The 223,385-nt window shown below is 63.2% G+C and carries 211 protein-coding genes, 11 tRNA genes, 3 pseudogenes and 1 riboswitch (1 of these 226 only partly in view); of the genes and pseudogenes, 139 read left to right on the forward strand and 86 right to left on the reverse strand.

What is annotated here, in order from left to right:
- Nucleotides 1–245: 245 nt before the first annotated feature.
- On the forward strand, nucleotides 246–1,130 hold the full coding sequence (locus tag G7026_RS03945) for a manganese catalase family protein (protein ID WP_181069470.1): 885 nt from the start codon (nucleotides 246–248) through the stop codon (nucleotides 1,128–1,130).
- A 120-nt stretch (nucleotides 1,131–1,250) separates the two neighbouring features.
- Here the strand turns inward: G7026_RS03945 and G7026_RS03950 are convergent, their stop codons facing one another.
- Nucleotides 1,251–1,502 (reverse strand): hypothetical protein, encoded by a 252-nt coding sequence (locus G7026_RS03950; RefSeq protein ID WP_181069471.1) that lies wholly within the window; start codon nucleotides 1,500–1,502, stop codon nucleotides 1,251–1,253.
- Between the two features lie 289 nt (nucleotides 1,503–1,791).
- Between G7026_RS03950 and G7026_RS03955 the strand changes: the two genes are divergently transcribed.
- The 5 genes from G7026_RS03955 (at nucleotide 1,792) to G7026_RS03975 (ending at nucleotide 6,808) form a co-directional block, all read left to right on the forward strand.
- A complete protein-coding gene (locus tag G7026_RS03955; RefSeq protein WP_181069472.1) occupies nucleotides 1,792–2,664 on the forward strand; it encodes an alpha/beta hydrolase in 873 nt (290 codons plus the stop codon).
- Nucleotides 2,665–2,952: 288 nt separating this feature from the next.
- Nucleotides 2,953–3,999 (forward strand): hypothetical protein, encoded by a 1,047-nt coding sequence (locus tag G7026_RS03960; RefSeq protein WP_181069473.1) that lies wholly within the window; start codon nucleotides 2,953–2,955, stop codon nucleotides 3,997–3,999.
- A 153-nt stretch (nucleotides 4,000–4,152) separates the two neighbouring features.
- Complete coding sequence (locus G7026_RS03965; protein ID WP_181069474.1) at nucleotides 4,153–5,262, forward strand: metallophosphoesterase; 1,110 nt, start codon at nucleotides 4,153–4,155, stop codon at nucleotides 5,260–5,262.
- A gap of 149 nt (nucleotides 5,263–5,411) precedes the next feature.
- On the forward strand, nucleotides 5,412–6,335 hold the full coding sequence (locus G7026_RS03970) for an NADP-dependent oxidoreductase (RefSeq protein WP_181069475.1): 924 nt from the start codon (nucleotides 5,412–5,414) through the stop codon (nucleotides 6,333–6,335).
- A gap of 155 nt (nucleotides 6,336–6,490) precedes the next feature.
- On the forward strand, nucleotides 6,491–6,808 hold the full coding sequence (locus G7026_RS03975) for a thioredoxin family protein (RefSeq protein WP_181069476.1): 318 nt from the start codon (nucleotides 6,491–6,493) through the stop codon (nucleotides 6,806–6,808).
- Here the strand turns inward: G7026_RS03975 and G7026_RS03980 are convergent.
- On the reverse strand, nucleotides 6,780–8,243 hold the full coding sequence (locus tag G7026_RS03980; protein WP_181069477.1) for an aminotransferase-like domain-containing protein: 1,464 nt from the start codon (nucleotides 8,241–8,243) through the stop codon (nucleotides 6,780–6,782). The two genes, G7026_RS03975 and G7026_RS03980, sit on opposite strands and share 29 nt — an antisense overlap.
- A gap of 95 nt (nucleotides 8,244–8,338) precedes the next feature.
- Here G7026_RS03980 and G7026_RS03985 point away from each other — a divergent pair, with 95 nt between their 5' ends.
- Nucleotides 8,339–8,623 carry a DUF1127 domain-containing protein gene (locus G7026_RS03985; RefSeq protein WP_375138186.1) on the forward strand — a complete coding sequence of 95 codons (285 nt, stop codon included), beginning with the start codon at nucleotides 8,339–8,341 and terminating at the stop codon, nucleotides 8,621–8,623.
- Here G7026_RS03985 and G7026_RS03990 read toward each other — a convergent pair.
- The gene (locus G7026_RS03990; RefSeq protein WP_181069478.1) at nucleotides 8,550–9,971 is read right to left on the reverse strand and encodes an MFS transporter; all 1,422 of its coding nucleotides are present in this window, start codon (nucleotides 9,969–9,971) and stop codon (nucleotides 8,550–8,552) included. The two genes, G7026_RS03985 and G7026_RS03990, sit on opposite strands and share 74 nt — an antisense overlap.
- A gap of 76 nt (nucleotides 9,972–10,047) precedes the next feature.
- Between G7026_RS03990 and G7026_RS03995 the strand changes: the two genes are divergently transcribed.
- Nucleotides 10,048–10,755, forward strand: a complete 708-nt coding sequence (locus tag G7026_RS03995; RefSeq protein WP_181069479.1) for an ArsR/SmtB family transcription factor — start codon at nucleotides 10,048–10,050, stop codon at nucleotides 10,753–10,755.
- A gap of 14 nt (nucleotides 10,756–10,769) precedes the next feature.
- Here the strand turns inward: G7026_RS03995 and G7026_RS04000 are convergent, their stop codons facing one another.
- On the reverse strand, nucleotides 10,770–11,201 hold the full coding sequence (locus G7026_RS04000) for an AAA family ATPase (protein ID WP_181069480.1): 432 nt from the start codon (nucleotides 11,199–11,201) through the stop codon (nucleotides 10,770–10,772).
- 133 nt (nucleotides 11,202–11,334) lie between these two features.
- Between G7026_RS04000 and G7026_RS04005 the strand changes: the two genes are divergently transcribed.
- A complete protein-coding gene (locus tag G7026_RS04005; protein ID WP_181069481.1) occupies nucleotides 11,335–12,636 on the forward strand; it encodes an MFS transporter in 1,302 nt (433 codons plus the stop codon).
- A gap of 5 nt (nucleotides 12,637–12,641) precedes the next feature.
- Here the strand turns inward: G7026_RS04005 and G7026_RS04010 are convergent, their stop codons facing one another.
- Nucleotides 12,642–13,097 carry a hypothetical protein gene (locus G7026_RS04010; protein WP_258190166.1) on the reverse strand — a complete coding sequence of 152 codons (456 nt, stop codon included), beginning with the start codon at nucleotides 13,095–13,097 and terminating at the stop codon, nucleotides 12,642–12,644.
- 63 nt (nucleotides 13,098–13,160) lie between these two features.
- On the reverse strand, nucleotides 13,161–15,101 hold the full coding sequence (locus G7026_RS04015; protein WP_181069482.1) for a HAMP domain-containing methyl-accepting chemotaxis protein: 1,941 nt from the start codon (nucleotides 15,099–15,101) through the stop codon (nucleotides 13,161–13,163).
- A 364-nt stretch (nucleotides 15,102–15,465) separates the two neighbouring features.
- On the opposite strand from G7026_RS04015, the gene cynS reads away from it, so the two are divergent.
- The 3 genes from cynS to G7026_RS04030 all read left to right on the forward strand — a co-directional run bounded on the left by cynS (nucleotide 15,466) and on the right by G7026_RS04030 (nucleotide 20,325).
- On the forward strand, nucleotides 15,466–15,915 hold the full coding sequence (cynS, locus tag G7026_RS04020; RefSeq protein WP_181069483.1) for a cyanase: 450 nt from the start codon (nucleotides 15,466–15,468) through the stop codon (nucleotides 15,913–15,915).
- Between the two features lie 113 nt (nucleotides 15,916–16,028).
- Nucleotides 16,029–16,946: a dihydrodipicolinate synthase family protein gene (locus G7026_RS04025; RefSeq protein ID WP_181069484.1), complete on the forward strand. Its 918-nt coding sequence runs from the start codon at nucleotides 16,029–16,031 to the stop codon at nucleotides 16,944–16,946.
- 958 nt (nucleotides 16,947–17,904) lie between these two features.
- Entirely contained in the window at nucleotides 17,905–20,325 is a 2,421-nt protein-coding gene (locus G7026_RS04030) for a glucose/quinate/shikimate family membrane-bound PQQ-dependent dehydrogenase (RefSeq protein ID WP_181069485.1), read from the forward strand.
- 146 nt (nucleotides 20,326–20,471) lie between these two features.
- On the opposite strand, the gene G7026_RS04035 is transcribed toward G7026_RS04030, so the two are convergent.
- From G7026_RS04035 to G7026_RS04070, 8 genes are all read right to left on the reverse strand, one after another.
- Nucleotides 20,472–22,259 carry an ABC transporter ATP-binding protein gene (locus G7026_RS04035; RefSeq protein WP_181069486.1) on the reverse strand — a complete coding sequence of 596 codons (1,788 nt, stop codon included), beginning with the start codon at nucleotides 22,257–22,259 and terminating at the stop codon, nucleotides 20,472–20,474.
- A complete protein-coding gene (locus tag G7026_RS04040; protein WP_181069487.1) occupies nucleotides 22,259–23,206 on the reverse strand; it encodes an acetamidase/formamidase family protein in 948 nt (315 codons plus the stop codon). Before G7026_RS04040 ends, G7026_RS04035 begins: the two co-directional genes overlap by 1 nt.
- A 98-nt stretch (nucleotides 23,207–23,304) precedes the next feature.
- Nucleotides 23,305–24,939, reverse strand: coding sequence for an ABC transporter substrate-binding protein (locus tag G7026_RS04045; RefSeq protein WP_181069488.1), 1,635 nt, complete (start codon nucleotides 24,937–24,939; stop codon nucleotides 23,305–23,307).
- A gap of 22 nt (nucleotides 24,940–24,961) precedes the next feature.
- Nucleotides 24,962–25,888: an ABC transporter permease gene (locus G7026_RS04050; protein ID WP_181069489.1), complete on the reverse strand. Its 927-nt coding sequence runs from the start codon at nucleotides 25,886–25,888 to the stop codon at nucleotides 24,962–24,964.
- Nucleotides 25,888–26,736, reverse strand: a complete 849-nt coding sequence (locus G7026_RS04055) for an ABC transporter permease (RefSeq protein WP_181069490.1) — start codon at nucleotides 26,734–26,736, stop codon at nucleotides 25,888–25,890. The genes G7026_RS04050 and G7026_RS04055 overlap by 1 nt, the downstream gene beginning before the upstream one ends.
- Nucleotides 26,733–27,341, reverse strand: coding sequence for an ANTAR domain-containing response regulator (locus G7026_RS04060; protein WP_181069491.1), 609 nt, complete (start codon nucleotides 27,339–27,341; stop codon nucleotides 26,733–26,735). Before G7026_RS04060 ends, G7026_RS04055 begins: the two co-directional genes overlap by 4 nt.
- Nucleotides 27,338–28,474 (reverse strand): transporter substrate-binding protein, encoded by a 1,137-nt coding sequence (locus tag G7026_RS04065; RefSeq protein ID WP_181069492.1) that lies wholly within the window; start codon nucleotides 28,472–28,474, stop codon nucleotides 27,338–27,340. Before G7026_RS04065 ends, G7026_RS04060 begins: the two co-directional genes overlap by 4 nt.
- Before the next feature lie 336 nt (nucleotides 28,475–28,810).
- Nucleotides 28,811–29,398: an NAD(P)H-dependent oxidoreductase gene (locus tag G7026_RS04070; RefSeq protein ID WP_181069493.1), complete on the reverse strand. Its 588-nt coding sequence runs from the start codon at nucleotides 29,396–29,398 to the stop codon at nucleotides 28,811–28,813.
- 157 nt (nucleotides 29,399–29,555) lie between these two features.
- Here G7026_RS04070 and G7026_RS04075 point away from each other — a divergent pair, with 157 nt between their 5' ends.
- The 4 genes from G7026_RS04075 to G7026_RS04090 all read left to right on the forward strand — a co-directional run bounded on the left by G7026_RS04075 (nucleotide 29,556) and on the right by G7026_RS04090 (nucleotide 32,560).
- Complete coding sequence (locus G7026_RS04075; protein ID WP_181069494.1) at nucleotides 29,556–30,113, forward strand: sugar O-acetyltransferase; 558 nt, start codon at nucleotides 29,556–29,558, stop codon at nucleotides 30,111–30,113.
- 102 nt (nucleotides 30,114–30,215) lie between these two features.
- Entirely contained in the window at nucleotides 30,216–30,659 is a 444-nt protein-coding gene (locus G7026_RS04080) for a VOC family protein (protein ID WP_181069495.1), read from the forward strand.
- A complete protein-coding gene (locus G7026_RS04085) occupies nucleotides 30,659–31,486 on the forward strand; it encodes an aldo/keto reductase (RefSeq protein ID WP_181069496.1) in 828 nt (275 codons plus the stop codon). The genes G7026_RS04080 and G7026_RS04085 overlap by 1 nt, the downstream gene beginning before the upstream one ends.
- Before the next feature lie 99 nt (nucleotides 31,487–31,585).
- A complete protein-coding gene (locus G7026_RS04090) occupies nucleotides 31,586–32,560 on the forward strand; it encodes an SDR family oxidoreductase (RefSeq protein ID WP_181069497.1) in 975 nt (324 codons plus the stop codon).
- A 39-nt stretch (nucleotides 32,561–32,599) separates the two neighbouring features.
- On the opposite strand, the gene metR is transcribed toward G7026_RS04090, so the two are convergent.
- From metR to glpD, 3 genes are all read right to left on the reverse strand, one after another.
- Complete coding sequence (gene metR / locus G7026_RS04095) at nucleotides 32,600–33,529, reverse strand: transcriptional regulator MetR (protein ID WP_181069498.1); 930 nt, start codon at nucleotides 33,527–33,529, stop codon at nucleotides 32,600–32,602.
- 116 nt (nucleotides 33,530–33,645) lie between these two features.
- Nucleotides 33,646–34,233 carry an exopolysaccharide biosynthesis protein gene (locus G7026_RS04100; RefSeq protein WP_181069499.1) on the reverse strand — a complete coding sequence of 196 codons (588 nt, stop codon included), beginning with the start codon at nucleotides 34,231–34,233 and terminating at the stop codon, nucleotides 33,646–33,648.
- Between the two features lie 162 nt (nucleotides 34,234–34,395).
- Nucleotides 34,396–35,940, reverse strand: a complete 1,545-nt coding sequence (gene glpD / locus G7026_RS04105; RefSeq protein ID WP_258190167.1) for a glycerol-3-phosphate dehydrogenase — start codon at nucleotides 35,938–35,940, stop codon at nucleotides 34,396–34,398.
- 323 nt (nucleotides 35,941–36,263) lie between these two features.
- On the opposite strand from glpD, the gene ybaK reads away from it, so the two are divergent.
- The gene (gene ybaK / locus G7026_RS04110; RefSeq protein WP_181069501.1) at nucleotides 36,264–36,734 is read left to right on the forward strand and encodes a Cys-tRNA(Pro) deacylase; all 471 of its coding nucleotides are present in this window, start codon (nucleotides 36,264–36,266) and stop codon (nucleotides 36,732–36,734) included.
- 16 nt (nucleotides 36,735–36,750) lie between these two features.
- On the opposite strand, the gene mltF is transcribed toward ybaK, so the two are convergent.
- A complete protein-coding gene (gene mltF / locus G7026_RS04115) occupies nucleotides 36,751–38,211 on the reverse strand; it encodes a membrane-bound lytic murein transglycosylase MltF (RefSeq protein WP_181069502.1) in 1,461 nt (486 codons plus the stop codon).
- A 466-nt stretch (nucleotides 38,212–38,677) separates the two neighbouring features.
- Between mltF and G7026_RS04120 the strand changes: the two genes are divergently transcribed.
- Together G7026_RS04120 and G7026_RS04125 are read left to right on the forward strand one after the other, a co-directional pair.
- The gene (locus G7026_RS04120) at nucleotides 38,678–38,974 is read left to right on the forward strand and encodes a GIY-YIG nuclease family protein (RefSeq protein ID WP_181069503.1); all 297 of its coding nucleotides are present in this window, start codon (nucleotides 38,678–38,680) and stop codon (nucleotides 38,972–38,974) included.
- Between the two features lie 66 nt (nucleotides 38,975–39,040).
- Nucleotides 39,041–39,976: a glutathione S-transferase family protein gene (locus G7026_RS04125; RefSeq protein ID WP_181069504.1), complete on the forward strand. Its 936-nt coding sequence runs from the start codon at nucleotides 39,041–39,043 to the stop codon at nucleotides 39,974–39,976.
- Between the two features lie 38 nt (nucleotides 39,977–40,014).
- Here the strand turns inward: G7026_RS04125 and G7026_RS04130 are convergent, their stop codons facing one another.
- Both G7026_RS04130 and yejK read right to left on the reverse strand, forming a co-directional pair.
- Entirely contained in the window at nucleotides 40,015–40,818 is an 804-nt protein-coding gene (locus G7026_RS04130; protein ID WP_181069505.1) for an undecaprenyl-diphosphate phosphatase, read from the reverse strand.
- 204 nt (nucleotides 40,819–41,022) lie between these two features.
- On the reverse strand, nucleotides 41,023–42,030 hold the full coding sequence (gene yejK, locus G7026_RS04135) for a nucleoid-associated protein YejK (protein ID WP_181069506.1): 1,008 nt from the start codon (nucleotides 42,028–42,030) through the stop codon (nucleotides 41,023–41,025).
- 461 nt (nucleotides 42,031–42,491) lie between these two features.
- Between yejK and G7026_RS04140 the strand changes: the two genes are divergently transcribed.
- Entirely contained in the window at nucleotides 42,492–42,683 is a 192-nt protein-coding gene (locus G7026_RS04140) for a hypothetical protein (protein ID WP_181069507.1), read from the forward strand.
- A 15-nt stretch (nucleotides 42,684–42,698) separates the two neighbouring features.
- Here the strand turns inward: G7026_RS04140 and rlmF are convergent, their stop codons facing one another.
- From rlmF to G7026_RS04175, 7 genes are all read right to left on the reverse strand, one after another.
- Complete coding sequence (rlmF, locus tag G7026_RS04145; RefSeq protein WP_181069508.1) at nucleotides 42,699–43,682, reverse strand: 23S rRNA (adenine(1618)-N(6))-methyltransferase RlmF; 984 nt, start codon at nucleotides 43,680–43,682, stop codon at nucleotides 42,699–42,701.
- Between the two features lie 71 nt (nucleotides 43,683–43,753).
- Entirely contained in the window at nucleotides 43,754–44,050 is a 297-nt protein-coding gene (locus G7026_RS04150; RefSeq protein WP_181069509.1) for a winged helix-turn-helix domain-containing protein, read from the reverse strand.
- A gap of 11 nt (nucleotides 44,051–44,061) precedes the next feature.
- Nucleotides 44,062–45,441 carry a sodium:proton antiporter NhaD gene (gene nhaD / locus G7026_RS04155; RefSeq protein ID WP_181069510.1) on the reverse strand — a complete coding sequence of 460 codons (1,380 nt, stop codon included), beginning with the start codon at nucleotides 45,439–45,441 and terminating at the stop codon, nucleotides 44,062–44,064.
- 132 nt (nucleotides 45,442–45,573) lie between these two features.
- Entirely contained in the window at nucleotides 45,574–48,405 is a 2,832-nt protein-coding gene (locus G7026_RS04160) for a valine--tRNA ligase (protein WP_181069511.1), read from the reverse strand.
- A 110-nt stretch (nucleotides 48,406–48,515) separates the two neighbouring features.
- Entirely contained in the window at nucleotides 48,516–48,902 is a 387-nt protein-coding gene (locus G7026_RS04165) for a DNA polymerase III subunit chi (protein WP_181069512.1), read from the reverse strand.
- Between the two features lie 26 nt (nucleotides 48,903–48,928).
- Nucleotides 48,929–49,348 carry a DNA polymerase III subunit chi gene (locus tag G7026_RS04170; RefSeq protein ID WP_181069513.1) on the reverse strand — a complete coding sequence of 140 codons (420 nt, stop codon included), beginning with the start codon at nucleotides 49,346–49,348 and terminating at the stop codon, nucleotides 48,929–48,931.
- 47 nt (nucleotides 49,349–49,395) lie between these two features.
- On the reverse strand, nucleotides 49,396–50,883 hold the full coding sequence (locus tag G7026_RS04175; protein WP_181069514.1) for a leucyl aminopeptidase: 1,488 nt from the start codon (nucleotides 50,881–50,883) through the stop codon (nucleotides 49,396–49,398).
- Between the two features lie 139 nt (nucleotides 50,884–51,022).
- On the opposite strand from G7026_RS04175, the gene lptF reads away from it, so the two are divergent.
- Together lptF and lptG are read left to right on the forward strand one after the other, a co-directional pair.
- Nucleotides 51,023–52,141 (forward strand): LPS export ABC transporter permease LptF, encoded by a 1,119-nt coding sequence (gene lptF / locus G7026_RS04180; protein ID WP_181069515.1) that lies wholly within the window; start codon nucleotides 51,023–51,025, stop codon nucleotides 52,139–52,141.
- Complete coding sequence (gene lptG, locus G7026_RS04185) at nucleotides 52,134–53,195, forward strand: LPS export ABC transporter permease LptG (RefSeq protein WP_181069516.1); 1,062 nt, start codon at nucleotides 52,134–52,136, stop codon at nucleotides 53,193–53,195. The genes lptF and lptG overlap by 8 nt, the downstream gene beginning before the upstream one ends.
- A gap of 5 nt (nucleotides 53,196–53,200) precedes the next feature.
- On the opposite strand, the gene G7026_RS04190 is transcribed toward lptG, so the two are convergent.
- The 3 genes from G7026_RS04190 to G7026_RS04200 all read right to left on the reverse strand — a co-directional run bounded on the left by G7026_RS04190 (nucleotide 53,201) and on the right by G7026_RS04200 (nucleotide 54,726).
- Nucleotides 53,201–53,701: an RDD family protein gene (locus G7026_RS04190; protein ID WP_181069517.1), complete on the reverse strand. Its 501-nt coding sequence runs from the start codon at nucleotides 53,699–53,701 to the stop codon at nucleotides 53,201–53,203.
- Nucleotides 53,702–53,799: 98 nt separating this feature from the next.
- Nucleotides 53,800–54,012, reverse strand: coding sequence for a cold-shock protein (locus G7026_RS04195; protein WP_003246255.1), 213 nt, complete (start codon nucleotides 54,010–54,012; stop codon nucleotides 53,800–53,802).
- Between the two features lie 627 nt (nucleotides 54,013–54,639).
- Nucleotides 54,640–54,726, reverse strand: a tRNA-Leu gene (locus G7026_RS04200).
- A gap of 113 nt (nucleotides 54,727–54,839) precedes the next feature.
- Here G7026_RS04200 and queA point away from each other — a divergent pair.
- The 6 genes from queA to G7026_RS04230 all read left to right on the forward strand — a co-directional run bounded on the left by queA (nucleotide 54,840) and on the right by G7026_RS04230 (nucleotide 60,852).
- Complete coding sequence (gene queA / locus G7026_RS04205; RefSeq protein ID WP_181069518.1) at nucleotides 54,840–55,889, forward strand: tRNA preQ1(34) S-adenosylmethionine ribosyltransferase-isomerase QueA; 1,050 nt, start codon at nucleotides 54,840–54,842, stop codon at nucleotides 55,887–55,889.
- A gap of 14 nt (nucleotides 55,890–55,903) precedes the next feature.
- Nucleotides 55,904–57,019, forward strand: a complete 1,116-nt coding sequence (tgt, locus tag G7026_RS04210) for a tRNA guanosine(34) transglycosylase Tgt (protein WP_181069825.1) — start codon at nucleotides 55,904–55,906, stop codon at nucleotides 57,017–57,019.
- Between the two features lie 36 nt (nucleotides 57,020–57,055).
- Complete coding sequence (gene yajC / locus G7026_RS04215; RefSeq protein ID WP_138409199.1) at nucleotides 57,056–57,382, forward strand: preprotein translocase subunit YajC; 327 nt, start codon at nucleotides 57,056–57,058, stop codon at nucleotides 57,380–57,382.
- A gap of 67 nt (nucleotides 57,383–57,449) precedes the next feature.
- Nucleotides 57,450–59,318 carry a protein translocase subunit SecD gene (gene secD / locus G7026_RS04220; protein WP_181069519.1) on the forward strand — a complete coding sequence of 623 codons (1,869 nt, stop codon included), beginning with the start codon at nucleotides 57,450–57,452 and terminating at the stop codon, nucleotides 59,316–59,318.
- A gap of 12 nt (nucleotides 59,319–59,330) precedes the next feature.
- The gene (gene secF, locus G7026_RS04225) at nucleotides 59,331–60,239 is read left to right on the forward strand and encodes a protein translocase subunit SecF (protein ID WP_181069520.1); all 909 of its coding nucleotides are present in this window, start codon (nucleotides 59,331–59,333) and stop codon (nucleotides 60,237–60,239) included.
- Between the two features lie 79 nt (nucleotides 60,240–60,318).
- Nucleotides 60,319–60,852 (forward strand): glycine zipper 2TM domain-containing protein, encoded by a 534-nt coding sequence (locus G7026_RS04230; protein ID WP_181069521.1) that lies wholly within the window; start codon nucleotides 60,319–60,321, stop codon nucleotides 60,850–60,852.
- 348 nt (nucleotides 60,853–61,200) lie between these two features.
- Here G7026_RS04230 and G7026_RS04235 read toward each other — a convergent pair.
- Together G7026_RS04235 and G7026_RS04240 are read right to left on the reverse strand one after the other, a co-directional pair.
- Nucleotides 61,201–61,276 (reverse strand) — tRNA-Asn (locus tag G7026_RS04235).
- 36 nt (nucleotides 61,277–61,312) lie between these two features.
- Entirely contained in the window at nucleotides 61,313–62,527 is a 1,215-nt protein-coding gene (locus tag G7026_RS04240) for an amino acid aminotransferase (protein WP_181069522.1), read from the reverse strand.
- A 246-nt stretch (nucleotides 62,528–62,773) separates the two neighbouring features.
- On the opposite strand from G7026_RS04240, the gene uvrB reads away from it, so the two are divergent.
- From uvrB to G7026_RS04275, 7 genes are all read left to right on the forward strand, one after another.
- The gene (gene uvrB / locus G7026_RS04245) at nucleotides 62,774–64,789 is read left to right on the forward strand and encodes an excinuclease ABC subunit UvrB (RefSeq protein WP_181069523.1); all 2,016 of its coding nucleotides are present in this window, start codon (nucleotides 62,774–62,776) and stop codon (nucleotides 64,787–64,789) included.
- A 98-nt stretch (nucleotides 64,790–64,887) separates the two neighbouring features.
- Nucleotides 64,888–66,369, forward strand: a complete 1,482-nt coding sequence (gltX, locus tag G7026_RS04250; protein WP_181069524.1) for a glutamate--tRNA ligase — start codon at nucleotides 64,888–64,890, stop codon at nucleotides 66,367–66,369.
- Nucleotides 66,370–66,519: 150 nt separating this feature from the next.
- Nucleotides 66,520–66,595, forward strand: a tRNA-Ala gene (locus G7026_RS04255).
- 63 nt (nucleotides 66,596–66,658) lie between these two features.
- Nucleotides 66,659–66,734, forward strand: a tRNA-Glu gene (locus G7026_RS04260).
- A gap of 42 nt (nucleotides 66,735–66,776) precedes the next feature.
- Nucleotides 66,777–66,852, forward strand: a tRNA-Ala gene (locus G7026_RS04265).
- Nucleotides 66,853–66,897: 45 nt separating this feature from the next.
- Nucleotides 66,898–66,973 (forward strand) — tRNA-Glu (locus G7026_RS04270).
- A 254-nt stretch (nucleotides 66,974–67,227) separates the two neighbouring features.
- Complete coding sequence (locus tag G7026_RS04275) at nucleotides 67,228–67,677, forward strand: acyl-CoA thioesterase (RefSeq protein WP_181069525.1); 450 nt, start codon at nucleotides 67,228–67,230, stop codon at nucleotides 67,675–67,677.
- Nucleotides 67,678–67,691: 14 nt separating this feature from the next.
- Here G7026_RS04275 and G7026_RS04280 read toward each other — a convergent pair whose 3' ends face one another.
- The 6 genes and pseudogenes from G7026_RS04280 to G7026_RS04300 all read right to left on the reverse strand — a co-directional run.
- Entirely contained in the window at nucleotides 67,692–67,949 is a 258-nt protein-coding gene (locus G7026_RS04280) for a hypothetical protein (RefSeq protein WP_181069526.1), read from the reverse strand.
- A gap of 122 nt (nucleotides 67,950–68,071) precedes the next feature.
- Nucleotides 68,072–68,428, reverse strand: a complete 357-nt coding sequence (locus G7026_RS22585) for an SOS response-associated peptidase (protein ID WP_258190168.1) — start codon at nucleotides 68,426–68,428, stop codon at nucleotides 68,072–68,074.
- Nucleotides 68,328–68,615, reverse strand: a complete 288-nt coding sequence (locus tag G7026_RS22590) for a hypothetical protein (RefSeq protein ID WP_258190179.1) — start codon at nucleotides 68,613–68,615, stop codon at nucleotides 68,328–68,330. The genes G7026_RS22585 and G7026_RS22590 overlap by 101 nt, the downstream gene beginning before the upstream one ends.
- Before the next feature lie 138 nt (nucleotides 68,616–68,753).
- Nucleotides 68,754–70,538, reverse strand: coding sequence for an ATP-binding protein (locus G7026_RS04290; protein ID WP_308811756.1), 1,785 nt, complete (start codon nucleotides 70,536–70,538; stop codon nucleotides 68,754–68,756).
- A complete protein-coding gene (locus G7026_RS04295) occupies nucleotides 70,520–71,686 on the reverse strand; it encodes an FIST signal transduction protein (protein ID WP_181069527.1) in 1,167 nt (388 codons plus the stop codon). Before G7026_RS04295 ends, G7026_RS04290 begins: the two co-directional genes overlap by 19 nt.
- 199 nt (nucleotides 71,687–71,885) lie before the next feature.
- Nucleotides 71,886–72,054: pseudogene (locus G7026_RS04300) on the reverse strand (transposase); the annotation flags it as partial.
- Nucleotide 72,055: 1 nt separating this feature from the next.
- Between G7026_RS04300 and G7026_RS04305 the strand changes: the two are divergent.
- Nucleotides 72,056–72,172 (forward strand): annotated as a pseudogene (locus G7026_RS04305) (transposase); the annotation flags it as partial.
- Between the two features lie 337 nt (nucleotides 72,173–72,509).
- Nucleotides 72,510–73,592, forward strand: coding sequence for a DNA polymerase IV (gene dinB, locus G7026_RS04310; protein WP_181069528.1), 1,083 nt, complete (start codon nucleotides 72,510–72,512; stop codon nucleotides 73,590–73,592).
- A 354-nt stretch (nucleotides 73,593–73,946) separates the two neighbouring features.
- Here the strand turns inward: dinB and G7026_RS04315 are convergent, their stop codons facing one another.
- The 3 genes from G7026_RS04315 to G7026_RS04325 form a co-directional block, all read right to left on the reverse strand.
- A complete protein-coding gene (locus G7026_RS04315; protein WP_375138183.1) occupies nucleotides 73,947–74,351 on the reverse strand; it encodes an META domain-containing protein in 405 nt (134 codons plus the stop codon).
- The gene (locus tag G7026_RS04320; protein ID WP_181069529.1) at nucleotides 74,348–74,788 is read right to left on the reverse strand and encodes a hypothetical protein; all 441 of its coding nucleotides are present in this window, start codon (nucleotides 74,786–74,788) and stop codon (nucleotides 74,348–74,350) included. Before G7026_RS04320 ends, G7026_RS04315 begins: the two co-directional genes overlap by 4 nt.
- A 114-nt stretch (nucleotides 74,789–74,902) precedes the next feature.
- A complete protein-coding gene (locus tag G7026_RS04325; protein WP_181069530.1) occupies nucleotides 74,903–75,697 on the reverse strand; it encodes a dienelactone hydrolase family protein in 795 nt (264 codons plus the stop codon).
- Between the two features lie 458 nt (nucleotides 75,698–76,155).
- Between G7026_RS04325 and G7026_RS04330 the strand changes: the two genes are divergently transcribed.
- Nucleotides 76,156–77,343, forward strand: a complete 1,188-nt coding sequence (locus tag G7026_RS04330; RefSeq protein WP_181069531.1) for an MFS transporter — start codon at nucleotides 76,156–76,158, stop codon at nucleotides 77,341–77,343.
- 15 nt (nucleotides 77,344–77,358) lie between these two features.
- Here the strand turns inward: G7026_RS04330 and G7026_RS04335 are convergent, their stop codons facing one another.
- From G7026_RS04335 to G7026_RS04350, 4 genes are all read right to left on the reverse strand, one after another.
- Nucleotides 77,359–77,853 carry a SprT family zinc-dependent metalloprotease gene (locus G7026_RS04335; RefSeq protein ID WP_181069532.1) on the reverse strand — a complete coding sequence of 165 codons (495 nt, stop codon included), beginning with the start codon at nucleotides 77,851–77,853 and terminating at the stop codon, nucleotides 77,359–77,361.
- A gap of 47 nt (nucleotides 77,854–77,900) precedes the next feature.
- Nucleotides 77,901–78,566, reverse strand: coding sequence for a Yip1 family protein (locus G7026_RS04340; RefSeq protein ID WP_181069533.1), 666 nt, complete (start codon nucleotides 78,564–78,566; stop codon nucleotides 77,901–77,903).
- Between the two features lie 154 nt (nucleotides 78,567–78,720).
- Nucleotides 78,721–79,320 carry a Yip1 family protein gene (locus tag G7026_RS04345; protein WP_181069534.1) on the reverse strand — a complete coding sequence of 200 codons (600 nt, stop codon included), beginning with the start codon at nucleotides 79,318–79,320 and terminating at the stop codon, nucleotides 78,721–78,723.
- A gap of 129 nt (nucleotides 79,321–79,449) precedes the next feature.
- On the reverse strand, nucleotides 79,450–80,046 hold the full coding sequence (locus tag G7026_RS04350; protein ID WP_181069535.1) for a DNA-J related domain-containing protein: 597 nt from the start codon (nucleotides 80,044–80,046) through the stop codon (nucleotides 79,450–79,452).
- 120 nt (nucleotides 80,047–80,166) lie between these two features.
- On the opposite strand from G7026_RS04350, the gene ttcA reads away from it, so the two are divergent.
- The 11 genes from ttcA (at nucleotide 80,167) to G7026_RS04405 (ending at nucleotide 90,334) form a co-directional block, all read left to right on the forward strand.
- The gene (gene ttcA / locus G7026_RS04355) at nucleotides 80,167–80,991 is read left to right on the forward strand and encodes a tRNA 2-thiocytidine(32) synthetase TtcA (RefSeq protein ID WP_138407085.1); all 825 of its coding nucleotides are present in this window, start codon (nucleotides 80,167–80,169) and stop codon (nucleotides 80,989–80,991) included.
- Between the two features lie 9 nt (nucleotides 80,992–81,000).
- Complete coding sequence (locus tag G7026_RS04360) at nucleotides 81,001–81,672, forward strand: DNA-3-methyladenine glycosylase I (protein WP_181069536.1); 672 nt, start codon at nucleotides 81,001–81,003, stop codon at nucleotides 81,670–81,672.
- Between the two features lie 36 nt (nucleotides 81,673–81,708).
- Nucleotides 81,709–82,482, forward strand: a complete 774-nt coding sequence (locus tag G7026_RS04365; RefSeq protein WP_181069537.1) for an NAD-dependent deacylase — start codon at nucleotides 81,709–81,711, stop codon at nucleotides 82,480–82,482.
- Nucleotides 82,483–82,542: 60 nt separating this feature from the next.
- On the forward strand, nucleotides 82,543–83,178 hold the full coding sequence (locus tag G7026_RS04370) for a C40 family peptidase (protein WP_181069538.1): 636 nt from the start codon (nucleotides 82,543–82,545) through the stop codon (nucleotides 83,176–83,178).
- A gap of 108 nt (nucleotides 83,179–83,286) precedes the next feature.
- The gene (locus G7026_RS04375; protein WP_181069539.1) at nucleotides 83,287–83,817 is read left to right on the forward strand and encodes a C40 family peptidase; all 531 of its coding nucleotides are present in this window, start codon (nucleotides 83,287–83,289) and stop codon (nucleotides 83,815–83,817) included.
- A 39-nt stretch (nucleotides 83,818–83,856) separates the two neighbouring features.
- On the forward strand, nucleotides 83,857–84,519 hold the full coding sequence (locus G7026_RS04380) for an O-methyltransferase (RefSeq protein ID WP_181069540.1): 663 nt from the start codon (nucleotides 83,857–83,859) through the stop codon (nucleotides 84,517–84,519).
- Between the two features lie 3 nt (nucleotides 84,520–84,522).
- Nucleotides 84,523–84,843 carry a hypothetical protein gene (locus G7026_RS04385; protein ID WP_181069541.1) on the forward strand — a complete coding sequence of 107 codons (321 nt, stop codon included), beginning with the start codon at nucleotides 84,523–84,525 and terminating at the stop codon, nucleotides 84,841–84,843.
- A 151-nt stretch (nucleotides 84,844–84,994) separates the two neighbouring features.
- Entirely contained in the window at nucleotides 84,995–86,245 is a 1,251-nt protein-coding gene (gene nhaD / locus G7026_RS04390; protein ID WP_181069542.1) for a sodium:proton antiporter NhaD, read from the forward strand.
- Between the two features lie 133 nt (nucleotides 86,246–86,378).
- The gene (locus G7026_RS04395) at nucleotides 86,379–87,614 is read left to right on the forward strand and encodes a c-type cytochrome (protein ID WP_181069543.1); all 1,236 of its coding nucleotides are present in this window, start codon (nucleotides 86,379–86,381) and stop codon (nucleotides 87,612–87,614) included.
- A gap of 12 nt (nucleotides 87,615–87,626) precedes the next feature.
- Complete coding sequence (locus tag G7026_RS04400) at nucleotides 87,627–88,103, forward strand: (2Fe-2S)-binding protein (protein ID WP_181069544.1); 477 nt, start codon at nucleotides 87,627–87,629, stop codon at nucleotides 88,101–88,103.
- A complete protein-coding gene (locus tag G7026_RS04405; RefSeq protein WP_181069545.1) occupies nucleotides 88,100–90,334 on the forward strand; it encodes a xanthine dehydrogenase family protein molybdopterin-binding subunit in 2,235 nt (744 codons plus the stop codon). Before G7026_RS04400 ends, G7026_RS04405 begins: the two co-directional genes overlap by 4 nt.
- A 1-nt stretch (nucleotide 90,335) precedes the next feature.
- Here G7026_RS04405 and G7026_RS04410 read toward each other — a convergent pair whose 3' ends face one another.
- A complete protein-coding gene (locus G7026_RS04410; protein WP_181069546.1) occupies nucleotides 90,336–91,139 on the reverse strand; it encodes a metallophosphoesterase family protein in 804 nt (267 codons plus the stop codon).
- A 151-nt stretch (nucleotides 91,140–91,290) separates the two neighbouring features.
- A riboswitch (cobalamin riboswitch) is annotated at nucleotides 91,291–91,526 on the forward strand.
- Between the two features lie 257 nt (nucleotides 91,527–91,783).
- On the opposite strand from G7026_RS04410, the gene cobO reads away from it, so the two are divergent.
- From cobO to G7026_RS04475, 13 genes are all read left to right on the forward strand, one after another.
- On the forward strand, nucleotides 91,784–92,395 hold the full coding sequence (gene cobO, locus G7026_RS04415) for a cob(I)yrinic acid a,c-diamide adenosyltransferase (protein ID WP_181069547.1): 612 nt from the start codon (nucleotides 91,784–91,786) through the stop codon (nucleotides 92,393–92,395).
- A gap of 31 nt (nucleotides 92,396–92,426) precedes the next feature.
- Nucleotides 92,427–93,719 (forward strand): cobyrinate a,c-diamide synthase, encoded by a 1,293-nt coding sequence (locus tag G7026_RS04420; protein WP_181069548.1) that lies wholly within the window; start codon nucleotides 92,427–92,429, stop codon nucleotides 93,717–93,719.
- Complete coding sequence (gene bluB, locus G7026_RS04425) at nucleotides 93,716–94,363, forward strand: 5,6-dimethylbenzimidazole synthase (RefSeq protein ID WP_181069549.1); 648 nt, start codon at nucleotides 93,716–93,718, stop codon at nucleotides 94,361–94,363. Before G7026_RS04420 ends, bluB begins: the two co-directional genes overlap by 4 nt.
- Nucleotides 94,364–94,403: 40 nt before the next feature.
- Complete coding sequence (gene cbiB / locus G7026_RS04430; protein ID WP_181069550.1) at nucleotides 94,404–95,330, forward strand: adenosylcobinamide-phosphate synthase CbiB; 927 nt, start codon at nucleotides 94,404–94,406, stop codon at nucleotides 95,328–95,330.
- A complete protein-coding gene (cobD, locus tag G7026_RS04435; protein WP_181069551.1) occupies nucleotides 95,323–96,312 on the forward strand; it encodes a threonine-phosphate decarboxylase CobD in 990 nt (329 codons plus the stop codon). Before cbiB ends, cobD begins: the two co-directional genes overlap by 8 nt.
- A complete protein-coding gene (locus G7026_RS04440) occupies nucleotides 96,309–97,808 on the forward strand; it encodes a cobyric acid synthase (RefSeq protein ID WP_181069552.1) in 1,500 nt (499 codons plus the stop codon). The genes cobD and G7026_RS04440 overlap by 4 nt, the downstream gene beginning before the upstream one ends.
- Complete coding sequence (gene cobU / locus G7026_RS04445) at nucleotides 97,805–98,326, forward strand: bifunctional adenosylcobinamide kinase/adenosylcobinamide-phosphate guanylyltransferase (protein ID WP_181069553.1); 522 nt, start codon at nucleotides 97,805–97,807, stop codon at nucleotides 98,324–98,326. The genes G7026_RS04440 and cobU overlap by 4 nt, the downstream gene beginning before the upstream one ends.
- On the forward strand, nucleotides 98,323–99,378 hold the full coding sequence (cobT, locus tag G7026_RS04450; RefSeq protein WP_181069554.1) for a nicotinate-nucleotide--dimethylbenzimidazole phosphoribosyltransferase: 1,056 nt from the start codon (nucleotides 98,323–98,325) through the stop codon (nucleotides 99,376–99,378). The genes cobU and cobT overlap by 4 nt, the downstream gene beginning before the upstream one ends.
- Nucleotides 99,375–99,983, forward strand: coding sequence for a histidine phosphatase family protein (locus G7026_RS04455; RefSeq protein WP_181069555.1), 609 nt, complete (start codon nucleotides 99,375–99,377; stop codon nucleotides 99,981–99,983). Before cobT ends, G7026_RS04455 begins: the two co-directional genes overlap by 4 nt.
- Nucleotides 99,968–100,690: an adenosylcobinamide-GDP ribazoletransferase gene (locus G7026_RS04460; RefSeq protein WP_181069556.1), complete on the forward strand. Its 723-nt coding sequence runs from the start codon at nucleotides 99,968–99,970 to the stop codon at nucleotides 100,688–100,690. The genes G7026_RS04455 and G7026_RS04460 overlap by 16 nt, the downstream gene beginning before the upstream one ends.
- 138 nt (nucleotides 100,691–100,828) lie before the next feature.
- Nucleotides 100,829–101,383, forward strand: coding sequence for a cysteine hydrolase family protein (locus G7026_RS04465; RefSeq protein WP_181069557.1), 555 nt, complete (start codon nucleotides 100,829–100,831; stop codon nucleotides 101,381–101,383).
- A 37-nt stretch (nucleotides 101,384–101,420) separates the two neighbouring features.
- Nucleotides 101,421–102,140 carry a CTP synthase C-terminal region-related (seleno)protein gene (locus G7026_RS04470; protein ID WP_181069558.1) on the forward strand — a complete coding sequence of 240 codons (720 nt, stop codon included), beginning with the start codon at nucleotides 101,421–101,423 and terminating at the stop codon, nucleotides 102,138–102,140.
- A gap of 31 nt (nucleotides 102,141–102,171) precedes the next feature.
- On the forward strand, nucleotides 102,172–102,717 hold the full coding sequence (locus G7026_RS04475; RefSeq protein ID WP_181069559.1) for a glutathione peroxidase: 546 nt from the start codon (nucleotides 102,172–102,174) through the stop codon (nucleotides 102,715–102,717).
- Nucleotides 102,718–102,752: 35 nt separating this feature from the next.
- Here the strand turns inward: G7026_RS04475 and G7026_RS04480 are convergent, their stop codons facing one another.
- Together G7026_RS04480 and G7026_RS04485 are read right to left on the reverse strand one after the other, a co-directional pair.
- Nucleotides 102,753–104,024 carry an OmpP1/FadL family transporter gene (locus tag G7026_RS04480; RefSeq protein WP_181069560.1) on the reverse strand — a complete coding sequence of 424 codons (1,272 nt, stop codon included), beginning with the start codon at nucleotides 104,022–104,024 and terminating at the stop codon, nucleotides 102,753–102,755.
- 216 nt (nucleotides 104,025–104,240) lie between these two features.
- Nucleotides 104,241–105,086 (reverse strand): sulfurtransferase, encoded by an 846-nt coding sequence (locus tag G7026_RS04485; protein WP_181069561.1) that lies wholly within the window; start codon nucleotides 105,084–105,086, stop codon nucleotides 104,241–104,243.
- 241 nt (nucleotides 105,087–105,327) lie between these two features.
- On the opposite strand from G7026_RS04485, the gene rnd reads away from it, so the two are divergent.
- From rnd to G7026_RS04540, 11 genes are all read left to right on the forward strand, one after another.
- A complete protein-coding gene (gene rnd, locus G7026_RS04490) occupies nucleotides 105,328–106,452 on the forward strand; it encodes a ribonuclease D (protein ID WP_181069562.1) in 1,125 nt (374 codons plus the stop codon).
- On the forward strand, nucleotides 106,449–106,742 hold the full coding sequence (locus G7026_RS04495) for a YcgL domain-containing protein (RefSeq protein ID WP_181069563.1): 294 nt from the start codon (nucleotides 106,449–106,451) through the stop codon (nucleotides 106,740–106,742). The genes rnd and G7026_RS04495 overlap by 4 nt, the downstream gene beginning before the upstream one ends.
- Before the next feature lie 82 nt (nucleotides 106,743–106,824).
- A complete protein-coding gene (locus G7026_RS04500; protein ID WP_181069564.1) occupies nucleotides 106,825–107,274 on the forward strand; it encodes a YcgN family cysteine cluster protein in 450 nt (149 codons plus the stop codon).
- A 56-nt stretch (nucleotides 107,275–107,330) separates the two neighbouring features.
- Nucleotides 107,331–108,557 (forward strand): hypothetical protein, encoded by a 1,227-nt coding sequence (locus G7026_RS04505; protein WP_181069565.1) that lies wholly within the window; start codon nucleotides 107,331–107,333, stop codon nucleotides 108,555–108,557.
- A 100-nt stretch (nucleotides 108,558–108,657) separates the two neighbouring features.
- Complete coding sequence (gene ltaE / locus G7026_RS04510) at nucleotides 108,658–109,662, forward strand: low-specificity L-threonine aldolase (protein WP_181069566.1); 1,005 nt, start codon at nucleotides 108,658–108,660, stop codon at nucleotides 109,660–109,662.
- Nucleotides 109,663–109,844: 182 nt separating this feature from the next.
- The gene (gene alaS, locus G7026_RS04515) at nucleotides 109,845–112,472 is read left to right on the forward strand and encodes an alanine--tRNA ligase (RefSeq protein WP_181069567.1); all 2,628 of its coding nucleotides are present in this window, start codon (nucleotides 109,845–109,847) and stop codon (nucleotides 112,470–112,472) included.
- 117 nt (nucleotides 112,473–112,589) lie between these two features.
- Nucleotides 112,590–113,825, forward strand: a complete 1,236-nt coding sequence (locus G7026_RS04520; protein ID WP_181069568.1) for an aspartate kinase — start codon at nucleotides 112,590–112,592, stop codon at nucleotides 113,823–113,825.
- 181 nt (nucleotides 113,826–114,006) lie between these two features.
- Nucleotides 114,007–114,192, forward strand: a complete 186-nt coding sequence (gene csrA, locus G7026_RS04525) for a carbon storage regulator CsrA (RefSeq protein WP_003283978.1) — start codon at nucleotides 114,007–114,009, stop codon at nucleotides 114,190–114,192.
- Nucleotides 114,193–114,254: 62 nt separating this feature from the next.
- Nucleotides 114,255–114,345, forward strand: a tRNA-Ser gene (locus tag G7026_RS04530).
- A gap of 54 nt (nucleotides 114,346–114,399) precedes the next feature.
- Nucleotides 114,400–114,476: transfer RNA gene (locus tag G7026_RS04535), tRNA-Arg, on the forward strand.
- Between the two features lie 72 nt (nucleotides 114,477–114,548).
- Nucleotides 114,549–114,625 (forward strand) — tRNA-Arg (locus tag G7026_RS04540).
- Between the two features lie 139 nt (nucleotides 114,626–114,764).
- Here the strand turns inward: G7026_RS04540 and G7026_RS04545 are convergent.
- A complete protein-coding gene (locus G7026_RS04545; RefSeq protein WP_181069569.1) occupies nucleotides 114,765–115,157 on the reverse strand; it encodes a DUF4124 domain-containing protein in 393 nt (130 codons plus the stop codon).
- A gap of 345 nt (nucleotides 115,158–115,502) precedes the next feature.
- On the opposite strand from G7026_RS04545, the gene mgtE reads away from it, so the two are divergent.
- The 4 genes from mgtE to G7026_RS04565 all read left to right on the forward strand — a co-directional run bounded on the left by mgtE (nucleotide 115,503) and on the right by G7026_RS04565 (nucleotide 120,286).
- Complete coding sequence (gene mgtE, locus G7026_RS04550) at nucleotides 115,503–116,945, forward strand: magnesium transporter (RefSeq protein WP_181069570.1); 1,443 nt, start codon at nucleotides 115,503–115,505, stop codon at nucleotides 116,943–116,945.
- Between the two features lie 144 nt (nucleotides 116,946–117,089).
- Complete coding sequence (locus G7026_RS04555) at nucleotides 117,090–117,335, forward strand: OadG family protein (RefSeq protein WP_181069571.1); 246 nt, start codon at nucleotides 117,090–117,092, stop codon at nucleotides 117,333–117,335.
- Nucleotides 117,336–117,356: 21 nt separating this feature from the next.
- Nucleotides 117,357–119,138 carry a sodium-extruding oxaloacetate decarboxylase subunit alpha gene (gene oadA, locus G7026_RS04560; protein ID WP_181069572.1) on the forward strand — a complete coding sequence of 594 codons (1,782 nt, stop codon included), beginning with the start codon at nucleotides 117,357–117,359 and terminating at the stop codon, nucleotides 119,136–119,138.
- Nucleotides 119,139–119,149: 11 nt separating this feature from the next.
- The gene (locus G7026_RS04565; RefSeq protein WP_181069573.1) at nucleotides 119,150–120,286 is read left to right on the forward strand and encodes a sodium ion-translocating decarboxylase subunit beta; all 1,137 of its coding nucleotides are present in this window, start codon (nucleotides 119,150–119,152) and stop codon (nucleotides 120,284–120,286) included.
- A gap of 75 nt (nucleotides 120,287–120,361) precedes the next feature.
- Here the strand turns inward: G7026_RS04565 and G7026_RS04570 are convergent, their stop codons facing one another.
- Entirely contained in the window at nucleotides 120,362–120,688 is a 327-nt protein-coding gene (locus tag G7026_RS04570; RefSeq protein WP_181069574.1) for an Arc family DNA-binding protein, read from the reverse strand.
- A 259-nt stretch (nucleotides 120,689–120,947) separates the two neighbouring features.
- On the reverse strand, nucleotides 120,948–121,130 hold the full coding sequence (locus G7026_RS04575; protein ID WP_181069575.1) for a PA3371 family protein: 183 nt from the start codon (nucleotides 121,128–121,130) through the stop codon (nucleotides 120,948–120,950).
- A gap of 506 nt (nucleotides 121,131–121,636) precedes the next feature.
- Here G7026_RS04575 and G7026_RS04580 point away from each other — a divergent pair.
- Nucleotides 121,637–121,713 (forward strand) — tRNA-Arg (locus tag G7026_RS04580).
- Nucleotides 121,714–121,753: 40 nt separating this feature from the next.
- Here G7026_RS04580 and G7026_RS04585 read toward each other — a convergent pair.
- From G7026_RS04585 to flgA, 4 genes are all read right to left on the reverse strand, one after another.
- Entirely contained in the window at nucleotides 121,754–122,485 is a 732-nt protein-coding gene (locus tag G7026_RS04585; RefSeq protein WP_181069576.1) for a flagellar brake protein, read from the reverse strand.
- Between the two features lie 67 nt (nucleotides 122,486–122,552).
- Nucleotides 122,553–123,020 carry a flagella synthesis protein FlgN gene (locus tag G7026_RS04590; RefSeq protein WP_181069577.1) on the reverse strand — a complete coding sequence of 156 codons (468 nt, stop codon included), beginning with the start codon at nucleotides 123,018–123,020 and terminating at the stop codon, nucleotides 122,553–122,555.
- A 40-nt stretch (nucleotides 123,021–123,060) separates the two neighbouring features.
- Nucleotides 123,061–123,384 (reverse strand): flagellar biosynthesis anti-sigma factor FlgM, encoded by a 324-nt coding sequence (gene flgM, locus G7026_RS04595; protein ID WP_181069578.1) that lies wholly within the window; start codon nucleotides 123,382–123,384, stop codon nucleotides 123,061–123,063.
- A gap of 237 nt (nucleotides 123,385–123,621) precedes the next feature.
- The gene (gene flgA / locus G7026_RS04600) at nucleotides 123,622–124,377 is read right to left on the reverse strand and encodes a flagellar basal body P-ring formation chaperone FlgA (protein ID WP_181069579.1); all 756 of its coding nucleotides are present in this window, start codon (nucleotides 124,375–124,377) and stop codon (nucleotides 123,622–123,624) included.
- A gap of 77 nt (nucleotides 124,378–124,454) precedes the next feature.
- On the opposite strand from flgA, the gene G7026_RS04605 reads away from it, so the two are divergent.
- The 18 genes from G7026_RS04605 to G7026_RS04690 all read left to right on the forward strand — a co-directional run bounded on the left by G7026_RS04605 (nucleotide 124,455) and on the right by G7026_RS04690 (nucleotide 140,470).
- A complete protein-coding gene (locus G7026_RS04605; protein ID WP_181069580.1) occupies nucleotides 124,455–125,387 on the forward strand; it encodes a chemotaxis protein CheV in 933 nt (310 codons plus the stop codon).
- Between the two features lie 38 nt (nucleotides 125,388–125,425).
- Nucleotides 125,426–126,250 carry a protein-glutamate O-methyltransferase CheR gene (gene cheR, locus G7026_RS04610; protein ID WP_308811757.1) on the forward strand — a complete coding sequence of 275 codons (825 nt, stop codon included), beginning with the start codon at nucleotides 125,426–125,428 and terminating at the stop codon, nucleotides 126,248–126,250.
- Between the two features lie 212 nt (nucleotides 126,251–126,462).
- The gene (gene flgB / locus G7026_RS04615) at nucleotides 126,463–126,870 is read left to right on the forward strand and encodes a flagellar basal body rod protein FlgB (RefSeq protein WP_181069581.1); all 408 of its coding nucleotides are present in this window, start codon (nucleotides 126,463–126,465) and stop codon (nucleotides 126,868–126,870) included.
- A 10-nt stretch (nucleotides 126,871–126,880) separates the two neighbouring features.
- Complete coding sequence (gene flgC / locus G7026_RS04620) at nucleotides 126,881–127,324, forward strand: flagellar basal body rod protein FlgC (RefSeq protein ID WP_181069582.1); 444 nt, start codon at nucleotides 126,881–126,883, stop codon at nucleotides 127,322–127,324.
- A 15-nt stretch (nucleotides 127,325–127,339) separates the two neighbouring features.
- Nucleotides 127,340–128,020, forward strand: a complete 681-nt coding sequence (flgD, locus tag G7026_RS04625; RefSeq protein ID WP_181069583.1) for a flagellar hook assembly protein FlgD — start codon at nucleotides 127,340–127,342, stop codon at nucleotides 128,018–128,020.
- Nucleotides 128,021–128,052: 32 nt separating this feature from the next.
- Nucleotides 128,053–129,549 (forward strand): flagellar hook protein FlgE, encoded by a 1,497-nt coding sequence (locus tag G7026_RS04630; protein ID WP_181069584.1) that lies wholly within the window; start codon nucleotides 128,053–128,055, stop codon nucleotides 129,547–129,549.
- A gap of 204 nt (nucleotides 129,550–129,753) precedes the next feature.
- Nucleotides 129,754–130,494, forward strand: coding sequence for a flagellar basal-body rod protein FlgF (flgF, locus tag G7026_RS04635; RefSeq protein WP_181069585.1), 741 nt, complete (start codon nucleotides 129,754–129,756; stop codon nucleotides 130,492–130,494).
- Between the two features lie 45 nt (nucleotides 130,495–130,539).
- Nucleotides 130,540–131,325 (forward strand): flagellar basal-body rod protein FlgG, encoded by a 786-nt coding sequence (gene flgG, locus G7026_RS04640; RefSeq protein WP_181069586.1) that lies wholly within the window; start codon nucleotides 130,540–130,542, stop codon nucleotides 131,323–131,325.
- 29 nt (nucleotides 131,326–131,354) lie between these two features.
- Nucleotides 131,355–132,050, forward strand: coding sequence for a flagellar basal body L-ring protein FlgH (gene flgH / locus G7026_RS04645; protein WP_181069587.1), 696 nt, complete (start codon nucleotides 131,355–131,357; stop codon nucleotides 132,048–132,050).
- 13 nt (nucleotides 132,051–132,063) lie between these two features.
- Nucleotides 132,064–133,170: a flagellar basal body P-ring protein FlgI gene (locus G7026_RS04650; RefSeq protein WP_181069588.1), complete on the forward strand. Its 1,107-nt coding sequence runs from the start codon at nucleotides 132,064–132,066 to the stop codon at nucleotides 133,168–133,170.
- Between the two features lie 10 nt (nucleotides 133,171–133,180).
- Entirely contained in the window at nucleotides 133,181–134,368 is a 1,188-nt protein-coding gene (flgJ, locus tag G7026_RS04655) for a flagellar assembly peptidoglycan hydrolase FlgJ (RefSeq protein WP_181069589.1), read from the forward strand.
- A 3-nt stretch (nucleotides 134,369–134,371) separates the two neighbouring features.
- A complete protein-coding gene (gene flgK, locus G7026_RS04660; RefSeq protein WP_181069590.1) occupies nucleotides 134,372–136,369 on the forward strand; it encodes a flagellar hook-associated protein FlgK in 1,998 nt (665 codons plus the stop codon).
- Between the two features lie 12 nt (nucleotides 136,370–136,381).
- The gene (flgL, locus tag G7026_RS04665; protein WP_181069591.1) at nucleotides 136,382–137,623 is read left to right on the forward strand and encodes a flagellar hook-associated protein FlgL; all 1,242 of its coding nucleotides are present in this window, start codon (nucleotides 136,382–136,384) and stop codon (nucleotides 137,621–137,623) included.
- A gap of 122 nt (nucleotides 137,624–137,745) precedes the next feature.
- Nucleotides 137,746–138,057 carry a ComEA family DNA-binding protein gene (locus G7026_RS04670; protein WP_181069592.1) on the forward strand — a complete coding sequence of 104 codons (312 nt, stop codon included), beginning with the start codon at nucleotides 137,746–137,748 and terminating at the stop codon, nucleotides 138,055–138,057.
- A gap of 720 nt (nucleotides 138,058–138,777) precedes the next feature.
- Complete coding sequence (locus G7026_RS04675) at nucleotides 138,778–139,212, forward strand: YkvA family protein (protein ID WP_181069593.1); 435 nt, start codon at nucleotides 138,778–138,780, stop codon at nucleotides 139,210–139,212.
- Nucleotides 139,213–139,308: 96 nt separating this feature from the next.
- Nucleotides 139,309–139,632: a helix-turn-helix domain-containing protein gene (locus tag G7026_RS04680; RefSeq protein WP_181069594.1), complete on the forward strand. Its 324-nt coding sequence runs from the start codon at nucleotides 139,309–139,311 to the stop codon at nucleotides 139,630–139,632.
- Nucleotides 139,629–140,003, forward strand: a complete 375-nt coding sequence (locus G7026_RS04685; RefSeq protein ID WP_181069595.1) for a hypothetical protein — start codon at nucleotides 139,629–139,631, stop codon at nucleotides 140,001–140,003. Before G7026_RS04680 ends, G7026_RS04685 begins: the two co-directional genes overlap by 4 nt.
- Complete coding sequence (locus tag G7026_RS04690; RefSeq protein ID WP_181069596.1) at nucleotides 140,003–140,470, forward strand: sel1 repeat family protein; 468 nt, start codon at nucleotides 140,003–140,005, stop codon at nucleotides 140,468–140,470. The genes G7026_RS04685 and G7026_RS04690 overlap by 1 nt, the downstream gene beginning before the upstream one ends.
- Here G7026_RS04690 and G7026_RS04695 read toward each other — a convergent pair.
- Both G7026_RS04695 and G7026_RS04700 read right to left on the reverse strand, forming a co-directional pair.
- Nucleotides 140,437–142,221 (reverse strand): bifunctional diguanylate cyclase/phosphodiesterase, encoded by a 1,785-nt coding sequence (locus G7026_RS04695; protein WP_181069597.1) that lies wholly within the window; start codon nucleotides 142,219–142,221, stop codon nucleotides 140,437–140,439. The two genes, G7026_RS04690 and G7026_RS04695, sit on opposite strands and share 34 nt — an antisense overlap.
- A 90-nt stretch (nucleotides 142,222–142,311) precedes the next feature.
- On the reverse strand, nucleotides 142,312–144,408 hold the full coding sequence (locus tag G7026_RS04700; RefSeq protein WP_181069598.1) for a carboxy terminal-processing peptidase: 2,097 nt from the start codon (nucleotides 144,406–144,408) through the stop codon (nucleotides 142,312–142,314).
- 314 nt (nucleotides 144,409–144,722) lie between these two features.
- Between G7026_RS04700 and G7026_RS04705 the strand changes: the two genes are divergently transcribed.
- Nucleotides 144,723–145,685 carry an NAD(P)H-quinone oxidoreductase gene (locus tag G7026_RS04705; protein ID WP_181069599.1) on the forward strand — a complete coding sequence of 321 codons (963 nt, stop codon included), beginning with the start codon at nucleotides 144,723–144,725 and terminating at the stop codon, nucleotides 145,683–145,685.
- Nucleotides 145,686–145,723: 38 nt separating this feature from the next.
- Here the strand turns inward: G7026_RS04705 and G7026_RS04710 are convergent, their stop codons facing one another.
- From G7026_RS04710 to minC, 5 genes are all read right to left on the reverse strand, one after another.
- The gene (locus tag G7026_RS04710; protein WP_181069600.1) at nucleotides 145,724–147,013 is read right to left on the reverse strand and encodes a M18 family aminopeptidase; all 1,290 of its coding nucleotides are present in this window, start codon (nucleotides 147,011–147,013) and stop codon (nucleotides 145,724–145,726) included.
- 113 nt (nucleotides 147,014–147,126) lie between these two features.
- Nucleotides 147,127–147,762: an RluA family pseudouridine synthase gene (locus tag G7026_RS04715; RefSeq protein WP_181069601.1), complete on the reverse strand. Its 636-nt coding sequence runs from the start codon at nucleotides 147,760–147,762 to the stop codon at nucleotides 147,127–147,129.
- Between the two features lie 220 nt (nucleotides 147,763–147,982).
- Nucleotides 147,983–148,240 carry a cell division topological specificity factor MinE gene (gene minE, locus G7026_RS04720; protein WP_181069602.1) on the reverse strand — a complete coding sequence of 86 codons (258 nt, stop codon included), beginning with the start codon at nucleotides 148,238–148,240 and terminating at the stop codon, nucleotides 147,983–147,985.
- On the reverse strand, nucleotides 148,237–149,052 hold the full coding sequence (gene minD / locus G7026_RS04725) for a septum site-determining protein MinD (RefSeq protein ID WP_138407152.1): 816 nt from the start codon (nucleotides 149,050–149,052) through the stop codon (nucleotides 148,237–148,239). The genes minE and minD overlap by 4 nt, the downstream gene beginning before the upstream one ends.
- 93 nt (nucleotides 149,053–149,145) lie before the next feature.
- Nucleotides 149,146–149,871 (reverse strand): septum site-determining protein MinC, encoded by a 726-nt coding sequence (gene minC / locus G7026_RS04730; protein WP_181069603.1) that lies wholly within the window; start codon nucleotides 149,869–149,871, stop codon nucleotides 149,146–149,148.
- A 181-nt stretch (nucleotides 149,872–150,052) separates the two neighbouring features.
- Between minC and G7026_RS04735 the strand changes: the two genes are divergently transcribed.
- Nucleotides 150,053–150,976, forward strand: coding sequence for a lipid A biosynthesis lauroyl acyltransferase (locus G7026_RS04735; protein WP_181069604.1), 924 nt, complete (start codon nucleotides 150,053–150,055; stop codon nucleotides 150,974–150,976).
- An 84-nt stretch (nucleotides 150,977–151,060) separates the two neighbouring features.
- On the opposite strand, the gene G7026_RS04740 is transcribed toward G7026_RS04735, so the two are convergent.
- The 3 genes from G7026_RS04740 to G7026_RS04750 all read right to left on the reverse strand — a co-directional run bounded on the left by G7026_RS04740 (nucleotide 151,061) and on the right by G7026_RS04750 (nucleotide 153,492).
- The gene (locus G7026_RS04740; protein WP_181069828.1) at nucleotides 151,061–151,816 is read right to left on the reverse strand and encodes an MlaA family lipoprotein; all 756 of its coding nucleotides are present in this window, start codon (nucleotides 151,814–151,816) and stop codon (nucleotides 151,061–151,063) included.
- 7 nt (nucleotides 151,817–151,823) lie between these two features.
- Entirely contained in the window at nucleotides 151,824–153,122 is a 1,299-nt protein-coding gene (locus tag G7026_RS04745; protein WP_181069605.1) for a serine/threonine protein kinase, read from the reverse strand.
- 148 nt (nucleotides 153,123–153,270) lie between these two features.
- Nucleotides 153,271–153,492: a DUF2061 domain-containing protein gene (locus G7026_RS04750; RefSeq protein WP_181069606.1), complete on the reverse strand. Its 222-nt coding sequence runs from the start codon at nucleotides 153,490–153,492 to the stop codon at nucleotides 153,271–153,273.
- A gap of 177 nt (nucleotides 153,493–153,669) precedes the next feature.
- Here G7026_RS04750 and G7026_RS04755 point away from each other — a divergent pair, with 177 nt between their 5' ends.
- From G7026_RS04755 to G7026_RS04770, 4 genes are all read left to right on the forward strand, one after another.
- Nucleotides 153,670–154,065, forward strand: a complete 396-nt coding sequence (locus G7026_RS04755; RefSeq protein ID WP_181069607.1) for a DUF2784 domain-containing protein — start codon at nucleotides 153,670–153,672, stop codon at nucleotides 154,063–154,065.
- A 66-nt stretch (nucleotides 154,066–154,131) separates the two neighbouring features.
- Nucleotides 154,132–154,941: an SDR family oxidoreductase gene (locus tag G7026_RS04760; protein WP_181069608.1), complete on the forward strand. Its 810-nt coding sequence runs from the start codon at nucleotides 154,132–154,134 to the stop codon at nucleotides 154,939–154,941.
- A 102-nt stretch (nucleotides 154,942–155,043) separates the two neighbouring features.
- The gene (locus G7026_RS04765; RefSeq protein ID WP_181069829.1) at nucleotides 155,044–156,183 is read left to right on the forward strand and encodes an MFS transporter; all 1,140 of its coding nucleotides are present in this window, start codon (nucleotides 155,044–155,046) and stop codon (nucleotides 156,181–156,183) included.
- Between the two features lie 124 nt (nucleotides 156,184–156,307).
- Complete coding sequence (locus G7026_RS04770) at nucleotides 156,308–156,736, forward strand: hypothetical protein (RefSeq protein ID WP_181069609.1); 429 nt, start codon at nucleotides 156,308–156,310, stop codon at nucleotides 156,734–156,736.
- Here the strand turns inward: G7026_RS04770 and G7026_RS04775 are convergent, their stop codons facing one another.
- The 5 genes from G7026_RS04775 to G7026_RS04795 all read right to left on the reverse strand — a co-directional run bounded on the left by G7026_RS04775 (nucleotide 156,737) and on the right by G7026_RS04795 (nucleotide 164,686).
- The gene (locus G7026_RS04775; RefSeq protein WP_181069610.1) at nucleotides 156,737–156,967 is read right to left on the reverse strand and encodes a YheU family protein; all 231 of its coding nucleotides are present in this window, start codon (nucleotides 156,965–156,967) and stop codon (nucleotides 156,737–156,739) included.
- Between the two features lie 31 nt (nucleotides 156,968–156,998).
- A complete protein-coding gene (locus G7026_RS04780; protein WP_181069611.1) occupies nucleotides 156,999–159,752 on the reverse strand; it encodes a hybrid sensor histidine kinase/response regulator in 2,754 nt (917 codons plus the stop codon).
- Between the two features lie 97 nt (nucleotides 159,753–159,849).
- Nucleotides 159,850–161,046, reverse strand: a complete 1,197-nt coding sequence (locus tag G7026_RS04785) for an osmoprotectant NAGGN system M42 family peptidase (protein WP_181069612.1) — start codon at nucleotides 161,044–161,046, stop codon at nucleotides 159,850–159,852.
- A 113-nt stretch (nucleotides 161,047–161,159) separates the two neighbouring features.
- Nucleotides 161,160–162,902, reverse strand: a complete 1,743-nt coding sequence (gene ngg, locus G7026_RS04790) for an N-acetylglutaminylglutamine synthetase (RefSeq protein WP_181069613.1) — start codon at nucleotides 162,900–162,902, stop codon at nucleotides 161,160–161,162.
- 11 nt (nucleotides 162,903–162,913) lie between these two features.
- On the reverse strand, nucleotides 162,914–164,686 hold the full coding sequence (locus G7026_RS04795; RefSeq protein ID WP_181069614.1) for an N-acetylglutaminylglutamine amidotransferase: 1,773 nt from the start codon (nucleotides 164,684–164,686) through the stop codon (nucleotides 162,914–162,916).
- A gap of 139 nt (nucleotides 164,687–164,825) precedes the next feature.
- Here G7026_RS04795 and G7026_RS04800 point away from each other — a divergent pair, with 139 nt between their 5' ends.
- Nucleotides 164,826–165,296: a MarR family winged helix-turn-helix transcriptional regulator gene (locus tag G7026_RS04800; protein WP_181069615.1), complete on the forward strand. Its 471-nt coding sequence runs from the start codon at nucleotides 164,826–164,828 to the stop codon at nucleotides 165,294–165,296.
- Here the strand turns inward: G7026_RS04800 and G7026_RS04805 are convergent.
- Complete coding sequence (locus G7026_RS04805; RefSeq protein ID WP_181069616.1) at nucleotides 165,293–166,144, reverse strand: LysR family transcriptional regulator; 852 nt, start codon at nucleotides 166,142–166,144, stop codon at nucleotides 165,293–165,295. The two genes, G7026_RS04800 and G7026_RS04805, sit on opposite strands and share 4 nt — an antisense overlap.
- A 95-nt stretch (nucleotides 166,145–166,239) precedes the next feature.
- Between G7026_RS04805 and G7026_RS04810 the strand changes: the two are divergent.
- Nucleotides 166,240–166,425 (forward strand): annotated as a pseudogene (locus G7026_RS04810) (DUF1127 domain-containing protein); the annotation flags it as partial.
- Nucleotides 166,426–166,496: 71 nt separating this feature from the next.
- Here G7026_RS04810 and G7026_RS04815 read toward each other — a convergent pair.
- Both G7026_RS04815 and mnmC read right to left on the reverse strand, forming a co-directional pair.
- On the reverse strand, nucleotides 166,497–167,249 hold the full coding sequence (locus tag G7026_RS04815; protein WP_181069618.1) for a sulfite exporter TauE/SafE family protein: 753 nt from the start codon (nucleotides 167,247–167,249) through the stop codon (nucleotides 166,497–166,499).
- 213 nt (nucleotides 167,250–167,462) lie between these two features.
- Nucleotides 167,463–169,436: a bifunctional tRNA (5-methylaminomethyl-2-thiouridine)(34)-methyltransferase MnmD/FAD-dependent 5-carboxymethylaminomethyl-2-thiouridine(34) oxidoreductase MnmC gene (mnmC, locus tag G7026_RS04820; RefSeq protein ID WP_181069619.1), complete on the reverse strand. Its 1,974-nt coding sequence runs from the start codon at nucleotides 169,434–169,436 to the stop codon at nucleotides 167,463–167,465.
- Nucleotides 169,437–169,515: 79 nt separating this feature from the next.
- On the opposite strand from mnmC, the gene pap reads away from it, so the two are divergent.
- From pap to G7026_RS04835, 3 genes are all read left to right on the forward strand, one after another.
- A complete protein-coding gene (gene pap, locus G7026_RS04825; RefSeq protein ID WP_181069620.1) occupies nucleotides 169,516–170,997 on the forward strand; it encodes a polyphosphate:AMP phosphotransferase in 1,482 nt (493 codons plus the stop codon).
- Nucleotides 170,998–171,105: 108 nt separating this feature from the next.
- Nucleotides 171,106–172,290, forward strand: coding sequence for a thiolase family protein (locus G7026_RS04830; protein WP_181069621.1), 1,185 nt, complete (start codon nucleotides 171,106–171,108; stop codon nucleotides 172,288–172,290).
- A 174-nt stretch (nucleotides 172,291–172,464) separates the two neighbouring features.
- A complete protein-coding gene (locus G7026_RS04835; RefSeq protein ID WP_181069622.1) occupies nucleotides 172,465–173,424 on the forward strand; it encodes a DMT family transporter in 960 nt (319 codons plus the stop codon).
- 25 nt (nucleotides 173,425–173,449) lie between these two features.
- On the opposite strand, the gene G7026_RS04840 is transcribed toward G7026_RS04835, so the two are convergent.
- Complete coding sequence (locus tag G7026_RS04840; RefSeq protein ID WP_181069623.1) at nucleotides 173,450–174,844, reverse strand: class II fumarate hydratase; 1,395 nt, start codon at nucleotides 174,842–174,844, stop codon at nucleotides 173,450–173,452.
- 177 nt (nucleotides 174,845–175,021) lie between these two features.
- Here G7026_RS04840 and G7026_RS04845 point away from each other — a divergent pair, with 177 nt between their 5' ends.
- From G7026_RS04845 to G7026_RS04875, 7 genes are all read left to right on the forward strand, one after another.
- Nucleotides 175,022–175,522, forward strand: a complete 501-nt coding sequence (locus G7026_RS04845) for a DUF2059 domain-containing protein (protein WP_181069624.1) — start codon at nucleotides 175,022–175,024, stop codon at nucleotides 175,520–175,522.
- 13 nt (nucleotides 175,523–175,535) lie between these two features.
- A complete protein-coding gene (locus tag G7026_RS04850) occupies nucleotides 175,536–175,847 on the forward strand; it encodes a BolA family protein (protein WP_181069625.1) in 312 nt (103 codons plus the stop codon).
- A gap of 173 nt (nucleotides 175,848–176,020) precedes the next feature.
- On the forward strand, nucleotides 176,021–176,965 hold the full coding sequence (gene trhO, locus G7026_RS04855; RefSeq protein ID WP_181069626.1) for an oxygen-dependent tRNA uridine(34) hydroxylase TrhO: 945 nt from the start codon (nucleotides 176,021–176,023) through the stop codon (nucleotides 176,963–176,965).
- A gap of 46 nt (nucleotides 176,966–177,011) precedes the next feature.
- Nucleotides 177,012–177,644, forward strand: coding sequence for a DsbA family protein (locus G7026_RS04860; RefSeq protein ID WP_181069627.1), 633 nt, complete (start codon nucleotides 177,012–177,014; stop codon nucleotides 177,642–177,644).
- Nucleotides 177,637–179,418 carry an ABC transporter ATP-binding protein gene (locus G7026_RS04865; protein WP_181069628.1) on the forward strand — a complete coding sequence of 594 codons (1,782 nt, stop codon included), beginning with the start codon at nucleotides 177,637–177,639 and terminating at the stop codon, nucleotides 179,416–179,418. Before G7026_RS04860 ends, G7026_RS04865 begins: the two co-directional genes overlap by 8 nt.
- 229 nt (nucleotides 179,419–179,647) lie before the next feature.
- On the forward strand, nucleotides 179,648–181,603 hold the full coding sequence (locus G7026_RS04870) for a HAMP domain-containing methyl-accepting chemotaxis protein (protein ID WP_181069629.1): 1,956 nt from the start codon (nucleotides 179,648–179,650) through the stop codon (nucleotides 181,601–181,603).
- Between the two features lie 196 nt (nucleotides 181,604–181,799).
- Complete coding sequence (locus G7026_RS04875; protein ID WP_181069630.1) at nucleotides 181,800–183,122, forward strand: APC family permease; 1,323 nt, start codon at nucleotides 181,800–181,802, stop codon at nucleotides 183,120–183,122.
- Here G7026_RS04875 and G7026_RS04880 read toward each other — a convergent pair.
- Nucleotides 183,109–184,149, reverse strand: coding sequence for a metal-dependent hydrolase (locus G7026_RS04880; RefSeq protein WP_181069631.1), 1,041 nt, complete (start codon nucleotides 184,147–184,149; stop codon nucleotides 183,109–183,111). The genes G7026_RS04875 and G7026_RS04880 overlap by 14 nt on opposite strands.
- A gap of 137 nt (nucleotides 184,150–184,286) precedes the next feature.
- Here G7026_RS04880 and arfB point away from each other — a divergent pair, with 137 nt between their 5' ends.
- Nucleotides 184,287–184,700, forward strand: a complete 414-nt coding sequence (arfB, locus tag G7026_RS04885) for an alternative ribosome rescue aminoacyl-tRNA hydrolase ArfB (protein WP_181069830.1) — start codon at nucleotides 184,287–184,289, stop codon at nucleotides 184,698–184,700.
- A gap of 15 nt (nucleotides 184,701–184,715) precedes the next feature.
- Here arfB and G7026_RS04890 read toward each other — a convergent pair whose 3' ends face one another.
- The 3 genes from G7026_RS04890 to G7026_RS04900 form a co-directional block, all read right to left on the reverse strand.
- The gene (locus G7026_RS04890; RefSeq protein ID WP_181069632.1) at nucleotides 184,716–186,017 is read right to left on the reverse strand and encodes an MFS transporter; all 1,302 of its coding nucleotides are present in this window, start codon (nucleotides 186,015–186,017) and stop codon (nucleotides 184,716–184,718) included.
- Nucleotides 186,018–186,161: 144 nt separating this feature from the next.
- Complete coding sequence (locus G7026_RS04895; protein ID WP_181069633.1) at nucleotides 186,162–187,493, reverse strand: DUF2254 domain-containing protein; 1,332 nt, start codon at nucleotides 187,491–187,493, stop codon at nucleotides 186,162–186,164.
- 99 nt (nucleotides 187,494–187,592) lie between these two features.
- The gene (locus G7026_RS04900; RefSeq protein ID WP_181069634.1) at nucleotides 187,593–188,483 is read right to left on the reverse strand and encodes a LysR family transcriptional regulator; all 891 of its coding nucleotides are present in this window, start codon (nucleotides 188,481–188,483) and stop codon (nucleotides 187,593–187,595) included.
- A 131-nt stretch (nucleotides 188,484–188,614) separates the two neighbouring features.
- On the opposite strand from G7026_RS04900, the gene G7026_RS04905 reads away from it, so the two are divergent.
- The 8 genes from G7026_RS04905 to G7026_RS04940 all read left to right on the forward strand — a co-directional run bounded on the left by G7026_RS04905 (nucleotide 188,615) and on the right by G7026_RS04940 (nucleotide 197,017).
- Entirely contained in the window at nucleotides 188,615–189,442 is an 828-nt protein-coding gene (locus G7026_RS04905; protein WP_181069635.1) for an FAS1-like dehydratase domain-containing protein, read from the forward strand.
- Between the two features lie 297 nt (nucleotides 189,443–189,739).
- Nucleotides 189,740–190,903 (forward strand): acyl-CoA dehydrogenase family protein, encoded by a 1,164-nt coding sequence (locus G7026_RS04910; protein WP_181069636.1) that lies wholly within the window; start codon nucleotides 189,740–189,742, stop codon nucleotides 190,901–190,903.
- A gap of 92 nt (nucleotides 190,904–190,995) precedes the next feature.
- Nucleotides 190,996–191,379, forward strand: coding sequence for a VOC family protein (locus tag G7026_RS04915; protein ID WP_181069637.1), 384 nt, complete (start codon nucleotides 190,996–190,998; stop codon nucleotides 191,377–191,379).
- A gap of 18 nt (nucleotides 191,380–191,397) precedes the next feature.
- On the forward strand, nucleotides 191,398–192,750 hold the full coding sequence (locus G7026_RS04920) for an MmgE/PrpD family protein (RefSeq protein WP_181069638.1): 1,353 nt from the start codon (nucleotides 191,398–191,400) through the stop codon (nucleotides 192,748–192,750).
- A 349-nt stretch (nucleotides 192,751–193,099) separates the two neighbouring features.
- Nucleotides 193,100–194,305, forward strand: coding sequence for a CaiB/BaiF CoA transferase family protein (locus tag G7026_RS04925; RefSeq protein WP_181069639.1), 1,206 nt, complete (start codon nucleotides 193,100–193,102; stop codon nucleotides 194,303–194,305).
- 60 nt (nucleotides 194,306–194,365) lie between these two features.
- Entirely contained in the window at nucleotides 194,366–195,193 is an 828-nt protein-coding gene (locus G7026_RS04930) for an HpcH/HpaI aldolase/citrate lyase family protein (RefSeq protein ID WP_181069640.1), read from the forward strand.
- 59 nt (nucleotides 195,194–195,252) lie between these two features.
- Nucleotides 195,253–196,242: a C4-dicarboxylate TRAP substrate-binding protein DctP gene (gene dctP, locus G7026_RS04935; RefSeq protein ID WP_181069641.1), complete on the forward strand. Its 990-nt coding sequence runs from the start codon at nucleotides 195,253–195,255 to the stop codon at nucleotides 196,240–196,242.
- 106 nt (nucleotides 196,243–196,348) lie between these two features.
- Nucleotides 196,349–197,017: a nitroreductase gene (locus G7026_RS04940; protein ID WP_181069642.1), complete on the forward strand. Its 669-nt coding sequence runs from the start codon at nucleotides 196,349–196,351 to the stop codon at nucleotides 197,015–197,017.
- A gap of 102 nt (nucleotides 197,018–197,119) precedes the next feature.
- On the opposite strand, the gene G7026_RS04945 is transcribed toward G7026_RS04940, so the two are convergent.
- Entirely contained in the window at nucleotides 197,120–198,049 is a 930-nt protein-coding gene (locus tag G7026_RS04945) for a hydroxymethylglutaryl-CoA lyase (RefSeq protein ID WP_181069643.1), read from the reverse strand.
- Between the two features lie 213 nt (nucleotides 198,050–198,262).
- The gene (locus tag G7026_RS04950; protein WP_181069644.1) at nucleotides 198,263–199,465 is read right to left on the reverse strand and encodes a CaiB/BaiF CoA transferase family protein; all 1,203 of its coding nucleotides are present in this window, start codon (nucleotides 199,463–199,465) and stop codon (nucleotides 198,263–198,265) included.
- 56 nt (nucleotides 199,466–199,521) lie between these two features.
- Here G7026_RS04950 and G7026_RS04955 point away from each other — a divergent pair, with 56 nt between their 5' ends.
- From G7026_RS04955 to G7026_RS04965, 3 genes are all read left to right on the forward strand, one after another.
- Nucleotides 199,522–199,671, forward strand: a complete 150-nt coding sequence (locus G7026_RS04955; protein ID WP_181069645.1) for a hypothetical protein — start codon at nucleotides 199,522–199,524, stop codon at nucleotides 199,669–199,671.
- Nucleotides 199,650–200,546, forward strand: a complete 897-nt coding sequence (locus tag G7026_RS04960) for a LysR family transcriptional regulator (protein ID WP_181069646.1) — start codon at nucleotides 199,650–199,652, stop codon at nucleotides 200,544–200,546. Before G7026_RS04955 ends, G7026_RS04960 begins: the two co-directional genes overlap by 22 nt.
- 123 nt (nucleotides 200,547–200,669) lie before the next feature.
- On the forward strand, nucleotides 200,670–201,671 hold the full coding sequence (locus G7026_RS04965) for a TRAP transporter substrate-binding protein (RefSeq protein WP_181069647.1): 1,002 nt from the start codon (nucleotides 200,670–200,672) through the stop codon (nucleotides 201,669–201,671).
- 145 nt (nucleotides 201,672–201,816) lie between these two features.
- Here G7026_RS04965 and G7026_RS04970 read toward each other — a convergent pair whose 3' ends face one another.
- Nucleotides 201,817–203,142 (reverse strand): DUF2254 domain-containing protein, encoded by a 1,326-nt coding sequence (locus tag G7026_RS04970; RefSeq protein ID WP_181069648.1) that lies wholly within the window; start codon nucleotides 203,140–203,142, stop codon nucleotides 201,817–201,819.
- Between the two features lie 235 nt (nucleotides 203,143–203,377).
- On the opposite strand from G7026_RS04970, the gene acs reads away from it, so the two are divergent.
- The 5 genes from acs to G7026_RS04995 all read left to right on the forward strand — a co-directional run bounded on the left by acs (nucleotide 203,378) and on the right by G7026_RS04995 (nucleotide 209,698).
- Complete coding sequence (gene acs / locus G7026_RS04975; protein WP_181069649.1) at nucleotides 203,378–205,333, forward strand: acetate--CoA ligase; 1,956 nt, start codon at nucleotides 203,378–203,380, stop codon at nucleotides 205,331–205,333.
- 394 nt (nucleotides 205,334–205,727) lie between these two features.
- Nucleotides 205,728–207,137: a circularly permuted type 2 ATP-grasp protein gene (locus G7026_RS04980; protein WP_181069650.1), complete on the forward strand. Its 1,410-nt coding sequence runs from the start codon at nucleotides 205,728–205,730 to the stop codon at nucleotides 207,135–207,137.
- Nucleotides 207,138–207,139: 2 nt separating this feature from the next.
- Complete coding sequence (locus tag G7026_RS04985) at nucleotides 207,140–208,090, forward strand: alpha-E domain-containing protein (protein WP_181069651.1); 951 nt, start codon at nucleotides 207,140–207,142, stop codon at nucleotides 208,088–208,090.
- On the forward strand, nucleotides 208,087–208,881 hold the full coding sequence (locus G7026_RS04990) for a transglutaminase family protein (protein WP_181069652.1): 795 nt from the start codon (nucleotides 208,087–208,089) through the stop codon (nucleotides 208,879–208,881). The genes G7026_RS04985 and G7026_RS04990 overlap by 4 nt, the downstream gene beginning before the upstream one ends.
- A gap of 82 nt (nucleotides 208,882–208,963) precedes the next feature.
- Nucleotides 208,964–209,698, forward strand: coding sequence for a proteasome-type protease (locus G7026_RS04995; RefSeq protein ID WP_181069653.1), 735 nt, complete (start codon nucleotides 208,964–208,966; stop codon nucleotides 209,696–209,698).
- Nucleotides 209,699–209,720: 22 nt separating this feature from the next.
- Here the strand turns inward: G7026_RS04995 and G7026_RS05000 are convergent, their stop codons facing one another.
- Both G7026_RS05000 and G7026_RS05005 read right to left on the reverse strand, forming a co-directional pair.
- A complete protein-coding gene (locus tag G7026_RS05000) occupies nucleotides 209,721–210,842 on the reverse strand; it encodes a mechanosensitive ion channel family protein (RefSeq protein WP_181069654.1) in 1,122 nt (373 codons plus the stop codon).
- A gap of 258 nt (nucleotides 210,843–211,100) precedes the next feature.
- Nucleotides 211,101–211,325 (reverse strand): hypothetical protein, encoded by a 225-nt coding sequence (locus G7026_RS05005; RefSeq protein ID WP_181069840.1) that lies wholly within the window; start codon nucleotides 211,323–211,325, stop codon nucleotides 211,101–211,103.
- Between the two features lie 214 nt (nucleotides 211,326–211,539).
- On the opposite strand from G7026_RS05005, the gene G7026_RS05010 reads away from it, so the two are divergent.
- Complete coding sequence (locus tag G7026_RS05010; RefSeq protein ID WP_181069655.1) at nucleotides 211,540–212,046, forward strand: hypothetical protein; 507 nt, start codon at nucleotides 211,540–211,542, stop codon at nucleotides 212,044–212,046.
- Between the two features lie 52 nt (nucleotides 212,047–212,098).
- On the opposite strand, the gene G7026_RS05015 is transcribed toward G7026_RS05010, so the two are convergent.
- Nucleotides 212,099–212,188: transfer RNA gene (locus tag G7026_RS05015), tRNA-Ser, on the reverse strand.
- Nucleotides 212,189–212,402: 214 nt separating this feature from the next.
- Between G7026_RS05015 and G7026_RS05020 the strand changes: the two genes are divergently transcribed.
- From G7026_RS05020 to G7026_RS05040, 5 genes are all read left to right on the forward strand, one after another.
- The gene (locus G7026_RS05020) at nucleotides 212,403–213,707 is read left to right on the forward strand and encodes an HD-GYP domain-containing protein (RefSeq protein WP_181069656.1); all 1,305 of its coding nucleotides are present in this window, start codon (nucleotides 212,403–212,405) and stop codon (nucleotides 213,705–213,707) included.
- A 91-nt stretch (nucleotides 213,708–213,798) separates the two neighbouring features.
- Complete coding sequence (locus G7026_RS05025; RefSeq protein ID WP_181069657.1) at nucleotides 213,799–214,488, forward strand: crotonase/enoyl-CoA hydratase family protein; 690 nt, start codon at nucleotides 213,799–213,801, stop codon at nucleotides 214,486–214,488.
- Between the two features lie 132 nt (nucleotides 214,489–214,620).
- Nucleotides 214,621–215,841: an aspartate aminotransferase family protein gene (locus G7026_RS05030; RefSeq protein ID WP_181069658.1), complete on the forward strand. Its 1,221-nt coding sequence runs from the start codon at nucleotides 214,621–214,623 to the stop codon at nucleotides 215,839–215,841.
- Between the two features lie 48 nt (nucleotides 215,842–215,889).
- On the forward strand, nucleotides 215,890–216,171 hold the full coding sequence (locus G7026_RS05035) for a topoisomerase II (RefSeq protein WP_181069659.1): 282 nt from the start codon (nucleotides 215,890–215,892) through the stop codon (nucleotides 216,169–216,171).
- 11 nt (nucleotides 216,172–216,182) lie between these two features.
- Nucleotides 216,183–217,175: a succinylglutamate desuccinylase gene (locus tag G7026_RS05040; protein ID WP_181069660.1), complete on the forward strand. Its 993-nt coding sequence runs from the start codon at nucleotides 216,183–216,185 to the stop codon at nucleotides 217,173–217,175.
- Between the two features lie 33 nt (nucleotides 217,176–217,208).
- Here G7026_RS05040 and G7026_RS05045 read toward each other — a convergent pair whose 3' ends face one another.
- A complete protein-coding gene (locus tag G7026_RS05045; protein WP_181069661.1) occupies nucleotides 217,209–217,577 on the reverse strand; it encodes a YgaP family membrane protein in 369 nt (122 codons plus the stop codon).
- Between the two features lie 120 nt (nucleotides 217,578–217,697).
- Nucleotides 217,698–219,728 (reverse strand): S9 family peptidase, encoded by a 2,031-nt coding sequence (locus tag G7026_RS05050; protein ID WP_181069662.1) that lies wholly within the window; start codon nucleotides 219,726–219,728, stop codon nucleotides 217,698–217,700.
- Between the two features lie 445 nt (nucleotides 219,729–220,173).
- Here G7026_RS05050 and fadB point away from each other — a divergent pair, with 445 nt between their 5' ends.
- Together fadB and fadA are read left to right on the forward strand one after the other, a co-directional pair.
- A complete protein-coding gene (gene fadB, locus G7026_RS05055; RefSeq protein WP_181069663.1) occupies nucleotides 220,174–222,321 on the forward strand; it encodes a fatty acid oxidation complex subunit alpha FadB in 2,148 nt (715 codons plus the stop codon).
- Nucleotides 222,322–222,339: 18 nt separating this feature from the next.
- On the forward strand, nucleotides 222,340–223,385 hold the 5' portion of the coding sequence (gene fadA / locus G7026_RS05060; protein WP_181069664.1) for an acetyl-CoA C-acyltransferase FadA. The gene runs 130 nt beyond the window's last position; the window shows 1,046 of its 1,176 coding nt (coding positions 1–1,046); it begins with the start codon at nucleotides 222,340–222,342; its stop codon lies off the right edge, out of view.

Here is a 223,385-nt window from a genome sequence, read left to right on the forward strand (position 1 = left end):
GCGGCTGTGGTGCCACCCGTCGGCAGATGCCGGGCAAACCCGCGCCAATGCTGGACTCGATACGCAACGATAGAGAAAAGCTTTCGCCCAGATAGACGCAAGCTCTGAACTAATCGACCGGGCCGCTTCTCCATTTTATAAGTTTGGTCGCAACTTCGTCGATCAGGCCTGAAACCGTTGCGGTTTCTAACCTATGGAAAATAACGCTGAAAGGACGCTGTTTAATTTTCCCACAGGAGAACAGCATGTTTGTCCATAACAAGCGACTGCAATATACCGTGCGAGTGGCTCAGCCTAATCCTGGCCTGGCGAACCTCATGCTTGAACAATTCGGGGGTCCGCAAGGCGAACTTGCCGCGGCGATGCGCTACTTTACCCAGGGCGTGACCGAGGAAGACCCAGGCCGCAAAGACTTGCTGATCGATATCGCCACCGAGGAACTCAGCCACCTCGAAGTGATTGGCTCGATCATCGCGATGCTCAACAAAGGCGCCCGTGGTGAGCTTGCCGAAGGCATCGATAAGGAAGCCGAGATGTATCGCTCGCTGACCGGTGCCGGTAACGACTCCCATGTGACCCAGGTGCTCTACGGCGGCGGTACTCCGCTGATCAACTCCGCGGGCATACCCTGGACCGCGGCCTACGTCGACACCATCGGTGAGCCGACCGCAGATCTGCGTTCGAATATCGCGGCCGAGGCGCGAGCCAAGATCGTTTACGAGCGGCTGATCAACGTTACCGACGACCCCGGCATCCAGGATGCGCTGAAGTTTCTGATGACCCGCGAAATCGCCCACCAGAAATCCTTCGAGAAGGCGCTGCACTCGCTGCAACCCAACTTCCCGCAGGGCAAGCTGGCGCCGGTGCCGGAGTTCGAAAGCGTGTACTTCAACATGTCCCAGGGCCAGGGCGACACGCGCGGTCCTTGGAACGAGGGGCCGGAGTGGGAGTACATCGAAAGCCCGGAACCGGCGGTCGATGGCGGAGATGGCATGGCGACGGTGAACCTCTCCGAAAAAGAGATGAAGGCGACCACGATGATGGTCAAGCGTACGGCCTCCAACCCGTCGCTGGACCCGATCACCGGGGCCGATCTCGGCTCGGGAATGGCCGTCCAGAAGAAGAAGTGATACCGCGATGCTCGCCCGTGGTCTCGGCTACGGGCAGGCAACAAAACAGAAAACCCATGGGGCTTGTGGCTCCATGGGTTTTTTGTTTTGACGCCTGGGATTCAGGCCAACGCAGCCTCATCAGCTGTTGCGCTCGATCAGGCGATCGCTGCCGCCTTCGGCCAGCAGACGCCCCAGCGGAGTGCGATCGAAACCGTCATCGGCGAGCTGCAGGCCCAACGGCGTACGTTCGAAGCCGCCTTCGGCCACGGTGGTAGTGGTCTGGTCATGGGAGGGCTGTGCCTCGAACAGAAGTTTCTGCGGCTCGGCCGGGATGGCGAACACGGTGCCGCTCAGGCTGGCCAGGATCAGGCTGGCAATTAGCTTTTTCATGGTGGCTTCCTCGTGGGAAATGGGTACAGAGCAAAGGCTACCCAGACAGGACCAATCTCCAAAGACGGACGTGGCGATAGTGACCATTACCTCCATTGATGCTTTTCGAATACTTGTCGCTCGGGATCGATAGCTCGATCGACGCTCGGTTTGAGCGCCCGGTGCGATACGGTATCGATCTCCTGCGTGCGCTGGACATGCCTGGTTACCCCTTGACCTGGTCAGCAACTTGCTTCGCAAGGGCCTAAGCCGGCCCAATGTTTCAGCTCTTTTTCATGGGGTAAGACAAATGGCAAAAAGGCGTTTCCCCCGCTGGCCGGGGTTGCTGCTGCTGGTGGCGCTCGTGGTGGGGCTGCCGGTGGGTTGTTCAATGCTCGAGCAGAAGGAGCGCGAATTGGTCTTCCGCGTCGAGCAGGGTAACGCGAGCTGGTATGGCGGCTTGCCCGAGGGTGTAGAAGAAATGGTGCTGCGGGGTCCGAACTTCGGCGAAACGCAGAGCATTTCTGCCTGGTGGTGGCCTGCCGCGAGCGAGGATGCGCCTGCGGTGCTTTATCTGCACGGGGCGCGCTGGAACCTCACCGGGCACCTGTTTCGCCTCGAACAGCTGCGCGCGCTGGGCTTCTCGGTCTTCGCCATCGACTATCGAGGCTTTGGCCAGAGCCTCGGCGATCCGCCCTCGGAAGCCACGGTCTATGAGGATGCGCGCATCGCCTGGGAACGGATGAAGACGCTGCAACCCGATGCCAGCAAGCGCCTGATCTACGGGCATTCCCTCGGTGGTGCGGTAGCGGTCGATCTTGCCGCCGAGCTGGGGAGCGAGTCGCGTAGCGCCAATGGCGAGGTCCAGGCGCGTGGCCTGATCATCGAGTCGACCTTCACCACGCTCGCCGACATCGCCACCGTCCTGGCCGACACCTCCCTCCCGGTGCGCTGGCTGCTGTCGCAGCGCTTCGATTCGGTCGACAAGATCGATCAGATCGGCATGCCGCTGCTGGTGGTGCATGGCACCCAGGATCAGTACGTGCCGGCGCGTTTCAGCCAGGAGCTGTACGAGGCGGCACTCGAACCCAAGCGATTGCTGCTGGTGGAAGGCGCCACCCACAACAACAGCATGCGTGTCGGCCGCCAGGCCTACCGGGAAGCGATCCAGGCGCTTTTCTGATACCGGAACGGCGCCGTGCCATGGGTCCCGATTTCGGGGGTTCGACACGGCGTTGCGTCTGATCCGACGAATGGCTTGGGCCGTTTTCGCCTGCGCAAGCGCGGCCCAGGCGGGGTTAATCCAGTCGGCCATTGAGTCCGGCTCTTTTTACACCGTTAAGCCGATTCACCTCCCTGGCCGCGCTGGCGAACAATCCGAGCGCTGTGCAGTACAAGGAGGCCGGTGGGGAGACCTCGGATGTCGCCCGACCCGCCTGTGCCGACGCACTCGTTCAGGAGCTTATTGCGCATGTTCACACCCAAACCCTTGGCCACCGCCATTCTGTTCGCCCTCAGTCTCAACGCCACCGCTGCCAACCAGGTAGATCAGAGCCAGACCGGAAACGACAACGAGGTATTCGCCGAGCAGTCCAACGGCGACGGTAACCAGATCGTCCAGTTCCAGGACGGTGACCTGCAGAGCTCGACCGTCATCCAGTCCGGTGATTCGAACCTTGCCGAAACCATCCAGGCCGGCCTGGAGCATATTGCCGTCATCGATCAGGACGGGACGAGCAACAATGCCAGCATCTATCAGGAAGGCCAGCGACAAGACGCGGCCATCAATCAGGTCGGCGAAGGCAACTATTCGGTGATCTGGCAGGAGATAGCGGACAACCAGGTCGTCTCGTCGCAGCAAGGTAGCGGCAACCTGCACGTGATCGAGCAGAACGCGAGGCAGAACCGGGCCGATGTGTCGTCGATAGGCAACGACAACTCCACCACCCTCACTCAATTGGGTAGCGGAGCCACCGTCAGTCAGCAGGTTGGAGACGGCAACGTGCTGTCCATTGTGCAAGACGTCAATGGATTCGGCGGCACCATCGAAGTCGCCCAAGTAGGCAACGACAACAACGCGGACGTGGACCAGTATTCCAATCGATACAACGCCGGGCTGGTTCGCCTGGAGCAGGCAGGGGATGCGAATACCGCTCAGGTTGCCCAGGCAGGTGGGAACAACCTTATCGACCTCGTACAGGAAGGTAACGGCAACGACCTGGTGGTCGATCAGAGTGGGCGCAGCAGCGAAATCACCGGCGTCTCGATTGGCGACGCCAATGCGGTGGAGGTCGTGCAAGGTGGCGATTTCAATACCACAACCTTCTCCCAGCAAGGCTCGGAAAACCTCATCAGTGTTACTCAGGACGGCTACTACCTGGACGCCGCGGTCAGCCAGGTCGGCAATGCCAACCAGGCGACGATCACCCAGGGCGGCCCCGATCTGACGAGCTGGGGCCTCAGCGCCACCGTGATGCAGAACGGTACCGGCAACGTCGCGACCGTGATCCAGCGCTGACAGGAAAGGCGCCGCCGCTCGGCGGCGCCTTTTTTCTCTCGCGCTCTCTCCACAGCAGTTTCTTTTGAGAAAATCGCGCATCATCGCGGCTCATCCCTTGAGCAACCGGAACGCCGTCGGCGTCTGATCCGTAGCTCCTGCTGAGAGACCTCGATGCGTTCACGATTGATGATTTTGCTGGTACTGGCCGGCCTGCACCTGTTCGTCGGTGTCACGCTGATTCCCGATCTGGCCTTGGGCCCAGTGGGGACTGGCGCTGCCTGGCTCTATCTGATGATTTCCTGCCTGCTGCTGCCCATGGGCATGCGGCGTCAGGGTACGGCGTGGCTCGCCTGGACGGCGTTGTTGGTGATGGGTGTGTTCTCGAGCCTGGCGGTGCTCGCGCTGCTGCGTGGTTTCGCGCTTGCCGTGCTGTCGCTGACCGGCCTGGACTGGCCCGGCTTCGCCCATGACTCGGCGCTGGTCGTGGTCGGGCTGGTGATCGCGCTGACGCTGTTCGGTTTGCTCAACGCACGTCGGGTGGCGCGTGTGGTCGAGCGGGAGATCGTCCTGGACGACCTGCCCGAGCCGCTGCACGGCTTCACCATCGTTCAGCTCAGCGACATCCATGTCGGGCCGACCATCAAGCGTGGCTACCTGGACGGCATCGTCGAGCGGGCCAATGCGCTGTCGCCGGACCTGATCGCCATTACCGGCGATCTGGTGGACGGCAGCGTCGCCGACCTGCGCGACGACATCGCGCCGCTTGCCGACCTCAAGGCTCGACACGGTACGCTGGTGGTGACCGGCAACCATGAGTATTACTCCGGCGCCAAGTCCTGGGTCGCCGAGTTCGACCGGCTCGGCCTGCAGGTGCTGCTCAACGAGCACGTGCGGCTCGCCCACGACGGAGGCGAACTGGTAGTGGCGGGCGTCACCGATTATTCGGCCGGCCATTTCTACCCCGACCACCGCAGCGACCCCCAGGCCGCACTGGCCGGAGCGCCGGCCGATGCCCCGAAGATCCTGCTGGCGCATCAGCCGCGTTCGGCCACTGCCGCCCGCGAGGCGGGGTATGACCTGCAACTGTCGGGGCATACCCATGGCGGTCAGTTCTGGCCCTGGATGCACTTCGTACGGTTGCAGCAGCCCTGGGTGGCTGGCCTGCAGCGGGCAGGGCAGCTGCAGGTGTACATCAGCCGTGGTACCGGCTATTGGGGACCGCCGATACGTTTCGGCGCACCCTCGGAGATCACTCGGATCCGCCTGGTGGCGGCGAGCTGAGGCGATTCTTGCGCCTCGCACCCGCTCTGCACAGGCTCCGGCAGTCGGCGGGGATGAACTCGCAACGGCGGCATCGGGACCAATCGAAAGGCGTCACGTATCTGCACTCGGCGCGCTGCCGCGCCGCCAACCAATGCCAGGAGACAACCATGAAAGCCATGATCTATGAGCGCTACGGCGACCCTGACGTGCTGAAACTTGGCGAGCGGCCCGCGCCGAAGGTAGCGCCTGGTGAGGTGCTGATCCGCGTGCGCCGTGCGGCAGTGAATCCGGTGGACTGGAAACTCATGGCCGGCGCCCTCGATGGGGCGATTCAGACCTTCTTTCCGGTGACGCCGGGCTGGGACGTTGCCGGGGTTGTCGAGGCCGTCGGCTTCGACGTACCGGAATTTTCGCCCGGTGATGAAGTGATGGCCTACGCCCGCAAGGATTTTGTCCACGACGGCACCTACGCCGAGCTGGCGACCGTTCCGGCGCGCGCGGTCACTCGCAAGCCGGCCAGTCTCGACTGGGACCAGGCGGCTGCCATTCCCCTGGCGGGCCTCACCGCCTACCAATTGCTGACCCGTCTGCACACCGGCGAAAAGGACGTGGGGCTGGTGCATGCCGCTGCGGGTGGAGTGGGCATCCAGGCCGTGCAGATCGCGCGTTACCTCGGCGCACGGGTGATCGGTACCGCGTCGGAAAAGAACCACGAGTTTCTGCGTTCGCTCGGTGTCGAGCCGGTGGCCTATGGCGATGGCCTGGTCGAGCGCGTCCGCGCGCTGGCACCCGAAGGTGTGGACGTGGTGGTGGACTTCGTCGGTGGCGTGCTGGAGCAGACCCGGGCGGTGCTGCGCGAAGGTGGCCGTCACGGCTCGATCGTCGACGACTCGGTGTCATCCGCCGGCGGGCTGTGGGCCTGGGTGCGCCCAAGCGGCGCGGACCTGCGCGTGCTGGCCGACATGGCCGTCGAAGGCCGCCTGATCGTGCCCATCGCCGAAACCTTCCCGCTGGAAAAAGCCGCAGACGCCATGCGCCTGAGCCAGACCGGCCATGTCCGCGGCAAGATCGTCATTCACGTGAGTGACTGAAGATACCTGGCTCATGGGGCCGGTCTTTGTGGGACCGGTCTTGACCGCGAAAAAGCCCGCCCAGTCTATCGCCTAGCACGCAGAGCTATCGGTTCGTGCAATGAACGCAGTGCTTGCGCTGTCAACCCTCCATCAGCCACTGCAGGAGCGCCCTCATGAATGGCCCTTATTCGCCCCAGGCCCCGTCGCGTGAAGAAGTCGATGCGCTCGAAGGGGAGACCGTCATCGAGTTCGGCACCGACTGGTGCGGCCACTGCCGCGCCGCGCAACCTTTGATCGAACAGACCCTCGCCACGCGATCCGGTATTCGCCATATCAAGGTCGAGGACGGCAAGGGTCGGGTGCTTGGCCGCACCTTCCGCGTCAAGCTCTGGCCGACGCTGATCTTCATGCGTCAGGGGCAGGAAGTCGCCCGTGTGGTGCGGCCGACCGACGTCGGTGAGATCAGCCAGGCGCTGGCCCAGCTGAACTGATCACCCGCGCCGGCGGCTCCGATTCACTTAGCAACTGCGCCGCGGTTTCGCCGATACGGCGCACCGCGGCCTCCAGCTCGGGGCAGGGGCGGGCGGCGTAGTTCAAGCGCAGGCAGTTCCGGTACTTGCCGGCTGCGGAGAAGATACAACCCGGCGCGATCTGAATGCCTTGTTCGAGCAGGCGCCGGTTCAGTTCGAGGCTGTCGAACTGCTCCGTCATCTCGACCCACAGCATAAAGCCGCCCAGCGGCTGGCTGATGCGCGTCCCGGCGGGAAAATAACGGCTGACCCAGGCGCTCATCTGATCGCGGTTGCGTTGGTACTGGCTGCGCATCCGGCGAAGGTGCGGTGGGTAGTGCCCCTCTGAAATGAATTGGGCGATGGCCATCTGCGGTTGAGTGCCCGTCGCACCCGAGCCGATGTACTTCATGTGCAGGATGCGCTGCAGATAGCGCCCCGGTGCGATCCAGCCAACCCGCAGCCCTGGCGCGAGCGATTTGGAGAAGGAGCTGCAGAGCAGCACCCGCCCCTCGATATCGAACGACTTGAGCGTGCGTGGGCGCGGGTAGCGGTAGGCCAGGTCGCCGTAGACGTCATCCTCGATGACCGCCACATCGAATTGCTGAGCCAGGCGCAACAGGGCGCGCTTGTTGGCCTCCGGCATGATGTAGCCGAACGGGTTGTTGCAGGTCGGGGTGATTTGGATCGCCTTGATCGGCCATTGCTCGAGCGCCAGCTCCAGCGCCTCCAGGCTGATGCCGGTGAGCGGGTCGGTCGGGATTTCCAGCGCCTTCATGCCGACGCCCTTGAGCGTTTGCATGGCGCCATGAAAGCTCGGCGAATCCACAGCAACGATGTCGCCCGGCTGGCATATCGCCCGCACGGCGGTGGAGAGCGCCTCGATGCAGCCGTTGGTAATCACCAGGTCATCGGCTGTGATTTGGCAACCGGAATCGAGCGCAAGGCGTGCGACCTGCTCGCGCAATGCCCGCAATCCCTGGATGTCGCCGTAGTACAGGCCGGGCGTGTCGCTGCGCCTGCTCAGGCGCGCAAGGCTTGCAAGCAGCGGCTTGAGCGTCGGCGAGACGACATCGGGCATGCCGCGGCCGAACTGCATCAGCTCCGGTGCCGGGCGGCTGCGCATCAGCTCGAGAATGTCTTCCCACTGAGAGATTTCCACCGGCCGTTGCGCCAGGCGAGCAACCCGGGGCAGTTCGGGCAGGCGTCGCTCGTCCGGCACGAAGTAGCCGGACTTCGGGCGCGGCGTCGCCAGGCCGGCGTCTTCGAGCACGCGGTAAGCCTGTTGCACGGTCGTCAGGCTGACGCCGTGCTCGAGGCTCAGCGAACGCACGGAAGGCAAGCGTTCGCCCGGGCGGTAAAGGCCTTGTTCGATGCGCTGGCCAAGGGATTCGGCAAGTTCGAGATAGAGCGTCATGCCCGGCACCATACCCGAGCCCTTGCGGGTCGTCACAATACAGATAGCCCCGTTTTCAGGGATTCAGATGCGGAACAGGCCATTCTGTGCTGCAAATGATTGGCTGGTTCTGGATCTTCAATACAGATGGCGCGATGCCGATCATGGTGATATCCCTTCGTATGGACGTCGACATGAAAGCCAGCCTAATTCCAACCAGACTTACCGTCCCCAGTACCGAGCCCGTCTCGCTCAGTCGTCTCTGGGCCCGCTTCCGGCTACGTCAGCAAACGCGCCGCGCCCTGTTGCGGATGACCGACGATCAACTCAAGGATGTCGGCCTGACGCGTCAGCAGGCTGAGCGGGAGGCGACGCTGCCGTTCTGGCAGCTGCTGCGCTGAACTCGGTGATGTCGACGCGTCGGCCCAGAGCCAAGCTGATGATGGACAAACTTTGAATCAGCGCGGCCATCGCCAGCACGGCCGCGCCGCCCCAGCCTGCCGGTGATGCTTCGCGTAACAGCCCGAACAGCGCCGGGCCGAAGGCGTAGCAGGCCTGCGACAGGGCAACGATCAGCGAGACGGCGCGCTGCGCATCGGCGAACTCCAACTGCGCGATCAACGGGGGCAGGGAGGTCGCGTTGCCGATACCCGATCCGAACAGGACCACCCCGAGCCACAACAGCGCGGGCTGGCCATCGGCTGCGAGCAGAACCAGCGAGCCGAAAACCTGCAGGGCATAGGCGCAGCAGGCAACCTTGCGCCGGTCGGTGCCTGGCCTCAGATAACGCCCTACCAGGATGCGTCCGCCTATGGCGGCGAGTGTCGCAACGCCCATCGCAATCCCCGCCCATTGACCGCCAAGGCGTGGTATCAGCAGGCTGAACAGATGGGTGATCAGCCCGATCTGCGCGAACAGACCCAGCGACATTCCCAGCGCCAGGGTGATGAATTGCCGATTGCGCCAGAGGGCACGTCCCGGCAGGTGTACGGGCGAACGCCCCTGCACGGCTGCGGCCATTGGGGTGTGCTCGAGCTCACGAGGCTGGACCTGAGCGCGAGCGGGGTGGTGCAGACGATCGCGGTCAAAACCGCTCCCGCCAGCGCACCGCTGATCATCGTGGGAGTGGTCTTGACAGGGTAAAGTCTCGCCATCTGGACGTTGCCCGAGCGATTCGGGGCTATGGATGAATATGTGCCAGGCCAGGATGCCGATCACGGCGACCACCGACAGACCGACCGTTAACGTAGCGCCGCCGAAACCCAGGGTCGCGATCGACGCTACCCACAACGGTGAGAACAGCACGCCGCCCAGGCTCGCCCCGTTGTAGGCCATTCCCAGTGCAGCGGGGCGGGTGGTGACGAACCACGGCGCGATGAGCGCATTGACTGCTGCCGCGCCGAGCGTTACCCAGCCCATGCCGCTGAACAGCGCCGCCAACAGCAGCTGCCAGGGCGTTGCGGCGACAGCCCAGCCGCCAATCCCGAGGGCGAGCATCAGCGAACCGCCAAAGGTCACACGGGCGATGCCGAAACGGGCGTAGATCCGCGGCAAGTTGGCCACCACTAGCGTGCCGGCGAGAAAGTGCAGCGTGACCGCTCCAGAGACCAACGACAGCGGCCAGCCGGTGCGCTGCATCACGGCGTGGAGAAAGATCGGCGGCCCGTAAAAGCCTACACCCCAGCCGAACACGGCCATCGTGAAGACTGCCCACATCACCTTGCGGCCAAAGAAATCCGATCGTTGCATGCAGCTGCCTCCTGCGAAGGGTATGGCAACGCAGTATGCTGTCGGCTGTAGCCGACACTTCGGGATGGGCCGAACCATGAATGCGGACCAGGCAGACCTTCATTTGGCCGATATCGCCGGTGCGATCGCGGATCGCGCGCGGGCCCGCATGCTCTGCAGCCTGCTCGACGGCCATGCGCGTACCGCAACGGAGCTGGCTGCGCTGGCCGATATCGGCAGCTCCACCGCCAGTGGACATTTCCGGCGTCTGTGCGATCAAGGACTGGTGGCAATGTCGTCCCAGGGCAAGCACCGCTACTTCCGCCTGGCCAACGCCGAAGTGGCGGCTGCGCTGGAGGCCTTGCTGACCGCTGCCGGCGTGGCGCGTACGCCGTTCCGACCGAGCACGCCGTCGCCGCTGCGTCATGCGCGTACCTGCTACGACCACTGCGCGGGCGAGGTGGCGGTCAAGCTTCACGACGCCCTGCTGGCGCAAGCCTGGATCGCGCCGGAGCAGGACGGTTACGGGCTCACCGATCGAGGCCGCGAAGCGCTAGTGGCGATGGGCGTCGATGTGGACGAGGCGCGAGGCCGTCGTAGGCGCTTCGCCTATCCCTGCCTGGACTGGAGCGAGCGGCGTCCGCACCTGGGCGGCAGCCTCGCCGCCGCGTTGCTCGACCTGATGAGTAGCCGCGGGTGGGTGGTGAAGGACCTCGACTCGCGCGCCTTGCGAGTTACCGCCAAGGGCAGCCGTCAGTGCCGCAAGCATTTCGGCTTCGATATCGTTGCCCAGGCCGGTCTTTAAGACTGCCGCGCAGGCTAATAGGGCGCCACGCGAAACTGCCCGTCGGGCTCGAGCACCACGCGGTGCAGTTCATCGAAGCCTTCTTCCAGGCTCGGTCGTTGCAGGCGCTTGAGGGTGCCGAACAAGCCGGCGGGCGGTACCTGTCGGGCGCGGGCCTTGTTGCGCTGTTCGCAGCCGTGGTGGTCGGGCTCGAAGAAATAGCCGATCACCCGGAACCCGGCGGCCCGCGCCGGCGCGATATAGACGGCACGTTCGGCGAGGGTCGGGTTGGTGTTGTCCACCACCACGCGTTGCTGTGTCGCGAGGCAGGCCTGCAACAAGGACCGCTCGCGATGACGTGTGCGCAGCATGTCGAGATTGAGGCGCAGGTGGGTGTCGAAGAACCGCCGGGTGTAGAACGTGGATTTGCCCGCGGCCTGGATGCCGATGAAGAGAATCAATTCCATGCGAGGACGCCAACCGATACGCTGCGTGAGCGGTAAACCTGAGACCTTCGGGTCAAGGCATTGTATTCAGCTCGCCGCCACCCCGATGCCAACTTCACCCTGACGCAGACCGCCACTACCCGGAGACCGCTCGATGACCGTTGCGCCAGTCCAGCCCAGCGACGATGAACTGCGCCGCCTGTATCGCACCATCACCTGGCGGCTGATCCCGTTCCTCTGCTTCTGCTACCTCGCCGCCTATCTCGACCGGATCAATGTCGGCTTCGCCAAGTTGCAGATGGCCGAGCAGCTGCAATTCAGCGAGGCGGCGTTCGGGCTCGGGGCAGGGCTGTTCTTCGTCGGCTACATCCTCTTCGAGGTGCCGAGCAATCTGGTGCTCAGGCGCGTCGGGGCGCGGATCTGGATCGCCCGGATCATGATCAGTTGGGGCGTGCTGTCGGCCTGCACGCTGTTCGTGCAGACGCCGGGGCAGTTCTACCTCATCCGTTTTCTGCTTGGTGCGGCCGAGGCGGGCTTTCTGCCTGGGGTGCTCTATTACCTGACGCTCTGGTTTCCGAGCTGGCGCCGCGGGCGGATCATTGCTCTGTTCATGATCGGCTTGCCGCTGTCGAGCCTGGTCGGCGGACCGCTGTCGGGCTGGATCATGGGGCGTTTCGATCAGGTCAGCGGGCTGCACGGCTGGCAGTGGCTGTTTCTGCTCGAAGGCCTGCCTAGCGTGCTGCTCGGCGTGCTGGCGTTTCGGCTGTTGCCGAACGGCCCGGAGCAGGCCCGTTGGCTGAAACCCTCCCAGGCGCAGCTCATCGCCGCGCAGCTCGCCCTCGACGAGCAGCAGAGCCCCGGCAGCGGGCAGAGCTTTCGCGAGGGTTTTTTCAACCTGAAGGTCTGGATGCTCGGCGGGATCGATTTCTCGATCCTGCTCAGCGCCTATGCCATGGGGTTCTGGATGCCGACGTTCCTGCGCAACGCCGGCGTGGCCGATCCGCTGACCATCGGCTGGCTCACCGCGATTCCGAGTCTGGCCGCGCTGCTCGGCATGCTGGCCCTAGGCGCGAGTTCGGACCGCTTCCGCGAGCGGCGTTGGCACATCATCGTGCCGTTCTGGATCGGTGCGCTGGCCATGGCGGGCAGCACTTGGTTCAACCATAGCGCGACGGGCACGGTGATTCTCTTCGCCATCGCCCAGGCGACGATCATCGGCGCGGTACCGGTGTTCTTCAGCCTGCCAGCGACCTTTCTCAGCGGGACCGCCGCGGCCACCGGCTTTGCGCTGGCCTGCTCGCTGGCCAACATCGCGGGGCTGGTGAGCAACTCGCTGGTCGGGCTGGCGCTCGACCTCACCGGTTCGAGCACCGGCGCGATGTGGTTCTTCGCTGGGTGCCTGGTGCTCAGCTCGCTGCTGGTGGTGGCGCTGCCGGCGAAGGTGGTCAACCGCTAAGCCTGCTACGGCTCGGGCCTGAGCATCACATAGGCTTCGCCGCCGTTACGGTCGTGGGTGAAGAGGAAGGTCTGGCCGCCGACGCTGACCTTGATCGGCACCTGACGGCCGGCCGGGCCCCCGGTGGTGTCGGCGATCGTCTCCAGGAACTGCCGCGTGAGGTGCTCCTCCGGCTGACTGGGGGTGGTCACCGCGCATTCGCTGTTTTCCTTGACCTGTACGCCAATGGATTTGTCGGCCGTCACGCCCAATTTGACGAAGCCCATGTCGGTGAGTCCGTCGATACCATGCTGGCGAGCCGCTGCCGAAGCTCCGGCGAAGCTTGGCGCGGTTTCCAGGCAGATGCTGCGAAAGGCGGCGATGGCCGGGTTTAGCGGCGGTTGCGAGGCATCGTTGCCGGGCGGGGTGGTGCTGCAGGCTGACAGCGCGAACAGCAGGGGCGCAAGGCGCAATGGGGTCATCGAGAACTCCTCGTTTCGGACGAAGTGCCTGCAGCCGGAGTTGGTCCAACCGCAGGCATCTGCTTAGAGCCTGAAACGCGCGACCTGTTGCTGCAGTTCGTTACCCAGGCGTGCCAACTCGATGCTCGACGCCGCGGTTTCCTCGCTGGAGGTCGCCGATTGCTCGGCCACTTCGCGCACGTTGACCACGCTGCGGTTGATCTCGTCGGCGACGCTGCTCTGCTGCTCGGCAGCCGCGGCGATCTGCAGATTCATGTTCTGGATCTGCGAGACGGTCTGGGTGATGGTGCTCAGGGCGAGGCCCGCTTCGCGGGTCAGGTCGACGGTCGAGGCGGTCAGCGCTCGGCTATCGTGCATCGTCGCCATGGCCTGCTGTGCTCCCTGTTGCAGCCCGGCAATCAGCGCTTCGATTTCGGAGGTCGACTGCTGCGTGCGCTTGGCCAGGCCGCGCACTTCGTCAGCCACCACCGCGAAGCCGCGCCCGGCTTCACCAGCCCGGGCGGCTTCGATGGCGGCGTTGAGCGCCAGCAGGTTGGTCTGCTCGGCGACCGATTTGATCACGTCCAGCACGCTGCCGATCCGCTCGCTTTCCGCGTTGAGGCGTTCCATGGCTTCGGCCGAACGCTGGACGCCCTGGGCCAGCTGCTCGATACCGTTGATCGCGGTGCTGACCACCTTGTCTCCCTGCTTGGCCTGCTGATCGGCCAGGCGCGCGGCCTGGGACGCCTCTTCGGCGTTGCGCGCAACTTCTTGCACCGTCGCGACCATTTCATGCATGGCGGTGGCCACCTGGTCGGTCTCGATTTTCTGGCTGCTGACGCCGGCACTGGTCTGCTCGGTGATGGTCGACAGGGCCTCGGCCGAGTGAGTGATTCGGGATACTCCACTGCCGATACGACCCACCAGGTGCCGGAGGCTGCCAGCCATTTCCGCCATCGCGTTCTGCAGCTGCCCGAGCTCGTCCAGGCGCTCGGTGGTCGCCTGGGCGCTGAGGTCACCCTGGGCGATGCGCCCAGCCAGGCCGAGCGTCTGGCGCAGCGGGCGGATGACCTGGCTGCCGATCGTCAATGCAGCCAGCAAGCCGAGCAGCAGGGCGGCGGTGGCCACCAGAATGACCTGCCGGATCGCTTTTCGGGTGGCCTCGGCCAGGGCGTCCTGGCGATCGTCCAGCAGGGCCTGGGCGTTTGTGCGCAGCGAGTCGGCCAGTTTCACCAGACCCGCGTCCACGTCTCGCCCGGTGGCCAGGCTCTCGCCAAAGGCACCGACCGATGCCTGGTAGGTGCGCAGGGCTTCGAGGGTGCTGGCCAGGTCGGCGGCGACCGGCGCCGGGAGCCGGCTGCGGCTGGCCTCGGCCGCCTTGAACAGCTGTTCCAGCGCGTCGCTGGCCAGCTGCTGCGATTGCGGCGTCTGCTGGAAGATGAAGCCGCGCACCAGATAGCGGATGTTGAGCACCTGCTTGTTCAGCGCCTCGGTTTCCCGTACCTGATCGATCAGGCCGGACGCATAGGGATCGTTCCTGATACTGCTATACAGGCGCTCCTGCAAGGCATTGAATCCAGCCAGGGTCTGCTCGGCGCTCTTGACCAGCACGCCGCGGATCTGTTCGCGGCCGGTGCGGATTTCGACCATCCGCTGCAGGGCGCTGCGATAGGCCGGGATAGTGTTCTGCAGCTCGCTGGCGATGGCCAGGCTGCTCGGCGAATCGAGCGAACCCGCGAAGGATTCGAGCAGTGACTGCATCTCCACGGTCAGCTCGACGACCTTGTCGGCATGCGCCTTTTCACCGGCGATGCCGAACAGGATGCGCTCGCTGCGGGCCTGCAATACCAGTTGTTGCAGCGTGTCGACCTTCAACAGTTCGCGATTGCTTTGCGCAACCTCGCTCAAGCTGCGCACGCTGAGCGCGGCCACCAGGCACGTCAGCAGGAGCACCAGGCCGAAACCCACGATGAGCTTGTTGGCAACCGACAGATCAGCCAGCCGCTTTTCACTCCATTGATACATCTTGTTCCCCAGTTCGATTAGGCCTGTCCGGTGAGACGCACCGGATTTGCGGAAACAGGGCTTCGGCAGGATCGTCGACAGCTTTAGTGGCATTCTGACGCCATTGAGGCGTCGTCGAGAAAATTGCAGGCGCGCTTGATCCAGGTCAATTCTTCCGCTCAATGCCGAGGAGAAACGGGTCGGCATGGCTTGTGCATTTTGGATAGCCGTGGTGGCGCCTCCCGCAACGTTTGGCGATATCCATGGCGGGTTGCCCCGGCCTGGTGCGTTTCGGCCGAGTTTGCGCCCAACCGACCCGCTCGCCGTCACAGCTCGAGGCCCCATTCGCCGCTCGCGGCGTCACCCCCCACAGAGGTTGCTATCGATGATTTCCAGCCGTGAACAGGTTACCCAGATGATCCTCGCCGCCAAGGTCGCCAGAGGCCTGAAGTGGTCCCAGGTGGCCGAAGCCGTCGGCCTGTCCAAGGAGTGGACGACAGCGGCCTGCCTGGGTCAGATGACCCTGGACAAAGCCCAGGCCGAAGTCGTCGGCGGGTTGTTCGGCCTGCCCGACGAGGCTGTCGCCTGGCTGCAGATCGTTCCCTACAAGGGCTCGCTGCCCACCGCCATACCGACCGATCCGTTGATCTATCGTTGGTACGAACTGGTCAACGTCTACGGCACGACGATCAAGGAACTGATCCATGAGGAGTTCGGCGATGGCATCATGAGTGCGATCGACTTTTCCATGGACATCCAGCGCCAGCCCGACCCCAAGGGGGATCGCGTCAACGTCGTGCTCTCGGGCAAGTTCCTGCCCTACAAGACCTACTGAGCGCCGCTGTCCGTGTGAGAAGGAGCGCCAGCCGGCGAGTCGCCAGGCCGACGTGATCGCGCGGTACGCCTGAAGGGCGAACCCGTCCATCCCCATCCTGCACTGGAGAGCCCATGACCTCATCCACCCGCTATCGCGGCGTACTGTCGCCGGTGATCACGCCGTTCGGCCCAAACCTTTCCCCTGGCGCCGAGCGGATGGTTCGCCATTGCCGCTGGTTGCTGGCCCAGGATGTCGGGCTTGCCATATTCGGGACCAATTCCGAAGCCAACTCGCTCTCGGTGAAAGAGAAGCGCGGTTTGCTCGATGCATTGGCCGAAGCCGGGATTCCCGGTGAGCGCTTGATGCCCGGCACCGGCTGCTGCGCGCTGAGCGACAGCGTCGAGCTGACCCGGCACGCGCTGGAGTGTGGCGCGGCTGGAGTGCTGATGCTGCCGCCCTTCTTCTACAAGGGCGTCTCCGATGATGGCCTGTTCGCGAGCTACGCCGAAGTGATCGAACGGGTCGCTGACGAGCGCCTGCGGATCTACCTCTACCACATCCCCCCGGTTTCCCAGGTGCCGATCAGCCTGGCGCTGATCGAGCGGCTGCTTGAGGCTTATCCGGGCGTGATTGCCGGTATCAAGGACAGCTCCGGCGACTGGTCCAACACCCAGGCGATGCTCGAACGCTTCCAGCCCAGGGGGTTCGACGTATTCGCAGGCAACGAGACTTTCCTGCTGGCTACCCTGCGCGGCGGCGGTGCGGGCTGTATCACCGCCACGGGCAACGTCAATCCTGGCGCTATCGTGCAGCTCTATCGCAGCTGGCAGGGCGTCGATGCCGACGCGCAGCAACAGGCACTCGACGCGACGCGCGCGGTCTTCCAGCGCTTCCCTATGATCCCGGCGCTCAAGGCAGCGGTGGCCCATTACGCCGACGACCCAGGCTACGCCCGCGTACGGCCACCGCTGGTAGCCCTGAGCGCAGCGCAGCGTGCTGACTTGCTGTCAGCCCTGACCGAGCAAGGGTTCGCGATGCCGGGGTTGTAAATCAGCGCCGAAACGGACCCCGTGGGAGCGGCTAACACATCGCCATGAGCCTGGTTTGCAGATTGACTGCCTCCCTCGGTCGGTATGCGCAATCAGGTCGGCTTGGGCTGACGCAAGGCTATAGCCCACTCATGCATAGATGGAACTCTCACCGCCCCTTTCTATCGAACCAAACGAAGCACATAACGGAGGCATCCGGATGAAATCACCTGCCAGGTGCTGCGTAATGTTGGTTTTTTTGTTATCCGCGGCTGGCTGTGATCAGCCAGCCGAAACCCCTGCGCCAGACACCAGTGCTCCCGACCAGACATCGCAGGAATCGACCGCACCACAGCCTCCTGTCAACACTGATAACGAGAATGCCAAGCGCACCTTTACATCCGATGCGCCGGATGCTGCAAACCCCACACCTGAAGCTCAAAGGAAGTGACTTCATTATCTACCGCTAACGGCACGATGGGTCTGGGCACCATGGTTGTAACGCTTCCACTTGATAGCTATTTAAACCACCGCCTATCAGGCCATCGCAGCAGCGTATAGTCCTTGACCAGACTGCCCACAATCACTGCTTGGAAGTTATGGCGAGGAAACGGTGTTGTTTCATACGCCATATAAATTCTTCCCTGACGATTACGCTTACTTAGCCAGTAAATGCACGATAGTTCCGCCTTTTTTTTGCCGTGCTAGATGAGGGCCTGAAGTATATTTCGGGCCAACATTGCGAATGGGATAATAGGCTTATAACACATCGGTATATTTCAATTGACCCGTCAAGCAGTCTAAGAGACAGCGTATTCGCCTATGTTCGGTCAACGCTCATTGGGTTAGTCAGGCGTCGGCCGAGATGCAATGTTCGCTGCTAACCTATACTTAGGCGTATGGGCCAAATGGCTGCATGGGACTTTTGTTACTGGCTTGCGCGGATAAATAGTTAGCCACGTACTTTAGGATTACGTTGATGACCGAACCTGCAAACTCCAAGCGCGCTGCTCGCTGGCCTATTTGGATCGCCGCATTTGGCGTATTGGTTTTTGGCTTGCCATTCTTGGCAGGCGGTGCCTATCTCGCCACCTTGGGGGGTTCCCTGTACTTCGTGCTGGCCGGTATTGGCCTGACCCTCTCGGCGGTGCTGCTGTTCAAAGGTCGCCTGATGGGCGCCTGGCTGTTTGCGGCCGTGATGCTGGTCACGGTCATCTGGGCCTTGGTCGATGCGGGGCTGGAGTTCTGGCCGTTGGTATCGCGAATTTACGCTTTGGCGGTGTTGAGCCTGGTCGTTGCGCTCGTCTACCCAACGCTGCGCCGGATTAACGGTTTTAATGCCGGACGCGGTGGCTATGCGCTGAGCGCGCTCCTGGCTATTGGCATAGTTGCGGGCGGCTGGGGCATGTTCATTCCCCATGCGCCCGTGGCGCCAACCGGCGATGGTCCGGGATTGACCGCCGTCGACCCTGACAATGCGCAGCAAGACTGGAAGCACTACGGCAATGACAACGGCGGTGGCCGCTTCGCCGCCGTCGACCAGATTAATCGCGACAATGTCGGCCAGCTCGAGCCGGCTTGGACGTACCGTACCGGTGACATTGCCGATAGCGACGGCAATGGCGCGGAAGATCAGCTCACGCCGTTGCAGGTCGGTGACAAGGTCTTCATCTGTACCCCGCACAATAACTTGATCGCGCTGGATGCCGATACCGGCAAGCAGTTGTGGAAAAACGAAATCAATGCCCAGACCAAGGTCTGGCAGCGTTGCCGCGGCCTCGCCTACTTCGATGCCTCCGAGCAGATCACTCCACCTACGGATGGCAGTACACCTCCCGTCCCGGTTTCCCTACCAGAGGGCACAAATTGTCAGCGGCGCCTGCTTACCAATACCGTCGATGCGCGGCTCATCGCGGTCGATGCGGATACGGGCGAGTTTTGCCGGGACTTTGGTGAGGATGGACAGGTCGATCTGAAAGAAGGCCTTGGGGACGTCCCTGACTCTTACTACCAACTGTCTTCTCCGCCACTGATGGCCGGGACGACTGTAGTCGTAGGCGGTCGCGTGGCTGACAATGTCCAGGCGGACATGCCGGGCGGCGTTATCAGAGGATTCGACGTCATCAACGGGCAAATGCGATGGGCCTTTGACCCAGGCAACCCTAAGGGCAGGAGCGCACCTACTGGCGAGAATACCTATGTGCGCAGCACGCCCAACAGCTGGGCGCCGATGACCTACGATCCCGCTATGAATACCGTGTTCCTGCCGATGGGCAGCTCGTCGACCGATATCTACGGCGTAGAGCGCACCGAGCTCGATCACAGGTACGGCGCCTCCGTACTGGCGCTCAACGCCAGCACTGGCGAAGAGAAGTGGGTCTACCAGACCGTCCACAATGACCTGTGGGACTTCGACCTGCCCATGCAGCCTAGCTTGATCCAATTCACCAAAGCCGATGGTACCCAGGTCCCGGCCGTCGTGATTGGCACCAAGGCCGGCCAGATCTATGTCCTGGATCGCGAGACTGGGCAGCCGCTGACCGAGGTGAAGGAAGTCCCGGTCAACCCTGCCAATATCCCCAATGAACCATATTCGCCCACCCAGCCACTGTCGGTCGGCATGCCGCAGATCGGTGCGTCACACCTGACCGAGTCGGATATGTGGGGCGCTACGCCGTTCGACCAGATGCTCTGCCGGATCGCCTTCAAGAAGATGCGCTATGAAGGCCTCTATACGGCGCCGGGCACCGATATTTCCCTGAGTTTTCCTGGGTCGTTGGGCGGGATGAACTGGGGCGGCCTGTCGACCGATCCGGTCCACGGCTTCATCTTCGTCAACGACATGCGCCTAGGTCTGTGGGTTCAGATGGTACCGCAGCAGCGCGATGCAGAGGCCTCCTCCGGTGGTGAAGCGCTGAATACCGGTATGGGTGCCGTACCGTTAAAGGGTACGCCGTACGCGGTCAACAAGAACCGCTTCCTCTCCCTCGCAGGCATCCCGTGCCAGGCGCCACCGTTCGGTACCCTGACCGCGATCGACATGAAGACCCAGAAGATTGCCTGGCAGGTACCGGTCGGCACTGTCGAAGACACCGGCCCGCTGGGGATCAAGATGCACCTGCCGATTCCCATTGGCATGCCAACCCTTGGCGGCACCCTGTCCACGCAGGGCGGGCTGGTATTCATAGCGGGCACCCAAGATTATTACCTACGCGCGTTTAGCTCGGGGGATGGTAAAGAGCTTTGGAAAGCACGCCTGCCGGTAGGCAGCCAAGGGGGGCCGATGACTTACGTCTCGCCTAAGACCGGCAAGCAGTACATCGTCATTACCGCTGGTGGCGCGCGGCAGTCGCCAGACCGTGGCGACTACGTGATCGCATACGCCCTGCCAGACGAGTGATAGACAGGGCCTCGTAGAGCGTCATTCGCAAATCCTGACGCTCGTCCGGGTCGACCCGTTACCTGATGCACATGAGTAGGGCCCTGCCACCTGCGGCGTAGGATATGGCACTCAAGGATAAATACCCTTCAGCCCAGCGCGACACCTCACACGGCAACCAGATGATCTTCCCCGACATGGCGAAACTGCTGGACGGGAGGCTCGAAGCCGTGGGGTTTGATCGGGTCTGGGGCATCGAAGGCCTGTAGCAGGCTCTTGAAGTCCCGGCGACGGTCGACGTCCGGCATCGGCACCGCCTCGAGCAGTCGGCGGGTGTAGGGGTGTTGCGGGTTGTGCAGGACCTGGTCGCGGCGGCCGATCTCGACGATGCGGCCGCAAAACATCACCGCCACTCGATGGCACAGGCGCTCGACCACTGCCATGTCGTGGGAAATGAACAGGTAGCTCAGGCCATGCTCGGCGCGCAGCCGTTCGAGCAGTTCGAGTACCTGCGCCTGCACCGAGACGTCGAGCGCCGAGACCGACTCGTCGGCGACGATGACCTTGGGGTTCAGCGCCAACGCGCGGGCGATGCAGATGCGTTGGCGCTGGCCGCCCGAGAACTGGTGCGGGTAGCGGCTCATGGCATCGGCCGGCAGATCGACCTGGCCGAGCAGCTCGGCGACCCGCTCGCGGCGCGCGGGGAGTGGCAGCCGGTCGTGTATCAGCAGTGGCTCGCCAACCAGCTCCAGGATCATTTTGCGTGGATTCAGCGCGGCGTAAGGGTCCTGGAAGATCATCTGGATGTCACGCCGTACCGCCTGTAGCGGCGTGCCGGTTAAGCCGTGCAGCTCGCGGCCTTCGAGCTGCACGCTGCCCTGGTAGTCGAGCATGTTCATCAGCGCCTTGCCGATGGTGGACTTACCGCAGCCGCTTTCGCCGACCAGTCCCAGGGTCTCGCCCTGGCGCAGATCGAAGCTGACGTCCTCCACCGCATGCACGTTCCTGCCGGGCTCCAGCCAGCCGCCACGCAGCGGGAAGCGCACCCGCAGGTCGCGCACCTGCAGCATCACCGGGTTGTCTTGCAGCGGCTGCGGTGGCGGCGCGGTGCCCAGCACAGGCACCGCATCGAGCAGCCGGCGGGTATAGGCCGCCTGGGGCGCGGTGAACAGCTCGCGCACCGGCGCGTGCTCCTCCATCCGACCCTGGTTCATCACCACCACCTGGTCGGCCATTTCGGCGACCACGCCCATGTCATGGGTAATCAGCAGCAGGCTGGTGTGGAAGCTCTGTTGCAGCTCGCGCATCAATTCCAGTATCTGCGCCTGGATGGTCACATCGAGCGCCGTGGTGGGCTCGTCGGCGATCAGCACCTGGGGCCGGCAGAGCATCGCCATGGCGATCATCACCCGCTGGCGCATGCCGCCGGACAGCTCGTGGGGGTACTGGACGAGGCGTTTTTCGACATCCGGCATGCGCACCGCATCGAGCATTTCGCGGGCGCGACGGCGGGCCTCGTCGCGGGTCAGCGGTTCGTGGCGGCGCAGGGTTTCGATCAGTTGCTGGCTGACGGTCATCAGCGGGTTGAGCGAGGTCATCGGCTCCTGAAAGATCATCCCGATCTGCTTGCCGCGCAGATGACGTCGCTCGTGCTCTGAGAGTCCGAGCAGGTCACGCTCGCCGAACAGGATGCGGCCTTCGGGCACCTGAGCGGCGCGTGGCAGCAGACCCATGATCGCCAGTGAGGTCAGCGACTTGCCGCTGCCCGACTCGCCGGCGATGCACAGGGTCTTGCCGGGTTGCAGGGCGAAGCTCAGGTCGTCGACCACACGGCGTGGGCCGAAGTCGATGGACAGGTGGTCGACGCAGAGAATGGGGCGATCGTTGGGTATCGAGGCGTTCACGGCAAACCTTTGACTTGCGCAGTGCGGTAAGGGCAGGGCGTTGCTCGCCATCAGGCGAACACCACCTTCGGCACGTAGAAGGACACCACCCAGTTGGGCATGTCGACGATCTCGCTGATGCGCAAATCGCCGCACACCGAGCAAAGCATGTAGGCCTGCTCGGCCGGCATGCCGTGCTCGCGGCAGAGCCAGTCGATGGCGTTCGACAGGGCGTCACGCGAGGCCTGCATCAGGTCCGGGGCGATGCCGGTGAAGGCTTCGTAGCCGGCGCTGTCCAGATGTCGCGTGACCGGGCCGGGGGTGCTGAAGCGCGGGGCCCTGAGGGGTGTGTCCTTGACCAGATCCAGCGTGACCACCACGTCCATCTGGCTTTCGATGGCGGTGCCGCAGACTTCACCGTCGCCCTGCGCCGCATGGGTGTCGCCGATGGAGAAGAGCGCGCCCTCGACTTCTACGGGCAGATAAAGCGTGGTGCCAGCGGCCAGGTCGCGGATATCCAGATTGCCGCCGACCCGACGCGGCGGGACCACCGAATGCAGGCCGGCCTCTGCCGGTGCCAGGCCGATGGTGCCGGCGAAAGGTTTGAGCGGCACCTTGGCGAATTCACCGAAGGCCGCTGGCGCCAGGCTCTGGGTGTCGTAATGCCAGAGCGCGAGCGCTGGGTCTTTGAACTGGTCGGCCAGCAGGCCGAAGCCCGGGATGTTGGCCGTCCAGCCGAAACCGGAGGGTTTGAAGCTGTCGATGGTCACCTTGACCACGTCGCCGGGCATTGCGCCTTCGATGAAGATCGGGCCGGTGACCGGGTTGATCTTGTCGAACGGCATGTTCGCCACATCGGCGGTGACCGAGTTCGGCGTGAAGTAGCCGTTGGACGAGTCGCGGCAGTGGAATTCGAGGGTGGTACCGGGGGCGACCCGTTCCACCGGGACGAAGCTGTTGTCCCAGCCGAAGTGGCTGTGGACGCTGTGAATGGTCTTGATCAGGCAGTTCTGGCACATGGATGGAGCCTCCGGCAGTCGATTCGAAGGCCCGGCGAACCGGGCAGGGTGGGCGCAACCGGAAGGGTCCGGCTGCGGCCACGGTGGCTAGCGGATCGTCACTGGCCCTTGATGTAGATGTAGTCATAGTTGACCGGCACATGCACCGGATCGACATAGAGCGCGTCGTCCCCGCCCATGCGTGCGGAGCGCACCGAGAAGCGCTGCTCGTTGAAGATCGGCACCCAGGGCGCGTCGGCCATGGTGTCGGTGAAGACCTTCTTCCACAGCGCGATGCGTTCGGCTTCCTGCTCCGGCTTGGCCATGCTGTCGGCCTTGGCTGCCAGCGCGTCGAGCTCCTTGTTGCAGTAAAGCGACCAGTTCCAGCCGCCTTCCACCGCGCCGGCGCAGCCGAGGATCGGGCCCCAGAAGTTGGACGGGTCCGGGAAGTCGGCGATCCAGGCCATGCCGCCCGACCAGACCATTGGTGCCTGGTCCTTCTCGCTGCCAGCGGCGATCACGTTGGCCTGGGCCAGCGATTTGATCTGCGCGCGGATGCCGACCTTGGCCAGGTCCTGCTGGATCGACTGGGCGATGCGCGGCTGCGGATCGGTGTTCATCACGTACAGCTCGGTGTCGAAACCATCCTTGAAGCCCGCTTCGGCGAGCAGCTTCTTCGCGCCCTCGACGTCGTAGGCGTAGCCTTTGTAATCCTCGTCGTATCCGGGCATGGCAGGCGGCAGCGGCTGGTTCGCCGGGGTAGCGCGGCCGTTGATGATGCGCACGATGCGATCCTTGCTGATCGCCATGTTCACTGCCTGGCGCACCTTGAGGTTGTCGAAGGGGGCGAGGGTGGTCTTGAGGGTCAGGTAGCCGGTGTGCAGTTGGTCGCCGACCACCAGCATGTCCTTGAATTTCGGGTCCTTGCGAAACTGCAGGAAGCGCGCCGGTGGCACGCCGTCGCCCGCGATATCGACCTCGCCTTTTTCCAGGCGCAGCAGGGCGACGCTCGGGTCCTGGCCGACTTCGAAGGTGATGCCGTCCAGGTACGGCAGGCCCTTGTTGAAGTAGTCCGGGTTCTTCTTGAACACCAGGCGCTGGCCGAGCTTCCAGTCCTGGAGGCTGAAGGCGCCGGTGCCGACCGGATGCTTGCCGAAATCCTCGCCCCATTGCTCGACCGCTTCCTTGGGCACGACGGAGGCGAAGTTGATCGCCATGACATGGAGGAAGGTGGCGTTGGCTTCGCTCAGGGTGATCTTCACCTGATAGTCGTCGACGACCTCGATGCCGCTGAGGCTGTCGGCCTTGCCTTCGGCCATCGCCTCGTAGCCGGCGATCGAACTAAAGAAGCCGGCGCCCGGGCTCTGGGTCTTCGGGTTGACGGTACGCTCGAGCGAGTATTTGACGTCGCTGGCCTTCATCTCACGGCCGTTGTGGAACTTCACGCCCTTCTTCAGGGTGAAGGTGTAGACGGTGCCGTCGTCGGAGATGCTGTAGTCCTCGGCCAGGTCCTTGACCAGCTCGGTGGTGCCCGGCTTGTAGTCCATCAGGCCGTCGAACAGGCTCTTGATCATCGACCAGTTCTGCCAGTCGTAGCCGATCGCCGGATCCAGCGTGGCGACGTCGTTCTGGTAGGTCACCACGGCATTACCGCCGGATTTGGCATTGGGGTCCCGGTCCGGCGACTCGTCGGCCAACAGGCCGCCGGCGAACAGTGTGGCCGCGATGGCCAGCGATAGTGCTTTGCGCTTCATGCTTCCTGCCCCTTGCTTTTGGTTAGTGTTTTTTCACATCGATGCGCGGATCGACCAGTGGGATCACCAGGTCGGCCAGCAGATTGCCGAGCACGATGGCCACGGCCGATACGGTGGTGACGCCGACGATCACCGGGATGTCCACCTGCTGGATCGCCTGCCAGGCAAGTTGGCCGATGCCCGGCCAGCCGAACACCGACTCGACCACCACCAGCCCGCCCATGAAGATGCCGATGTCGATGCCGATCATCGGGATCACCGGGACGATCGCGTTAGGCAGCACGTGGCGCAGGATCACCCGGCCACGGCTCAGGCCCTTGGCGCGGGCGGTGCGGATGAAGTCCTGGTGCAGCACCTCGATCATCGAGGAGCGCACCATGCGCGAGTACCAGCCGCTGCCGAGGATGCCCAGCGTCAGCGCCGGCAGCAGCAAATGCTCCGGCCCGCCGTAACCGCCCAGAGGGAACCAGCCCAGCTGCATGGCGAAGAAGTAGAGGAACAGCATCGCGGCGATGAACTGGGGTGCCGAGACGCCGATGAAGGAGAACGCCATGAGGATCTTGTCGGCCACGCCGCCGCGGCGCAGCGCCGCAATGACGCCCAGGCCGATGCCGATCAGCAGCTCGAAGCCGATACCGGCCGCCATCAGTTCCAGCGAAGGTCGCAGGCGCGAGCCGATCAGTTCGGCGACTTCGCTGCGCTGGATGTAGGAGCGGCCGAGGTCGCCCTGCACCAGCTTGACGAGGTAACGCCCGTACTGTTCGTAGAAGGGCAGATCCAGGCCGAGCTGCGTACGGATGCCGGCAACCACTTCAGGCGTCGCGCTGCGCCCGGCGATCTGCCGGGCCGGATCGGCCGGGAGCATGAACAGCAACAGGTAGGTGATGAAGGTGACGCCGAACAGGATCAGCAGTGCGTAGCCGAGGCGGCGCAGGATGAAGACAGACATCAGCGTCTCCCCACCAGTGTCGGGTCGAGCTCATCGCGCAGGGCGTCGCCAACCAGGTTGAAGGCCAGCGACAGCAGGATGATCGCCGCGCCGGGAATGAACACCAGCCAGGGCGCCTCGCTGAAGTAGGTCTGGCTCTCGAAGATGATGTTGCCCCAGCTTGGCGTGGGCGGCTGCACCCCGACGCCGAGGTAGGAAAGCGTTGCTTCCAGCAGCACTGTCGTGGAAATGCCGAGCGTCGCCCAGACCAGAATGGTTGGCAGCAGATGCGGCAGCAGGTGGGAGAACAGAATGCGCAGCGAACTGGCGCCCAGGGTGCGCTCGACCGCAACGAAGTCCCGTGCCCCGAGGGCGACGGTTTCCGAATAGATCACCCGGGCGATCTGCACCCAGTTCACCATGGCGATCACCAGCGCGACGATCCACACGCTCGGCTGGAAGATCGCCGCCAGGGCGATCGCCAGCAGCAGCGCCGGGAAGGCCATCATCAGGTCGGTGAAACGCATCAAGACGCTACCCAGCCAGCCGCGCAGGAAGCCGGCGGTCAGGCCGACAAGGGTGCCGATCAGCACTGCCAGGCCGTTGGCTACCAGGCCGATGAATAGAGAGGTGCGAGCGCCATGGATCAGGCGCGAGAGCAGGTCGCGGCCGAGCAGGTCGGTGCCCAGCCAATAGGTATCGTCCGGCGGTAGCGGGGCGCCTTCCATCGACAGGCCTTCGATGAACTGCTCGGACGGATCGTAAGGGCTGACCCAGGGGGCCAATATCGCCAGCACCACGATGATCAGGATCAGCAGCAGCGAAACGGCCACCGAGGGTCGCCGGCACAGGGCGAGCAGAGTGTTCATCGGCCGCCTCGCGGGATACCGGTGGACGGCACTGGCGCGCGGTCGTTCGCCAGTTCGACGCAGAGCGATTCGAGGCTTCGGTTCAGACGCATCGACAACCCGCGCAACCGCTCGTAGGCCGCTGCCTCGTCGATGCCATGCTCGGCCATCAGGCGGGCCAGCGCCTGCGCCAGCAACGGAGCGGACGACAGACGCCGCTGCAGGACCAGGCGCTCGTCGCGCTCGGCGGCCAGGCGCTGCTGCAGACCGATGGCCATCATCAGCGTGGTGTAGACCGAGCCCTGGGTGATCGGCTTGTTCAGCAGCGCGGTGGCGCCCAGTTCGATGGCGCGCTGGATCTGCGACAGGGTTTCGTGGGCGGTCAGCGCGATCAGCGGGACCCCGGCCGCTTCCAGCTGGCGCAGAGTTTGCGGACTGGCGAAATGTTCGAGCTCGACCACCGCGGCGAAGCAGTGCTCCAGCGCCACGGGCGCATCGGCGGTCGATGCCAGCGCGGTGATGCCCAGGCGCTGCAGGCTCTTGTGCAGGGCGCTGAGGGTGCGCTCTTCGCAATCGATGAGCAGCAGTCGGCCGCTTTCGAAATCCGGGCGTTTGAGCAGGCTCATTTAACGATCCTCAGCTGGAACGGCGTGGTCGCGCGCATGGGGCGCAGGTCGTTCAGGTCGGTGGCGGTCAGATAGGGGTCCGGTGCCACCACGCCCGCCTCGCTGTGCAGCAGGCAGAAGCGCCCGTTCTGCAGCTCGGCGATGTGGCTGGGCAGGCTGGTGTGGTTGTTGTGTGGCGAAATGCGCAACGCGCCGAGCGCGGTTGGCAGGGCGGCCTGATGCAGGTAGTCGGTAATCGCTTCGGGGCGATCGTCGCCGGTGTGTTGCAGGGCCCGGGCGAACAGATGCACGGCGGTGTAGGCACCGGTGTAATAGTGCGAGCAGCGTTGGAGCCCGTGTCGTTGCTGCTGGCGTTGGCTGAACAGCGGATCGACCGCCTCGAAGAAGGGCCCGCAGGAGAGCAGTCGCAGGTTGTCCAGCGTGCCCAGTTCGTCCAGTTCCGCCTCGGTGAGGTTGCAGCTGAGCACCGGCAGGCTGAGCCCCCCCAGCCCGCAGGCCTGATCGAGCTGGGCCAGGAAGGCGTAGGACGACTCGCCCACCAGGTTGTTGAGGATGAAGGCCGGCGGGTCGGCCATCATGGCCTTGATCGACTCGGCGAAGGCGGTCGAACCGAGGTGGAAATACTTTTCCGCCAGCACCTCGCCGTCGGCCGCCAGCAGCGCCTCGCGGGCGATGCGGTTGCTCTCCCAGCCCCATACATAGTTCGAGCCGATCAGCTGGGCGCGTCGTCCGAAGGTACGTAGCGCGTAACGCAGCAGCGGGATTAGTGTCTGGTTCGGGCAGCCGCCGAGGTAGAGCACATTTTCGCTGCTTTCGAAGCCTTCGTAGGGGCAGGCGTACCAGAGCAGTCCTGAGCGCTGTTCCAGGTCTGGGATGATTTCCTTGCGGCTTGCCGAAGTGATGGTGCCGAACAGGTGGCGGATGCCCGCGCCCATCAGCGCGGCGGCGCCTTCGCCGTAGCGGCCGAGCTGGCCTTGCGGGTTGATGTGGGTAGCGTGCAGCTGGAAGCCGTGGCGCGCGTCCTCGTTGATTTCGGCCAGTGCGTCGCGGGCGCCGGCCAGCGCATGGCTGCCCATTCGGCGATAGGTACCGTCGGTGGAGAGCAGCAGACCGATGGAAAAGGTACGGGGCATTTGTTCGCGTCCAAAAAAAAGCCTGATCGACCAGCAGGCTGGTGATCAGGCTTCTTTACCTGGCGCCATCGAGGCGCGGATGTCGGCAAGGCTTAAAGGACTAGGAGTCCCGGCTTGCGTGTTTGGCTTGCTCCATGAAAAAAGAATGCCAACTCGCTGCGGCTTCAACGAACGGGGCGTATGGGAGGCGCTGCGAGGCGCGGTGCGTTCTGTTTTACGGTTGGGCCGGGATGACGCTCAGCCAGCCGTAGACGCACGGACAGGGACGGCGCCCGGCGCCTTGTGTTCCATTATGGAGCGCAAGACGCAGAGACTGCATCGCGACGGTGCGTCAACTCAGCTGCTAGGGCCGAAGACTTCGTGCAGGTGCGCCTTGTAGGCGGCGATGTCGCCTTCGATGTCCGGTGCTTTGATCACGTCGGTGGCGAGGAACGTCGGCAGAGCCTGCAGGCCGAGGAATTCCTGGGATTTGTGGAACGGGAAGTAGACGCCGTCGACGCCTCGCCCCTCGAAGAAGTTGCCTGGCTCGTCGAAGGCGGCCTGGGGTGCGTTCCAGGTCAGCGAGAGCATGTAGCGGCGACCCTGCAGCAGCCCGCCGCTGCCGTAGTGGCGGCTCGGATCGTTGCGGCTGCGGCCATCGCTGGCGTAGAGCGTGCCGTGACCGGCGGTGAAGACTTCGTCGAGGTACTTCTTGACGATCCAGGGCGCACCCATCCACCAGCCGGGCATCTGATAAATGATCACGTCGGCCCAGAGGAACTTGGCGACTTCGGCTTCGATGTCGTAACCGGCATCGACCTGGGTCTCCTGTACCTCATGGCCCAGTTCGGCGAGCTCGCCACGGGCGATGTCATGCAGGGTGTGGTTGTAACGCCCCGCCGAATGGGCGAATTCCTTGGCGCCGTTGATCAGCAGAATTTTCATGAAACCTCCAAAAAGACCTGCGCTCCAGAACAAGCGCTATAAAAAGTAGAAGGATTATCTCCAGTCAGACTGTTGCGATTAAGACGCACGAAGGAAATTGACCGTTGCCTTCGCGGCAAGGATGCCTCTGCAACAGCATTTACCAATCGGAGGGGCCATGACCCTGAGCGAAAAACAGAAGATGCTGGCCGGAGAGCTCTACAGCCCCGGCGATGCCGAAATACAGGCCGACCAGACCGCGGCCAAGGCCTGGATGGTTCGTTACAACGCCGCCCTCGCGGCGGAGCCTGCCGAGCGCCGCACGCTGCTGGAGCAGCGCCTTGGCTCGGTCGGGCGCGGTGCGGTGATCCGGCCGCCTTTTCACTGCGACTATGGTTACAACATCCACCTCGAAGAGGGCGTGTTCCTCAACTTCAATTGCGTCATCCTCGATGTGGTCGAGGTGCATATCGGCGCCGATACCCAGATAGGCCCGGCGGTGCAGATCTATACCGCCGACCATCCCCGCGATGCCGAGCAGCGGCGCGCCGGGCTGGAATTCGGCAGGCCCGTGCGCATCGGCCGCAATGTCTGGATCGGCGGCGGGGCGATCATCCTCCCCGGTGTCGAGATCGGTGACGATGCGTTGGTTGGCGCGGGCAGCGTGGTGACCCGCGACGTGCCGGCTGGCGCCACCGTGATGGGCAATCCCGCGCGGCTGCGCTCGGGCGGTTGATCGCTCGTGTCCTCTACGGTTGATTGGTGTGAGCGTTTGGCCGCTACGCCGGTCACACAGGCATAGGCGTCTGGCACGGCGCCCGCAACCCAAGGAGCGCGCATGTCCCATTTCACCAAGCACACCACGGCGACCCTCATTCCCTGCCTGCGCTACCGCGATGTCAGCGCGGCGCTCGACTGGCTGGACCGCGCCTTTGGCTTCGACCAGCAGCATGTGGTCGAGGACGAGCAGGTCGGGATCATTCATGCGCAGGTGTCGTTCGGCAACGGCATGCTGATGATCGGGCCGGTGGCTGACAGCGAATATGGCCGTCTGCTGCGACAGCCCGACGAGGTCGGCGCCAGCACCCAGAGCATCTACGTCATCGTCAACAGTGCCGATGCGCTCTACGCGCAAGCCAAGGCGGCCGGCGCCGAGATCGTCATGGAACTCAAGGACCAGGACTACGGTGGCCGCGGCTTCAGCTGTCGGGATTTGGAAGGCCACCTGTGGAGTTTCGGCACCTACGACCCCTGGCAGGAAGACGTCGAGGAGGGGGCCTGATGCGTACGCTGGAATTGGCCGACGGCACCTGCGTACCGGTGATCGGGCAGGGCACTTGGCACATGGGCGAACGCGGAAGCGAGCGTGACCGCGAAGTCGCCGCCCTGCGCCTGGGCATCGAGCTGGGCATGACCCTGATCGATACCGCCGAGATGTACGGGGAGGGCGGCGCCGAACGTGTGGTCGGCGAGGCGATTGCTGGCCGCCGCGAGCGGGTGTTCCTGGTCAGCAAGGTGTACCCGCACAACGCCAGTCGAGAGGGCGTGGTCGAGGCCTGCGAACGCAGCCTGCAGCGGCTGGGCTGCGATTACCTCGACCTCTATCTGCTGCACTGGCGCGGCCGTTACCCACTGGCCGAGACGGTGGAGGGCTTCGAGCGGCTGAAGGCGGCCGGCAAGATACGGCGTTGGGGCGTTTCCAATCTCGACCTGGAAGACATGTTCGACCTGCCTAACGTCGACGCCTGCACAACGGACCAGGTGCTCTACAACCCGGCCGAGCGGGGTATCGAGTTCGACCTTCTGCCCTGGTGCCAGCAGCGGGGGATCCCCGTGATGGCCTATTGTCCGGTCGGCCAGGGCGGTGCGCTGCTGCGCCATCCAGCGTTGCTCGAAGTGGCGCGGCGCCAAGGTGTCGGACCGGCGGCGGTGGCCCTGGCCTGGGCGCTGCGCCAGCCCGGTGTGATCGTCATTCCCAAGGCGGTGAAACCCGAGCATCTGCGCGCCAATGCCGCCGCGGCCGTGCTGCAGCTGAGCGACGAGGAGCTGGCGATCATCGACGACGCCTTCGCACCGCCAACCCGCAAGCAGTCGCTGAACATGGTCTAACCGGCCCGGCGGTCATCTGCATTGCTCCGGACAGTCGGACGGAATGTTTGCCTCGCCGGAGCTGTCAGCTGAACAGACTGTAATGGAACCGGAGGAACGATGAGCCTGCGAAATCTTCATGGCGCGGTGGTGGTGATCACTGGCGCTTCCAGCGGAATCGGACGCGCGGCAGCCCAGTGCTTCGCCCGCCACGGTGCGCGGCTGGTACTGGCCGCGCGCGACGAGCAAGCCCTGAACGATGCCGTAGGCGAATGCGAGCGCCTCGGCGCCGAGGCGATTGCCGTGCCCACCGACGTCACCTCCAGCGATTCGATGGAGGCGCTCGGCACCGCCGCGGCGGCGTTCGGCCAGGGCCGCATCGATGTCTGGGTCAACAATGCCGGTGTCGGGGCGGTCGGCGCGTTCGACGAGACGCCGCTCGATGCCCACGAGCAGGTGGTGCAGACCGACCTGCTTGGCTACCTGCGCGGCGCCCACGTGGTGCTGCCCTATTTCAAGCAGCAAAATTCCGGGGTGCTGATCAATACCTTGTCGGTTGGCAGTTGGGTGGCGCAGCCCTTCGCGGTGGCCTATTCGGCGGCCAAGTACGGCTTGCGAGGCTTTTCCGAAGCCTTACGCGGGGAGCTGGCGAAATGGCCCGATATCCATGTTTGCGACGTGTATCCGGCCGTGGTCGATACCCCCGGTTTCCGCGACGGCGGCAACTATGCCGGGCGCTCGCTGCAGCCACCGCCACCGCTGTACGACCCACGCCGCGTTGCGACTGCCATGGTCGATCTGGCGATGCGCCCACGTCGCACCACCACGGTCGGCGCGACAGCCACTCTGTTGCGCATGGCGCATTTCCTCACGCCTGGCTTCGACCGCATCAACGGTCTGCTGACCGGCATGGCGCTGGGCCGCGCCGACCGTCTGCCGACCTCTTCGGGCAATCTGTTCCATCCGCCGTCGGGGCAGCGTCGGATCCACGGCGGCTGGCGTGGGGGCGAGCAGGGCGATCGCAAGATGCTGCTGGCTGGCGGCATTGCGGTAGGCCTGTTCGGGCTGTTCCTCTGCTGCCGACGCAAGGACTGAACGTCCCCGCGCAGGCTCGCGCAACCGCGGGCCTGTCCGCTAGCGGCTGGCTTTTGGCGCGGCGCTGACGCCTTCGAGGGTGGCGAACGAGGTGTCCTTGGCGGTGAGGAGGAAGTCGCGCATGAACGGGGAGTCGAGCATGTCGGCGCGAATGCCCGCGTGCAGCGTGGCGAACAGGCCCTTCTCGCCGAGCCGCTTGGCGGTCACGTAGCCACGCGCGCTGTATTCGTGCAGCGCCCAGTTGGGCAGGCAGCAGACCCCGCGCCCCGACGCCACCAGCTGCATCATCATCACCGTCAGCTCCGAGGTGCGCACCTGGGCGGGCTCAACGTCAGCCGGTTCGAGGAAACGGGTGAAGATATCCAGTCGGTCACGCTCGACCGGGTAGGTGATAAGGATCTCGCCGGCCAGATCCTCGGGTTTGATGTGCGGTCGGGTGGCCAGCGGATGCTGGTTGGCTACCGCCAACAGCGCTTCGTAGGTGAACAACGGGACGTAGGTGATGCCGGGCAGCTCGACCGGATCGGAAGTCACCACCAGATCCAGATCGCCGCGGGCCAGCGCCGGCAGCGGCGCAAACGAAAAGCCCGAGGCCAGGTCCAGCTCGACCTCCGGCCAGGCATCGCGGAACTGATCGATGGTCGGCATCAGCCATTGGAAGCAGCTGTGGCACTCGATGGCCATGTGCAGGCGTCCCGCCGTTCCGCCGGCCAGCCTGGCCAGGTCCCGCTCGGCGGCGCGCAGTTGCGGCAACACCGAATCGGCCAGCTGCAGCAACCGCAGGCCGGCGCTGGTGAAGCGCACCGGGCGGGTCTTGCGCACGAACAGTTGCACGCCGAGCCGCTCTTCCAGCTCCTTGAACTGATGCGATAACGCCGATTGCGTGAGATGTAGCCGTTCGGCCGCTTCGACAAGGCTGTCGGTTTCACGCAGCGCATGAAGTGTCTTGAGGTGGCGTATTTCCAGCATGGAAGTCTCCGGGTCGTCCGTGAGTCGCTAGATGAAACGTTTCAATAGCGTTGTTCGCTATCCATGAACATAGTTCATCACGAAAGTGTGTCCCAGCCTCCCATGACTGTCGAGTCTCAAAACAGCACCTGAATGAAGAGAAAGAGCAAGACGCCATAGAGACCGAGGGCCGCAAGGATCATCGCGCCATCGCGCGCCATCATCCCCAGGCCGAGCAGGGTCAGTATCACGCCGGCCAGCGAATTGGCGAAGGGAATCAGCTCCAGCGGCGGCATGGTGATCGCGACCAGCACGCAGAGAACGGCGGTGAGGCGTACCGCGATGCCCGTGGTGAGTATCTCCAGGCGCGGCCGCAGAATCCGGTCCACGTGCTTGGCCAGGCGATGCAGGAAGCCCATCGCCTTGTCGTACTTGCGCCGCGAGGCGCTGCGTTGCAGCAGCCAGCGGGGTATCCAGAAGTGGTGGCGTCCGATCAACAGCTGCGTCGCGACCAGCACGATCATCACCGCGAAGAAGGTGGGCAGCCCGGGAATGCCTGAGAGCGGCGAGAGCACCAGTAGTCCCGGCACCAGCAGCAATACGCCAAAGCTGCGCTGCCCCGTAGCCTCGAGCATGCTGCCGATCGAGACCCGATCTTCGCCGTCGGCGGCGCCGTCCAGCTTCTGCAATACGGATTCGAGGTTTTCAGGCTGCGGATCGGTCATCGTGAGCGCTCTTCCTTCGGGGCTCAGGGTTAGAAACCCGCCGGGGCCAACAATTCAAACATGAGCGATGCGATGCAGTCTGGCGAGCAATGATGAGACGAGTTAATCGATGCACCTGGCTGCACGCTCTTCACTCTGAGCGGCGCGCGCGGTCGAGCGCGGTCAGGCCAGGCGCGACAGTTCGAAAGGAGGCAGGGTGTCCAGGGGGCGTTCGTCGAGATAGCGTGCCAGGGCGAGCTGCTCCTGGGGTTGCATGAAAAGGCCGAGCTTGCTGCGTCGCCAGAGGATGTCTTCGGCGCTCTGGGCCCATTCCTCTGCGACCAGATAGTCGACCTCGCGGGCATGGAGGTCCGCGCCGAAGCACTGGCCCAGGTCGCCAAGCGAGGCGGCGTCCTGCAGCACCACCCAGCTGCGGCTGCCATAGCTGCGCGCCCAGCGCCGCGCCAGCGGCTCGGGAAGCCAGGGGTGCGCGGCGCGCAGCTCGGCGACCAGCCCGTCGATGGAGGACACCGCTTCGCCACCGGGGAGCGGTGCGCGGGCAGTCCAGGGCGATCGCATGTGGGGGAACCAGGGTCGCAGTTGCGCCAGCGCGGCCTCGGCGAGCTTGCGGTAGGTGGTCAGCTTACCGCCGAACACCGACAGCAACGGTGCCTCGCCCGGGTGCGCGGCCAGCGACAGGGTGTAGTCGCGGGTGATCACCGACGGCTCGTCCGACTCGTCGTCGCACAGCGGTCGCACGCCCGAGTAACTGTGAATGATGTCGCTGCGCTGCAGTTGACGCTTGAAATGGGCGTTGCAGATGTCCAGCAGATAGTCCATCTCGTCCGCGCCGATGCGCACCCGCGCCGGATCGCCCAGGTATTCGCGGTCGGTGGTGCCGATCAGCGTGAAGCGTTCCAGGTAGGGGATGGCGAAGACGATCCTGCGGTCTTCGTTTTGCAGAATGTAGGCGTTATCGCCCTCGTATAGGCGCGGCACGATCAGGTGGCTCCCCTGGATCAGGCGAACCCCGTATGGCGAGGTCTGCTTGAGGTCTTCGCGGATGAACTGGGCGACCCAGGGCCCCGCCGCATTGACCAGTCCGCGCGCCCGTACCGAGTAGAGGCTGCCGTCGGCTCGCTCGAGGTGCAGGTGCCAGAGGCCCTTGCTGCGCCGGGCACTGACGCAGCGGGTGCGGGTATGCAGGTGCGCTCCTTTTTCTCGGGCGGCAATGGCGTTGATCACTACCAACCGGGCGTCATCGACCCAGCAATCGGAATATTCGAAACCGTGGTGAATCTCGGCCTTCAACGGGCTGTCGGCGCCGAAGCGTAGGCCGCGCGAAGCCGGCAGCTTCTCGCGCTTGCCGAGGTGATCGTAGAGAAACAGGCCGGCGCGAATCATCCAGGCCGCCCGCAGGTGCGGGCGGTGCGGCAGGACGAAACGCATGGGGAATACGATATGGGGTGCCTTGGCGAGCAAAACCTCCCGCTCGGCCAGCGCCTCGCGTACCAGCCGGAACTCGTAGAGCTCCAGGTAGCGCAAGCCCCCATGGATCAGCTTGCTGCTGGCCGAGGAGGTGTGCTGAGCCAGATCCTCCGCCTCGCAGAGAAACACCGACAGACCACGACCGGCCGCGTCTGCGGCGATGCCCACGCCATTGATGCCACCGCCCACGACGGCCAGGTCGTAGACTTCCGCCAGTGGCGCATGAGGGGTCCGGGTCATGGAAACACCTGTCGTCGATGATGAAACGCTGTTTTCGCTTTCGAACCAGACTAGGCCGGTCGCACGGGTACGAGCGGCAGCATCCTCGTGGGTCATTCGGATTGGGCCCGGCTCCGCCAGTAAAGTTCGCCGCGCCAAGAGCGCCCTTGGTCAACCGCGGCCGACACTGTGGGGTAGAGTTCCAGTGACTATTCTCGCGATCAGCACAAGCGAAAAAGCGGCGATCCGCAGTCGTACGGGCAGGATCGCCGCCAGGAGCGGGGCTGGATGACGCGGTGTCGCTGGGCTACTGTAGAGGCCTTACCCGCCTTTCATTATCGAACATGACGCCTGCCATCGATCTGCTGAAGAAGGCCCGTGCCGAACACCGGGTCCACAGCTATACCCATGACCCCAAATCCCCGTCCTATGGCCTCGAAGCCGCCGAAAAGCTCGGGTTGGACCCAGCCCGGGTGTTCAAGACCCTGCTGGTGGCGAGCGAGAAGAACGAACTGCTGGTCGCGGTGGTGCCCGTGGTGGGCAATCTTGACCTCAAGGCCCTGGCGCAGGCGGCTGGTGTGAAGAAAGTCGACATGGCCGACCCGCAGGCAGCGCAGCGCGCGACTGGCTATCTGGTCGGAGGGATAAGCCCGCTGGGGCAGAAGAAGCGTTTGCGCACCTTTATCGATGACTCGGCCAGGGCGCACGCATCGATCTACGTGAGTGCTGGTCGGCGCGGTCTTGAGGTGGAGTTGCAGGCCGAGGTGCTGGCCGAACGGACCGGAGCGACGTTCGCCGCGATCGGGCGTTACTGAGGGCGCTGCCCTCGTGTCAGAGGGGCGGCAGCGTTTCTTGCGGCTCGCCGGCGTAGATGCCCGGCACGTGCATTTCGCCGTTGACCAGCTGGCCGCCTTCCATTTGCGGCTGCGTCACCCAGGTGAGGATGTCGTAATAGCGGCGGATGTTGGCCACGAAATGCACCGGTTCGCCGCCGCGCGCGTACCCGTAGCGGGTCTTGCTGTACCACTGCTTCTGGGCGAGACGCGGCAGCATCTGTTTCACGTCCAGCCATTTGTTGGGGTCCAGGCCTTCGGCCTCGGCGAGCTTGCGCGCGTCCTCGAGGTGACCGCCGCCAACGTTGTAGGCCGCCAGCGCGAACCAGGTCCGGTCAGGCTCCTGGATGCTGTCGGGTAGGCCGTTGTGGATCTTCACGAAATACTTGCCGCCGCCCTCGATGCTCTGCACCGGGTCGAGCCGGTTGGAGACGCCCATGGCGTTGGCGGTGCGCAGGGTGAGCATCATCAGTCCGCGAACGCCGGTCTTGGAGGTGGCTTCGGGCTGCCAGTGGGATTCCTGGTAGCCGATCGCGGCCAGCAGGCGCCAGTCGACGCCATGCTTGCGGCCGGTCTCGCGGAAGGTCTTCTCGTAGCGCGGCAAGCGCTGTTGTAGGTGCTGGGCGAAGGCGTAGGCACCGACATAGCCGAGCACGTCGACGTGGCCGTAATAGCGTTCGCGCAGGGTCTGCAGGGTGCCGTTCTTTCGTGCTTTATCGAGAAATTCGTTCGCTGCGGCTAGCAGGCTGTCGTCTTCGCCTTGGCCCAACATCCACACCAGGTTGGTGGATTCGCCCAGATCGAAGGCGGAGCGCACGTTGCTGAAGTAGACCTGGTTCATCGCCAGCTCGTTGGATTCGACCAACGTCAGGTCGATCTGACCTTCGTCCACCATGCGCAGCAGGTCCACCACTTCGAAGGCGTCGGACTCTTCGAACTGCAGGCCCGGCAGCTCGGCTTGCATGGCTCGCAGCCGCTCGGCATGAACGCTGCCTTTGAGTACGAGAATGCGCCGGCCGACCAGTTCTTCGGGGCGTCGGGGTCGTTGCTGGTCCTTGCGGTAGATCACCTGGGTGGTGACTTCAAGATAGGGGTGGGTGAAGCGCACCTGGTCCCTGCGCACATCGCTCGCGACCAGGCCGGCGGCGGCCAGAGCGGGGCCGTTCGGGCGGTTGAGGCGGTAGAAGATGTCGTCGAGGTTATCGGCCGTTTCGATCTGCAGATCGACGCCCAGGTGGGCCGCGAAGCGCTTGGCTAGTTCATATTCGAAACCAGCGTCGCCGTTGCGATCCTGGAAGTAGGTCGAGGGGCTGTTCCTGGTGATCACGCGCAGGACGCCTTCCTCCTGAATGCGCTCGAGCTCGCTGGGCTCTACGGCGCAGCTGCCAAGCATCAGGAAGATTCCGGTCGCCAACAGCCAGGCGGTGCAGCGCTTGCGGAACGCGGTTTGGGCAAACATCGGCGCAGTATACGCAAAGGTGATCGGGCTCCATATCTGGACACGCAGGCCGCGCTCTGCTAGCCGTCACCTCAGTTTCGGTGTCCTGCTCGTCCCCTCGATCGGGGGGCGGCGGGCACCTGCTTCAGATGTGTATCCGGTGCATCCCTTTGACTTGGAGGGCTGCAGCCCGAACGGTAGGTTAAAGGGCGCTGCATATAGCCGATTTTTGGAGCGTTGCAAGTGGAAATTTATAAAAGACTCGATAGAGAGAAACAATTCCTGTCGAGCAATAAAAATGTGACGCCTGCACGCGTTTTTCCCTGGATGTCGCGAGGCTTTTCACACCTCGCGAAGACGCCGGCTTAATCCTGGGGAAGCGTACGCGTAGTTCCGGTATCCGTAGGCCTTGGTTAATCCTAGCTGCTTCATGCAAGCTTGCAGGCCTTTTCTCCATTGCCGTTTCGGCTGACATTAGCTCTTCGCCATGACCGACAGCCCCATCAAACCCTGGTTCGTCTATCTGGTGCGTGCCGCCAATGGCGCGCTCTACTGCGGCATCAGCGACGATGCGCAGCGCCGCTTCGCCGAACACCAGCGCGGGCGCGGTGCGCGCTTCTTCCATTCCAGTCCGGCCGTCGCACTGGTGTACGTGGAGCCCTGCACGAGCAAGGGCGATGCGCTACGGCGTGAGCGCTCGATCAAACAGCTGCGCAAGTCAGCGAAGGAAGCGCTGGTGTCCGCCGCGGACCCCGCCTTGCTGAATGATCCGGTAATCGCCTGAAGCGATAGGCCAGGGCCTGCGGGGCGGGTAAGCTGCCCGTCCAAGAAGAAATCTGCGGAGCCCGTCATGCACGATCTGATCCTGCACCACTATCCGACATCCCCGTTCGCCGAAAAGGCCCGGCTCATGCTCGGCTTCAAGCAACTGTCCTGGCGTTCGGTCAGCATTCCGCCGGTGATGCCCAAGCCGGACCTGACGGCCCTGACCGGCGGCTATCGGCGGACTCCGGTCTTGCAGGTCGGCGCCGATATCTACTGCGACACGGCGATGATCGCGCGGCGCCTGGAAGCGGAAAAGGCGACCCCGGCCCTGTTTCCGGAAGGGCAAGAGTTCGTCGTCGCACAGCTGGCCCAGTGGGCCGACTCGACCCTCTTTCTCACGGCGGTCAGCCTGGTATTCCAGCCCGACTCGATGGCGGCCCGCTTCGCCAAGGCCCCGGCCGAATTCGTACAGGTCTTCAGCAAGGACCGCGCGGCGCTGTTCAGTGGTGGCAACGTCAGTCGGGTGCCGCTCGAGCAGGCCAAGCACCAGTGGCCGACCCTGATGGGCCGGCTGGAGCAGCAACTGTCACGCAGCTCCGGCGAATACCTGCTCGGTGCGCCGTCGCTCGCCGATATCGCCGTGGCGCATTGCCTGTGGTTCCTCAAGGGCAACACGGTGACCTCGCCGCTGGTCGACGACTACCCGCACATCGCCGCCTGGCTTGGACGAGTGCTGAGTGTCGGGCATGGCTCGTTCACCGAGCTCTCGTCGGGCGAGGCGGTCGAGGTGGCGCGCAATGCGGCGCCTGGCGACCTGCCAGCCAGCGAATTCCGCGACCCTAACGGATTCGCCCCAGGGCAGGCGGTGTCCATTGCCGCGGTGGACTACGGAGTCGATCCGGTCGAGGGTGAACTGGTCTATACCGACGCCGAAACCCTGGTGCTGCGCCGCGAAGACGAGCGGGCGGGGACGCTGCACGTGCACTTCCCGCGTAACGGCTACCGGATCGAAGCCCGCTGAGCCGAGGGACGGGCTGCAAGTGGGCGGCCCGTCTAGCCTCAGAGCATGAAGGCGATGATCAACAGCACCACGCCGAGGACCAGCCGGTAAATCACGAACGGCAGCATACCGAGCCTGTCCAGCGCGGCGAGGAACAGCTTAATGCAGAGAAATGCCGACACGAACGACAGGCCGGCGCCCCAGGCGACATCTGCCCATTGTGCATCGGTGCCCGATTGCGCCAGTTCCACCGCCTTGAGCCCGCCCGCAGCGAGAATCAGCGGGATCGACAGCAGGAAGGAGAAACGCGCCGCCGCTTGACGGGTGAAGCCCAGCAGCAGCGCCGCCGTCATGGTGATGCCCGAGCGGGAAGTGCCCGGAATCAGCGCCAGGGCCTGGGCGATGCCGATCAACAGGGCACGTTTCCAGGTCAGTTGATCGAGTTCGACGACCCGCTTGCCGTGTACGTCCGCCCACCAGAGCACCAGGCCGAACACGATGGTGCTTGCCGCGATCACCAGCATCGAGCGGGTGTAGGTCTCGATGTAGCTTTCCATCAGGACGCCAATCAGGCCGGCCGGGATGGTGCCGATGATGATTGCCCAGCCGAGCCGGCTCTCGGGGCTCGCCTGTTGCCTGAAGACGTGCCGGCACCAGCCGCGTGACGTGGTAGCCACCTCATGGCGGAAGGCGATGAGCACGGCCAACAGCGTGCCGACGTGTACCGCGACGTCGAAGGCCTGGCCCTGATCGGGCCAGCCGAGGACCTGGGAAGGCAGAATCAGATGAGCCGAAGACGAAACCGGGATGAACTCGGTGATGCCCTGGAGCAGGGACAGAACCACAAGGTGAAGCCAATCCATTGAATATCCTTACCGTTTCGGGGCGAGCAACCGCTCTGGCCAGGCCATGTGACTGGAAAACGGTTCCATTTATCCCTTCGCAGTGACAGCTTTTTCGTTCTGTTCAGCCAAGCGACAGCGAACCGAAGCTTCGGCCAGGGGGAAAATGGTCCTTCGGAAACGGCACCGAGCGGGCGAAGCGCGAGGACACGTTCGCCTCGAACGCTAGTCCTTGCGACGTTTGAGCTGGTCGACGAGCTGGGTCGGCAGCTGGCGGATGATCAGCATGTCGCGCGCTTCGTCGTATTCGATCTTCGAGCCCAGCAGGTGGGCCTCGAAACTGATCGACAGGCCTTCGGCGCGTCCGGTGAAGCGGCGAAACTGGTTGAGCGTGCGCTTGTCCGGCGGAATCTCGGGAGACAGCCCGTAATCCTTGTTGCGGATGTGCTCGTAGAACGCCTTTGGCCGTTCCTCGTCGATGACCCCGGACAATTCTTCCAGGGTCATGGGTTCGCCGAGCTTGGCCTGGGTGCTGGCGTAATCCACCAGTGCGGTGGTCTTCTGTCGCGCCTGTTCTTCGGGCAGGTCCTCGCTTTCGACGTAGTCGCTGAAGGCCTTGAGCAGGGTGCGCGTTTCGCCTGGCGCGTCGACGCCTTCCTGGCAACCGATGAAGTCGCGGAAATACTCCGAGACCTTCTTGCCGTTCTTGCCCTTGATGAACGAGATGTACTGCTTGGATTGGCGATTGTTCTGCCATTCGGAGAGGTTGATCCGTGCCGCCAGGTGGAGCTGGCTCAGGTCAAGGTGCTTGGCCGGCGCCACCTCCAGGGATTCGGTGACCGTCACGCCTTCGCTGTGGTGCAGCAGGGCGATCGCCAGGTAGTCCGTCATGCCCTGCTGGTAGTGAGCGAACAGCACATGACCGCCGGTGGAGAGGTTCGATTCCTCCATCAGCTTCTGCAGGTGCTCGACCGCCTGGCGGCTGAACGCGGTGAAATCCTGGGCGCTTTCGAGGTATTGGCCGAGCCAGCCACTGAACGGATAGGCCCCCGACTCGCTGTGAAAATAACCCCAGGCCTTGCCCTGCTTGGCGTTATAGCTTTCGTTGAGGTCCGCCAGCAGGTTTTCCATCGCCTGGGAGTCGCCCAGCTCGCTGTCGCGTGCGTGCAGCACGGCGGGCGTGCCGTCGGGTTTTTTCTCGATAAGGTGGACGATGCAGTGGCGAATCGGCATGGGATCTACTCGTATAGCAAGGCCGCTCGGGGCGGATCATCAAACCGCGAAGTGTACCTCAGCGACCCGGGCACCGGGTGCTGGCACTGGCTTCGGGCAGTCGGGAAAAACAATCGGATGGACGGTGGTGCGGCGGGTCGCCCAAGGCCTTCAATCCTGCTGGAGGCTCGGTATCATGCGGCCTTCGGGCCTGCCAGGCAGACGTTTTGCGATGTTGAAAGGCCATGCTCTGCGGCTTTGCGGAAAGCCGGCTTGATAACCGTATTGGCATGGCTGGCACGATTCGTGGAATCAAATCGCGCCGCTTCGCTCAAAGCTTGAGTATCGGGTGTGCCTGTGGGCGGATTGCAGCATTCAGTGATGAGATTCTTGTCATTGCCGCAGCCTCAGGCGTTGTCGCGGAACTGTCACCAATAACGAGTAAAACGCTGCCGCATGCAGTTTTTTGGAGTAGTTGAACCATGTCCACCCTCACCGAACTTGCTCAGCAAATCGCTAAACTCTACCCGCTCAAGGACAAGGCGGCCGGTAAGCGATACCGCGTGGTGGGCGAGTTGGCCGGTATGACCGAGCTCGAAGAGATCAATGGTGAGCCGCGCTATATCCAGACGCTGTCCCTGAAGGACAAGCAACTCTGGGACGTAGCGGTCTGACATCCACCCAGAGGTCTAGCCTCTGCGCTGACGCCAGGCGCTGCGGCTGTCCTGATCGAGATAGGTCCAGGCGACGAAGCGACTCTGCTTCTGTCCCTGGGCCATCGGCTGGACCTCTACGCGCTCGGTTCCCAGCCGCTTCAAGCGCGCTAACAAGGGCGGCAGGTTGCCGCCTTTCGACACCAGCGTACTGAACCAGCACACCTGATCGGCGAACGTGCGGCTCTCTTGCGCCAGCCGCGCGATGAATGCCGCCTCGCCACCTTCACACCAGAGTTCTGCCGCCTGCCCGCCGAAATTCAGCACCGGCAGTTTGCGCTTGGGGTCGAGTTTGCCCAGGTTGCGCCACTTGCGCTGGCTGCCCTGGGTCGCCTCTTGCGCCGAAGCGTGAAAGGGGGGATTGCAGAGACTGATGTCGAAGCGATCGGCGTCTTGCACGATGCCCTCGAAGATCTTTCGCGGATCCGCTTGCCGACGTAGGCCGATCGATTTTTCCAGCCCGTTGGCCTTGATCACGGTTTCGGCGGCGGCGAGGGCGACCGAATCGATGTCCGACCCGGTGAAGCGCCAGCCATATTCATGCAGGCCGATCAGCGGATAGATGCAATTGGCCCCCGTACCCACATCCAGCACCCGGACCGCGGTGCCGCGAGGAATCGCGCCATCGTTGTCTTCAGCCAGCAGATCGGCCACGCCGTGCAGGTAGTCGGCGCGCCCAGGCACGGGCGGGCAGAGGTAACCGGGCGGAATGTCCCAGTGCTCGATGCCGTAAAACTGCTTAAGCAACGCGCGATTGAACACCCGCACCGCAGCGGGATCGGCGAAGTCGATGCTTTCCTTGCCGTACGGATTGATCACGACGAACTCGGCCAGCGCTGGGCAACCCGCAATCAGTGCGGCGAAATCGTAGCGCCCGCTGTGACGGTTGCGCGGGTGCAGCGCCGGACGCGTCGGGGCGGAGGCGTTGAATGAAGGATGGGGCTTTTTGTTGGAAGACATGGGCGGGGCGGGGCAGGTGATCCGGCGCCCATTGTCCCATATCTTCGCCGCGCTGCGTCGAGGCAGTCGGGTCAACGATACCCGAGCACGCCCCGGATGCGCGGCAGGTTGCGCTCGACCCAGGTGCGATCGATGGCGCCCCAGTCGCGTATGCGATAGTGACCGGCATTGTGGCGCTCACCGTCGTCCTGCTCGAAGACGCACTCGATATCCAGTTCGCCCAGCGCCGCCAGGGTGTCCTGGGCGGTACGTCGCGGCATGCCGGTGTTCTCCATCAGCGCCGGCACGCTGGTGGCGGTGCCGCTGTCGATCAGCCAGGCGACGTAAAGACGGCGGTAGAAGCTGGTTCGGGTCTTGCTCGCGCTCATCGTCTCCTCACTCATGACAGGGCCAGCATGCCGAGGTAGGTCGCCGCTCCGGCCGAATAGCCAAGGAAGGCCAGCAGGCTGACGCGCTTGATGTACCAGATGAAACTGATCTTCTCCATGCCCATCGCGGCAACCCCTGCGGCCGAGCCGATGATCAGCGTGCTGCCACCGGTGCCGGCGCAGTAGGCGAGCATTTCCCAGAAGGTGCCGTCGACGATGAATTGAGACAGCCAGCCGGTCTGCTCCGCTGCGGCGCCTTCGAGCATTGTCGGGCTCACCAACGGGTACATCTTCATCGCGCCAGCCACCAGCGGCACGTTGTCGACGACCGCCGAGAGCAGCCCGATCGCGTAGTTGATCGCATAAATGTTGCCGAACGCCCATTCCAGGCCGCTCGCCACCTGGGTCAGGTGGCCCGCGGTGGCCAGCGCCGAGACGGCCAGCAGGATGCCGAGGAAGAACAGCACGCTCGGCGTGTCGACCTTGCGCAGCACGCCGACGACCGACAACGGATGCTTGTCCTCATCATTCTTGCCGCGGTGGATGATTTCGGTCGCCAGCCACAGCACGCCGAGGCCGAACAGGATGCCCATGTATGGCGGCAGGTGGGTCACCGTCTTGAATACCGGCACGAACATCAGTGCGCCGATGCCCAGCGCCAGCACGAGGTTGCGCTCGAAGGCAGTGGTCGGGCTACGCTCTTCGGCCAGGTGGGCCCGCGGTCGGGGGCGAGGTGCATCGCCATTGAGACGAAAGCTCAGTACCGTCAGGGGTACCAGCAGGCAAACCAGGCTTGGCAGGAACAGCGCGGTGATCACGCCGGTCGCGCTGATCTGGCTGCCGATCCAGAGCATGGTGGTGGTGACGTCGCCGATTGGCGACCAGGCACCGCCGGCATTCGCGGCGATCACCACGACGCCGACGTACAGCCAGCGTTCGGGCCGGCCACGTACCAGCTTGCGCAGCAGCGACACCATCACGATGGTGGTGGTCAGGTTGTCCAGTGCCGCGGAAAGGAAGAACGTCAGGAAGCCGATGATCCACAGCAGATGAACGCGCTTGCGTGTCTGGATGCGGTCAGTGATGGCCTTGAATCCCTCGTGGGAATCGACCAGCTCGACGATGGTCATCGCGCCGAGCAGGAAGAACAGGATCTCGGAAATCTCGCCGAGGTGATGACGCAGTGCCTCGATCACCAGGTCCGAGCCGCTATGCGCGGCGTGGCCGTCCTGGGGAATAAGCGGCAGGATGTGGTCCGCGCCGAGGACCAGAATCGTCCAGGTCAGTACGGCGGTGAGGATCGCCGACGCCGCTTTGTCGATCTTGAGAGGATGCTCCAGTGCGATGCACAGGTAGCCGATGACGAACACCACAGCCATTAACAGGTACATCAAAGCGCTCCATTCTTTTTTGTGACCCGTCGGCCTGCTCCGCAGAGCCGTGGTGCCTACATCGATGCCGCAGATTGCACGGTAAGGGTGCAGCGCACGCCCGGGCGCGGAAGGCCCGGGCGATGGTGGGCGTTACAGCGTCGCCATGCGCTCGCGCTGCTCGCGCAGTTTGCCCAGCGCCAGTTCCGCCTCGGCGAGCTTGGCGCGTTCCTTCTCGATGACATCCGCGGGTGCTTTCGCGACGAAGCCCTGATTGCCGAGCTTGCCCCCGACGCGCTTGACCTCGCCGTCCAACCGGCCGATCTCCTTGTCCAGGCGCGCCAGTTCGGCGTCCTTGTCGATCAGACCGGCCATCGGCACCAGCACTTCCATCTCGCCGACCAGCGCAGTGGCGGCCATGGGCGCTTCTTCGCCGTTCGCCAGTATGCGCACCGATTCGAGCTTGGCGAGTTTCCTGAGCAGAGGCTCGTTCTCGAGCAGACGGCGCTGGTCTTCAGCACTGGCATTGGCAAGCAGCACGTCGATGCGCTTGGCCATGGAAATGTTCATTTCGCCGCGGATCTGCCGCAGACCGAGCATGAAGGTCTTGACCCAGCCAATGTCGGCCTCGGCTGCCGCATCGGTGCGGCTCTCGTCGGCCACCGGCCAGGGTTGCAGCATCAAGGTCTCGCCGCTCTTGCCGGCCTGGGTCTTGATCCGCTGCCAGATTTCTTCGGTGATGAAGGGCATGAAGGGATGGGCCAGGCGCAAGGCCACTTCCAGTACGCGAATCAGCGTGCGGCGGGTGCCGCGCTGGCGCTCGACCGACGCGTTCTCGTCCCACAGCACCGGCTTGACCAGCTCCAGGTACCAGGCGCAGTACTCGTCCCAGACGAATTCGTAGAGGGCCTGGGCCGCCAGGTCGAAACGGAAGGCATTGAGGTGCCGGGTCACGTCGGCCTCGGTGCGTTGCAGCGCGGAGATGATCCAGCGGTCGACCGACGACAGCTCGACGGGCTCGTCATTGACGCCGGTGTCCTGGCCGTCGGTGTTCTCCAGCACGAAGTTGGTGGCGTTCCACAGCTTGTTGCAGAAGTTGCGATAGCCCTCGACGCGGCCCATGTCGAACTTGATGTCGCGGCCGGTGGAGGCCAGCGAGCAGAAAGTGAAGCGCAAGGCGTCGGTGCCGTAGCTGGCGATGCCTTCGGGGAATTCGGCGCGGGTCTGCTTGGCGATCTTCTCGGCGAGCTTGGGTTGCATCATGCCGCTGGTGCGTTTCTCCAGCAGTGCGTCGAGGGTAATGCCGTCGACGATGTCCAGCGGGTCGAGCACGTTGCCCTTGGACTTGGACATCTTCTGGCCCTGGCCGTCGCGTACCAGGCCGTGCACGTAGACAGTCTTGAACGGGATCTGCCCGGTCAGGTGGGTCGAGAGCATGATCATCCGGGCGACCCAGAAGAATATGATGTCGAAGCCCGTGACCAGCACGTCGGTGGGGTGGAAGGTCTTCAGCGCCTCGGTCTGCTCGGGCCAGCCGAGGGTGGAGAAGGTCCACAGGCCGGAGCTGAACCAGGTGTCGAGCACGTCGTCGTCCTGGCGCAGGCTGACTTCGCCGAGGTTGTGCTTGGTGCGAACCTCTGCCTCGTCACGGCCGACGTAGACGTTGCCCGCCTCGTCGTACCAGGCCGGGATGCGGTGGCCCCACCAGAGCTGGCGGCTGATGCACCAGTCCTGGATGTCGCGCATCCAGCTGAAGTACATGTTCTCGTACTGCTTGGGCACGAACTGGATCTGCCCGCTCTCCACCGCAGCGATGGCCTTCTCGGCGAGTGGCTTGGTGGAGACGTACCACTGGTCGGTGAGCCAGGGTTCGATCACGGTGCCGGAGCGATCGCCCTTCGGTACCTTCAGGGCGTGGTCGTCGATCTTCTCCAGCAGGCCGGCAGCGTCGAAGGCTGCCACGATCCGCTTGCGCGCCTCGAAGCGATCGAGGCCTGCGTATTCGGCTGGCAGGCTGGCATCCACCGCGGTGTTGAGGCTGCCATCAAGGTTGAACACCTGGCCGGCGGCGAGCACGGCGGCATTCTTGTCGAAGATGTTGATCAGCGGCAGGCCGTGGCGCTTGCCCACTTCGTAGTCGTTGAAGTCGTGTGCCGGGGTGATCTTGACGCAGCCGGTGCCGAACTCGGGGTCGCAGTAGTCGTCGCCGATGATCGGGATCCGCCGACCCACCAGTGGCAGTTCGATGTAGCTGCCGATCAGTGCCTTGTAGCGCTCGTCCTCGGGATGGACCGCCACGGCGGCATCGCCGAGCATGGTTTCCGGACGGGTGGTGGCGACGATCAGGTAATTCTTGCCATCGGCGGTCCGCTTGCCGTCGGCCAGCGGATAACGCAGGTTCCACAGCGAGCCTTTCTCGTCGTGGCTTTCCACTTCCAGGTCGGAAATGGCGGTGTGCAGCTTGGTGTCCCAGTTGACCAGACGCTTGCCACGGTAGATCAGACCATCTTCATGCAGGCGCACGAAGGCTTCCTTGACCGCTTCGGACAGGCCTTCGTCCATGGTGAAGCGCTCGCGCGACCAATCCACCGAGGAGCCGAGCCGGCGGATCTGGCGGCTGATGTTACCGCCCGATTGCGCCTTCCATTCCCAGACCTTCTCCAGGAATTTCTCCCGGCCCAGGTCGTGCCGGCTCAGGCCCTGCGCGCCGATCTGCCGCTCCACCAGCATCTGCGTGGCGATGCCGGCGTGGTCGGTGCCAGGCTGCCACAGGGTGTTGCGGCCCTGCATGCGGCGGAAGCGGATCAGCGCATCCATGATGGCGTTGTTGAAGCCATGGCCCATGTGCAGGCTGCCGGTGACGTTCGGCGGCGGGATCATGATGGTGTAGGGTTCGCCGGCCCCTTGGGGGGCGAAGTAATTGTTCTGCTCCCAGGTCTGGTACCAGGAAGTCTCGATGGCGTGCGGCTGGTAGGTCTTGTCCATGCGGCGGGACCCTTAAAACGGCTGATCAGGGAAAACCGGAGAGTATAAAGGCAAAACGCCGATCGGAGGATCGGCGTAAGGGTAGGCCGGCGCGACTGAGTTTCGCCCGGTCAGTATTTGCGGGTCTGGATCAGTCCTTCGAGGCGGCGCTTGAGTTCGGCCTCGATTTGCGGGACGAAGTCGTCGATGACGTCCTGCAGGATCAGGTTGGCCGCGGCCCGCAGTTCGCTGTCCAGCTTGCGTTCGGCGGGCGTTCGCTGACCGGGCTGCTGCGACGAAGGCTGAGTTGCGGGGTGAGTCGGTGCTGGCGCGGTCGGCGATGCGGCAGGCGGCGCTCGGTCAGGTACGGGGGCGACGACCTCGGAAAGCAGCGGAATCGCAGCAGGATCCAGAGCAGCGTCCGGCGAGTCGGCTTCGGGAAAATCGTCGCCGAGCAGGGCGCGGATCGACTCCAGGTCGTCCAGCAGGGGCGAAGGCTTTTTCGGGGTATCAGCCATGGTGCAGGGTATTCCGCGATCGCGTCTTAGAGTTCAACACGCTTTGGATCATAGCCGCGCTGGCGATACAGACGAAAGTTGTCCCGGCAGACGGTCAACAGCTCCGGCGCCTGGTTGACGATCTCGATCACCCGGCTGAAGCGGTCGACATGGGGCGACAGGGTCGGGGCCAGGTTGACTAGCAACCCCTGCGAGACCTCCGGTGGCTGGTCGCGACCGATCACCACGGGTGAGTTCGGCTCGTCGTCGTGCAGGTCATGGGGGATGAAACTCTCGGCCCGAAAGCGCCAGAGCAGCTCGTCGATCTCCCGGCACTGCGCCCCGTCGACGCAGCGGATGAACACCGACATACCGTGGCGCCAGCCCTTGGCCGCAAGTGTGCAGGCCGCCCGCAGGCGACCGGCCGTGTCGGCACTCGGCAGTACGTAGAATTCGACCCGGGTCATGAACCGCCAGCCTGGTCGAGCTGGCGGGGCAGGGGCAGGCGTGGCATTCAGCCGGCCCGGTCGAGGAGGTACTGGGTCAGCAGCGGTACCGGACGGCCGGTGCCGCCCTTTTCCTTGCCGCCGCTGGTCCAGGCGGTGCCGGCGATGTCCAGGTGGGCCCAAGCGTATTGCTTGGCGAAGCGGGAAAGGAAGCAGCCGGCGGTGATGGTGCCTGCCTTCGGTCCGCCGATGTTGGCGAAGTCGGCGAATGGGCTGTCGAGCTGCTCTTGGTACTCCTCGAACAGCGGAAGCTGCCAGGCGCGATCATCGGCGCGTTCACCCGCCGATAGGAGTTGCTGGACCAGGTCGTCGTTGTTGCCCATCAGGCCGGAGGTATTGCTGCCCAGGGCGACGATGCAAGCACCGGTCAGGGTGGCGATGTCGATGACCGCCTGCGGCTGGAAGCGCTCGGCGTAGGTCAGGGTGTCGCACAGCACCAGGCGCCCTTCGGCATCGGTGTTGAGAATTTCGACGGTCTGCCCGCTCATGGTGGTGACGATATCGCCGGGGCGGGTGGCGCGGCCGCTGGGCATGTTCTCGGCGCAGGCGAGCAGGCCGACCACGTTGATCGGCAGCTGCAGTTCGAGCAGGGTGCGGAAGGTTCCCAGCACGCTGGCGGCACCGCACATGTCGTACTTCATTTCGTCCATGTTGGGCGAAGGCTTGATGCTGATGCCGCCAGTGTCGAAGGTGATGCCCTTGCCGACCAGGGCGTAGGGTTTGTCGCCCTTCTTGCCGCCGTTGTATTGCATCACGATCAGGCGCGGCGGCTGTTCGCTGCCTTGGGAGACCGCCAGGAAAGCCCCGGCGCCCAGCGCACGCAGCTTGTTCTCGTCGAGGATCTCGACCTTCAGGCCCTTGTAGGCCTTGCCCAGCTGCTTGGCTTCTTCGGCCATGAAACTCGGGTGGCAGACGTTCGGCGGCAGGTTGCCGAGGTCGCGCGCATAGGCCATGCCGGCGGCGATTGCCGAACCTTGCGCTGCGGCGCGCTCGACGCTCGCCTGATCGGCTTTGCTGCAGAGCAGGGTGATCTTGCCTAGCGACTGGGGTTCGGCTTTTTTGCTCTTGTAGCGATCGAAGACATAGCGGCCGTCGGCGAGTACTTCGACCAGCAGGCGGGCGGTGGCGTACGCGTCCCGGCCATCGATCAGGACACCTTGCAGTACGAGGGTCGCGTCAGCGCCGCTCAGGCCCTTGAGTACCGACAGAATGGCGGCGGCGACCTTGCGCCACTGGCGGCCGTTTAGTTCCGACTCCTTGCCAATGCCGACCAGCAGCACGCGTTCGGCCTTGAGGCCGGGCAGGCTGTGCAGCAGCAGCGTCTGTCCGACCTTGCCTTGCAGGTCGCCGCGCTTGAGGATCGTCGTGATGGCGCCACCGCTCGCGGTATCCACGGCCTGCGCGGTCTCGCCCAGTGCGAGGCCTTCGCTGACCGGCAACACCAGCGTGGCGGTTTTCAGGGTTGAGGCTTTGGCGCTTTTGACAACGAATTCCATGGTGTGGAGTCCCCAAGACAAAGAGTCGGGTTTGCAGGATAATGCCGGCTATTTTCCGGTGGTTCGTCTGCGGGCGGGCCGGCAATGGCGGTTAGTTTGAGCGTACCCGCCTGAGCCTGACAACCCTGGAGTTTCTGGTTTGATCGTCTTTCGCTACCTGTCTCGTGAAGTCCTGATCACCATGAGTGCCGTCAGCGCCGTGCTGCTGGTGATCATCATGAGTGGCCGTTTCATCAAGTATCTCGCCCAGGCCGCGCAAGGCCTGCTCGACCCCGGCGTGTTGTTCCTGATCATGGGGTTCCGCCTTCCCGGCTTCCTGCAATTGATCCTTCCCCTGGGCTTGTTCCTCGGCATTCTCCTGGCTTACGGGCGTCTTTACCTGGAAAGCGAGATGACGGTGCTGTCGGCGACCGGCATGAGCCAGCAACGGCTCATGGTCTACAGTCTTGCGCCCGCCGCGGTTGTGGCTTTTCTGGTTGGATGGTTGAGCTTGGGGCTGGCCCCGCAAGGGGTGACCGAGGTGGCGCGGATCCTCAATCAGCAGGAGTCGCTGACCGAATTCGATACCTTGGTTCCTGGTCGCTTCCAGACCATGCGGAGCGGCAGCCGGGTGACCTATACCCGCGAATTGTCCCAGGATCGCAGCGAGCTGGCTGGCATCTTCATGTCCGAGACCAACACCTCGAGCCAAAGTGGCGCCGACCGCGGCGTTTCGGTGATCGTTGCCGAGCGCGGGCGCCAGGAAGTCCAGCCGGACGGCAGCCGCTATCTGATTCTGGAAAAAGGCTTTCGCTACGACGGCAATCCGGGACAGGCCAATTACCGTGCCATCGAGTACGACACCTACGGCGTACTGCTGCCGCGCCCGGAAGTCAGTCTCGAGATCAGCGACCGCGAAGCCATACCGACGGGCGATCTGTTCGGCAGCGACAACCTGCGCCATCAGTCCGAGCTGCAGTGGCGCCTTTCGCTGCCGTTGCTGGTGTTCGTCGTGACGCTGCTGGCCGTGCCGTTGTCGCGGGTCAATCCGCGGCAGGGGCGATTCCTCAAGCTGTTGCCCGCGATCCTTCTTTATATGACCTACCTTGCGTTGCTCATCGCCGCCCGCGGCTCGCTCGACAAGGGGCGTATCCCGCCGGCCCTGGGCCTGTGGTGGGTCCATGCCCTGTTCCTCGGGGTTGGTCTGCTCATGCTGTACTGGGAACCCCTGCGCCTGAACATGAAGCGCCGTCGCGCCGGGAGCCTTGCCCATGGTTAAGCTCGATCGCTATATCGGTCGTCATGTGTTCGTGGCGATTCTGGCCGTCCTGGGAATCATCGTCGGGCTTGCCCTGCTGTTCGCGTTCATCGACGAGCTGGGTGATATCGAAGGCAGCTATGGGTTGGCTGATGCGTTGTTATACGTGTTCATGACTGCCCCGCGTCGTTTGTACGAGATGCTGCCGATGGCCGCGCTGATCGGCTGCCTGATCGGTCTGGGTACGCTGGCCAGCAGCAGCGAGCTGACCATCATGCGCGCCGCGGGTGTCTCGCTCGGGCGCATCGTCTGGGCGGTCATGAAGCCGATGCTGGTACTGCTGATGGTCGGCGTGCTGATCGGTGAATACGTCGCGCCCTGGAGCGAGGATGCCGCCCAGGCGCGACGTGCGATGGCGCAGGGGGGCGGCGAGGCGCAAAGCAGCAAGCGCGGGTTATGGCATCGCCAGGGCGATGAGTTCGTCCATATCAACGCGGTTCAGCCCAATGGCGTGCTGTTCGGGGTGACCCGCTACCGTTTCGACGGCGAGCGGCACCTGCTGTCGGCAAGTTTTGCTCGTCGCGCCGATTACCAGGGCGATCACTGGCAGTTGAAGGACATCTCCACCACGCATTTTCGCGGCGAGCGCACCGAGGTCGAGCAGACCGATGAAGTGCGTTGGGACGTACAACTGACGCCGCAATTGCTGGGAACGGTGATCATGGAGCCCGATGCGCTGTCGATCACCGGTCTGTGGCGATACATCCACTATCTGGGCGAGCAAGGAATGAACAATGCGCGCTACTGGCTGGCCTTCTGGGGCAAGGTCCTGCAGCCGTTGGTCACCGTCGCGCTGGTGCTGATGGCGATTTCCTTCATCTTCGGCCCGTTGCGCTCGGTGACGCTCGGTCAGCGGATTTTTACCGGTGTGGTGGTCGGATTCGTCTTCCGCATCGTTCAGGATCTGCTCGGGCCGGCCAGTCAGGTGTTCGGATTCTCTCCGCTGCTGGCCGTGGTGCTACCCGCTGCGATCTGCGCATTGGCGGGCCTGCTTCTGCTGCGGCGGGCCGGCTAAAGCCGTCACTTCTTCTTGTGGATGTTCTTCGGCAGTTGGACGACCTGGCTTTCGGAATAGATGTCATGCCAGGTGCGCTTGCGCTTGTCCCAGAGCATCCAGAGATAGCCGAGTCCGAAGAACAGCCACGAGCCAATCGCAACGATGAAGCGCAGCAACGCCTGCCAGAGTCTTATCGCGCTGCCGTCCGCATTCTGTATCCGTACGCCCCATACCTGCATGCCGAGTGTCTGGCCATTATGGGTCCAGAATTTAGCGAAGAAGCCGAACAGGCTGAAGAACAGCAGGGTCGAGAGCAGTGGGTCGATATCCAAGGCGCCGGTTTCGGACATCGCCTGCAGTTGTTCGCTGCCGTACAGCAGTCGCAGCACGATCTGCTGATAGGCGAGCGTCACTACCATCATTAGAGCGATGGAAAGGAAGCTGTCGTAGAAAATAGCGGCCAGGCGACGCCAGAGACTGGCGGGCGGGAAGGGTCCCTGGGGGGTGAGCAGGTGATTGCGCATCTCGGCTCCGATAGAAAAGGCAGCCGGCATTCTACGGAATTCCGCCCACAAAAAAGCCCCTGATGTTTCCATCAGGGGCTTTCGACAAGCGGCGAGGCTTAGCCCAGGATTTGAACCTGGTCAGCCTGCATGCCCTTCTGTCCTTGTACAGCGATGAAGCTGACTTTCTGGCCTTCTTTCAGGCTCTTGAAGCCATTACCTTCGATCGCGCGGAAGTGCACGAACAGATCCGGACCGCTCTCAGGAGTGATGAAACCAAAACCTTTCTCGTCGTTAAACCACTTGACGGTACCGTTCTGACGATTCGACATGTCTTTGTATCCTTGAAACTCAAAAGTTGAATTGCCCCGGCATTTAGATGCAGGAAGCTGGAACTGGTTGCAAAGAGTAAGAGAAGTCGAGCGGGATGTAGCGGATCTGAAGATCTACTGCATCAGGTCACGATTCAACAGCGACCCATGCAAACACAGTGGGCACACTCTACGCTAACTCGCCGGGGAATGCCAACCCCTCGGAGCCATGAAAGTTGAACGTGCAGAGACAGCACCTGCGCGTGTGTGTGTGCTGGCGAAAGTCGCCGTGTTGCGGTCGCGTTTCTGTGACGGGGATGTGGCAGTTGCCGTACACCTATCACGGCGCTCGCGCCATGGCCCGTCTGGAGCCTGAATCCGCAGGCGGATCCAGTATTCGGTGATGCTGCTTCGGTAGCCGGTGCTCGTAGTGGAGCGCTGGCAGATTCGTACGCCGAAGAGTCGCCTGGCAACCTGTTGGATTTGGTTTGGCTGCGCAGGAAAGGACGCGGATACTACAGCGTCGAACGCTGGCATGCAATGGCGCAGAGCCAATAACCGGAACCGCTCCACACTGCATGTGGCTGAGACAAAAAAACCGGACAACGCCGGTTTCATATCGGCGGCTTTGCTTGCCGCCTGAAGTATTGGTGCCTCGGGAGAGACTCGAACTCTCACTCTGTCGCCAGAAACGGATTTTGAATCCGCCGCGTCTACCGATTCCGCCACCGAGGCACGATGGGCGCGCAGTATAGGGATGCCGATCAGAGCGGTCAATCGGGTTGGCGTGGTCAGCGGCCCTTCGTTTCGGATAAGCTTTGCGCCCCCGAAACCAGTCTGACCCCGCCATGCACGTCGCCGATTTTTCCTTCGAACTCCCCGAGTCGCTGATCGCCCGCCATCCGCTTGCCGAGCGCCGTGGCAGCAGGCTATTGCAGCTCGATGGCGAGACCGGGCGGATCGAGCATGGGCAGTTCGCCGATCTTCTGCAGCGCCTGCATGCAGGCGATCTGATGGTCTTCAACAACACGCGGGTGATTCCGGCGCGCCTTTTCGGACGCAAGGCGTCGGGCGGTAAGCTCGAGGTGTTGGTCGAGCGGGTTCTGGATGAGCGTCGGGTGCTGGCGCACATCCGCTCGAGCAAGTCGCCGAAGTCCGGCTCGTCGATTTTGCTCGACGGTGGCGGCGAGGCGCGGATGCTCGCTCGCCACGATGCGCTGTTCGAACTCGAGTTTTCCGAACCTGTGCTGCCGCTGCTCGAGCGTATCGGCCACATGCCGTTGCCTCCTTATATAGACCGCCCCGACGAGGCGGCGGATCGCGAGCGCTACCAGACCGTCTATGCCGAGCGCGCCGGTGCGGTGGCTGCGCCGACGGCGGGGCTGCATTTCGACGAGCCTTTGCTGCAGGCGATCCGTGACAAGGGGGTGTCGATCGCCTTCGTCACCCTGCATGTGGGGGCGGGGACTTTCCAGCCGGTGCGGGTCGAGCGGATCGAAGACCATCACATGCACCGCGAATGGCTGGAGGTCGACCAGCAGGTGGTCGACGCCGTCGCGGCCTGCCGCGAGCGCGGCGGTCGAGTGGTGGCGGTCGGTACTACCAGCGTGCGCTCGCTGGAGAGTGCCGCGCGCGACGGCACGCTCAAGCCGTTCAGCGGTGACACCGACATCTTCATCTACCCGGGCAAGACCTTTCATGTGGTCGATGCGCTGGTGACCAATTTTCATCTACCCGAGTCCACGCTGCTGATGTTGGTCTCGGCGTTTGCGGGATACCCGGAAACCATGGCCGCCTACAGGGTGGCGGTGGAACAGGGCTACCGCTTCTTCAGTTACGGTGATGCCATGTTCATTACCCGCAATCCCGCGCCGCGCGGACCCGAGGATCGCCCATGAGTCGTACCTGCCACATGACCTTCGAAGTGCTCGCCAGCGAAGGGCGGGCGCGTCGTGGTCGCCTGACCTTTCCTCGCGGCACAGTGGAGACACCCGCGTTCATGCCTGTCGGAACCTATGGCACCGTCAAGGGCATGCTGCCGCGTGACATCGAGGCGATCGGTGCGCAGATCATTCTCGGCAACACCTTTCACCTGTGGCTTCGTCCCGGTACCGAGGTCATTCGCCGCCATGGCGATCTGCATGACTTCATGCAGTGGAAGGGGCCGATCCTGACCGACTCCGGCGGTTTCCAGGTGTTCAGTCTGGGCGCCATGCGCAAGATCAAGGAGGAGGGTGTGTACTTTTCCTCGCCGGTGGATGGCGCCAAGGTATTCATGGGCCCCGAGGAGTCGATGCAGGTGCAGCGTGATCTGGGCTCCGACATCGTGATGATTTTCGACGAGTGCACGCCCTACCCGGCTGACGAGGACGTCGCGCGACGTTCGATGGAGCTCTCGCTGCGTTGGGCTGCACGTTCCAAGGCGGCCCACGGCGAAAGTCCCGCGGCGCTGTTCGGCATCGTCCAGGGGGGCATGCACGAATCGCTGCGCCTGCGCTCGCTGGAGGGGTTGTGCGATATCGGTTTCGACGGTCTCGCCATCGGTGGGCTTTCGGTAGGCGAGCCGAAGGAAGAGATGCTACGTGTGCTTGATTTCCTGCCCCCGCACATGCCGGCAGACAAACCGCGTTACCTGATGGGAGTAGGCAAGCCCGAGGATCTGGTGGAAGGTGTGCGCCGCGGCGTCGACATGTTCGATTGCGTGATGCCGACGCGCAACGCGCGCAATGGTCATCTGTTCGTCGATGACGGCGTGATCAAGATCCGCAACGCGGTGCACAAACACGACGAATCGCCGCTCGATCCGACCTGTGACTGCTATACCTGCCAGAACTTTACCCGCGCCTACCTCTATCACTTGGACAAGTGCGGCGAAATGCTCGGCAGCATGCTCAATACCATCCACAACCTGCGGCATTACCAGCGGTTGATGGCCGGTTTACGCGACGCCATCCAAAAGGGTACATTGGCGGCCTTTGTCGACGCCTTCTATGCCAAGCGCGGACTGCCAACCCCGCCGCTTGGATGACCGTTATCCAATACGTCCCTGCAACAGGAGTGCTACATGAGCTTTCTGATTCCCGCCGCCCATGCCCAGGAGGCCGCCGGCCCCGCTGGTACCGGTTTCGAGTGGGTCTTCCTGATCGGTTTTCTGGTCATCTTCTATCTGATGATCTGGCGTCCCCAGGCCAAGCGTGCCAAAGAGCACAAGAACCTGATCGGTGGACTGCAGAAGGGTGATGAAGTGGTCACCTCCGGCGGCATCGCGGGTCGCGTCGCCAAGGTTGCGGACGATTTCGTAGTGCTGGAAGTATCCGATACCGTCGAACTGAAGATCCAGAAGGTCGCCATCGCCGCCACCTTGCCCAAGGGCACCTTGAAGGCGATCTGAGCTTACTTCGTTCATACCTATCGACGGGGCGCGCAAGGCGCCCCGCGTTCATTAAGTGGGCTGCGTCATGCTCAATAGATTCCCCCTCTGGAAATACCTGCTGATACTGGCAGTGCTCGCGGTTGCTTTCGTTTATTCCGCGCCGAACCTCTATCCCGATGACCCCGCCATCCAGATCACCGGCTCTACCGCTGCGCTGCAGGTCGAGCAGGCCGAACTCGACCGCGCCCGTACCGCCCTCGAGCAGGCCGGTATCGCGGTCAAGTCCGCCGAGCAGGCGGAGCAGGGGCGTGGCGGGATGTTGCGACTGGAGCGTCAGAGCGATCAGTTGCCGGCCAAGGACATTGTTCGTCGCGTCCTTGGTGACCAGTATGTGGTCGCACTGAATCTGGCTCCCACCACGCCGGACTGGCTGCGCAAGCTTGGCGCTTCGCCGATGAAGCTCGGCCTCGATCTGTCGGGCGGTGTGCACTTCCTGCTCGAAGTGGACATGGACAAGGCCATCGAAACGCGGCTCAACGTCTCCGACAGTGAAGTGAAAGCGCTGCTGCGCCAGGAGCGCGTGCGCTACCGCAGCCTGCCCATCCAGGGCAACGCGCTGCAGCTGGGCTTTGCCGATCAGGAAACACTGGCCACGGCCCAGTCGTTGATCCGCAAGAACTTCAGCGATTTCGAAATCAGCACCAGTGAGCGCGGCGGGCAACAGGTGCTACGCCTGACCATGACCGAGGCCAAGCTCGCGGAGATCCGCGAATACTCGATCCGTCAGAACCTCACCACCGTACGTAACCGCGTCAACGAGTTGGGGGTCGCCGAGCCGCTGGTTCAGCGTCAGGGTGCCAACCGCATCGTGGTGGAATTGCCGGGCGTGCAGGACACCGCCGAGGCCAAGCGCATCCTGGGCAAGACGGCGAACCTCGAGTTCCGCCTCGCTGCCGAGGCCGATGCGCCCCGTGCTTCGACCGAAAGCTTCAATTTCCGCCAGGAAGGCCGCCCGCCGGTGCCGCTCGAGCGCAACCTGATCATCACCGGTGACCAGGTCACCGATGCCCAGGCGAGCTACGACGAAAACGGTCGTCCGCAGGTGAACATCCGTCTCGACGGGCATGGCGGCGATCTGATGAATCGCGCCACTCGCAATAACGTGGGCCGCAGCATGGCGGTGATCTTCATCGAGCAGCGGCCGATGACGCGCTATGTGCGTCAGACCGTCGACGGCGTCGAGCAGGAGGTCCAGGTCCAGGGCTTCCAGGAAGAAAAGCAGATCATCAGCCTGGCGACCATCCAGTCGCCGCTGGGCAGTCAGTTCCGCATCACCGGACTCGACGGGCAGGGCGAGTCGTCAGAGCTGGCTCTGTTGCTGCGCGCCGGCGGTCTGGCTGCGCCGATGTACTTCGCCGAAGAGCGCACCATCGGTCCGAGCCTGGGCGCGGAAAACATCCAGCTGGGTATCAAGGCCGCGATCTGGGGCTTCCTTCTGGTAGCGCTGTTCATCACGGTGATCTACAAGTTCTTCGGCGTACTGGCCACTCTGGCGCTGATGTTCAACATGGTTGTGCTGCTGGCGGCGATGTCGATGCTTGGTGCCACCCTGACCCTTCCCGGCATCGCCGGTATTGTGCTGACGATGGGTATGGCGGTCGACGCCAACGTGCTGATCTTCTCGCGAATCAGGGAAGAGATTGGCAACGGAATGTCGATACAGCGGGCCATCCATGAAGGCTTCGATCGTGCGTTTTCGGCGATCCTCGACGGAAACCTGACCACGTTGCTCGTGGGTGGCATTCTCTTCGCGATGGGCACTGGCCCGGTCAAGGGCTTTGCCGTCACGTTGTCGCTCGGCATCCTGACGTCGATGTTCACCGCCATCATCGTGACGCGCGGCATGGTCAACCTGATCTATGGTGGCCGCGATCTCAAGAAGCTTTGGATTTAAGGTGCTGCCACGATGAAGCGTGTAATCAATTTCATGGCGATTCGCCATTTGGCTTTCGCACTGACCCTGTTGTTGACCGTGGTTTCGGTGGGCAGCTTGATTTTCAAGGGGTTGAATTTCGGCCTGGATTTTACCGGCGGTACCTTGATCGAGCTGGGCTACGAGAAGCCGGTAGCCCTCGACCAGGTGCGCTCGCAGCTCGGTGCGGCGGGTTATGGCGATGCCGTAGTGCAGAGCTTCGGCGCCACTACCGATGTGCTGGTACGCATGCCGGGCGACGACCCGCAGCTGGGTACGCAGGTGGCGCAGGCGCTGCAGGCAAGCGATGCCGACAACCCGGTCACGGTCAAGCGGGTCGAGTTCGTCGGCCCGGCGGTCGGTGAGGAGCTGCGTGATCAGGGTGGCCTGGGCATGCTGCTGGCCCTTGGCGGCATCCTGGTTTACGTGGCGTTCCGCTTCCAGTGGAAGTTCGGTTTCGGCGCTGTCGTCTCGCTGTTCCATGACGTGGCGGTGGTGCTGGGCGTGTTCGCTTTCTTCCAGATTCCGTTCGACCTGACGGTGCTGGCGGCGGTGCTGGCGGTGATCGGTTACTCGCTCAACGACACCATCGTGGTGTTCGACCGGATTCGCGAGAACTTCCGCATGCTGCGCAAGGCCGATCTGATCGAGAACATCAACATTTCCACCACCCAGACCTTGTTGCGAACCCTTGCGACATCGATCTCCACGCTCATAGCGGTGGGTGCGCTGATGATCTTTGGTGGCGAGAATCTCTGGGGCTTTTCGCTGGCATTGTTCATCGGCGTGGGTGCCGGTACCTATTCCTCCGTCTATGTGGCCAGCACGCTGCTGGTCTGGCTGAAGCTGACCCGCGACGATCTGATCCCGCCGGTTGCTGAAGAAGTGGACGAGCGCCCCTGATCGGACTTCCTGAACTTTTCGGGCCTTGCTGAGTCAAAGGCCCGGATCACGGGCGAGGCCCGCAGGAGAGGACGTAGCATTGAATAAATCCATGGTTGTCGGTGCGGTTTTGGGTGCTGTAGTGGTGACTGCAGGTGGTGCGTTCGCCACCTATAACCTGATGGATCGAGGTCCTCAGTTCGCCGAAGTGGTCGCGGTACAGCCGATCAAGGAAACCCTCAAAACGCCTCGCGAAGTCTGCAAGGATGTCACCGTGACGCGTCAGCGCCCGGTTCAGGATCAGCATAAGATTGCCGGTACGGTCATCGGTGCGGTCGCAGGTGGCCTGCTTGGTAATCAGGTTGGCGGCGGCAACGGCAAGAAGATCGCCACCGTGGCCGGCGCCGCGGCAGGTGGTTATGCCGGCAACAAGGTTCAGGGCAACATGCAGGCGAGCGATACCTATACCACCACCGAGACCCGCTGCAACACGGTTACCGACGTCAGCGAGAAAGTGGTTGGCTATGACGTGAAGTACAACCTGGGTGGCGAGGTTGGCCAGGTGCGCATGGATCGTGATCCGGGCGCGCAGATCCCCGTCAGGGATGGCCAGCTGGTGCTGGTGCAGCAATAAGATCTGCTCGAGATGAAGAAGCGCCCTGCGGGGCGCTTTTTTTTGTCTTCAATTCTTGGCCTGGGCTCGACTGCGCAGCGGAACGCGCTTCAGCGCGGCCCCGAAGGGGTGAGGATTGCCGAGTAACCTGGGACGCAGTCCCTGGTGAGAGTCCGGCGGCCACAAGCCCCAGGTTTTCACCTGAGGCTTTTGAATTTGGCTCCGCGACCTGGACTCGACTGCGCAGCAGAACGCGCTTCAGCGCGGCCCCGAAGGGGTGAGGCTTGCCGAATAACCTGGGACGCAGTCCCTGGTGAGAGTCCGGCGGCCACAAAAAAGCCCCAGGTTTTCACCTGAGGCTTTTGAATTTGGCTCCGCGACCTGGACTCGAACCAGGGACCCAATGATTAACAGTCATTTGCTCTACCGACTGAGCTATCGCGGAACGACGATGCGTATCCTACTGTTTACAAAGGGGAAGTCAACCCCGTGGAAGCGTCTTGATGACCTCGACGATGGCATCGGTCACGTGGTCGAGGTTGTGCTGATTCAGTGCGGCGACGCAAATCCGGCCGGTGCCGATCGCGTAGACACCAAAGTCCGTACGCAGACGGTCGACCTGCTCCGTGGTCAGGCCGGAGTAGGAGAACATGCCGCGTTGGGCGCTGACGAAACCGAACTCCTGCACGGCGCCCTTGGTGCGCAGTTGCTCGACCATGGCCAGGCGCATCTTCTGGATACGACTGCGCATCTCGCCCAGTTCCTGCTCCCACAGCGTGCGTAGTTCGGGGCTGCTCAGTACGCTCGCCACCACGGTGGCGCCATGGGTCGGCGGGTTGGAGTAGTTGGTGCGGATCACTCGTTTGACCTGCGAAAGCACGCGCGTCGCTTCCTCGCGGCTGTCGGTGACCAGCGAGAGCGCGCCGACGCGCTCGCCGTACAGCGAGAAGGACTTGGAAAAGGAGCTAGATACCAGGAACGGCAGCCCGGCATCGGCGAACAGGCGTACCGCGGCCGCGTCGTCCTCGAGGCTGTCGCCGAATCCCTGGTAGGCGATGTCCAGGAAGGGCACATGGCCACGCGCCTTGATCACTTCAAGAACCTGCTCCCAGTCGGCCAGGTCCAGATCGACCCCGGTGGGGTTGTGGCAGCAGGCGTGCAGTACCACGATCGAGCGGGGCTGGAGCGCGTTAAGGTCTTCAAGCAGGCCCGGCAGATCGATGCCATGGCTGGCGGCGGCGTAGTAGCGGTAGTTTTTTACCGGAAAGCCGGCCGACTCGAACAGGGCACGGTGGTTTTCCCAGCTGGGGTCGCTGATGGCGACGGTCGCATCGGGCAGCAATCGCTTGAGGAAGTCGGCACCTACTTTCAGGGCGCCAGTACCGCCCAGGGCCTGGGTGGTGACGACACGGCCTTCGGCCAGCAGCGGCGAGTCTTCACCAAAGATCAGTTTCTGCACGAGCGAGTCGTAGGCCGCAATGCCATCGATCGGCAGGTAGCCACGCGGGGCCTGTGCCGCCAGGCGTGCCTTCTCTGCTTCGGCGACGGCGCGTAGCAGCGGAACACGACCTTCTTCATTGTAATAGACACCCACCCCGAGGTTGACCTTGTTCGGCCGAGTATCGGCATTGAAGGCTTCGTTGAGGCCCAGGATCGGGTCGCGCGGCGCCATTTCGACAGCAGAGAACAAACTCATGGTGGGAGGGCTCGAAGAGAAGAGGAAAGGTGACGGAGCAGCGCCCTCGCTTCGGCGCTAGGGCGGTGCGCAAACGGGGCGGTATTATAGCGATCAAGTTCGCCTGCCGCGACATGCCGCTGGCGATAATCTGACCGATTGCGGCCTAGCCGATCACGGCTTTGCTTCTCTCTCGCCGCCATGTGTTTTTTGCCCGCTGCGTTCGCACCCATCGTCACGCAGCGTGGCTATATCAACGAGGTCGATATGTCCCAGTTCGAACTGGTCACGCGTTTCCAGCCGGCCGGCGACCAGCCGGAAGCCATCCGACAGATGATCGAAGGCATCGAGGCCGGTCTTTCCCACCAGACGTTGTTGGGGGTAACCGGATCGGGCAAGACCTTCAGTATCGCTAACGTCATCGCGCACGTGCAGCGTCCGACGCTGGTACTGGCGCCAAACAAGACGCTGGCCGCGCAGCTCTACGGCGAATTCAAGGCGTTTTTCCCGAACAATGCGGTCGAGTATTTCGTGTCCTACTACGACTACTATCAGCCGGAAGCCTACGTTCCGTCGTCGGACACTTTCATCGAGAAGGACGCCTCGATCAACGATCACATCGAGCAGATGCGTCTCTCGGCGACCAAGGCGCTGCTGGAGCGGCCGGACGCGATCATCGTCACCACGGTGTCGTGCATCTACGGTCTGGGCAGTCCCGAGACCTACCTGAAAATGGTGTTGCACATCGATCGTGGCGATCGCCTCGATCAGCGTGCGCTGCTGCGTCGGCTGACCGATCTGCAGTACACCCGCAACGAGATGGATTTCGCTCGCGCGACCTTCCGTGTGCGTGGCGACGTAATCGACGTGTATCCGGCCGAATCGGATCTCGAGGCGATCCGCATCGAGCTGTTCGACGACGAAGTGGAGAGCCTGTCGGCCTTCGATCCGCTGACCGGCGAGGTGATCCGCAAGCTGCCACGCTACACCTTCTACCCCAAGAGCCACTACGTGACCCCGCGCGAGACGCTGCTCGACGCCGTCGAGCGGATCAAGGACGAGCTCAAGGATCGCCTCGACTACCTGCGTTCCAACAACAAGCTCGTCGAGGCTCAGCGACTCGAGCAGCGCACTCGCTTCGATCTGGAAATGATCATGGAGCTGGGTTACTGCAACGGCATCGAGAACTACTCGCGCTACCTGTCGGGGCGCGAGCCAGGGCAGGCGCCGCCGACCCTGTACGACTACCTGCCAGCCGATGCGCTGTTGGTCATCGACGAGTCGCACGTGAGCGTTCCTCAGGTCGGCGCCATGTACAAGGGTGACCGGTCGCGCAAGGAAACGCTGGTGGAGTACGGGTTTCGTCTGCCCTCAGCGCTGGACAACCGGCCCATGCGCTTCGACGAGTGGGAAGCGGTCAGCCCGCAGACCATTTTCGTCTCGGCAACCCCGGGGCCTTACGAGGCCGAGCATGCCGGTCGGGTGGTAGAGCAGGTCGTGCGTCCTACCGGCCTGGTAGATCCGCAGATCGAGGTGCGTCCGGCGCTGACCCAGGTCGACGACCTGCTGTCGGAGATCCGCAAGTGCGTCGTCAACGAAGAGCGTGTGCTGGTCACGACCTTGACCAAACGGATGGCCGAGGACCTGACCGACTACCTGGGCGATCACGACGTGCGCGTGCGTTATCTGCATTCGGACATCGATACCGTCGAGCGTGTCGAGATCATCCGCGATCTTCGGCTTGGCACCTTCGATGTGCTGGTGGGGATCAACCTGTTGCGCGAGGGGTTGGATATGCCCGAGGTCTCGTTGGTAGCGATTCTCGATGCCGACAAGGAAGGTTTCCTGCGGTCGGAGCGTTCGCTGATTCAGACCATCGGCCGTGCGGCCCGGAACCTGAAGGGGCGGGCGATCCTCTACGCCGACAACATGACCGGATCGATGCAGCGGGCCATCGACGAGACCGAGCGGCGCCGCGCCAAGCAGATCGCATTCAACGAGGCCAACGGCATCACCCCTCAAGGCGTGACCAAGGACGTGCGCGACATTCTCGAAGGCGCGACGGTGCCCGGTTCGCGCAGCAAGAAGCGGCGCGGTGAAGCCAAGGCGGCGGAGGAGAGCGCCCGTTACGAGAACGAACTGCGCTCGCCAAGCGAAATCACCAAACGCATTCGCCAGCTCGAAGAGAAGATGCTCTCGCTGGCGCGCGATCTCGAGTTCGAGGCTGCGGCCCAGGCCCGCGACGAGATCCACAAGCTGCGTGAGCGGCTGTTGCAGGTCTAGGACGCCTGTGGAGCGAGCGGGTGGGTGCCTGTTACCATCGCGGCTTTACGGCGCCGCCGACGGGGCGGCGCCTTCCTGCTGTCGATCCAGAGAAGCCAATGACCACCGTTCGTACCCGCATCGCGCCTTCGCCCACCGGTGACCCCCACGTCGGCACGGCCTACATCGCTCTGTTCAACCTCTGCTTCGCCCGCCAGCACGGTGGGCAGTTCATCCTGCGCATCGAGGACACTGATCAGCTGCGCTCGACCCGTGAATCGGAGCAGCAGATCTATGACGCCCTTCGTTGGCTGGGTCTCGAATGGGACGAGGGCCCGGACGTTGGCGGCCCACACGGGCCGTACCGGCAGAGCGAGCGGGGCGAGATCTACAAGCGCTACTCGGACGAACTGGTCGCCAAGGGCCACGCCTTTCCCTGTTTCTGCAGTGCCGAGCGTCTCGACCAGGTACGTGCCAAGCAGATGGCCAACAAGGAAACCCCGCGCTACGACGGTCATTGCATGCACCTGGAGCCGTCCGAGGCGCAGCGCCGCATCGTAGCCGGCGAATCCCATGTCATCCGTATGAAGGTGCCGAGCGAGGGCGTCTGCCAGGTCCAGGACATGCTGCGCGGCACCGTCGAGATCGGCTGGGACCGCATGGACATGCAGGTGCTGATGAAGGCCGACGGTCTGCCCACTTATTTCCTCGCCAACGTGGTCGACGATCACCTGATGGGCATCACTCACGTCCTGCGTGGCGAGGAGTGGCTGCCGTCGGCCCCCAAGCTGATCAAGCTGTACGAGTATTTCGGCTGGGAACAGCCGCAGCTGTGCTACATGCCGCTGCTGCGCAATCCGGACAAGAGCAAGCTTTCCAAGCGCAAGAACCCGACCTCGGTGACCTTCTACGAGCGGATGGGCTTCCTGCCCCAGGCGATGCTCAATTACCTGGGACGCATGGGCTGGTCGATGCCGGACGAGAGGGAGAAGTTCACGCTGGACGAGATGATCGAGCACTTCGACATCAATCGCGTCTCGCTGGGCGGGCCGATCTTCGACATGGAGAAGCTCTCCTGGCTGAACGGTCAGTGGATTCGCGAGCTGAGTGTCGACGCCTTTGCTGTCGAAGTGCAGAAGTGGGCGCTCAATCCCGAATACCTGATGAAGATCGCCCCGCATGTGCAGGGCAGGGTGGAGACGTTCAGCCAGATCGCACCCCTGGCCGGTTTCTTCTTTGCCGGGGCACTGCCCCTCGATGCCTCGCTGTTCGAGCACAAGAAACTCGATGGCAATCAGGTACGCCAGCTCATGCAGCTGACGCTGTGGAAGCTCGAAGCGCTGCGGCAGTGGGACAAGGAGCGCATCACCGGCGCCATTCAGGCGGTGGCCGAGCACCTGCAGCTCAAGCTGCGCGACGTCATGCCGCTGATGTTCGCTGCCATCACCGGCCAGGCCAGCTCGGTGTCGGTGCTGGATGCGATGGAGATTCTGGGGCCGGATCTGACGCGTTTCCGGCTGCGTCAGGCCTTGGAGCTGCTTGGCGGTGCCTCGAAGAAAGAAGCCAAGGAGTGGGAAAAGCTTTTTGCTTCCATCGCTTGAACGATGAGCGGGCGGTTCGTTGAAAAAGGCCTCTGAGGTGCCGGCGTTTCGTTAAGTATTTGTTCTGCTGCCAAAAATCTTTTGCGCGTTGGAAAAAATATCATTGACACTGCCTGGGTCCGACCCTAATATGCGCCCCGTCCTTGAGATGGGGCTATAGCTCAGCTGGGAGAGCGCTTGCATGGCATGCAAGAGGTCGACGGTTCGATCCCGTCTAGCTCCACCAAATCTCGGATAACGAATTGCCACCAACCCGCCTCTCGGCGGGTTGCGTTTCAGAAGGGATTGCGTCCCCTTCGTCTAGTGGCCTAGGACACCGCCCTTTCACGGCGGTAACAGGGGTTCGAGTCCCCTAGGGGACGCCACTTTTCGCAGTGCCTGCACTGCACGTCGAGAGACGTAAACTCGGGGCTATAGCTCAGCTGGGAGAGCGCTTGCATGGCATGCAAGAGGTCGACGGTTCGATCCCGTCTAGCTCCACCAATTCCACGGTGCGTCCGGCGGTAATGGATGCATCTCGAAGGTTTCGTCCCCTTCGTCTAGTGGCCTAGGACACCGCCCTTTCACGGCGGTAACAGGGGTTCGAGTCCCCTAGGGGACGCCAGTTTTACTTGCCCGTTTTGGGTGCCAAAGGGTCATTTCTCACGAGATGGCCCTTTTTGTTTTGCCTGCGATTTGCACCGATGGTGCTATAGGCATTCGCTGCTTTTATCAATGGCTCTCGGACGCTGCTTGTTTGTTAGGGTAGAGCATTCGGGCGGGAGTCATCTGCCGGGGCGTGCGGTCTGTTCTGACGACGCTGTCGCGTTGCTCTCTCGACGCCATGACTGCTCAAAACATCCTGCAAGCGAGGTCCGCATGATCTTTCAGAAAGCCGACGCGTTCATCATCGACATCGAGGTCGGCGCCGAGCATATCGATGGGCTTGGGCATGCCAACAATGCGGTCTATGTGTCTTGGCTGGAGCGCTGCGCCTGGGAGCATTCCCAGCACCTGGGGCTGGGTCTGGACGATTACCGGCGCCTGGACCGGGCCATGGCGGTGCTGCGCCATGAAATCGACTACCTGGCGGCGGCCTATGAAGGGGACCGGTTGCAACTGGCCACCTGGATCGTGGATTCCGACCAGCGCCTGAAGATGAAGCGCAGCTTCCAGCTTGTGCGCCCCGCGGATGGAACGACGCTGATCAGTGCGCTGACCACGTTCGTCTGTATCGAACTCTCCAGCGGCAAGCCGAAGCGGATGCCTCCAGAGTTCATCGAGGGATACGGCAAGGCTTTGGTGCAGCCGTATCCGCTGGAGCTATGAGGCGTTAGCCACGTTTAGCTGCCGCCCTGTTCAGGGCGCTTCGCGTCGCTCTCGCGGCGCTGTTCGGCATCCTCGCGCCAGTCTTCCTGGACCTCCTTGCGCATTTTGGTACTCACGCCGTCGGGGTCGCGCTCATGAGTCCCGACGTCCCCGTCGTTGTGGGTTTCCTGCATTGCGCTGCCCTGGGTCTGGGCGCCGCTGCCTTGTTGGGCAAGCAGTTCAGAGGAAAAAGAGGCCGCCAGTACGAGCGCGCCAAGCTTTATCATGTTCATTGTCGATCTCCGTAACGCGGGTGGCGAAGAGGCTGCGTCTCTATAACCGACCCGGCCTGTCAGGAATTGTTCGTTTTTCACCCGTTCAGGTCATGCGCAAGCCTTGATGACGCAGCGAAAAATCATCCATGTTGACTGTGCAGCTCGTTCGCCCTCGTTTTTATGTGTTCGAATAGTCCGCGCAGGGCGCGGCGTTCGGGTTGTTTGCGTAATCGCCGTCTCGCGGCTCGAAGACCCCCGTCTCTCTGGAATTGGCCAAGTGCCGCAAAGAACACCGGCTCGCCGCCGCGAAGCGTGATGTGGTAGGGCTGTTTGATCTTCGGGTTGGCCTCGTCCTGCTTCCACTCGTACCACCCGTCTGGTGGTACGATCGCCCGGTCAGTCTTCCACACGACGCGGAAAAATGTGGTCGTCGCGGCGGTCTCCACCTTGGCATTGATCGCCGACGGGTCTCTTCCCCTGCGCCCAGACCGGGGCATATCCCATTTGATTGGCTTCCATGCGCAGCCCGTCAGCGTCTTGGTGCAGCAGCTGGACCCTGGATTGCGGCGGCACGTTGTAACGCCCGATCAGCTCGGGACTCAATCCTCCCAGCAACGGCAGCTGCACGCTAATCTTGTCGAGATACTCGTACGCGATTCGGTACTGGGCGAAACGTGCACACATGATGCCTCCGCACGTCTGCTCCAATTGGCCAGGCTGCAGCCTCAGAATACTGTATGTACATACAGCTATGAGGTCTCCACGCTCGGGGCACCGGCGCACACGATTTTAAGCATGGCACGACGTAGTGCTTCCATTCTCTCAGCCGTCGATCATCTCGGTGATCTTTTCGGCGAGGTCAGCCATCACGAAAGGCTTGGTAATTAGTTCCATCCCCGGTTCCAGATGACCATTGCCAACGGCGGCATTCTCCGCATAGCCTGTGACGAAAAGCACCTTTAGGTCGGGCCGCGAACTTCGGGCGGCATCCGCGACCTGGCGGCCGTTCATGCCACCGGGCAATCCGACGTCGGTGATCAGCAGATCGATCCGTGTGGCAGTTTCTAGAATCTTTAGGCCGGACGGCCCGTCCTCTGCTTCAAGGGTTGTATACCCCGCTTCCATTAGCACCTCGACAATAAGCATCCGCACGGTGGGCTCATCATCAATGACGAGCACCGTCTCGCCAGAGCCCATTTCAGATATTGAAGCATCAGTGTCCGTCGGCCCCGCCTCCAACGGACCTGTGTAGCGTGGGAGATAAAGGCACATCGTCGTGCCGTGTCCATCCTCGGAGTAGACCCGCACCTGCCCACCTGACTGGCGCACAAACCCGTGGATCATCGAGAGGCCGAGACCTGTTCCCTGCCCAATCGGCTTGGTCGTGAAAAACGGGTCGAAAATGCGGTCGACAATATCCTTGGGAATCCCGGTTCCGCTGTCGGTCACGCAGATCGAGATGTACTGGCCCGGCGGAAGATCACGCTCCGCGCCGGCGCGTCCATCGAGCCATTTGTTGGCGGTTTCTATCGTGATCCGCCCCCCTTCGGGCATTGCATCGCGCGCATTGATCGCGAGGTTGAGCAGCGCGCTTTCAAGCTGAGCCGGGTCGACCTTGGTCGACCAAAGCCCCGCCGCTCCCACTACTTCGACGAGGATGGACGGCCCGACGGTGCGCCGAATGAGGTCCTCCATGCCGAACATTAGCCGGTTGACGTCGGTGGGTTTTGGATCGAGGGTCTGGCGACGGGAGAAGGCCAGCAGTCGCTGAGTGAGGGCAGCCGCGCGTTGTGCTGAAGTTTGCGCGCCGACGATGAAGCGCTCAATGCCTTGGGTGCGACCCTGCGAAAGCCGGCGCTCTATCACTTCAAGGCTGCCACAAATGCCCGCCAGCAGATTGTTGAAGTCGTGAGCGATGCCGCCCGTGAGTTGCCCCACTGCTTCCATTTTCTGTGCCTGGCGTAGCGCCTCGTTGGCCTCGGTAAGTTCGGCCGTTCGCTCCTCAACACGCTGTTCCAGTGTTTGGTTGAGCCGCGAGAGTTCTCGATTTAGGTGATCTGCGTCCGATAGCGCAGCCGAAAGCTCGGTTGCTTTTTCGCGGATATCCGCCCGTGCTCGATCTAGGGCAGCGGCCAATTTATTGGCGCGATCGGTTGCGTCGCGGGCGACACCGACCAAGCCGCTGCTGGCAAGCTGCACTGCCTCCGCATTGAGAAGTGCCGACAGCAGAGGGGTATCGGCGAAGCGCTCAATCGGCAGCTGATACGCTGTCCCGATCAGCAAAAAGACGACTGAGTCGCATGCGAAGCCCAGCGCGGGCTTGGGCGTGCCCTGGTCCGGAAACGGGAGCTGGAGCGTGAATGTAGTCCCGGAGACCGGCTGCATCTTCAGAAAGGCACGCCAGGCCGGGCCGCCGGGCAACGTCTTCGGAAATCCGGGGGCTGGCAACAACGCGTCAATCTCCGCATCGCGCAGAAATATAAGGAACGCTTCGCCACCGGCTTCACGTGCAATCTGTGCTGCTTGCTCCGCCCGTCTCTCCGGCTGGGCTAAGCGGTTGGCGATTTCATGGATGTTGCTGAACACTATCAGTTCGGGAACAGGCACACGACCGCCGTGCAGTTGTGAAATCCCTCGAACTGCCCTTCAGCTCGAGCGATCTGGCCATGGGTATTGCAGCCCACGAGCGCAGCGTCCCCAATCCGGCTCGTCACTGCATCGACTTCGGTCTGGAAATGATCGCCACATCTCAGCCGCGTAGCAACGCAGTCGAAAAATAGCGCCGCCTTCGGCAGGTTAGGGCCAATTGCAGTAATTGCCGCATCTGTTGCGCGTTCGGCCGCTTCGGCCGCGGATGCATGTGAACTCTTCATGATCCGCACGACACTGCCGGTGGGGATTTCCGCCGCACAATGAAGAGATCCATCCTCATTGACAACGAGCGGCACCCGCAACCTGTAGCCGCTGCCTGTGTCTATGCCGATAATGTTCTGCAGAAAAAACGGGATTGGCGCAGCGCGGTCGATATGCTCGCCTTTGGCCTGCGCATGTTCCTCAAACGCTTCGATTGCGGGCAGGCCATTCAAGCTGACGAGCTTCAGACCAATCGCCTCCGTGACTCGTAAAGGCTCAGATGCCGGTTCCCACCCATGACTGACTCCGATCCCGAGCGGCTTTCGGGAGAGGATTTCGAGAGCCACTGCCGCATCCGAGAGCACTTGGGTCCCATGAAAGACGGTGGTGCGCTGGAAGTCGGCATTGTCGCCGGCGCCGCCCCCGAAGAACTGATATTCGCCTGCGGTCTCGAATGTCAGGGCATCGGTCAGAGTATCCGCATAGCCGGCCAAAGCATCGGTCAGGATCAAGGCCGATCGATGGGGGAAGGAATGATCCGCCGCGCCCGCGAAGCCACGCGCGATCTCGCGCGCCGCCGCGCTCGGATCATCCTTCAAACGATGGCCGATTTGCGCAGTAAACTTCGACTCTTCATCTCGGATTGCAAGCGCGGTCGCAAGCCCGACCCCAATCGTATCGTTCGTAAACTCTCCAGCTGAGGAGGCCCCGACGATTATTGAAGACGGCGCCGCGTTCTGGAGAGCCTCCAGCAAGAGTCGATGATCATAAGTTGGCGCCGCAAAAACAATGATAACGTGCGGGGGCAGCGGCAAGGCTGCATTTATCTGCTCACCAAGAGCAGCTCCTGCTACTGCGCTGTCGGTCTCTGCCGTCGATACTGCAACTGTGTTCGTGGACATCGCCTAGAAACCCATTGCGAGAAAGCCATAGCGGCTGGAAGGGGCCGGTCAACATACGGTGCTTGCAGCCCTTCGACTGCTGCTTTCGCGGGTAGTGCCCGTGTGGTGTAGGAACACCGATCTTCGGTATGGCCAAGGATGATCGGGCTGCCAGTGCCGGCAGGCTGATCGGGGTATCATCACTCAAGGTGCCGATTGTTTACAGCGTCATGTAGCGGCGCGACATCGACCCATTCGTCGTTTTGCTCGAGCATGAGCGCGCCGAAGAGGCGGATGACCGCGGCGGTGTTGAGGAAGATGCCGATGACGTCGGCCCGTCGCTTGATCTCTTTGTGGACGCGCTCGAGCGGATTCGTAGACGAGATCTGGGCGATGGAAGAGGCGCTTTACGAGACAACCATCCTGCGTCAGTTCGCGGGACTGAGTGTGGAGCGTATCCCTGACGAAACCACCATCCTCAACTTCCGCCGGCTGCTGGAGAAACACGTCGGAACAGGTGATGGGTGTGCTCGATTCACCCAACGCCAAAGTGGGGCCGCAACTCCTTCCGGCACGGTCGCGTGCCCACTGACGCCCGATTGGGGTATGCGGCGGGAGATAATGAGTCGAAGCTTTACCACGCGGTTCGATCAGTCGTGGGAGGTTGGGTGTAAGTAAGCAGCCAATCGATTCTGGAGACGCTACGGACGTTACGGGTATAGTGATGGTTATCCGAGTAGGGTGTGTGTCGCCTAGTCCAGTCGGTTGGAGAGATGAAATACCGGCTGGTTTGCAGCGATTAAAAAGACGGGTATCACAGCGGGTACCAAATCCGTAAGTTTCGATGAAATCCGAAGAAAATCAGCACTCTACTAAGCAAAGAAAAATCATCCATGTCGATTGCGATTGCTTCTACGCGGCGATCGAGATGCGCGACGACCCGAGTCTGGCCCAGCGGCCTTTGGCCGTGGGCGGCTCGGCCGATCGGCGCGGTGTGATATCGACCTGTAACTACGAGGCACGTGCCTATGGCGTGCGTTCGGCCATGGCTTCTGCGCACGCAGTCAAGCTGTGTCCTGATCTTTTGATCATCAAGCCGCGTTTCGAGGCCTACCGGGAAGCTTCGCAGGAAATCCACTCGATCTTTCGTACTTACACGGATCAGATCGAGCCGCTATCGCTGGACGAGGCTTTTCTGGATGTCAGCGGGTGCGAGCATCTTTCCGGCAGCGCGACGCGTATTGCTCAGGACATCCGCCGGCGCGTCTGGCAACAGCTACGCATCACGGTGTCGGCGGGCGTGGCGCCGAACAAGTTTCTCGCCAAGATCGCCAGCGACTGGAAAAAGCCCGACGGCCTGTTCGTCATCACGCCTGACCAGGTCGACGACTTCGTGCGCGTGTTGCCCGTCAACAAGCTGCATGGTGTGGGCAAAGTGACGGCTGAAAAACTGTCGAGGCTGGGGATTCGAGACTGCGGCGATCTGCGTGAGTGGAATCGGCTGGACCTGGTGCGCGAGTTCGGTGCTTTCGGCGAAAGATTGTGGGGATTGGCGCGAGGGATAGACGAGCGTCCCGTTCAGGTCGAGAGCCGGCGCCAGTCGGTCAGCGTGGAGCAGACTTACGATAAGGACCTACCCGACCTCAACGCCTGCCTGATGCGCCTTCCGGAGCTCATGACCGATCTGGAGAAACGTCTGGCTCGGCTGGACAGCGGATACCGGCCGGGCAAGCCGTTCGTCAAGGTGAAGTTTCATGACTTCACCCAGACCACGCTCGAGCAGAGCGGGGCGGGGCTTGCGCTTGAGGACTACGCCTCGCTGATGGCGACAGCCTTTGCTCGTGGTGGCAAGCCGGTGAGGCTGCTGGGCGTCGGGGTTCGTCTGGTCGATCTACGCAGTCGCTTCGAGCAGCTGCGGCTGTTTTGAGCGGAGACGAAAAGGGCCGCTCGATGCGGCCCTTTCGTGTTGCGATAAAAGAGGGGAATCCCCGGCCTGCCTGTACCAAGGTCCCCGAAACTGGTACAGGTCTTAATGCATGGCCTGTGCCAGTTTCGTTTGGCGTTGGTCCTTTAGCCCTGAATTGCGTGTCAAGCGCCGTTCCGAACGCTCAGAGAGTCCGATTCGAGGGGCTTGCAGGTGCTGGAGCGGCGGCGATTGCCATTTTGCTCGGCGAGATCGCCAAGGCGCACAGAGCGCAGCCAACGTTAGACGTTGTGGCGGCGCGCGCCGATGCGCCCCGGAAGCGCAGCAGAGCGCGCGAATGCGCAAGAATGGCGCACGCTATTCATCGGCCGGCCACAGGCGCATGGGCGCACCCTGATCCGGCCACAGGCGCAGCTGATCGAGGTTGGAGATGTCCCAGCGCTGAACGCGGCCCAGGGTCTCGAGGAAGTGGTTTTCCTGCGCCATGATCGCTTCGTTGCAGGCACGGCGGGTACTGCCCAGTTCGCTGAAGCGAAGCTGTTCGCCGTCACGCACATAGCTGCCGAACCAGTGGTTGCAGCCGCCGTTGCCATAAGCGCGTCCATCGGCGAGAACCAGTGTGACCTGGGTTCGGCCGATCACCGGTTCGTCACCGATCCACTCGGTGGCGTAGGTGACGTTCTCCTGTAACGGCGTGGGCTCGGTTGCGCAACCGCCCAGTCCCAGCACCAGTGGCGAAAGCGCGAGGGCCAGGGACCTCATGGCTGTAGCGTCCGGCATTTGCCGCACAGGTGCTTGCCGGATGCGGTGCTCGACCAGCCGAGCTCGGCGATGCGCGCTTCGGCGGCCGGTTTGCGGGCGGCTTCACCCAAGGCTGCATCGACCGCAAACTCGAAGTCCAGGCGCTTGCCGCAGCTGTCGCAGTCCACCTGCCAGTTGAGGATCGCCAGTTCGCGGAACACTGGCCCATCGGCCACCGCCAGCCATTGTCCGGGTGGGTTGATCAGGTGGCGGACCTTCTCGACGGTCAGACGCTGCGAGAGCTCGCGGCTGCCTTTTAGGGTAACCAGCAGGGTGTCGCCGGCAAGAATGGAGCCGCCGGTTCCGGTGACCTGGTAGCGGCCAGGTGCCAGCGCACGGCATTCACTCAAGGTATGGGCGGGGTTGAGCAGGGTGTAGCGAAAATCGTGTTCGGCCATTTCGATCGACTAGCAAGCAGCAACGACTGCGGGGTTCGTCATGCTAGCACGGCGAACCCCGTCACGATGACCGGTCGGGCCGCAGGCGTGTTGCCGCGGCGCGCCCTGCGTGCGTCAGAGGCGCTTGTTGGCGAAGGTGGTCTCGAAGAAGCGCTGCATGTCGCCCCACGAACGCTCGTCGGCCTGCTTGTCGTACCCCAGGTCCAGCCCATGGCCGGCATGGGCGTCGGCATTCGGGTTGCTGAAGCCGTGCTTGGCGCCGGGCAGGCTGACGAACTGGAAGTCGGCGCCGGCTTTGACCATCTCGACGGCGAGGGCGCCGATGTCGTCTTCGCTCACCATGCTGTCCTCACTGCCGTGCTCGACCAGTACGCGTGCCTTGACGCTTCCCGGAGCCGCCCGCGTAGCAGTGGCGAGGGCGCCGTGGAAGCTGACCACGCCATCCAGCGGAACGCCCTGGCGCGCCATGTCCAGGACCACCTTTCCGCCGAAGCAATAGCCGATGGCGCCGAGCCTGGAGTCGTCGGTCTGCGGTTGCGCCTTGAGCAGCTCCAGGCCCGCATTGAAGCGGCCCTTGGCGGCGTCCGCATTGGCCAGCGCCGCCTCCATGAAGCCCATCGCGTCCTTGGGGTGCTCGGTGTTCTTGCCCTCGCCGTACATGTCGATGGCCAGGGCGCTATAGCCCAACTCGGCCAGGTCGCGGGCGCGGCGCTTGGTGTAGTCGTTCAGCCCCCACCATTCATGGACGACGACGATGCCGGGACGCGCGCCTTCGATGGCGTCGTCATAGGCGTAATAGCCAATCATCTGGGTGCCGTCGGCCGCCGTGTAAGGCATTTCCTGGGTCTGGATCTCGGCGTGAGCAACTGCGCTGAGGGTCATCAGCAGGCTGAGCAGGCGTAGGCGCATCGAATTGTTCTCCCTTGAGTCATGGGCCGCACAGACAGGGCGGCGGCTGTTGGACTGTTGTCGATGGTGCTGGTTGCATTTCTTGTAGCAGGCCTGCTTCGGTAGCGTCGAGTGTGGCCTTGTTGATCGCTATGCATTGAAAATGCATGAACATCAGTCCCATCGCGCCGCTGGGCATGCTGCCGGTATGCCAGTGCTCCGGCAAGCGACCCGTGCTGAGCTAGACGTGTAATCCTCTTCTTTGGGCTCTTCATAAGGGTAGCGCGCGAGTGATTGCTCGCTGCCGAGGATTTTTTTCCGGGATTACACGGCCGGCCTGGTTTCTGGTCTTGTGGGGGGCAAGCGCGATCAGGCAAGTCATTGACGCGGATCAATCGCACCGCACATGCCGCCTGCGGTGCGGTCTGTGGTAGGTTGCGCGCGTTTTTTCGCCTGCTCGACGGAGACCCGGACGCCAAATGGCTATCAACACTGACACAGCCCACCTCAGGCAGGGCACGACGGCTTATCGGCGAGCGACGCTGGCGTTGTTCTGTGCAGGCTTCGCCACCTTCGCATTGCTGTATTGCGTGCAGCCCCTATTGCCGTCGCTGGCGGCAGCGTTTCGAGTCTCGGCGGCGAGTAGCAGTCTTGTGCTTTCGTTGAGCACGCTCAGCCTTGCGGTCAGCCTGCTGATCGCTGGAGCGCTGGGCGAAGCCTGGGGTCGCAAACCGGTGATGGCCGCCGCGCTGGGGCTCTCCTGCCTCCTCGGGCTGGCCTGTGTGCTGGTCGAGTCCTGGCAACTGCTCCTGATTCTGCGTGCGTTGCTCGGGGTCGCGCTGAGCGGGCTGCCGGCCTTGGCGATGGCCTACGTCGGCGAGGAGTTCGAGCCCGCATCGTTGCCCGCGGCGATGGGCCTGTACATCGGAGGCACGGCGCTGGGTGGGTTGCTCGGTCGGCTGCTGGCCGGCCTGCTCAGCGATATCGGCGGCTGGAAGCTGGCGTTGGGCGGCATCGCCGGGATGGCGTTGATCTCGCTGGCGCTGTTCTTCTGGCTGCTGCCGGCTTCCCGGCATTTCAAGGCCCAGCCGCTATCGCTACGCGGGCTGGCCGGCAACTTCGCCGCTCACCTGCGCAGCCCCATGCTGCGGCGGTTGTTCCTGCTGGGTTTCCTGCTGATGGGCGGCTTCGTTGCGCTGTTCAACTACATCGGTTTTCGCCTGGCGGGCGATCCGTTCAGGTTGTCCTCCACCGTCATCGGCCTGCTGTTCACCGTCTACCTGGCGGGCATTTTCAGCGCCGGCTGGGCAGGGCGACTGGTGCCGCGGTTCGGTGCGCGGCAGGTATTGCTGCTGGGGATCGCGCTGATGCTGGTTGGCGTCGGTCTCTGCGCGACGCCGTGGCTGGCGGCCATCATCCTCGGGCTGGGGTTGTTCACCCTGGGCTTCTTCGCGGCCCATGCAGTGGCCAGCGGGCAGGTGGGGTATCACGCACAGGGCGCCAAGGCGCAGGCCTCGGCGCTGTATCTGTTCGCCTATTACCTGGGGTCGAGCCTGGTGGGCTACCTGGGTGGCTATATCTGGGAGCATGCTGGCTGGCTTGCCCTGGTCGCAGCACTGGCGGCCCTGTTCGTTCTTGCCGGTGGATTGGCGCGGCGCTTGCCATAGCGCCCCGCGAGAGGCTCACTCCTCCCGTTGCTGTCCGCTGAAGGTCAGCGTCGCCCGGCAACGTCGGCAGATGTAACGCCGGCCTTTGGCGACCAGTGCGTGACGCTGCGCGGTGAACGAGAACTCCTGTTCGATGCAGTCGCAGCGGTAAAGGTAGCGCGTGCCGCGTCGGCGGGGCACTTCATAGGTGTGGCAGCGGTCAGGGGGCAGTTCGTACACGCCGCGCATGATTAGTTGCCATTCTTCCCCGTGGGGCCTGATCTGCGGGCCGAACAGCTGGTGTGCGACCAGGTGGGCGACTTCGTGCGCCACTGTCTGGCGCAGGAAATGTTCACGGTTCTGTTCGTACAGCTGGGCGTTGAAGCGCAGCAGATTCTGCTGCAGATGCGCGACGCCGGCCTTTTGCCCGCGCAGCTTGAGACTGACGTCGGGGCGGGCAAAGGGCTGTTTGAAAAAGGCCTCGGCGAGCTGATAGCAGCTCTCCACGCGGGCCAGCAGGCGTTCGGGCATGATCGGGGCTCCAGGCAGGCCGCGATTATGCCAAAAGCGAGCAGCCCTTACAGGCCGCCTGGTTCCTCCTGCGGTCGCTCGTCCTGGGTGCCGTAGCTCTGGGCTTCCTGAACGGTGCGCTCGTAGGTCGGATCGAGTGCCAGTACCCAGAACAGGATCATCGGTACCTTGAGGTTGACCAGCACCAGCAAGCCGATGCCCCAGGTGCAGGCGCCATAGAAGAATGTCTTGCGCTTGTCGATGTGCATGAACCTGGGCAGGCCGACGAACAGCAGGTAGGTCGAGTAGGCGCCAGCGGCGAGCAGTACGAAAATGGCGACCCAGCGCGTTGGATAGAGTGCACCGAGGCCCGCGATCAGGAACGGGCTGATGATGTAGGCCACGAAGCCCACGCACTGGTTGAAGGTCGCCCGCGACTCGAAATGGCGCGAGAGCCACTGCAGAAGCAGGCCCATGATGAAGGTGCCGAGAATGATGGTGATGTAGATCAGCCCGCTCAGCTGCAGGGCGCTGCGGGTATCGAGGCGGATGCGTTCCGCGTCGACCAGGCTCCAGCCGACGTAGCGTGTACCGATGAACATGCAGATGGCCGGAAGCAGGGTGAACAGCAGCAGGTGGGGGATGTACTTGGAACTGTTTTTCTCCTCGTCTTGGCGAATGTCCGCCCATGCCTTCTCAGGCTTGGTCATCAGGGTAAACAGGTGCGGGATCATTGGACTCTCCATCTGCCTTCAGGGCCTGCCGTGTAAACACACGGACTGGCGATGCTGTTTAGAACGGCAGATGGGGCGAGGGTTTCGTCGAAGAACGGGGTGCGGCAAATGAAACGGGCCGCGCAAGGCGGCCCATTGGCGGGCTCGATGCCGGTCAGCGCACGTAGACCGGACCGATACCCATGCCCCATGTGATGACCGATACGGCAATGATGGCTACCAGTACGACCAGTCCCACGGCCAGTACCGAACTCGAGAACAGGAAGCCTTCATCGGAATGGATATTCATGAAGGTCGGCAATCCCACATAAAGCAGATACACCGTGTAGCAGATCGATGCAGTCCCCACCAGCATGCCCAACCACAAGTGCGGATAGAGGGCGGCGAGCCCTCCGATGAACAGCGGCGTGGCCGTATAGGCCGCGAATACCACACACTGGGCCAAGGTCGGATTGGAATCGTAGGTGCGCGACATCCAGTGGATGAAGGCCCCCATCACCGCAACGCCAGCGAGCATGCACAAATAGGACATCAGCGTCAGTTGGAAGGCACTCGACTCGGTGAGCTTCACCGGCGTGCCACCGCCGATGCTCCAACCCATCTGCGTCGTGCCTATATAAGCGGAAACGGCCGGTATCGCTGCCAGTACCAAAACATGGGTCAGGTACATATGGCTGATGGTTTCTTCTTCACCGCGGATCTGTTGCCACTCTTGGCCTGGATGCGTGAACAGGCCCCACACATGATTGATCATGCCGACTTCTCCTCTTGGTAGGAGGTCGCGCGCATAACCAATCGACCCCGGCGTGCGACCTTGTGTCGCAGTATAGGAAGCGAGGCAACGCCGCGGGCGGGGGGGTTAGAGCGTTTCGAAGCTAAGCGGTCAGCGGTAATAGCGCTGCAATATTTCCATTGCCAGGTTGATCGACTGCAGACGCGTAGTACTTCCGCCACGATCGGGGTGGTGCTGACTGACCAGTTGGCGATAGCGCAGTTTGATTACTGCAAGGGTCAGCGGCTGCGGCGAAGAATCGAGTTCGAACAGTTCGAGCGCGGCGCGTTTTTCATCACCGCCCTGCATGCGTGTCCAGAAGCTTTCGAGCAACTTCTCCACGTCCTCCTCGCGGGTGTCGCGCAGGGTGCTCAGGTCCAGGTAGTACTCGCGCAGCGGGTCCTGCAGCGCCAGTTCGTCGCTGCCTTCGGCATAGGGCAGCAACTGGATGCACAGAGGTGAAATCGACACTTGAGCGGAGCGCTCGGCCAGCAGGCGGTCCCGCAGTAGGTAGAGGGCGTTGAACACCAGGAAATGCGTGCGGAACAGCACCAGCTTGTCCGTTAGGGGGAGGTTCGGGATACGTGTGCTGTGGCGGCTCTTGAGCTGCTGGATGAGCTGATATTCGCTGCAGCCCTGGGGTTGCTCGCGCAGGAGTATCAGCAACTGGTCGGGGAGCTCCAGCTCCGGGGGTAGGTCCTTGTTCATCGACGCAGCCTAGCACGGGCGGTGCGGTAGCGGACGGTCGGCCAGTCGATGGGGTAGGGGCGCGGCACGTTTGTGCGTAAAATGCGCGCCTTTCGCACTATTCCCGGATTCCTGAGCACCATGGGCACCCTTTCGGTCAACCAGAACAAACTGCAGAAACGCATCCGTCGTCTCGCCGGCGAAGCCGTCACCGATTTCAACATGATCGAGGACGGCGACAAGGTGATGGTCTGTCTGTCCGGCGGCAAGGACAGCTACACCATGCTCGACGTGCTGCTCTATCTGCAGAAGGTGGCCCCGATCCGCTTCGAGATCGTCGCGGTGAACATGGATCAGAAGCAGCCCGGTTTCCCCGAGCACGTGCTGCCGCAGTACCTGGAATCGGTGGGGGTGCCGTACCACATCATTGAGAAGGACACCTACTCGGTGGTCAAGGAGAAGATTCCTGAGGGCAAGACCACCTGCTCGCTGTGTTCGCGGCTGCGTCGTGGCACGCTCTATACCTACGCCGACGAGATCGGTGCGACCAAGATGGCGCTCGGACACCATCGCGACGACATCCTCGAAACCTTCTTCCTCAACATGTTCTACGGCGGAACCCTGAAGGCCATGCCGCCCAAGCTGCTTTCCGACGACGGGCGCAACGTGGTGATTCGCCCGCTGGCCTACTGCAACGAGGCGGACATTGAGGCCTACGCGCGGATCAGGGAGTTTCCGATCATCCCGTGCAACCTCTGCGGCTCGCAGGAGAACCTGCAGCGCCAGGTGGTCAAGGAGATGCTGCAGGAGTGGGAGCGCAAGAGCCCGGGGCGCACCGAGATCATGTTCCGTGCCCTGCAGAACGTGGTGCCGTCGCAGCTGGCGGACCGCAACCTCTTCGACTTCCAGAGCCTCAGGATCGACGACAGCGCGACGCCACGCTTCCTCGACGTGATGAGCCTGTAAGGCAAGCCGATGCGCGACTATAAATGGCTGCATGAATACTGCCTGAACCGCTTCGGCTCTGCCGCTGCGCTGGAGGCGCGTCTACCGCAGCCGTTGACCGCCGAGCAGCTCAGGACCATCCCCGACGATCGTTACCTGTCGCAACTGAGCCTGCGCATCTTCCGCGCCGGGCTCAAGCACAGCCTGGTGGATGCCAAGTGGCCGGCCTTCGAGCAGGCGTTCTTCGGCTTCGATCCGCACAAGGTGGTGCTGATGGGCGGCGAGCACATCGAGCGACTGATGCAGGACGCTCGGCTGATCCGCCACCTGGGCAAGCTCAAGAGCGTGCCGCGCAATGCGCAGCTCATCCTCGACGTGCAACGGGAGCGGGGCAGCTTCGCCGCGCTGATCGCCGATTGGCCCGTGACCGATATCGTCGGGCTCTGGCGCTACCTGGCCAAGCACGGCAACCAGATGGGCGGGCTGTCGGCACCGCGCTTTTTGCGCATGGTCGGCAAGGACACCTTCGTCACCACCCAGGATGTGGTGGCGGCGCTGAGCGCGCAGCAGGTCATCGACAAGGCCGCGACCAGTCAGCGCGATCTCGCGGCGGTCCAGGCTGCCTTCAACGAGTGGCATGCCCAGAGCGGGCGCCCGCTCTGCCAGCTATCGTTCATGCTGGCGCACACGGTCAACCATTGAGCGGTGCGCGCGCGATCTTCAGCTGAGGGAGCCGCGATGGAGCGGAACATTGCACGCCTCGTCGAGGCCCTAGCGCAGGCTAGGCGCACGCTGATCGTCACCGGTGCGGGCCTTTCGGCCGATTCGGGACTGCCCACCTACCGTGGGCTGGGCGGTCTGTACAATGGTCATACGACCGAAGGCCTGCCCATCGAGGCCGCCTTGTCTGGGCCGATGCTGGTGCAAGACCCCGCGCTGTGCTGGAAGTACCTGGCCGAATTGGGCAAGGCGTGTCTGGGGGCAAGGCCGAACGCCGGCCATTACGCCATCGCCGATTACCAGCGACGCACGCCCGGTTGCTGGGTCCTGACGCAGAACATCGATGGCTACCACCGCGCCGCCGGGAGCCCGCCCGAGCGGCTGATCGAGATCCACGGCGAACTGCAACCCCTGTTCTGTCAGCGCTGCGGTACGCAGGATCCTGAACTCGAAGCCCATCTGAGCCGAGCGCTACCGCCGCGGTGTGCACGGTGCGATGGTGTGCTGCGACCGCCGGTCGTGCTGTTCGAGGAGATGTTGCCGGCCAAGGCGCTCGAGACGCTGCAGCGCGAGGTCGCCCAGGGCTTCGATGTAGTGCTGGCGGTGGGCACCACGGCGAGCTTCCCGTACATCGTCGAGCCGATCCTGCGTACCCGCCAGCAGGGCGGTTTCACGGTCGAGATCAATCCGGGTGAAACGGAGCTTTCGGGTATTTTCGACCTGCGTCTCGCGGCTAGCGCGTCAGACGTTTTGCCGCACGCACTTGGTCACATTTCCCATGTTAGAAATTGATCATCGAACTCATTGAAGGCATAGTCGCGCCACCTTCAATTTCCAGACACGGTCGTGCCCATGCTCAAACGCTTCGCACCCCTCGTGCCTTTCGCACTCATCGCATTGCTTGGCGCCTGTGCAACAGCGCCTCAGACAAGTGAAATCGACACCGCCGCGCAATCCGTCCGGGCAGCGGTTGGCCCAGCCAAGTTCAAGCTGTCCGAGCTGCCTGAAGAGTCTGCCGAGATGCAGGTCGGCGAATTCGACGACGACCATGACTACAAGTTGCCGCAGCTGGCTGACAGCGTTCTGGAACGCGGCTTCGATCTGGTGGGCACGCCTTACCGCTACGGCGGTGGCTCGGTAAAGACCGGTTTCGACTGCAGCGGCTTCGTCGGCTTCGTGTTTCGCAAGGAGACCGGGATCGAGCTGCCGCGCTCTACGCGCGAGATGATCAAGCTGGACGCTCCGAAAATACGCCGCGATCAGCTTGCGCCCGGCGACATCGTCTTCTTCAACAACCGTGGTCGTGGTCGTGTCAGCCATGCAGGCATCTACATCGGCGACGACCAGTTCATCCATTCCGCCAGCCGTCGCAGTGGCGGCGTTCGTGTAGACAGCCTGGACGACGCCTACTGGCGCGCCAGTTTCATGGAGGCCAAGCGGATCCTCGCTTCGGCGCCTTCGACCCAGGTGATCGCGCGGCACCCGTAATTTCCTGTAATCACGGCGGCGCTCTGCGCCGTCGCTCTTCGTCTATCGCGGGTTGCGTTCCAGCAGGCATGGCGGCAGAGTGACAGCTTTCTGTCCGGACCGTCTGCCATGCCTGTTACGGCTCGTCTCTGCCTCATTTCCCTGCTTGCCCTGTTGGGCGCATGCGCCAGCCAGCCGCCGTCGGCCCCGCCGGTTGCGCCGCAGATCGTCGCACCTGCCGGAAGCTTTCCGCGCGCCGCCGAAGACGTGCTGTTCCGCGCCCTGGGCCTGGTCGGCACGCCCTATCGCTACGGCGGCAACACCCCCGAAGGCGGCTTCGACTGCAGCGGCCTGATCGGCTACGTCTACCGTGATGCGGCAGGCGTCGCGCTTCCCCGTACCACGCAGGAGCTGAGCCGCATGCGCGCCTCCACGGTGCGCGTCGATGCGCTGGGCCCTGGCGATCTGGTGTTCTTCGCCACAAACGGCGGCAGCCGTGTCAGTCACGCCGGCATCTACGTAGGCGAGGGGCGCTTCGTCCATGCACCGTCGACGGGTGGAACGGTGCGCCTCGACAGCCTCTCCAATGGCTATTGGAAGAACAGCTACCTGAGCGCCAAGCGTGTGCTCGACAACGAACGCCTCGCCCATAATCCCTAGCCGGCCATGCCCGCGCCGGCCGCCTGACCGGAGACCGGAATGACCGCGCGCACCCTTCAGCTCGACGATGCCCTTCACCGTTACCTGCTCGACGTATCGCTGCGCGAGTCGCCCTTGCTGCGTCGACTGCGCGACGAAACCCAGGCGCTGCCCCGGGCGAGCTGGCAGATCTCGCCGGAACAGGGCCAGTTCATGAATCTGCTGGTGCGCCTGATCGGTGCCCGGCGGATCGTCGAGGTCGGCACCTTCACCGGCTACAGCGCGCTGTGCATGGCCGAGGCGACGGGAGAAGAGGGCAGGCTGATCTGCTGCGATCTGCCGGGCGACTACCACGCGATCGCACGGCGTTACTGGGAAGAGGCGGGTGTTGCCCCGCGCATCGATCTTCGCCCGGGTCCGGCGCTCGACACCCTGGCCTCGCTGCGCGAGGAAGTCGCACCCGGGCATTTCGACCTGATGTTCATCGACGCCGACAAGGCCAACTACCCGCATTATCTGGAGCACGCTCTGGTGCTGGTGCGTCAGGGCGGGCTGATTCTCTTCGACAACACGCTGTGGAGCGGTCGGGTTTTGGAAGCCGAACCGGCGAGCGCCGATACGCGAGCGATCCAGGCACTCAACCGGGCGCTGCGCGACGACAGCCGCGTCGACCTTTCGCTGCTGCCACTCGGCGATGGGCTGACGATCTGCCGTAAGCGTTGAACCATGGTGCAGACGATCCGGCTGCCGCCGCAGCCGCAGGCCTGCGAACTTTGCGGGCGCCAGGTCGCGCTGACGCGCCACCACCTGATTCCCAAATCCCTGCACGACAAAGCCTATGTACAAAAGCGCTACGGGCGCCTGGAGCGCATCACCGCCACGCTATGGGTCTGCCGGCCCTGCCATGACCAGATCCACAAGGTGCTGAGCGAAAAGGAGCTGGCGCTCAGCTACAACAGCCGCGAGGCACTGCTGGCGCATCCGCAAATTCAGACTTTCGTCCAATGGCTTTCGCGCAAACCGGCCGGATTCGTACCCAGGCACTAGTGCCGTAAGGCATTGCGAGCGGCTGGTCAGAAAACCAGCAGGAACGCCTCATCTATTTCCAGATGTGTCCGATAGCCGATGAGGCTACTATCTGGGCCCTTTTTCTGGCTGCGCGCCTCGCGCGTGAACATCCCTTTTCCGGTACCCCCAAATGCTGCCTTCCATTTTGATAGGTCTGGCCCTGATCGCGCTGCTCGGCGTGATATTCGAAGAAAAAACCCATGTGAACAAAGCCAAGGTGACGTTGTTTTTCGGCACCTTGTCCTGGGTGCTGCTGTTCGTCTTCTCGACGCCCGGGGATGAGCGTTCCCTGGTGCTCGAAAGCCTCAACGAAAACGTCGCCGATATCGCCGGGCTTTGGATTTTCCTGGTGGCGGCGATGACGTTCGTCGCCTACCTGAACAAGAAGGGCATGATCGAGACGCTGATCTACCTGGTCCTGCCGGCGCGGATCAGCGAGCGCGCCTTGCTGTTCCTGACGGCGCTGTTCTGCTTCGTGTTCTCGTCGCTGGCCGACAACATCACCGCCACGCTGGTATCGATCACGCTGATCCTCTCGCTGCGGCTCGATGCGGCCAAAACCGTCAAGTTCGCGACCCTCGTGGTATTCGCTGTGAACTCCGGGGGCGTGGCGTTGATTACGGGCGATGTCACCACGCTGATGATCTTCCTCGCCGGCAAGGTGAAGATTCTCCAGTTGCTGGCGTTGGCACTGCCTGCGTTCGCCGCGGTGATGCTGCTCGCCTTCATGCTTTCGGTGGGCATGAACGGGGAGGTAACCGTGACCAAGAAGCGCACCGAGGTGCGCGGCGTGGACGTTGCCATTGCGCTGATCTTTCTGGGCACGATTCTTTCGACCATCGCCGGCAATTTCTTCTTCCAGATCCCGCCGGTGCTGACCTTCCTGACCGGCCTGTCGATCATGTTTCTGGTGGCCCGCTTCTTCAACGAGGACAACGACACCGATCCGATCCTGGAGTACGTGCGTCAGGTCGAGTTCGAAACCCTGTTCTTCTTCCTCGGCATCCTGCTGTTGGTGGGCATGCTCAAGGAAATCCAGGTGCTCGACGGGCTGGTACGGATCTACGACATGATCCCGGCCGTGGCCGCGAACTACCTGATGGGTGTGCTCTCGGCAGCGATCGACAACGTGCCGTTGACCGCCGCGCTGCTCAAGTCGGGACTGGATATGGGCACGGCTGAGTGGATGGTGCTGACCTACGCAGTTGGCGTGGGCGGCTCGCTGCTGGTCATCGGTTCGGCGGCCGGCATCGTCGCGATGAGCAAGGTGCCCGGTCTGACCTTCGGCACCTACCTCAAGTATTTCCTGTTCCTGTTCATCGCCTTCAACTGCGGCTTCGCCGGCGTCTATATGCTGGGCCGGTTGATGGCCGCCGGGTAGCCCGGCGGACTCCTGGAGTCGTCGCAGAGTATGTTTCCTGATCCTTCGCAACGGAATTTCCCTCCACAACGAAGGGTCTAGCCCCTGAGCCTGGCGGCAAACCGACGCCAGCCGGAGCGAAGGAAGGGGTGCGATGGCGATCAGCCGACCAGGCCGTCTGAGCACTGGTCTTGCCAGCCTCGTGGTGCTTGCGGCGAGCACGCTGTGCGCTGCCGCAGCGCAACAGGAGGGCGACGAGTCTCTCGCCCGCGGCGAGTACCTGGCGCGGGCGGGCAACTGCCTGAGCTGCCACACCCGCGAGGGCGGGGCGCCATTCGCCGGCGGCGTGCCGTTCGAAACCCCGTTCGGCATGCTCTATTCCACCAACATCACCCCGGATCGCGACACCGGCCTCGGGCAGTGGAGCGATGAAGACTTCGTCCGTGCGCTGCATGAAGGCGTCGGCCGCCAAGGCGAGCACCTCTATCCGGCCTTTCCCTATACCGCCTACACCAAGATGAGCCGCGACGACGTGCTGGCCATCAAACGTTACCTGGACGGCATTGAGCCGGTCGCCTACCAGCCGCCTGAGAACCGGCTGCGCTTTCCGTTCAACCAGCGCGCCACGCTGGCGGTCTGGAAGCTGGTGAACTTCGAGGCCGGGCGTTTCCAGCCCGATCCCCAGGCCAGCGATGAGGTCAACCGCGGCGCCTACCTCAGCGACGCCGTCAGCCACTGCGGCGAATGCCATACCCCGCGCACGCTCACCCAGGGGCTCGACGCACAGCAGCATTACGCCGGCGCGACGCAGCAAGGTTGGACGGCATGGAATATCACCAGCCATGCGCGCGGCATCGGCGACTGGTCGCAGGAGAAGCTGGTTCGTTACCTGGCGACCGGTCACCTGCGTGGCGAGGCGGTTGCCGGAGGGCCAATGGCCGAGGTGACCAGCGATAGCCTGAGCTGGCTCAGCGATGCGGATATCCGAGCGATCGCGAGCTACCTCAAGCAGCTTCCCGCTCGCGAGGGCACGGTGCCGGCGCGCAGTGAAATAGAGCCGGCCAGCCCCGATCCCGACGATCCCGCCCATGGGCTGTTCGTGGCGGCGTGCGAGAGTTGCCACTACCCGGACGACCGCGGCCTTGGCGGGCCGTATCCCTCGTCCTTTCCCAACTATTCGGCCGTGCGCGACCCGGCCGGCACCAATCTGATCCGAGTGATGCTCGACGGTCTGGTGCGCGGCGGCCGCGCCGATCCGGCCTTCATGCCGGCCTATCGCGACCTGCTCACCGACGAGCAGATCGCCGAGTTGGCCACCTACATTGGCCAGCGGTTCGGCGGCCACGGCACCATTTTCAGCGCGGACGATGTTGCCGCACTGCGCGACTGACAGGAGCGTCCCATGGCCCTTTCTCTGCACGTCAACGGCCAGGCCCACCCGGTGTCGGCGGACCCGGATACCCCATTGCTCTATGTGCTGCGCAACGAGCTCGGCCTGAAGGGCCCCAAGTTCGGTTGCGGGCTGGGCGAGTGTGGCGCCTGTACCGTGCTGGTCGAAGGCTCGCCGGTCCGCTCGTGTGTGTTGCCGGTGGCCTCGTTCGCCGAGCGGGTGGTGACGACGCTCGAAGGGCTGGGAGACGCCGACAATCCCCATCCCCTGCAACAGGCGTTCATCGATGAGCAGGCCGCCCAGTGCGCCTACTGCATTCCGGGAATGATCATGTCCGCCCAGGCACTGCTTAGCCGGGTCCCGGAGCCCAGCGAGGCTCAGATCAGGCAGGCGCTGATGGCCAACCTCTGTGGCTGCGGCACCCACGTGCGGATCCTGCGCGCGGTGCAGCGCGCGGCCCGTGCCATGGCGGGGGAGCGCAGGGTATGAGCGGATTTTCCCGGCGCAGATTCCTGCAGGGCTGCTCGGCGGCGCTGGTGGTGGGGTTCAGCCTCGTTCGTCCGGTCTCGAGCCTGGCGGCCCAGGCGCTCGGTGCCGACGCGCCGGACAAGCCCATCGATGGCGAGCAGCTCGACGCCTGGCTGGTGGTCCGCGACGACGGGCATGTGGTGGTCTACAGCGGCAAGGTCGAACTGGGCACCGGCATCGAGACGGCGCTGCGGCAGATCGTGGCCGAGGAGCTGGGTGTCGCCTTCGCTGCCACGTCGCTGGTGCAGGGCGATACGCAGCTGACGCCTAACCAGGGCGTCACGGCGGGCAGCAAGACGATCCAGGTCGGCGGTCGGCAGTTGCGCCGCGCCGCCGCCACGGCCCGAGAGGCGCTGCGCCTGCGGGCGGCGGAGGTTCTCGGGGTACCGGGCGATGCGTTGCAGCTGCACGACGGCCGGGCCAGCGTGCGCGAGCGGCCGGAGCAGGCCGTCACCTACGCCGAGCTGATCGGCGGGCGGTCGTTCGACCAGCCGGTCGATCGCTCGGCGCCGTTGCTCGAGCCGGCGAGTTACCGTCTGGTCGGCACCTCGGTGCCGCGCGTGGACATTCCGCCCAAGCTCTTTGGCGAGTTCAGCTTCGTTCAGGACATTCGCCTGCCCGGCATGCTGCATGGGCGGGTAATACGTCCGCCCATCACCGGGGTCAGCGCCCTGGAGGTGAAGATCGAGTCGATCGACGACAGCGCCTTGCCCGAAGGTGTGCAGGTGGTGCGCCGCGGGGCCTTTCTGGGGGTGGTGGCAGAGAACGAGTGGGCCGCGATCCAGGCGGCGCGATCATTGAAGGTGCAGTGGTCGCACGACGTGGCGCTGCCGGAGATGGAGCGGCTGTACGACTACCTCGAAGCGCTGCCGGCCAGAACCTCCCGCATCGTCGACCGGGGCGAGCTGCACCCGCAGTTCGAGGCGGCCGCCCAGGTGCTCGAGGCGCGGTACGAGTGGCCTTACCAGAACCACGACTCCATAGGCCCGTCCTGTGCGGTGGCCGATGTTCGCGATGACGAGATCACCGTCTGGTCCGGCACCCAGGGGCCGCACCAGTTGCGCCAGGTACTGGCGGCCCTGGCCGAACGGCCGAAGGAGGCGATCCGGGTGATCTACGCCGAGGCGTCCGGTTGCTACGGCCACAACGGCGCCGACGACGTCGCCGGAGATGCCCTGCTCATGTCCCAGGCGGTCGGCCGACCGGTGCGGGTGCAGTGGTCGCGCGAAGACGAGCATGGCTGGAACCCCAAGGGCCCGGCGATGCGGATGCGGCTGCGCGGCGCGCTCAACGATGCCGGGGAGGTACGTGGCTGGCACTTTCGCAACTGGACGCCGACTCACTCGACGCGACCGGGGCCGGATGGCGGCGATCGTGCGCTGCTGGCGGGCATGCTGATCCACGGCATGCCGGAATTCAGCCGCCACGTGGGCGGCGATCGCAACGCACCGATCGACTATCGCTTCGAGCACTGCCGGGTCGAGGTGAACTGGCTGAAGGTCGCCGACACGCCGCTGCGCCCGTCGGCCTTGCGTGGCCTGGGCGCGGTGCAGAACTGCTTCGCCAACGAGAGTTTCTTCGACGAGCTGGCCCATGCGGCGGGTCGCGATCCGCTTCAGATGCGATTGCAGTACCTGGACGACCCACGCGCGCGCGCCGTGCTCGAGGCGGCGGCCGAGCGTGCCGACTGGCAGGCGGCACGGCGCGGCGAGCAGCGCTGGCGTGAAGGGACCGCCAGCGGGCGCGGCGTGGCCTATGCGCGCTACGAGAACGAAAACGCCTACGTCGCGGTGATTGCCGACGTGGAGGTGAGCGAGCGGGGCGTGAAGGTCACGCGGGTCACCGTGGGCCACGACTGCGGCCTGATCATCAACCCCGACGGGGTGCGCAACCAGGTCGAAGGCAACGTGGTGCAGGCGATCAGCCGTACCTTGAAGGAGCAGGTGGTCTTCGGTCGAGAGGGGGTTACCAGCCTGGAGTGGGGCGCCTATCCGCTGATTACTTTCGCCGAGGTGCCCGAGGTGGACATCATATTGATCGACCGCCCCGGCGAGCCTTCGGTGGGCGCCGGGGAGGCGGCCAGTGCGCCGATACCGGCGGCCATCGGCAACGCAATCTTCGATGCGACCGGCTTGCGCCTGCGTCAGGCGCCCTTCACCCGGCAGCGCCTGCTGGCGGTGCGCGACGCCTGAGTCACCAGGACAGGTTGAAGTGCGAGCCGAGCACGAAGTGTCCGTCGAGCAGATCCCAGCGCTCCACGCACGCGGTCTTATGGCCCTCGGTACACAGGCGTAGACGGTTGAACGAGTTGGGCGAGGTGCCGCGCACCCGCGAGGAGAGCGTAGTGCCGGCCTGCACCATCCAGATCTCGCGGGAGAGGCTCTGGTACTGCTTGGACAGCGGCAACACGTAGGGCAGGTGGATATGACCACCCATGACCATGTCCAGGCCGGCCTCGGCCCAGCGTTCGAGGGCGGGCTGCGCACCGTGCTGCAGGTTCCTCAGGTCGCTCGGCACCATGGCGCCGAACGGCTGGTGGGCGACCACGATGCTGACCTTGTGGCGGTCGCTTCGCTCGAGCTTGCGACACACCGCCTCGACCTGCTCGGGGGTCACCAGGCCGTCCTTGTGCCGTTTCGGCGCCGTGGTGTTGAGGCCGATGATCAGCGCATCGTCGTTCTCGAAGGTCGGCTCCAAATCATCGCCGAAGTGCTTGCGGTACTGGCCGTAGGGGCTGATGAAGCGACGCAGCAGGTTGTACAGCGGAATGTCGTGGTTGCCGGGAATCACCAGGCTATCGGGAATGCCGTGCCGCTCGAGGCGCTGCATGAAGGCGCGGGCGGCGGCGAACTGGGCCGGGCGGGCGCGCTGGGTGATGTCGCCGGACAGGATCAGCAGATCGGCTCCATGCTCCACCACGTGCCGTTCCATGGCGTCGAGAACCGCCGGCTGTTCCGTGCCGAAGTGGGTGTCGGAGATCTGCAGGATATGGGTCATGGGGCTCGGGCATCCTTCTTGTCGTGAGCGATGAGCATTACTCATTCGAAGCTCGAGCGCGCCGGGCGTTCCGATGGGTGCGCAACGAGATGCAACAGTGCGGCGCAGCGGGCCATGCGCGTTGGTTGCGCTCGGCAAGGCCTTACTCTAACCTGCGCCGCTTGCCTCAGGTGTCCGCTGGCCAAGGCCAGACGGGTGAAACAGGGAAGCCGGTCCATTCTCGCGAAGATTCCGGCGCTGCCCCCGCAACGGTAGGCGAGTCGAGAACCCTAACATGCCAAGGCGCACGCGTCGCACGGCAAGGGTTGCAACAGATGCGTGGCGGCCATCGCGGCCCGCGCGATCTCGCTCGCAAGCCCGGAGACCGGCCTGTCGCAGTCCATGGCATGCCGCGTGTGCCTGTCGGACGCGCCAGCCGCTTCCGCCAGGCAATCGCCTGCCTTTGCATGAGTCGTGCGGGTGGCACGACGGAGACCCGACCGTGTTGCGCACACCGCTTTCCCTGCCGTCGACCTCGCATCGATCGGCTATTTTTCTTCGGTCCTCCCTCGCCGGGCTTTCGCCTCGTCCCGCCGCCGTTAACCGCGCCAGTCGCCTTGCGTCATGCAGGGTCGCGTCTGGTGCTGGCTTGAGGAGTGCTGCAGATGAGTGAGTCAGACGAGCGCGACGCCCGCCACCGAGCGCGCATGCAGCGCAAGAAAGCCGTGATCGACGGCAGGATCGCCCAGGCCCAGGACGAATACGGCCTGCTGCTGGTGCACAGCGGCAACGGCAAGGGCAAGAGCAGCTCGGCCTTCGGCATGGTCGCGCGCGCCTTGGGGCATGGCATCAAAGTCGGCATCGTGCAGTTCATCAAGGGCGCGGCGAGCACGGGTGAAGAAGCCTTTTTCCGCCGCTTTCCCGACGAAGTGAGCTACCACGTGATGGGCGAGGGCTTCACCTGGGAAACCCAGGACCGCCAGCGCGACCGGCTCAAGGCCGCCGAAGCCTGGCAGGTGGCCGCTTCCCTGCTGCGCGATCCGGCCATCGGCCTGGTGGTGCTGGACGAACTCAACATCGCCCTCAAGTACGGTTACCTCGACCTGGATCAGGTGCTCGCCGACATCGAATCGCGGCCCCTGCTGCAGCACGTGGTGGTGACGGGGCGTGGCGCGCCGGATGACCTGATCGCGGCGGCCGATACCGTGACCGAGATGAACCTGGTCAAGCATGCCTTCAAGTCCGGGGTGAAGGCGCAGAAGGGAGTCGAATACTGATGCCCGCCTGCAAGCCTCGGCGCTGCGCGTCATGAACGATCGCCACTGCCCGGCGCTGCTGATCGCCGCGCCCGCTTCCGGCCAGGGCAAGACCACCGTGACCGCTGCGCTCGCCCGGCTCCACAGCCGCCAGGGCAAGCGGGTGCGGGTGTTCAAGTGCGGTCCGGACTTTCTCGACCCGATGATCCATGCCCGCGCCAGCGGTCAGCCGGTGTATCAGCTGGACCTGCGCATGGTGGGCGAGGCCGAATGCCGGCGTCTGCTCTGGGACGCGTCGGGCGAGGCTGATCTGATTCTCATCGAAGGAGTGATGGGGCTGTTCGACAGCAGCCCTTCGGCCGCCGATCTGGCGCGCCTGTTCCGGATTCCGGTGATGGCGGTGATCGACGGCTCGGCCATGGCCCAGACCTTCGGCGCCATGGCCCACGGCATGGCCACCTACCAGCCGGACCTGCCGTTCTCCGGGGTGCTCGGCAACCGCGTCGGCAGCTTGCGCCATGGCGAGATCCTGCGGGCCGCGGTGCCTGAAGGCATTCGCTGGTACGGCGCCTTGCCGCGCAGCGCCGAGTTCGAGCTGCCGAGCCGCCACCTGGGACTGGTCCAGGCCGAGGAGCTGGCCGATCTCGATGCCCGTCTGGACGCCGCGGCCGATGCCCTGGCGGCCAGTTCGGACGTCAGCCTGCCGCCCCCGGTGCGCTTTGCCGCGAGCCCGGCGCCGGCGGTGGGGCGGCTGCTCGACGGCGTGCGCATCGGCGTGGCGCGCGACGCCTCGTTCGCCTTTCTCTATCAGGCTAACCTCGACCTGTTGCGCGCGCTGGGCGCCGAACTGCGCTTCTTCTCGCCGCTCGTCGACGCTCAGCTGCCTGGGGTGGACAGCCTGTATCTGCCCGGCGGCTACCCGGAACTGCACATGCATGTCCTGAGTGCCAACACCGCCATGGGGGCGGCCCTCGCGGCCCATCACGCGGCCGGCAAACCGACGCTGGCCGAATGTGGCGGTATGCTCTATCTGCTCGATGCGCTCACCGATCTGTCCGGCGAGCGGGTGCCGATGCTCGGCCTGCTGACGGGCGAGGCGGTGATGCAGAAGCGCCTCACCGCGCTTGCGCTGCAGGAGGTGGAATTGCCCGAGGGGCGGCTGCGGGGGCATACCTTCCATCATTCGCGGCTCGAGAGTCCAATGCAGCCCATCGCACTGGGCGAATGCCCGAATTATCGGCGCACCCAGGAAGCGGTGTTTCGCGACCGCCGCCTGACCGCGTCCTACATCCACTTCTACCTGCCGTCCGATCCCGCCACGGCGGCGGCCCTGTTGCGCCCATGAATCGACACGCCTACAGCGCGGATGAGCGCGCAGCCATCTACCGGGTGATTGGCGAGCGCCGCGACATGCGCCATTTCATCCCCGGCGAGGTGGAGCCAGCCCTGCTGGCACGCCTGCTCGAGGCGGCGCACCAGGGTCCCAGCGTCGGCCTGATGCAACCCTGGCGTTTTGTGCGCATCACCCGTCCGGCCTTGCGCACGGCCATCGGCGAGCTGGTCGAGCAGGAGCGGCTGGCCACGGCCGAGGCGCTTGGCGAACGCGGCGCGCAGTTCATGAGGCTCAAGGTCGAGGGCATCCGTGACTGCGCCGAGCTGCTGGTCGCGGCGCTGATGGAGGGGCGCGAGCCTTACGTGTTCGGCCGCCGCACCCTGCCGCAGATGGATCTGGCATCGCTGGCCTGCGCCATCCAGAATCTCTGGCTGGCGGCGCGCGCCGAGGGGCTGGGGATGGGCTGGGTGTCGCTGTTCGATCCGCTCGCGCTGGGCCGGCTGCTGGGCATGCCCGACGATGCGCAGCCGGTGGCGATTCTTTGCCTCGGCCCGGTCGAGACTTTCTATCCCGCGCCGATGCTGGCGATGGAAGGCTGGGCGCAACCGCGGCCACTGCAGGAATTGGTATTCGAAGATCAATGGGAACAACGATGACCAAAGGATTGTCCCGCGCCGGCCATAGGCAGGTGCGCGTTTGAGCCTGTTTCTGACGAGCGCCGCCGCGGTGGCGCTCGATGCGCTGCTCGGCGAGCCCCGGCGCGGCCATCCGCTGGTGGCCTTCGGTCGGATGGCCGAGCGGTTGGAGCGACGTTTCAATGGCGCGCAGGACACCGGTGAGGCGGGGCGCGGCTGGCGCAGCCATGGCGTGACTGCCTGGTGCCTGGCGGTGCTGCCGCTGACACTGCTGGCCTGGCTGCTCAGCCTGCTGCCGGGTATCGGCTGGCTGGTGGAAATCGCTCTGCTGTACATGGCGCTGGGGTTGCGCAGCCTCGGCGATCATCTGATGCCGGTGGTGACGGCCCTGCGCAGCGGGGATCTGCCGCAGGCGCGTCGTCGCGCGGGTTACATCGTCAGTCGCGACACCCGCGAGCTGGACGAAACCGCGGTGGCGCGCGCGGCCACCGAGTCGGCGCTGGAGAACGGCAGCGACGCGGTGTTCGCCACGCTGTTCTGGTTCGCCATCGGCGGGGCGCCGGGCGTTGTCCTGTATCGCCTGAGCAATACCCTCGATGCCATGTGGGGCTACCGCACGCCGCGCTTCGAGCGCTTCGGCTGGGCCGCGGCGAAGATCGACGATCTGCTCAATTACATCCCGGCGCGACTGGTCGCCGTCACCTATGCGCTGCTCGGTCGCTGGGATGGCGCCTGGCGTTGCTGGCGCCAGCAGGCGCGTCATTGGGACAGCCCCAACGCGGGGCCGGTGATGGCCGCGGGTGCCGGCGCTCTGGGTGTGTCGCTGGGCGGACCCGCCATCTACCAAGGGCAACTCCATGATCGCCCGCTGCTGGGCGAGGGGCCTGCGCCGCAGGCGCGGGACATCGAGCGCGCGCTGGATCTGGTCTGGGCTGGAGTCGGCCTGTGGCTGCTGGTGCTGTTGCTCGGAGGCTGGCTACGTGCTTGAGCATGGAGGACGCCTGCGCGCCGCGGCGGCTCGCCATGGCATACCGCTGGCCGACTGGATCGACCTGTCCACCGGCATCGCCCCCTATGGCTGGGCCCTGCCGCCCATTCCGGAGAGCGCCTGGACACGCCTGCCCGAACCTGACGACGGCCTCGAAGCGGCGGCTTGCGACTACTACGGCGCCGACGCGGTACTGCCGGTCGCCGGTTCTCAGGCGGCGATCCAGGCGTTGCCCTGGCTGCGCCCGAGAGCGCGGGTCGGGGTTCTCTCGCCCTGTTATGCGGAGCACGCCGAGGCCTGGCGTCAGGGGCATCACCTGCAGGAAATCAGCGAGGGCGCGATCCCGCGCGCGCTTGAGCGGCTCGATGTGCTGGTGGTGGTCAATCCCAACAACCCCACCGGGCGCCTGATTCCCCCGCAGCAACTGCTCGATTGGCATGCGCAACTGGCCGAGCGCGGCGGCTGGCTGATCGTCGACGAGGCGTTCATGGACTGCACGCCGCTGTTCAGCCTGGCCGCGCACAGCCAGTTGCCGGGGCTGATCGTGCTGCGCTCGTTCGGCAAGTTCTTTGGCCTCGCCGGTACGCGCTTGGGGTTCGTGCTCGCCGAGACGAAGCTTTTGCACGACTTGTCGGAGCGGCTGGGGCCTTGGGCGGTGAGCGGCCCGGCGCGCGTGCTCGGCACTGCACTGCTGAACGATGGTGAGGGCCAGCAACGCCAGCGCGAGCGTCTGCGTCGGGACGGCCAGCGACTGGCCATGCTGCTGGCGCATCACGGGCTGCCGGTCACTGGCGGCTGCGCGCTGTTCCTGTGGATCGCCCACGCCGAGGCGCAGCTGCTGCACGAGCTGCTCGCCTGCAACGGCATTCTTACGCGGTTGTTCGAGCAGCCGCTCAGCCTGCGTTTAGGCCTGCCGGCGGACGAGCCGGCTTGGGCGCGGCTGGAGCAGGTGCTGACGGCTTTTGCGGAGCAGCATGCATGACCACACTGATGGTGCAGGGCACCACCTCCGATGCGGGCAAGAGCACCCTGGTGACGGCGCTGTGCCGCTGGCTCAGGCGCCAGGGCGTGGCGGTGGCGCCGTTCAAGCCGCAGAACATGGCGCTCAACAGCGCGGTCACCGCCGACGGCGGCGAGATCGGCCGGGCCCAGGCCGTACAGGCCCAGGCCTGCGGCCTGGCGGCGCACACCGACATGAACCCGGTGCTGCTCAAGCCCAACAGCGACATCGGTGTCCAGGTCATCATCCACGGGCGTGCGGTCACCAACATGGATGCGGCCGCCTACCACGACTACAAGCGCGTGGCCCGAGAGGCGGTGCTGCAATCCCACGCTCGGCTGAGCGACGCCTTCCAGGTGGTGATGGTGGAAGGCGCGGGCTCGCCGGCCGAAATCAACCTGCGCGCCAACGACATCGCCAACATGGGCTTTGCCGAAGCGGTGGACTGCCCGGTGATCCTCGTTGCCGATATCGACAAGGGTGGGGTCTTCGCCCACCTGGTCGGCACGCTGGCATTGCTTTCTCCCAGCGAGCAGGCGCGGGTGAGGGGCTTCGTCATCAACCGTTTTCGCGGCGACATCGCCTTGTTGCAGCCGGGCCTCGACTGGCTGGAGGCGCATACCGGCAAGCCGGTGCTCGGCGTGTTGCCGTATCTCACTGACTTTCACCTCGAGGCCGAGGATGCCATCGATGCGCGTCAGTCGCGCAAGACCGGCGAAACCCTGAAGGTGGTAGTGCCGGTGCTGCCCCGGATCAGCAACCACACCGATTTCGATCCGCTGCGCCTGCATCCGCAGGTGGACCTGCGCTTCGTCGGCCCCGGCGAGCCGGTTCAGCCGGCCGATCTGATCATCCTGCCGGGCTCCAAGAGCGTGCGGGCCGATCTCGAATTTCTGCGTGTCAACGGCTGGGAGCGAGTCATCGCCCGCCACCTGCGTTACGGCGGCAAGCTGCTCGGTATCTGTGGCGGGTTGCAGATGCTCGGTGAGCGCATTGCCGACCCGCTGGGGCTCGAAGGCCCGCCGGGCGAATGCGTCGGGCTCGGCTTGCTGGCGTTCACCACCGAGCTCAAGGCGCACAAGCAGCTGCGTAACGTCAGCGGTCGGTTGTGCCTGGACGGTGCCCAGTTGAGCGGCTACGAAATACACGCCGGTGTCAGCGGCGGGCCGGCGCTCGAGCGGCCGCTGGTCGAGCTGGCCGATGGCCGGACCGATGGTGCGTTGAGCGCCGATGGCCAGGTCGCCGGCACCTACCTGCACGGCCTGTTCGAACAGCCCTCGGCGAGCGCCGCTCTGCTGCGCTGGGCTGGCGTGTCGGAGGTGCAGGCCGTCGACTACCAGGCGCTACGCGAGCGCGACATCGATCGGCTGGCCGATCTGGTCGAGGTGCATCTGGACATCGTTCGGCTGCGGGCGCTGTGCGGGTTGGCCGGACCGGATGCTCCCATTGCCTGCCCAAGAGGCTCGAAGCTCACATGATCGATCTGATTCTCGGCGGCGCCCGTTCCGGCAAGAGCCGCCTGGCCGAACGCCTGGCCCGGGACAGCGGGCTGGCCGTCACCTACGTGGCCACCAGTGAGCCGCTGGATGGCGAGATGGCCGAGCGCGTGGCCCAGCATCGGGCGCGTCGTCCGTCCAGCTGGACGCTGGTGGAGGAGCCGCTGCAACTGGCCCGGGTACTGCGCGAGCACGCCGGGACCGGTCGTTGCGTGCTGGTCGATTGCCTGACCCTGTGGCTGACCAACCTGCTGCTCGCCGAGGATGCGACGCGACTGGCTGCCGAGCGCGAAGCGCTGCTGGCGGTGCTCGAGGATGCACCGGGGCGGATCATTATGGTCAGCAACGAAACCGGGCTCGGCGTGGTGCCGCTGGGCGAGCTGACCCGCCGTTACGTCGACGAGGCGGGCTGGTTGCACCAGGCCGTGGCCGAGCGTGCCGAGCGAGTCATCTTCACCGTCGCCGGTCTTCCCATGATGCTCAAAGGATCCCTTGCATGACCGATCGATGGTGGAATGCGCCGTGCAGAACGGCGGACGATTCGGTGCGTCGCGCCGCCGAGGCCCGGCAGAGTCAGCTGACCAAACCCCGCGGCGCGCTGGGCCGCCTGGAGACCCTGGCCGTCGAGCTGGCGGCCTTGCAGGGCCGCGAGCGTCCGGTCGTCGAGCGTGTCTGGATCAGCGTCTTCGCCGGCGACCATGGCGTGGTGGAAGAGGGTGTGTCGGCCTACCCACAGGCGGTGACCGGCGAGATGCTGCGCAATTTCGTACGCGGCGGGGCTGCCATCAGCGTCCTGGCCAAGGTCCTCGGGGCGCCGCTGGAAGTCATCGACCTCGGCCTGGCGTGCCCGATCGAACCCCTGCCTGGCGTTCTGCAGCTGGGACTCGGTGCCGGCACGGCGAACATGACCCGCGAGCCGGCCATGACGCCTGAACAATGCGGCCAAGCGCTGGCGACAGGACGCGACAGCGTCGCGCGTGCCCAGGCGGCTGGCGCCCGGCTGTTCATCGGCGGCGAAATGGGCATCGGTAACACCACGGCCGCCAGTGCGCTGTCGGCCGCCTTGCTCGACGCCGCACCGGCCGATCTGTGTGGGCCTGGCACCGGTCTGGATGCCGCCGGCGTGCAGCGCAAGCTGGCGGTGCTCGAAGCGGCCCTGGCGCGACATGGCTCGCTGTGGACGCAGCCGCTCGAGGCCCTGCGCCGGCTGGGCGGGTTCGAGATCGCGGCGCTGGCCGGCGCCTATCTCGCCTGCGCGCAGCAGGGCGTGCCGGCACTGGTCGACGGCTTCATCTGCAGCGTGGCGGCGCTCTGCGCGGTGCGGCTCAATTCGGCGTGTCGTCCCTGGCTGATCTTCTCGCATCGTTCGGCGGAACCGGGGCATGTCGCCGTGCTGCAGGCCCTGGAGGCCGAGCCGCTGCTGGACCTGGGGCTGCGTCTGGGCGAGGGCAGTGGTGCGGCGCTGGCGGTTACTGTGCTGCAGCAGGCCTGCCTGTTGCACAACGGCATGGCGACCTTCGCCGAGGCGGCCGTCTCGGACCGCCCCGCATGAGCCTGATCGATCTGCTGCGCCATGGCGAGACCGAGTGCGGCGGCGGTTATCGCGGCAGTCTCGATGACGTCTTGACCCCTGCCGGCTGGCAGCAGATGCGACGCTCCACGCAGGACACGGGACCCTGGGATGTGCTGGTAACGTCGCCCTTGCAGCGCTGCGCCACCTTCGCTCGCGAGCTCGCCGACGAGCGTCAGCTGCCGTTGGAGGTCCATGCCGACCTGCGCGAGCTGCATTTCGGCGAGTGGGAAGGGCGCAGCGCCGCCGAGCTGATGGAAACGGCGCCGGACGACCTGGGGCATTTCTGGCGCGACCCCTACCGCTTCACGCCGCCGGGGGGCGAACCCCTGGTCGCCTTCGAGCAACGTGTGCTGGGCGCCCTGGCAGAGCTGCACGGGCGACATGCGGGCCGGCGACTCCTGCTGATTACCCACGCGGGCGTCATGCGCGTGTTGCTGGCGAGGGCGCAGGGCTTGCCCCGCGAGCGACTGCTCGAGGTGGTGGTCGGCCATGGCGAGTTACATCGGCTGGAGGACCTTTCCATACACCACCCGGACCACGTCGGCGGTAAATCCAACGAGGGCATCCCGTGCAGGCGTTGCTGATCGCGGTGCAGTTCCTAACCTGCTTGCCGGTTCGCCTGGCAGGCATGCCGGCACCCGACGCAATGGGCCGCTCGCTGCTGTATTACCCGCTGGTCGGCGCGATGCTCGGCGTGCTGCTGTATCTCGCCGCCGGCATGCTCGACGGCGCGCCCGCATTGCTGCAGGCGGCGCTGCTTCTCGCCTTGTGGGTGGGGTTGACTGGCGCGCTGCATCTGGACGGCCTTGCCGACAGCGCCGACGCTTGGCTGGGCGGCTTCGGCGATCGCGAGCGCACCCTGGCGATCATGAAGGATCCGCGCAGCGGGCCCGCGGCCGTGGTGGTGCTGGTCCTGACGCTGCTGCTCAAGTGCGCCGCGCTGTTCGCGCTGATCGAGCAGCAGCAGTTGGTAGCGCTGCTGCTGGTGCCGATACTCGGCAGAAGCGCGCTGCTCGCGCTGTTTCTCAGCACCCCTTACGTGCGCGCCGGCGGGCTCGGGCAGGCGTTGACCGAGTATCTGCCCAGAGGGCCTGCCAAGGCGGTGTTGGCGGCCGTTGCGTTGTTCGCCCTGGCGCTTGGCGGCGGGTGGCCGCTGCTGGTCGGTGTCGTGCTGTTCATGCTGTTGCGGCAATGGATGGTAGCGCGCCTCGGCGGCACCACGGGCGACACCGCCGGCGCGCTATTGGAGCTGCTCGAATGCGCCCTGCTGGTGAGCTTGGCGCTTGGTTGACGGCGCTGGCCGGCAGGGCGATGCTCAGGTTCCTGCCTGGCACCCGCTGCGATGCAGGCCGCCTTCGAATGGCAGCTTGGCTGGACGCCCTGCGTGCGCTAGCGTTCGCTGCATATTTCTCCTTTCGTGAGTCGACCCATGTCCCGCCACGCCCCTGCGCTGCTGATCGTCGACATGCAGAAAGCCATGCAGCAGGTGGCTGCGGGCCCGCGCAACAATCCCCTGGCCGAGCGCAACATTGCCGAATTGCTGCACGCCTGGCGCGGTGCCGATCGCTGGGTCGTGCATGTGCGACATCTGTCCCGCTCGCCCGGCAGCCTGTTCTGGCCGGGGAAGCCCGGTGCCGAATTCCAGGATGAGCTGGCGCCTCTTGCGCATGAGCACGTGGTCGACAAGAACGTCCCCGACGCCTTCACCCACAGCGGGCTCGAACGCTGGCTGCGGGTGCGCGACATCGAGGCGCTGGTAATCGTCGGTGTCAGTACCAGCAACTCGGTGGAGGCGACGGCCCGAAGCGCCGGAAACCTCGGCTTCCACACCCATGTGGTCAGCGACGCCACCTTTACCTTCGAAAAGGCTGATTACTCAGGCGTACGGCGCACTGCAGATGAAGTCCATGCTATGTCGCTGGCAAACCTGGACGGCGAGTACGCGCAGATTCTCGACACTCGCCAAGCGCTGAATCTGGGCTGAGCGATTCATTCCCAAGCATGCAACAGGAAGGTGAACGATGGCGACAGTGAGGATCGGCCTGATTGGCGACTATTGCGCCGAGGTTACCGCGCACCAGGCCATACCGCTTGCGTTGCAGGGTGCGGCGCAGCGGCTCGGAATCGAGGTGGCCTTCGACTGGGTTTCGACCGACAGCATCCTAGAAGGCTTCGCATTCGACGGGTTTGGCGGAATCTGGTGCGTACCGGCCAGCCCCTACCGCAACATGGAGGGTGCGCTGCGGGCGATTCGCCATGCGCGGCGGGCGGAAATTCCGTTCCTGGGTACCTGTGGCGGCTTTCAGCATGCGTTGGTCGAGTACGCGCGTAATGTCCTCGGCTGGGCCGATGCCGACCACGGCGAAACCGCTGGGGAGGGGGCCAGGCTGCTGATAACGCCCCTGTCCTGCGCCTTGATCGAGACGCGCGCGGAGGTCCGCCTGCGCGATGGCAGTCGCCTCGCGGCCATTTATTCCTGCGAAGAGATCAGCGAAGGCTACCGCTGCAGCTATGGGTTGAATGCCGCGTTTGCCGATGAGCTGCTGGGCGGTGCCCTGCGTGCTTGTGCCCACGACCTTGACGGCGAGGTGAGGGCGGTCGAGCTGGAGGGACACCCTTTCTTCGTCGCAACCCTGTTCCAGCCCGAGCGGAGCGCGTTGGCCGGAAACGCTGCACCGCTGGTCGAGGCATTCGTTCGCGCTTGCGCCGCGCGCGTTGCCGTTTCCAATTCGCCGGCGTAGCGTGGCCAGCATCCGAGTCGAGGGAAAACCCATGAAAGCCGTCCTGCTTGCCGTTGCACTCTGGGCTGTCGCCAGTTCCCCTGCCTATGCCGAAAGTTGCCCCGCGGTGCTGCAGCATGAGCTGCCGGCACTGCGCTCGAAGGAGACGCTGGATCTGTGCGAGCGTTTCGAGGGCAAGGCGCTGGTGGTGGTGAATACTGCCAGCCACTGCGGCTTCGCGCCGCAATTCGAAGGGCTCGAGGCGCTCTACCAACGCTACAAGGGGCAAGGCCTGGAGGTGCTGGGCGTGCCGTCGGACGATTTCTTCCAGGAGTCTGACGATCCCGAGGAAACGGCCAAGGTCTGCTACGTCAATTATGGCGTGACCTTCGCCATGGCATCGACTCAGCCGGTGCGTGGTAGCGATGCGACGCCGCTGTTCCGTGAACTGGCCGAGCAGGCTGGACAGGCGCCGCGCTGGAATTTCTACAAGTACGTGGTCGATCGTCAGGGGCGGGTGGTGGCCTACTTCCCCAGCAAGGTGAAGCCGGACGATCCGGAAGTTATTGCCGCGGTCGAAAGAGCGTTGCAACGCTGAAAGGAAAAGCCCCGGCGGACCGGGGCTTTTTTGCATCAGAAGCGGTAGCTCAACGCAGCGCCAAAACCGTGGGCGCTGTTCTCATAGGTGGCGTTGTAAACACCACGCGTTGGACTTTGCCGGCGAACCTTGGTGTCTTCTTCCCAGAGATATGAGTACGCCAGATCGACGGTCACGTCGTCGGTGGGGTTCCAGGCCAAGCCGAAGCTGACAGCAGTACGGTCACCGCTTGGAATGCGCGGCGAGCGGTGAACGTTGTTGGTCGGGCTCTGATCGAACGCCAGGCCGGTCCGCAGCGTCCATTCGCGGTTCAGCTTGTAGGCTGCGCCGAGCGCATAGGACCAGGTGTCATGCCAGTCCTGTTCCTCAATGATGGTGTGCAGGCTGCTCGGCAGTGCTGCCGACATTCCCTCGTTCTCGATCACGATGGCTTCGAAGCGGCTCCAGCGTGTCCACATTGCGCCTGCATAAAGCGTCCAGTCGTCGTTCAGCTCGTGGGTAAGCGAGATGTCCACCGACTCGGGAGTGGTCACATCCAGCGAGGCGTCGTATTTGGTGCCGGAGAACGGGCCGAGGCTCGCACCGGTAATCCTAGTGTCGCCTTCGAGGGTGTACTCCACTTTCGAATGGTAGGTCACGCCCATCCGGGTATGAGGGGTGAACTCGTACAGCACGCCGAGGTTGAAGCCCAGGGCTGTATCGTCGCCCTTGACCTTTACCCTGCCATCGTTGGCACCAGGACTGGATTGGTTAAGCGTCGCGCTTTGCAGTTCGCCATCGATACGATTCAGTGTCGGACCGAAACCAACCGACAGTTTCTCATTGAAGCGATAGCTCACTGTCGGCTGTACGGTGATGACACGCACTTCGCTGTAGTCACCGAAATAGCGGCCTTCGAAGCCACCCTCATAGTCAGTGATCATGCCGAACGGCACGTAGACGCCTACACCCAGAGCCCACTTGTCGTCGATCGGCTTGACGTAATAACCCATCGGAACGGCGGTGAAGGGGACCATGTCGCCATCGTTGGAACCGTTGCCGGGAACACCGCTGGTGTTCTTGATATCGGTCTTCGCATGAATTGCCGCCATGCCGAAGCTGACTTCCTCACGCTTGAGGCGCGACATGCCGGCCGGGTTGCCGAACAGGGTGGTCGCGTCGTCGGCGGACGAGGAGCGCCCTGCGAACGAGGTGCCCATGCCGCTGATGCTTTGCTCGTTCAGCGCAAAACCCGCTGCAAGCGCTTGCCCGGACAACGTTCCGATGGCGAGCGCGAGGGTGGTTTTGAACCATGTTGTTTTTTTCATGTGGTACTACTCCTGTGGAAATGCGGGCTGGACCCCTTGTGTTCGGGGTCCTTGCGCTTGAACCGACCCACCGCCGAAAACGGCGAACAAAAGCCAGAACGTGCGCATTTTAGAGTCTGTTGAGCAGAAACTGCTCGGGCGGTTCGTGACCGGTCAGCCACGAATCCTTCACCAGGCTCGCGCTCGAGGGTTCGAGCGCGTTTCGCTCTTTCCGGGTCATGCAATCGGTCGCTGGGGCTCGGTGATCCACTCGCTCCAGGACCCCGCATAGAGCCGGGGCAGGCCAAGGCCGGCAAGGCTGATGGCGAACGCATTATGACAGGCAGTCACACCTGATCCGCAATACACGACTGTCTGTTCAGTGGGTTTGCCCCCCAGTACCTTCTCGAAGCGCTGGCGAAGTTGCTCCGGTGGCAGGAACCGACCTTGCGCGTCCAGGTTGTCGGTGAAAGGCATGCAGGACGCACCGGGGATATGGCCTGCCACCGGATCTATCGGCTCGACCTCACCTAGAAAACGCGGCAAGGCGCGGGCATCGAGCAGGGCTAGCGTTGGGTCTTCGAGCCGTTGCGCGAGGGTTTCGGCGTCGATCAGCAGGCTGGGATCGGGATGGCCGGCGAAATTCCCGGCGCTGGGCTCCGGCGCTTCCGAATTCACAGGCAGATTGGCCTCGCTCCAGGCCTTGAAGCCGCCGTCGAGCAGGTAGACACCGTCGCGCTTGCCGAGCCATAGGAGTAACCACCAGGCGCGGGCGGCAAAGGCGCCGGGGCCGTCGTCATAAAGGACGATCTGGCTGTCCTGGTCGACGCCCCAGCGGCGCAGCGTGGCTTGCAACGCTCGTGGATCCGGCAACGGATGGCGACCCGTGACTCCCGGCCTCACCGGACCGGAAAGGTCCTGCTCGAGGTCGGCGAAAATGGCGCCCGGAATATGCGCCTGGGCATGGCTACGGCGTCCGTAGTCGGAATCGTCCAGGGCGAAGCGGCAATCGAGGATGACCAGTCCCGGTTCGTCCATACGTTCTGCGAGCCGGTCAGGCGTCATCAGTTGGGCAAGTGGCATGGCTATTCATCTCCGGCGGGCGGGCCCGCCATGATAAGCCTGCCCACGCCGCCGACAAGACCGGCTCAGTCCAGCCGAAGCTTGCCGATGCGATCGTTTTCCAGGTTCTTTGGGCGTGTGCGGGGCGCAAGCCTAGGCCGGAAGCGGTTGGTAGGCATCAATGCCCGTTGATCGTCCCGCTCGATATATACTTCACGGCTCGTTCGGCCGCGCGCCGATCTTCAGTCGAAGAGGAGGCCGTGTGGCCAATGAAGTTCGATGGGTACGCGAGGATGCGCACCTGGCCCGTCTGTCCGCCGAATGGCGCGCGTTGCCCTATGTGGCGGTCGATACCGAATTCATGCGGGTCGACACCTTCTATCCCATCGCCGGCCTGGTGCAGGTGGGCGACGGACAATGTGCCTATCTGATCGACCCGCTGACCATCAGCGACTGGTCGCCGTTCGCACAACTGCTCGAGGATACTTCGGTGGTCAAGGTGCTGCATGCCTGCAGCGAAGACCTCGAGGTGCTGCTGCGCCTGACCGGCAGCCTGCCGACGCCCTTGTTCGATACCCAGCTGGCCGCCGGCTACCTCAACATCGGCTTTTCGATGGGCTATTCACGCTTGGTCCAGAGTGTTCTCGGCCTTGAGCTGCCCAAGGGCGAGACCCGGTCGGACTGGCTGCAGCGCCCCTTGAGCGAGATGCAGGTGCGCTATGCCGCCGAGGATGCCCAGCATCTGGCCGAGCTCTACGAGGCGTTGCTGGCGAAGCTGCCGGACGACAAGCGCGCCTGGGTATTGGAGGACGGCGCCGAGCTGGTCGCCAACTTGCAGCGCGAGGTCGATCCCGACGAGCTTTACCGGGACGCGAAGCTTGGCTGGCGCCTGAATCGCCAGCAGCTCGCCGTGTTGCGCGTCCTGACCGCCTGGCGCGAGCGTCAGGCGCGCGAGCGCAACCAGCCACGCAATCGCATCCTGCGCGAACACAGCCTCTGGCCGCTGGCGCGTTATCAACCCGCTGACCTCACGGCACTGGCGCGCATCGACGACATGCACCCGCGAACCATCCGTCAGGATGGCGAGACCCTGCTGGCACTGATTCGCGAGGCCGCGGCCACGCCGCCGTCGCAGTGGCCTGAAGCGCTTCCCGAGCCCTTGCCGCTGGAGGCCTCTGCGGCATTGAAGAAACTGCGCGCAGTAGGGCAGCGCGAGGCCGAGCGGCTTGGCATCGCACCGGAGCTGATGCTGCGCAAGAAGGTTCTCGAAAGCCTGCTCAAGAGCGGCTTTCCCGATGGTCCCTATCGTCTGCCCGACTCGCTGAAAGGCTGGCGACGCGAGAAGATGGGCCAAGCCCTGCTCAATGCACTGGAAACCTCTGCATGAAACGTATCTGTTCGATCTACAAAAGCCCGCTCAAGAGCGGCATGTACCTTTACGTGGACAAGCGCGACGCGCTGGCGCGTGTGCCCGAAGCCTTGCTGGCAGCGTTCGGCGCGCCACAATTGGCTTTCGAAATGGTACTGACGCCCGAGCGCAAGCTGGCCCGCGAAGACATTGCCAAGGTACTGGTCAACCTGGAGAGCCACGGCTTTCATCTGCAGATGCCGCCTCCTGAAGACGAATACATCGAGCACCTGCCCGAAGAGTTGCTGCGCCTGAATGACGCGCTCTGACGCCGCTTGGCGGCGCTCGCTTGGAGCGCCGCCAGACAGCGACTAGACTGCGCGCCCTTTTTCCGATCTTCTGTTCCCCGCCATGGCCGCCAAAGTCGAACCCTTCTGGAAGCGCAAGACCCTGTCCGAACTGGACCGGGACGAGTGGGAGTCGCTCTGCGACGGCTGTGGCCTGTGCTGCCTGCAAAAGCTCGAAGACGAAGATGACGGCAGCGTTTACTACACGCGCATCGCCTGCAAACTGCTGGACTTGAAAACCTGCCGTTGCAGTGACTACCCGAACCGTCGCGCCAGCGTCCCCGATTGCATCCAGTTGACAGCGGACGATGCGGCCCAATACCAATGGCTGCCCCCGACCTGCGGTTACCGGCTCGTCGCCGAGGGCAAGGATCTGCCGCTCTGGCACCACCTGGTCTGCGGCGACCCTGATGCCGTACATGCCGAGCGGATTTCCCAGGCCGGACGCATGCTCGCCGAAGGCAGCGTTGCCGAAGAAGACTGGGAAGATCATCTGATTTTTCGGGCCGGTTGAATCAAGCGCATCGGCCATCGTCCAAGCATGCATCCATTTTCTCCATGGAGCCCTTGATGGCTGTTCGCCCGCTTTCCCTTGGTATTCTCCTGGTACTGGCGTTGGTCAGTACGCTGAGTGACGCCGCCCGGCGTGTCGATCTCGATTATCACGTACGGCTGCTGCCCGATCAGGATCAGGCCGAGGTGCAGATCATCCTGGCCGATGGCGCCGCCGTGCGGGGCTTCGACTTCAACCTGGGCCAGCGCGAGATCTACAGCGACTTCGAGGCCGATGGCGAATGGATTCAGGAGACACCCGGTCGCGGCACCTGGCTCCCGGCTCCTGGCAAGGCGCGGCTGGCCTATCGGGTGAAGATCAGCCGCGAGCGCAAGGACGGGCGTTACGACGCCCGGATGACCGACAAGTGGGCGCTGTTCCGGGGCGACAACCTGGTTCCAGCGGCGAACCTGGACAACGTCGACGGCATCGACCTGGTGTCCCGCCTGACCTTCGAGTTGCCCGAGGGTTGGAAAAGCGTCGAAACCGGTTGGCCGCGGGTCGGCAAGAATCGCTTTCGCATCGACAATCCTTCGCGCCTGTTCGACCGTCCCACGGGCTGGATGCTGGCCGGGCAGCTGGGTACCCGCCGGGTCAAACTGGGCGAGACCCAGGTGACCATTGCCGCGCCGGTAGGCGAGGGGGTGCGGCGGATGGACATGCTGACTCTGCTCACCTTCGTCTGGCCGCAGGTGCAGAACGTGTTCCTGCGTGACCCGCCCAAGCTGTTGGTGGTCAGCGCCGGAGATCCGATGTGGCGCGGCGGTCTGTCGGCGGCCAACTCCCTGTACATGCATGCCGACCGGCCGCTGGTCAGCGAGAACGGCACGAGCTCGCTGGTGCATGAAGTGGTTCACGTGTTCAGCCGCATCCGCGATACCGATCGCAGCGACTGGATCAGCGAAGGTCTGGCCGAGTACTACGCCATCGAACTGGTACGCCGTGCCGGCGGCATGACCGAGCCCCGCTATCTGCAATTGCGAGAACGGCTGGTCAAGTGGAGCCGTTCGGTGGACAGCCTGCGTACCGAGGACTCGACCGGCAAAATCACGGCCCGCGCCGTCATTCTGCTGCAGGACCTGGACCGCGAGATTCGCAATCGCACCAAGGGCAATCATTCCCTGGACGACATCAGTCGTGGGCTGATGCGTCTGGATCGGGTCAGTACCCAGGACTTCATCGAAATCACCGAGACCCTGCTTGGCGGTGCGTCGAAAACCCTCGATACCAAGCTGCTGCGCTGAGCGCGTCCCGACACCGGCTGCCGGTCAATGAATCTGGAGCGCTCGCAGGCTTTGGGCCGGCCCTGCTAGGCTAGCGTTCTCAGCCATCAGGAGCCCGCCAATGCCCGTCATCGACCTGCGCAGCGATACCGTTACCCAGCCCACTGCCGCCATGCGCGAGGCGATGATGGGCGCCCCGCTGGGCGATGACGTTTATGGGGAAGACCCGACCGTCACGCGTCTGGAACAGACCCTGGCAGCCCGTCTGGGCCTGGCGGCCGGGCTGTTCGTTCCCAGCGGGACGATGAGCAATCTGCTGGGCCTGATGGCCCATTGCGAGCGCGGTGACGAGTACATCGTCGGTCAGCTTTCGCACACCTATAAATACGAGGGTGGCGGCGCGGCGGTGCTCGGCTCGATCCAGCCGCAGCCGATCGAGATGGAGGCCGACGGGTCTTTGGATCTGGAGCGCGTCGCCTCGGTGATCAAACCCGATGACTTCCACTTCGCCCGGACCCGGCTGCTGGCGCTGGAAAACACCATGCACGGCAAGGTGTTGCCGCTGGACTATCTGGCCGCCGCGCATGATTTCACCCGGGCGCGTGGGCTAGCGCTGCATCTCGATGGCGCGCGGCTGTTCAACGCGGTGATCAAGCTCGGCTGCGATCCGAAAGACATCTGCCGGTACTTCGACTCGGTGTCGGTCTGCCTGTCCAAGGGGCTCGGCGCGCCTGTCGGTTCCGTGCTCTGCGGCAGCGAAGCGCTGATCGCCAAGGCCAGGCGCTGGCGCAAGATGGTCGGCGGCGGTATGCGCCAGGCCGGGGTTCTGGCGGCGGCAGGCCTGTACGCCTTGGATCATCACGTGCAGCGACTGGGGGACGACCATGCTCGCGCGGCGCGTATCGGCGAGGCGCTGGTCGATCTCGGCTACGAGGTGGAGCTGGTGCAGACCAACATGGTCTACGTGCGCATGGATGACCGGGCCGATGCCTTCAAGGCGTTCTGCGCCGAGCGGGGCATCCTGATCAGCGCGGCGTCGCGCCTGCGTCTGGTGACCCATCTCGATGTGCTCGACGAGCATGTCGATGCGGTAGTCGAGGCCTTTGCCGCTTTCGCCAGACGCTGACCGAACCGCGCCGGCAAATAGCTGGGCTCAATATCACATATCCCCTATACCAGGCGCGCAACGCCGATATAATGCGGGCTTTTGCCGGCTGTCCCTTTGGATAGTTGCGAAACGGTCCGGGGCTGCCTGGCCTTTGCCGTGTCGTTTTGCAGCCGCCCGGCCGCAGTCTTCTGGAAGAACCTATGAAAAGCGCAGAAATCCGTGAAGCCTTCCTCCGCTTCTTCGAAGAGAAGGGACATACCCGCGTCGCCTCCAGCTCGCTGATTCCGGCGAACGACCCGACGCTGCTGTTCACCAACGCAGGGATGAACCAGTTCAAGGACTGCTTCCTCGGGCTCGAGAAGCGCGCCTACACCCGCGCTGTCAGCAGCCAGAAGTGTGTACGCGCCGGTGGCAAGCACAACGACCTGGAAAACGTCGGCTATACCGCCCGCCATCACACCTTCTTCGAAATGCTGGGCAACTTCAGCTTCGGCGATTACTTCAAGCGCGACGCCATTCATTACGCCTGGGAATTTCTGACCTCGGAAAAGTGGCTTGGCTTGCCGAAGGAAAAGCTCTGGGTCACGGTCTATGCCAGCGACGATGAGGCCTACGACCTGTGGACCAAGGAAGTCGGCGTCCCTGCCGAGCGCATGGTGCGCATCGGCGACAACAAGGGCGCGCCCTATGCCTCGGACAATTTCTGGGCGATGGGCGATACCGGCCCGTGTGGCCCCTGCACCGAGATCTTCTTCGACCACGGCCCGGAAATCTGGGGCGGCCCACCCGGCAGTCCGGAAGAGGACGGCGACCGTTACATCGAGATCTGGAACAACGTCTTCATGCAGTTCAACCGCACCGCTGATGGTGTGATGCATCCGCTGCCGGCGCCGAGCGTCGACACCGGCATGGGCCTGGAGCGCATCAGCGCCGTGCTGCAGCACGTTCACGCCAACTATGAAATCGACCTGTTCCAGAGCCTGCTGGCCGCTTCGGCCGAAGCCATCGGCTGCGCCAACGACGGCGCGCCTTCGCTCAAGGTCGTGGCCGACCACATTCGCTCTTGCAGCTTTCTGATTGCCGACGGCGTGCTGCCTTCCAACGAAGGTCGCGGCTATGTGCTGCGGCGCATCATTCGCCGTGCCTGCCGTCACGGCAACAAGCTCGGCGCCAAGGGCAGCTTCTTCCACAAGATCGTGGCGGCGCTGGTCGCCGAGATGGGCGATGCCTTCCCCGAGCTCAGGCAGCAGCAGGCGCACATCGAGCGTGTGCTCAAGACCGAGGAAGAACAGTTCGCCAAGACTCTGGAGCAGGGGCTCAAGATTCTCGAGCAGGACCTGGCTGAACTCAGCGGTACGGTGATCCCCGGTGCGGTGATCTTCAAGCTGTACGACACCTACGGCTTTCCGATGGACCTCACCGGCGACATCGCCCGCGAGCGAGAACTGACGCTGGACGAGGAGGGCTTCGAGCGAGAGATGGAGGCCCAGCGCGAGCGTGCTCGCGCCGCCAGCGCCTTCGGCATGGACTACAACAGCCTGGTGAAGGTGGAAGGCGAGACCCGGTTCCTCGGCTACGAAGGCACCCGCGGCACCGGCAAGGTGCTGGCGCTGTTCAAGGAAGGCATGGCGGTGCCAGCACTCAGCGCGGGCGATGAGGGCGTCGTGGTACTCGACCAGACTCCGTTCTATGCCGAATCAGGCGGTCAGATCGGCGATTGTGGCTTCTTCAGCACCGAAGAAGGCCTGCGCTTCGACGTGCGCGACACCAGCAAGGCGGGCGGCGCCTTCCTGCATCACGGTGTGCTCGACAGTGGTCGTCTGGAAGTCGGCGGCACGGTCGAGGCGATCGTCGATCATTCGGTCCGCCAGGCCACCGCGTTGAACCATTCGGCGACCCACCTGCTGCATGCCGCGCTGCGCGAGATCCTGGGCGACCACGTGGCTCAGAAGGGCTCGCTGGTCGACAGCCAGCGCCTGCGCTTCGACTTCAGCCACTTCGAGGCGATCACTCCCTCGCAGATTCGTGCGCTTGAGGACAGGGTCAACGAAGAGATCCGCCGCAACACCGCGGTGGAAATCGATGAGACCGACATCGACACCGCCAAGGCCAAGGGCGCGATGGCGCTATTCGGCGAGAAGTATGGCGACCAGGTGCGTGTGCTGACCATGGGCGGCGGTTTCTCCGTCGAGCTCTGCGGCGGAACCCACGTTTCGCGCACCGGCGACATCGGCCTGTTCAAGATCACCAGCGAAGGCGGCGTTGCCGCCGGCGTACGGCGTATCGAAGCGGTTACCGGCGCTGCGGCCCTGGCGTATCTCAATAGTGCGGAGGAGCAGCTCAAGGAAGCCGCTCAGCTGGTCAAGGGCAGCCGCGACACGCTGCTCGACAAGCTGTCCGGCGTGCTCGAGCGCAACCGGCAGCTGGAGAAGGAGCTTGAGCAGCTCAAGGCCAAGGCCGCCAGCGCGGCGGGCGACGATCTGGCCGGATCGGCGGTCGAGATCAAGGGCATCAAGGTGCTTGCGGCACGACTCGACGGCCAGGACGGCAAGGCGCTGCTGGCGCTGGTCGATCAGTTGAAGAACAAGCTTGGGCGGGCGTTGATCCTGCTCGGCTCCGAACTCGACGGCAAGGTCGTGCTGGTCGCCGGCGTGACGGCCGATCTCGCCGGCCAACTGAAAGCCGGCGAGCTGATGAAGCAGGCTGCTGCGGCGGTCGGCGGAAAAGGCGGTGGTCGTCCGGACATGGCGCAAGGTGGTGGTACCGAGCCTGCCAAGCTGGACGCGGCGCTGGCGCTGGCGACGGCCTACGTCGAGCAAAGTCTTTAACTGGCCGCCGCTGGCCAGTCCTGACGGCCAGCGAATCGGCCCGCCACGGCAGCTCAGGCGCCGTGGCTTTGGGATGAATGACTAACGGGGCCCGCGACGGGCTTGGGCGATTTTGAAATGGCTTTGATCGTACAGAAGTTTGGTGGCACCTCGGTCGGCTCGGTCGAGCGTATCGAGCAGGTAGCCGAGAAGGTCAAGAAATTCCGCGAGAAAGGCGATGACATCGTCGTCGTGGTCTCGGCGATGAGTGGTGAGACCAACCGCCTGATCGATCTGGCCAAGCAGATCAGCGAGCAGCCGGTAGCGCGCGAGCTGGATATGATGGTTTCCACTGGCGAGCAGGTGACCATCGCGTTGTTGGCGATGGCCCTGATCAAGCGCGGCGTGCCTGCCGTGTCCTACACCGGCAACCAGGTGCGCATCCTGACCGACAGCGCATTTACCAAGGCGCGCATCCTGCAGATCGACTCGCAGAAGATCCAGGGTGACCTGAAGGCCGGTCGCGTGGTGGTGGTGGCTGGTTTCCAGGGCGTCGACGAGCAGGGCAATATCACCACCCTGGGCCGCGGCGGTTCCGATACCACGGGCGTTGCCCTGGCGGCTGCCCTGAAGGCCGACGAGTGCCAGATCTACACCGATGTCGACGGCGTCTACACGACCGACCCACGGGTGGTGGCCAAGGCTCAGCGCCTGGACAAGATCACCTTCGAAGAAATGCTGGAAATGGCCAGTCTCGGCTCCAAGGTCCTGCAGATCCGTGCCGTTGAGTTCGCCGGCAAGTACAGCGTCCCGCTACGTGTATTGCACAGCTTCCAGGAGGGTCCGGGTACCCTCATTACACTTGATGAAGAGGAATCCATGGAACAGCCAATCATTTCCGGCATCGCCTTCAATCGCGACGAGGCCAAGCTGACCATCCGTGGTGTGCCGGATACGCCCGGCGTTGCTTTCAAGATTCTGGGTCCTGTCAGCGCGGCCAATGTCGAAGTCGACATGATCGTGCAGAACGTGGCGCACGATAACACCACCGATTTCACCTTCACGGTTCACCGCAACGACTACAACAACGCGCTGAGCGTGCTGCAGGGCATCGCCAACGAAATGGGCGCGCGCGAAGTGATCGGCGATACCAACATCGCCAAGGTGTCCATCGTAGGAGTAGGCATGCGCTCTCACGCCGGCGTGGCAAGCCGCATGTTCGAAGCGCTGGCCAAGGAAAACATCAATATCCAGATGATTTCCACTTCAGAGATCAAGGTCTCCGTGGTGATCGAAGAGAAGTATCTGGAACTGGCAGTACGTGCGCTGCATACGGCGTTCGAGCTGGATGCTCCCGCCGGCAAGGGGGATTAACCAGGCCGCCAGAGGCGGTCTGGCTCGCGCCTTCTGTCGAAATGAGCAGTACGGAAGGAACTTTAGGCTCCACCAAGCTGGTCAATAGCTGGTGAATGGCCTTAGGGCTTGGGTTTTCACGAACCGTGTCCGATTTTATTTGCAGACTGTTTTCTGTACTGAATCCGTTAAGGAGAAAGGAATGCTGATTCTGACTCGCCGGGTCGGAGAGACCCTGATGGTGGGTGACGACGTCACTGTCACTGTACTAGGGGTGAAGGGTAACCAGGTGCGTATTGGTGTCAACGCGCCCAAGGAGGTGGCAGTGCATCGCGAGGAGATTTACCAACGGATCCAGAAGGAGAAGGACCAGGAACCAAGCCACTAATTTTTAAATAAATTTTGTCTTTGCAAGCGGGGTAAAGATGAGTATCATGCGCCCCGTGTTGCGGAGAGGTGGCCGAGTGGCCGAAGGCGCTCCCCTGCTAAGGGAGTACATCTCAAAAGGGTGTCGGGGGTTCGAATCCCCCCCTCTCCGCCATTGCATTAAAGGGTTGACCGCTGTTTTCTTCTCCCTATAATGCGCACGCTCGACGCACTCATAGCTCAGCTGGATAGAGTACCCGGCTACGAACCGGGCGGTCGGAGGTTCGAATCCTCCTGAGTGCGCCATATCTCGAATGGCTTGCAGTGATGCAAGCCATTTGTTTTAACCAGGGGTGAACTGGTCTAACAAGCGCCAACGCACTCATAGCTCAGCTGGATAGAGTACCCGGCTACGAACCGGGCGGTCGGAGGTTCGAATCCTCCTGAGTGCGCCATTCGAAAGGGCCTGCAGCGATGCAGGCCCTTTTTCTTTGCCTAGCGTTTTGTTCGTACGCAGCCGTTTTCGTCAAAGCTCACCGAGCGAGTCTTTCCCTTGCCGTCGTTGTAGCTGTAACGCGTCAGGCCGTTGCTAGTCTAGGTCTTCGTTGGCTTCCCTAGTGCGCTTTCGATATCGGCCAAGGTCATGCCTGCTTTGGCCTGCTTGCGCAGAACGGCAATACGTCGCTCCTGGCTCGTTAATTGATTGCCACAGCCATCGTCGGTCTCGCCCACTACCAATAGAGCATCGGTTCCCTTCCTGGTTGGGCGGGTAGTTGAGGAGGGCTTGGCCATGGGTACGGGTTTACCGCTGCCTGGCGTGGCGTTGAATGCCCGCTGGGTGTCGCTCTGCTGGTCTTGTGCGCAGCCGTGGCGGGTAAAGGTGACTCGACCCTCATGGTCCACGCAGCGATAGACGTTAGCGGCCGTTGCGGTCGGGCTGGCCAATATAAGGGTCAGAATCAGAGCTGGATAATGCACTGTTGTCATCTCGCGTCCTCCTTGACGTCTCGTTTAGCCTAGCAAAAAACTTAAAGGGTGCCGTGCCCCATGTCGCTCCGGCGGCGTCGATATGTGGTTGGCATCGCGCTGCGCGCAGGAGGGATGCGTGACGATCTTGCCCTGTCGCTGCACATTCCTCATGCAAGCTCCTGTATTTAGCCGTTTTTTAGGCCCCTGCAGGTGGCTGCGATGTTATTATTGCGCCCGTCTGCCCGTCGGGCTTGTGGAATACCACCATGGACTTACCCAGTAGTCGCTCAACCTTTTTGTTTGCCTTATCTGATCTCGACTGATTGATCCCTGGCGTACTCCTCGGCCGGGGTGGAGTGCGTCATGAACGAAGTAGAAGCCAAAAAGCCACAGGAAAGCCTTCAGGACCGCCTGGCGCAGGTGGTCGAACTGCTGCATCGCCAGAAGCTCGTCGAAGACCTGGCCCATCGCCAGGAAGGACACAACCAAGACCTGGTCGAGGGCTTGGTGCACCGTCAGAACCTCGTCGAACTGCAGCGCAAGCTCGACGAGTTGCACCCGGCAGATGTCGCCCACATCCTTGAGGCTCTACCGCCTGAAGATCGTCTGACGATCTGGCACCTGGTGCGCTCCGAGCGCGACGGCGACATCCTTCTCGAAGTTTCCGATGCGGTCCGCGAGACCCTGATCGCCGACATGGATGATCAGGAGTTGCTCGCTGCGGCCAAGGAAATGGACGCCGACGAGCTCGCCGACTTGGCGCCCGAGCTTCCGCGCGACGTGGTCCACGAGCTGATGGAAACGCTCGATGCGCAGCAGCGCGAGCGGGTTCGTTCGGCGTTGTCCTACGAAGAGGACCAGATCGGTGCGTTGATGGACTTCGAGATGGTCACCATCCGCGAAGACGTCAGCCTCGAAGTGGTATTGCGTTACTTGCGGCGCCTCAAGGAGCTTCCGGGTCACACCGACAAGCTGTTCGTGGTCGACTATGACGGCGTGCTCAAGGGCGTTCTGCCCATCAAGCGGCTGCTGGTCAACGATCCGGAGAAGCAGGTGGCCGAGGTCATGGCCAACGATCCGGTGGCCTTTCATCCCGATGAAGACGCCTACGATGCCGCCCAGGCATTCGAGCGCTACGACCTCGTGTCCTCTCCGGTAGTAGACAAGAACGGCAAGCTGATAGGCCGTCTGACCATCGACGAGATGGTCGACCTCATCCGCGAAGAAAGCGAGAGCGAAGTCCTGAGCATGGCGGGTCTTCGTGAGGAAGAGGATATCTTCGCCTCGGTCTGGAAGTCGGTCCGCAACCGCTGGGCATGGCTGGCGATCAACTTGGTCACGGCCTTCCTTGCCTCGCGGGTGATCGGCCTGTTCGAAGGGTCGATCGAGAAGCTGGTCGCCTTGGCCGCGCTGATGCCGATCGTCGCGGGCATTGGCGGAAACTCCGGCAATCAGACCATCACCATGATCGTCCGGGCGATGGCGCTGGGGCAGGTCAGCATCGGTAATACCGCCCGCTTGCTGCGCAAGGAACTGGGCGTTTCGCTGGTCAACGGCCTAGTCTGGGGCGGGGTGATCGGCGCCGTGGCCCAGGCGCTTTATGGCTCATGGTCACTGGGAGTGGTGATGACCGCGGCAATGACCTTGAACTTGCTGCTGGCGGCGCTGATGGGGGTGCTGATTCCCATGACCCTGGCGCGTCTCGGTCGCGATCCTGCGATGGGCGCCAGCGTGATGATCACCGCCATGACCGATAGCGGCGGTTTTTTCATCTTCCTCGGGCTTGCCACGCTATTTTTGCTATGAATGGGGCGGGCGGATCCGGCAATCGGGTTTGCCTCGCTCAGGCCTTCGGGCTAATGTTCGTCAGCTTCGCTCATGGCTCAGCCTCTCTGAGTCCTTCGCTCGAATAAAAGAAGCGGCCTCGAGTCGCACTTGGAAGGAACTCCCATGACCTCCAGTCAACTGTTGCTCGAGGGCGTCGAGCTCATGCTGTTCGGCATGGGATTCGTCTTCGTCTTTCTGCTCGTGCTGATCGCCTCGATTCGCGTCATGTCTTACGTCATTGCTCACTTCGCCACTGCGCCGGCCGCCCAGCCTGTCGCTGCGGGGCCGGGGTCTGCTGCCGACATCGACGCCGATACGCTCGCCGCTATCCGGGGCGCCATTCAACAACACCGAGCCCGCCGCGGCTGATTCAGGAAGGGAGTTTCCCGCATGATCTCTGCTAAACGACCGCTCGGTATCACCGATGTGGTGTTGCGCGACGCCCATCAGTCCATTCTTGCGACCCGGGTTCGCCTCGAGGATATGCTGCCGATCGCGCCCAAACTCGATCAGGTCGGCTTCTGGTCGGTAGAATCCTGGGGCGGTGCGACCTTCGACGCCTGCATTCGCTATCTGGGCGAAGATCCGTGGGAGCGTATCCGGGAACTGAAGAAGGCGATGCCCAATACGAGGCAGCAGATGTTGCTGCGGGGCCAGAACCTTTTGGGTTATCGCCACTATGCCGACGACGTGGTGGAGCGTTTCGTCGAGCGCGCGGCGGTCAACGGTGTCGATGTGTTTCGCGTTTTCGACGCGATGAATGATCCGCGCAACCTGAAGACGGCGCTCGAGGCGGTACGTGCCCAGGGCAAGCATGCCCAGGGGACTATTTCCTACACCACCAGCCCGGTGCATACCCTGCAGATGTGGATAGACCTGGCCAAGCAGATCGAGGACATGGGCGCGGACTCGATCGCGATCAAGGACATGGCGGGAATCCTGACGCCGTATACCGCTTTCGACCTTGTCTCGCAGCTGAAGGCAAGCCTGTCTATCCCGATCCACATGCAATGCCATGCCACCGCAGGGCTGTCTACCGCAGCGATCCTGAAGGCCGCCGAGGCTGGGATCGACAACATCGACAGCGCCATCTCGTCGCTGTCGATGACCTACGGTCATTCACCGACCGAATCGGTGGTGGCGATCTTTCAAGGGACCGACCGAGATACCGGCCTTGATCTGGCTCTGCTCGAAGAGATCGCCGCGTACTTCAGAGAGGTGCGCAAGAAGTACGCGAAATTCGAGGGCAACCTCAGGGGCGTCGATTCAAGGATTCTGGTCGCACAAGTGCCTGGCGGCATGCTGACGAACATGGAAAGCCAGCTCAAGGAGCAAGGTGCCCTCGACAAGTTCGACCAGGTGCTGGCCGAAATTCCTCGCGTTCGAGAAGACTTGGGTTTCATCCCACTGGTCACGCCAACTTCTCAGATTGTGGGCACCCAGTCGGTGATCAACATCCTCACCGGTGAGCGGTACAAGTCGATCACCAAGGAAACCGCCGGCATCCTCAAGGGCGAATACGGCAGTGCCCCGGCGCCTTTCAATGCCGAGCTGCAGGCGCGCGTGCTCGATGGCGCGCAGGCTATCGTTTGCCGTCCGGCCGATCTGCTCGAGCCGGAAATGGACAGGCTTACGGCAGAGCTTAGGGGGCTGGCCAAGGAGAAGGGCTTCTCCCTGGCCGAAGACGAGGTCGACGATGTCCTGACGTATGCACTCTTTCCACAGATCGGCCTGAAGTTCCTGGAAAATCGCGGTGATCCGACGGTCTTCGAGCCCGCGCCGACCGGCAAGGAGCCTTTAGCGCGCGAACCTGGCAAGCCGGAGGTGTATACCGTCGAGGTCAGCGGCAAGTCGTTCGTGGTTCAGGTCAGCGAAGGCGGCGAGATAGAAGGCATCAAGTCGCTGTCGGCTCCGCCCAGCGGGAATGAATCATTGGCAGCTGCGCCGCTTCCGGTTGGTGGCGAGCCTCAGTCGGCGCCTTTGGCAGGCAATATCTTCAAGGTGCTGGTGCAGCCAGGCCAAGCGGTGAACGAAGGCGATGTCATCATCATCCTCGAAGCGATGAAGATGGAAACCGAAATTCGCGCGACCCGGGGCGGTACGATCGGCAGCGTGAACGTCAAGGTGGGCGATTCGGTGGCGGTTGGCGATAGCCTGCTGACCATCGGTTAAGGGGCAACTTCATGGAAAAGCTGCTCAAGCTTTGGCACAGCACCGGCCTTTATCATCTGGAGCCCGGTCAGGCGCTGATGATCGCCGTGTGCCTGGCGCTCATCTATCTCGCCATTCGTAAAGGGTTCGAGCCTCTGTTGCTGATCCCGATCGGCTTCGGTGGCCTTTTGGCCAACATACCTCTGGCGAACATGGGGGAGGGCGGTGGAATCCTTCATCTGTTCTATGAGGTGGGACTACCCACCAGCGTATTTCCGCTACTGATCTTCATGGGTGTAGGGGCGATGACCGATTTCGGTCCCATGCTCGCCAATCCCAAGACGCTGTTACTCGGGGCGGCCGCTCAGTTCGGTATTTTCGCGACGCTGCTCGGTGCGTTGGCGCTGACCGCTGCCGGAATACCGGGAATGGAGTTCACGCTTCGTGAAGCGGCGTCGGTTGCGATCATTGGCGGGGCGGATGGCCCGACCTCGATCTTCGTGACCTCAAAGCTGGCGCCCGACCTGCTCGGGCCGATTGCCGTGGCGGCCTATTCCTATATGGCACTGGTACCGCTCATTCAGCCGCCTATCATGCGTGCGCTGACCACCAAGGCCGAGCGGGCGATCGTCATGCAGCAGCTTCGACCAGTCAGTCAGGCGGAAAAGATCGTGTTTCCTCTGGTGTTGTGCCTGCTCGTGGGCTTGCTGCTGCCGGATGCCGCGCCTCTGGTCGGCATGTTCGCGTTCGGCAATTTGTTGCGCGAATGCGGTGTCGTCGAGCGCCTGGCCGATACGTCGCGCAATGCGCTGATCAACATCGTCACCATAGGACTTGGCTTGACGGTCGGCTCTAAGTTATCTGCCGAGGCCTTTCTGCAATTGAAGACGCTAGGGATTCTGCTGCTCGGGATGGTGGCCTTCTGTGGCGGTACGGCGGCTGGGGTATTGATGGCAAAGGTGATGAATCTGTTCAGCACCAATAAGATCAATCCTTTGATCGGTTCGGCTGGCGTGTCGGCCGTGCCCATGGCGGCGCGCGTGTCGAACAAGGTAGGGCTGGAGGCCAATCCTCACAACTTCCTGCTGATGCATGCCATGGGGCCCAATGTGGCGGGCGTGCTTGGCTCTGCGGTGGCGGCGGGGGTGCTATTGAGCTTTGTGAGCTAAAGGGATAGCGGTGGCGCCTGATGGCGCTGCGCAAAAAAGCCGGCTACGAAGCCGGCTTTTTTATCTAACCGATGCTCAGCTTTCTGCAGAAGCCATCTCTGCGTCGTGCGCGATCAGGGCAACCAATGCGTTTTGCTGTCGGCGGGTAAGCTGACGGAAACGCTGCAGTAGCTCTCGCTCATGCAGCGACAACTCCGGGCTATCCAGGCGCAAGCTCAGCTCGTCGTCCAGTACGCCTTCCTGGAAAAGTGTCTGCTCCAGGCGAGCAATAATTTCAGAGTTCATGCTGCGATGATGGTTGCGCGCGACTTCCGCAATACGTTCGCGCATGCCGTCAGGTAGCCGGACCACAAACTTGTCAGCCGTACGGCTGGAATAAACTGCCTGTTTCATAGGGCGCATACTTAACCGGTTAGTCAGAAGGGGCGATGCTGGCTTAGTGCTGCATTTGTCACGTGTCTGACAATCATTTGCACTCGCCGTTCCGTGCGGCCACGCAAATAACGCACAGCGCAAAACAATCCGCTGGCGTCAATTGTGCGTCAAATACTGCGAGAGTAAAGGCTTTTTGCTATTACCCGCATTTGCCTGTGAACCGATTGGCATTCAAGGGCGCGAAAGAACTATGCGATAACGCCTCCTGACTCGTCCTGGCTGAATCTCAGCGCAGGACTGGGTCGAACTTGATACGACGTCCTAGAACCATCGAGACGAAGGAAAGGATTCCGAACAGCCCGAGCCCGAATTTGACGAAGCCAGACCACGCTGCCTGCTCGGGGCCGACAAGCGTTAGAGCGGCGCAGGCGATCGTGAGAACGAGAAAGCTGAAACCGAGTCGTGACATTTGAAGTCTCCTTTTCGAATGCTTGGTGCTGATAGCAGTGGGATGCGGTTAGAAGACCCAGCGCTGGGTTTGGGCCGGCCGGGATATCTCGGCTTCACTTGTTGTCAGTATCTGGGCGCGGGACTTCTGAACGGCCCGCTCTACTATCTGGTGAGAGGTTCCCTGCACACCCTTGGGGAGCTGGTCTGGCGTTGGCGCATGGAAGACGGCTGCGGCCGTTAGAAAAACTGCTCCGAAAATATACGGTGAACTCAGCATGGGCGTCTCCGTCGCTCAAAGTTGCAATACAGGGAGTATTGCAGGCTGCATGCCAGATCTACTTCTTTAGAAATTCCTTATTTATCAATATGTTATGTGTAATGCACGCGCTGAGAGTATTGCGGTTTGCATGACCGCCTGATTGGGGTCATGCATTTTGCAATAAGGGACAAGACCGATGTCTTCGGGAAGGCGAGGGGGAGGGCTGACAAAAAAAGGCGGGGCCGTTAACATGCCCGCCGCGTCATGTCCCAGTAGCTCAATTGGATAGAGCATCCCCCTCCTAAGGGGAAGGTTGGAGGTTCGACCCCTCTCTGGGACACCAGTTCGAAAAAGCCCGCATCAGCGGGCTTTTCGTTGTAGGGCTAGAAGTCGTCCTGTCGAGCTTCACGTTGCAGCTGATTGACCAGTCGCTCAACCTGCCGTTGAAGCAGCCCGCTCATGCGATGGAAGCGTACGCCGCACAGGGTGATGGACTGCTTTTCGTCGAAGTACACGTGACGCACTTCGATCGCCGTTTCCATTCTCCCGATCGGCAACTGTGCAGACAGGCTCTCGTAGACCTCGCCGGTCTGTAGGTAGCTGTAATCGCCTTTTATGCAAAGGCGGCAACCCGTAGCTGAAATATCCAGGATTCGGCACTGGAGGCTACCTTTCAGGCTTTTTCCTGACAAAACGCCGCTCACCGGTTGCCCTTTCAGGATCGCTCGATAGGCGTTGCGTCGCTGGTGATAGATCGCTTTCTGAGGGATAGGACTCCAGAAGCAGCGTGCCCCCGTCAATTCGCCGACCCGTGTGGGTTGATCGTTTTCCCAGGCTATTCGGGCCCCCTCGTAATAGCCTTCGATCTCGAACGCTTCGCCATTGGTCATGAAGCGCTCGCCATCGTTGGGGATCAGCTCATCCAGAGCGATCCAGCCGCTCTCTCGGTTGAGCTCGACAAGGAACGTTTGAAAGCACTGACTACGCTCCTTGAAGCGCATGATCAAAGGAATGCGGTTATCTTTGAGCACCTTGAGATTGGCGCAGATCTCCACTGGGGCCTTTAGCACGCGCGGCGGCTGTGGGCCTTTTTCATCGGCAAAGGGGTTGGACACGTTTCTGGCTCTCCGACGCTAACGCGACGCGCAAGCATAATGTCATATCGCCAGCATGTCCTGACGTTTATGCCTGACTTAGGGGACGCTGATAAGCGCTCTTCGAAGCGCTGCCACGGCTATCGTAAAGGCCGGGCGCCTCGTTACCCCGGAGGATTCCAAGCATTCCTTTGACCGCTGTCTGGTTGGCTCGAATCAGCCTGCCGTTGCGCAAGTTGGCGCGTTGGCACTCATCGAGGATCTGGCTGAGCTCGTCGGACTTCGCCAGGATTTCGTCGCGCAGTCCTGATGCCGACACCAGGCTTTCAAGCCCTGCACGGCTGCTGGGCAGATTCTGGGACGAAAGCAACTTGTTCCGTTGTGCGCCGTGTTGCCCTAGCAAGGCGAGCAGAGGTTGCTTGCCAGCCAGTATTCCTTCTAGCGCCACGAGATCGCGCTCGCCGAGGAATCGAAATTCTTCATCGGTGAGTTCGCACAGCTGGCGAGCCATTGCGATGTCGCCGGTGAGTTGTTCAAGCAGCGCGGTATCCTGCATATCGACCTCTATATCAGGCGCGCAGCTCTATGGCGCGCCGTTAACGCTGGGATTCGAACGTGAGCAGCTTCGAGGCTACGCGTTGGCTGTCCACTTGGTAACTTCCATCAGCGATTGCTTGCTTGAGCTTGGCAACACGCTCCTGGTCTACCGATGGCAGATCACGCAATTTGTCGTTTACCTGCTGCATTTTCTGAGCCTCATCGCTCAGCTGGACGCTTTCTCCAGCTTTGGCGGTCGGCTTGGCCGCCTCGGTGCTGGTTGCCTGGGTTGGCCCAGGGCGTTCGCTGGACTGAACGCCGCTGCTGCGCCCGGCACTCGCCGGAGTAGCTGTGTTGTTCGGCCGGTTGAAGTCGATGACCATGTGCAAAACCTCAAAGGAATCAGGACGCTTGCCATGTTTACGGCGCTACCAGGCAAAACTTTAGCTTTTTTTGACGGCTATCGTTTTGTTCAGTGTAGGGCGCGTTGATTGGAGGGCTCCAATCGTGGGCGCAACTAGCAGATCGATGAATCTGAAGCCGGCTCGATGGCCGTTACACGATCGCATACGGTGCGCTTTTTTTCTTTGGATTTCAATCCGACTCAACCGCCTCGTACGTTACATCGCGACCTCCACCTGGCCGGGGCCGAGTACCCTTGCCCGGACTACTCGCCCGGAGCTCTGATTCTTCACTCTGATCTGCTGGCCCGGCGCACCATCAGCCAGGGCTTCGCCCGGCATGCGCACATTGATCGAGGAGGCCTTGGCGCTGATCACTACCTGATCGCCCTTGCGAACCACCTCGGCCAGTTCGAGGTGTTGAGGCGTCAGCACCTGGTCGGGCAGTACGTTGCGGGTGACCTTGGTGCCTACCACCTGGTCGAGTGAGCTGAGATACCCCTGCGACAACAACCCAACGTCCCGCTCGATCAGGGCGACGTCCGCTGGCGTGACTTCGCCTTGGCGGGTGAGGGGACGGGTGACTACGACGACGTCGCGATAAAGCTTTACCCGTGCTGGCACAAAAACGGTCCAGGGCGTGGCGCCTGGGCAACTGACCCTCACCGTGACCCGTCCCACGGGTTGAGCTGGGCTTTCCAGGCGGGTTGCCAAGGGCTCTGGGCATAGCGCCAGTCGCAAGCGTGGGTCGAGTCTGTTCACTTCGACCTCATGACGCGCAACGATCGCGCTGCGCTGCAAATAGTCTGTCACCGCGTCCTCAAGAAACAGCCGGGTCGCGTCGATAAGATGCTCAGGTAGTGTATTGGCGGCAACCGGGTATGCATGAGTGGCCGAGCAGAGGGCTGCGATGAGCAGTCCTTTGTGCGGCAGTTTGTTGCTCAGGCGTCGGAAAAAAGTCGTTCGATCGTTCATGGCTCCACCCAAGCAAGGCGCGTGCCGCCTGCTAGGCTGATGGTTGCCCTCGTCATTTCAACAAGAGGAATACTGGCATGGCCGGTGTATTGGATTCGGTTAACCAGCGTACTCAACTGGTCGGGCAGAACCGGCTCGAGCTGTTGCTGTTCCGTCTCGAGGGCAAACAGCTCTACGGAATCAACGTGTTCAAGGTAAAGGAAGTGCTGCAGTGCCCGCGCCTGACGGTGATGCCGAAATCCAGTCGGGTGGTGCGCGGCGTTGCCAATATCCGTGGCGGCACCTTGCCGATTCTCGATCTGTCGATCGCCATCGGCAAATACCCACTCGATGACCTGCCTAACAGTTTCGTGATCATCACTGAGTACAACACCAAGGTCCTGGGATTCTTGGTTCGCTCCGTCGAGCGCATCGTCAACATGAACTGGGAGGAGATTCTGCCACCGCCCAAGGGCACGGGACGCGATCATTACCTGACCGCCGTCACTCATGTGGATGGTCAGTTGGTCGAGATCATCGATGTAGAGAAAGTGCTCGCCGAGGTTACCCCTGTGTCGGAAGAAATATCCGAAGGTGTGCTCGACGCCGAAACCCGGGTCAAGGCCGTATCCACCCGCGTGCTGATCGTCGATGACTCTTCGGTGGCCCGCAAGCAGGTCTCGCGCTGCCTGCAAAACATCGGGGTGGAGGTGACGGCGCTCAACGATGGCCGCGAGGCGTTGACTTACCTCAAAAAACTCGCCGACGAAGGCAAGTCGCCGGCGCAGGAATTTCTCATGATCATTTCCGATATTGAAATGCCGGAGATGGACGGCTACACCCTAACTGCGGAGATCCGACAGGACCCGCGCATGCATAAGATGCATGTCCTCCTGCATACTTCGCTTTCCGGCGTGTTCAACCAGGCGATGGTCAAAAAGGTGGGGGCTGATGATTTCCTTGCCAAATTCCAACCGGACGATCTGGCTGCGCGTGTTGTCGAACTCATCAGGCAGGCGGACGCAAACTGAGGCAAAGCCTCTTTCAACATCTTTGGCGGGGCCAATCAGTGTCGGGTAATTTGGATTTCGAGCAGTTCCGTATATTTCTAGAAAAGACCTGTGGGATTCTGCTGGGTGCCAACAAGCAATACCTGGTATCCAGCCGACTGAACAAGCTGATGGAACAGCAGAAAATCAATACTTTGGGCGAATTGGTCAGTCGTATCCAGACGCAGCCGCGCAGCGGCTTGCGCGAACAGGTCGTCGATGCGATGACCACCAATGAAACGCTATGGTTTCGTGATACCTACCCCTTCGAAGTGCTCAAGGGTCGTGTTCTGCCGGAAATGATCAAGGCTTATCCGGCACAGCGGCTGCGTATCTGGTCGGCGGCCTGTTCGTCGGGGCAAGAGCCTTATTCTCTCGCCATGACGCTGGACGAATTCGAGCGCAGCAGCCCCGGCCAGCTCAAGAGCGGCGCGCAGATCGTGGCGACGGACTTGTCCGGTTCGATGCTTACCGCCTGCAAGGCGGCCGAATACGACAGCCTGGCCATTGGCCGGGGACTCTCCCCGGATCGCCTGCAGCGCTACTTCGATTCCAAGGGTACCGGGCGCTGGGCCGTGAAGGCGCCGATCAAGAACCGTGTGGAGTTCCGGCCGCTCAACCTGCTGGACAGCTATGCGGCGCTCGGAAAGTTCGACATCGTGTTCTGCCGCAACGTGCTGATCTACTTTTCGGCCGATGTGAAGAAGGACATCCTCAAGCGGATCCATGCCACCCTCAAGCCGGGTGGTTATCTGTTTCTCGGCGCTTCCGAGGCGCTCAATGGGCTTCCCGACCTCTATCAGATGGTTCAATGCAGCCCAGGCATTATCTACAAGGCCAAATGACACCGCGTGCCGGTCGCGGTCCGCTGCGTGGCAGCGGCAAAAAACCGGCGCCGCCGCTTGCCGCTTGCGGCGCGAAAGCGGAAAAGCGTTGCCGTTTCTGGCGCTGCCTCTAAGCGATTACATATAATTATCTTATAAATCATTGAGTTACATGATTGGCACGGCCTTTGCTGAGGTGGGTTACGCAGACCCGCAACAGGACGGTCCAGATCATGAGCATCAGTTTCGATAGCGCACTCGGTATCCATGAGAAGGCACTTGGCTTCCGCGCACAGCGTGCCGAGGTGCTGGCTAATAACATCGCCAATGCCGACACGCCAAATTACAAGGCGCGTGATCTGGATTTCGCCTCGGTGCTCGCCGAGCAGAACAATCGCAACGGCAGCGGCTCCTTCAGCGCGACTCGTACCAGCGCCAAACATATTGCGGCCGAGGCGATGGACATTGCCGATCCGTCCCTGCGCTTTCGCACCCCGCTGCATGCCTCGCTCGACCAGAACACCGTCGATCCGCAGATCGAGCAATCCAACTATGCCCAGAATGCCATCGACTTTCAGGCCAGCTTCACGCTGCTCAACGGCAAGTTCCGCGGCCTGATGAGCGCCCTGCGCGGCGAATAAGGAGAACCCCATGTCCCTCAGCAATGTATTCAACATCGCCGGCTCCGGCATGAGCGCGCAAAGCACGCGCCTGAACACTATCTCCAGCAACATCGCCAACGCCGAAACGGTGTCGTCCAGCGTGGACCAGACCTATCGGGCGCGCCATCCGGTTTTCGCCACCATGTTCCAGCAGGCCAGCGGCACCGCCAATGGCTCGCTTTTCGCGGAGCAGGACAGCGCTGGTGCTGGTGTCCAGGTGCTCGGCGTGGTCGAGGACAAGAGCGAGCTGATGCCACGGTACGAGCCTAATCACCCGGCTGCGAACGAAGAAGGCTATGTCTACTACCCCAACGTCAACGTGGTGGAGGAGATGGCCGACATGATTTCCGCCAGCCGCTCGTTCCAGACCAATGCCGAGCTGATGAACACGGCCAAGACCATGCTGCAAAAAGTACTGACCCTCGGTCAGTAATCGGACGAAACGATCATGAGCACTACAGGCAACGTTAGCGGTACCGGCTCGGTCCTGGACCAGTATCAGTTCGGCGAAGAGCGCACCGTCAAAAAAGACCTCGGCAAGAATGAGTTTCTGGAGCTGCTGGTCGCCCAGCTCAACAACCAGAACCCGCTCGACCCACAGGACAACGGCGACTTCATCGCTCAGCTGGCACAGTTCAGTACCGTCGAAGGGGTCGAGAAGCTCAATTCGAGCATGGAGACGATTCTTTCCGGCTACCAGTCTTCGCAGGCGTTGCAGGCCTCGTCTCTGGTTGGGCGCAAGGTCATCGTGCCAAGCGACAAGGCAGTGGTCGATACCAGCGAAACCTTCAAGGCCAGCCTGGTCTTGCCGCTGTCCAGCAGCAACGTGTACGTCAACATCTATGACAGCGCGGGTTCGGTTGTCAGTCGCGTCGACATGGGTCAGCAGGAAGCCGGGAACATCTCCTTCATGTGGGACGGCAAGGACAGCAGCGGCAATGTCGCGCCGCCCGGAACCTACCGATTCGAGGCTCAGGCGACCTATGCCGATGGCACCAAGGGTCTCTACACCCTGCTGCCTGCCAACGTGGACAGCGTCACCCTCGGGCAGAACGGTGGTGAGTTGACGCTCAACCTCGCCGGCATCGGCAGCGTTCCGCTTTCCCAGGTTCAGATTATCGGTCAGTAACCCGCCGGCACACTCGGCAAAGGAGCAACCAAATGTCGTTCAATATCGGCCTCAGCGGCATGCGTGCCGCGAGCAAAGACCTCAACGTGACCGGTAACAACATCGCCAACGCTGGCACGGTCGGTTTCAAACAGTCGCGCGCGGAGTTCTCCGATGTTTACGCGGCGTCCGTGCTCGGAACCGGCAAGAACCCGCAGGGCAGTGGCGTGCTGCTGTCAAACGTCTCGCAGCAGTTCAACCAGGGCAACATCAACTACACCCAGAACGCGCTGGACCTGGCCATCAATGGCAACGGCTTCTTTCAGGTCAGCAACAACGGTGCGGTGAGCTATACCCGTGCCGGTTACTTCGGCACCGATCGCAGTGGCTTTCTGGTCGACAACTTCGGCTACAACCTGCAGGGCTATTCGGTCGATGCCAACGGCAACCTGCAGAATGGTGTGGTCGGAAACCTGCAGATCCAGACCACCAACCAAGCACCGAAAGCGACCAGCACGATCGAAACGGCTTTCAACCTGAACTCCGCTCAGAAAGCGCCGACCGCGTGGCAGGCCGCCTACGACGCGGAGGTGAATGGCCAGTACGAAGCTGAGATTGAACAACGAATCGCCAATGGTGCGGCTGATAGGGATGCGGCCATTGCGGGGATGACTGCCGATAATTGGAGCGCAGACGCGTCGCTGGCGCTTGACAGGGCCAACGCCACTTTCAATCCGGCCGATCCAACCACTTATAACAGCTCCACTTCGCTGAACATCTACGACTCCCAGGGCAATGCCCACGTCATGACGCAGTACTTCGTCAAGACTGGCGCCAATACCTGGGACATGCAGGTGCTGATCGACGGGCGCAACCCGGCCGATCCGGCGCAGGAGCCGCCGCAGCCTTATGTCATGGGGCTGACATTCAATACTTCCGGTGCATTGACCGGCGTGACCAGTTCCGATCCGACGTTGTTCAGCGTTGCACCCGATCTTAAGGTGACTCTGAATAGCGCGGCGGCCGGCGGCACCGGCGGCTGGGTGCCGGCCATCTCCAACGGCGGGACGCCCGCGACCTGGTCGCCCAACGGGGCGCTCGCAAACGCCGATGGCATCGTGTTCGATTTCACCAAGTCCAGCCAGTTCGCCAGTTCGTTCGCGGTGAACAGCGTGGCGCAAGATGGCTATACCACCGGCGAGCTGGCAGGTCTCGAGATCGACGACACCGGCGTCATTTTTGCGCGTTACACCAACGGTCAATCCAAGGTTCAAGGACAGATCGTTCTGGCGAACTTCGGCAACGTGCAGGGGCTGACGCCGGTCGGCAAGACGCAGTGGGTGCAGTCGTTCGAATCGGGCGAGCCCGTCGTAGGCACGCCTCGCTCGGGTACGCTCGGTGCGCTGCAAGCTGGTGCTCTGGAGGATTCGAACGTCGAATTGTCGGACCAACTGGTCAACCTCATCGTGGCTCAGCGTAACTACCAGGCCAACGCGAAGACCATCGAAACCGAAAGCGCCATTACCCAGACCATCATCAACTTGCGTTAACGGGCCAGGCCAGCGGCAATGTCTTTTGCCGCTGGTGGCAGTATCCCGCCGTCTTTCTCCTTTCAGGGCCCCTTCGGGGCCCTTCTTTTTTATAAAATCCTTATATATCAATCGGTTGTATCTGCGTGTTTTGCTTGGCATGCCGCTTGCTAACTACCTCTGTAACAGACCCTTAGCGTCAAACTCGCGTCTGCGGAGGATTCGATGGACAAGATGCTTTATGTAGCCATGACCGGTGCCAGCCAGAACACGCGGGCACAGCAGGCGCATGCCAACAACCTGGCCAACATATCCACCACGGGTTTTCGGCGCGATTTCGAGCAGGCGCGGTCGATGCAGGTGTTCGGTGACAGTTTTCCGGCGCGGGTCTACGCCATGTCCGAGCGACCCGGGACCGACTTTACTGCCGGTACCCTGCAGGAGACCGGGCGCGACCTGGACGTCGCGGTCGAAGGGCAGGGCTGGCTCGCCGTGCAGGCGCCAGACGGCAGCGAAGCCTACGTACGCACTGGTAGCTTACGTATCGATGCGCTGGGGATGCTGCGCACCGGTGACGGCATGCCGGTACTGGGCAATGGCGGCCCGATCGCCATTCCGCCGGAAGAAAAGATCGACGTGGGCCAGGACGGCACCATCAGCATTCGGGCTCTGGGCGAAAACCCCAACGTCGTGGTGAATGTCGACCGGCTCAAGCTGGTCAATCCCGACCTTTCGCAGCTGGAAAAAGGCCGCGATGGCCTTATCCGCATAAAGGACGGCCAGCCCGTCGAGGCCGACGCCAACGTGCGGGTGACTTCAGGCTTTCTGGAGTCCAGCAACGTGAACGCGGTTTCCGAGATGACTTCCATTCTGGCCCTGTCACGGCAGTTCGAACTGCACGTGAAGATGATGCGTACGGCCGAGGAAGACGCCACCGCGATGGCCCGTGTATTGCAACTGAGCTAATTACCAGCGCGTAGCGCCTGGTTTCCGGCGCACGAGGAGAACATCATGCTTCCAGCACTCTGGGTCAGTAAGACCGGCTTGTCCGCCCAGGACATGAACCTGACGACCATTTCCAACAACCTGGCAAACGTCTCGACCACTGGTTTCAAACGCGACCGGGCCGAATTCCAGGATCTGCTGTATCAGGTTCGCCGGCAACCCGGCGGCCAGGCCACTCAGGACAGCGAATTGCCGTCGGGCCTGCAGCTCGGTACCGGCGTACGCATTGCCGGCACTCAAAAGGTCTTCACGGCCGGCAGCCTGCAGACCACCGAACAGCCGCTGGACATGGCGATCAACGGCCGTGGTTTCTTCCAGGTTCTGCTGCCGGACGGCACCGTGTCCTACTCACGTGACGGTGGTTTCCACATGAACGCCGATGGCCAGATCGTTACGGCCAACGGCTACGCCCTGGAGCCGGCGATCGTCGTTCCGCCGGAAACTCAGACCTTCACCGTCGGCGAAGACGGCACCGTCTCGGTGACCACGATGGGCGACCCTCAGCCGCAGATCATCGGCAACATCCAGACCGCCGATTTCATCAACCCGGCCGGCCTGCAAGCGATCGGTGGCAACCTGTTTCTCGAAACCGCAGCCAGCGGCGCGCCGCAGGTCAGCAACCCCGGCCTGAACGGTCTGGGCACCGTGCTGCAGAACACACTGGAAAACTCCAACGTCAGCGTCGTCGAGGAGCTGGTGAACATGATCACCACCCAGCGCGCCTACGAGATGAACTCGAAAGTCATTTCCACGGCCGACCAGATGCTGTCCTTCGTGACCCAGCAACTCTAATGATCGATCGACGTTGGCTTGAGGTGTTTATGGGCCGCTCCGTATGTGTGTTCACGCTGATCTTCGCTTCGCTACTCGCAGGTTGCGTTGCGCCTGCGGCCAAGCCGAACGACCCCTATTACGCACCGGTTCTGCCGCGCACGCCGCTCCCGGCTGCGCAGAACAACGGGTCGATCTACCAGTCCGGTTTCGAAACCTACCTGTTCGATGACCGCAAGGCGTATCGCGTGGGCGACATCATCACCATCACGCTCAACGAGCGAACCCAGGCGAGCAAGAACACCAGCTCCAAGCTCTCCAAGAGCAGCAGCGCCGATATTGGCCTGGGTTCGCTGTTCGGCGGTGCCGTGTCGATGGCCAACCCGCTTACCGGCAACAGCATGAGTCTGGGCGCAGAGTACGACGCGTCGCGCTCGAGCCAGGGTTCCGGTCAGGCAGGGCAGAGCAACAGCCTGTCGGGCTCGATCACCGTGACCGTTTCCGAAGTGCTGCCCAACGGCATTCTGGCCGTGCGCGGCGAGAAATGGATGACGCTCAACACCGGCGATGAGCTGGTACGTATCGCCGGGCTGGTTCGTTCCGATGACATCGCCACCGACAACACCGTGCCGTCGACGCGCATCGCCGATGCCCGCATCACCTATTCCGGCACCGGCGCGTTCGCCGATACCGCCCAGGCCGGCTGGCTGGATCGCTTCTTCATGAGCCCGCTGTGGCCGTTCTGATCAGGTGCAGGCAATGACTTTCCTCAAATCCGTCGTCGTTGCGTTCGTCGCGCTCTGCGCCGCTTCTACCGTGCAGGCAGAGCGGCTCAAGGATGTCGCCACGATCCAGGGCGTGCGCGCCAACCAGCTGATCGGTTACGGCCTGGTCGTAGGCCTCAATGGCAGCGGTGACCAGACCACCCAGACGCCGTTCACCGTGCAGAGCTTCAACAACATGCTCGCGCAGTTCGGCATCAAGGTGCCGGCTGGCGGCAACATCCAGCTCAAGAACGTGGCGGCCGTGTCCATTCATGCCGAGCTGCCGCCTTTCGCCAAACCGGGCCAGACGCTGGACATTACCGTGTCGTCGATCGGCAACGCCAAGAGCCTGCGCGGCGGTAGCCTGCTGATGTCTCCGCTCAAGGGGATCGATGGCAACGTCTACGCCATCGCCCAGGGCAACCTGGTGGTCGGTGGTTTCGACGCCGGCGGCGCCGATGGTTCGCGGATCACCGTCAACGTGCCGTCCGCCGGTCGTATTCCAGGCGGCGCCCTGGTCGAAAGGTCGGTGCCGAGCGCCTTCAACCAGGGCAACACCCTGACGCTGAACCTGAATCGTCCGGACTTCACCACCGCGAAGAACATCGTCGACCAGATCAACGACCTGCTCGGCCCTGGCGTCGCTCAGGCGATCGATGGCGGTTCGATCAGCGTGGCCGCGCCGCTGGATCCGAGCCAGCGGGTCGACTACCTGTCGATCCTGGAAAACCTGGAAGTCCAGGTCGGCCAGGCCGTGGCCAAGGTCATCATCAACTCGCGTACAGGCACCATCGTGATCGGCCAGAACGTGCGGGTTCAACCCGCGGCGGTGACCCATGGCAGCCTGACGGTGACCATCAGCGAAGACCCGACGGTCAGCCAGCCCAACCCGCTGTCCGGTGGCCAGACGGTGGTCGTGCCCAATTCGAGGGTGCAGGCCGAGCAGGAAGCCAAGCCGATGTTCAAGTTCGGCCCCGGAACCACGCTCGATGAAATCGTGCGCGCAGTCAACCAGGTTGGCGCAGCGCCCAGCGACCTGATGGCAATCCTCGAAGCGCTCAAGCAGGCCGGTGCGCTTCAGGCCGACCTGATCGTGATCTAAGGAAACGGACATGCAGACTCGACTCGGTGGTGTGAGCGGTGGCGTCGATAGCGGAAGCTATAGCGACCTCAATCGCCTGAACCAGCTCAAGGTGGGCAAGGACCGCGACGGCGAAGAAAACGTTCGCAAGGTCGCGCAGGAGTTCGAGTCGCTGTTTCTCAACGAGATGCTTAAATCGATGCGCTCGGCCAACGAAGTGCTGGCCAAGGACAACCCGCTCAACAGTCAGGCGACCAAGCAGTACCAGGACATGTACGACCAGCAGTTGTCGGTGAGCCTTTCCAAGGAAGGCGGCATGGGCCTGGCCGATGTGCTGGTGCGCCAGATGAGCAAGATGACCGAAGCGCCGAGCCGCCCCAATCCGTTCGCCCAGGTAGCCGAGACCCAAGGCGCTGCCTGGCCGAGCAAGCCGGGCGCGGCGGTCGAGTCTTCGCGAGATGATTCGAAGTTGCTCGCTCAGCGTCGTCTGGCACTGCCTGGCAAGCTTGCCGCGCAGCCTTCGATGACCGATGGCGCGGCAGTGGACGCGCGGATGCCCGGCGCGCTGCTCGCCGAAAGCGAGCCGCAGCCCCTGGTCGGTAACGATTGGAAGCCGGCCAAGACTTTCGCCGCGCCCGCAGACAAGGGGCTGGTGATCAATGGCGTTGAATCCAGCGCGAACGGTTCACCCTCGAAAACCCGTTTCAACTCGGCCGAAGAGTTCATGGCGACCATGCTGCCGATGGCTGAAAAGGCCGCCAAGCGCCTGGGCGTCGAAGCGCGTTATCTGGTAGCCCAGGCGGCGCTGGAAACCGGTTGGGGTAAATCCATGATTCGCCAGAAGGATGGCAGCAACAGCCATAACCTGTTCGGCATCAAGTCCACTAATTGGAACGGCGAATCGGCCCAGGCGCGTACCACCGAATACGTCAACGGCAAGGCGGTAAAGCAGGTCGAGGGCTTCCGTGCCTATAGCTCGTTTGAGCACAGCTTCGACGACTTCGTGAATCTGCTGCAGAACAGCGATCGTTACCAGTCGGCGCTCAAGGTCGCTGGCAATTCGGGCGACTCCGAGCGTTTCGTGCAGGAGCTGCAGAAAGCCGGTTACGCGACCGACCCGCAGTACGCGCGCAAGATCAGCCAGATCGCCCGCAAGATGCAGACTTATCAAACTGTAGCCGATGCAGGTTCCGCATCGATCAAGCAGAGCAGGGGCTAACAGATGGCGGACCTTCTCAACATCGGCTTGTCCGGCCTGGCCGCAAGCAAGACGCAGCTCTCGATCACCGGACACAACATCAGCAACGTCAATACGCCTGGGTTCAGCCGCCAGGACGCTGCTCAAGCCACACGCTCCCCGCAGTTCAGCGGCGCCGGTTACATCGGGACGGGCACCAGCCTGGTGGAAGTCCGTCGCAGCTATAGCGAGTTCCTGACCAGCCAGGTACGCAGCAGCACCGCGCTGTCCAGCGACGTGCAGGCGTACAAGAGCCAGATCGATCAGCTCGACTCGCTGTTGGCCGGCAGTACCACCGGCATCACGCCAGCGCTGCAGAGCTTCTTTTCGGCGATGCAGACGGCTGCCGAGGATCCGTCGAATATTCCTGCACGCCAGCTTGTGCTGGCCGAGGCCGAAGGCGTGGCGCGTCGGTTCAACACCGTGTACGACCGCCTTTCCGAGCAGAACACCTTCATCAACAAGCAGATGTCGGCGGTCACCGACCAGATCAATCGCCTGGCCGGAAGCATCGGCAGCCTCAACGAGGCCATCACCAAGGCATCGGCCAACGGACAGACCCCCAACGACCTGCTCGATGCGCGGGACGAGGCCGTACGTCAGCTTTCCACCTACATCGGTGTGACCGTCGTTCCTCAGGACGACAACAGCTTCAACCTCTTCATCGGCAGCGGCCAGCCGCTGGTGGTGGGCAATTCGGTGGCCCGTCTGGAGGTGGTGCCAGGCGCGGGCGACCCCAACCGCGCGGAAGTCCAGTTCGTCAGTGGCGGCTCGCGCCAAGGCATCACCACCCAGATCACCGGCGGGGAAATAGGCGGGCTGATTCGTTACCGCGAGGAAGTGCTCGATACCACGCTCAATTCACTGGGGCGCCTCGCGCTGTCGTTGAACGAACAGGTCAACACCCAGCTCGGGGAGGGACTGGACCTCAAGGGTAACGTCGGTACGGCGTTATTCGGCGACTACAACCACCCGGACCTTGCGGCACTGCGCGCGAATGCCTTCAGCACCAACAAGTCGTCGGCCAACGCGTCGTTGTCCATCACCAACACCAGCTACCTGACCACCAGCGACTACAAGCTCGAGTTCGACGGTAACAGTTACCAGGCGCGCCGGCTCAGCGACGGCGCGCTGATGAATGTTTCCAACCAGAACGGCGTCCTGACCTTCACCGATTCGCAAGGGCGCGATCAGGGATTCTCGGTTTCCGTAAGCGGTCTGCCGGACTCCGGCGATGGCTTCCTGCTGCAGCCCACCCGTCGCGGCGCGTCGGACATCAAGGCGGTGCTCGATCAGCCCGACCAGCTGGCGTTCGCCGCACCTGTCCGTTCCGAGGCGAGCGTGCAGAACAAAGGTACTGGCGTCATTGGCCAGCCGGATCTGGTCTCGGCCAGTTCCAGTCCGATCGACCTGGTCGCTATTCAGGCCGGGCTGCCGCAAACCCTACAGTTCAATGGAACCGGCTTCGTCGACGATGCGGGCAACCCGGTCGACGGCTTGACGCGTGTGCCGGCAGGCGATTTCAAAACCGGCGAAGTCAATACGTATGAGCTGACCCTGAGTCCTGGCAATACCGTGCGCTTCACCGTCAGCGGAAGGCCCGAAGCCAATGACAGCTTCACCCTCGCTTTCAACCAGAACGGCGTGTCGGATAACCGCAATGCGCTCAAGCTGGTGGACCTGCAGACCAAGCAGACCGTCGGCGTTGATCCGAGCAGCGACGTAAGCGGCATGACCTTTACCGACGGTTATGGCCAACTGGTCGAACGTGTCGGAACCCTGACGGCCCAGGCACGCCTTGATGGAGAGGCCACCAGCGCGATTCTCAAACAGGCGACCGACAGTCGCGATTCGCTGTCAGCCGTCAACCTCGACGAAGAGGCGGCCAATCTGATCAAGTTCGAGCAGTACTACAACGCCTCGGCACAGATCATTCAAGTTGCCCGCTCTCTGTTCGATACATTGCTCAGCACATTCAGGTAATAAGGCACCGTCATGCGTATCTCTACCTTGCAAGCCTTCAACAACGGTGTCGCCGGATTGCAGCGCAACTATGCCAATGCGACCCGCACTCAGGAGCAGATCAGTACCGGCAACCGCATCCTTACGCCGGCGGATGATCCGGTCGCGTCGGTACGCCTGCTGCAGCTGGAGCAGCAGCAGAATGTGCTCAGCCAGTACGACTCCAACCTGACTGCAGCCAAGAACAGCCTGACCCAGGAAGAAGTGACGCTCAATTCGGTCGACACCATCCTGCATCGCATCCGCGAACTGACACTCCAGGCGGGTAACGGTGCGTTGAGCGGGAATGACCGCAAAGCCATCGCCGCCGAGCTGGGTGAGCGTGAAGACGAGCTGATGTCACTGATGAACACGCGCAACGCGCGGGGCGAGTATCTGTTCTCCGGTTTTCAGGGCAAGACTCAACCGTTCGTGATCGAGGGTGGCAGCTATGAGTACAAAGGCGACGAAGGCCAACGGACCCTGCAGATCGCCAGCTCGCTGAACATGCCCATCAGCGATAGCGGCAAGAGCATTTTCGAGAACATCACCAATGCAGGCCGTCTTGACCGGACACTGACGGCGCCTGAGGATTCGACTCTACGAGTCTCCGCGCCGCTGGTCAGCGACGAGGTGGCCTTTGGGGCCAATGAGGGCTTCCCGCCTGGTGGCATCGAACTCGAATTTGACGCCGACGGCAGTTACTCGATCTACGGCCTGCCGCGTGCGCAGGACGATACGCCGCTGGCTGCGGATCGGAGAATGGACAACGATCCGACCAAGTCCGACACGCTGGTCTTCCGCGGCGTGACATTGCAGCTTGACGGTGAGGCGGTAGGAGGCGAGATCGTGCAGATCGTCCCACCGGCAGAACCACGCGAGAAACAGGGCATTCTCAATACCATCGCCAATTTGCGGGCGGTCCTTGATAACCCCAACAGCAGCAATGACGATGTTCGCGATGCCGTGGCGCTGGGGGTGACCAACCTCGACCACGCGATGGTCAATGTCGACGCCACGCGCGGCAAGATCGGTGCACGCCTGAACGTGATCGAAACCACTATGACCGACAACCAGGACGTCACGCTGGTCAACAAGTCGGTTCAGGCAGAGTTGCGTGAACTGGATTATGCCGAGGCGCTGTCGCGGCTGTCGTTCCAGACCGTCATTCTCGAGGCCGCCCAGCAAAGTTACGTGAAGATCAGCAGCCTGAACCTGTTCAATGCGATGCGTTGACTGTGAGGCTGGTCACGAAAGGCGTGTGGTCTGATTGACGCTATCGGTTGGCGGTCTAAGTTAGTGACGCGGCGCTAGGAAAGTACCGCGCCGTTACCGTTGTCACTCATAAGGATCGTGAAATGACCAAGATGTTTGTCCGCGCTGCAACCCTCGCTCTTTTCGCAAGTTTCGCTATTCATGGCCAGGCTGCCGAACCCAAACAAGTCGATGCCGAATCGGCTGCCGTCATTCAAGCCGCCGCGGTCAGCCTAAACACCGCCGATGCCGAAACCCTGACCCGTGAGCTGACGGGAATCGGCGCAACCAAGGCCAAGGCCATCGTTGATTACCGCGACACCCATGGTCCCTTCACTTCGGTGGACGAACTGCTGGAAGTCAAAGGCATCGGCGCCGCAACTCTGGAAAAGAACCGCAGTCGCCTCAGTTTGTAATAGGAACAGCCCGTAGAAAAAGCCGGTCATATCACCGGCTTTTTTATGTGTGGCATGTCTGCCCCGTCTGGGTGAAGGTTTCCGATCACCCCATCGTCTGTTTTCAGGAAACACTGTTCGGCGCGAATAAACTGACTAGTCATCGACCTTGGTTGGGTCGTAGCTGACAAGTTGAACGCGAGATGAGCTACACGCAAGCTCAGAACAGGCAGATCGATGGGCTCATGGCAGCGCAAGCACGACCAGTCAGGACTGAAGCCAAGGCGCCTGTCGGAAGCCCCGTTCACGCAAACACCACGAGCTTTACCCCGAACGGCGAGAACGAGGTAGATGGCTCAGGTTTTCTGTGAAAGTCGTAACCCATATTTCAGGCTGGCTCTGCCAACGCGCCCTTGCTCGGCTAGCACGGCTGAGGCATGAACGTGCAACCCTTTTTTTTGTCGAAAACCGAGGAAAAGGCGTTGACAGTGTTACGGTTATGCACATTGCACAACGGCCTGGGACGGCAGAGGTGAATAAAACCCTAGAAGCTTTAGGATATTTTTAACTCATTGATTATTAACAAATTTCTACGCTGTGTAAAAAATCGTCGATCTGTACGGACCCCGCATCAGGCGGGCGTTTGGCGCAGTCATCCATAATCTGTTCACAAGGTTATCCACAGGTTCGGTGGATAACCTCTGTACGCCATGCGCAGCGGCGCTTTGCGAGAGGTGACCCATGAAAGCACCCTGGAAATTCCTGCGATATCTGCCTTTGGCGCAACGCGTTCTCAGTCGTGGCCGCCTGCCGATGTTGCTCATGGCTGTGGCGCGTAAACGAAAATCTGGGCGGGGTGCGATTGGCGGTATCGGTGACGACCTGCGAACCCTGCAATCCTTGTGCGTTGCGTGGTGGCGCGGTGAATACCGGGCGGTCAGCACCCAGGCACTGCTCGCTGTGGTGGCTGGCTTGCTGTATTTCGTATCGCCCCTGGATGCCATCCCTGACTGGCTGCCTGGCATAGGTTTTCTCGACGACATCGCCGTGCTTGGCTGGGTCATGAACAAGTGGTCCCACGAGCTCGACGCCTTCCGCGCCTGGCGCCAGGCGCAGACCCCCTCCAAGCAAGCCGATCTGGAGCGCCTGCCGGCTGCGAACGAAGCCAAGGCCTGAACCACGGCTGTTTGCCGTCCTGTGTACTTCTCGGCTTTTGCAGACGCTGCGGACTGTTAAGATCCTCTCCCATTGAAATCTCGATGGGAGGCGCAGATGAACGTTCAAGTCATCACGCGGGACGGCGATCCGGAATATGCCGTACTGCCTTGGGACGAGTATCAGGCCTTGCTCAAAGCGGCCGGGCGGGACGTGCAGGCCGTGACCGATGCCCAGCCGCCTTGCGAGGCGCATCCCTTGAAGCAGCTGCGATCGTTGCGTGAATCGCAGGGTAGAACGCCTGAAGATTTCGCCCGGTCGGTGGGCGTCAGTCCAGCCTATCTGGCGATGATCGAGGCGGGTGAGCGCGATCCTGATGCAGCCATCCGCCGCGCGCTGGCTCATGCGCTGGGAGTCGCCCGTTGGGAGGATGACGCTTGAGCCAGCAACCCGTACGAATCAGTCGCCAGCACTGGCAGGCCCTGCTCGATGAGCTGGAGGATGCTCGGCGACAGCGCCACCTGGTTACCTACCGCGCGCTGGTCGAACGCCTCAAATTACCTTCACCGGCAATGCAGATCCTGACCGCAGCCCTGGAGCATCTGGCGGCCCTGGATGCCCACGCTGATAGGCCGTTGCGCAGCGCCCTGGTGATCAGTCAGGGAGCCAGCCGCCTGCCGCGCCCCGGGTTTTTCGAATGCGCCAATCGCCTGGGCCGTTTCATCGGCGCCTCGGACGGGTTCGCCGCAGCCTCCTGGCATGCGGGGGAGGTGGCCCGGGTTTTCGAATTCGATTACCCGGAGGCCCCCTGATGCTGCTTGGCGTTCAAGCGCGGCTGGGCTATCGCGTGGCCCGCAAGCTGATGGGGTGGCGCTGGGCGGTGCAGCAACCCAAGCTCTGGCGTTGGATGGAGGGGCAGTTTTCGCGAATGGCGGCGCTGGGTAACGTTTCGGCGCAAAGCTTCTATGGCCACATCCTGGTGTTCCGAGGTCGCGGTTTCGGCGCACGCAGCGAGGGCATCCGGTTGCTACGGCTGGCGGGGAAGGCGGGCGATGCCAAGGCGGCCTACCAGATGGGCATCATCAGCCTCAGCGAGGATGCGAGTCATGGTCCGGATGCGGCGGAGGCGGCGAACTGGTGGGCGCTGGCGACAGAGGCCGGCCATCCCCTCGCGGCAACCCGTCTCGCTCAGCTCTATCGCGCCGGAGGCCATGGCCTCAAGGCCGACCCTGAACAGGCCAAGCGCTACGAGGCGTGCGCCGCCAAGCTCGGGCTCTGATGCTCACTGCCTGTCTGCATCAGCTCCAGACTGTTGCCAGGTGTCGCTTTGGCTTGACGTTTGGCTTGGGACGCCAGGTGTGCGAGACCGTCGGGGTCCAGGTTTGCCGAGTCGCTTCCTACCTGAACCGCCCCGATGGACAACGAAAGCAGAGGGAAGCGCTCCATCGTGCCCTGGCGGCTCATGGCAACGAAACCGTCGGCGGCCAGGTGTTCGTTGCGGTATAGCGGCAGGCAGCGTGCCTGGAAGGTACTGAACAGCTCCGTTAGCCGCATCTGCCAATCTTCCGAGCAAAACACCAGCATGAAGTCGTCGCCACCGATGTGGCCGACGAAGTCGCACCGTGGGTCGACCTGGTCGCTCAGGCACTGCGCGAGGGAAAGCAGGACCTGGTCGCCTTTGGCGTACCCATAGAGGTCGTTGAAAGGCTTGAAGTGATCGATGTCGACATAGCAGATCACGGCTTCGCGGCCCTGTCTGAGCAAGCGGGCTAGACATTGCTGAATGGGCACGTTGCCGGGCAGCAAAGTCAGTGGATTGGCGTAGCGCGCTTGCTGGATCTTCATCTCGGTGATCAGTTTGAGGACGTCCATCACCCGCCCCAGGCCGAGATAACGACCGTTCTGGGTGATGATGAAATCGTCCTCGATGCGTTGGCGTGCCCGGCTGGTCAGCAGCCGGCTGACCTGCTGCATCGAGTGGGACACCTCGACGGCCAGGAACTCCTCGCTCATCAGCCGGCTGATGGGTTTGCGCGCCAGCAGGTCCTTCGCGTAGGGCTTGAGCAAGGCTTCGGACAACAGGCTGCGCTGTACGATGCCCACCGGCCGCTCATCGCTGTCCAGAACCGCGAGGGCGTTGAGGTTGGCCTGCAGGCGGAACACGTCGAGCACGTCCGATATCGACTGGTCCTGGGAAACACCGGCCTGCTGCACGAGAAGGGGCGAGAGGTCGCCGGCTTCTTCGAGAAAGTCGCTGTCGGCGTTCGGCGCCTTGGGCAGCAGGTCGGCAAAGTCGACGCTGGGGCTGGTCTCGGGCCGACCGATCAGATAGCCCTGTACCAGGTCGACACCCATCTCCTGCAGTACGAACAGTTCCTGCTGCAATTCGATGCCTTCAGCGATGACCTCGGCGCGCGAGGCCCTGGCTATCTTCAATATCGAATCGACGAATTCTCGTTTTACGGCGTCCCGGTGAATACCGTCGATGAAGTAGCGGTCGATCTTGACGTAATCGGGACGCAGCTCCGACCAGAGCCTCAGGCTCGAATAGCCTGCCCCCAGATCGTCCAGCGCTATCGAGAACCCCATCGCGCGGTAATGGCGAAGCGCGTTGTCGAGCAGCTCAAAGTCCTCGATCGGGGTCTGTTCGGTCAGCTCGATGACCACCTGGCTGGGCGAGATCCCGAACCGCTGCAGAAACTCCAGCGTTTTGCCGGGCTTGTGGGTGATGTCGAGCAGCGATTCGGGGGAGGCGTTGAGGAACAGCTTGCCCTGCAGGCCTTGTGCGTCGAAATGGCGACAGGCGCTTTCACGGCAGGCGAGCTCGAGGTCATTCAAGCGTTTGGCATGGCGGGCTGCGGAAAAGAGGGTGACAGGAGAGTGCAGGCTGCTGTTGGACGGGCCTCGCGTCAGCGCCTCATAGCCGATTACCGACTGCTGAGACAACGAAACGATAGGTTGAAACAGCGTGGTGAGGTCTCCGCGAGCAAGGATCTGGGCCAGGTTGCTCAACTGCTCGGTGACGGTCATGGCGATCTCGGTCTGTCCGCGAAAGAAAAAGGGGCCTTCGAAGGCCCCTGGTCATTTCACTTCACCGTGATGTCATTTTGATTACAGGCCTCAGCGCGTCGTCTGGTGCTGCGCCATTGCCGAATTCAAACCTAGGAAGTCCAGCAGGATGCGGCCGCTTTCGGTGAGGTAGGCGTCGTCCTCGGGCTTCTTCGGTTTGTCTGCCTCTGCCAGCGCGGCGGCTTCGTCCTCTTCCTCGATCTTCTTCAGCGGCTCTTCACCCTTGGAGGTGCGCAGCGCGTTTTCCAGCGCCAGCTGGCGCTCTTCGATCGCCTTCTGCTGGGCCCGGCGCTTTTCCTCGTTGAGGCTGACCGTGGTCTCGTGCATCAACTCCTGGGAAAGCGCAAGGCGGTCACGGGTGAAGACAAAGTCTGGGTTGTTTTCGGAGCGCGCCTCATGACGAGCGGTGAGCTCGGCGAGGAACGGCTTGAAGGGGTTCGATTCCGGATTGATCGCTGCGCGGATGCTGTCCCAGGGCATGGCCTCGGGCAGCGCGCTTTCGCCGATTTCCTTGGTATCCACATTGGCCGGATAGGAGATGTCCGGGATGACGCCCTGGTGCTGGGTGCTCTGCCCGGAGACCCGGTAGAACTTGGCCAGGGTGAGTTTCAGTTCGCCATGGTTAAGTGGCTGGATGGTCTGCACCGTGCCCTTGCCGAAGGTCTGCCCGCCGAGGATCAGCGCGCGATGGTAGTCCTGCATGGCACCCGCGAAGATTTCCGACGCAGAGGCCGAAAGGCGGTTCACCAGCACAGCCATCGGGCCGTCGTAGTAGGTGCCTGCGGTGTCGTCGGCGAGGACGTCGACGCGGCCGTCACTGTTGCGTACCAGCACCGTCGGACCCTGCTCGATGAACAGGCCGGTCAGCTCGGTGGCTTCCTGCAGCGAACCGCCACCGTTGTTGCGCAGGTCGATGACGATGCCGTCGACCTTGTCTTCCTGCAGCTCACCGATCAGCTTCTTGACGTCGCGTGTGGTGCTCTTGTAGTTCTTGTCGCCGGCCCGTAGCGCCTTGAAGTCCAAGTAGAACGCGGGGATCTCGATCACCCCGAGTTTGTAGTCCTGGCCTTCATGGTTGAGCTTGAGCACCGATTTCTTCGCCGCTTGCTCCTCGAGTTTCACCGCTTCACGGGTGATCGAAACGACACGGCTGGATTGGTCGTTCGGTGCGTTGCTCGCCGGAATCACTTCCAGACGCACCGTCGAACCCTTAGGCCCGCGGATCAGCTTGACTACCTCGTCCAGGCGCCAGCCGATGACGTCGACCATTTCCTCATTGCCCTGGGCTACCCCGACGATGCGGTCCGCCGGGGCGATCTGCTTGGTTTTTTCCGCAGGACCTGCCGGAACCAAGCGCACAACCTTGACGTGCTCATTGTCGCTTTGCAGTACCGCACCGATGCCTTCGAGCGACAGGCTCATGTTGATGTCGAAGTTTTCCGCGTTGTCCGGCGACAGGTATTGGGTATGGGGGTCGTAGGATTGCGCGAACGCGTTGATGTAAGTCTGGAAGACATCTTCGCTGCGGGTCTGCTCGAGGCGCGCCAGCTGGTTCTTGTAGCGCTTGGTCAGCAGCTCCTGGATGGCAGCGGGCTCCTTGCCCGCGATCTTCAGACGCAGTACCTCGTCCTTGACGCGCTTGCGCCACAGGTCGTCGAGTTCGGCGACGTCTTTTGGCCAGGCCGCCTTCTCGCGATCGATGAGCAGTTCCTCATCGACGGTGAAGTCGAAGCTGTCGACGCCTTTCTCCAGCATGCCGAGTGCGAACTGGAGACGCGACTGCAAGCGCTCGAGGTGGCGACGATAGATGGCGAAACCTGGATCCAGGTTGCCGTTTTTCAGAAAATCGTCGAAGTCCTTGCGCCACTTGCGAAATTCGTTGATGTCCGACTCCACGAAATAGCTGCGCGAGGGGTCGAGCATCTTCAGGTAGCTGTCGAAGATCTTTTCCGAGCGTGCGTCGTTGAGTGGCGGCTTGTTGTAGTGGTGACGCTTGAGCAGTTCGACCACGTTGAGGCTGGCGATCACCTGATCGCGGTCCGGCTGCAGGTATTCCCAGCTCTCGACCGCAGTGGTCTTGGCCAGCGCGGTGGTCGCATTGAAGCTCAGCACCAGCGCGAGCAGGGTGAAGCTCAGCGAACGTTTCATCAGGGAGGGGCGGCTTGAGGCAATGGGATAACGCATAGTAGGCCATCAATTGAAGCGCCGGATGCGTTACCGGTCCGGCGGTGTAGATCTTCAACCCGAAGGTTCGGGCAGTTGGGCAGCGAGTCGGCCGGCAGCGCCTGGCAACAGCAAAACGCGCTAATGGGTGTCTATAGGAGTCTCGATCACCGGCCCGGGTTCGGGCGCGCCGCTTGTGTAAGCTGCGCTTTTCAACTATCGATTTCAACACCGCGACGGCTCGTCCGGGCTTCGGACCGCATAAACGAGACGTAGGCACGACTCACTATGGAGGCAGCATGAAGGCATTGCAAGGCATCGAGGGACATCTGGAGTGGGTCGACAGACCTGAGCCGGACTGTGTCGAGGGGCAGGTCCGTATCCAGGTCGCGGCGGCTGGTATCAATCGTGCCGACCTGCTGCAGCGGGCCGGACACTATCCGCCGCCGCCCGGTGTCACCGATACCCTGGGCCTGGAATGTGCCGGAGTGATCAGCGAGGCGGGCGCGGGCAGCCGCTGGAAAGTCGGCGACCGGGTCTGCGCATTGCTGGCCGGAGGCGGGATGGCCGAGCAGGTGGTGGTGGACGAGCGGCACGCGATGGCCATTCCGCAAGGCTTGAGCCTGGTCGAGGCTGCGGCGGTACCGGAGGTCTATGCCACCGCATGGCTGAATCTTTATCGGCTGGCCGCGCTCAAGCCGGGTGAAAAGGTCCTGCTCCATGCCGGGGCGAGCGGGGTAGGCACGGCTTCCATTCAGCTCTGCCAGGCCTTCGGCAATCCGTGCTGGGTCAGCGTCGGTTCAGCCGAACGCCTGGCCTATTGCGAAAGCCTGGGCGCCAAAGGCGGCGTCGTTCGCAGCGTGGATTTGGAAAGCCTGCGGGATTTCGCGCCGTTCGATGTGATTCTCGATCCGGTAGGCGCCAACTACGCGCCTCTGAACCTGCAGTTGCTGGGCCTGGATGGGCGCTGGGTGATCATCGGTTTGATGGGCGGGCGCATCACCGAACTGGACCTGGCCAAGGTGCTCGGCAAGCGGGTCCAGCTCACTGGCTCGACGCTCCGTAGCCGGGATGCGGACTACAAGGCCGAACTGCTCGCCGATCTCGAGCAGAAGGTCTGGCCGCTGTTCGCCGCCGGTACGCTCAAGGCGCAGCTCGAGCGCTGCTTCCCGATCGGCGACGCACAGGCGGCGTTCGCGGCGCTGGAAAGCAACACCGTGTCGGGCAAGATCGCGCTGGTAATCGACGACGGGTTGAGCTGAGGGCGCGGGTCGGGCGACGGTGTCGCCGCCCGACCGGGTCAGGGTAACCGCGCGGTGGTGTAGAAGGCGGAGAGCACCTTGACCAGATGGGCGAGATCCTGGCCTCCGGCCAGCTCGCGGATCGAGTGCATGGCAAAGGTAGGCAGGCCGATGTCGACCGTGCGCACGCCAAGCTGGCCGGCGGTGATCGGACCGATGGTCGAGCCGCAACCCATGTCGCTGCGGGTGACGAAACTCTGTACCGGTACCTCTTCGGCCAGACACAGATGGCGGAAGAAACCCGCCGTTTCGCTGTTGGTTGCGTAACGCTGGTTGCTGTTGACCTTGATGACCGGGCCGGCGTTGAGCTTGGGGCCGTGGTTGCCGTCATGCTTGTCGGCATAGTTGGGATGCACGGCGTGGGCGTTGTCCGCGGAGATCAGCAGCGAGCGGTTGATGACCCGGACGAAGCCGTCGCCTTCGGGAAGAACCCGGCGCAGCACCTGTTCCAGGAAGGGACCGTCGGCCCCACACATGGAAGTCGAGCCGATCTCTTCGTGATCGGTGCAGACCAGCACGCAGGTTTCGTCGTCACCCGCCTTGAGCAGCGCTTGCAAACCGGCGAAGCAGGACAGCAGATTGTCCAGGCGTGCGCCGGCGATGAAGTCACCGTTCAGGCCGATCACAGCCGCAGCTTGGGTGTCGTAGAAGCTCAGCTCGTAGTCGAGCACCGCGTCGACCAGCAGACCGTGTTCTCGGCTCAGTTGGTCGGCGAGCAATGCGCGGAAGTCCGGGCTTTCCTGACTGGCGACCTGGGCGAGAATGGGCGGCAGCTCGTTCTGGGGGTTGATGGCCCAGCCCTGATTGGCTTCGCGATTGAGGTGGATGGCCAGGTTCGGAATGGTAGCGATCGGCTGCTTGAAATCGATCAGCTGGCTTTCGATACGTCCATCTTGGCTGAAGGTCACGCGACCGGCCAGTGACAGGTCACGGTCAAACCAGGGTGCCAGCAGAGCGCCGCCATATACCTCGACGCCCAATTGCCAGAAGCCCTGGCGCTGAAGCTCGGGGTGAGGCTTGACCCGCAGGCAAGGGCTGTCGGTATGGGCGCCGACCAGGCGCAAGCCGGATTCGAGCAACGGCGTCCGGCCCAGGCGAAACGCGACGATCGCCGAGTCGTTGCGGGTGACGTAATAGCGGCCACCGGCTTCGGTGTGCCAGGGTTCGCCCTCGTGCAACGGCTTGAACCCGGCCGCCTGGAGGCGCTGGGCGAGGCTGGCGGTGGCGTGAAACGGGGTTGGCGAGGCCTTGAGATAATCGATCAGGCCCTGGTTGAGTTCTTCGCGCATAGAGACTCCCGGCTGCAATCGCGCCAGTTTATCCCATCACACCCACTCGGGCTGGGGGCGAATGCATCCATTAAGGAGTGGCGCCACGGCAGCTACCGGATCATGGGGATGGATCAGAACGGTGCCGGGCTGTCGAAGCGCAGCCGCTCGCCCGTCGACGGGTGGGTGAGGGTCAGCATGCTGGCGTGCAGGCACAGGCGTTCGTGGGTGGCCAGCGCCTCTTCGTGGGCGTAGAGGCGATCGCCCAGCAGCGGGTGGCCGATGGAAAGCATGTGGACCCGCAACTGATGGGAGCGGCCGGTGATCGGTGTCAGCTCGACGCGGCTGTAATGACCGCAGCGCTCGAGCACCCGCCAGTAAGTCAGGGCATGGCGGCCCAGCTCGTGATCGACCACGTGGCGAGGCTTGGTTGGCGGGTCGTAACGCAGGGGCAGGTCGATGCTGCCGCTGTCCTGGGTTGGTTCGCCCCAGCACAGCGCCGTGTAGGCTTTCTCCGTTTCGCGGTCGTGGAACTGGCGCGAAAGCTCCCGATGGCTGTCGGCGTCGCGCGCAAGCACGATCAGGCCGGAGGTTTCCCAGTCCAGTCGGTGAACGATACGTGCCTCGGGGTAGCCGTTTTCCTGCAGACGAGTGACCAGGCAGTCCCTGTTGTCCTCGGCGCGGCCCGGTACGGACAGCAGGAGGGTCGGCTTGTCGATGACCAGGAGTGCGGCGTCCTGGTGGATGATGCGGATGGTGCTGAGCGGCATGGCCAAGCCCGAAAATAAAACGGGGCCCTCGCAGGCTGTATGAAACTGCTGCACTCGATCATGCTGCGTTAAAAGCAGGCTCAAAATGCTCATTTACAACTCGTAAACTGCGCTTTTTCGCCTGTTTTGCCTTGCCTGATCTTCGCTCGCTACGTTTCACACAGTCTGCGGGGGCCGCCATTGTCTGCGTCAGTGGATCGTACGCGCCTGGGGCGACGATTCACCGATCTGGCAGGGTGATGTTGAGTTCAAGGATCGAGCAGCTGCCCTGGTCTTCCAGGGCGACCTGGACCTGATCGCTATCGATGTTGACGTACTTGCGGATCACCTCCACCAGCTCTTTCTGCAGGGCCGGCAGGTAGTCCGGCTCGCTGCGCTGGCCGCGCTCGTGGGCGACGATGATCTGCAGGCGTTCCTTGGCGATCGCGGCAGGAGTTTCCTTCTTCTTGCGTTCACGGAAGAAGTCGAAAAGATTCATTCGCGACCTCCGAAAAGTCGTTGCAGGAAGCCGGGCTTCTTGATGTCGAGGAAGCGGTGCGCGACTTCCTTGCCCAGCAGGCGGTCGACCGCATCGCTGTAGGCCTGGCCGGCATCGCTCTGGTCGTCGAGGATCACCGGGATGCCCTGGTTGGACGCCTTGAGGACGGCCTGGGATTCGGGAATGACGCCGAGCAGGCGGATCGAGAGGATTTCTTCGACGTCTTCCACGCCGAGCATCTCGCCCTTGGTCACGCGCTCGGGGTTGTAGCGCGTCAGCAGCAGGTGTTCCTTGATCGGCTCCTGGCCGCTTTCGGCGCGGCGGGACTTGCTGGCCAGCAGGCCGAGCATGCGGTCGGAGTCGCGTACGGAGGAGACTTCCGGGTTGGTCACGACGATGGCTTCGTCGGCGAAGTACATCGCCAGGTGAGCGCCTTTCTCGATACCGGCGGGGGAATCGCAGATGACGTATTCGAAGTTCTCGGCCAGTTCGGTGATGACTTTCTCGACGCCTTCGACGGTCAGCGCGTCCTTGTCACGGGTCTGGCTGGCGGCCAGCACGTAGAGGTTTTCAAGGCGCTTGTCCTTGATCAGCGCCTGGGTCAGGGTCGCATCGCCCTGAATGACGTTGACGAAGTCATACACCACGCGCCGCTCGCAGCCCATGATCAGGTCCAGATTGCGCAGGCCGACGTCGAAATCGACAATGACGGTCTTGTGCCCACGCAGGGCGAGGCCGGTGCCGATGGCAGCGCTGGTGGTAGTTTTGCCGACGCCACCCTTACCGGAAGTGACTACGAGGATCTTGGCCAAGGTGATTCACCCTAAAATATGAAAATGTCGGGTCCGTCGCCTTTTTGGCTGACAGAGCGCCGTTTGGTGCTTGTAAATTCGCGGCAGTATCCGTTAAAGGCGGGTGATGTTCAACACGTCACCGGACAGCCCGATCCGTACGGCTTCACCCCAGAGAGGATCGCGTCTGATGTCCTCGGCGACCTTGTACTGACCCGCGATGGAGACCATTTCCGCCGCCAGTTGCTGGCAGAAAATGCGTGCGTTGACGTCGCCTTTGATACCGGCGAGTGCTCGGCCCCGTAATGGGGCGTAGACATGGATGTTGCCGTCGGCGAGAAGTTCCGCACCGGGGCTGACCGGGGCGAGCACGATCAGGTCACCGCCTTGCGCATAGATCTGCTGGCCGCCGCGAATCGGCGCGGTGATGACCCGGCTCGGGCGATAGACCGGCTCTGCCGGAGCGGCGGGCTTGGCCGGTTCGCCGTCGTGCGGGTCGATCTTGCGTTCGCGCGCGCCGGAGGGTGGAAGCACGGGCAGGTCCAGCGCGCTGGCCGCGCCGATGTGGGCCGCGTGGCTGGCCCTGATGGCGAGGGTGCGCAGGCCGTGGTGACGGCAGACGCTCATCAGCTCTGCCAGGTCGAATCGCTCGTCGGCCTGGGGCAGTTTGTCCAGCGCGAGCACCAGCGGCGTATTGCTGAAGAAGTTCGGCGCCTGCGCGACTTTGCGCGCCAGCTGCTGGTCCAGGCGCTCGGGATCGTTGTCGGCCAGCTCCAGGACGGTGATGGCGAGCATGCTGCCCTTGAGCTGGAATACGGGATCTTGATCGGCTTGGCTCATGGTCTGCCTGCTACGGTAAATGGCGAGGACTTATAGCGGTCACGACGCGGACCTGCAAGGGCAAGCGGCCTGCATCAGGCCGGTGAGCGGGAGTGTCCGGACAGCCGGAGGGCGATCAGGGCCGACCCGTTTCTGCGTTTGCCGTTAGAATGTACGGCTTTCCATCCGGTTCGAGCGTTTCATGGATCGCCCCCGCTTCAGTCGCAAGTTCCTCCATCCGCGTTTCTGGCCGCTCTGGGCGGGGCTCGGTCTGCTCTGGCTGCTGGTGCAGCTACCGTATTCGGTGCTGCTGGCGCTGGGCCGCGCTCTTGGCGCGCTGATGTACCGCGTGGCCGGTTCGCGTCGCCACATCGCGCGGCGCAACCTCGAATTGTGCTTCCCGGAAGTGGCGCAGACCGACCGCGAGCGGCTGTTGCGCGAGAACTTCGCGTCCACGGGCATCGCCTTTTTCGAGATGGCGATGAGCTGGTGGTGGCCAAAGGCGCGCTTGCAGCGCCTGGCCAGGATCGAAGGGCTCGAGCATCTGCAGCAGGCCCAGGCAGAAGGGCAGGGCGTGATCCTGATGGCGCTGCATTTCACCACCCTCGAGATCGGCGCGGCGCTCCTGGGACAGCGACATACCATCGATGGCATGTACCGCGAGCACGACAATCCATTGTTCGACTTCATCCAGCGCCGCGGGCGGGAGCGCCACAATCCGGACGCTTCGGCGATCGAGCGCGAGGATGTGCGGGCCATGCTCAAGGTGCTGCGCGCCGGTCGCGCCATCTGGTACGCGCCCGACCAGGATTACGGTCGCAAGCAGAGCCTGTTCGTGCCGCTATTCGATATCCAGGCGGCGACAGTCACGGCGACCACCAAGTTCGCGCGGCTCGGGCGCGCCCGGGTGTTGCCGTTCACCCAGGAGCGGCTCGCCGACGGCAGCGGTTACCGTCTGGTGATACATCCGCCCCTGGAGGACTTCCCCGGGGAAAGCGAGGAGCAGGATTGCCTGCGCATCAACCAGTGGGTCGAGCAGGCGGTGCGCCAGTGCCCGGAGCAGTATCTGTGGGCGCACCGGCGCTTCAAGACGCGGCCGGAGGGGATGCCCAGCCTGTATCGCTGAGCGTTAGCCTGGGGTGTCTGATTCCTGCGACACGGCGATGCCCTGCTCAGGGCCTTCGCCGCTCGTGGCGATGTGCTGCAGATGTCACTCGTCGATTTGCAGCTTGCGCGCCCGCGTATAGACGTACCGCACCTTCTCGTACTCGAACGGCGAATTGAGCTGGCCGTAGCGGAAGTTGGTGGTGTAGCGGGTGTCCACGGCACGCAGCGCCGTGAGCTCCAGGTGCCCACCGCTCATCTCCCCATAGCTCAGGAAGTTGATTTGCCGCTCGGTGCCGAAGTCCGCTACCAGGCCTGTGGTATCGCGCAGGTTGGAAGGACCGAACGCGGGCAGGATCAGGTAGGGTCCATCCGGTACACCGTAGAAGCCCAGAGTCTGGCCGAAATCTTCGGCCTGGCGTGGCAGGCCCATGCGGGTCGCGGGATCCCAGACGCCGCCGACGCCGATGATGGTGTTGAACAACAGTCGGGCGGTGGTATCCATCGCGCGCTTGCCTTTGAGCTGCAGCACGCTGTTGACCAGATTGGTGACGTCGCCCAGGTTGTCGAAGAAGTTGCTCACGCCGCTGCGCACCACACGTGGCGTGACCTTTCGGTAACCGCTTACGACCGGCAGCATGACCCACTGATCGAGCCGGTAGTTGAAGTGGTACATCCGCCGGTTGACCGACTCGAACGGGTCGTAGACGTTCAGCGCCTCGAAGGTGGCGCGCTCGAACTCGTGCTGGTCCAGACCGGGGTTGAATTCCAGATCCCGCAACGGATGGGTAAAGCCGTCCTCGTCGACGTAGCGGGTTTCTGCCTGGGCGACCGCGGCGGCCAAAAGCAGGGGCAACAGCAGAAGGGATCTAGCCACGGAAGAACTCCAGCATGTGTTCGGCGTTGACGCGGTAATTGAGGTTGCCGCAATGGCCCCCGTACGGGTAGAGCGTCAGCCGGTCGCCGAAAGTGCGGCGCAAAAAGCCGATATCGCCGGGCCCTAGAATGATGTCGTCGGCGTTGTGCATTACCGAGATCTTCGGGCTGTCGCGCAGGTAGTCTTCCAGCGCATAGAGGCTGACCTGCTGGACCAGTTGGGTCAGGCTGCCGCCATCGTATTGCGCGCGCCACATGGGGATCAGTTGCTGGGTCATATAGCACTCGAAGTCGCACAGCAGAGAGCGGCGGAAGAACGGCTCGAGGCTGGTGCCCTCGGTGATCGGGTGTTTCGGTGGAATCAGGATCCCGCGGCGGTTGATCAGGTCCGAAGTGAAGGCGATATCGGCGGCGGAGAAGCGGAACGAGGTGCCGATGAGCATCGCCATCTCTTCATCGCTCAGGCGTACGGTCGATTGCTGAAAATCGAACAGCATCGCTTCGTCCAGATTGATATTGCCCTGGTAGCGGAAGTAGCGAGTGAGCTTGTCCATCACCAGCTCATAGAACGTCGTCTGTTTGTCGATGCCCTCGACGCGCGTCTGCACGAGCTTGTCGAGGTTGCGTATCGAGGTCTGCAGGTTCACCGGCGGGTTGAGCAGCAGCACGCGCTTGAAATCGAAGCTGTGGCGCGTTTCATCGAGGCGGCTGACGAAGGCGGCGTGCAGCGCGCCCAGGCTGTAGCCGGTCAGATGGAATTCGGTGACCGGCAGATCCCGCTGCTGTGCTCGTACGGCCTGCATGACCCGGTACAGGTCCTTGGCATCGTCCTCGCTCAAGCCAGGTGTGGCGTAGCGGGAGGCGGCGGCCATGAAGTCGTAGCTGGTCGGCGACGACAGCTGGACCACGTGGTAGCCGGCGCCATAAAAGATTCGCTTGAGCGATTCGGAGATACCGCTGGAGTAGTGCGCCCCGGTGCCGGCAATGATGAAGATCAGCGGCGCGGGACCCTTCTGGCGTGCCACGCGGTAGCCCAGGCGGGTCACCGGCCAGAAGTTAGGCGGCAGGGTGAACTCGCGCTCCGGACGCAGCTTGAGGCTGTAGTCGGCCTGGTCGATGTCCTCGTCACTGGGTACGACTGCCCTGAGGCCCGGCGGGGTGGTGGCGATCGTCGCCTCGAAGGGGTTGGTAAGGGGGAAGGCGTAATCGGCGGCATCTATATCCCGCGCGAACAGCGATGCGCTGGTGAGCAAGCTGCCCAGCAGCAGTGTGAGTGACCAAAACCTGAGCATGCAAAATCCCTTTCGGTGACAGCCCATTGGGAGAGAGTGCCTTTCGGCAATGAGTCCGGCATGACAACCGGTCGATCTGCTATATGACCTGCGTAATAGGGCAGAGTGCCGCTTCCTTTGTTCGGCTGCAATGCTCAGGTCAGCGGCATCATGCCTGATGATGCAACCAGGCGTGAGGTGGGATGTGGCGTTTGGCGCCCTTGGCTTCGAACCGTTGCCAGATCTTTTCGTGGAAATAGAAGCCCACCGAATTGCACAGGGGTTCGATGGCCGCCACAAGGCCGCCGACGGCCAGGCTACCGGTCAGCGCATAGGTAACCGAGAAGGCGATGCAGAAGTGCATGAGCGTAAAGGTGATGGTCTTGAGCATGACAACCTCGGAATGGAGACGGTGCGATGCTGAGAGGCTAAGCGTCCGCCCGCTCGTTCGGAAATGGTCGATGCATATCGGGTAGATAGTCGGCAATAATCGATTCGCTTGTTTCGATAGTTGATTTGGCGTGACGGGTTTCATGGCCGCGTATTTCGAATCGAAGGGGGAGGCGACATGGCTGATCGATTAACCGCCGATGCGATAGTGGTCGTACACCTTCTGTTCATCGCCTTCGTACTGCTCGGTGGACTACTGGTGCTGCGTTGGCCACGTCTGGCCTGGCTACATCTCCCCGCGGTGGCCTGGGGCATTCTGGTCGAGGTGCTGCATCTGGACTGTCCCTTGACGCCTTGGGAGAACCGCTTTCGCCAGGCTGCCGGGCAGGGCGGCTACGACGGCGGTTTCGTCGAGCACTACCTGATCCCGCTGATCTACCCGGCCGCACTCACTCCGCAGATTCAACTGTGGTTCGGGGCGCTGGTCGCTGCGCTGAACGCTGCGATCTACGGACGCCTGCTCTATCGTCGTCGCCGTCACGGGCGGGTTTGCCGGGGTCATTCAGCGCCCTGATGAAGGCTGGCGCCGGGGTTTCCTTCGCTAAACTCGTCGTAACAAAACGAACGGAAGGCTTCCTCGATGCAGAACCGCATGATGATCACTGGCGCCGGCTCCGGTCTGGGCCGCGAAATCGCGTTGCGCTGGGCCCGGGAGGGCTGGCACCTGGCGCTCTCGGACGTGAATGAGCAGGGCCTTGCCGAAACCTTACAGATGGTCCGAGAAGCCGGTGGCGACGGGTTCACCCAGCGTTGCGACGTCCGCGACTACAGCCAGTTGATCGCGCTGGCGCAGGCGTGCGAGGAAAAGCTCGGCGGTATCGATGTCGTGGTCAACAACGCCGGCGTGGCGTCGGGCGGATTTTTCGACGAGCTGTCGCTGGAGGACTGGGACTGGCAGATCTCGATCAACCTGATGGGCGTGGTCAAGGGCTGCAAGGCTTTCCTGCCCCTGCTGCAGGCCAGCAAGGGTGCCATCGTCAACATCGCCTCGATGGCGGCGCTGATGCAGGCGCCGGGGATGAGCAACTACAACGTGGCCAAGGCAGGGGTCGTCGCGCTCTCCGAGAGCTTGCTGGTCGAGCTCAAGCCAGAAGGCATTTCGGTGCACGTGGTCTGCCCGTCGTTCTTCCAGACCAACCTGATGGACTCCTACCGGGGCCCGACGCCGAACATGAAGGCCCAGATCAGCAAGCTGCTCGAGTCCTCGCCGATTTCCGCCGCGGATATCGCCCAGTACATTCACGAGGGGATGGTGCGCGGCGATTTCATGATCCTGCCCCACGACGAAGGGCGTATGGCCTGGAAGATCAAACAGCAGAACCCCCAGGCGATCTACGACGAAATGTTCACCCTTACCGAAAAGAAGCGCGCCAAGGCCCGCTCCCTCTGATCGATAGCTTGCTCATGAAAGAGCCGGGGAGTACGGTGGCCGCCCCGGCTTTTTCGACAGGCTTCGGTTGCCCCCGTGAACGTTCACATCCGTCTTCTTTTCATGCCCGCGCTGGTAATGGCCGCGGTCAATCTGCGTCCGGGCATCACCTCCTTCGCTCCGCTGATCGAGCGCATCGCTGATGAGTTGCAGCTCAGCCGCGGCCTGATCAGCCTGACCACCGCAGCACCCGTACTGCTGATGGGTCTCCTGGCCCCGCTGGCGCCACGGCTGGCGGTTCGTTTCGGACTCGAGCGCACCATCACCGCCTGCCTGCTGACCCTATGCATCGCCCTGGCACTGCGTCTGTTCGGGCACCATGCCGGGCTGCTGATTGCCACCGCGGTATTGCTAGGGGCCGCCATTGCGATCGCCGGCCCGCTGCTGTCGGGCTACATCAAGCGTCATTTCCGCGAGCGTATCGGCAAGACGGTCGCCTGGTTTTCGCTGAGCATGGCGATCGGCGGGACGCTGGGCGTGGTCCTTACCGCTCCGATCGCGCATCTGTTGGGCGAGCAATGGAATCTTGGCCTGGCGATCTGGACGATCCCCGCCGTGCTGGCGCTGCTGGTCTGGCTGAGGGTGCCGAACCAGCCTGAACCCTCGACGCAGAGCCCAGCCGGTCTGCCTTGGCGAGAGCCTCGCGCCTGGCTGGTGAGCATCTTCTTCGGGCTCCAGGCCGGACTCTTCTATGCACTGGCGACCTGGCTGGTCGCTCGTTACAGCGAGGCCGGTTTCAGCGTGCTGCGCGGCAACGCATTCTTCAGTGGTTTCATGCTGATCGGGCTGCCCAGTGCCTTCGTGATGCCCTGGCTGGCCCAGCGCTTCGGACGGCGTCACCTGATGCTCTTCGGCTGCAGCCTGGTCGCGCTGTTCTGCCTGACCGCGATCACCTGGTGGCCAAGCGCTCAACCGATGCTCGTCTGCATGTTGCTGGGCATCGCCCTCAACGGCAGCTTTTCCCTGGCGCTGGCTCTGCCCATGTACGAGGCCGGCTCACCGCTCGCGGTAAGCCGATTGACCGCGATGATGCTGTGCGCCGGTTACGGGCTCGGCGGTCTGGCGCCCATGCTCGCAGGGCTGGGACGCGATCTGGGCGGTGACTATCGTGCGCCGTTCGCCGCCCTGGTCGCAGTGGCGGCGATGATGACTATGCTCAGCCTGTTTCTGCGTCCCCGCCGCGATGCGAACCCACTCGTCTAGGATGGAAGCTGTGGCGCGGTTCACCTCCTGCCGTGGCGCGCATGACCGTTGCGCGCCGCTGTGTTAGAACGCTGCGCAAACGCCCGACCCGTAACCTTTTGATCGTCTGCCCTGGAGTGTTCGAGTGGAGTCAGAATCCATCGTCTATGGCTGCATCCGTGACTGGCCGTCGGCGGACGACGACCAGCGTCGGCAGCGCCGACTGGCCAATCTGCGTGCGCTCGAGCAATTGCCACAGGGTGAGGGCTGGCCGTTCATCGGACGGGAGATGTTTTCCTTCTGCGCGCAGGAAGAGATCGGCCTCTACCAGACCCAGGTGATCCACTTCGGCGCCAGCTACCGAGCGGTGGAATACGAGTGGGCGTTGTGGGTGGAAAACTTCGAGGCGCTGCTCAAGCAGCTGTACTGGACTGGCGCGGTGGTGCACCTGGAAACCGAGCTCAACGGTACCCACACCTTTCGCTGGGAAACCGACTCGGGGTCCCACAGCCCCAACGACAGCGGCCTGCGCATGCGCTGTTCGTGGGAGCGTGAAAGCGGGTTGCTTGGCTGATCAGTCTTCCAGCCATTCGCGCGGTACGTCGCGCTTGAGTGCGAGCTGACACTGGCCGCTGTCCGGATCGAAGACGATCACCGCCTCGCCCTTGTGCAGGGCGCGGCGTACTCGCTCGACCCGTGTGGATAGCGGCGTTTCGTCCCCGTTGTCGGTGCCGTCGCGGGTGACGAAGTCTTCGATGAGACGGGTGAGGGTGTCGGCTTCGAGCTGATCGTGGGGAATGAGCATAGTGCGCGGGTTACCTGGCGTGCGGTGACGCCTATTTTAACCCGGCTTCGGTGGTTCCCATCTGACTCTCTGTTTCGCCCAGGTAATGATCGAGTCGTTCGTGCAGTGCCAGGTCGTTGAGCGGCTTGCCGAGGAACTCGTTCATGCCGGCGAGGGCGCCCCGTTCGCGTTGCTCCTCTGGCAGGTGCGCGGTCAGTGCGATGATCGGCACCGGCGACAGACCGAGCTGTGCTTCGAACGCTCTGATCTGGCGGCTGGCCTCGAAGCCGTCCATCTCCGGCATTTCGCAGTCCATCACGATGGCCTGGATCGCGCTCGGCGCGCGACGGTAAATATCGAGTGCCTGCTGGCCGTTGTCCACCAGCGTGACCAGGTAGCCGCGCTTTTCGAGAAAGCCCCGGATCACCATCTGATTGACCTGATTATCTTCGGCAACCAGCACGCAGGGACGGTCGACACCGGGACGTTGTCGCGGGGGCGGCGGCGTTGCGGCGGATTCGTCGCGGATCGCGAACAAGCCGTGCAACGCCTCGCGTAGCGGGGCGATGGCCAATGGCAGAGCAATGCGGATGTCGACAGGGCGAGGTGTCGGTCGGTTGGCGGGGGCATCGAGCAGTAGCAGGGGCGCTTGCGGCGGTTGGCAGTATTCCAGGGCCTCGAGCCACTCGGTTGGCTGACCCGGTAGGGGCATCATCAATACCAGCAGGTCCTGGCCGCCCAGTTGCTCGAGGCAATCGGCCAAGGTCTGGGAGTTTTCGCAGTGCATGCCCCAGCGCTCGAGCAGGCATGTCAGTGCGTCCATTGCCTGCTCGTCGGACGACGCGAGCAGGGCGCGCCGTCCTGCCAGCAGTTGAGTGAGGGGATCGGCCGGCTGCGGAACCTCGGGTGATGGCAGGGTGAGCAGGAAACGGCTGCCCTGCCCGGGCGTGCTCTGGACGTCGATGGCGCCGCCCATCATCTCCACGAGTTCCTTACTGATGGCTAGCCCCAGGCCGCTGCCGCCGTAGCGTCGACTCGTGCTCGAGTTCTCCTGGGAGAAGGACTCGAACAGCTGCGGCAGTGCGCTTGGGTGGATGCCGATGCCGGTGTCGATCACGGCAAATTGCAGCTGCGCCACGCCGTTGCCGTCGCGGCTCCAGCTGACCGTCAGGGCGACGTGGCCGCTTTCGGTGAACTTCACCGCGTTGCTCAGCAGGTTCAGCAGGACCTGCTTCAGGCGTGTCGGGTCTCCGCGCACCATCCGTGGGACACCGGGGTCGAGGCTGATGTAAAGGCTCAGCTGCTTTTCCAGAGCCTGTGCGGTGAACAGGCTCATGGCCTCGGATACCAGCGTCTCGAGGTCGAACTCGATGTCTTCGAGTACCAGCTTGCCGGATTCGATCCGGGCGTAGTCGAGGATGTCGTTGATTACCGTCATCAGCGAGCGGCCAGAGCTGGAAATGGTATCGACGTAGAACCGCTGGCTGCCGTCCAGGCGGGTCTCGCGCAGTAGCTGGAGCATGCCCAGCAGGCCGCTGAGCGGGGTGCGGATTTCGTGGCTCATCTTTGCCAGGAACCGGCTTTTGGCCTGGTTCTCGATGCGTGCCCGGGCGGCCGCCTGGCGCGAGCGGTAGCCTTCCTCCTTGAGCTGGGTGATGCGGTCGGCCAAGCCGATCGACAAGGTGATCAGTTCGATGGCGACGCTGACCTTGACCACCGAGCTGCCATAGACGCCGAAGAGCTCGAAGCCCAGCGAACCGGCGGTGACGATGATGAAGGAGACCAGCAGGATGCCCCAGGCCAGGATGTAGTACGAACCATAGCGTACCCCCCGATGCCAGGCATAGGCGCCGGTCAGCAACAGGCCGATCGAGGTACTGAGCACCGCGACGCTGGCCAGGATGCTCCAGGTCTGCAAGGGCACCAGCAGCCCTGTGACAAGGCCGGCGAAAGAAACCAGTACCGCGCCGCGAAGCAACTGATCCAGGCGCGGGAAGTGCTCGCGGGTATGCAGGAAATGGCGGCTGAACTGCACGGAGGTGAAGCAGTGCGTAAGCATCAGCAGATAGATGAGCACGCCATGGAGCCCACCCAGTTCGGGCAGCAGCTTGAGCAGCAGGCCGTCGAAGCTGGCCGCGAACAGGCCGATGTTGAGGTTGTAGATCAGATACCAGAAGTACGCCGGTTCGCGCAGCGAAAGGAACAGGAAGAGGTTGTAGCAGAACATCGCCAGGAGCACGCCGTAGAACCCGCCGTAGAGTGCTGTGCTGTGTTCCTGGGCCGCGGCGCTGGCGCCGTGGGTGCTGAGGTAGATCGGTACGAACAGGCTGCTGGTGCTGTGAACCTTCACCAGCAGGGTCGTCGAACCGGGCGAGAGCTCGACCGGGAACCAGAAGTTGCGCACCTTCACGGGGCGCTGATCGAAGGGGTAGTCGTCACCGGCCAGCTGGCGGGTCTGTCGGCCGGACGCATCGACCAGGAACAGCTCGATGTGATCGAGCAGTGGGTAATTGATTTCGACGAAGCCGCGCAGGATGTCGGCGCGAGGATTGTCCAGACGGACTTTGAACCACCAGGTCGAGTCGTTCTTGCCCTTGTTGGCGTGCTGGCTTTCGATCGGCTCGAAGCGCTCGGGTGGCGAGGCGAGAACCTGCGCGACATCGAGGCGGCCCTTTGGGTCTTCGAACGACTCGAGCCACTGGCCCAGCGACAGACGAAAATCGCCATCCGGCAGGTGCACGGGCGCGGCAGCTTTGCAGCCGAGGCTCAGGCAGAGCAATAGCAGAGCCAGTCCGTAGCGCGCCATATTCGATCCATGAAAAAAGTCGCGACACTTTGCCTCTATGTGTGCTCTGCGGCAACGCTTGCTGGCCCGAACCTAGTGCCTAGTCACGTATGCGGCCTTAACGGTCGGGGTCGTCGGACCTGCCGACCAGGGTTTCGACCGCCGGCACACGGGTGTCGTTCTCCATTTGCGCTTCATGTTCGAGCTGATGGCTGAAGCGTTCGAGCGAGTCCTTGCCGGCATGGGCGTCGCTGGCGAATACCGGCGGGCTGAGCAGGTAGGCGCTGATCAGCTGGGTCATCGCTGCGAGGCTGTCGATGTGAGTGCGCTCGTAACCGTGGGTCGCGTCGCAGCCGAAGGCGATCAGGGCGGTGCGGATGTCATGGCCCGCTTCGACCGCGGACTGCGCGTCACTGTGGTAATAGCGGAACAGGTCGCGGCGCACCGGGATCTCATGTTGGCCGGCAAGCTTGAGCAGGTGCCGGGAGAGATGGAAATCATAGGGGCCGCCCGAGTCCTGCATCGCTACCGTGACGGCATGCTCGGTAGACTGCTGGCCCTTGGCGCTGGGCGCGATGTCGATGCCGACGAATTCGCTGACGTCCCAGGGCAGGGCGCCGGCAGCGCCGGAGCCGGTCTCCTCGGTGATGGTGAATAGCGGGTGGCAGTCGATGGGCGGTTCGCGGCCGCTATCCACCACGGCCTTGAGTGCCGCCAGCAGTGCGGCGACACCGGCCTTGTCGTCCAGGTGGCGTGCGCTGATATAGCCACTTTCAGTGAATTCGGGCATTGGATCGAAGGCGACGAAATCACCGATGTTCACGCCCAGGGCAACGGTTTCCGCGCGGCTGTAGGTGAACGCATCCAGGCGCAGCTCGACATGATCCCAACTGATGGGCATTTCATCGACCGCCGTGTTGAAGGCATGGCCGGAAGCGAGCAGAGGCAGCACGCTGCCGCGGATGACGCCGTGGTCGGTAAATACGCTCACGCGGCTGCCCTCGGCGAAGCGACTCGACCAGCAACCCACCGGGGCCAGTCCCAGCCGACCGGTGTCCTGGATCTCGCGAACGATTGCCCCGATGGTATCGACGTGGGCGGCGACTGCGCGGTCCGGGCTGTAGCGACGGCCCTTGAGCGTGGCGCGGATGGTGCCTCGACGGGTCAGCTCGAAGGGAATGCCCAGTTCCTTCAGGCGCTCGGCCACATAGCGCACGATGGTATCGGTGAAACCGGTCGGGCTTGGAATGGCAAGCATCTCGAGTAGAACGCGTTGCAGATAATTCAGATCGGGTTCGGGCAGTTTCGGAATCATGGAGTCTCCTTGTGTGGCTTGACGTGCCGGGTCGGGAGGTAGTTGGCGAGGATGATGGACGCAATGCACGACACCGCAAACGGACGTTTGCGGTGTCGTGCAGCGCGGCCGCGTCAGCTGTTGGTATGGCTGAGCGGGAACAGCAGATCGATGAAACGCTCGGCGGTCGGCTGCGGTTGATGGTTCGCCAAGCCGACACGCTCGTTGGCTTCGATGAAGACGTACTCGGGCTGGTCGGCCGCCGCAACCATCAAGTCTAGCCCGACTACCGGGATATCCAGCGCACGCGCCGCCTTGACGGCGGCGTCGACCAGGGTCGGGTGCAGGATGTCGGTAACGTCCTCTAGCGTGCCTCCCGTATGCAGGTTGGCTGTGCGACGTACGGCCAGCCGTTCGCCCTCGGCCAGGACGCTGTCGAAGTCGTAATTCGCCGTGCGAATGCACCGCTGGGTTTCCTCGTCGAGCGGGATGCGACTTTCACCTCCGGTGGCCGCCATTCGCCGACGGCTTTGCGCCTCGATCAGCGCGCCAATGGTGTGATGGCCGTCGCCGATGACCTCGGCCGGACGGCGGATAGCCGCGGCGACCACTTCAAAGCCGATGACCACGATGCGCAGATCCAGCCCCTCGTGGAAGCTTTCCAGCAGCACACGGCTGTCGAATTGCTCTGCCCGACGAATCGCCACTTCCACTTCTTCAGCGCTGCGCAGATCCACCGCGACGCCCTGGCCTTGCTCGCCGTCGACCGGCTTGACCACCACGCTGCCGTGCTCCGCCAGGAAGGCGGCGTTGTCAGCCGCCGCCCCCGCCAGTTGCTGGGCCGGCAATTGGAGCCCGGCGCGTGCCAGCGTGCGGTGGGTCAGCTGCTTGTCCTGACAGAGGGTCATGCTGACGGCGCTGGTCAGGTCCGACAGCGATTCGCGACAACGAACCCGCCGGCCGCCGTGAGTCAGGGTGAACATGCCCGCTTCGGCATCGTCGACATGCACCTCGATGCCTCGGCGACGGGCTTCGTCGACGATGATTCGGGCATAGGGGTTGAGGTCCGCTTCAGGGCCGGGGCCGAGGAACAACGGTTGGTTGAAGCTGTTCTTGCGCTTGACCGTGAAGGTCGGCAGGTCCCGGAAGCCGAGCTTGGCGTAGAGGGCCTTGGCCTGCAGGTTGTCATGCATCACCGACAGGTCGAGGTAGGCCAGGCCGCGCCCCATGTAGTGTTCGACCAGGTGACGTACGAGCGCTTCGCCCACGCCCGGGCGCGGGCAGTCCGGCGATACGGCCAGGCACCAGAGGCTGCAGCCGTTTTCCGGGTCGTTGAACGCCTTGTGATGGTTGATTCCCATCACGCTGCCGAGGATCTGTCCGGTGTCTTCGTCCTCGGCTACCCAGAACACCGGGCCCCCTTCTTCATAAGGGGTGCAGCGCGTCGGATCCACCGGCATCATCGAACGGGACTGGTACAGGCAGTTGATCGCATCCCAGTCGTTCTGGCATTGGGTGCGGCGGATGGCGAAGCCTCTAAAACGACGTTGGGCGGGTCGATAGTCGGTGAACCACAGCCGCAAGGTGTCGGAGGGGTCGAGGAACAGCTGCTGAGGCGCCTGCGCCAGTACCTGCTGAGGCGCGGCCACATACAACGCGATGTCCCGGTCGCCCTGCTGCTCGTTGAGCAGGTCGTTGGCGATCATGGCCGGGTCCGAGTACGTATGGCCGACGAGAATTCTCCCCCAGCCGCAGTGAAGGATCACCGGGCTGTCGGGATGAGCCTGGCCGTCTTCGGCAAAACGTGCCTGCAACCTCTGGTAGGTTGGCGCCTGGCCGCGCAACAGGCGCTGACCATAAGCTTGAGACTTCTGCATGGTGCGCTTCCTTAGAGGCCCTGTTCGGTCAACCAAAGGTTGACCGCCGCGAGTTGCCAGAGTTTTGAACCGCGCAGCGGGGTGAGCTGGCCATGGGGGTCGGACAGCAAGGTATCGAGCATCTCCGGCTGGTACAGGCCGCGGTCCTGGCTCGGATCCAGCAACAGCTCGCGCACCCAGTCCAGGGTGGCACCCTGCAGGTGCTTGAGCCCGGGCACCGGGAAGTAGCCCTTCGGCCGGTCGATGACCGCTGCGGGAATGACCTGACGAGCGGCTTCCTTGAGCACGTATTTGCCGCCTTCGGGCAGCTTGTATTGTGCGGGGATGCGCGCCGAGAGCTCTGCCACCCGGTAATCCAGGAACGGCGTGCGCGCCTCCAGGCCCCAGGCCATGGTCATGTTGTCCACACGCTTGACCGGGTCGTCGACCAGCATCACCGTGCTGTCGATGCGCAGTGCCTTGTCGACAGCCGCCTCGGCGCCCGGCTGGGCGAAGTGCCGGCGCACGAAATCGCCGGAGAAATCGCCCTGGGCCCATTGCTTCTGGACCGTCTGGGTGTATTCCTCGTAGCTGCGGTCGCGGAAGGCCGCGAGGTACGCCGCCACCGGGTCCTGCGCCCCGTCAACCTGCGGATACCAGTGATAACCGGCGAACAGCTCGTCGGCACCCTGGCCGCTCTGCACCACCTTGCAATGCTTGGCCACTTCGCGCGAGAGCAGGTAGAAGGCGATGCAGTCATGGCTGACCATCGGCTCGCTCATCGCGCGGAAGGCGGCGGGAAGCTGTTCGAGGATTTCCTTTTCCTGGATCCGCAGCTGGTGATGACGGGTCTGGAACTGGTTGGCGATGATGTCGGAATACTTGAACTCGTCGCCGCGCTCGCCGCCCGCATCCTCGAAGCCGATGGAGAAGGTCAGCAGGTTTTCCGCCGCACCCGCTTCACGCAGCAGGCCGACCAGCAGGCTCGAATCGACGCCTCCGGAGAGCAGCACGCCGACGTCCACCGCGGCGCGCTGCCGGATGCCCACCGCTTCGCGCATGGTGGTCAGGACGCGATCCTTCCAATCTTCGAAAGTGTAGTTCTGCTCTTCGGGCTTGGCGCCGAATTCCAGCGTCCACCAGGTCTTGGTGGTGGTCTTGCCTTGGGCGTCGATGCGCATCCAGCTAGCCGGCGGCATCTTTTCGATACCGGCGATCAGGGTGTCGGGTGCCGGCACCACGGCGTGGAAGCTCATGTAGTGGTTCAGCGCGACCGGGTTGATCACGGCCGTGATGTCGCCGCCCTGCAGGAGCGAGGGGAGGCTGGAGGCGAAGCGCAGGCGCTGGTCGGTACGCGACAGATACAACGGCTTGACCCCAAGCCGGTCGCGGGCGATGAAGAGCTGCTGCGTGTCGCGCTCCCAGATGGCGAACACGAACATGCCGTTCAGGCGCGGCAGCAGGGCTTCGCCCCAGGCGTGGAAGCCCTTGAGCAGTACTTCGGTGTCGCCGTCGGAGAAGAAGCGATAGCCGAGCGATTCGAGTTCGGCGCGAAGCTCGGGGTAGTTGTAGATCGCACCATTGAAGACCATCGACAGACCTAGCGCCGAGTCGACCATCGGCTGCCCGGAGGCCTCGCACAAGTCCATGATCTTCAGCCGACGATGGCCCAGCGCGAGGGGCCCGTGACTATGGAAACCGCACGCGTCGGGCCCGCGAGAGGTCAGGTGATGGGTGATGCGTTCGATGGCGGCCAGGCTGGCCGGTTGGTTATCGAAGCGTAGTTCTCCAGCTATTCCGCACATAATCCTTACCGGTTCTCCGTTGGGGTGTGGGCGTGCTTGTTCAGCACTTTTTTACCTAACCAAATCGACACTTTCATGTCAAAGTAGTTCGTTGTATGTTTTTGGCAAGAATAGCCGCTCCGTAGCTCAGCAGAATGTTATGACTGAAACTAAATCATCAGCCCGGGAAGCCTATGCGCTTTCGATATTCCAGGCCTTGCGTCGCTTGCAGCAGGCGGCTGAGGTCCACGCCAAGCGCCTGTCGCGCTATGGCGGGCTGACACCGTTGCAGCAACTGATCCTGCAGGTATTGGCGGTGGAGAAGGAACTCACGGCCAGTCAGTTGGCGCGTTTCGTCAGTCTGTCGCAGGCCTCGCTGTCGGGAGTGCTCGAGCGTCTGGAGGGGCGGGGGCTGATCAGCCGGCGGCGTGACGAGCAGGACCGGCGCAAGCAGTGGCTACATCTGGATGAATCGGGGCGGGACGCCTTGCGCGACGCGCCTTCGCTGTTGCCCGAGCACGTCCTGGAGCGTTTCGCCGCGCTGCCCGAGTGGGAGCGCCATTCGATTCTCGCGGCGCTGCTGCGCGCCGCCGAGCTGTTCGACTCGGCCGAGCTGGCCGAGCAGGTCTAGAGGCGAAACCCCTCGACGATGTGTTCGGCCAGCGTTTCGCTGATCTGCGACTGTTGGCCGTTGCGCAGCAGCACGATGCTGCAGCCGGGCAACGGAGGCAGCCCCTGGGCCTCGTCGAGAATGCGCAGCTGCGACGGGATCACGCTCTGCAGCTGGGCGGTGACCGCGAGGCCGGCGCTCACCACCGCGACGATCGCCGCCAGGCTGGGGCTGGTGTAGGCCATCCGGTAATCGATTTCCCGGGCGTCCAGCGCATTGCACGCCCAGGCGCGGCAGAAGCAGTCCGAGTTGAACATCGCCAGCGGTAGCGGCCGCTGTTCATGCACTTCGAAGCCCGGCGCCTCGGCCCATACGAAACGTTCCTGGCGCAGCAGCTGGCCGATCTCGGTGCCCGGCTCGCGGGTGACGATGGTCAGGTCCAGGTCCTTGCGTTGCAGCAGCAGGGTCGAGGGCTCGCAATGCACCTCCACTTGAACCAGCGGAAAGCTCTGGGCGAAACGCGAAAGGATGCCCGGCAGAAAACGCATCACGTAATCGTCCGGCGTACCGATGCGCACGGAGCCGACCATGTGCGGCTCGCGCAACGTGTTGATCACCTCGCCATGCAGCTTCAGGATGCGCCGCGCGTAGCCCAGCAGCACTTGGCCTTCGGCTGTGAGCCGCACGCCGCGACCGTCGCGCTCGAAGAGGTCACGCTGCAGCACGTCCTGCTCGAGCCGTTTCATCTGCATGCTGATGGCTGATTGGGTTCGATTGACCGCCTCGGCGGCGCGAGTGAAACCGCCGTGGTCGGCGATGGCGACGAAGCTGCGCAGCAGTTCGGTGTCGATACTCGGGTAGGTCGCCATGCATCAATCTCTCAGATGAGTTGGATCACGAAGATTCGTTGGATTGATATTAATCCGAGGCCGACACTTCTTCCATCCCACAGGAGGATGGACAGATGAAAAACGACAAGGGTGTTTCGCGTAGCGGGTGGTCAGTGCTGCGTCTGCAGCTGGTCCGCTGGTGGCAACTGCATGACCAACGCCAACGGCTCGCTGCGCTGGATGACGCCGCGCTGAAGGATCTGGGCCTGAGCCGGGCCGACGTCGTTGCCGAAAGCGAGCGGCCTTTCTGGGACGACCCATTCGGCTCGCCGCCGCGCTCGGAAAAAGCCGGCCGCTGCTTCGATGACAGCCGCCAGGCGCTACACGGCCGCTAACCCGGCAGCAGCTTCTGGATGCCCAGTGACAGGCTCACCGCCACCAGCATCAGCGCGAACAGGCGCTGCAGGATGCCGCTGTTCAAGCGCTGGGCCAGTCGGTTACCGGTGAGTACGCCACAGGCGCCTCCGGCAGCCAGGCCGCCAAGCAGCAACGCCGGCGGATGCGCCCCGCTGAGGTAGATCAGGAAGCCACCGCCGCTGACCAGCGCGATCACACCCATCGAGGTCGCCATGGCGCTGAGCAGCGGCAGCGGGGTGAACCAGAGCAAGGCCGGCACGATGAGAAAGCCGCCACCGACCCCCATCAGGCCGGACAGCACACCCACGCCCAGGCCGATAAGTACCAGTGAGCCAGTGCGTTCGTGCTCGACGACCCGTGCCGGCAGGCTGGCGCCACGCCACATGCGGCGGGCCGACCAGAGCACCAGCAGACAGAACGCGACGATCAGCGCCTTTTCCGGGACGAAGCGCCCGAGCCATTGACCCAACGCATTGCCGGGCAGCCCGAAGACCACCAGCAGCATCAACGGGCGCCAAGCCACTTGGCCCTGAATCGCACGCGGGATGGCGCCGACCAACGCGGACATCGCCACCGCGCCCAGGCTCACGCCGATCGCGTCGCGCAACGGCAATTGCAAACTGAGCAGCAGGGGCAGGGCGACCAGCGAGCCGCCAGCGCCGGTCAGGCCGAGCAGCAAGCCCAGGACCAAGCCGATGCCGAGCGCCTCGATCAGCAGCAACTCCATCAAATCGAACCGTATGGGCAGGGGAGGATTCGGCCAGTGTCCGTGCCGCCTTCAGCGGGAGAGGCGAGGGGATGAAGCGCTTCGCTCATGGGCGTCCTTGATTGGCGTTGGGCAGCGAGGATCCGTACCGGTTGGACATTATGGAGGCCGCTGAGACTGGAATGTTCGTATCCACGGCGGTTTCTGTTCTGTGGCCGCCACTGCGCGGGGCGCTCAGCCTCTGATCGCCTTGCGCAGAAGGAAGCGGTTGGGGTGGCAGGCCTCGGCCACTTCGCGCGGAAGCGGCAGCGGATCACCATCGATCCAGGCCGCCAACAGTTCGCCTGAAAGGGGCGCGGTGATCAGACCGCGCGAGCCGTGCGCGGTATTGACGAAAAGACCCTTGTGCCAGGGGCAAGCGGCCTCGGGTATCTGCCGGGCATCCTTGCGCAGTACCGCATAGGTTTCGGCGAAGCCTTCGGCCTCTGCCAGAGGCCCGATGATCGGCAGATAATCGGGGCTGGTGCAGCGAAAGGCGACGCGCCCTTCGAGCCCGGCGAGCGGTCGCTCGTCCAGCTGCAGGCGCTGATAAAGGTCGGGCGAGATCGCCGCCAGCATGTCCAGATTGGAGCGGTGCTCGGCGTCGCTGGGCTCGAGGCCCGTCTGCTGGAAGTCGAAGCTGGCACCGAGGGTGTGCTCGTCTCTCCAGGCCGGAGCGATATAGCCCTCGCCGCAGAGTACGGTCCGTAGCGCTGCGCTGCGCTCGGTGACGGGCAGGCGAGTGATCTGCCCACGGATGCGCTTTAGCGGCACCCAGGCACTCTGCTCGAAACGCGCCACGTCTGCCGCGCCGGCCAGCACCACCACCGGTGCCTCGGCGAGCAACCGGTCGCCTACACGCGCCTGCCAGAGGTCGCCGTGACGTTGCAGCTGCAAGGCTTCGCAGTGGGTGAGCAATTCGATGGAAGGGTGATTCGCCAGCTGGCGCGCCAGTGCCGGTGGGTGCACCCAGCCAGCGCTGGGGTAGTACAGCCCGCCACAGGGAAGGTCGAGCCCACTTAGCGCTTCGGCTTGCGTGCGATCCAGCGGTTGCAACAGACCGGGGAAGGCGGTGGCGAGCTTGGCCTGGCGCGTGCGCTCTTTCTCATCGAACGCCAGCTGCAGGACGCCGCAATCATCCCACTCCAGCCCTCGCGTCAGCCGTTCGAGCAGACGCCGGGTGTAGCCGAACCCACTGACGATCAACTGGGACAGCGCAGTGCCATGTGCCGACAGTTTCAGATAGAGCACGCCCTGGGGATTGCCCGAACCTTCTCTGGCCACCGCCGCGTGCCGCTCCAGTAGCGTCACCTGCCAACCGCGCGCCGCCAGGCTGGCCGCGCTCGCGCAGCCCGCCAGCCCGGCGCCGATCACCAGGGCCTTGCGCGCGCCCTGATGGGGATCGGGCCGCGCGTACCAGGGAGGGAAAGCCACACGCGACGTGTCCACGAATCGCCCGCTGAGCATCTCCCATTTCGTGCCGAAGCCCGGCACGCGTCGCACGGCGAAACCCGCCTCCACCAGCGCGCGCCGCACCACGCCAGCACTGGTGAAGGTGGCGAGCGTCGTCTCCGGGGAGGACAGCCGCGCCAGTTCGGCGAACAGCGGCGGCTGCCACATCTGCGGGTTCTTCGCCGGCGCGAAGCCATCGAGGAACCAGGCGTCGACGCGCGCATGCAGGCGCGCCAGGCATTCGGTGGCGTCGCCCACCAGCAGCGTCAGGGTGACCCGGCCGCCCTCGAGGGTGAATTGCTGAAAGCCGGGGTGTATCGCCACGTACTGCTCGATCAAGGCGCCCGAATAGGGCGCCAGATCCGGCCACAGGCTCAGGGCCCGGCTGAGATCGTCGCGGGTCAGCGGATGTTTTTCGACACTGATGAAGTGCAGGCGCGCATCGGCCGGCGCGGTACGCTCGAACAGCTGCCAGGCGCAGAGGAAGTTCAGCCCGGTACCGAAACCGGTCTCGCCGATCACCAGCGAGCGCCCGGGCGCGAGTGCGGCGAAGCGCTGCGCCAGGGCGTTGGGCTCGAGGAACACGTGCCGCGTTTCGTCCACTCCGCAGCTGCGGGAAAAGTACACATCCCCATACTGGCGCGACTGCGGTACGCCGTTTTCGTCCCATTCGAGCTCGGCGTGCTGGAATCCGGGAGAGGCGGGGCGGTCGGACATAGGTAATGGCATCCTCGTGGGGGGCTGCAATTCTAGAGTCATTCGCGCCGGATGGGCACGAAGCCGTTGGGAGAGTCAGATGTTCGAATCCGCGGAGGTCGGTCACACGATCGACAAGGCAACCTACGACGCCGAAGTACCGGCGCTACGCGAGGCGCTGCTGGAAGCGCAGTACCAGCTCAAGGAGCAGGCGCGCTTCCCCGTGCTTATTCTCATCAACGGCATCGAGGGTGCCGGCAAGGGCGAGACGGTGAAGCTGCTCAGCGAGTGGATGGATCCGCGCCTGATCCGGGTCGACAGTTTCGATGTGCGCAGCGACGAGGAGCTGGCCCATCCACCCAGCTGGCGTTACTGGCGCAAACTGCCGCCCAAGGGACGCATGGGGGTGTTCTTCGGCAACTGGTACAGCCAGATGCTACAGGACCGCGTCCACGGCAAGATCAAGGACAGCGAGCTGGAGCTAGCGCTGGGGCGTGCCGAGCGCATGGAACGCATGCTCTGCGACGAAGGCACATTGATCTTCAAGCTCTGGTTCCATCTTTCCAAGCAGCAGATGAAGGCGCGGCTGGAAACCCTCGAGGCCGATCCGCTGCACAGCTGGCGGATCAGCCCGCTGGACTGGCAGCAATCGAAAACCTACGACAAGTTCGTTCGCCACGGTGAGCACGTGCTGCGCCGCAGCAGCCGCGAATACGCACCCTGGTACGTCATCGACGGCTCCGACGAGCGCTATCGCAGCCTAACGGTCGGGCGGATCCTGCTCGAGGGCCTGCAGGCGGCCTTGGCCGACAACCGGCGCGCGAGCCAGCCGCCGCATGCCGCGCCGATGGTGGCCGCCTTTGAAGGGCCGACCCTGCTCGACAGGCTGGACCTGAGCCAATCGCTCTCCAAGGTCGCTTACAAGCAGCAACTGATCGAGGAGCAGGCGCGGCTCTCCCGGTTGTTTCGCGAGCCCCGGCTGCGGGAACGCGCGGTGGTGGCGGTCTTCGAAGGTCACGATGCGGCGGGCAAGGGCGGGGCGATACGACGGATCACCGGAGCGCTCGATCCACGCATGTATCGGATCGTTCCGGTATCGGCGCCCAGTGAGGACGAACGCGCGCAACCCTGGCTGTGGCGCTTCTGGCGCAACGTTCCGGAGCGCGGCAATTTCACCATTTTCGATCGTTCCTGGTACGGGCGCGTGCTGGTCGAGCGGGTCGAGGGTTTCTGCTCGCCTGCCGACTGGCTGCGTGCCTACGACGAGATCAATGATTTCGAAGAGCAGCTGGTCGAGGCGGGCATCGTCGTGGTGAAGTTTTGGCTGTCGGTCGATCCGGACGAGCAGCTGGCCCGCTTTCAGGCCCGTGAAGAGAACCCGATCAAACGCTTCAAGATCACCGAGGAGGACTGGCGCAATCGCGAGAAGCTGGGCGATTACAACCTGGCCGTCAGCGACATGGTCGACCGTACCAGTACCGAAATCGCGCCCTGGACGATGGTTGAAGCCAATGACAAGCGATTCGCCCGGATCAAGGTGCTGCGCACGCTGAACGAAGCGCTCGAGCGGGCTCTCGACTGAGTCGTGGCTCCCGATGGCCATTCATATATGGCTTGAATGGTCATCGCCCGCCCGGCGAGCACGCGCTTATGCTGATCATCACTCCTAACAAGAACTCCGAGGTGTGCCATGCGCGAAGTGGTAATCGTCGACAGCGTTCGGACCGGCCTGGCCAAGTCCTTTCGCGGCAAATTCAACATGACCCGTCCCGATGACATGGCGGCCCATTGCGTCGACGCCCTGCTGGCGCGCAATGATCTCGATCCGGCGCTGGTGGAGGACTGCATCGTCGGTGCCGGCTCCAACGAAGGCGCGCAGGGCCACAACATCGGGCGCAACGTGGCGGTGCTGTCGGGCCTGGGGATTCAGACCGCCGGCATGACGTTGAACCGCTTCTGCTCGTCCGGTTTGCAGACGATCGCCATCGCCGCGAACCAGATCGCCTCCGGTTGCAGCGACATCATCATCGCTGGCGGCGTCGAGTCCATCACCCTGACGGCCAAGAGCCGTAACACCGAAAACCTGGTCAATCCGATCCTGCAGGAGCGCGCGCCTGGCCTCTATCACACCATGGGACAGACGGCCGAGGCGGTCGCCCGGCGTTACAACGTCACTCGCGAGCAGCAGGACCGTTTCGCGCTGCAGAGCCAGCAGCGCACGGCGCGTGCCCAGGCCGAAGGGTTGTTCGACGACGAAATCGTGCCGATGAGCGTCCGGTACGTGGTCGAGGACAAGGCCACCGGGGAGAAGAAGATTCTCGAAGGCGTGGTAGACCGTGACGACTGCAACCGCCCGGACACCACCTACGAAAGCCTGGCCGGCCTCAAGCCGGTGTTCGCCGAAGACGGCTCGGTGACGGCCGGCAACGCCTCGCAGCTCTCCGATGGCGCTTCGATGACCTTGGTGATGAGCCTGGACAAGGCCCTCGAGCTCGGTCTCAAACCGCGCGCCTTCTTCCGCGGGTTCACCGTGGCCGGCTGTGAACCCGACGAGATGGGAATCGGGCCGGTGTTCTCGGTGCCGCGGCTGCTCAAGGCCAAGGGCCTGAATATCGACGATATCGACCTCTGGGAGCTCAACGAGGCCTTCGCGTCGCAATGCCTGTACTGCCGAGATACGCTCGGGATCGACAACGAGAAGTACAACGTCAATGGTGGCTCGATCTCCATCGGCCATCCGTTCGGCATGACCGGGTCGCGCACCACGGGCCACTTGGTACGTGAGCTTCAGCGGCGGAATCTGCGATACGGCGTGGTGACCATGTGCGTCGGCGGCGGCATGGGCGCCTCGGGTCTGTTCGAAGCGGTGCGCTGAGTTTTACCGCTGTTGGGAACCCGCGCCTGGCGCGGGTTTTCTTCATCTGCGGCCAGGCGAGCCGTACAGTATCGGATGCAAAAGGTCGCAACTGTGCCTGTGCCGCACCGGTATCCGCTCTAGAATGCCAGGTCCATGCGGCGTCGCTCCCGGCGCCCCGGTATCGAGGCCCATATGCATATCTCTTCGGGGCGCTGGCTCTACGGTTTTTCCCTCGCACTGCTCACCGCCTTTCTCTGGGGCGTTCTCCCGGTCAAGCTCAAGCAGGTCTTGCAGGTGATGGATCCGGTGACCGTAACTTGGTATCGCTTGCTGGTCGCCGGCAGCGTCCTGCTGGCCTTCCTTGCCGCGACACGGCGGCTGCCCTCGTTCCGGCCGCTCGGCCGCAACGGCCTGGCCCTTGTGCTGCTGGCCGTCTGCGGCCTGACCACCAACTACGTGCTCTACCTGATGGGCCTCAACCTACTGACGCCAGGTACCACGCAACTGGTGCTCCAGGTGGCACCGATCCTGCTGCTGCTCAGCAGCCTGGTAATCTTCAAGGAACGTTTCAGCCTCGGTCAGGGGCTGGGGTTGCTGGTGCTGCTGGCCGGCTTCGCGCTGTTCTTCAATGAGCGTTTGATCGAGCTCTTCTCCTCGCTTGGCGCTTACACGCTCGGGGTGCTGACCGTACTGGCGGCGGCCGCCTGCTGGGCTTTTTACGGCCTGGCCCAGAAGCAGCTGCTGACGGCCTGGAATTCGGTGCAGGTGATGATGGTGATCTACCTGTCCTGCACCGCGCTGCTGACATTCTGGGCGCATCCGCTGCAACTGCTGGAGCTGAGTCCCTTGCAGGGCTGGTTGCTGGCGGCCTGTTGCCTGAACACGCTGGTCGGGTATGGCGCGTTCGCCGAAGCCCTCGCGCACTGGGAGGCGTCGAAGGTCAGCGCGACCCTGGCGGTGCAGCCATTGTTCACCTTCGGCGCGGTAGCCGTTGCGTCGCTGCTATGGCCGAGCTACGTGCAGCCCGAAGAGATCAACTGGGTCGGCTACCTGGGTGCCTTTCTGGTGATGGCCGGCTCGGCCATCACTGCGCTCGGGCCGTCGTTGCTGGCCAGCTGGCGCGCGCGCAAGGCCACGCCACTGGTGGGCTGAGCGGGCAGGGTGCCCGCTCGGGCGCTCAGGCGCCCTTGCCGGGCTCGAGCATGGTTTCAGGGCGCACCCACTGATCGAACTGCTCGTCGGTCAGGTGGCCAAGCGCTAGCGCCGCCTCACGCAGAGTCTTGCCTTCCCCATACGCCTTCTTGGCGATTTCAGCCGCCTTGTCGTAGCCGATATGGGGATTCAGCGCGGTGACCAGCATCAGCCCACGCTCCAGGTGCTCGGCCATCCGCTCGGCGTCCGGCTCCATGCCGATCACGCAGTGGGTGTTGAAGTTGCGGCAACCGTCGGCCAGCAGGCGAATCGATTGCAGCACGTTATGAATGATCACCGGCTTGAACACGTTCAGCTGCAAGTGGCCCTGACTGGCTGCAAAGCCGACAGTCGTGTCGTTACCCATCACCTGACAGGCGAGCATCGACAGCGCTTCGGATTGGGTCGGGTTGACCTTGCCCGGCATGATCGAGCTGCCCGGTTCGTTGGCCGGCAGCTTCACCTCGGCAAACCCGGCACGCGGGCCGGAACCAAGCAGGCGCAAGTCGTTGGCGAGCTTCATTAGCGCCACGGCGAGGGTCTTCAGGGCACCGGAAAGCGCGACCAGCGGCTCATGGCCCGACAGTGCGGCGAACTTGTTTGGCGCCGAGACGAAGGGCAGTCCCGACAGGGCCGCGAGTTCGGCAGCGATGGCTTCGGAGAAGCCATGCGGCGAGTTGAGGCCGGTGCCTACCGCGGTGCCGCCCTGGGCCAGTTCATATACCGCCGGCAGCGCGTTACGGATGGCCCGCTCGGCAATGTCGAGCTGAGCGACGAAGGCCGACAGCTCCTGGCCGAAGGTCACCGGGGTGGCGTCCATCATGTGGGTGCGTCCGGTCTTCACCAGCCGGCTGTGACGTGCCGCCTGCTCGGCCAGGCCGCCGGACAGCTCGGCGATGGCCGGCAGCAGCTGCTCGTGCACGGCTTTGGCGGTGGCGATGTGCATGGCCGTCGGGAAGCAATCGTTGGAGCTCTGGGCCCGGTTGACGTGGTCGTTCGGGTGCACCGGGCTCTTGCCGCCGCGCACGTTCCCGGCCAGCTCATTGGCACGCCCGGCGATGACCTCGTTGACGTTCATGTTGCTTTGGGTGCCGCTGCCGGTCTGCCAGACGACCAGCGGGAACTGCTCGTCGTGTTGCCCGGCGAGCACTTCGTCGGCGGCCTGTTCGATCAGGCGGGCAATGTCTGGCGGCAGTTCGCCGATGCGGTCATTGACCCGCGCGGCGGCTTTCTTGATCAGCGCAAGCGCGTGCAGCACCTGGATCGGCATCCGCTGATCGCCGATTTCGAAGTTGACCAGCGAACGCTGTGTCTGCGCGCCCCAATAAGCGTTTTCCGGGACTTCGACGGGTCCCAGGCTATCGGTTTCGGTACGTGTCATGGACCTAAGCTCCCGGTTGGATATGGCAGTTTAGGCCGGTATGTGACCGAGCGGTTCCCCTAGGCCCGGTTGGGATGAGCCCTACCGGCACTCGCCGCACCCCGCCTTGAGGCCTGTCGGGCGAGGGCGTAGAGTGACCCGCCTTGGGCTACCCCTGCCAGAACCGAAGGAAACCGCATGTCCCGACTGCTCACCCTCATAACCGCCTCGCTGCTGAGCTTCGGCAGCCTTCAGGCCCACGCCGACGCCCGCAGCCACCAGGCCGATGCCGAACGCTTCCTGCAGATGGTCCAAGCGGACAAGCTCGCCGTGCCGGTGTATGGCCAGGTGCAACAGATGTTCGCCCAGCGCTTCGCCCAGATCGAGGCGCCGGCCGACAAGCAGGCCACGCTGGAGCGCTACGTCGCCAAGGCCGATGCCGAGCTGGACAAGGCCATCGGCTGGCCCAAGCTCAAGCCCGAGATCGTCGAGCTCTACACCAGCACCTTCACCGAGCAGGAGCTCAAGGAGCTGATCGCCTTCTACGAGTCGCCGATCGGCAAGAAGATGATGGCGCGTCTGCCAGAGCTCAACGCCCGCTCGGCGCAGCTGACCCAGGTCAAGCTGGAATCAGCCGTTCCGCCGGTGAACAAGCTGCTCGAAGACATGACTGCCGAACTTCAACCGAAAAAGCCCTGACGGAGGCATTGCCATGTCGAAGCGCGACCAGATCGTAGCCGCCCTGCAGGCCATCGAACCGCAGCACCTGGACGTGCTCGATGAAAGCCACATGCATAGCCGTGGCCTGGAAACCCACTATAAGGTCGTATTGGTGAGCCCGGTGTTCGACGGACTGAACGCGGTCAAGCGCCACCAGAAGATCTACGCCACCCTGGGCGATCTGATGGGGCAGGTCCATGCGCTGGCCTTGCACACCTACACGCCTTCCGAATGGCAGCAGCAGGGCGCGGCGCCCGATTCGCCCACCTGCCGCGGCGGCAGCAAGCACGACCTGGCCCACTGAGGCGGCGCACCGGGCAATCCGGTGCGATTCCCAGCGCCGCGCCAGCCAGTGCGCGGCAATCGAGGCGCAGGACTGCGCCTGGTGCTTTTGCTAGACTGCGCCACCCGCCGGCCAGAGTCGGCACCCGTTGAACCCGGTCCGCCCTTTGCGAGGGCGACCACTGAGGAAGCCCCATGCGCGATACCATTGTCGTGGCGGCGCTGTACAAGTTCGTCTCCCTGCCGGACTACGTTGCGCTGCGCGAACCCCTGCTGCAAACCCTCCTGGACAACGACATCAAAGGCACGCTGCTGCTGGCCGAAGAAGGCATCAACGGCACCGTGTCGGGCACTCGCGCCGCGATCGACGCGCTGCTCGACTGGTTCAGGCGCGACCCTCGCCTGGCCGATGTCGATCATAAAGAGTCCTATTGCGACGCTCAGCCGTTCTACCGGACCAAGGTCAAGCTGAAGAAGGAGATCGTCACCCTCGGCGTGCCGGGCGTGGATCCCAATCAGCGTGTCGGCACCTATGTCGAGCCGCAGGACTGGAACGCGCTGATCTCCGACCCGGAGGTGCTGCTGATCGATACCCGCAACGACTATGAAGTGGCGATCGGTACCTTCGAGGGCGCCATCGATCCGAAGACCAAATCCTTTCGCGAATTTCCGGAGTACGTGCGCAAGCACTACGACCCGTCCCGGCACAAGAAGGTCGCGATGTTCTGCACCGGTGGGATTCGCTGCGAAAAAGCCTCCAGCTTCATGCTCGGTGAGGGCTTCGAAGAGGTCTATCACCTCAAGGGCGGCATCCTCAAATACCTGGAACAGGTGCCTGAAGCCGAAACGCGCTGGCGCGGGGACTGTTTTGTGTTCGACAACCGGGTAACGGTGCGCCATGACCTCTCCGAAGGCGACTACGATCAGTGCCACGCCTGTCGCACCCCGATTTCGGTGGAGGATCGCCAGTCCGAGCACTACGCGCCAGGCATCAGCTGCCCGCATTGCTGGGACAGTTTGAGCGAGAAGACTCGCGCCAGCGCCCGCGAACGGCAGAAGCAGATCGAACTGGCCCGCCAACGCAACCAGCCTCATCCGATCGGCCGCGATCCGCGTGAGGTCGGGCCGCGTCAGGCCTAAAGCTGAAAACACCGGTGCGATGGCACCTTCGAGACGAGGCAAAACCATGACAGCTCGACTGGTGTATGTAATGGACCCGATGTGCTCGTGGTGCTGGGGTTTCGCTCCGGTCCTGGAAGCGCTGGCCAAGCAGGCTGAGGCCGCGGGTGTCGGGCTGCATCTGGTGGTAGGAGGTCTGCGCAGCGAGCACAGCCCGATGGACGCAGCCGGGCGCGAGCGTATCCAGTCCTACTGGCGAGCCGTCGAGCAGGCCACCGGCCAGCGATTCGATTACGAAGCGGGAATGCCCGAGGGCTTCGTCTACGATACCGAGCCGGCCTGCCGTGCGCTTGTGGCCGCATGCCTGCTCGATGTCGCGTCGGTGCTGCCGCTGGCCAACGCGATTCAGCATGCTTTCTACCTGCAAGGACACGACCCTGCCTCGGCCCCGGTGCTGGTGGATCTGGCCGAGGCGGTGGGGCTGGCGCGTCATGCATTCGCAGAGTGCTTCGACAGTCTCAAGGCTATCGAGCAAACCCGCGCGGATTTCGCCTGGGCACAGAACCTCGGCATTGCGGGCTTCCCGACATTGCTCGCCGAGCGAGACGGCCAGCTCGCCTTGCTGACCAATGGCTACCAGCCGCTGGAGCGCCTGGCTCCATTGCTTGCGCGCTGGCTGGAGCAGGGTGCCAATGCCTGATCGCCTGAGCTGGGCGGAGATTCGCCGCCTCGCGCTGTACCACCGCAAGTCGCTGATCTTCGCCAACCTGATCGCCGTGCTGGCAACCCTGTGTAGCGTGCCGATTCCGCTGCTGCTGCCGTTGCTGGTGGACGAAGTGTTGCTGGGGCAGGGCGACGCGGCGCTGCGTGTGATGGACCGCCTGCTGCCGGAGGGGCTGCAGAGCGCCTTCGGATACATCGGGCTGATGCTCGGCGTGACCTTGCTGCTGCGCTGCTCTGCTTTGGTATTCAACGTGCTGCAGGCGCGCCTCTTCGCACGCTTGTCCAAGGACATCGTCTATCGCATCCGCATACGCCTGATCGAGCGCCTCAAGCGCATCGCGCTGGCCGAATACGAAAGCCTCGGCGGCGGCACCGTGGCCGCGCACCTGGTCACTGATCTGGAGACCATCGACAAATTCATCGGCGAGACCCTGAGTCGCCTGTTGGTGGCGGTGCTGTCGATCACCGGTACGGCCGCGATCCTGATGTGGATGCACTGGAAGCTGGCCCTGCTGATCCTGCTCTTCAACCCCCTGGTGATTTACGCCACGGTGCAGCTGGGCAAGCGCGTCAAGCACCTGAAGAAACTCGAAAACGACAGCACCTCGCTGTTCACCCAGGCGCTGACCGAAACCCTCGACTCGATCCAGGAAGTGCGCGCCAGCAACCGCCAGGGCTTCTTTCTCGGCCGGCTCGGCCTGCGCGCGCGCGAAGTGCGCGACTACGCCATCGCCTCGCAGTGGAAGACCGATGCCTCCAATCGCGCCAGCGGGTTGCTGTTCCAGTTCGGCATTGATGTGTTTCGCGCCGCGGCGATGCTCACCGTATTGCTCTCGGATCTGTCCATCGGGCAAATGCTGGCGGTATTCAGCTACCTCTGGTTCATGATTTCCCCGGTCGAGCAGCTGCTCAATCTGCAGTACGGCTATTACGCCGCGGGCGGTGCGCTGAGCCGGATCAACCAGCTGCTGGCACGTGCCGACGAGCCGCAGTATGCGGGCACGCAGAATCCGTTCGAAGGGCGCAAGACGGTGGGCATCGAAGTCCGCGGCCTGCGCTTTTCGTACGCCGAGGAAACGGTGCTCGAAGGCCTCGACCTGCACATCGAGCCAGGCGAAAAGGTGGCGATCGTCGGGGCCAGTGGTGGGGGCAAGAGTACCCTGGTGCAGTTGCTGCTCGGGCTCTACCAGCCGCAGGCGGGGGAGATCCGTTTCGACGGTGTGAGCCTCGAGCAGATAGGCCTGGAAACCGTGCGCGACAACGTGGCGGTGGTGCTACAGCATCCCGCGCTGTTCAACGACAGCGTGCGGGCCAACCTGACCATGGGCCGCGAGCGTGACGATGCGGTCTGCTGGCAGGCGCTGGAAATCGCCCAGCTGGCCGAGACCGTGCGCCAGCTGCCGCAGGGTCTGGACAGCATCGTCGGGCGGTCCGGCGTGCGCCTTTCGGGAGGCCAGCGCCAGCGCCTGGCAATCGCCCGAATGATCCTCGCCGAGCCACGGGTGGTGATTCTCGACGAAGCCACCTCGGCGCTCGATGCGGCGACCGAGTACGCCTTGCATCAGGCGCTGGCGCGTTTTCTCCATGGACGCACAACACTCATCATCGCCCACCGCCTGTCGGCCGTTAAGCAGGCCGATCGGGTGCTGGTGTTCGATGACGGACGCATCGCCGAACAGGGCGAGCATCGACAGCTGATCGCCGATGGCGGGCTCTACGCCAAGCTCTACGGCAGCGTCCAACAGCATTGAACTGGCTTGGTATGGCAGATCGGGCCTAACGCGCTGTGCTGTGCGCCGGTCGATGTGATGGCATATTGCTTTATCACTGTCTTTGATTATGATCCGATCCATAAAAATGGCGCTTGTTTGTTGACGTAATCAGCGCAGGGCCTGCTTGTTCATGTTCGGGCCTCAACTTTCATTAAGTCTGGCCGATGCCTTGGTCAGTCGTTCTCTTTTCATGGATAGGATCCTTCACATGCAGCTTGTCATTCGCGCCTTCGCCAACATGGCGGTGGGAAAGAAGATGCTGCTGGGCTTTGGCCTGGTAATTCTGCTGACTCTGGCGGTGGTCGCCACTGGCTTCTTCGCGGTCGATGCGATTCGCACCCGTGGAGACCAGATGATCGAGGTATCGAAGGTCAATGCGGCGATCCTCGACATACGCACCCTCGAGCGCGGTTTCGCGCTGTCCCGTGATCCCAAGGCCGCCGATGCGCTGCGCCAGCAACTGCAGGCACTCAAAGCCGAGATCGAGCGGCTGCTCGGGGTGGCCGATACTGACGCGCAGGCCACGCTGCGTCAGATTCGCGAGGCGGTAGCCGCTTATGAAAAGCAGTTCGAGCGTTACATGCTGTTGCTGGGCAAGGCCGGCGAAGCCCGGGTAGTGATGGGCGAGGCCGCGCTGGAGAGTCGCGACCAGTTCGAAACCATCGAGATGGACATGTACGACGAAGTGCGCGTGCTGCGCCTGGAAGGCGACCGTCTCAAGGGTAGCGACCCGCTGACCCTGGCGGAAACCGCCTCGGGCCTGAGCAAGCGCATGCTCGACCTGCGGGGTTATGAAAGCCAGTACATTCAGGATACCAGCGAAGAATCGGTAACCAGCTGGGAAGAGATCTACGAAGACCTCAGCACCATCGCCCGCAACCTGACCGTCTGGCTCAACGATTCGCAAAAGACGTCGATCGAAGCCGCGCTCGTTGCGCTGGATACCTACCGCAACAGCTTCATCAACTTCCGCGAGACTCGTTCCGAGCGCATCGCCAGTGAGAAGGAGATGGCCAACCAGTCGCAGGCTGTAATGGCTGCCGCCGATCGGCTGTTGAACGATGCAACGGCCGACGTGCAGCAGGCCCAGGCGCGCTCCTACATGACCCTGACAATCATCGGCGTACTGGCCACCCTCATCGGCATCTTCGCTTCGTTCGTCATCACGCGCCTGATCGTTTCTCCGCTGCGCTACACCGTGGAGCTGGCAAAGAGGGTCGCGGCGGGCGATCTCAGTCAGGCCCAGGTGGCCAGCGGTCGTCGTGACGAGCTGGGCCAGCTGCAGGACGCGATGCAGAGCATGACCGGCAACCTGCGCAGTCTGGTAGGCAGCATCGGCAGCGGCGTTGGCCAGATCGCCACCGCCGCCGAGCAGCTTTCGTCGATCACCGCGCAGACCAGCCGAGGCGTGCAGAACCAGCGCGACGAAACCGAGCAGACCGCCACCGCCATGCACCAGATGGCTGCCACCGTGCAGGAAGTGGCGCGCAACGCCGAGCAGGCCTCCGAAGCGGCGCGCCAGGCCGACCGCGAAGCGCGCCAGGGTGATCTGGTGGTACGCGAGGCAGTGACCGAAATCGGCAATCTCGCCCATGAAGTCGAGCAGACCGCCGAGGCCATCGTCGCCCTTAATCAGGAAAGCGGTCGTATCGGCAGCGTGCTGGAAGTCATCCGTAGCGTTGCCGAACAGACCAACCTGCTCGCGCTCAACGCCGCCATCGAGGCGGCGCGCGCCGGCGAACAGGGTCGCGGCTTCGCGGTTGTTGCCGACGAGGTGCGGGCGCTCGCCATGCGCACCCACACCTCGACCGAGGAAATCGAGGGGCTGATCGCCAACCTTCAGCGCGTCGCGCAGAAGGCGGTGGAAAAGATGGACAGCAGCCGCAGCCTGACCCAGCGCACCGTGACGCTGGCCGGCGAGGCGGGCTCGGCCCTGGGCCGCATCACCGATGCGGTATCCACCATCGAGCAGATGAACCAGCAGATCGCCGCGGCCGCCGAAGAGCAAAGCGTCGTGGCCGAGACCATCAACGAGAGCGTGACCCGGGTGCGCGACATCGGCGAGCAGAGCGCCACCGCCAGCCACCAGATCGCCGGCTCCAGCGCCGAGCTGGCGCGCCTCGGTGGAGACCTCCAAGGCCTGGTTGGCCGCTTCCGAACCTGACCATACGCTGCACCATGAAACCCCGGCCGTTGCCGGGGTTTTTCGTTTCGGTCGATTCTGAACTCCGCCGGCCGACGCCGATCTAGAAAGAAATCGGGCGCCCCCAGGCACCTATCGTCGCCGACCTGCTCGGGAACCGCACCATGCCGCTCCTTCTTTGCCATACCGATACGTCTGCGCAACGGCGGACCATGTCATGAGTGCCCCTGCGCCCGTCAGCGGCGAGACCCGGTTGCACCGAGCCATTACCGGCCCGGCGCTGTTTCTTTTCATTCTCGGTGACGTGCTCGGCGCCGGGGTCTATGCCCTGGTCGGCAAGGTCGCGGCAGAGGTCGGTGGTGCGGTCTGGGTGCCGCTGCTCGTCGCGCTCGGCTTTGCCCTGCTGACCGCGGCGTCTTACGCGGAACTGGTGACCAAATACCCCAAGGCCGGCGGGGCGGCGGTCTTCGCCGAGCGTGCCTTTGGCAGCCCGCTGCTGTCGTTCCTGGTCGGGTTCTGCATGCTCGCCGCCGGCGTGACCAGTGCAGCGGGGCTCTCGCTGGCATTCTCCGGCGACTACCTCGGCGCCTTTCTCGACACACCAACGGTGCCGACGGCACTGGTGTTCCTGCTTCTGGTGGCGCTGCTGAACGCTCGTGGGATACGTGAATCCCTGGGCGCCAATGCGGTGATGACGGTGGTGGAGGTGTGCGGACTGCTGTTCGTGGTGATCCTGGCCGCGCGTTTCGTGCTGTCCGGGCAGGGCGAGCCGTCTCGAGTATTGGAGTTCACGCCTGGGGTGTCGCCCGCGTTCGCGGTGCTCGGAGCGGCGCTGATCGCGTTCTATTCGTTCGTGGGGTTCGAGGTTTCGGCGAACGTCGCCGAAGAGGTCAAGGATGTTCAGCGGGTCTATCCACGTGCGCTATTCGGCGCGCTGCTAGCCGCAGGGTTGGTCTACATGGGCGTCGGTATGGCCGCCACTGCGGTGCTTTCCCCGCAGCGCCTGGGCGACTCGTCTGCGCCGCTGCTCGATGTGGTCCGAGCCACCGGTTATGCGGTGCCGGACGGGCTGTTCGCTGTCGTGGCGCTGGTGGCGGTCGCCAATGGCGCACTGCTCACGATGATCATGTCCAGCCGGCTCGCCTATGGCATGGCTGACCACGGCCTGCTGCCCGAGCCGCTCACCCGGGTACTGCCCAGGCGGCGCACGCCGTGGGTGGCGATCATCGCGACGACGCTGCTGGCCATGCTGCTGACAGTCACCGGAACGCTCGCGGCGCTGGCCGAAACCGTGGTGCTCCTGCTGCTGTTCGTGTTCATCAGCAGCAACGTTGCGGTGTTGATGCTGCGCAAGGATACCGTCCCGCACCCTCACTTCCGCACGCCTACCTTCCTGCCGGTACTGGCGATCGGTTCCTGCCTGCTGCTGCTCTCTCAGCAGAGCGCCGGCACCTGGCTGCGGGCCGGGCTGCTGCTGGGATTGGGGGTCGGCCTGTACGCCCTCAGCCGCTGGCACCGTGGCCGCGTTAGCGGCGCTTGAGCTCGGCCGTCCATTCAGCCAGGGGGACCTCCGGTTGCTGGTGCCAGATGCGCTGCCAGAGCAGGTGCAGCCGGCTCATGTCGCCGCGCTCGGCGGGTAGGCGCTCGACGTAATCGATCGGCTGCCACTGACCGTCCACGCGTTCGGCCATGGGAAAGCGAAACGGGTGAAAACCGGTCATGCCCAGCCGAAGATCCGTGACCAGCAGTTGGTCGTCGATTTCGTCGTAGCGCAACACCCCGCCGGTGAACCACATCAGCCGGTGATGTTGGGTCGAGCGCTCGAGCTGCGCAGCGAGGTCGCCGCCGCGGTCCAGGCGCACCAATTGGGGCGGCTCGCGATCGAACCAGCTCACCAGTGCCTCGTAATAGTCGTCGCCATCGACCACAACCGCGCGCCACAGCAGGCTGTTGAACGGCGTTGGCGTGGTGAACACCGTGTCTGGCTGCAGGCCGCGGTTGGCCAATGCCTGGTCGATTCGATGGTCGGCCATCAGCTTCCCACCGACGGTGAATGCCAGGTACACGGTGGACAGGCCGAGGGCCATTGCCGGCCAGCGTGCCACGCGCCCGTTCAATCCGGCGAAGGCTCCGGCCACCACCGCGAGCAGCAGGGGAACGGTGTAGAGCGGGTCGATGATGAAGATGGTCGACCACGCGGTCGGCTGTACCGGAAAGGGCCAGAACAGCTGGGTGCCGTAGCTGGTGAAGGCATCGAGCAGCGGGTGAGTGATGAGCACCAGCCACAGGGTCAGGAACAGCCGACCGGTCGTGTAGCCGGCGTTCGGCCAACATCGCCGCACCAGCCCGGTCAGCACTGCGGCCAGGGCACTGAGTACCAGCAATGAATGACTGAAGCCGCGGTGGTAGGTCATTTCGGCAATGGCATCGCCGTAGTCGAGCACGACGTCCAGATCGGGAAGGGTGGCCAGGGCGGCGCCGTAGAGCAACGCCTTGCGTCCCTGCCAGCGGCCCAGCAGCGCACCTTGTACGCTGGCGCCGAGAACAGCCTGGGTGATCGAATCCATATGAGGGTCCGGTGGTTGAGGTGGCGCTACCTTAGCCCAGGCGCCGCGGCTCTAGCGCGGGCAATGTGCGAAAAGGTATGTCTCGCCTGTCTGGGCGTAGGACAATGACCGACGATTCCGATGCCGAACGAACCGCCATGCTGGAAATTTCCAACGCCGTGCACCTGCCCGATGCCGAAATCGAGCTGAACGCCATCCGCGCCCAGGGTGCCGGTGGACAGAACGTCAACAAGGTCTCCAGCGCCGTGCACCTGCGCTTCGACATCCATGCCTCGTCGCTACCGCCGTTCTACAAGGAGCGCCTGCTGGCGCTGCGCGACAGCCGCATCAGCAGCGAAGGCGTGGTGGTGATCAAGGCCCAGCAGTACCGAACTCAGGAACAGAACCGTGCCGATGCCCTGGAGCGGCTGGCCGAGCTGATCCGCAGCGTGACCAAGGTGGAAAAGGCGCGACGTCCGACGAAGCCGACCCTGGGCTCGAAAAAGCGCCGCCTGGAAGGCAAGACCAAGCGCGGCGCGATCAAGGCCGGCCGCAGCAAAGTCGATTTCTGAGAAACCGTTGCGGGCCTAGTGCTTGGCCGGCTCCGGCTCTGCATAGGCCGCCGATTGAACTTCTTCGTCGGCTTCGTGCTGCTGAGCGTCATGATCGATTTCAGGCGTATCGGGCATGAGTTCGAGCACCGTGGGGCTGGTGCGCAATATCGGTGTGAAATGCCCGTGGGGTTCTGTGAGCAGGTCGACGACGCGGCGCGAGCGGTAGAACGAGTAGAGCGCCAGGAAGCCGAGGGTGACGGCGAAGAAGATCGGCAGGGCCATGGCTCCGAAGAAGGTCATCAGCCCGCCTGCCGCTACCGGGCCGAACGCGGCACCGAAGCCGTTGGCCAGCAGCAGCCCGCTGGAACCGGAAAGGATTTCGTCGGGATGCAGCTGGTCGACCATCTGCGCCACGGCGATCGAATAGATGGAAAACGCCAGCCCGCCCCAGATGAACATCAACCCGAGCAGCAGCGGGCCGGCGGTGAGCAGGCTGATGCCGATCGCCAGCACCACGGCCAGCGCGACGACCCAGAGCATCACCAGGCGCCTGTCATGGGTGTCGGAGAACAGCCCGATCGGCCACTGCAGGACGGCGCCTCCAAGGATGGTCACGCTCATCATCAGGCCTACGCCCGACGCATCGAAGCCGACCTGGCTGGCATAGACCGGCGCCAATCCCCAGAACCCGCCGAGCGCAAGGCCCGAAATGCCGGCGGCCATCAGCGGCAACGGGGCGATGCGCGCCAGCTGCAGCAGGTCGGTACTGGGCATGTCGGGAAGCGTGGGTTGCGCCTGGCGGGTCAGGGTGATCGGCATCAGCGCACTGCAGATCAGGATCGCAGCGAGGGCGAAGAGGGTGAACTGCAGGGGGCTGTCAAGGCTCAGCAGTTGCTGCGCGAGGGCCAGTGCGCCCAGGTTGACCGCCATGTAGAGGGCGAACACCTGGCCGCGCTTGTCGCCGCTGACCTGCGCGTTGAGCCAGCTTTCGATGACCATGTAAAGGGTCACCAGGGCGATGCCGTAGAGCACGCGCAGCACCAGCCATACCCAGGGGTTGACGATCAGTACATGAAGCAGCGCGGCGATCGCGGCCAGGGCGGCATAAAAGGCGAAGGTGCGGATGTGACCGACGCGGCGAATCAGCGAGGGCGCAAGCCAGGTGCCGACCAGGAAGCCGGCGAAATAGCCGGACATCATCACGCCGATCAGACCGGTCGAATAGCCTTCGGCGATGCCGCGAAGGGTCAGAAGGGTATTCAACAAACCATGGCCGAGCAGCAACAGGGCCACTCCACCCAGCAAGGAACCGATGGGGGCAAGTAAAGAGCTCATGAAACTACCTAAGCAAGTGTGTCCGTGGTGACAGGTTGCCCGTTGCCGCAGGAGTCCATGCAAGAGCGCGGCGACGTGGCGAATTGTAGGGGAACGCAGCGCCGACGGGCGCCCATTCTCCCCAGCTTGGGCAGCAATTGGCCGTCAGGATTCCAAACGGCTGCCCTTGATTAGTGCATCGTGGTGTCTGATGGCGACGTTCAGTCGCTCGATTGCGGCGTCGATCTCGTCCAGGTCGAGCGGGTCCGACAGCGATGCCGAGGCTTGGCCGACGACCGCCGACGCGTGACGCAGCAGCACCGCTTCGAGCTCCGCACCCGGGTCGCAGAACAGCAGGTTCTTGTACGCCTGCAGCAGGCTGAGCATCACCTGTACATCCTCTTTGCCGTAGGTGCACAGCGGACCGAAGATGGCATGCAGCATCTGATGCAGGTCCAGCTCGCGGAAATACAGTCGCGCCGGCTGGTCGGGCAGTGGCTCGATGTCGAAGTCCGGCAGCTTCAGGCGCTCCGAGAAGAGCACGCTAAGCATGTCGATCGCCTTGATGGCGGTACCTGGGTCGTTGATGCCCGGACTCAGCGCCTTGGTCGCGATCTCCGTCATCTGCTTGAAGCCGAAGAAGAAATGGTCGTTGGCGTACTCCTCGACGAAAAAATCGAAGCTGTCGAGCAGGGCTTCGACGGTTTCCTCATCGGCGTGCCTGCTCAAACGAAAAAGCGGATGGCCTGGCATGACGAAGAAGCCATAGTGCACGCGCACCGTCATCTTCAAGTCGTGGCGGCAGAGCAGGTCGTGGACGGCGTCCACGTTGAGCGCTTTGAAATAGCCACTGCGGCGGGCGCGGACCACCATCCACTCGTCATCCTCAGGCCATTCGGGACGTTGCGGCTGCTGCTCCAGGTTTCGTTGCTGGCGTAACAGCTCCTGGCGGGTCTTTTTGAAAATGCCGTAGAGGATGTAGTCGACCTGGATCGATTGCGAAATCCCCCGAATGAAGGCGATGAACAGGCAGAGGCTGATGATCCCGAGCGCCAGCGCGAAGAAGATGCCAAGGCTCGGAATGGTGATGTCCTCGCCTTCCTGGATGGTCAGGATCAGCAACAGCGAGTCGATGATCGTGCCCAGGTAGATGCCGAGGATGATCTGGTGGCTACGGCTGCTGATCAGGCTCGGGATGACTCGAGGGGAGAGGCTGGAGGAGGCCGAGTTGAGCACCACCATGACCATGCTGAAACTGAACACCATCAGCGAGACGATGCCGCCCACCAGGGTGCCGAGAATCAACCGCGCGTTGTTGGCGTTGTTCACCAGCCCGAGCTTCACGTCTTCCTTGTACGGCTGCAGCCAGGTCAGCTCCAGCACGATGCTTATCAAGCAAAGCAGCACCAGGCCCAGGGTGATCAGCGCCGGCACAAAGGCGATGCTGCTGACGATTCGCTGGTAGAGGCGAAACAGTCGGTTGTTAGTCGCTGCCATGACCTTCCCGGTTCGGCCTTTGGCCGATCGATGTGAGGGGGAACCTGTGCCCTTTGGCAGTGCCGCTGGACGAATGTTCGCTTCGCGGGTGATGAAGCGTCAGACCGCGTCCGGCGCCAGGGTCGAGATCAGCGCGCGCACACTGCCGGGCAGGGCATCCAGCTCTCGGACCAGGATGCTGCGCTCGCGTACTGCCCAGGGTTCGTCCAGGGTGACGGTCGCGAGCTGCATGGTACGGCTATGCCGGCGCGCCGCCGACTCGGGAATGATGCCGATGCCGACTCCGGCTTCGATCATCCGGCAGATGGCCTCGAAGCTGGACATCTGGATGCGTAGCGACAGTGTCTCGCCGAGGCGTTCGACCTGGTCGCGCAGAAAGCTGAGCAGCGTACTGCCTTCGTGCAGGCCGATGTGCTGGTAGGACAGCGTCTGACGCAGGCTCACCTGCTTCTCTGCGGCCAGCGGATGGCCAATCGGCAGTGCCAGCAACAGCCGGTCGGTGCTGAAATGCATCACCTGCAGGCCACTGGCTTCCACGGGGCCGGCGATGATGCCGAGGTCGGCCGCGCCGTCGAGCACGCCGCGTACGATGTCGCGCGAGAGCCGCTCTTGCAGGTCGACGCTGACCCCGGGGCGAGCAGCGAGGAAGCCTGCAAGGATCTCCGGCAGGAATTCGGTCACCGCTGTGGTGTTGGCAAAGATGCGGATATGCCCGGCGGCATCGGTCCCGTAGTCGGTGAACTCGCTCTTCAGGTAATCGACCTGGCGCAGGATCAGCCGCGCATGCTGCAGCAGCCGATGGCCCGCAGGCGTCAGCTCCACCCCACGGCTGTCGCGGTAGAGCAGGCGGGTGCCGAGTTGCCCTTCGAGGGTCTTGATCCGGGCGCTGGCCGCAGCCGGCGAAAGGTGCGCGCGGCGGGCGCCCTGGGTCAGGCTCGGCGACTCGGCGATGTGTATGAACAGGCGTAGGTCGGCCAGATCGAAATGCATGCTCGTTGTCCTCACAGCCATGTGGTGGGCGTTCAGTTTACCCGAACGCCGGTGTCATCAATTACAAATTCACAGAACGCTGGGGCCGGGCGCATGCTGGCCCTACAACAACTAGCCGCGGATGACATTCGATGACCGACGCAGCACCCTCTGCCTGGATCGGGCGAACCGAACAAGCCCACGACCAACTCAGCCGCAACCTGCTCAAGCGCATCGCCGCCACCCTGGGCGAGCCCGCCGTCGGGCATGGCGAGCCGCTGCCGCCGCTGTGGCAATGGTGCTTTTTCCAGGAGCCGCTCGACGAGCGTGAACTCGGGCAAGACGGTCATCCGGCACGTGGCGGATTCCTACCGCCTGCCGACAACCGCAACCGTATGTGGGCCGGCGGGCGTGTCGAGTTCTTCGAGCCGCTGATCGCCGGAGGCGAGGCGACGCGCGTTTCCACCATCACCCAGGTCGAGGAAAAGCAGGGCCGTACCGGCTCGCTGCTGTTCGTCACCGTGCGACACGACTATATGCAGGATGGCCGGCTGGCGATTCGCGAAGAGCAGGACATCGTCTATCGCGAGCCAAGCCCGCCGAAGACCAGCAGCTCCGAGGCGCTGATCCAGGGCGATTGGCGCGAGCCGGTCAACCCGACCCCGACGTTGCTGTTCCGCTATTCGGCGGTGACCTTCAACGGCCATCGCATTCATTACGACTGGCCCTATGTCACCGAGACCGAAGGCTATTCCGGGCTGGTGGTCCACGGCCCGCTGATCGCGACGCTCAGCCTGCGCGCGTTCTGTCGCGCCAATCCGCAGGCGCAGCTGAAGCGCTTCGCCTACCGCGGCGTGCGCCCGCTGATCGCGCCGCAGCCGTTCGAGGTTGGGGGGCGCATCGTCGAACCGGGCAAGGCCGAGCTGTGGGCTGGCGATGGCAGCGGCCCGGCGCAGAAAGCCGAGGTGGAATTCGAATAAGGGGCACGCTCCTCACCCTAGCCCGCTTCCTGAAGGGGAGAGGGGACCGGACGAGCAGGCCTCAAGCTCCTCGCCCGGAAACACCGAACTGCCTCTCCTGAGAGAGGACAGGGATGAGCGGGACGGACGAGAGGTCGACACTTCTCGCCGGCAAACCACCAACAGCCCCCTCTCTGAGGGAGGGTGTTGGGGTGAGGGGAGGGTCCAGCGGCTAACACCCCATTCGGCCATCGCCCGCAAATAGAACAACGAATCAGCGCAACAGGCGCACAGGCACCAAGCTTTCGAGGAACCGAGATGAACGCGAACAAGATCGAAGAACTGAATTTCATCCGTGAAGGCGTGCGCGGCCTCTGTGCCGAGTTCCCTGCCGAATACTGGCGCAAGATCGACGAGCAAAAAGGCTTCCCGGAGGCCTTCGTCACGGCATTGACCCAAGCTGGCTGGCTGTCTGCGATGATTCCAGAAGAATACGGCGGCTCGGGCCTGGGCCTGGCCGAAGCCTCGGTGATCCTCGAGGAGGTGAACCGCTGCGGCGGCAACTCCGGCACCGTGCACGGGCAGATGTACAACATGTTCACCCTGCTGCGTAACGGCAGCGACGAGCAGAAGCGCTTTTACCTGCCGAAACTCGCCAGCGGCGAGCTGCGCCTGCAGTCCATGGGCGTGACCGAGCCCACCACCGGTACCGACACCACCAAGATCAAGACCACGGCGGTGAAGAAGGGCGACAAGTACGTCATCAATGGGCAGAAGGTATGGATCTCGCGCATCCAGCATTCGGACCTGATGATCCTCCTGGCGCGCACCACGCCGCTGGCGGAGGTGAAGAAGAAATCCGAGGGCATGTCGATCTTCCTCGTCGACCTGCGTGAAGCTATCGGCAACGGCCTGACCGTGCAGCCGATCGCCAACATGGTCAACCACGAGACCAACGAGCTGTTCTTCGACAATCTTGAAATTCCGGCCAGCAGTCTGATCGGCGAGGAAGGCAAGGGCTTCCGCTACATCCTCGACGGCCTCAACGCCGAGCGCACCCTGATCGCCGCCGAATGCATCGGTGACGGCCGCTGGTTCATCGAGAAATCCGCCGCCTACGCCCGTGACCGCGTGGTGTTCGGTCGTCCGATCGGGCAGAACCAAGGCGTGCAATTTCCCATCGCCGAGGCCCATATCGAGATCGAGGCGGCCGACCTGATGCGCTGGCGCGCCTGTGAAGAGTACGACAGCGGCAAGAACGCCGGCGCCGCCGCCAACATGGCCAAGTACCTCGCGGCCAAGGCCAGCTGGGAGGCAGCCAACGCTTGCCTGCAGACCCATGGCGGCTTCGGCTTCGCCAACGAATACGACGTCGAGCGCAAGTTCCGCGAAACGCGGCTGTACCAGGTGGCGCCGATCTCCACCAACTTGATCCTGTCGTACGTGGCCGAGTACCTGCTCGAGCTGCCGCGCTCGTTTTAACGGCGAGCGTAGGGTGGATGTCGCGCAGCACATCCACCGCCGCGTGGTGGAAATGCTTCGCGATTTCCACCCTACGAAGAGGGGAGTGCGTCATGAATATCAGCCACCTCGACCACATGGTCCTCACCGTCGACGACCTCGAGGCAACGATCGATTTCTACACGCGCGTGCTCGGCATGCAAGCGGTCACCTTTGGCGAAGGGCGCAAAGCGCTCGCGTTCGGCCAGCAGAAGATCAACCTGCACCAGGCCGCTCGTGAGTTCGAGCCCAAGGCCGAGCGCCCGATGCCGGGTTCGGCTGATCTCTGCTTCATCGTCGCCACGCCGCTGGAAGAGGTCATCGCAAACCTCGAACGCCAAGGCGTTGCGCTCGTCGAGGGGCCGGTACAGCGCACCGGTGCCACCGGGCCGATCCGCTCGGTGTACGTGCGCGACCCCGACCAGAACCTCATCGAACTCTCCCAACCGATTGGCTAACCCACTGGAGCCGATAGCATGAGCCAGCACACCCACGCGTTGACCGAATTTCTCGCCGGGCTGCGTTACGAGCAGATCCCCGAGCCAGTGCTTGCCCGCACCGAAGACCTGTTCCTGGACTGGCTCGGCTCTGCCCTGGCCAGTGCCGGTTCGCACCCGATTCCGCTGTTCGAGCGCTACGCGCAGGAGATGGGGCCGGCCTCCGGTCCATCCCGCATTTTCGTCAACCGCGGCAGCAGCTCGGCCTATTTCGCCGCGCTGGTGAACGCTGCTAGCTCGCACTTGGTGGAGCAGGACGACCTGCACAACAGCTCGGTGCTGCATCCGGCCACCGTGGTGTTCCCAGCCGCGTTGGCGGCGGCGCAGCACCTGGGCAAATCAGGGCGTGAGCTGCTGGTGGCCTCGGTGGCCGGTTACGAGGCGGGCATCCGCATCGGCGAGTTCCTTGGCCGTTCGCATTACCGCATCTTCCACACCACTGCGACCGTTGGCACCCTGGCCGCCGCAGTGGCAGTGGGCAAGCTGATGGATTTTGACCAACAGAAGTTCATCCACCTGCTGGGCAGCGCCGGCACCCAGGCCGCCGGGCTCTGGGAGTTCCTGCGCGACGCCGCCGATTCCAAGCAACTGCATACCGCCAAGGCCGCCGCCGATGGCTTGCTCGCCGCCTACCTGACCCGGGAGGGCCTGACCGGCGCGCAGAATATCCTCGAAGGCGAGCAGGGCATGGCCGCGGGCATGTCTACCGATTCCGATCCGAGCAAGCTGTCCGACCGCCTCGGCACGCGCTGGGCGTTGGCGGAAACTTCGTTCAAATACCACGCCTCCTGCCGTCATACCCATCCGGCCGCCGATGCACTGCTCGAGTTGATGCAGCGTGAGGGGCTACGCGCCGAAGATATCGCCCAGGTCACCACACGCGTGCACCAGGGTGCCATCGATGTGCTTGGTCGGGTGACCGTGCCGCAGACGGTGCACCAAGCGAAGTTTTCCATGGGCACCGTGCTCGGGCTGATCGCGGTGCACGGCAAGGCCGGGCTACCGGAGTTCCACACGCTGGCGCTGACCGATCCGGCGGTGGCTGCGTTCCGCGACAAGGTGAGCATGCTCCTCGACCCCGAAGTGGACGGCGCCTATCCGGCGCGCTGGCTCGGCCGAGTCGAGGTCACCACCACCGACGGGCGCAGGCTGAAGGGCGCTATCGACGAACCCAAGGGTGACCCGGGCAATACGCTCAACCGTGATGACCTGGAAGACAAATTCCGCCGCCTGGTGCAGTTCTCGAATGCGCGCAGTGCCGATGAGGCAGGTGAGCTGATCGAACAGGTCTGGCGGCTGCGTGAAGCTGCCGACCTGAGCGGGCTGGCATAAAGGCCACCGAAGTTACCCAGGCGGCAGTGAATTGCAGGTGCGGTCGTTACCGCGAGATGGTGCGCGGCCTTATCGCGGTCAAGACCGCTCCCACAAAGATGCGTGACGCGATCTGAGTAGTGAATGGCGGTAAAGGAGGGAGTGGCTTGAGACCTCCCCCCAAAGATCGATGGCACGACGTGGTGATAGTGGTTTGGCGGTAAAACGTGGGAACGGTCGGGGAGGCCTAGTCTTGACCGCAGAATGTGCAGGCTTCGTCGCGACCTGGACCGCTTCCACAGGAAAAACATTGGGCGTAAGAGCGACCTTGTCGCGAATGGCCGTTGAACCGATTTGGCAGGAAAACGAAATGAACGAGACAACAGCGAACCCCCGTCCCCTTGACGGCATCACCGTGATCAGCCTGGAACATGCCATCGCCGCACCCTTCTGCACACGGCAGCTGGCCGATCTCGGCGCCCGGGTGATCAAGGTCGAGCGCCCTGGCGCTGGCGATTTCGCCCGCGGTTACGACGAGCGCGTCAACGGTCTGGCCTCGCATTTCGTCTGGACCAACCGCAGCAAGGAGAGCCTGACGCTGGACCTCAAGCAGGACGCCGCGACGCAGGTGCTCGAACAGCTCCTGGTCGATGCCGACGTGCTGGTGCAGAACCTCGCGCCGGGTGCCGCCGCGCGTATGGGCCTGTCGTTCGAGGCGCTGCACGAGCGCTTCCCGAAGCTGATCGTCTGCGACATCTCCGGCTACGGAGAGGGCGGCCCCTACGAGCAGAAGAAGGCCTACGACCTGCTGATCCAAAGCGAGGGCGGTTTTCTCTCGGTGACCGGGGGGCCGGGTGAGGATGAGATGGCCAAGGCCGGTTGCTCGATCGCCGACATCGCCGCGGGCATGTATGCCTACACCGGCATCCTCTCGGCCCTGATGCTGCGCATGCGCACTGGCGAGGGCAGCCGCATCGACGTCTCGATGCTCGAAAGCCTGGTCGAGTGGATGGGCTACCCCCTGTATTACGCCTATGAAGGCGCGACTCCGCCGCCGCGTGCCGGTGCCGCCCACGCCACCATCTATCCCTACGGGCCGTTTCCCACCGGCGGTGGCGGCACGGTGATGCTCGGCCTGCAGAATGAGCGCGAGTGGGTGCTGTTCTGCGAGAAGGTCCTGCTGCAACCGCAACTGGCCGAAGACGAGCGCTTTTCCAGCAACGCCCGGCGATCCGAACACCGCGAGGCGCTGCGGGCGATCATCGTCGAGCGCTTCGCGAGCCTGAGCGCCGAAGAGGTCATCGCGCGTCTCGACTCCGCGCCCATCGCCAATGCCCACGTCAACGACATGGCAGGCGTCTGGGCTCATCCCCAGCTCAAGGCACGACAGCGCTGGAGTGAAGTGGGCAGCCCGGCAGGGCCTTTACCGGCCTTGCTGCCGCCGGGGCGCAACGCGGCCTTCGCGCCTCGCATGGACCCCGTGCCTGCGTTGGGAGAACACAGCAGCCAGTTGCTCGCCGAGCTGGGCTATGCCGAGGGCGATATCGAGCGCATGCGCGAACAGGGCGTAATCTAGCGGCCGCCGCCAAGCGCCGATCCGCCATAGGCGACAACGAGAACAACGAAGGACAGAACCATGGCACAACCGATCATCCGCAGCGCACTGTTCGTCCCGGCGACGCGTCCCGAGCGCTTCGCCAAGGCGCTGGCCAGCGGTGCCGATGCCGTCATCGTCGATCTCGAGGATGCCGTCGCCGAACCGCTGAAGGTCGAGGCACGCGCCAGCCTCGACGACTTCCTGCAGACCAACCCCGAGGCGCAGGTTCTGGTGCGCGTCAATGCGCCGGGGCATGCGCAGCAGGCCGAAGATCTCGCGCTGTGCGAACGTCACCGGGGCGTGGTTGGCATTCTGCTGCCCAAGGCCGAAAGCGCGGCTCATGTATCGAAAGCCGCTGCGACCGGCAAACCGGTCTGGCCGATCATCGAAAGCGCCCGCGGGCTCGACACGCTGAGCGAAATCGCCGGTGCCGCCGGGGTTGAGCGCCTCTCGTTCGGTGCCCTGGACCTGGGGCTGGACCTGGGGCTGGCCAGTGGCAGCGCGGCGGCCGAGCGCGTGCTCGATCAGGCCCGTTACGCTTTACTGTTGCAGTCGCGGCTGCGTGAGCTGGCCATGCCACTCGACAGTGTCTATCCGGACATCAAGAATCCGCAGGGCCTTGCCCGCACTGTTGCCGACGCCCGCGACATGGGCTTCGGCGGCTTGCTGTGCATTCACCCCAGCCAGGTGGCTGTGGTACATGAAACGCTGATGCCCTCCGGCGATGAGCTGGCCTGGGCGCAACGTGTCCTCGAGGCCGGATCCACCGGCGAAGGGGTCTTCGTGGTTGATGGGCAAATGGTCGACGCTCCGGTGATCGGCCGCGCCCGCCGCCTGTTACAACGTGCCGGTCAGACGCTGCCCTGAAGGGCGGCCTGCGGCGAACACGTGCCAACCGACAAAAATAAAACAAGAGGGTAACTACCATGCTGAAAACAACCGCCAAGGCGCTCGTCTGCGCGATTTCCCTGACCGTAGCCGGGTTTGTCCAGGCCGATCCGGTCGTCATCAAGTTCGCCCACGTGGTCGCGGACAACACCCCCAAAGGGCAGGGCGCGCTGATGTTCAAGAAGCTCGCCGAAGAACGCCTGCCGGGAAAAGTGAAGGTCGAGGTATACCCGAACTCCTCGCTGTTCGGCGATGGCAAGGAAATGGAAGCGCTGCTGATCGGTGACGTTCAACTGCTGGCGCCATCGCTCGCCAAATTCGAGCACTATTCCAAGTCCATGCAGATCTACGATCTGCCGTTCCTGTTCGACGACCTCGCCGCCGCCGACCGCTTCCAGAGCAGCCCGCAGGGCAAGGCGCTGCTCACTTCGATGGAAGACAAGAACATCACCGGCCTGGCCTACTGGCACAACGGAACCAAACAGCTGTCGGCCAACAAGCCGTTGCGCGAGCCGAGCGATGCCCGGGGCCTGAAGTTCCGCGTACAAGCTTCGGCGGTACTGGACGAGCAGTTCAAGGCCGTGCGCGCCAACCCGCGAAAGATGAGCTTCGCCGAGGTCTATCAGGGCCTGCAGACCGGCGTGGTCAATGGCACCGAGAACACCTGGTCGAACTACGAAAGCCAGAAGGTTCACGAAGTGCAGAAGTACATGACCGAATCTGACCACGGCCTGATCGACTACATGGTCATCACCAACACCAAGTTCTGGAAGGGCTTGCCCGACGATGTTCGCAGCGAGCTGGAGGCGATCATGGCCGAGGTGACCGTCGAGGTTAACCGCCAGGCCGACGAGCTCAACCAGAAGGCCAAGCAGGCAATCGCGGCAGCCGGCACCACCGAGATCATCGAACTGACCCCGGAGCAGCGCGCCAAGTGGCGTGAGGCGATGCAGCCGGTCTGGAAGAAGTTCGAGAACGAGATCGGCGTTGACCTGATCAAGGCGGCCGAAGCTTCGAACCAGCGTTGATGCACGACCGGCACCCGGCCCCTGCGCCGGGTGCCGCTGTTGCGCAGGCATCTGCTCGACGAGACACTTGTCGCACCTCATCGATGCCTTGGCACAGGACTTCCCTATGAAGGTAAGCGACGCGCTGCGCCAGCGGCGCAGCATTCGCGCGTTCGACCGCCGCCCGGTGGACGATGCGCTGTTACGGTCATTGCTGGAACAGGCCTGCCGCGCGCCTTCGAGCGGCAATCTGCAACCCTGGCGGATCTTCGTCCTGCAGCGCGACGCGCTGGTGCGTTTTCGCGAGGCGATGCAGCAGTACCTGGCCGAGGCCCCCGCGCCAGAGGCGCGGGACTATGCGATCTACCCTGAGCCGATCTTCGAGCCCTACCGCGGTTATCGCTTCCGGGTCGGCGAAGACATGTATCGCCTGCTCGGCATCGCCCGGGAAGACAAGGCGGCGCGCCTGGCCTGGTTCGCACGCAACTTCACATTCTTCGACGCGCCCTGTGCGCTGTTCTTTTTCGTCGATCGGCGCATGGGCCCGGGCCAGTGGGCCGATCTTGGCATGTACCAGCAGAGTCTGATGCTGCTGCTCAAGGAGCACGGCCTCGACAGCTGCGCCCAGGCCTGCTGGGCACGTTATCCGCGACAGGTGAGCCAGTGGCTGGACGCGCCGCCGGAGCTGGTGCTGCATTGCGGCATGGCGGTGGGCTATGCCGACCCGCAGGCACCGGTCAACCAGCTGCGCAGCGAGCGGATGCCGCTGGCCGACTACTGCCGATTCGTCGACTGACGACAGATGTTCAGTAGGCCATGGCGGCGTTGAGCATCAGTAGGGTGTCGTCTTTGCCTGCGTGGTTCCGATACCAGGTCAGTCGCCGCGGTCGGGGAGCGCTCAGGGCGCCTCCATCCATTTGGGCTTCGGATAACGCCGGTCGGCCTTGCCGGCCTTGAGGATTGCGCTCGGCACATCGTGGCCTACCAGCTCCGGCAGTCGCGCCGCGGCGTCGAGCAGCTGGTCCAGATCGACTCCGGTTTCCAGTCCCATGCGCTGGAACATATGCACCAGGTCTTCGGTGCAGATATTGCCGCTGGCCCCAGGGGCATAGGGGCAGCCGCCGAGCCCGCCCAGGGACGCGTCGAAGCGGTCGATGCCCGCGTTGAGCGCAGCAAGCGCGTTGGCCAGGCCCATGCCACGGGTGTTGTGGAAATGTGCGGTGAACACCGACTGCGGCCAGCGCCGGCGGGCTTCGTTGCAGATCCGTTCGACCTGTGCGGGGTCCGCCATGCCGGTGGTGTCGCATAGGGTCACGCCCTGCACGCCGATGTCCAGCAGCTTCTGCACGAGTTCGTAGACGCGCGCTTCCGGCACCTCGCCTTCGAACGGGCAACCGAAGGTGGTCGACAGCGAGGCGTTGACGAACACGTCAGTGCCGCGAGTGACTTCGATGATCGCCTTGAACTGCTCCAGTGACTGTTCCGGGGTCATCCTCAGGTTGGCCAGGCCGTGGGTGTCGCTGGCCGACATCACCAGGTTGATCTCGTCCACCTCGCAGGCCAGCGCACGCTCGCAGCCCTTTACGTTGGGCACCAGTACGGTGTACTCGACGCCTTCCACACGACGGATGCCGCGCATCACCTCTTCGGCATCGCGCAGGTTGGGGATCGCCTTGGGCGAGGTGAACGAGGTGACTTCGATCTTCGCCAGTCCGGTCAGCGAGAGCTGGTCGATCAGAGCGATCTTGTCTTCGGTCGGCACGAAGGCCGATTCGATCTGGAAGCCGTCGCGGGTGGCGACGTCCTGGATGTAGAGGCGTTTACTCATGGCGAAGTCCTATCGGTTATGCCCGGTTCGTAGGGTGGATGACGCTTTGCCCATCCACCGTTACGAAGGGCGCGTAACTCAGGTTCGTAGGGTGGGTGACGCTTTACCCATCCACTGTTACGGGAATGCCGCGGTGGATGGAAAAGCGCCATCCACCCTACGCGGTACGCTGTCGGTTTGAAGCCTGTGGCTTGCAGCTTGGCGCTGCTTCCATCAGATGATCCCGCGCTCGCGCAGGCCCTGGCGTTGTTCATCGGTCAGGCCGAGCCCAGCGAGCACGTCGTCGGTGTGCTCACCCAGTTGCGGGCCGCCGGTACCGAGGCGGCCTGGTGTGCGGCTCAGCTTGGGCAGTACGCCCGGCACCTTCAGCGGGCCCGCGGAGGTCTGCACCTGCTCGATCATCTGGCGGGCCAGGTAATGTGGATCGCTGACGATGTCCGCGGCGGTATAGGGGTAGCCTGCCGGCACCCGCGCGCCCTTGAGCGCTTCGATCACCTCGTCGCGGCCGCGCGTACCAGTCCACTCGCCGATGGCGGCGTCGATCATCTCGGCGTGCTGGCTGCGTCCGTCGTTGTGCGCCAGGCGCGGGTCATCGGCCAGATCCTGGCGGCCGATCAGCATCATCAGGCGCTTGTAGATGCTGTCCCCGTTGCCGGCGATCAGCACATAGCTGCCATCGTTGCAGGGGTAGGAATTGGACGGCGTGATGCCGGGCAGGGCGCTGCCGGCCGGTTCGCGCACGTAGCCGAAGGCATCGTATTCGGGTATCAGGCTTTCCATCATCGCGAACACCGATTCATACAGCGCCACGTCGATCTCCTGGCCGACGCCGCTGCGGGCCCGCTCCTGCAGGGCCAGCAGCACGCCGATCACCCCATAGAGCGACGACAGCGAGTCGCCGATGCTGATACCGACGCGCACGGGCGCCTGGCCGGGGTAGCCGGACAGGTGACGCAGCCCGCCCATCGCTTCGCCGATGACGCCGAAGCCGGGCAGGTCGCGGTAGGGGCCGGTCTGCCCGTAGCCGGAGATACGCAGCATGATCAGCTTCGGGTTGAGCGCGGCCAGCTCGGCGTAGCTCAGGCCCCAACCCTCCAGCGTGCCGGGGCGGAAGTTCTCCACCAGGATGTCGGCTTCGCAGATGAGCCGGCGGGCGATGTCTTGCCCCTCGGCTTCTTTCAGATCCAGGGTGATCGAACGCTTGTTGCGCGACTGCACATGCCACCAGAGCGAAGTGCCGTCCTTGATCTTGCGCCACTTGCGCAGCGGGTCGCCGACGCCTGGGGGCTCGATCTTGATCACGTCGGCGCCGAATTCGCCGAGCAGCTTGCTGGCGAAGGGGCCGGCGATCAGCTGGCCCATCTCGACCACCTTGAGGCCGTGCAGCGGCATGCCGCCTGAGATCTGTTGCGTCATCCTGTTCACCCTGTCTGAGCGGTTACCGGGCAGCCTGGCCCGTGACTGCATGCAGCATGATCAAGCTGCGCCTGGTGGGCAATTGGCTGTTCACCAATGAAGGCTTCGCGATCGGCGAAGGCAAGGCTGTCGCAACGGTCTTCAAGGCCTTAGGCTTGTCACTCGTTCACGCAGGAAGCCAGACATGCGCCGCATCGATTTCGTGACCCTTCGGCTGTTCGTCGCCATTGCCGACGAGCGCAACCTGACCCGCGCCGCCGAGCGCGAGCATCTGGCGCTCGCTGCGGTGAGCAAGCGTATCAGCGACCTGGAGGGACAATTGGGTATCGCGCTGCTCTATCGCCAGCCCAAGGGCGTCGAGCTGACGCCGGCCGGCCATGCGTTACTGCATCACGCCCGCCACATTCTCGACAACCTGCAGCAGATGAGCGCCGACCTCAGCGAATTCAGCGAGGGAGTCAAGGGCCACGTACGCATCCACGCCAACACCTCGGCGGTGATCGAATTCCTGCCCGAGGACCTGAGTGCATTCAGTCGTGCGCATCCCGAGGTGAAGATCGACCTTGAGGAACGCGTCAGCAGCGAGACCCTGCACGCGGTGCGCGAAGGGCTTACCGACATCGGTGTTTTCGCCGGCCACATGCCGGCCGAGGGATTGCAAGTCTATCCCTATCGACACGACCAACTGGTGCTGGTCACGCCGCGCACGCATCCACTGGCGGAGCGCGAGCGCATCAGCCTGGGCGAGGCGGCGGGGTACGACTTCATCGGCCTGCAGCAGGATGCCTCGCTGCACACCCTGCTTCAGCAGACCGCCGCGCAACTCGGCACGCCTTTGCGCCTGCGCATCCAGGTGCGCAGCTTCGAAGCGATCTGCCGGATGATCCACACCGGCATGGGCATCGGCGTGCTGCCCGAGCAGGTGGTGTGCAATTACCTGCCGGCGCTCGACGTCTCGACGATTCCACTTTCGGATGGCTGGGCGCGGCGGGAGCTCAAGATCGGCGTGCGCAACCTCGACGGGCTGTCGGTCACGGCGCGGCAGATGCTCGAACACCTGATCGGCGACCGGCCGCTCTAACACCGTTTTAACAAGCCTTCGCGGATGCCGAAGGCTTGCTTGCCAAAATGCGAATTTTGGTCAGGCGTAGGCCGGCGTAGAGTCGACTCCGCTACCGCTCAACAACGATAAATAGGAGCTCCCATGGCGCGTTTGACCCTGCGCGGCGCCGTCCGCGTGCTTGCCGCATCTGCCTTGTTCGCTGCGTTCAGCGTTCAGGCCGACCCGATTCTCATCAAGTTTTCCCATATCACCGCGGACAACACGCCCAAAGGGCAGGGCGCGCTGATGTTCAAGAAGCTGGTCGAAGAACGATTGGCCGGGCAGGTCCAGGTTCAGGTCTACCCGAACTCTTCGCTGTTCGGCGACGGCAAGGAAATGGAAGCGCTGCTGCTCAACGACGTGCAGATGCTCGCGCCTGCGCCGTCCAAGCTCGAGCAATACACCAAGCAGTTGCAGCTGTTCGACCTGATGTTCCTGTTCGACGACATGGCCGCTGCCCAGCGCTTCCAGCAGTCGGACAAGGGCCGCGCGATGCTGACCTCGATGGAAGACAAGGGCATCACCGGTCTTGCCTATTGGCTCAATGGCATGCGCCAGTTCACTGCCAACAAGGCGCTGCGCGAGCCGGCCGATGCCCGCGGGCAGAAATTCCGCGTGCAACCGTCGGACCTTCAGGCCGCCCAGTACTCGGCCCTGCGTGCGGTGCCGCGCAAGATGGCGTTCGCCGAGATCTACCAGGGCCTGCAGACTGGCGTGGTCAATGCCCAGGACAACCCCTGGTCGAACATCTACAGCCAGAAGTACTACGAGGTACAGAAGTACATGACCGAGTCCAACCATGGCATCGGCAACTACGTACTGATCACCAACACCAAGTTCTGGCACAGCCTGCCGGATGACGTGCGCGGCGAGCTGGAGAAGATCGTCGACGAGGTCACCCTCGAAGTGAACCGCCAGGCCGCAGCCCTCAACGAGGAGGCCAAGCAGGCCATTCTCGCCACTGGCAAGACCGAGCTCATCACCCTCACGCCGGAACAGCGCGCGGCATGGCGCGACGCGGTACGCCCGGCCTGGAAGAATTTCGAAAGCGATATCGGCATCGATCTGATCGAGGCTGCTCAGGCAGCCAATACCGCGCCCTGAGCGTTGGACCTTGGTTCAATGGCCGCACCGCCCGGTGCGGCGTAGAACAGCAGCGACAAATCTGCGTGATCGGATTTGAGCGTGTCATGCAATCAGCTGATTGCGAAGACGGCCCTCTGGGCCGTCTTTTTTTTGCCGCCCGATTTCAGTCGCCTCGATTGGGGGGTAGCGGCTGCAGGCGCGGGGTCGGCAGTTCGAGCTCGTTCAAGCGGTCGATCACATCGTTGATGGAAATTCGGTCCCGGCAGTTGTTCACGCACTCATCGGCCTCGTCGCGCACGGCCTGGACCTCTTCCCAAAGCGCGTCCAGCTGGTCAGGCGACGGGCCGAAATGGATGGCGTTCTTGATGCACTGCAGCAGCGCGGTGATGACCTGCGGATCGCCCCGGCCGTAGTTGCGAATCGGGCTGGTGACTGCCGTCAGCAGACGGCGCATTGGCAGTTGTCGGTAGAACAGACGAGGCCTTCCGTTATCGAAACAGCCCACGTCATACGCGGGCACACCCATCAGCCGGCTCAGCAGCACGCCGATCAGGTTCGCGGTGCGAATGGCTGTGCCGGGGTCGTTCACGGCCGGGCTGATCGCCTTTACCGCGATCTCCGACATCTGTCGCATCCCGTAGGCGGCGTTGGACGAGGCGTATTCGTCATTGCTGAAGTCCATGCAGTCCTGCACTTCCCGGGCTTCGCGCTCCGACAGCTCGCCGCTGAGCTTGATCAGCGGGTGCCCTTCGATGAGGAAGAAGCCCGGCTCGACCTGCAGCGTGGCCACCATGTCCCGTTTCTCGAGCAGCTCGCTCAGACGTTTCTCGTTCACGTGGCGCAGATAACCCGGGCGCTGCGCGGTCAGGCAATGCCAGTTGTCGTCGTTGGGTACCGCGGGCGCACGTTGCAGACGCTTCTTTCGTTCTTCCAGTTGGGACAGCGCGTCCCGGTAGAGGCGGCTGACGTTCCAGTCCACCTGTATCGATTGCGAGACCGAACGGATGAACACCACGAACAGGATCAGGCAGACCGCGGCAAACAACACCGCCAGCAGCATGCCGAGCGTTGGAATGCTCTGTGGGTCGCTCTTGTTGATCAGGATGATCTGGGACAGGTAGTACAGGATGCTGCCCAGATAAACGCCGAGAATCACCCGGTTGCGCAGGTCGCTGATCAGGCCCGGCAGTACCCGTGGCGATAGCCTCGCTGCGGCGCCGTTGAGCACCACCATCACCATGGAGAAGCTGAAGACCGCGAGCGAGACGATGCTGGTGATCAGCGTGCCGAGGATTTCCCGCGCGTTGTCGGCGTCGGTCAGGCCGCTGGGCAGGTCGTCGCGCAAACGCGATGCCAGGGGTGTCGTCTCGAAGGCGATCACCAGCCCGCTAATGACCAGATAGGCGGCAGCAATAACGGTCGGGTAGAAGGCGATGCTATAGCGAATGCGATACAGCGCGCGAAACAGCGCGTTCGAGGCTTGGGCCATGGGTGGTTCCGACAGTTGAACATGCCGAATATCAGACACCTTCTGTTGCAAACGTGCGCCCGGTGATCGCGGCTATGCTCAAGAGGACCGCGCACGTCTCATCAGGCGGTCATGATAGGTCCGGTCCCCCGTGAAGGCGGGCCGCGCTGGCGTTTGGACTATGGTCGTATGGTCCGGGTGGGGAGGGGCGGGCTACAACTGAGGGCATAACAAAATAGATTCGAGGTGTTATTCCATGAGTGCTGCGTCCCTGTATCCCGTGCGTCCCGAAGTGGCGGCCCAGTCGCTGACCGACGAGGCCACCTACAAAGCCATGTACCAGCAGTCGGTGGTAAACCCTGACGGTTTCTGGCGCGAGCAGGCCAAGCGCATCGACTGGATCAAGCCCTTCACCAAGGTCAAGCAGACCTCCTTCGACGACCATCATGTCGATATCAAATGGTTCGCCGACGGCACCCTGAACGTGTCGGCCAACTGCCTGGACCGCCACCTCGCGGAGCGCGGCGACCAGATCGCGATCATCTGGGAAGGCGACGACCCGTCCGAACACCGCAACATCACCTACCGCGAACTGCACGAAGAAGTCTGCAAGCTGGCCAACGCCCTGCGCGGACAGGATGTGCATCGTGGCGACGTGGTGACCATCTATATGCCGATGATCCCCGAGGCAGCCGTGGCGATGTTGGCGTGCGCGCGCATCGGCGCTATCCACTCGGTGGTATTCGGCGGCTTCTCGCCCGAGGCGTTGGCCGGCCGGATCATCGACGGCTGCTCGAAAGTGGTGATCACTGCGGACGAAGGCGTCCGTGGCGGCAAGAAGGTGCCGCTCAAGGAGAACGTCGACGAGGCCCTGACCAACCCGCAAACCAACTGCGTGCAGAAGATCATCGTGGTCAAGCGCACGGGCGGGGACATCAAGTGGAATCAGCATCGCGACATCTGGTACGACGACCTGCTCAAGGTCGCCGGTACCGTCTGCGCGCCGAAGGAGATGGGTGCCGAGGAGGCGTTGTTCATCCTTTATACCTCCGGCTCCACCGGCAAGCCCAAGGGCGTGCTGCACACCTGTGGCGGTTATCTGCTCTACGCCTCGCTCACCCATGAGCGCGTATTCGATTACAGACCGGGCGAAATCTACTGGTGCACCGCGGACGTCGGCTGGGTGACCGGACACAGCTACATCGTTTACGGGCCGCTGGCCAACGGTGCGACGACACTGATGTTCGAAGGCGTGCCCAACTATCCGGACGTGACCCGCGTCGCCAAGATCATCGACAAGCACAAGGTCAATATCCTTTACACCGCACCCACTGCGATCCGCGCGATGATGGCGCAAGGGCGCGCCGCGGTTGAAGGCGCCGATGGTTCGAGCCTGCGCCTGCTGGGATCGGTTGGCGAGCCGATCAACCCCGAGGCCTGGAACTGGTATTACGAGGCGGTCGGCCAGAGCCGCTGCCCGATCGTCGATACCTGGTGGCAGACCGAGACCGGCGGCATCCTGATCAGTCCGCTGCCGGGGGCCACGGCGCTCAAGCCGGGTTCGGCGACCCGCCCGTTCTTTGGCGTGGTCCCGGCGTTGGTCGACAATCTGGGCAACCTGATCGAAGGCCCCGCCGAGGGCAATCTGGTGATCCTTGATTCCTGGCCCGGTCAGATGCGCACCATCTACGGCGACCACGACCGTTTCGTCGACACTTATTTCAAGACCTTCAAAGGCATGTACTTCACCGGCGACGGCGCGCGCCGCGACGAGGATGGCTATTACTGGATCACCGGTCGCGTGGACGACGTGCTCAACGTGTCGGGCCATCGCATGGGTACCGCCGAGATCGAAAGTGCGATGGTCGCGCACAAGAAGGTCGCGGAAGCGGCGGTGGTGGGCGTCCCGCACGACATCAAGGGGCAGGGCATTTACGTCTATGTCACCCTGATCGCCGGTGAGGAGCCTTCCGAGCAGCTGCGCCAGGAACTCAAGCAGTGGGTGCGCCGCGAGATCGGTCCGATCGCGGTGCCGGACGTCATTCAATGGGCGCCTGGGCTACCCAAGACCCGCTCGGGCAAGATCATGCGGCGCATCCTGCGCAAGATCGCTACCGGCGAGTATGACGGGCTGGGTGATATTTCCACCCTGGCCGATCCGGGCGTGGTGCAACACCTGGTCGATACGCACAAGACCATGCAAGTCGCCTGATCCGGAAAGTCGCGCCAACGAAACCCCGGTTTTCCCGGGGTTTTTTATGTCTGTCGAAAGGCATAAAACCGTCTTGCCGGCGGTTCGCGTCCCAGCCTCGGGACAGGTGGGGCGTGCGCCAGCTGTGCTCTACCGCCGTTATTCGCACAGGTATGGCGCGAGATCGAGATTTATCAAGAAGCGGGGGAAATCGCGGTTCCCGATGGTGTCAATAGCGAAACGGCTGCGCGCTGGCTGCCATGCTTTGGGGCGCCGGTGGGAACGCTGGTCAGTAAGTGCTCCACTGTGGTGCGTCACGGCAGAGGGGTTTCGCCAGGTAATTGATCCTGAAGGAAATTTCTTCTGGCATGCCGCTTGCGAAGCATCAATGTGTTGCGACAGGCGGGAGCGCTGAATGACGCGGGTCTTTTACGATGAGATGTACGACGCCGACGGCCATTGCCGCCCGCATTATCACGCGTTCGCTCAATGGCTGGCCAACACCCCGGCGGACGAGCTGGCCAAGCGTCGGCAGGAGGCCGATCTGCTGTTCCATCGGGCCGGCATCACCTTCACGCTGTATGGCGACGAGCAGGGCACCGAGCGGCTGATTCCCTTCGACACCATTCCGCGCAGCATTCCTGCCAGCGAGTGGCGAACGGTGGAGAGGGGCTGCATTCAGCGCGTCCAGGCCCTGAACCTGTTTCTTGAAGATCTCTACCACGGCCAGCGCATCCTCAAGGAGGGTGTGGTTCCCATCGAGCAGGTGCTGACCAACGACGGGTATCAGATGGCGATGCAGGGGCTAGACCTGCACCGAGGCCTGTATGCGCACATTGCCGGTGTCGATCTGGTGCGTGACGGCGACGGCCGCTACTTCGTGCTCGAGGACAACCTGCGCACCCCGAGCGGGGTGAGCTACATGCTCGAAGACCGCAAGATGATGATGCGGCTGTTTCCCGAGCTCTTCGCGGCGCAGCGCATCGCGCCGGTCAACCACTATCCGAACCTGTTGCTCACCACGCTCAAGGAGTCCAGCCCGCTGGACAACCCCAGTGTGGCGGTACTGACGCCGGGCCGTTTCAACAGTGCCTATTTCGAGCATGCCTTCCTGGCGCGGGAGATGGGCGTGGAGCTGGTCGAGGGTGCGGATCTTTTCGTTCGCGACGAGCACGTCTACATGCGCACCACTTCCGGGCCGCAGCGCGTCGATGTGCTTTATCGCCGGCTCGACGATGCCTTTCTCGATCCACTGGCCTTCAACCCCGAGTCGACGCTGGGGGTGCCGGGTCTGCTGGCGGCCTATCGTGCCGGCAATCTGGTGCTGGCCAATGCCATCGGCACCGGCGTGGCTGACGACAAGTCGATCTACCCTTATGTCAACGACATGATCCGCTTCTATCTGAGCGAGGAGCCGATCCTGAATAACGTGCCCACCTGGCAATGCCACAAACCTGATGAGCTGTCCCATGTGCTGGCGAACCTGCCGGAGCTGGTGGTCAAGGAAACCCAAGGCTCCGGCGGTTACGGCATGCTCGTCGGGCCGGCATCCACCAGCGCGCAGATCGAGGCGTTTCGCGAGCGGCTCAAGGCCAATCCGGCCGCCTATATCGCGCAGCCGACGCTGAGCCTGTCCACGTGCCCGACGTTCGTCGAAAGCGGCATCGCGCCGCGTCATATCGACCTGCGGCCATTCGTGCTCTCCGGGCGTGAAACCCGCCTGGTACCCGGCGGGCTGACGCGCGTGGCACTGCGCGACGGTTCGCTGGTGGTCAACTCGTCCCAAGGGGGCGGTACCAAGGACACCTGGGTGGTGGAGGATTGACCATGCTTTCCAGAACCGCCTCCGATCTGTACTGGATGTCGCGCTACCTCGAACGGGCCGAGAACCTGGCGCGCATGCTCGAGGTGAGCTATTCGCTGTCGCTGATGCCGCAGAAGGGCCTGGGCGACGGCCTCGATGAACTGGCGATGCCGTTGCTGATCACCGGTACGCTCGACGATTACCTGCTGCGTCACGGCCCGCTGGACGCGAGAAAACTGCTGCATCATTTCGCTTTCGATCCGGACAATTCCGGCAGCATCTATAACTGTTTCCAGGCCGCGCGGATCAACGCGCATGCGGTACGCGGGCGCATCACCACCGACATGTGGGAGAACATCAACGCGACCTGGCTGGAAATGCGCATCATCGCGACCCAGGACCTCAGCCGCTACGGCATCAGCCGCTTCTGCGAGTGGGTCAAGGAACGTTCGCACATCTTTCGCGGCGCCACCTACGGCACCATCATGCGCAGCGACGCCTACCGCTTCATCCGCCTGGGCACCTTCATCGAGCGCGCCGACAACACCTTGCGTCTGCTCGATGCGCGCTACGAGTTGCTGGGAGACGATATCGACGACATCGACGACGGTTCGGCCCGCGCCTATTACCAATGGAGCGCGCTACTGCGTGCGGTGTCCTCGTTCGAGGCCTTCGCCGAGATCTACCGGGGCTCGCCCAAGGTGCGCAAGGTGGCCGAGATGCTGCTGCTGCGTCCGGACGTACCCCGCTCGGTACGTGCCTGCACCGATGAACTGAACCAGATGCTGGCCAGTCTGCCTGGTATCAACGGTCGGCCTGCCCAGCGTATGGCGGCGGAGCTCGAAGCCCGCCTGCGCTATACCGGCGTCGATGAAATCCTCAAGGCGGGGCTGCACGACTGGTTGACCGAGTGCATCCAGGAGGTCAACCGGCTCGGTCAGGCCATCCACAGCTCGTACCTGGAGGTCGCATGAAACTCTCCATCAGCCATGACACCAGCTATCACTACGACGATACGGTACGTACCAGTATTCAGTATCTGCGGCTCACGCCCCAGGAGAGCGAGCGCCAGCACGTCCTCAACTGGCGGCTCGACCTGCCTCGGCCGGCGCGCAGTCAGATCGACCCCTACGGCAATATCCTCCATGTCCTGTCGCTGGAGGACCCGCACGAGGAAATCCTCATCCATGCCAGCGGCCAGGTCGAGATCGACGAGCGCTGCGAAGCCGAGCACGACACGCAGTCGCCGTTCCCGTTTCTGCGCATGACGCGGCTCACCCACCCCGATGAGGCGCTTAGAGAGCTCGCCGGGCGCAGCGTCGGAGAGCGGCGCGACCGCGCCGGATTGGCCGACCTGATGCAGGCCTTGGGTGAGCACATGCTCTACAGCCCAGGCTCGACCGGGGTGGAGAGCACTGCCGCCCAGGCGTTCGCGGCCCGCGCAGGCGTATGCCAGGACCACACCCATGCTTTCCTGGCCTGCGCGCGCAGCCTTGGTATTCCGGCGCGCTATGTATCCGGCTACCTGCTGACCGATGACCAGACCCACCTGGCCAGTCATGCCTGGGCCGAGGCCTGGCTGAATGGAGCCTGGTACAGCTTCGATGTGACTAACCAACTGGAACGCCCGGAGCGTCATCTCAAACTTGCCGTCGGTCTGGATTACCTCGATGCCTGTCCGGTTCGTGGAAGCCGTCGCGGTGGTGGCATCGAAACCATGCACGCCCGGGTATTTGTCTCGCCAATCACACAGGCCCAGCAGTAAAGTGGCGCCAGCGGCCGTCCAGGTCTGCCGATAGAAGCAGACCGGGCGACGCCGTGTTTCGTCCTGACAGTCCGGATCCGCCATGACTTATTGCGTTGCCATGAACCTGAGCGAGGGCTTGGTGTTCGTTTCCGACTCCCGTACCAATGCCGGAGTCGACCACATCGCCACCTTCCGCAAACTTTATATCTTCGGTGTTCCGGGAGAGCGGCTGATCGTATTGCAAGCGGCGGGCAATCTCGCCACGTCGCAGTCGGTCATCAGTCTTCTACGCCAGCGGCTCAAAGGCAAGGGGCCTCACCTGTGCAGTGTCGACAGCCTGTTCGAAGCGGCGCAACTGGTCGGCAAGACGATGCGTGAAGTGGTCTCGCGCGACGCCGAGCCCACCATGTCGGCCGGCGTGGACCTGACCTGCTCGTTTCTGCTGGGCGGACAGATCGGCGAAGAGCCACCAGCGCTGTTCAACCTGTACCCGCAGGGCAACTTCATCGCGGCGACACCCGATACGCCGTATTTCCAGATCGGTGAAAGCAAATACGGCAAGCCGATTCTCGACCGCGCGCTGACTTACCAGACGCCGCTGGATCACGCCTTGCGCTGTGCGCTGATTTCGTTCGACTCGACCATTCGCAGCAACCTGTCGGTCGCCTTGCCGCTGGACGTGCTGGTCTACCGAAGCGGCAGCCTGGAAGTCCCGAAAGGCTACCGCGTGCAGGAAGGGGATCCGTATTTCGAGGAAATTCGCGACTACTGGGGAGGCGGATTGCGTCGCCTGCTCGGCGAGCTGAGCTCGCCGCCGGACGGTTACTGGAACTGACCGAGCCGGAGGCGAGAGAGGCTTACGCTGGCTGAGGTTCGGCGCCCTGGTCGCCATTGGCGGCGGGGCGATCCTTGGGCATCCCCGCGACGGTGATTTCCGGCAGCTTGCCGCCGATGAACTCGACGCTCTGGGTGGGGAAGGCGAACTGCACTTCCATCTCGGCGAGATGCTCCATCAGCTTCAGGTTGATCTCCTGCTGGATATCCATGTAACGGTTGTACTCGGAGCTGAGCACCATATAGACCACTTCAAAGGTCAGCTGGTAGTCGTCGAAGGCCAGAAAATGCGCCCGATCGAAACGGGTCATCTCGATCCCTTCGATGATGCTGCGAACTACCCCACCAATCTCACGCACCTTGGCCGGCGGCGTGTTGTAGGTGACACCGAACTTGAAGACGATACGCCGCTGCTGCATGCGCTTGTAGTTGTGCAGCGTTTGCTTGAGCAGGTCCGCGTTGGAGCAGACGATCTGTTCTCCGCTCAGCGCGCGGATGCGCGTGGTCTTCAGGCCTATATGTTCGATGTTACCGGCCACCTCGCCGAAGACCACGAAATCACCAACTTCGAACGGCTTGTCGATGCCGATCGACAGCGAGGCGAAGACGTCGCTGAGCAGGGTCTGAACCGCGAGCGCGATGGCGATACCGCCGACGCCGAGGCTTGCCACCAGTGCGGTGATGTCGACCCCGAGGTTCGCCAGGATAGACAGCAGCATCATGGTCCAGACGACCAGGCGGATCATGATGCCGATGATGGTCGTGGTCACCGGGTTTCGCGTCTTGCCATCATGGGTCAGGCTTTCCATCCATAGCCGCACGCCGCAATCGAGCCAGAGTGCGATCTGGAACGCGAGCGCCACGAACCAGCCGTGCGCCATGGTGGCTTCCCAGCGCGGGGAAAGCTCGACGATCTTCAGGCCGATCAGCAAGGAGAAGGCGAAGATCAATAGCCGACTGGTGCGGCTGAGCATCTCGGCGACGAATGTGTAGATGCGTGTCTTCGAGCCCTTGGCCATGGTTTGCAGGCGCCTGGTCAGAACCTTGACCAAGGTGCGCAGTACCCAGTAACTGATTACCGTCACAGCCGTGACGATGGCGAAATCGATCCAGATCGACTCGTTCAACAGAACGTCCCAATTCATTAAAAAATGGCTCCTGTGAGGCTGCGCGCAAGGCGCAGAGATAAGGGCGGGGCTGTTTTTCAGTCGGCCATAGGCGCGATAAGTTCCCGTCAAAGGGGTACGCATACGCCTTTGCTGGCTGAGGTCGGCTGGGGTTTCGGGGCGCGGAAAGAGGCCGGGGCGGGGCCTGGAGTGCCCGCCGCTACTGCTCGGGCATGGCGAGGCGGCGCGGATGGTCGCGGTGACGTACAGGCCAGAACGGCTCACATCGCGGCTTGCTCAACTGAAAATCCGGGTGAGGTTGGGGAGAATCAGCACAACGGCTGTAGCGAGAAGAATCAGTGTTGCCTGGCGAAGTTTTTTTTGTTTAAACATGGGGCGGCCTTTTATTTTTCTGGACGCCTGGCGGCGAGTCGCTCTGCAGGCGTGCTGTTGTAAAGTTTCGTCCCGGCCTTGAGCCGGCGGCACGTTTTGCTTGAATAAGTGACCGATAAATTCCGTCATTCATGCATCCGTTGGGCGGCTCGCCCAGTCATGACCTGACCGTCCGCATTGCCGCGATCGTCGCAATTCCCGTGCCAGAGGGCTTGGACGGGGTGTCCACATCATCTCTACCGTTCGTCGTTTCTCGGTTACTGCATTCGGTGGCGGCGGCGGGGCACCTTAGGCGTCGTGGGAGGGTCCACTTTATAAATCGACCCCAGTTTTGGAGGTAGTCATGAAGTGCACAGCTTTCCCCCTGATGCTTCTGACGGTGGCGTTATCCGGTGCCACGCTGGCGCAGGAAGACATGACCTTGCAGCAGGAGCGCGACCAGATCGGTGCCGACATGGTGGATAACCGCCAACAGACCGGACAGGGCATCAATGCCATACGTGAACCTGCACCTGCGGGTGAGACCGGGGGTGCCGCAGGCGGTGCAACCCGTCCTGACATCGGCGTCAACAGTCCGCAGTTCGACTCTTCGCCGGCAACTTCACCTAGCCGAACCGTTCCGGACCGACCCGCTACTACGCCGGCACCAACCGGCTCGACCACCGCGCCTGCCGGTGGCGGCACGGTTAGTCCGCTGCCATCCAACACGGGCGAAGGGGTCGACGTACGGCCGGGAGCCGGCAGCACGGGTGGAAACGGAACATCCACCGGTAGCGGAGGCGCCGCGACGCCATCCGGTGGTGCCGCAACGCCGTCCGGTGGCGCCCCGACCGGTACAGGTGCGAATTAGCGCTTTGGTCAAAGCAAAAAAAAGCCCGACTTGCGTCGGGCTTTTTCATATCTGGCGGTGAGGGTGGGATTCGAACCCACGATACGGTTTCCCGTATACACACTTTCCAGGCGTGCTCCTTCAACCGCTCGGACACCTCACCGGATCTCGCCAGACGATCAGGTCTGTCGAGGCGCGCTAATGTAGCGGAAGAGACCTGGCATGGCAAAAGTTTTTTTAGCTTATTCATGCGCTTATTAGGTTTTGCCAGAAACGGGCAGCGGTCTCGTTTCTGGCCAGATGATGGCCCACCTGTGGCAGTCGTCTGATAACCTCCGGGCAGGTTCAGATCTCAGACCGGCCTGGCCAGGTATGGCATGAAATTGTTTCGCAAGCTGAGGAAGCGCCCCGACACTACGCTCGTGATGACCAAACGTCGCGTCGACGTCGCTCGCCTTGAACTTGGGATGTATGTCTGCGAACTCGATCGACCCTGGAGCGAAACGACTTTCCTTTTCCAGGGCTTTCCACTGTTGCGGTTGTCCGACCTGAATGCGGTCAGGAAGCGCTGCGACTACGTCTACGTCGATGACACGCAGCGCGTGGCGTTGCACCAGATCGAGCGGAGCGTACCTGTGGCGCTCAAGCCCACGGCGCGGCGCGAGCGGGTGCGTGAGCCCCTCTATGCGGAAATCGACCACGCACGAACCGCCTTCCAGGACAGCTCCCTGGTCCTGGGCGAGTTGCTTGCCGACGTGCAACAGGGCCGGCCCATCGACACATCGGCTTGCCAGGCGGCCGTCAGGCGCAACCTCGAAAGCCTTCTGCGCAACGAGAGCGCCATGCTCTGGCTGACCCGGTTGAAGGATCAGGACGTCTATACCAGCTTGCACTGCCTGTCGGTGTCGATCATGGCGATGGGCTTCGGTAACCACCTGCAATTGGCCGACGCCGAACTCGAGCTGCTGGGGCTCGGCGGCCTGCTGCATGACGTTGGCAAGGTGCGCATCGATCCGGAAGTGCTTAACAAACCGGGCAAGCTCACGGCCGAGGAGTTCGCCCACGTCAAGTTGCATCCGGTGTTCGGCTATGAAGCGCTCAGGGACCAGGCCGACATACCGGTCGCCGCCGCCCAGGCAGCGTACGGCCATCATGAGCGCCTCGATGGCAAGGGATACCCGCAGGGGGTCGCGGAGCGCCAGATTCCCTTCATGACGCGCATCATCACCATCGTCGATGCGTTCGACGCCATCACCAGCCACCGTTCGTATGACAAACCGCGCCCGGTGCAGGTGGCGTTCGACATCCTGCGCGAGGGCAGTGGTACCCAGTTCGATCCGAAGCTGGTACGCGACTTCATTCAGTGGCTCGGTGTGTTTCCGGTGGGCACCCTAGTGGAATTGCACACCGGCGAAGTCGCATTGGTGCTGGAAAAACACGAGCGGCTGCAGCTGCGTCCCCGGGTCGTCGTGCTGCGCGATGCGGACAAGCAGCCCTGCGAGCCGCGCTACCTGGATCTCGCCCGGATCTGCGTCGACGCAGAGGGTAACCCGTATCGGATCAGCAACGGTTTGCCGGACGGTTCCTATGGGCTGTTCATCGCCGATCCCGCCCTCCAGGCGATCCTCCATCCCCAATCCCTGTTCGACTTCGAAGTCGGGTTCGGCATCGAGGACGATTGAAATGCCAGCCTGACCGGGCGGTCAGTCACGGCGCTTTACCTCGTCGATAGCGATGGTTAACGTCTGCGCTATTCAAACAAGGAAAACCGCCATGACTGAGCTGATCGCCTACCAATTCGAAGACGGCATCGCCACCCTGACGCTTGCCAACGGCAAGGTCAACGCCATCTCCCCTGACGTCGTTCAGGCATTCAATTCCGCGCTGGACCGCGCCGAGCAGGACCGCGCCATCGTCATCATCACCGGGCAACCGGGGATCCTTTCTGGTGGTTACGACTTGAAGGTGATGACGTCGAGCCCCGAGGATGCCGTGGCGCTGGTCGCCAGCGGTTCGACCCTGGCGCGGCGGATGCTCGCCCATCCTTTTCCCATTATCGTCGCCTGCCCGGGGCACGCGGTAGCCAAGGGCGCGTTCATCCTGCTTTCGGCGGATTATCGGATCGGTGTCGAAGGCGCGTTCAGTATCGGGCTCAACGAGGTGCAGATCGGCATGACCATGCACCACGCGGGGATCGAGCTGGCTCGTGACCGGCTGCGCAAGTCGGCGTTTCATCGTTCGGTGATCAACGGCGAGATGTTCGATCCACAGGGAGCCATGGACGCCGGCTTCCTCGATCGTGTCGTGCCGGCGGGCGAGCTGATGGCGGTGGCCAGGGCGACGGCCCAGCAGATGAAGAAAATCCAGATGACGGCCCACCGCAACACCAAGCTGAAGGTGCGCAAGGCGCTGCTGGAAACCCTGGACCGGGCCATCGAACTCGACCGGCAGCACCAGCTCTGAAAGACCGCGGCGCGACAGAAATGCGCGCGCCGCTGCCCAACGCCTCGATCCTGCGTTTACACTGGGCGTTCGGCGCCAGCGGTCCGCTGGCGCCTTCCTCATTCGATTCCATCGCCTCGCAGGAGAGCTCTGATGTCCGCCCCGCATACCCCGGTAGAACGCGCCGATTTCGACCAGGTCATTGTTCCCAGTTTCGCGCCTGCCCGCTTCATCCCGGTACGCGGTCAGGGCTCGCGAGTATGGGATCAGACGGGGCGCGAGCTGGTGGATTTCTCCGGCGGCATCGCCGTGAACGTGCTGGGTCACGCCCACCCCGAATTGGTTGCCGCGCTGACCGAACAGGCCGGCAAGCTCTGGCACATCTCCAATATCTTCACCAACGAGCCGACGCTACGCCTGGCCAAGAAGCTGGTGGCGGCGACCTTTGCCGACCGGGTGTTCTTCTGCAACTCGGGTGCCGAAGCCAACGAGGCCGCGTTCAAGCTGGCCCGTCGCTACGCCCATGATGTCCACGGGCCGCAGAAGTTCGAGATTATTTCCGCGGTGAACAGCTTCCACGGTCGGACCCTGTTTACCGTCACAGTGGGCGGCCAGCCCAAGTATTCCGATGGCTTCGGGCCGAAGATCGAAGGCATCACCCATGTGCCGTACAACGATCTCGAGGCCCTGAAGGCGGCCATTTCCGACAAAACCTGCGCCGTGGTGCTCGAGCCGATCCAGGGCGAAAGCGGGATCCTGCCGGCCGAGCAGGCCTACCTGGAAGGCGCACGCGCCTTGTGCGACGAGCACAACGCGCTGCTGATCTTCGACGAGGTGCAGTGTGGCATGGGCCGTACCGGCGAGCTCTTCGCCTACATGCACTACAACGTGGTGCCGGACATCCTCTCCAGCGCCAAGAGCCTGGGTGGCGGCTTCCCGATCGGAGCCATGCTCACTACCCACGAGATCGCCGCGCATTTTAGTGTCGGGACCCATGGCACGACGTATGGCGGCAATCCCTTGGCCTGTGCAGTCGCGGAACGGGTGCTCGACATCGTCAACACGCCCGAGGTGCTCGAGGGCGTCAAGGCACGCCATGAGCGGTTCAAGACGCGCCTGCTGCAAATCGGCGAGCGCTATGGGCTGTTCAGCCACATTCGCGGCCGCGGCATGCTCATCGGCTGCGTGCTTTCCGACGCCTGGAAGGGGCGTGCCCGGGATGTCTTCGATGCGGCCGAACGCGAGGCGGTGATGGTGCTGCAGGCCGGTCCCGATGTAGTGCGTCTGGCACCGAGTCTCGTGATCGACGAGGCCGACATCGAAGAGGGGCTGAACCGTTTCGAGCGCGCCGTCGCTACCCTGACGCAGGCCTAATCCATTCCACGCGGGGGTGGGCCCCGCGTCACCAGCAGAGACATCACCATGAGCGACAGCCTTCAACTCATCCTCGAAGACGTGGACGGTACCCAGCTTGAAACCTCCTGCACCCGATTCGCCGTCATGTGGCAGGGCAGGGAAGTGTGGATCCAGCAGGTCGGCAATGGCCAGCTGATGATCGGCGTGGATGTCGAGGATGGCGACACCGAATACGCAAACCTGCTGCTGCGCCCGCTGGCAACCAATCTGGTGAGCCTGCAGCTGGAGATGGAGCCGGTCGAAGCGGACGACCACGTGCACGGTCCCGACTGCAACCACGACCACTAAGGCAGGCCCGGATGCTTTCTCTGGGTAAGCTGCTCGAGTTAAGCCTGGCCGGTCGTGAACCGGCTGAAAAAATCCAGGTCACCAGCCGCGGCGTCAAGCTGCATTGGCTGGCCGATGGCGTGCTTCAGATAACGCCACCTGCCAGCGAGGACTGTGGCGTCGATTTACTCCTGTCGGCAGGGATTCACGGCAACGAGATCATTCCGATCGAGTTGCTCGACCGGCTGATCCGGGCGATCGCCCGGGGCGATTTGCGCCCGCGGGTCCGTTTGTTGGTCATGTTCGGCAATCTCGAGGCGATTCGTCGTGGGGTGCGCCACATCGGCAACGATCTTAATCGCCTGTTCTGTGGTGCTCACGTGGAGGCAGGCGGTGCCGAGGCGATGAGGGCGATGGAACTCGAGCGCATGACCGCGAGTTTCCTTTCTCTCGAAGGGCGGACGCGCCGTCATTACGACCTCCATAGCGCAATGCGTCCTTCGCTGTTGAGCCAGTTCGCCATCTGTCCGTGGCGCAACGGGCGTCCTTTGGCCGAGGGGGCTCTCGAGCGATTGCGTGCGGCGTCGATGGATGGGGTGCTGATGCAGCGTGCGGCATCCACTACCTTCAGCGCTTACACCGCCAACGAGCACGGCGCCGAAGCCTTCACCCTCGAACTTGCCGAGGAAAGCGCTGAGCGCTGGCCGGCTTGTCTGCAGGTATTCGAGCGGGCGATGCAGGCTCAAATTGCCGGTCAGTCGATACAGGCAGAGGCGACGCCGGAGCGGTTTCATGTGTTCAGCGTCGCCCGGGAAATCATCAAGCGCAGCGAGCGATTCAGGCTATGCCTGCCGGACGACGTCGAGAATTTCGCGATGCTGGTGCCCGGCACATTGCTGGCCGAGGATGGCGAGGGAGATCGCTGGATCGTCGAGGAAGAAGAAGCCCGCATCCTGTTCCCAATGGCTCAGGTCGCCATTGGCCAACGGGCCGGATTGGTGGTAGTACCTGGCGAGCCCGCTTGAGCAGTGCCGGGCGTTGCGCCCGGCTTCTCTTGATCAGACGCCGGTAGGCGGGTTGTTCAGTGAATCGTTGCCGGTCACCGTCGCGCTGCCGGTGGCCGCCTGCGCATTCTGCTTCATGCGTTGCTGATCGTTGACCGATGGCTCCAACGGCATCTGGCTTGAATGCTTGTCGGCCATCGCCGTGTGCTCGTTGATCTCGCAGAGCACACGCTTCGCCTCGCAATGGCCGGTCATGCCGCGCGCCAGCGCCATGCCACCCACGGCCAGCTGCAACAGGCCACCGATGCCTCCGCGCCGCAACCCCTTGCCCAGGAAATACAGTCCGCCCACGACCGAGGCGGTGCGCTCCCAGCCATGAACGTTCTCGCTCTTGGAACCATCGGAAGGAAGAGTGCGATTCATCATCAGGTCTCCGGGAAGATGTTGTTCATTTACAGACTCTGACGCGTCCCGGCTGTTCATGCCGCAGGTCGGATAATCCACCCGCTGCATTGACGATGCGCAATCAGTCGGCTGTGCCTGTCATGTCATTCCGAACACCTTCAGCATGAACGCATATTCCAGCGCCACGTCCTTGAGCGCCTGATAGCGACCGCTCATGCCGCCATGGCCTGCGCCGAATTCGGTCTTGAGCAGCAACAGTGCGTCGTTGGTCCGCAACGCCCGCAGGCGGGCGACCCACTTGGCTGCCTCCCAGTACTGGACGCGGCTGTCGTTGTAACCGGCGACGGCGAGTATCGCGGGATAATTCTGCGCGCGCACGTTCTCGTAAGGCGCATAGGCTTTGATACGGGCGTGCACCTCGGGGTCGTTCGGGTCGCCCCATTCATCGTATTCGGTAACGGTCAGCGGAAGGTCGGGGTTGAGCATGGTGTTGAGCACATCGACGAAAGGCACCTCGGCGATGGCCGCGCCGAACAGCTCCGGACGCAGGTTTAGGACCGCGCCGATCAGTAGACCGCCGGCACTGCCACCGCTGATGACCAGCTGCGAAGGTTGGGTGTAACCCTCGGCGATCAAAGTCTCGGCGCAGGCGATGAAGTCGCTGAAAGTGTTGGGCTTGTGCTCGAGCTTGCCGGCGCGATACCAGGCCTCGCCCAGGTCGCCGCCGCCGCGCACGTGGGCGATGGCGAAGACGAAACCGCGATCGAGCAGCGACAGCCGCGCATGGGAGAACCAGGGATCGAGGCTGTGGCCATAGGCCCCATAACCGTAGAGGTAGAGCGGAGCCGGCTGACCGAAGGTCTCGCGCCTCGCCACCAGGCTCACCGGCACGCGGGTGCCGTCGGGCGCTGTGGCCCAGATGCGCCGGCTTTCATAGGCATCCGCCTCGAAGGGCCCTTCCACCGGGGTTTCCTTGAGCACCTGCTGGCTACCATCGGCGAGGACAAGCTCACGGATCTGTGCCGGGCGGTTGAGCGCCTCGTAGCGCAGCCGGATCACCGTGCTGGTGAATTCTAGGCTGTTCTGCACGTGCAGGCTGTACACCGCATCGGGCAGTTGGACGCGGTAGGGCGCGACGCCTTGCGGGCGCACCTCGATCAGCGGCAGGCCCTCGGCACGCAGTGTCAGGGTGATGGCCTCGGCGTTCAGGCTGACGTCTTCGAGCATCACTGCCTCGTCATGCGGGACCAGCTCCTGCCAATGCTCGCGCTGCGGGCGGTCTTCGTCGGCTGCGTAGAGCGCGAAGTTGATGCCTGCCTGGTTGCTGCGGATCAGCCAGCTCCAGCGCCCCTCGTGCAGACCGTGGTCCGGGAAGTATTCGTGTTCTTCCTCGCGAGTCGCGAGGCAGGTCCAGGTGCCTTCCGGCGTGTCGGCCGGCAGTACCCAGGCTTCGCTGGTGGTCTTGCTGTGGGAGAGGATGACCAGTTGCCGGTCGGAGCTGGCACGGTAGCAATGCACGAAGTAGCGGCCGTCCGGGTCGTAAAACACCTCGGTGGGGCTCGCTTCGCCCAGGCGATAGCGGTTGATGCGGTGCGGGCGGTGAGTTTCGTCCAGCTCGCCGAAAAACAGCGTCTGGCTGTCGTTGGCCCAGGTCATGCTGCCGTCGCAGTGTTCGAAGGGCAGGGCGGTTATCTCGCCGCTCTGGAGATCCTTGACGAACAGCTGATAGATCTCGTCGCCCTGGGTATCGAGGCTGTAGGCAAGCTTGCTGTGATCCTGGCTGACGCTGAAGGCGCCCAGGGACAGGAAGCCACCGTTGGCGAGCTCGTTCGGGTCGAGCAGCAGCTGCTCGGCCGTTTCGTCGACCTTGAGCGAGCCATCGACCGGCCTGGGGCAACGGTAGTGACGCGGGTATTCGTCGCCGGCGGTGGTGCGCTGGTAATACAGCCAGGGACCCCAGGGGCTGGGCAACGACAGGTCGGTCTCGCGAATGCGACCTTTTATTTCTTGGAAGAGGGTCTCGCGCAGCTCGGCCTGTTCGGCCAGTTGCTCTTCCAGATAGGCATTCTCTGCCTTGAGGTATTCAACCACATCCGCAGCGTCGCGGTTTTCCAGCCAACGGTAGGGATCGTCTCCCTGGTCTACTCTGGCAGTCGGGGCTTTGCTCATGGGTACTCCGGGCAGGGCGGCTGCAGGTGCAGCGGCGGCATTGAAGCGGTTCCGGTTATCTGTAGTGACATAGACCGGCGATTGGCCGAGTTTACCCGGCTCGCTCATCGGTAAGGGTAGTGGGCGAACGTCTGGACCTGTCGATCCGTGAATGGGCGGCCATCATCGCGTTGGGCATGCGCCCATGGCGTGGGACATCCGCCATGATGGTGTGGCCGCCGCCGCCGCTACGGTCGGCCAATTGACAAGGCAACGCTTTTCCCTGAAGGTGTGCGCACCCAAATCAAACGGGCGTATGAATCGAGTGTTTGCCTGCGTAGGAACCCGGTTCAGGCCCGACTATCGTGTCGGTGGGTGTCGTATCCGTGGCGTCACGGCGGATGGCCAGATGGCCGGGCGACGAGCGACGCGTAACGTTCAGCTTCCATACCGTGGAGATCAGTTGATGATTTACGAAGGTAAAGCCATCACGGTTAAGGCTCTTGAGAGCGGCATCGTCGAAGTGAATTTCGACCTCAAGGGTGAGTCCGTCAATAAATTCAATAGCCTCACTCTTAACGAACTCCGTCAGGCCGTCGATGCCATCAAGGCAGACACTTCCGTCAAAGGCGTGATCGTCAGCAGCGGCAAGGACGTCTTCATCGTCGGTGCCGATATCACCGAGTTCGTCGACAACTTCAAAATGCCCGACGAGGAGCTGGTTGCCGGCAACCTCGAAGCCAACAAGATCTTCAGCGATTTCGAAGACCTGGGCGTGCCCACCGTCGCCGCCATCAACGGCATCGCCCTGGGTGGCGGTTTCGAAATGTGCCTGGCCGCCGACTACCGCGTGATGTCCGCTACGGCCAAGGTCGGCCTGCCGGAAGTCAAGTTGGGCATCTACCCGGGCTTCGGCGGTACCGTGCGTCTGCCGCGCCTGATCGGTGTCGACAACGCCGTCGAGTGGATTGCATCCGGCAAGGAAAACCGCGCCGAAGACGCAATGAAAGTAGGCGCCGTCGATGCGGTCGTGGCTCCCGAGAAGCTGAACGACGCCGCACTCGACCTGGTCAAGCGCGCCATTTCCGGAGAGCTGGATTTCAAGGCCAAGCGTCAGCCCAAGCTCGAGAAGCTCAAGCTCAACCCCATCGAACAGATGATGGCCTTCGAGACCTCCAAAGGTTTCGTCGCTGGCCAGGCGGGCCCGAACTATCCGGCCCCGGTCGAGGCGATCAAGACCATCCAGAAAGCGGCCAGCTTTGGTCGCGATAAGGCGCTGGAAGTCGAGGCCGCAGGCTTCGTCAAGCTCGCCAAGACTTCCGTTGCGCAGAGCCTGGTTGGCCTGTTCCTGAGCGATCAGGAGCTGAAGAAAAAGGCCAAGGCCTACGACAAGCAGGCGCGTGAGGTCAAACTCGCCGCGGTGCTCGGCGCCGGCATCATGGGTGGCGGCATCGCCTACCAGTCCGCGCTCAAGGGTACGCCGATCCTGATGAAGGATATCCGTGAAGAGGGTATCCAGATGGGCCTGGACGAGGCGTCCAAACTGCTCGGCAAGCGCGTCGAGAAGGGCCGCCTGACCCCGGCCAAGATGGCCGAGGCGCTCAACGCTATCCGTCCGACCATGTCCTACGGCGACTTCGGCCACGTCGACATCGTCGTCGAGGCGGTGGTCGAGAACCCGAAGATCAAGCAGTCGGTTCTGGCCGAAGTGGAAGGCCTGGTGCGCGAAGACGCAATCATCGCCTCGAACACCTCGACCATTTCGATCAGCCTGCTGGCCCAGGCGCTCAAGCGCCCGGAAAACTTCTGCGGCATGCACTTCTTCAACCCGGTACACATGATGCCGCTGGTGGAAGTGATTCGCGGCGAGAAGACCAGCGAAACCGCTATCGCCACCACCGTCGCCTACGCCAAGAAGATGGGCAAGAGCCCCGTCGTGGTCAACGACTGCCCGGGCTTCCTGGTCAACCGCGTGCTGTTCCCGTACTTCGGCGGCTTTGCCCGCCTGGTCAGCGCTGGCGTCGACTTCGTGCGCATCGACAAGGTGATGGAGAAGTTCGGCTGGCCCATGGGCCCGGCGTACCTGATGGACGTGGTTGGCATGGACACCGGTCACCATGGTCGCGATGTCATGGCCGAGGGTTTCCCGGACCGCATGAAGGACGATCGCAAGACCGCCGTCGATGCGCTCTATGAAGCCAATCGCCTTGGCCAGAAGAACGGCAAGGGCTTCTACAGCTACGAGACCGACAAGCGTGGCAAGCCAAAGAAGGTCGTCGACGACAGCGTGCAGGGCGTTCTGGCCCCGATCGTCTACGAGCAGCGTGAAGTGACCGACGAGGACATCATCAATTTCATGATGATCCCGCTGTGCCTGGAAACCGTACGTTGCCTGGAAGACAACATCGTCGAGACGGCTGCCGAGGCCGACATGGGCCTGATCTACGGCATTGGCTTCCCTCCCTTCCGCGGAGGCGCGCTGCGCTACATCGATTCGATCGGCGTTGCCGAGTTCGTGGCGCTGGCCGACAAGTACGCCGACCTGGGCCCGCTGTACCACCCGACCGCCAAGCTGCGTGAAATGGCTGCCAACGGCCAGCGCTTCTACGGTTAATCGAGCGAGAACGAGAATATGAGCCTGAATCCGAGAGACGTCGTCATTGTCGACTTCGGCCGCACCCCGATGGGCCGTTCCAAAGGCGGCATGCACCGCAACACTCGCGCCGAGACCATGTCGGCGCACCTGATCGACAGCCTGCTGGCGCGCAATTCGAAAATCGACCCGGCCGAGGTCGAGGACGTGATCTGGGGCTGCGTCAACCAGACCCTGGAGCAGGGCTGGAACATCGCCCGCATGGCTTCGTTGCTGACCCGCATCCCGCACACCAGCGCCGGACAGACGGTGAGCCGCCTGTGCGGTTCGTCGATGAGCGCCCTGCATACTGCCGCGCAAGCCATCATGACCGGCAACGGCGACGTATTCGTCGTCGGTGGTGTCGAGCACATGGGCCATGTCGGCATGATGCACGGGGTCGACCCGAACCCTCAGATGTCCCTGCACGCCGCCAAGGCGTCCGGCATGATGGGCCTGACCGCCGAAATGCTCGGCAAGATGCATGGCATCACCCGCGAGCAGCAGGATGCGTTCGGCGAGCGTTCCCATCGCCTGGCCCACAAGGCCACCGTCGAAGGCAAGTTCAAGGATGAGATCATCCCGATGCAGGGCTACGACGAGAATGGCTTCCTGAAGATGTTCGACTACGACGAAACCATTCGTCCGGAGACGACCCTCGAAAGCCTCGCGCAGCTCAAGCCGGCGTTCAATCCCAAGGGCGGCACCGTGACTGCCGGTACCTCCTCGCAGATCACCGACGGCGCGTCCTGCATGATCGTGATGTCGGCGCAGCGTGCCCAGGATCTGGGCATCCAGCCGATGGCCGTGATCCGTGCCATGGCCGTTGCCGGTGTGGACCCGGCGATCATGGGTTACGGTCCCGTACCGTCCACCCAGAAGGCGCTCAAGCGTGCCGGCCTGACCATCGACGACATCGATTTCGTCGAGCTCAACGAGGCGTTCGCAGCTCAGGCATTGCCTGTGCTCAAGGACCTCAAGCTGCTCGACAAGATGGAGCAGAAGGTTAATCTGCACGGCGGCGCGATCGCGCTGGGCCATCCGTT

This window comes from Stutzerimonas azotifigens, assembly GCF_013522725.1.
In the GTDB taxonomy this organism is placed as follows: domain Bacteria; phylum Pseudomonadota; class Gammaproteobacteria; order Pseudomonadales; family Pseudomonadaceae; genus Stutzerimonas; species Stutzerimonas azotifigens_A.

Coding starts and splice junctions, on each gene's coding strand:
- G7026_RS03945 (WP_181069470.1), top strand. CDS start 246: ATGTTTGTCCATAACAAGCGACTGCAATATACCGTGCGAGTGGCTCAG.
- G7026_RS03950 (WP_181069471.1), bottom strand. CDS start 1,502: ATGAAAAAGCTAATTGCCAGCCTGATCCTGGCCAGCCTGAGCGGCACC.
- G7026_RS03955 (WP_181069472.1), top strand. CDS start 1,792: ATGGCAAAAAGGCGTTTCCCCCGCTGGCCGGGGTTGCTGCTGCTGGTG.
- G7026_RS03960 (WP_181069473.1), top strand. CDS start 2,953: ATGTTCACACCCAAACCCTTGGCCACCGCCATTCTGTTCGCCCTCAGT.
- G7026_RS03965 (WP_181069474.1), top strand. CDS start 4,153: ATGCGTTCACGATTGATGATTTTGCTGGTACTGGCCGGCCTGCACCTG.
- G7026_RS03970 (WP_181069475.1), top strand. CDS start 5,412: ATGAAAGCCATGATCTATGAGCGCTACGGCGACCCTGACGTGCTGAAA.
- G7026_RS03975 (WP_181069476.1), top strand. CDS start 6,491: ATGAATGGCCCTTATTCGCCCCAGGCCCCGTCGCGTGAAGAAGTCGAT.
- G7026_RS03980 (WP_181069477.1), bottom strand. CDS start 8,243: ATGACGCTCTATCTCGAACTTGCCGAATCCCTTGGCCAGCGCATCGAA.
- G7026_RS03985 (WP_375138186.1), top strand. CDS start 8,339: ATGATTGGCTGGTTCTGGATCTTCAATACAGATGGCGCGATGCCGATC.
- G7026_RS03990 (WP_181069478.1), bottom strand. CDS start 9,971: ATGCAACGATCGGATTTCTTTGGCCGCAAGGTGATGTGGGCAGTCTTC.
- G7026_RS03995 (WP_181069479.1), top strand. CDS start 10,048: ATGAATGCGGACCAGGCAGACCTTCATTTGGCCGATATCGCCGGTGCG.
- G7026_RS04000 (WP_181069480.1), bottom strand. CDS start 11,201: ATGGAATTGATTCTCTTCATCGGCATCCAGGCCGCGGGCAAATCCACG.
- G7026_RS04005 (WP_181069481.1), top strand. CDS start 11,335: ATGACCGTTGCGCCAGTCCAGCCCAGCGACGATGAACTGCGCCGCCTG.
- G7026_RS04010 (WP_258190166.1), bottom strand. CDS start 13,097: ATGACCCCATTGCGCCTTGCGCCCCTGCTGTTCGCGCTGTCAGCCTGC.
- G7026_RS04015 (WP_181069482.1), bottom strand. CDS start 15,101: ATGTATCAATGGAGTGAAAAGCGGCTGGCTGATCTGTCGGTTGCCAAC.
- cynS (WP_181069483.1), top strand. CDS start 15,466: ATGATTTCCAGCCGTGAACAGGTTACCCAGATGATCCTCGCCGCCAAG.
- G7026_RS04025 (WP_181069484.1), top strand. CDS start 16,029: ATGACCTCATCCACCCGCTATCGCGGCGTACTGTCGCCGGTGATCACG.
- G7026_RS04030 (WP_181069485.1), top strand. CDS start 17,905: ATGACCGAACCTGCAAACTCCAAGCGCGCTGCTCGCTGGCCTATTTGG.
- G7026_RS04035 (WP_181069486.1), bottom strand. CDS start 22,259: ATGGCGAGCAACGCCCTGCCCTTACCGCACTGCGCAAGTCAAAGGTTT.
- G7026_RS04040 (WP_181069487.1), bottom strand. CDS start 23,206: ATGTGCCAGAACTGCCTGATCAAGACCATTCACAGCGTCCACAGCCAC.
- G7026_RS04045 (WP_181069488.1), bottom strand. CDS start 24,939: ATGAAGCGCAAAGCACTATCGCTGGCCATCGCGGCCACACTGTTCGCC.
- G7026_RS04050 (WP_181069489.1), bottom strand. CDS start 25,888: ATGTCTGTCTTCATCCTGCGCCGCCTCGGCTACGCACTGCTGATCCTG.
- G7026_RS04055 (WP_181069490.1), bottom strand. CDS start 26,736: ATGAACACTCTGCTCGCCCTGTGCCGGCGACCCTCGGTGGCCGTTTCG.
- G7026_RS04060 (WP_181069491.1), bottom strand. CDS start 27,341: ATGAGCCTGCTCAAACGCCCGGATTTCGAAAGCGGCCGACTGCTGCTC.
- G7026_RS04065 (WP_181069492.1), bottom strand. CDS start 28,474: ATGCCCCGTACCTTTTCCATCGGTCTGCTGCTCTCCACCGACGGTACC.
- G7026_RS04070 (WP_181069493.1), bottom strand. CDS start 29,398: ATGAAAATTCTGCTGATCAACGGCGCCAAGGAATTCGCCCATTCGGCG.
- G7026_RS04075 (WP_181069494.1), top strand. CDS start 29,556: ATGACCCTGAGCGAAAAACAGAAGATGCTGGCCGGAGAGCTCTACAGC.
- G7026_RS04080 (WP_181069495.1), top strand. CDS start 30,216: ATGTCCCATTTCACCAAGCACACCACGGCGACCCTCATTCCCTGCCTG.
- G7026_RS04085 (WP_181069496.1), top strand. CDS start 30,659: ATGCGTACGCTGGAATTGGCCGACGGCACCTGCGTACCGGTGATCGGG.
- G7026_RS04090 (WP_181069497.1), top strand. CDS start 31,586: ATGAGCCTGCGAAATCTTCATGGCGCGGTGGTGGTGATCACTGGCGCT.
- metR (WP_181069498.1), bottom strand. CDS start 33,529: ATGCTGGAAATACGCCACCTCAAGACACTTCATGCGCTGCGTGAAACC.
- G7026_RS04100 (WP_181069499.1), bottom strand. CDS start 34,233: ATGACCGATCCGCAGCCTGAAAACCTCGAATCCGTATTGCAGAAGCTG.
- glpD (WP_258190167.1), bottom strand. CDS start 35,940: ATGACCCGGACCCCTCATGCGCCACTGGCGGAAGTCTACGACCTGGCC.
- ybaK (WP_181069501.1), top strand. CDS start 36,264: ATGACGCCTGCCATCGATCTGCTGAAGAAGGCCCGTGCCGAACACCGG.
- mltF (WP_181069502.1), bottom strand. CDS start 38,211: ATGTTTGCCCAAACCGCGTTCCGCAAGCGCTGCACCGCCTGGCTGTTG.
- G7026_RS04120 (WP_181069503.1), top strand. CDS start 38,678: ATGACCGACAGCCCCATCAAACCCTGGTTCGTCTATCTGGTGCGTGCC.
- G7026_RS04125 (WP_181069504.1), top strand. CDS start 39,041: ATGCACGATCTGATCCTGCACCACTATCCGACATCCCCGTTCGCCGAA.
- G7026_RS04130 (WP_181069505.1), bottom strand. CDS start 40,818: ATGGATTGGCTTCACCTTGTGGTTCTGTCCCTGCTCCAGGGCATCACC.
- yejK (WP_181069506.1), bottom strand. CDS start 42,030: ATGCCGATTCGCCACTGCATCGTCCACCTTATCGAGAAAAAACCCGAC.
- G7026_RS04140 (WP_181069507.1), top strand. CDS start 42,492: ATGTCCACCCTCACCGAACTTGCTCAGCAAATCGCTAAACTCTACCCG.
- rlmF (WP_181069508.1), bottom strand. CDS start 43,682: ATGTCTTCCAACAAAAAGCCCCATCCTTCATTCAACGCCTCCGCCCCG.
- G7026_RS04150 (WP_181069509.1), bottom strand. CDS start 44,050: ATGAGCGCGAGCAAGACCCGAACCAGCTTCTACCGCCGTCTTTACGTC.
- nhaD (WP_181069510.1), bottom strand. CDS start 45,441: ATGTACCTGTTAATGGCTGTGGTGTTCGTCATCGGCTACCTGTGCATC.
- G7026_RS04160 (WP_181069511.1), bottom strand. CDS start 48,405: ATGGACAAGACCTACCAGCCGCACGCCATCGAGACTTCCTGGTACCAG.
- G7026_RS04165 (WP_181069512.1), bottom strand. CDS start 48,902: ATGGCTGATACCCCGAAAAAGCCTTCGCCCCTGCTGGACGACCTGGAG.
- G7026_RS04170 (WP_181069513.1), bottom strand. CDS start 49,348: ATGACCCGGGTCGAATTCTACGTACTGCCGAGTGCCGACACGGCCGGT.
- G7026_RS04175 (WP_181069514.1), bottom strand. CDS start 50,883: ATGGAATTCGTTGTCAAAAGCGCCAAAGCCTCAACCCTGAAAACCGCC.
- lptG (WP_181069516.1), top strand. CDS start 52,134: ATGGTTAAGCTCGATCGCTATATCGGTCGTCATGTGTTCGTGGCGATT.
- G7026_RS04190 (WP_181069517.1), bottom strand. CDS start 53,701: ATGCGCAATCACCTGCTCACCCCCCAGGGACCCTTCCCGCCCGCCAGT.
- G7026_RS04195 (WP_003246255.1), bottom strand. CDS start 54,012: ATGTCGAATCGTCAGAACGGTACCGTCAAGTGGTTTAACGACGAGAAA.
- queA (WP_181069518.1), top strand. CDS start 54,840: ATGCACGTCGCCGATTTTTCCTTCGAACTCCCCGAGTCGCTGATCGCC.
- tgt (WP_181069825.1), top strand. CDS start 55,904: ATGACCTTCGAAGTGCTCGCCAGCGAAGGGCGGGCGCGTCGTGGTCGC.
- yajC (WP_138409199.1), top strand. CDS start 57,056: ATGAGCTTTCTGATTCCCGCCGCCCATGCCCAGGAGGCCGCCGGCCCC.
- secD (WP_181069519.1), top strand. CDS start 57,450: ATGCTCAATAGATTCCCCCTCTGGAAATACCTGCTGATACTGGCAGTG.
- secF (WP_181069520.1), top strand. CDS start 59,331: ATGAAGCGTGTAATCAATTTCATGGCGATTCGCCATTTGGCTTTCGCA.
- G7026_RS04240 (WP_181069522.1), bottom strand. CDS start 62,527: ATGAGTTTGTTCTCTGCTGTCGAAATGGCGCCGCGCGACCCGATCCTG.
- uvrB (WP_181069523.1), top strand. CDS start 62,774: ATGTCCCAGTTCGAACTGGTCACGCGTTTCCAGCCGGCCGGCGACCAG.
- gltX (WP_181069524.1), top strand. CDS start 64,888: ATGACCACCGTTCGTACCCGCATCGCGCCTTCGCCCACCGGTGACCCC.
- G7026_RS04275 (WP_181069525.1), top strand. CDS start 67,228: ATGATCTTTCAGAAAGCCGACGCGTTCATCATCGACATCGAGGTCGGC.
- G7026_RS04280 (WP_181069526.1), bottom strand. CDS start 67,949: ATGAACATGATAAAGCTTGGCGCGCTCGTACTGGCGGCCTCTTTTTCC.
- G7026_RS22585 (WP_258190168.1), bottom strand. CDS start 68,428: ATGCCCCGGTCTGGGCGCAGGGGAAGAGACCCGTCGGCGATCAATGCC.
- G7026_RS22590 (WP_258190179.1), bottom strand. CDS start 68,615: ATGTGTGCACGTTTCGCCCAGTACCGAATCGCGTACGAGTATCTCGAC.
- G7026_RS04295 (WP_181069527.1), bottom strand. CDS start 71,686: ATGTCCACGAACACAGTTGCAGTATCGACGGCAGAGACCGACAGCGCA.
- dinB (WP_181069528.1), top strand. CDS start 72,510: ATGAAATCCGAAGAAAATCAGCACTCTACTAAGCAAAGAAAAATCATC.
- G7026_RS04315 (WP_375138183.1), bottom strand. CDS start 74,351: ATGAGGTCCCTGGCCCTCGCGCTTTCGCCACTGGTGCTGGGACTGGGC.
- G7026_RS04320 (WP_181069529.1), bottom strand. CDS start 74,788: ATGGCCGAACACGATTTTCGCTACACCCTGCTCAACCCCGCCCATACC.
- G7026_RS04325 (WP_181069530.1), bottom strand. CDS start 75,697: ATGCGCCTACGCCTGCTCAGCCTGCTGATGACCCTCAGCGCAGTTGCT.
- G7026_RS04330 (WP_181069531.1), top strand. CDS start 76,156: ATGGCTATCAACACTGACACAGCCCACCTCAGGCAGGGCACGACGGCT.
- G7026_RS04335 (WP_181069532.1), bottom strand. CDS start 77,853: ATGCCCGAACGCCTGCTGGCCCGCGTGGAGAGCTGCTATCAGCTCGCC.
- G7026_RS04340 (WP_181069533.1), bottom strand. CDS start 78,566: ATGATCCCGCACCTGTTTACCCTGATGACCAAGCCTGAGAAGGCATGG.
- G7026_RS04345 (WP_181069534.1), bottom strand. CDS start 79,320: ATGATCAATCATGTGTGGGGCCTGTTCACGCATCCAGGCCAAGAGTGG.
- G7026_RS04350 (WP_181069535.1), bottom strand. CDS start 80,046: ATGAACAAGGACCTACCCCCGGAGCTGGAGCTCCCCGACCAGTTGCTG.
- ttcA (WP_138407085.1), top strand. CDS start 80,167: ATGGGCACCCTTTCGGTCAACCAGAACAAACTGCAGAAACGCATCCGT.
- G7026_RS04360 (WP_181069536.1), top strand. CDS start 81,001: ATGCGCGACTATAAATGGCTGCATGAATACTGCCTGAACCGCTTCGGC.
- G7026_RS04365 (WP_181069537.1), top strand. CDS start 81,709: ATGGAGCGGAACATTGCACGCCTCGTCGAGGCCCTAGCGCAGGCTAGG.
- G7026_RS04370 (WP_181069538.1), top strand. CDS start 82,543: ATGCTCAAACGCTTCGCACCCCTCGTGCCTTTCGCACTCATCGCATTG.
- G7026_RS04375 (WP_181069539.1), top strand. CDS start 83,287: ATGCCTGTTACGGCTCGTCTCTGCCTCATTTCCCTGCTTGCCCTGTTG.
- G7026_RS04380 (WP_181069540.1), top strand. CDS start 83,857: ATGACCGCGCGCACCCTTCAGCTCGACGATGCCCTTCACCGTTACCTG.
- G7026_RS04385 (WP_181069541.1), top strand. CDS start 84,523: ATGGTGCAGACGATCCGGCTGCCGCCGCAGCCGCAGGCCTGCGAACTT.
- nhaD (WP_181069542.1), top strand. CDS start 84,995: ATGCTGCCTTCCATTTTGATAGGTCTGGCCCTGATCGCGCTGCTCGGC.
- G7026_RS04395 (WP_181069543.1), top strand. CDS start 86,379: ATGGCGATCAGCCGACCAGGCCGTCTGAGCACTGGTCTTGCCAGCCTC.
- G7026_RS04400 (WP_181069544.1), top strand. CDS start 87,627: ATGGCCCTTTCTCTGCACGTCAACGGCCAGGCCCACCCGGTGTCGGCG.
- G7026_RS04405 (WP_181069545.1), top strand. CDS start 88,100: ATGAGCGGATTTTCCCGGCGCAGATTCCTGCAGGGCTGCTCGGCGGCG.
- G7026_RS04410 (WP_181069546.1), bottom strand. CDS start 91,139: ATGACCCATATCCTGCAGATCTCCGACACCCACTTCGGCACGGAACAG.
- cobO (WP_181069547.1), top strand. CDS start 91,784: ATGAGTGAGTCAGACGAGCGCGACGCCCGCCACCGAGCGCGCATGCAG.
- G7026_RS04420 (WP_181069548.1), top strand. CDS start 92,427: ATGAACGATCGCCACTGCCCGGCGCTGCTGATCGCCGCGCCCGCTTCC.
- bluB (WP_181069549.1), top strand. CDS start 93,716: ATGAATCGACACGCCTACAGCGCGGATGAGCGCGCAGCCATCTACCGG.
- G7026_RS04440 (WP_181069552.1), top strand. CDS start 96,309: ATGACCACACTGATGGTGCAGGGCACCACCTCCGATGCGGGCAAGAGC.
- cobU (WP_181069553.1), top strand. CDS start 97,805: ATGATCGATCTGATTCTCGGCGGCGCCCGTTCCGGCAAGAGCCGCCTG.
- cobT (WP_181069554.1), top strand. CDS start 98,323: ATGACCGATCGATGGTGGAATGCGCCGTGCAGAACGGCGGACGATTCG.
- G7026_RS04455 (WP_181069555.1), top strand. CDS start 99,375: ATGAGCCTGATCGATCTGCTGCGCCATGGCGAGACCGAGTGCGGCGGC.
- G7026_RS04465 (WP_181069557.1), top strand. CDS start 100,829: ATGTCCCGCCACGCCCCTGCGCTGCTGATCGTCGACATGCAGAAAGCC.
- G7026_RS04470 (WP_181069558.1), top strand. CDS start 101,421: ATGGCGACAGTGAGGATCGGCCTGATTGGCGACTATTGCGCCGAGGTT.
- G7026_RS04475 (WP_181069559.1), top strand. CDS start 102,172: ATGAAAGCCGTCCTGCTTGCCGTTGCACTCTGGGCTGTCGCCAGTTCC.
- G7026_RS04480 (WP_181069560.1), bottom strand. CDS start 104,024: ATGAAAAAAACAACATGGTTCAAAACCACCCTCGCGCTCGCCATCGGA.
- G7026_RS04485 (WP_181069561.1), bottom strand. CDS start 105,086: ATGCCACTTGCCCAACTGATGACGCCTGACCGGCTCGCAGAACGTATG.
- G7026_RS04495 (WP_181069563.1), top strand. CDS start 106,449: ATGAAACGTATCTGTTCGATCTACAAAAGCCCGCTCAAGAGCGGCATG.
- G7026_RS04500 (WP_181069564.1), top strand. CDS start 106,825: ATGGCCGCCAAAGTCGAACCCTTCTGGAAGCGCAAGACCCTGTCCGAA.
- G7026_RS04505 (WP_181069565.1), top strand. CDS start 107,331: ATGGCTGTTCGCCCGCTTTCCCTTGGTATTCTCCTGGTACTGGCGTTG.
- ltaE (WP_181069566.1), top strand. CDS start 108,658: ATGCCCGTCATCGACCTGCGCAGCGATACCGTTACCCAGCCCACTGCC.
- alaS (WP_181069567.1), top strand. CDS start 109,845: ATGAAAAGCGCAGAAATCCGTGAAGCCTTCCTCCGCTTCTTCGAAGAG.
- G7026_RS04520 (WP_181069568.1), top strand. CDS start 112,590: ATGGCTTTGATCGTACAGAAGTTTGGTGGCACCTCGGTCGGCTCGGTC.
- csrA (WP_003283978.1), top strand. CDS start 114,007: ATGCTGATTCTGACTCGCCGGGTCGGAGAGACCCTGATGGTGGGTGAC.
- G7026_RS04545 (WP_181069569.1), bottom strand. CDS start 115,157: ATGACAACAGTGCATTATCCAGCTCTGATTCTGACCCTTATATTGGCC.
- mgtE (WP_181069570.1), top strand. CDS start 115,503: ATGAACGAAGTAGAAGCCAAAAAGCCACAGGAAAGCCTTCAGGACCGC.
- G7026_RS04555 (WP_181069571.1), top strand. CDS start 117,090: ATGACCTCCAGTCAACTGTTGCTCGAGGGCGTCGAGCTCATGCTGTTC.
- oadA (WP_181069572.1), top strand. CDS start 117,357: ATGATCTCTGCTAAACGACCGCTCGGTATCACCGATGTGGTGTTGCGC.
- G7026_RS04565 (WP_181069573.1), top strand. CDS start 119,150: ATGGAAAAGCTGCTCAAGCTTTGGCACAGCACCGGCCTTTATCATCTG.
- G7026_RS04570 (WP_181069574.1), bottom strand. CDS start 120,688: ATGCGCCCTATGAAACAGGCAGTTTATTCCAGCCGTACGGCTGACAAG.
- G7026_RS04575 (WP_181069575.1), bottom strand. CDS start 121,130: ATGTCACGACTCGGTTTCAGCTTTCTCGTTCTCACGATCGCCTGCGCC.
- G7026_RS04590 (WP_181069577.1), bottom strand. CDS start 123,020: ATGCAGGATACCGCGCTGCTTGAACAACTCACCGGCGACATCGCAATG.
- flgM (WP_181069578.1), bottom strand. CDS start 123,384: ATGGTCATCGACTTCAACCGGCCGAACAACACAGCTACTCCGGCGAGT.
- flgA (WP_181069579.1), bottom strand. CDS start 124,377: ATGAACGATCGAACGACTTTTTTCCGACGCCTGAGCAACAAACTGCCG.
- G7026_RS04605 (WP_181069580.1), top strand. CDS start 124,455: ATGGCCGGTGTATTGGATTCGGTTAACCAGCGTACTCAACTGGTCGGG.
- flgB (WP_181069581.1), top strand. CDS start 126,463: ATGAGCATCAGTTTCGATAGCGCACTCGGTATCCATGAGAAGGCACTT.
- flgC (WP_181069582.1), top strand. CDS start 126,881: ATGTCCCTCAGCAATGTATTCAACATCGCCGGCTCCGGCATGAGCGCG.
- flgD (WP_181069583.1), top strand. CDS start 127,340: ATGAGCACTACAGGCAACGTTAGCGGTACCGGCTCGGTCCTGGACCAG.
- G7026_RS04630 (WP_181069584.1), top strand. CDS start 128,053: ATGTCGTTCAATATCGGCCTCAGCGGCATGCGTGCCGCGAGCAAAGAC.
- flgF (WP_181069585.1), top strand. CDS start 129,754: ATGGACAAGATGCTTTATGTAGCCATGACCGGTGCCAGCCAGAACACG.
- flgG (WP_181069586.1), top strand. CDS start 130,540: ATGCTTCCAGCACTCTGGGTCAGTAAGACCGGCTTGTCCGCCCAGGAC.
- flgH (WP_181069587.1), top strand. CDS start 131,355: ATGGGCCGCTCCGTATGTGTGTTCACGCTGATCTTCGCTTCGCTACTC.
- G7026_RS04650 (WP_181069588.1), top strand. CDS start 132,064: ATGACTTTCCTCAAATCCGTCGTCGTTGCGTTCGTCGCGCTCTGCGCC.
- flgJ (WP_181069589.1), top strand. CDS start 133,181: ATGCAGACTCGACTCGGTGGTGTGAGCGGTGGCGTCGATAGCGGAAGC.
- flgK (WP_181069590.1), top strand. CDS start 134,372: ATGGCGGACCTTCTCAACATCGGCTTGTCCGGCCTGGCCGCAAGCAAG.
- flgL (WP_181069591.1), top strand. CDS start 136,382: ATGCGTATCTCTACCTTGCAAGCCTTCAACAACGGTGTCGCCGGATTG.
- G7026_RS04670 (WP_181069592.1), top strand. CDS start 137,746: ATGACCAAGATGTTTGTCCGCGCTGCAACCCTCGCTCTTTTCGCAAGT.
- G7026_RS04675 (WP_181069593.1), top strand. CDS start 138,778: ATGAAAGCACCCTGGAAATTCCTGCGATATCTGCCTTTGGCGCAACGC.
- G7026_RS04680 (WP_181069594.1), top strand. CDS start 139,309: ATGAACGTTCAAGTCATCACGCGGGACGGCGATCCGGAATATGCCGTA.
- G7026_RS04690 (WP_181069596.1), top strand. CDS start 140,003: ATGCTGCTTGGCGTTCAAGCGCGGCTGGGCTATCGCGTGGCCCGCAAG.
- G7026_RS04695 (WP_181069597.1), bottom strand. CDS start 142,221: ATGACCGTCACCGAGCAGTTGAGCAACCTGGCCCAGATCCTTGCTCGC.
- G7026_RS04700 (WP_181069598.1), bottom strand. CDS start 144,408: ATGAAACGTTCGCTGAGCTTCACCCTGCTCGCGCTGGTGCTGAGCTTC.
- G7026_RS04705 (WP_181069599.1), top strand. CDS start 144,723: ATGAAGGCATTGCAAGGCATCGAGGGACATCTGGAGTGGGTCGACAGA.
- G7026_RS04710 (WP_181069600.1), bottom strand. CDS start 147,013: ATGCGCGAAGAACTCAACCAGGGCCTGATCGATTATCTCAAGGCCTCG.
- G7026_RS04715 (WP_181069601.1), bottom strand. CDS start 147,762: ATGCCGCTCAGCACCATCCGCATCATCCACCAGGACGCCGCACTCCTG.
- minE (WP_181069602.1), bottom strand. CDS start 148,240: ATGAATCTTTTCGACTTCTTCCGTGAACGCAAGAAGAAGGAAACTCCT.
- minC (WP_181069603.1), bottom strand. CDS start 149,871: ATGAGCCAAGCCGATCAAGATCCCGTATTCCAGCTCAAGGGCAGCATG.
- G7026_RS04735 (WP_181069604.1), top strand. CDS start 150,053: ATGGATCGCCCCCGCTTCAGTCGCAAGTTCCTCCATCCGCGTTTCTGG.
- G7026_RS04745 (WP_181069605.1), bottom strand. CDS start 153,122: ATGCTCAGGTTTTGGTCACTCACACTGCTGCTGGGCAGCTTGCTCACC.
- G7026_RS04750 (WP_181069606.1), bottom strand. CDS start 153,492: ATGCTCAAGACCATCACCTTTACGCTCATGCACTTCTGCATCGCCTTC.
- G7026_RS04755 (WP_181069607.1), top strand. CDS start 153,670: ATGGCTGATCGATTAACCGCCGATGCGATAGTGGTCGTACACCTTCTG.
- G7026_RS04760 (WP_181069608.1), top strand. CDS start 154,132: ATGCAGAACCGCATGATGATCACTGGCGCCGGCTCCGGTCTGGGCCGC.
- G7026_RS04765 (WP_181069829.1), top strand. CDS start 155,044: ATGCCCGCGCTGGTAATGGCCGCGGTCAATCTGCGTCCGGGCATCACC.
- G7026_RS04775 (WP_181069610.1), bottom strand. CDS start 156,967: ATGCTCATTCCCCACGATCAGCTCGAAGCCGACACCCTCACCCGTCTC.
- G7026_RS04780 (WP_181069611.1), bottom strand. CDS start 159,752: ATGGCGCGCTACGGACTGGCTCTGCTATTGCTCTGCCTGAGCCTCGGC.
- G7026_RS04785 (WP_181069612.1), bottom strand. CDS start 161,046: ATGATTCCGAAACTGCCCGAACCCGATCTGAATTATCTGCAACGCGTT.
- ngg (WP_181069613.1), bottom strand. CDS start 162,902: ATGCAGAAGTCTCAAGCTTATGGTCAGCGCCTGTTGCGCGGCCAGGCG.
- G7026_RS04795 (WP_181069614.1), bottom strand. CDS start 164,686: ATGTGCGGAATAGCTGGAGAACTACGCTTCGATAACCAACCGGCCAGC.
- G7026_RS04800 (WP_181069615.1), top strand. CDS start 164,826: ATGACTGAAACTAAATCATCAGCCCGGGAAGCCTATGCGCTTTCGATA.
- G7026_RS04805 (WP_181069616.1), bottom strand. CDS start 166,144: ATGGCGACCTACCCGAGTATCGACACCGAACTGCTGCGCAGCTTCGTC.
- G7026_RS04815 (WP_181069618.1), bottom strand. CDS start 167,249: ATGGAGTTGCTGCTGATCGAGGCGCTCGGCATCGGCTTGGTCCTGGGC.
- mnmC (WP_181069619.1), bottom strand. CDS start 169,436: ATGTCCGACCGCCCCGCCTCTCCCGGATTCCAGCACGCCGAGCTCGAA.
- pap (WP_181069620.1), top strand. CDS start 169,516: ATGTTCGAATCCGCGGAGGTCGGTCACACGATCGACAAGGCAACCTAC.
- G7026_RS04830 (WP_181069621.1), top strand. CDS start 171,106: ATGCGCGAAGTGGTAATCGTCGACAGCGTTCGGACCGGCCTGGCCAAG.
- G7026_RS04835 (WP_181069622.1), top strand. CDS start 172,465: ATGCATATCTCTTCGGGGCGCTGGCTCTACGGTTTTTCCCTCGCACTG.
- G7026_RS04840 (WP_181069623.1), bottom strand. CDS start 174,844: ATGACACGTACCGAAACCGATAGCCTGGGACCCGTCGAAGTCCCGGAA.
- G7026_RS04845 (WP_181069624.1), top strand. CDS start 175,022: ATGTCCCGACTGCTCACCCTCATAACCGCCTCGCTGCTGAGCTTCGGC.
- G7026_RS04850 (WP_181069625.1), top strand. CDS start 175,536: ATGTCGAAGCGCGACCAGATCGTAGCCGCCCTGCAGGCCATCGAACCG.
- trhO (WP_181069626.1), top strand. CDS start 176,021: ATGCGCGATACCATTGTCGTGGCGGCGCTGTACAAGTTCGTCTCCCTG.
- G7026_RS04860 (WP_181069627.1), top strand. CDS start 177,012: ATGACAGCTCGACTGGTGTATGTAATGGACCCGATGTGCTCGTGGTGC.
- G7026_RS04865 (WP_181069628.1), top strand. CDS start 177,637: ATGCCTGATCGCCTGAGCTGGGCGGAGATTCGCCGCCTCGCGCTGTAC.
- G7026_RS04870 (WP_181069629.1), top strand. CDS start 179,648: ATGCAGCTTGTCATTCGCGCCTTCGCCAACATGGCGGTGGGAAAGAAG.
- G7026_RS04875 (WP_181069630.1), top strand. CDS start 181,800: ATGAGTGCCCCTGCGCCCGTCAGCGGCGAGACCCGGTTGCACCGAGCC.
- G7026_RS04880 (WP_181069631.1), bottom strand. CDS start 184,149: ATGGATTCGATCACCCAGGCTGTTCTCGGCGCCAGCGTACAAGGTGCG.
- arfB (WP_181069830.1), top strand. CDS start 184,287: ATGCTGGAAATTTCCAACGCCGTGCACCTGCCCGATGCCGAAATCGAG.
- G7026_RS04890 (WP_181069632.1), bottom strand. CDS start 186,017: ATGAGCTCTTTACTTGCCCCCATCGGTTCCTTGCTGGGTGGAGTGGCC.
- G7026_RS04895 (WP_181069633.1), bottom strand. CDS start 187,493: ATGGCAGCGACTAACAACCGACTGTTTCGCCTCTACCAGCGAATCGTC.
- G7026_RS04900 (WP_181069634.1), bottom strand. CDS start 188,483: ATGCATTTCGATCTGGCCGACCTACGCCTGTTCATACACATCGCCGAG.
- G7026_RS04905 (WP_181069635.1), top strand. CDS start 188,615: ATGACCGACGCAGCACCCTCTGCCTGGATCGGGCGAACCGAACAAGCC.
- G7026_RS04910 (WP_181069636.1), top strand. CDS start 189,740: ATGAACGCGAACAAGATCGAAGAACTGAATTTCATCCGTGAAGGCGTG.
- G7026_RS04915 (WP_181069637.1), top strand. CDS start 190,996: ATGAATATCAGCCACCTCGACCACATGGTCCTCACCGTCGACGACCTC.
- G7026_RS04920 (WP_181069638.1), top strand. CDS start 191,398: ATGAGCCAGCACACCCACGCGTTGACCGAATTTCTCGCCGGGCTGCGT.
- G7026_RS04925 (WP_181069639.1), top strand. CDS start 193,100: ATGAACGAGACAACAGCGAACCCCCGTCCCCTTGACGGCATCACCGTG.
- G7026_RS04930 (WP_181069640.1), top strand. CDS start 194,366: ATGGCACAACCGATCATCCGCAGCGCACTGTTCGTCCCGGCGACGCGT.
- dctP (WP_181069641.1), top strand. CDS start 195,253: ATGCTGAAAACAACCGCCAAGGCGCTCGTCTGCGCGATTTCCCTGACC.
- G7026_RS04940 (WP_181069642.1), top strand. CDS start 196,349: ATGAAGGTAAGCGACGCGCTGCGCCAGCGGCGCAGCATTCGCGCGTTC.
- G7026_RS04945 (WP_181069643.1), bottom strand. CDS start 198,049: ATGAGTAAACGCCTCTACATCCAGGACGTCGCCACCCGCGACGGCTTC.
- G7026_RS04950 (WP_181069644.1), bottom strand. CDS start 199,465: ATGACGCAACAGATCTCAGGCGGCATGCCGCTGCACGGCCTCAAGGTG.
- G7026_RS04955 (WP_181069645.1), top strand. CDS start 199,522: ATGATCAAGCTGCGCCTGGTGGGCAATTGGCTGTTCACCAATGAAGGC.
- G7026_RS04960 (WP_181069646.1), top strand. CDS start 199,650: ATGCGCCGCATCGATTTCGTGACCCTTCGGCTGTTCGTCGCCATTGCC.
- G7026_RS04965 (WP_181069647.1), top strand. CDS start 200,670: ATGGCGCGTTTGACCCTGCGCGGCGCCGTCCGCGTGCTTGCCGCATCT.
- G7026_RS04970 (WP_181069648.1), bottom strand. CDS start 203,142: ATGGCCCAAGCCTCGAACGCGCTGTTTCGCGCGCTGTATCGCATTCGC.
- acs (WP_181069649.1), top strand. CDS start 203,378: ATGAGTGCTGCGTCCCTGTATCCCGTGCGTCCCGAAGTGGCGGCCCAG.
- G7026_RS04980 (WP_181069650.1), top strand. CDS start 205,728: ATGACGCGGGTCTTTTACGATGAGATGTACGACGCCGACGGCCATTGC.
- G7026_RS04985 (WP_181069651.1), top strand. CDS start 207,140: ATGCTTTCCAGAACCGCCTCCGATCTGTACTGGATGTCGCGCTACCTC.
- G7026_RS04990 (WP_181069652.1), top strand. CDS start 208,087: ATGAAACTCTCCATCAGCCATGACACCAGCTATCACTACGACGATACG.
- G7026_RS04995 (WP_181069653.1), top strand. CDS start 208,964: ATGACTTATTGCGTTGCCATGAACCTGAGCGAGGGCTTGGTGTTCGTT.
- G7026_RS05000 (WP_181069654.1), bottom strand. CDS start 210,842: ATGAATTGGGACGTTCTGTTGAACGAGTCGATCTGGATCGATTTCGCC.
- G7026_RS05005 (WP_181069840.1), bottom strand. CDS start 211,325: ATGACGGAATTTATCGGTCACTTATTCAAGCAAAACGTGCCGCCGGCT.
- G7026_RS05010 (WP_181069655.1), top strand. CDS start 211,540: ATGAAGTGCACAGCTTTCCCCCTGATGCTTCTGACGGTGGCGTTATCC.
- G7026_RS05020 (WP_181069656.1), top strand. CDS start 212,403: ATGAAATTGTTTCGCAAGCTGAGGAAGCGCCCCGACACTACGCTCGTG.
- G7026_RS05025 (WP_181069657.1), top strand. CDS start 213,799: ATGACTGAGCTGATCGCCTACCAATTCGAAGACGGCATCGCCACCCTG.
- G7026_RS05030 (WP_181069658.1), top strand. CDS start 214,621: ATGTCCGCCCCGCATACCCCGGTAGAACGCGCCGATTTCGACCAGGTC.
- G7026_RS05035 (WP_181069659.1), top strand. CDS start 215,890: ATGAGCGACAGCCTTCAACTCATCCTCGAAGACGTGGACGGTACCCAG.
- G7026_RS05040 (WP_181069660.1), top strand. CDS start 216,183: ATGCTTTCTCTGGGTAAGCTGCTCGAGTTAAGCCTGGCCGGTCGTGAA.
- G7026_RS05045 (WP_181069661.1), bottom strand. CDS start 217,577: ATGAATCGCACTCTTCCTTCCGATGGTTCCAAGAGCGAGAACGTTCAT.
- G7026_RS05050 (WP_181069662.1), bottom strand. CDS start 219,728: ATGAGCAAAGCCCCGACTGCCAGAGTAGACCAGGGAGACGATCCCTAC.
- fadB (WP_181069663.1), top strand. CDS start 220,174: ATGATTTACGAAGGTAAAGCCATCACGGTTAAGGCTCTTGAGAGCGGC.